Source organism: Streptomyces sp. NPDC042100 (genome assembly GCF_055582325.1).
The window spans coordinates 574,201-738,660 of record NZ_JBVJDK010000002.1; the positions used below are offsets into that span (position 1 = coordinate 574,201).

Here is a 164,460-nt window from a genome sequence, read left to right on the forward strand (position 1 = left end):
CGGCGGCGTCGGGGCGGGCCAGGGCGGCCTCGGCGACGGCGAGTTCGAGCGCGTTGCGCACGGGGGTGAGGGACCCGATCGCCCGGAAGCCGAGTCCGGGGACGCGGGCGCCGATGCCCTCCCAGAGTTCGCGGGCGCGCAGGGCGGTGTCGAGCTCCTCGCCGCCCGCCCGGCCGCTGACCCATATCTGGCCGAAGTTGCGGAGCGAGGCGCCGCGCGCCTCCGCCTCGCGCTCGATGTGGACGACCTCATGGCCGCGTTCGACTGCGTGCCAGGCGTGCATGGTTCCCACCACGCCGGCTCCTACGACGATCACCTTCATGCCGTTCACGGTCGGGGCGGCGGGTGACCCGGACCGATCGGCTGGGCGACGGGATGGTGAACGGGCCGCCAAACTTGGACTAGACCCGTTATCGTTCCGTTACCGGTGCGGGGTGGGGAAGGGCGCCGAAGGCAGGCGGACGGGCGGGCGCCCCGGGGTCAGCCCTGGCGGCCCAGGTGGGCCGTGAAGCTGAAGCGGTCGCCCCGGTAGAGCGTGCGGACGCGCTCCAGCGGCCGGCCCGCCGTGTCCCGCGAGACGCGGTGGATGAGGAGCATCGGCAGCGCGGGCGGGGTCCCGACCAGCAGGGCCTCGCGCGGGGTGGCCAGGACGGTCTCGATCCGCTCGTCGGCGTCGCCGAAGGAGATGCCGAGCCGGTCGTGGAGATAGGCGTAGAAGGACGAGTCGGGGTCGAAGTCCGTGTCCAGGCGCGGGGCGCGCGCCTCGGAGACGTACGTGCTCTCCAGGCCGACCCGCTCCTCGTCGGCGAGCAGCACCCGCTCCATGTGCCAGACGGGCTCGCCGCGCGCCGCGCCGACCTCGGGGGCGAGCGCCTCGGGGCACGGGAAGCGGTCCAGCGAGATCAGCGAACGCCCGGGGGTGCGGCCCTGTCTGCGGACGCCCTCGGTGTAGCTGGCGAGCGAGAGCGGCTGCTCCAGCTTGGGCCCGGCGACCACGGTGCCGCGCCCCTGGCGGCGCAGCCGGCCCTCCAGCAGCAGCTCGCGCAGGGCCTGCCGGACGGTCTCGCGCGAGACCTCGTAGCGGACGGCGAGATCCCGCTCGGTGGGCAGCGCCCCGCCCTCGCCCAACTCGGCGATGAGCGCGGCGACTTTCGCCTTCACGGCGTAGTACTTCGGGATGCGGCCGTGCTCGGGGATGCCGGAGCGGATCGGCGCGCCGGGGTCATCGGGGCTGTTCGGGTTCTCCACCCGGTGATCGTTGCAGATGGGAGTGAACGGGACGGTGTACGCGGGGTGGCTTACGCGTGCCGCCGGACTCGGGGGGGGGTGGGCCGCGTGGGATGGCTGCACGCGGCGGTGTGCGGGGGGGGCCTACGCGCGGTGCCGGACGCGGCGGTGTACGTGGGGTGGCCCGCGCTCGGCGGCGGACGCGGCGGTGTACGTCGGGTGGCCTGCGCGCGGCGGCGGACGCGGCGGTGTACGTCGGGTGGCCTGCGCGCGGCGGCGGACGCGGCGGGCGGTCAGCATCAGGGCCGCGCCCGCGCCGAGCAGCGCCGCCGCGGCGGGCGCGGTCCGGCGCGCGGACTCGCGGCCGGTGCGGGCCAGTTCGGGCCGGTCCGGACGGGGGGCCGTGCCGGGCGGGGTGGGGCGGGCGGGGTCGGCGGGGGCGCTGGGAGCCGCGCCGCGCTCGGTGGCGGCGGGGGCGGGCTCGCGGTCGGCGGGGCCGACGGTCAGCGTGTAGGCGCCGGACTCGCCGACCCAGTCGCCGTCGTCGCCTCGCCGCTGGACCACGGCGGCGCTGACGACGACCTCGTCGGGTGCGGTGTCGGCGCGGAAGGCGAGGCGGACGGGGACGGTGAGGGTGTGGCGGGCGGGGACGGCGAAGCCGGTGAAGGGGGCGGGGGGTGCCGTGCCTGCGGGGGGCGAGGGGGCGGAGGGGGTGAAGGGGGTGGACGGGGTCGAGGGGGTGGACGGGGTCGACGGGGTGAACGGGGCCGACGGGCTCGGGACTTCGCCCGGGTCGCCGAAGACGCCCACGCTCTCCGCCCGGTCGGTCCCCTCGAAGGCGACGGGCCGCCACAGCCGCGCCCCCGCGTCGTAGAACTCCGCCCGGACCTGGGCGGGGCGCAGGGCGCGGGCGCGGTCGGTGAGGACGAGGACGGGGTGGACGCCGCCGCAGGGCCGGGCGGTGGTGTTGGTGAGGTCGAGGTTCCAGGTGAGGAAGTCGCCGCCCGCGGTGTAGGCGGTGGGGCCGTCCTGGATGCGGGCGGCGAGCGGGAAGTCCCGGGCACCGTCCGCCCCGCACTCGGGCGGCGCCGCCAGGGCGGGCGGGAGTCCCCCGGCGGGTGAGAACGCTACGGCGCGCAGGGGCGCCAGGGCCTGCGAAGGCGCCAGAGCGGGCGGAGGCACCACGCCCGGCGGAAGCGCCGTGGCGGGCGGGAGCGCCCGGGACGGCGGGAGCACTAGGGCGGGCGGGAACGCCAAGGCAGGCGGGAACGCCAAGGACGACGGCACCGCCGCCGCGGCGGCGGCGGAGAACACCAAGGCGGGTGCGGGCGCCACGGCCTGCGGGAGCGCCAGGGCGCGCGGGGACGCCGCGCCCGGCGGGGGTGCCAGGGGCGCGAGGCCCGGCGGGAACGCTGCGGGCGCGAGGCCCGGCGGGAACGCTGCGGCCCGTTGCGGCGCCACGGCGGGCGGGGGCACCACGGCCTGCGGGAGCGCCAAGGCCTGCGCGGCCGGGGTGGTGGCGGCCGTGGTGAGGGCGGCGAGGGCGAGGGCGTTGCGCAGTCGCATGGGGCGGTGCCTTTGCTGCTCGCGGACGTACGGGTCGGCCGCGACGCTGCCACGCGCGGCCGGGCCGCCGCCCGACCGACACGGCCCGGCCCCCCGGACGCCGCGCGATCCCGCCCGATCAGCCTATTTTCCGACCGGCGGGGACGGGAAGCCCGAAGGTTCGGCGCCGAAGACGGGGGCGAGGAGGAGATGCGCCGCGCCCTCCGCGACGGTGTCGGGCGCGTCCGTCACGGCCACCTCCGCCGTCAGGCCCAGCTCGGCCAGCACCCCGCGCACTCCGCGCGCGAAGGGTCCGGGGGCCGCCAGCACCGCCCGGCCGCCCAGCAGCACCCGGTCCATGTCCAGCAGCCGGACCAGGTTCGCCGCGCCCGTGCCCAGCACCCGCGCCGCCCCGTCGAGGTCGCCGCGCGCGAGCGCCGCCAGGCACAGCGCCTCCAGGCAGCCGCGCCCCCCGCACTCGCAGCGCGGGCCGTCGAGCTGCACCGTCTGGTGCCCCAGCTCCCCCGCCCCGGTCCGGCCGCCGCGCAGCACCGCCCCGCCCAGGACCAGGCCCGCGCCGAGCCCGGTACCGAGATGCAGATACGCGAACGAGCCCGGAGCCCCCGGGCACAGCGCCAGGCCCAGGGCGGCGGCGTTGGTGTCCTTGTCCAGCACGACGGGCATCCCCAGCCGCCGCGCCAGCTCCTCGCGCAGCGGGAAGCCGTCCCACTCCGGGAAGCCGGTGACCCTCCCGGGCCGGCCCGCCCGGTGGTCCAGCGGGCCCGGCATCGCGACCCCGGCGCCGAGCAGCCCGGGCGGCGGGACGGCCGGGCGCCCGCCCAGCAGGGCGGCCACCTCCGCGCGGGCCGCCGCCAGCACCGGCTCCGCGCCCGCGCCCAGGTCCAGGGGGGCGCGGCGGACCGCGACGCGCTCGCCCGCCAGGTCGAGCAGGACGGCGGTGAGCTCGTCGCGGTCGAGGTGCAGGCCGACCGCGTGCCCCGCACCGGGTACGAGCCGCAGCACGGTCGCGGGCTTGCCCCCGGTGGAGGCCCGGCGCCCCGCCTCGGCGGCCAGGCCCTCCGCGCGCAGCCGCGCGGTGATCTTGCTCACGGCCTGCGGGGTCAGCCCGGCCCGGTCCGCCAGCTCCAGCCGGCTGATCCCCTCCGGGCCCGCCGCCCGGAGCAGGCCGAGCACCAGGGCGGCGCTGGAGCCGCGTGGGGCCGACAGGGCGGACGGGGCCGACGGGGCGAGCGGGGCGAGCGGGGCGCCGCCAGGACCGGCCCCCGCGCCCGGTCTCAGGCCCGCACCCGCCTCCGTACCGGCACCCGCGCCCGGCGCCACCCCCACACCCACACCCACACCCGCCCCAGCCCCCGCATCCGTACCGTCGCCCGTCCCCACACCCGTACCCCTGTCCGTGCTCACCCCTCCATTGTCCCCCGTGCTTGCACTTTGGCAACGACGTTGCCAAAGTGGACGGCATGACTGGTACCGCCCCCGCCCCCCTCCGCGTCGGTCTCGTCGGCTACGGCCTCGCCGGGTCCGTCTTCCACGCCCCGCTCGTCGCCTCCTCCCCCGGGCTCGTCCTCGACACGGTCACCACCCAGAGCCCCGAGCGGGCCGCCCAGGCGCGGGCCGGGCACCCGGGCGTCACCGTCGCCGGTTCGCCCGAGGAGCTGTGGGAGCGGGCGGACGAGCTCGACCTGGTCGTGGTCGCCTCCCCCAACAAGACGCACGTCCCGGTCGCCACCGCCGCCCTGGAGGCCGGGCTGCCCGTCGTCGTGGACAAGCCGCTCGCCGGGACCGCCGCCGAGGCCCGCGCGCTCGCCGCCCTCGCCGACGAGCGCGGGCTGCTGCTCTCCGTCTTCCAGAACCGCCGCTGGGACGCCGACTTCCTCACCCTCCGCGCCCTCCTCGCCGACGGCGAGCTCGGCGAGGTCCAGCGCTTCGAGTCCCGTTTCGAGCGCTGGCGCCCGCTCCCCAAGGGCGGCTGGCGCGAGTCCGGTGCCCCGGAGGAGATCGGCGGACTGCTCTACGACCTCGGCAGCCACGTCGTCGACCAGGCGCTGGTCCTCTTCGGCCCGGTCGTCCGGGTGTACGCCGAGTCCGACGTGCGCCGCCCCGGCGCCGAGGCCGACGACGACACCTTCCTCGCGCTCACCCACGCGAGCGGCGTCCGCTCGCACCTCTGGGTCAGCGCCACCACCGCCCAGCTCGGCCCCCGCTTCCGGGTGCTCGGCCAGCGGGCCGGCTATGTGAAGTACGGGCTCGATCCCCAGGAGGCCGCCCTGCGCGAGGGCCTGCGCCCCGAGCCCGGCACCCCCTGGGGCGTCGAGCCCGAGGGGCTGTGGGGGCGGCTCGGCTCGGGCGAGTCCCCGCTGACCGGCGGCGGCACCCCGGTCGCGACCCTGCCCGGCGCCTACCCGGCCTACTACGCGGCCGTCGAGGCCGCCCTGCGCGGCACCGGCCCCAACCCGGTCACCGCGCACGAGGCGGCCGACGCCCTCGACGTACTGGAGGCGGCCCGGCGCTCCGCCCGCGAGGGCGTGGCGGTGACCCTGTGACCGCCGCCGGGACCACCGGGCCGGCCGGGGCCGCCGGGACCACCGAAGTCGCCTGGCTTGAGGCGCAGGAGGCCGCGCTGGTCCTCCCCCGGTTCACGCACGAGGACGCCTGGACCCTCGGCACGATCCTGGTGGAGCTGGCCCGCGAGCGGCGCGCGCCGGTCGCGATCGACGTCCGGCGCGGACCACAGCAGCTGTTCCACTGCGCGCTGCCCGGGTCGAGCGCCGACAACGACGCCTGGATCGACCGCAAGCGGCGGGTGGTGGAGCGGTACGGCGTGAGCTCCTTCCTGGTGGGCGCCCGCTTCCGCGCCAAGGGCACCACCTTCGAGCAGTCCTCGCGGCTCGACCCGGACCGCTACGCCGGGCACGGCGGTTCGTTCCCGCTGGCCGTCGCGGGCGCGGGCGTCGTCGGCTCGGTCACCGTCTCGGGGCTGCCGCAGGCCGAGGACCACGCGCTGGTCGTCCTCGGCCTGGAGCGTCTGCTCAGTGCGTACCGGTCGAGCGGCGGCGGCGCCGGCTGACCCACACGAGCGCGCCGCCGCTGGCGGCGAGCCCGGCGGCGGTCACCCCCATGACGATCCTGCCGGTGGTGGAGCCCGCACCGGTGTCGGGGAGTTCGCCGCCGCCGGTGCTGGAGCCGGTGGAGCCGGTGGAGCCACCGGAACCGCTCGTCTCGCCGGTGTCCGAGCCGCCGTCCGTCGAACCGCCGTCCGTCGAGCCCCCGTCGGTCGAACCCCCGTCGGTGGAGCCGCCGTCAGACGTGCCCCCGTCCGTACCGTGCGAGTCCGTCGGGCTCGGCGTGGGGGTCGGAGTCGGCGTGGGGGTCGGGGTGGGCGTCGGGGCGGGCGTCGGGCCGAGGTCGTGGCAGTCCGGCAGGTCGCCGTTGAACGGATAGGCGTGCAGCTCCTGCCCGCCGCCGCCGCTCGCCAGCGACGTGTGGGTCAGCGAACCCGCCGTGTAGAAGCGCCCGTTCATGCCGGGCAGGGTCACCGTCGCCATGCCCGACGGCTGCCCCAGGAGCACGCTCCCCTCGAACTGTCCGCTGCCCTCGAAGGTCGCCCGCGTCGCGTCGGGGAAGTTCCACAGCAGCCGGTCCTGCAGGCCGGCCGGGACGTCGCCGCTGTACGTGTCGATGGTCCGGTCCGCCCCGTAGATGTTGACCAGGACCGTGGCCCCGTCCGGGATGCCGGTGAAGCGGAAGCCCTGCGAGCCGCCGCTCTTCGACTCCAGGTCGAAGTCGACGTCGAAGACCTGGAGCTTGGACGTCCCGTCACCCGTGAAGAGCGTCTCGCTGCCGCTGTTGACGGCGGTGCCGGTCGCCTTGCGGTGCTTGAAGTCCACGTACGCGTAGCAGCGGCTGGCCTCCTGGAGCTGGATCCGGAGCGCCTTGTACTTGTCCACGGCGGCGGTGTCGTGGACGGCCGTCGGGGAGACCGTGCCGCTGAGCGCGCCCCCGTACCGGACGACGCCGTGCACCGGCCCCTCCTCGGCGAGCAGCCGCTGTCCGGCGGCGATGGTGATGTCGCCGCCGGTCGCCATGAAGTCGGTGCCGTCGTCCGGCGGGACGCGCGAACCGACGCCCGCTACGCCGACGTTGTAGATCTGCGAGACGCCGGCCCGCTTGTTCATGTCGAACTTCCCGAGGACGACCACCTTGCCCTCGGCCTCGGCCGCCGCCTGCCGGACGAGGAAGTCGCCGCCGACGAAGACGTTGACGTTGTTGTCGCGCCCGGCGATCGTCCCGTTGTTGACGTCCGGGTACGGGTCGGGGCAGCTCCCCGGCAGACAGGGGCCGAGGCCGCCGGGGAGCGGTTCGGCGAGGCTCGCGGTGGCGAGACCGCCGACGAGGGCGACGGCGCCCGCGACCGCCACTGCCGTTCTGACCAGAAGCCGACGATTCGACACATGTGCACTCATATGGGCCAATATGCAGAATTCGGCGACCTAAGGCGACGCCCCACGCGCAGGGGCGCCCGAGGCGTCGCCCGAACGACTCAGCCCTGGGGGCTCAGGCGCTCTTGAGCTGCTGGCGCTGGCGGCCCAGGCCCTCGATCTCCAGCTCGACGACGTCCCCGGCGCGCAGGTACGGCTTGGGCTCCGGCTGCCCCATGGCGACGCCGGCGGGGGTGCCGGTGTTGATGACGTCGCCGGGGTAGAGCGTCATGAAGCGGCTGACGTACCGCACCACCTCGGCGACCGGGAAGATCTGGTCCGAGGTGTGCCCGTCCTGCTTCAGCTCGCCGTTGACCCACAGCCTCAGGGCGAGGTCCTGCGGGTCCGGCACCTCGTCGGCGGTGACCAGCCAGGGGCCCAGCGGGTTGAAGGTCTCGCAGTTCTTGCCCTTGTCCCAGGTGCCGCCGCGCTCGATCTGGAACTCGCGCTCGGAGACGTCGTGGGCGAGCGCGTACCCGGCGACGTGGGCCAGGGCCTCCTCGTCGGTCTCCAGGTAGCGGGCGGTGCGGCCGATGACGATGGCCAGCTCGACCTCCCAGTCGGTCTTCACCGAGCCGCGCGGCACGAGGACCGTGTCGTCGGGGCCGACGACGGTGTCCGGGGCCTTGAGGAAGACGACGGGCTCCGCCGGGATCGCGGCGCCGACCTCGGCCGCGTGCCCGTGGTAGTTCAGCCCGATGCACACGACCTTGCCGATCCGGCCGACCGGCGGGCCGATCCGCAGCCCGGTCGCGTCGAGCGCGGGCAGCACGCCCGCCCCGGCGGCGGCCCGGACCCGGTCGAGCGCCGAGGCGTCGCCGAGGAGGCCGCCGTCGACGTCGTCGACCAGCGCGGACAGGTCCCGGAGCGTCCCGTACTGGTCGAGGAGGGCGGGCCGTTCGGCCCCTGCCGGGCCGACACGCAGCAGCTTCATGGTCTTCTCCCTGTGGTCGAGGTGGCCCGGGGGGTGGGCCGTCGTGAACCCCGGCCGATGGAGTGCGGCCATCGGAGGATTGGTCGATCCTCCAATGGAACGGGTCACCCCGCAAGACCCCGTTCACACCCTGGACCCTTACGCGGGAGTAACCAGGGCGCCCGCGGCGGGCATGTCCCGGTAGAGGAAAGCCCGCTCGACCGCCGTCCACGTGGTGCTGGTGACGAGGTAGAGCGCGGCGGCCAGCGGCACGGCGGCGACCGAGAGCAGGGTCGCGAAGGAGAGCAGCGGCAGATAGCGCCCCATGGCGGCGGCCACGCCCGCGCCGGGCTGCGCGGGGTCGGCGACGACGGGGGCGGGCTGCCGCCGGGCCCGCAGGAAGGTGTACGTGGCGACGGCGGCGACGATCGCGAAGACCACCAGGTAGACCCGGCCGGCCGGGCCGAAGGCGCCGCCGTGGGCCAGGGCGTCGGCGTAGTGGCCGCCGAGCGGGGCGCCGAGGAGGTCGTGCCCGGCCATCCGCCCGCTGGAGAAGAGGTGGAACATCAGGAAGAACGCGGGCGCCTGGAGCAGGCTCGGCAGGCAGCCGGCGAGCGGCGAGACCTTCTCCTCGGCGTGCAGCTCCATGACCGCCTTCTGCAGCCGCTCGGGGTTCTTGGCGTGCTTCTCGCGCAGCTCGGCGAGGCGCGGGGCGAGCCGGGTGCGGGCCTTCTGGCCGCGGGCGGCGGCGCGGGAGAGCGGGTGGACGGCGAGGCGTACGCACATCGTGAAGAGCACGATGGCGGCGGCGGTGGCGCTCAGGCCGAACAGCGGCTGGAGCAGGTCGGCGAGGCGCTCGACCAGGGAAGCGAAAACGGACATGGGAGCCCTCCGAGGGGTCTCGTCGTGCCGGAAGAGAGACGTTTCGGCGTGACGGAACGCGCGGAGGGGACCGGGAGAACCCGGAGTGCGGAGGAGGTCCGGTCCCGCTACGCGGCCGTCGGGACGGGACGGCCGGGTGCGCGGGGCCTGCGCCGCCCGGGGGCGTCGGGGTCGCGCTGGGGCAGGAACGCGGTGCGCAGGGCCCGTTCGCGCAAGGCGGTGCGGACCCGGGTGGGCGGCACGGGCAGGACCGCGCCGGCGCCGATCAGGGCGCAGACGAAGGCGGTCGCGGCCATGGCGAAGGCGGCGGAGAGTCCGGCGCCGGTCGAGCCCTCGGAGAGCAGCAGGTCGGCGAGGGCGAGGAGGAAGAGGAGCGGCGCGAGCAGGCGCAGCAACAGCCCGTTGCGCATCCCGGCCTCCCGTCCGACCCTCGTCACCGGCCTCTGCCGGCCCTCCCGTTATACACGACCGGTCTCCAGCGGTACGAGGAGCCGGTGGGGCACGAGGAGGGCGCGGCCGACCGGGTCGGCGGGGTCCGGGTCGAGGCCGGCGCCGGGCCGCGTCTCGATGTCGGCGGGGTGGACGGGGACCCGGCAGGCGGGGCACTCGCCGTGCGGGCCGAGCTCGGTGCCGCAGTCGACGTGATGGAAGTGACGCATGGGCGCGATGCCGGTCAGCTCCTCGCGCCCCCACAGGCCGAGGGAGCGCAGGACGGGCCAGAGGGCGACGCCGCGCGCGGTGAGCACGTACTCGTCGCGCGGCGGCGACTCCTGGTAGCGGTGCCGGTCGAGGACCCCGGCCTCGACGAGGGCCTGGAGGCGGGCGGCGAGGACGGCGCGGGGGGCGCCGAGGTGGTCGAGGAAGTCCTTGTAGCGGCGCACGCCGTAGAAGGCGTCGCGCACGACGAGGAGGGTCCAGCGCTCGCCGACGACCTCAAGGGCGCGGGCGATGGAGCACTGCTGGGTCGCGTAGTCCTTGCCGAGGGCCATGGGGACGAGTGTACGGGAATGGGTTCAATGAATGAACCTTCGCTGGTACGGTACGAGGACGCTCAAGGTTCAATGAACGAACCGACGGAAACCGAGGTCCTGCCATGCCGCCCCACTCCGCCGCACAGCCCCCCGTCCCCACCGCGCAGGACGTCACCGCGCAGGACGTCACCGCGCAGGACGTCACCGCGCAGGACGTCACGGCGCAGGACGCCGCCAGGGACGAGGACGGCGTCGGCGGCGGCCGGGCCCGGGGACAGACGCCCCTCCGGACCCCCCGGACCCCCCGGCCCCCCAAGCCCCCGGCCCCCCGCGCCCCCCGGCACGGGCGCGCGACCCTCGCCGTCACCAGCGCCGCCACCGCCCTGACGCTGATGAACTACACCGCCCCGATGCTCACCCTGCCCGGCACCGCCCGCGCCTTCGGCACCCCCGCCGCGCTCCAGGCCTGGCTCCTCAACGGCACCCCGCTCGGCCTCGCCGTCCTCCTCCTGGTCGCCGGCAGCCTCGCCGACGCCCACGGGCGGCGCCGGGTCTTCCTGCTCGGCACCCTCGGCCTCGGCCTCACCACCGCGCTCGGCGGCTTCGCCACCTCCACCCTCACCTTCACCCTCGCGCGCGTCGCCCAGGGTGCGGCGAGCGCCGCCGTGCTCGCGGCCAGCCTCGGCCTGCTGGCCCACGCCCACCCGACGGGCGCGGAACGGATCCGGGCCACCGCCGTCTGGGGCGCCTTCGTCAGCGCGGGCATCGCGCTCGGGCCCCTGCTCGCGGGCACGCTCAGCACGCTGGCCGACTGGCGCTGGACGTACGTGACGCTGGGCGCCGCCACCCTCCTCGTCGCCGCGCTCGGCACCCGTACCCTCGCCGAGTCCCGCGCCCCGCGCGCCGGCCGGACGGACCTGGCCGGGGCGCTCGCGCTGGGCCTGGCGCTGGCGGCGCTGCTCACCGCGCTGACCCTGGGGCGGGACGGCTGGCTGCGCCCGCGGGTGGGCCTGCTGGCGCTCGCGGCGGTGGCCCTGACGGCCCTGTTCGTACGGGTCGAGCGGCGCGCGGCGGCCCCGATGATCGACCTGGCGCTGTTCCGCACCCCGGCGTTCCGGGCGGCGACGGCGGGGGCGCTGTTCACGGGCCTGGCGGTGATCGGCTTCTTCAGCGTGCTGCCCGCCCTGCTCCAGCGGGGCGCGGGGATGGCGCCGCTGACGACGGCGTGGCTCTTCCTGCTCTGGTCGGGCACGGCGTTCGTGGTGGCGCTCCAGTCCCGCAGGCTGGCCGGGCGGCTCTCCGCCACGCACCAGCTCGCGCTGGGCTTCGCGCTGTCGACGGCGGGGGTGCTCGCCCTGTACGGCGCCCTGGAGGGCGCGGGCTGGCCCCGCCTGCTGCCGGGCCTGGCGGTGGCGGGCGCGGGCAGCGGCCTGCTGAACGCGGCCCTGCCCCGGCTCGCGGTGGACTCGGTGCCCCGGGAGCGGGTGGCGATGGGCTCGGGCGCCAACAACACGGCCCGCTACATCGGCTCCTCGGCCGGCGTGGCCCTCGCCCTCGCCCTGTCGACGACGGGCCCGGACACGGCCCTGCTGACGTCGGCGGCGCTGGGGCTGGCGGGGGCGGCGGTGACGCTGGCGACGGGACGGGGCTGACGCGCCCCCGGTCAGCGCGGCAGCCGGGCGTCCGTGAACTCCTCCCGGGCGAGGACGTCGCCGTCCGGACGGGGGTCGTGGGCGTCCGGAGGCCCGTACAGACTCACGGCGACGGCGACGGCGAGATTGACGAGGAGGGCGAGCAGCCCGGCGTTCAGGCCCCAGAGGGGATCGTTCCCGGAGAACACCAGGCAGCAGACGAGCACGACCCCGACGACGAGCCCGCAGACCCCGCCGTACAGCGTCATCCGCCGCCACACCAGCCCCAGCAGGAGCAGCGGCAGAAGCTGCGCCATCCCCTCGTACGAGATGAGGGAGAGCCGGACGAGGGTGGTGGGCGCGGTGTACGTCATGACGAGCGCGAGCACCCCGGCGACGACCACGACGAGCTGCGCGAGCCCCTTCTCGCGGCGCCGCAGCCGGGGCACGAGGGAGAGCACGCTGCGCCCCCACATGGTGCCGATGACCAGCATGAAGACGGCCATCGGGACGATCGAGGAGAGCGCGGCGGCGACGCCGACGAGACCGACGGCCCAGGGCGGCAGGGAGTCGGTGACGAGCTCGAAGAGGGCGAGGTTGGAGCCGGCGCCGGTGAGGCCGGGGACGACGAAGAGGGCGGCCATGCCGAGCAGCATGGGGACGAAGAGCAGCACGTTGTAGGCGGGCAGCCAGACGGCGTTGCGGCGCAGGGTGTCGGCGTCGCGGGCGCCGAGGTAGCCGGCGACGGTGGTGGGGAAGATGACGACGGTGAGGGAGTTGAGCAGGGTGGTGGAGGCGAACCAGCCCACCCCGTACCCGCTGGCCTCGCCCCCGTGCCCGGGCAGCGCGAGCCACTCGCGCTTCTCGTCGGCGAGCCGGCCGAGGAACTCCCCGTAGCCGTCGAAGTAGTGCAGCGGCACGTACACGGCGAGGAAACCGAGGGTCAGGATGACGAGGGCGTCCTTGAGGACGGAGACCCAGGCGCTGCCGCGCAGCCCGCTGACGACCACGAAGCCGGTGGTGACGGCGAAGGCGAGGAAGTAGGCGAGGTCGAGCCCGATCCGCCCGTAGGAGATGGTGGAGAGCACGACGCCCATGCCGGTGATCTGGAGCTGGATGTACGGCAGGAGGAAGACGGTCGCGAGGACGGCGACGAGGGCGCCGAGCCAGGGGCGGCGGTAGCGGTGGGCGGCCATGTCGCTGACCGAGACGAGCCCGTGCTTGCGGGCGTAGCCCCAGAGCATGGGCCCGACGACGTAGCCGAGGGCGTAGCCGCAGGACATGTAGGCGACGACGTAGAGCACGGGGGCGCCGTAGTTGTACCCCCACCCCGCGGCACCGAGGTAGCTGAAGCTGGTGTACCCCTCCCCCGCCATCAGCACCCAGATGAACACGGGCCCCAGCGACCGCCCGCCGACCGACCAGTCGGCGAGCCCGCCGCTCTCCCGCCGGCGGACGGCGAGCAGCCCGAGCAGCACGGTGAGGACGAGGAACCCGCCGACGATCCAGAGCGCCGCGCTCACTTCGGTCCCGCGGCCCGCCGGTCCCCGCGCCGCGCGAGGGCGACGGAGAAGGGGGTGAGGACGGTGGCCCCGAGCAGCCAGAAGAGCAGGAACGGGACGCGGTTGACGAAGGGCAGGGCGGCGACGAACAGCAGGTACGGCACGAGCAGCCACAGCAGATGGGGACGGCGCTTGATCACCTGGTCGAGCCTAGGGGGTGTCTGACAATTCGCGCCGGATCAGGCCGGGTCGTCCGGTGCGTGCGCTCGGCGCCCGGCCGGGATCCGCCGGACAGGCCCTGAGCCCTACGGGGTCACGAGCTTCGCCCAGACGATGAGCCGGTAGGTGGAGGTGTACTCGGGGGTGCAGGTGGTGAGGGTGAGGTAGGCGCCGGGGTCGTCGTACCCGTAGGACGGCTTGTAGAGGGAGCGGGGTACGGGGGCGATGACGCCCCGGTCGCGGGGGGAGGTCTGCGGCAGGACCAGGTCCACGCGGTAGGTGAACGTCCCCCGGCGGGTCCGCACCTCGATGGTGTCGCCCTTGCGCAGCCGGTTCACGTAGCGGAAGGGCTCGCCGTGGGTGTTGCGGTGCCCGGCGAGCGCGAAGTTCCCGGCGCGTCCGGGCGCGGCGGTGCCGGGATAGTGCCCGACATATCCGCGGTCGAGCACGCCGCGCTTGGCGACACCTTCGGCGACGGGGACGGTGAGGCCGATGCGGGGGATGCGGAGGACGGCGTAGGCGGAGGAGGCGGGAGCGGAGCCGCCGGGGCGGGAGCCGGAGGAGGCGTCGGGGGAACCGCCGGCCAGGTCCTCGGACGCGTCACCGGGCGGGATGTCGGTCTGGGCCTCGGGCGAGGCTCCCGGCTGGGCACCGGACCGGTCACCGGACCCGTCACCGGGCTGCCCACCCGGCTCGGCGTCCCACGCCCGCTCCAGCGCGCGGACCTGCCGGCCGGCCTCGGCGCGGGCCTGCTCGTTGGTCCACCACAGCTGCTGGGCGACGAAGAGCACGAGGACGACGCCGCAGGTGACGAAGAGCTCGGCGGCGATCCAGAGCACACGGCCGGCGCGGCCGGCGCCGCCGCGCCCCGCACGCCCCTGCACCACCACCGGATTCCGACGCCGCACGGCGGGCACGATAAGCGCTGGGGCGCCAACTCTCCAGGGCCGTACAGCAGTACGGTGGACGACATGCGCCCCGACATGTCTGCCGACCACACCACCGAAGCCGAGCGCCTGCTCCGCACCGCGGGGCAGTACCCGGAGGACCGCGAACCGCTGCTGCTGCGGGCGGCGGCCCACCTGGAACTGGCGGGCGACCGCGAGCGGGCCACGACGCTGTACGACACCCTCCTCGCCGACGCGCCGGCGCGGCCGCTCCTCATCAGGGCGCTGAAGGCGGCGAACCTGTGGGAGTACGGACACGAGGCCGAGGCCCGCGCGATCATCGAGGGCGTCCGGGCGGCCCGCCCGGAGGACCCGGCGCCGTGGGAGATCGCGGCGGAGACACTGGAGTCGCACGACGAGCTGGAGGAAGCGGAGGCGACGTTCACGGAGGCGGCGACCCTACTGCTCCCGCTGCCGACCGAGGACGCCTCGCACACCCCTGGCGGGAGCGGAAGGGCGGAGGCGGTCCCGTACGCCCCCGGCGGAAGCGGAAGGGCTGAGGACGTCTCGCACGCCCCTGGCGGGAGCGGAAGGGCGGAGGCGGTCCCGTACGCCCTCGGCGGGAGCGGCGGGGCCCAGGAGGTCTCGTACGCCCTCCAGTCCCTCCTCGCGGCCCGCCACCGCGTCCGCCGCCTCCTGGCGCTGCCGCACGACGCGCACGACACCCTGGCGGACGGCCTCCACACGGGCGACGTGCCCCTGGACGAGCTGCACGACCCGAAGCGGCTGTGGTCGCTGGGCTCCTCGGACCCGGCCGAGCTCCAGGCCGAGATCACCCGCCTCCGCTCGGAGCTGGGCTCGTACCGCACCGCGCTGTCCCGCCCCTTCCCGGTCGCGGTCCTGCACTGGCCGGAGGCGGAACTGGACGAGCTGCTGGCCGCCTACCCGGAGCTGGAGGCGGAGTACCCGACCTACCGGGCGCACCTGACGGACATCGAGGCGTCCCTCCGCGAACTCGCCCAGGCCGGCACCCCGAACCTGGGCATCGTCCCGGCGACGGTCCCGTCCTACGAGGCCTTCGCCGCCTCGGAAGCCTCCACCCCGGCCAACCCGGACCTCCTCCCCCAGTACGCCACCACCCTGGCCGCCCGAGGCCGCGCGACGACCTGGCCCCCGCTGCGGGGGGCGGGGTGCTGGTGCGGGTCGGGGCGGGCTTATGGGGGGTGCCACGGGGGCGCACAGGCGTAAGGTCGCGGTCGGGCTCCGACCCGAGTGCTAGAACCCTCCGGCGGTATGGTGCGGCGGCATACTCGACCGTGAGGGATCAGAATGGCCGGCGACTCAGAACCCGAGCTTCCCGCGCACTCGTGGGCTTCGAGCCCCGGGACGCGGCGAAGCATGCAGTCGAACAAAGGGCGCGACACGAAGCCCGAGCGGGCTCTGCGAAGCGCAGCGCATGCTCTCGGCCTCAGGTACCACGTCTCCGAGCGCCCGATCCCGGCGATCAGGAGGACCGCCGACCTCGTCTTCACCAGGGCACGGATCGCGGTCTTCATGGACGGCTGCTTCTGGCATGCCTGTCCTGAACATTTCACCGTCTCACGGACCAATCCGGAGTACTGGGCGGAGAAGGCCGAGAAGAACCGAGCACGCGATCGACAGACGGATCGACTGCTCCAAGAGGCGGGCTGGGCTGTTCTCCGGGTCTGGGAGCACGAGGATCCACACAAGGCGGCGGCCCGCCTACGAGATCTCTACGATCGCCGGATCACCACGCAACGTGACAGAAATGCACGCTGAACAGCAATGGATGCATCGAAAGCAAGCCATGATCGATCACTTTCGTACCAGTTGCGAGATCGATGCCCTTTTCCATACGCCGCGACACCCAATAATGTGTCGTCTTGAACAAAGGTGACGTGCCGGCACGCTGCTCAGCAGATGCCCCCACGACGTCGGAGCGCCCCTCGGTTCATCCGACCTCAAGCGCACGAGACAGGGGAACGGTCACCGCCCATGACCGAGGCATTCGACGGCATGTACGACACCTTCAAGGCTCTCCTGGACTCGTTCCCTCCATCGGAGGCGGTCAAGCGGCTGGAACAGCTCGGCATCAGCTCGGAGATCATCCAGCAGATCCGTGAGCGTCACGAGCGGCAGACGGTTCGGATCAAGGAGCTCGAGGAACCGCACGCGGTCGTCCTGGGCAACCGGGACACCTGGTACACCGGCCCGCACGCCAAGGACAGGTGCTGGCCGGCGATCGTGGACATCCTTCGCAGAGACGGCTGGCCGGAAGAGCCTGCCATCCGGTCTTTGGACGATTCCTCCACCCGCGTCGTCTCGCTGCTGAACCACCCGAAGGAGAGGTCGTTCTCGACACGCGGACTCGTCGTCGGATACGTGCAGTCGGGCAAGACGACCAACTTCACCTCTGTCATAGCCAAGGCCGCCGACCGTGGCTACAAGCTCTTCATCGTTCTCGCCGGCGTCCACAACGGACTGCGCAGGCAGACCCAGGCCCGTCTGGTGCAGCAGCTCGTCGAGCCCAATCCCGCGATGTGGTCGCAGCTGACGGGTCTGGACCGAGACTTCACCCCGCAGGAGAACCCGGCCTCCTACTTCGGCAAGAGCAACGGAACCCGCGTTCTGTGTGTGGTGAAGAAGAACGCGGCGGTCCTACGCAAGCTGAATCGATGGCTCGAGGCGGCGTCCACGTACCTCAAGGACTGCCCGACCTTGATCATCGACGACGAGGCCGACCAGGCGACCGTGGCGACCAAGTCGATCAACCCCCTGATCCTGAGCATCATGGGCACCCTGCCGAGGAGTGCCTACGTGGGGTACACGGCCTCACCGTTCGCCAACCTGCTGATCGACCCGAGTGCGGAGGACCTCTATCCCAAGGACTTCGTGGTCAACCTGCCCAAACCTCAGGGGCACTTCGGTACCGAGGTGCTCTTCGGCCGGTATGCCCTCGACGGCGAGGACCCTGAGCAGGTCGACGACGGGCACGACATGATTCGCTCCGTCCCCAAGGACGACGTGCCCTGCGTCCGTCCCACGACGGCGGCCGACGTCGAGGGCTTCGAACCAGTCATCACCGACACTCTTCGAGCGGCGATCGAGTACTTCTGGCTGGCCACGGCAGCACGGCGCGTCCGCGGCACGGGCAATCCACACAACACGATGTTGATCCACACAAGCGTCAACACCACCGTGCACGACAGTTTCCGCAAGCCACTCGAACAGCTCTGCGACCGCACCGCCACGTCGTTGACCGAAAGTGCCCTTCTCCTTCGTCTGCGTGCACTGTGGGACCGGGAGACCGCTCGGGTCCCCGCCTCGGAGTTCGGGGAGACGAAGGTCTCTTTCGAGGCATTGCTATCCGAACTGCCCGAAGTGCTCAAGAGCTGCCGCATCATCATGGACAACTCGAACAGCGAGTACCGGCTGGACTATGAGAACGGCCCTGTCACGGCGATCGCGGTGGGCGGCAACACCCTTTCCCGAGGTCTTACCCTCGAGGGCCTCTCCGTCAGCTACTTCGTTCGAGCCGTCTCGGCGTACGACACCCTGCTTCAGATGGGACGCTGGTTCGGCTTCCGGAACGGGTACGCAGATCTTCCCCGGATCTGGATGACGGACGAGTTGGCCGAATGGTTCCGACACCTCGCCACGGTCGAGACCGAGATGCGCCGCGACATCGACACGTACATGACCGAGGACGAGACTCCGCTGACCTTCGCCGTACGCCTCCGCACTCACCCCGCCCTGCGCGTGACAGCGGCGGCCAAGATGCGTGACGCCGTGACGGCGGCCTCCTCCTATGGCGGAAAGCGCGTCCAGACCCACTACTTCCACACAGACGCGGAATGGCTGCGCGAGAACATCGACGCCGCACGTGCCCTCGTGAGCAGCTCCGCGGCACACTCGGTCACAGTCGAGAGTCGGCCTACGGAGGGTCGATACGTCTATCGCGGCGTACCCTATGACTTGGTTATGGACTTTCTGTCCGCTTACCGATTCCACGAGCAGTCGCCGGAGAACGACGCCGATCTCCTGACGGGCTACATACGGAAGCGAGTGGCAGCGGGATCGCTCCGCAGGTGGAATGTCGCGATCGTCGGAAACCCTCGTGGGGAGAGCTTCGAATTCGCTCCCGGCGTTTCAGTGGGGCGGAACGTGCGTGCCCGACTCTCCCTTCCCAATCCGACACCCGGCCTCGCCGACATCAAGACCTTGATGAGCCGTCGAGACGCCGCTGTCGACCTCGACGGGGACGTATCGAGCCTGACCGAGAAGGGCATCATGGAACGGCGCCGCGTCGAGCTTCCCGACACCGGCCTTCTGGTCCTGTACCCCATCGACAAGGTGTCCGCGCCCAGCCCCACCAAACTGAGGCGTGAGGCGTTGAACGCCGAGGAGCACGTCGTCGGCGTGGGCCTCGTCTTTCCGGCTCCCCTCCACGACAGCACCGTCGAGAAGTACATTTCGGCAGACCTGTCGAAGATCCGCCTCGAGGACGAGGACTACAGCATCCTCGACAGTGACGACTCATGAATAAGGACACGTTGCGGAGCCTCGTCGAAGAGAGCTGGACCGCTCTGGAGGCCGAACAGACCACGAGTGAGCGACGCATGCGCGTCTCTCACCTGCCGATCGTCGTCGAACACGACAATCGGCCGGCGGTAGCCGTGGACCACCAGGGATACCGTCACGTTCTCGTCCCGATACCGGCTGGTCGGCGCGTGCGTCCCGGGCTGGACGGGCCCGTTCTTCAGCTCCGTAAACGCCCGCTGGAGGATGCCGAGAGCTACCAGACGTACGCGGATCTGGCATGCCTTCGAGGCGACCTCAACGATCTCTTCACGGAGCTGTGCGTCGATGTACTGGGCGCGGCCGAGCAACGGCCGGAGAACGCGCTCAAGGCTCTCCACCATGTCCTCGATCGCTGGAAGGATCTCTTCCGCACCCAGGGCACTCCCCTGACGGCCGAACAGCTCACCGGGCTCTTCGGCGAACTCTCTGTCCTCTGCCGCCTATTGGAGATCGAACCGAGCGCACACCACTTGTGGGCGGGCCCAGCGGGGCATCGGCACGACTTCTCATCCGGATCCAACGCCATCGAGGTCAAGGCCGGCACGAGGGCCGAGCGGAGACCTCGCATACATGGGCTCGACCAGCTCGATCGACCGAACGACGGCTCTCTCACACTGGTGTGGTTCCACCTACAGCCCGCCCAGAGCGCCCTCGGTACCTCCATCGTCACGCTGGTAGAGCGAGCTCTCTCGCTCTGCGACGACGAGGGCGCCCTCATGGCTTCGCTCGCGAACGCCGGATATCACCACGCGGACGCCGAACGCTATCGCGGCGTCCGCTTCCTGCCCCAAGAGGAGAGGTGGTACCGGGTGGACACCGACTTCCCCGGCCTCACGACCAAGACCCTCGTCGAAGCGGGGCTCGCGGTCTCCATCCAGAACGTCGAGTACACGATCGATCTCTCTGGTGACCTCCCCCTCCCCTTGGGGAGCGACGAGGTGTCCCGAGTGATAGAGGACATCCTCCAGGAGGCGCGGTGACGGAGCCCCGTTGGTTCTCCCAGCCCTACCCACCCGAGGGGGCGAGCGCCGCTGAAGGGATCCGCAACCAACTCGGCCGCCCCGAGCTCGACCTGCTCACCATCCTCGTACGTGAGTCGGCTCAGAACAGTTGGGACGCTAGATCCCACACGTCCACGAGCCCCGTCGAATATCGCATCGACGTCTCCACCGTCGGCCCTGCCCACATCGGTACGTGGCGTGAGCTCCTCCTTGCCGACGCACCGACCGATGTGGACCAGTTCCCGCTCCGCGACACCCTCAGACACGGTCCCGTGAGACTCCTGTCGGTGACGGACAGGGGCACTCGTGGGCTAGGGGGCCCGACCCGTGCCAACGACGCCATCGGCGCCGATCGAGATTTCGTCTCCTTCATCCGCAACATCGGAGAGCCCCGCGACACTGCCCTCGGCGGTGGTACCTACGGCTTCGGCAAGGGAATCTTCTACCTGCTCTCGAACCCGGGGACGATCCTCGTCCATACCCGGTGCCGTACGCCGCAGGACGAACTGGAGACTCGCCTCATCGGGTGCACTCTCTGGAAGAGCCACGTGGCCGATCACGATGGAACGAGCCGTCGCTTCACCGGCCGGCACTGGTGGGGCGACGCCTCCGGGGACGTGATCGAGCCGCTTACAGGCAGTCAGGCGGACGCCATGGCACGACGCCTCGGGTTGAGACCGTTCACGGGTGACGAGACCGGCACGACGGTCGTGGTCATCGACCCCAACCTGGACGGACTGGCCCCCTCCGAGGCAGCCGACTACCTGGCCGAGACCATCGCCTGGCACCTCTGGCCCAAGATGATCTCTCCTGAGGGCGGCGATCCCGCCATGCGGTTCTCCGTCACCTGCGACGGAGTCGAGCGCCCCGTCCCGAACCCGCGTGAGGTCGCCCCCCTGGACATGTTCGTCGCCGCCTACGAGGCGTCGAACGGGCCCGAGGGTCGAGACCTGGAGTGCCTCAAGCCCAGGCGCCTTCTCGGTCGCTTCGGAATGGTGAACCGCATTCGGCCACCACTCGATCCAAGCCGTGCAGGACGCATGCTGAACATCGAGACGCTCGTCCACCACGTCTGCCTGATGCGCCCGGCCGAACTCGTGGTGACCTACCGGCCGGGGCCGAAGCCTGCGACCGAGGACCACGCCTACGCCGGAGTGTTTCGAGCCGACGAGTCCATGGACGAGGTGTATGCCAAGGCCGAACCCCCGACTCACGACGCGTGGAACCCTCAATCACTGGAACGCCCGGAGAGTACGTTCGTCCAGACGACGTTCCGCCGCATCGACGAGGCTCTGGATCAGCTGCTCTCACTCGGCGGAGTCGCCCGCTCCGGTGCCCGCGATGTGGCGCTGGGGGCAGCGAGCACGCTGTTCTCGGGACTGGTCGGCGGCGCCTGGGGCATCGGCGGAGCGACCGCCTACAGCAAGCCCGGAAGCACTGTCACACGAGCCGGAGCGCGAGAAAGAGGCGAGAGGGAATCGCACGCCACGGCCTCAGGGCGTAGAGGCCTCGACGGCGTCGCACCGGACGGCGCCGAGCTCGCGACGGAAGCGGCCGAGGGGATCGCGGGTTCCGTCACCGCGGCGGAGAGAAGCGGCGGACAGCGCAGGAGGCCACGGGTCCAGTACGTGGGAGAGCCCTACTACGACGATCGCGGCGACCTGACAGTTCTCGTCCAGGAGTTCCGCCTCCCCGTGCCCGTGTCGCAACGAGTCCACATCGACCTGGCCGTGGCCTTGCCGGGAGCCGGAGGCCGCGAGACCGACCCGCCGATCGGCGCTCAGATGCCGGCGCTCGTGGGCTGGGAGGACAGCGACGGGCGCCTGTACGAATCTCAGACCTGTGAGATCGACGGAGGAGAACCCGTCTGGCGTGCGGTCGTGAGGCCCGCACCGGACACGATGACGGAGATCGGCATCAGAGTGGAGGCGGTGAACTCACCGTGAGTAGGCGTGTCCTTCCGTATCGCATCCCATCCGATGACGTCGTCACCGCCGGACCGTGGCGACTCGCCGTCGACGACGGGGAAGTGCCCCTGCCGGAAGCTCTCCCGCACTGGGACTACCGCATGAACCTCACCCTCCGGCGAACCGTGCGCATCGACCTCGATCGGGCACGTGCCCAGTGCGGCCTTCCTGCGGAGACCGCGCTCGCTCTCGCCGCCGTGTGGACCGCCAGCGGGTCGAATCTGAGTGGCCCGGGGCATCGGGAGCGTCTCACCGATCTCGGCGTGCGCTCCGTGGATCTGGAGGTTCGGCTCTCAGGGGCTGACCTCGGCGGACTCCTCGTCCTCGATACGGCCCTGGTGCTGGCCGAACGTCGAGGCGACGGTCGACCTTCGTCCCCTCGTCGTGCCGGGTCCGTCCTGTGGAGCGAACGGGGCTCGGTGCGGCTGCAGGGCGATGCGCCGCAGTTCCCCATGGCCGTGATCGACTTCGCCCATACCTCTTTCCCGGACGGCGCGGCCTGGCACCTGCAGATCAGCGGCGGCCTGGAGAACGCGACCATGGGCGCCCTCCTGCTCTTGGTCAACGAACGGAACAAGGTCACCACGGCTGCCTTCGAGAACGCGCACAAACCGCGTCCTGTCGATCGTGTCGTGCTCTCCGCGGTGTACGCGGACGCCGCTCGCATCATGATCGAATACGCGCTCTCCCACGAAGACCTCTCGGAAGAGTCCGACTATGCCGAGGACTCACTCGGCGCGACCCTGCTCAGCCTTTTCGATCAGCTCTTCCCCGGCCGGTCGATCACCGACATCCGGCTGCGCCGTGCTCAGTCCCCAGCGCTCTTCGCCTCGGATCTGCAGGCCGCCGTCAAGATCTTCGAGGTGTCCTGATGAGCCTTCTCTACCCCCGCCTGCTGACTCAACAGGCACGTGGCCTCTACGACGAGTATCGCGATCTCACCATCGCCGACCTGAGCGATCGGGTGTCGTACGCACACTCCTCCGCCGTGTACGTGGCCACCGGCGGCGATCGAGTCTCGGCAGAGCGGCTGAAGGACCTGCGCCGTGCCGTCGTCGAGCTGGCCGCAGCCTCCGGGTTCCCCGACAGCTCCGATCGCACCCGCAACTCCGAGTTCGATCTCAGGCTGGCGGAGCTCCTGCACGCGGAAACAGGAATGGTCCCCGCCGAGGCGGCCTCGCGTGACGTCTGGGCCTTCCTCGCTCTCGTCGTGCTCCCCGACGTGGCGTACTGGCGCTATCCGCAGCCGCCCAGAGACCGAGTTCTCGGGACAGACCTCACTCGGCACGTGTTCGGTCGCCTCTGGTGGCGTGCTCAGCTGGTGCGCTCTACCGACAGCACGACCCCGTACAGCGCTCTGCGGATCCTCGGGGAGGCCGCGTTCGACCAGATCTACGCACGCCGTGCCGCTCTGGGCGGAAGCCCCCACATGGTGCGAGCGATTCTTCGGGTCTGGAACCGGTTGGACCTGAGGGGCCTCAGCGAACGAGAAACCCTGCGCGACTTCCTCAAGCGCCTGCTTCGTCTCGCCCCGTTCGTGCTCTTCGACGGCATCGAAGACGAGGCCCTGGACGAGGAGCTTCTCGCCGTGGCTCTGGAAGCCGTCGAGGCTCAGCGGCCGAAGTCCCGGGGCGCGGTCGACGCACGGTTCAAGTCCATCGAGATCTGCTCGGGATCAGGCGCCCAGGCACTGGGGCTGGAGCTGGCGGGTTTCGATCCGCTACTGCTCATCGACAGTAAGGCCGACGCGTGCTTCACCATCGATCGCAACCGGGCCGGCTGGGACGTCGTGTGCATGGACGTCACGGAGTTTCACGCCGAGATGCGTCCGGACGTCGCCGGCGTGGACCTCTTGAGCGCCGGTCTGCCTCGCGTGAAGTCGTCTGCCACGACAGGGCGCGTTGAGGACACAGAGGAGCGACGCGTCCTTCGGACAGTGGTCGATCTGGCATGCTCGATCAAGCCGAGCGCCCTTCTCTTGGAGAACGTGCCGGACCTGGTGGAGAGTCCCGCGTTCCAGGCAGACCGTGCGTGGATAGAGGAAGAGCTGTTCAACGCGGGATACCGTGCAAGCTGGCGAACCCTCAACGCCGCGGACTTCGGCGTTCCACAGAATCGCAGCAGCGGCTTTCTCGTGGCGCTGCGGGAGCCGTACTTCTCGCGATTCCAGTGGCCCGAACCGCACGGAACCCCGCCCCCGACCGTCGGCGACGTGCTCGGTTCCTCGATGGCCTCACGCGGGTGGCCTGGCGCGGAGCAGTGGACGAAGAACGCCGACCGCATCGCGCCCGCCCTGGTCGGAGGATCAGACCGCCGAGGCGGTGCCGACCTCGGCCCCACCGGCAGCAAGAAGGCATGGGCCGCCCTGGGCGTGAACGGAATCAGCCTCGGCGACGAACCGCCCGGCCCCGACTTCCCGGCCGATGATCACCCCAAGCTGACCGTCGAGCAGGCCGCGATGATCCAGGCGTTCCCTCCGGGCTGGAGCTTCGCGGGCGGCAAGACGTCCAAGTACCGACAGATCGGTCACGCCATGCCGCCTCCCCTGGCGACGGCAGTCGGGCTTGCCCTCGCTGCAGCTCTGCGAAGCTAAGATCGCACCATGCGCGCGTCCCGTCCCATGCCCCACGAGCCCATCACCGTCCTAGATCTCTTCGCAGGCTGCGGTGGCTTCACTCAAGGGTTTCACGAGTACAGGCCGGACGGGGCGATCGGCGACGAGCCCGTCTTCCACAGCATCGCGGCCGTCGAGCACAACAAGGCCGCAGCAGCGACCTACGCCATGAACTTCGGCAGCGGTCGACGCGACCAGAATCTACCTGCGGCTCAGGTCTACTTCGGCGACATCGAAGAATGGAAGCCGACGGAGGAAGCCTCGCACGCCGATGTGATCGTCGGAGGCCCTCCGTGCCAAGGGTTCTCCGCTTTGAATCGCAAGAAGAAGGGGAGCGAGCGCAACCGCCTCTGGGAGGAATACGTTCGCATCGTCGCGGAAGTCCGCCCAAAGGTGTTCGTGATCGAGAATGTCGACCGTTTCCTCAGGTCGGATGAATTTCAGAATCTACTGAAAGAAGTCCACCCACAAGGAAAGTTGGCCGACTACCGCCTCGTCGACCCGCCGGGGCATCAAACCTCTGACACAGAGGACGAGAAGGCTCGACGCTATCTCCTTAACTCTGCCAATTACGGTGCCGTTCAAGCCCGACGTCGAGCCATTGTGATCGGAGTGCGCCGCGACGTCGGAGATGGACGATCGATGGCTTACCCCCTTCAGACGCATTTCCGTAGAGCAACGAAGACGATCGGGACATCTGCGCAGCAACTGGACGGAACCATCGAAGAGTTCCGGTCATGGCTGGCGGTGGACGGCGTGTTCGACGAATCGGAAGGAATCCTCCTCAAGGGAACGGAGCTCCCCGACACCAAGGACTACATCGCCGAGGTGGACGATGTCATGCCGGGGGCTTTCAGTACAGAGGATCTACACATCCGCAGAAGCCCGGAAGTCCTTTCGCGAGCACGCTACAGAGCGATCCCGCCGGGCGGAAACCGGAAGGATCTGCGCAACAAGTGGTTCACCGTCGACGAATCCGGCTCTATTGAGATCTTCCCAGAGCCGAACCCTACGGGCGTGAAGACACCCGTCAAATATCTCTCCACCGAGAGCTGGGACAAGCACAACACGGGTACAGGCGATGTAATGGGGCGCCTTCGACTCGGCGAGCCTTCCGTGACCATCAGAACCGAGTTTTTCAAACCCGAAAAGGGACGCTACCTGCACCCCGAGCTGAATCGACCCATCACCCACTTCGAGGCAGCCAGAATTCAGGGATTTCCTTCCGAGTTCCGATGGTGCGGCTCGAAGACGGAGATCGCGATGCAGATCGGGAACGCTGTGCCGATCCCGCTCGGCAGAGCGATAGCCTCCGCCATCTACGCCTTCCTCCGCGGCTGACTCTCGGCGAGGGCGACACCGTCGGACTGCTCTGGGCTCCCGCGCCCGACAGACCGTCGGTGAGTCGTGCCTCGGCAAAGTCGTTCCCGCCTTCACACCGTCGTCGACCAGAAAGCCCCCGCCATGCCCAGCCCCCGCATCCCCTCCCCCGCCATAGCCGCCGCCGGGCTCGTCGGTGGGTACGCCGTCGCCAGGTGGACGAAGAAGCGGCCGCTCGGTGGGGTCGTGCTGGCCGTGGCCGGTGGGGTGGCGGCTCGGGAGTGGCGGGCGGTCGGTGGGGCGAAGGTCGCCGGTGGGCTGACGGGCGCGTACGTGGCCGCGTTCGCCGGGTCGCATGTGCTGGCGAAGAAGATCGGGGCGTGGCCCGCGGTGTTCGCCGTGGCCGGTGGGATGGCCGGGGCCGCGTACGCCGTGACCCGGCGCGCGGCCTAGGTCTAAGGGTTCGCGGGCGGAGGGAGCGGTGAGGCGCCGCTCCCCGTTCCGCGCTAGCCGCCGAGCGGGCGCACCTCGATGCTCCACGGGCCGTCCGCGCGCGCGTACGCCAGGCACGGGCCGGCCAAGGGGGCTTCGGCCTGCCAGGGGCCCGTGTGGTTGGCCAGGACGTCGAGGAAGCCCGAGCCGTCGGGGGCGAAGGTGTCGGTGAGGAAATAGCCGCCGTCGGAGGCGGTCGGGGTGCCCCGGTAGTGGAGGGGCGCGATCGCCGGGCCGCCCGTGGAGCGGAGGACGTCGGAGGCGGGGCGTTCCGCGTACGTGTGCAGGGTGACCGCGTCGGTCAGGTCCGTGAGCTCGATCGTCCACGGGGCCTCCGCCTGGATCCGCAGGGCCCGGACCGGGCGGTCGGCGGCGTTGGCCAGGGCGCGGGCGGCGAACGGGCCGTCCGTGTAGACGAGCCGGCCGCCCGCGCGGAGCCTGCCGTCCAGGGCGTCCACCACGAAGTGGCCCGGGCCGTGGTGCGTGATGCCGATGATCACCGGCTGCGCCCGTGGACAGCTCCACCACCCGGTCCGCGGTGCCGGTCGTCCGCTGGAGGACCGGGGCGCCCGCCGTGGTCAGGGCGGGCGCGGGCCGCCCCGGCGCGACAGGGGGGCGGGGCGAGGGTCTTGGAGACTCCGGTCAGAGGACGCGGGGTGAGCGCGGCGCCGCTCGGCTCGCTCCGTCTGTTCCGGCCCGTTCTCAGGTTGCCTGTGCTCCGGCTCAGCCAGTTGCTCATCGCGCTCCCCCGTCCGCGGTCGTGTCCAGCAGACCCTATCCCCCCGCCGCCCGGCTGACCGTGTAGATCAGCAGGCCCGCCAAGGCGCCGACCACCGTGCCGTTGATGCGGATGAACTGGAGGTCGCGGCCGATGTTCGCCTCGATCTTCTTGGAGGTCTGGGTGGCGTCCCAGCCCGCCACCGTGTCGGTGATCAGCGACGTGATCTCGGCGCGGTAGGTCGTGACCACGTACGCCGCCGCGTCCTCCGCCCAGCCCTCCACCTTCGTCTGGAGGCGCTCGTCCGAGGACAGGCGCTGGCCGAGCGAGATCAGGGAGGAGCGGGCGCGCCGGCGGAGCTGGCTCTGGTCGTCCTCCGCCGCGGCCAGGATCAGCGCCCGCACCGAGGACCACGCCGACGCGATGAGGTCCTGGACCTCGGGCCGGGAGACCAGGTCCGACTTCAGGCGCTCCACGCGCGCCCGCGTGTCGGTGTCCGACTGGAGGTCGGAGGCGAAGTCCGTCAGGAAGCGGTCGATCGCCCCGCGCGCCGGATGCGACGGCATGTCCCGCATCTCCGTCACGAAGCGGAGCAGCTCCTTGTAGACCCGCTCCCCGATGCGCCGGTCCACGAAGCGCGGCGTCCAGCCCGGCGCCCCGCCCTGCACCGCGTCCATCACCGAGTCCCCGTGCGTCACCAGCCAGTCGTGCGCCCGGGTGCAGACCAGGTCGACCGCTCGGTGGTGCGAGCCGTCCGCGACCATCCGCTCCAGGGTCTTGCCCAGCCCCGGGGCGATCTCGGCGGATTCCGCCCGCCGGGTGATCGCCTCCCCCACCACCGCCTGCACGTCCGAGTCGCGCAGCACCGTGAGGGCGCCGCGCAGCGCCGCCGCCAGCTCCGAGGTGACCCGGTCCGCGTGCGTCGGGTCCGCCAGCCACAGCCCGAGGCGGCGCGCGATGCCGAAGCCGCGCAGCCTGCCCCGTACGACGTCGGCGGAGAGGAAGTTCTCGCCCACGAAGGTGCCGAGCGACGCGCCGAGCTGGTCCTTCTTGGTGGGGATGATCGCCGTGTGCGGGATGGGGAGGCCCAGGGGGCGGCGGAACAGCGCCGTCACCGCGAACCAGTCCGCCAGCGCGCCCACCATGCCCGCCTCGGCCGCCGCGGCCACATAGCCCGCCCACGCGCCGGCGCCCTCGTTCTTCGCCCACGTGGCCAGGCCGAAGACCACCGCCACGAACCCGAGCAGGCCCGTCGCCAGCAGCTTCATCCGCCGGACGCCCTTGCTCTTCTCCTCGTCCGCCGCCGTGTACGTGAAGCTCACCATCACCTCACCTCCCTTTCTCCCTATCTCAGTGACTCCCGGGCGGCATCCGGAGTTCCCCCCGTTCCGGCGGTTCCGGGAGTTCCGGGGGTTCCCTCGCCTCCTCCGCCTCCGTACATCTTCGCGATCACCGCCTCGATGTCCGGCTCCCGCACCGACAGGTCCACCAGCGGGTACGCCGCCGCCACCGCCGACACCACCGGCGCCGCGGACGACTCCGCCGGGATCGCCAGCCACTGCCTCGGCCCCTCCGCCCGTACGAAACGGGCGCCCGGCACCTCGATCGGCCCCTCCTCCCGGGCCAGGTCCACCACCAGCAGCCGCTCGCTCCCGCCCGCGCGGTGCAGTCCGGCGAGCTCCCCGTCGTACATCAGGCGCCCGTGGTCGATCACCATCACCCGGCGGCACAGCTGCTCGATGTCGGTCAGGTCGTGGGTGGTGAGCAGCACCGTCGTGCCCCGGCTCGCGTTCAGCTCGCGCAGGAAGCCCCGCACCTTCGCCTTCGAGACCACGTCCAGGCCGATCGTCGGCTCGTCGAGGTACAGCACGTCCGGGTCGTGCAGCAGGGCCGCCGCGATGTCCCCGCGCATCCGCTGGCCGAGGGAGAGCTGGCGCACCGGCACGTCGAGCAGGTCGCCGAGGTCGAGCAGTTCGACGCAGCGGGCGAGGTTCTCGGCGTAGCGGGCGTCGGGGATCCGGTACATCCGGTGGACCAGCGTGTACGAGTCGCGCAGCGGCAGGTCCCACCAGAGGGTGGTGCGCTGGCCGAAGACCACCCCGATGCGGCGGGCCAGCCGGGTCCGCTCGCGCGCGGGGTCGATGCCGGCCACCCGCAGCCGGCCGCCGCTCGGCGTGAGGATGCCCGTCAGCATCTTGATCGTGGTCGACTTCCCGGCGCCGTTCGGGCCGATGTAGCCGACCATCTCCCCGCGCGCCACGGTGAACGAGATCCCGTCCACCGCCCTGACCTCCCGCTTCTCCCTGCGGAACAGGCCCGTCCGGCGGCGGACGGTGAAGACCTTCTCCAGGCCCTCCAGTTCGATGAAGGGGGTGGTCGGCGGGTGGGGGTGGTCGGTCGGGGGTTCCATCGGGTCTCCTCAGCTTCCTGTCGATCGGTAGCCGCGCAGCCCCGCCCGCCACGCCAGTCCCGCCGCCCCGCAGCACACCAGCGCCACCACCGGGGACAGGAACGCCGTCCAGCCCGGGATCCCGGCCGGCGGCGTCCTCCCCAGGACGTACAGGGCCGGCAGCCAGTTGACGAAGGCGAGCGGTACGACGAAGACGACGCCCCGCACCAGGTCCTGCGCGAAGATCGTCGGCGGGTACTGGAGCATCGTGTTCCCGCCGTACGTGAACGAGCTGGTCACCTCCGCCGCGTCCTGCAGCCAGAACAGCGTGGACGCCCCCAGCACCATCAGCGCCGCGAAGATCAGCGCGCCGCTCAGCAGCATCACCGGCACCAGCAGCAGCTTCAGTGCCGACCACTCCACGGAGTCCAGCAGCACCACGCCCCACCCCAGCACCAGCAGCCCCTGCGCCACCCGCCCGAGCCGCCGCAGCGCGAACTTGTCCGCCGCCACCTGGGCGAGGACCGGCGCCGGGCGCAGCAGGAAGGTGTCGAGCGAGCCGTCCCGCACCCGCTTGCCCATCCTCGGCAGCGAGCCCATCACGAGGTCGGCCACGGCGAACGAGGTCCCGGCCGTCCCGTACAGGAACGCGACCTCCGCGAACGAGAAGCCGCCGAGCCCCTTCACCTGACCGAACATCAGCAGGATCACGACGAAGTCGAAGAAGGTGACGAGGAAGGAGGAGAGGAGGGTCAGGACGAAGGAGGAGCGGTACGCGAGGGTGGAGCGGATCCACATGCCGGCCACCAGGCGGTATGTGCGCCAGGACTCGGCCGCGCCCGTCGTCGGGCGGTACGGACGCCAGGACTCGGCCGCGCCCGTCGTCGGGCGGTACGTGTGCGGGGACTCATCCACCCTGCACCACCACCTTCCGCGTCGCCAGCGCCTGCACCCCGCGCCCCGCCGCCAGCAGGGCCAGCGCCCAGCCGCCCTGGAAGGCGTACGCCCCCAGCAGTCCCCAGCCCTCGTACCGCCCCAGGTACACGTCGGCCGGCACCTGGAGCATCGAGGCCCAGGGCAGCACGCGCGCGAGCTCGCCCAGGGCGCCGGGGAAGACGTTCAGGGGGAGCAGCATCCCGGAGAAGAACAGGCCGCCGAGCCACGCCGCCTGGAGCACGCCCTGGCCGTCGAGCAGCCAGAAGGCGCTCATCGCCGCCAGGTACCAGAGGGCGAAGCTGACGACCGCGCCGAGCGCCACCGAGCCGAGGAACGCCGGCCAGGTCCACCAGTGCCCCGGCAGGGTCAGGTCGAAGACGAGGGCGCCGAAGAGCATGGGGGCGATCCCCCGGGCGAGCAGCTGGTAGGCGGCCCGGCCCAGGTTGGCGGCGAACCACCAGGCCTGGAGGTCGGCGGGGCGGTAGAGGTCCACGGCGATGTCGCCGGTCCTGATCCGCTCGACGAGCTCCTCCTCGAAGCCCCCGCCCATCAGTCCGCAGACGGTGATGAGGCCCTGGCCGATCCACACATAGGCGAGGGCGTCGCCGCTGTCGTACCCGCCGAGCGAGGGACGGGCGTCCCAGAGCGCGATGTAGGTGTACGACAGGATGAAGCCGAAGACGGTGTTGGTGAAGATCCCCGCCGCCGTGGCCACCCGGTAGGTGGCATGGCGTCTGAAGCCACCGGCGGCCACGGTCGCGTAGAGCCGCGGCATGTCCCTGCTCCCTCCGGCCGGTCATCGCACGCAAAGAGCACGACCTTAGAGGGAATTCCCGCGCCGTCGCGACCGATTTCCCGGATACGTGGGGGCAGGATGTGACGTTATGTCCCCTTCTTCCCGCATCCCCGGCGGCGGTACGGACGGCCCCCACCCGGCCGACTCCGCCTGGGCGCCCAGGGATCCGTCCGTCCCCGCACCCCCCGCACCCCCCGCTCCTCCCCGGCCCCGGCCCCGCCCCCGCTCCCTCCCCCGCCGGGTGCTGCGCGCGCTGCTCGGGCTGTCCGTCCTCGGCGGCCTGCTCCTCGCCGGCGGGCTCGCCGCCGGATACCTCCTGGTGGACATCCCGCCCGCCAACGCCGCCGCCGTCGCCCAGTCCAACCTCTTCCTCTACCGCGACGGCACCCCGATCGCCCGCGCCGGCGAGGTCGACCGGGAGAGCGTGGCGCTCGCGCGGATCCCCGCCGGGGTCCAGGACGCCGTGCTCGCCGCCGAGGACCGCGACTTCCACACCTCCCCCGCCGTGGACCCCCGCGCCATGCTCCGGGCCACCTGGAACACCCTCACCGGCAAGGGCCGCCAGTCCGGCTCGACCATCACCCAGCAGTACGTCAAGAACTACTACCTGGGCCAGGAGCAGACCCTCACCCGCAAGGCGAAGGAGTTCTTCATCGCGCTGAAGCTGGGCCGCGAGAAGAGCAAGGACGAGATCCTGGAGGGGTACCTGAACACCAGTTACTTCGGGCGCAACGCCTACGGGATCCAGGCCGCCGCCCGCGCGTACTACGGCAAGGACGCCAAGGACCTCGACACCTCCGAGGGCGCGTACCTCGCCTCGCTGCTCAACGCGCCCAACGCGTACGACGTCGCCGCCCACCCCGAGAACCGGCCGCGCGCCCTCGCCCGCTGGCGCTACGTCCTGGACGGCATGGTCACGGAGGGCCGGCTGACCCCCGCCGCCCGCGCCGCCGCCGTCTTCCCCGCCCCGCGCCCGGCCCACGCCTCGGCCGGGCTCTCGGGCCAGCGCGGCTACCTCGTGCAGGCGGTCGGGCAGTACCTGACCGAGCACCGGATCGTCGACGAGAAGACGCTGGCCGCGGGCGGCTTCCGGATCACCACCACCCTGGACCCGGCCAGGCAGGACGCCCTCGTCCGGGCCGTCGACGCGCACGTGACCGCCCGCCTGGACCCGGCCCGCAACCCCGCCGACCGGTACGTGCGGGTGGGGGGCGCGGCCGTCGAGCCGGGCAGCGGCCGGGTCGTCGCCCTCTACGGCGGCGTCGACTACACGCGGCAGTACGTCAACAACGCCACCCGCCGCGACTACCAGGTCGGCTCCACCTTCAAGCCCTTCGTCCTCGCCGCCGCGCTCCAGCACGGCGCGTTGACCCAGGAGGGTGAACGGATCACCCCGAACACCTTCTACGACGGCGACAACCGGCGCCCGGTACGCGGCTGGAACGGGGCCCCCTACGACCCGGCCAACGAGGACGACACGGACTACGGCGAGATCACCCTGCGCTCCGCCACCGACCACTCGGTCAACGCCGTGTACGCGCAGCTCGCCGTCGACGTCGGCCCCGGCCGGGTCCGCGAGGCGGCGGTCGCGCTCGGGCTGCCCGGGAACACCCCGGACCTCACCGCCTCCCCCTCCATCGCGCTCGGCCCGGCCACCGCGAGCGTCCTGGACCTCGCGCAGGCGTACGCGACGCTCGCCAACCACGGCGCCCACGGCACGTACACGCTGGTCGAACGGATCTCCCGGGGCGGCGAGGAGCTGGCGCTGCCCGGCACACCCGGTCCGGGCGGGGCGCGGCAGGCGATCGGCCGCGAGGCCGCCGACACGACGACGGCCGTGCTGCGCGGCGTCGTCCGCGACGGCACCGGCACGGCGGCGCTCGCGGCCGGGCGGCCGTCGGCGGGCAAGACGGGCACGGCCGAGGACGACAAGGCGGCCTGGTTCGCGGGCTACACCCCGGAGCTGGCGACGGTGGTCGCGCTGCTGGGCCAGGACCCGGAGTCGGGGCGGCAGGAGCCGCTGTACGGGGCGCTGGGCCTGCCCCGGATCAACGGGGGCGGGGCGCCCGCCGAGATCTGGGGCCAGTTCACCCGCGAGGCGCTCGCGGGGGTCGCGCCGAAGGAGTTCGACCTGCGGCTCCTGGAGGGCGCGGAGGAGCTGCCGGAGGTGCCGCCGGTACCGGACTTCCCGGACCCGGCACAGGGCCTGGAGGGCCCGGGAGCGCCCGGCCGGGGCCCGGGGCGGGCCCCGGCGGCGCCGAAGGGCGGGAGCCGGGAGCGGGAGCCGGAGCGCGCACGGGAGCGGACCCCGGATCCGGTACGGGAACCGGTCCGCGAGCCCGTACGGGCACCGGCACCGGCACCGATCCCGGCTCCGGAGCCGGATCCGGAGCCGGTACGGGAGGCACCGCCCGGGGCACCCCCGCTGCCGCTGCCGTTGCCGCCCACGACGACAGGGTCAGGAGCCCCCCGGTGAACGGGTGAACGGGTGAGCCGGTGAGCCGGTGCCCCGGCGGCGGCGCGGCGGGGGTCAGTGCCCCGAGGTCGCCTTCAGGCCGACCACGGCCACCAGCAGCAGACAGACGAAGAAGATCCGGGCGGCGGTCGCCGGCTCGCCGAGCACCAGCATGCCGAACACCGCCGCGCCGGCCGCGCCGATGCCGACCCAGACGCCGTAGGCGGTGCCGATCGGCAGGGTCTTGGCGGCCTGCGAGAGCAGCAGCATCGAGAGGACGATGCCCGCGCCGGTGAAGACGCTGGGCCAGAGACGGGTGAAGCCCTCGGTGTACTTCATGCCGATCGACCAGCCGACTTCGAGCAGACCGGCGATGATGAGCAGGACCCAGGCCATGACGACGAACCTCCGCGAGACGGGACTACAGGAGTGCGTCGTCTTGTCGTGTAGCCCGGTACGGCGCGTCTCGTCGGGTGTCCCCAGCCTAGCAAAGGACAGGCAAAAGGCCTGGTGACACCGGTCACCAGGCCGTCGTACGAGGGGGCGCGACTACAGGTAGAGCCCCGTGGAGTCGGACTGCCCCTGGAAGCGGTCGGCGGCGACGGCGTGCAGGTCGCGCTCGCGCATGAGGACGTACGCGACACCCCGCACCTCGACCTCGGCACGGTCCTCGGGGTCGTACAGGACCCGGTCGCCGATCTCGACGGTGCGGACGTTCTGCCCGACGGCGACGACCTCGGCCCAGGCCAGCCGCCGGCCGACGGCGGCGGTCGCCGGGATGAGGATGCCGCCGCCCGAGCGCCGTTCCCCCTCGGGGGTGTCGGTTCGGACCAGGACCCGGTCGTGGAGCATCCGGATGGGCAGCTTGTCGTGGGTGTTGTCGCTCACGACTCGAACCTACCTGGCCGGGCGTGTCGCCCGTACCCGGGACCGGGTGACCGGGCGGATCCCTTGCTCAGTCCTTGCCCTTGCGGGCGGAGGCGGCGATCAGGCCGACGACCGCGACGGCCACCAGCGCGACCGGCACCACGCGCTCCAGGCGGGGGGCGCCGTCCTCGTGGGTGAAGCGGGCCTTCACGTCCGAGACGGCGCGGTTGACCGCGACGAAGGCGCGGCCGGCGGTGTGGTCGACCGTGGCGGCGACCTTCGCCTTCGCGTCGCCGACGATCGTCTTCGGGTGCACCCGAATGCCGATCTCGTCGAGAGTGACGGCGAGCTGCTCGCGTCGGCGGACGATGTCCGCCTCGATCTGCGCAGGGGTCCTGGCGTCCGACACCGCGCTGCCTCCGTAGTCGTGTACCGGCGAGTACCGGCGTGTTCCGGTCGTCGGTGGACAGTCTGTCAGCTTCCGTGCCCGCGGGTCGTCCCCGACCCCCATTAGGCTCTGAACGCGTACGCGAACATTCCCGAGGAGAGCCATGAGCGAGCGACTGCAGCCCGGCGACACCGCCCCCGCCTTCACCCTGCCCGACGCGGACGGCAACGAGGTCTCCCTCGCGGACCACCAGGGCCGCAAGGTCATCGTCTACTTCTACCCGGCCGCCCTGACCCCCGGCTGCACCAAGCAGGCCTGCGACTTCACGGACAACCTGGAGCTGCTGGCGGGCGCGGGCTACGACGTGATCGGCGTGTCCCCGGACAAGCCGGAGAAGCTGGCGAAGTTCCGCGAGAAGGAGCACCTGAAGGTCACGCTGGTCGGCGACCCGGAGAAGAAGGTCCTGGAGGCGTACGGCGCCTTCGGCGAGAAGAAGCTGTACGGCAAGGTGGTGACGGGCGTGATCCGGTCCACGATCGTGGTGGACGAGGAGGGCAAGGTCGAGCGCGCCCTCTACAACGTGAAGGCGACCGGCCACGTAGCCAAGATCATCAAGGACCTGGGGATCTGACCCCCACTCCTGTGACGGAGGCTGCCCGGCCAGTAGCATGACCGGACAGCCTGCGGCCGTGGTGGAATTGGCAGTCACGCTGGGTTTAGGTCCCAGTGGGGTAAAACCCGTGGGGGTTCGAGTCCCCCCGGCCGCACTCGTTCGTCCGTCCGCTCGCGCGTCGACGCGCGAGCGTCAGCCCAACAGCTCCCGCACCACCGGCACCAGGGCTCGGAAGGCCTTGCCTCGGTGGCTGATCGCGTTCTTCTCGGCCGGGGTGAGTTCGGCGCAGGTGACGCTCAGGCCCTCCGGCTGGAGGATCGGGTCGTAGCCGAAGCCGTTGGTGCCCGCGGGGGTGTGGCGCAGGGTGCCCGGCATCCGGCCCTCGACGACGCGTTCGGTGCCGTCCGGCAGGGCGAGGGCGGCGGCGCAGGCGAAGTGGGCCGCGCGGTGCGGGGTGCCGATGTCGGAGAGCTGGGCGAGCAGCAGGTCCAGGTTGGCCTTGTCGTCGCCGTGGCGGCCGGCCCAGCGGGCCGAGAAGATGCCGGGGGCGCCGTTCAGGACGTCGACGCAGAGGCCCGAGTCGTCGGCGACGGCGGGCAGTCCGGTGGCCTGGGCGAGGGCGTGCGCCTTGAGGAGGGCGTTCTCCGCGAAGGTGACGCCGGTCTCCTTGACGTCGGGGATCTCGGGATACGCGTCCGCGCCGACGAGCTCGTGGTCGAGTCCGGCGTCGGCGAGGATCGCGTGCAGTTCGGTGATCTTGCCCGCGTTGCGGGTGGCGAGGATCAGACGGGTCATGTCCCGATTATCCGGGGCCGCGACGGGTTGCGGGCACGGCCCCGGTCCGGTGCGGCTAGCCGGGGGTGCAGACCTTGCCGACCTCGGTCGCCGCGTCGGTGATCGGCTTGATGTCGGGGGTCGCGTCGCCGTTCTTGACGGCCGTACGGACGGTGTCGACGCCCTTGGTGAGGTCGTCCACCGCCTTGGTGAGGTCCGCGTTGTCCGTCGTGTTCTTGAGGTTGCCCAGCTCCGTGTCGATGCTGTTCAGGGCCTCCTCGATCTGCGTCGGGTCGTTGGAGGCGCTGGAGACGGCCTGGGAGAGCTTGTCGACCGAGGTGGCGATGGCGTCGGCGGTCTTGACGCAGTCCATGGCCTTGTCGAGCGCACCGCAGCCGACCAGGCCGGTGAGTGCGGCGGCGGTGGCGACGGCGAGCGCTATGGAGCGGCGGCGCTTCAAGAGTTGGGTCCTCCCCCTCGTACCTGCGTGTGTGGACGGGGCGCACGGTTCGACCCGTGCGCCCGTATCCAGACAGACGTCGGGGGCCGTCAGAGAGTTCCTTCGAGCGCCTTGCGCTGGATCTCGGCCAGTTCGGCGCAGCCGCCGGAGGCCAGGTCGAGGAGGGCGTTGAGCTCCTCGCGGTCGAAGGGCTCGGCCTCGGCGGTGCCCTGGACCTCGACGAAGCGGCCGTCGCCGGTGCAGACGACGTTCATGTCGGTGTCGGCGCGGACGTCCTCCTCGTAGCAGAGGTCGAGGAGCGGGGTGCCGTCGACGATGCCGACGGAGACGGCGGCGACGGTGCCGGTCAGCGGCTTGCGGCCGGCCTTGACCAGCTTCTTGCCCTGCGCCCAGGCGACGGCGTCGGCGAGGGCGACGTACGCGCCGGTGATGGCGGCGGTGCGGGTGCCGCCGTCGGCCTGGAGGACGTCGCAGTCGAGGACGATGGTGTTCTCGCCGAGCGCCTTGTAGTCGATGACGGCGCGCAGGGAGCGTCCGATGAGGCGGGAGATCTCGTGGGTCCGGCCGCCGATCTTGCCTCGGACGGACTCGCGGTCGCCACGGGTGTTGGTGGCGCGGGGGAGCATCGAGTACTCACCGGTGACCCAGCCCTCGCCGCTGCCCTTGCGCCAGCGGGGGACGCCCTCGGTGACGGAGGCGGTGCAGAAGACCTTGGTGTCGCCGAAGGAGACGAGGACGGAGCCCTCGGCGTGCTTGCTCCATCCGCGTTCGATGGTGACGGGGCGGAGCTGTTCGGGGGTACGGCCGTCGATACGAGACATGGGTCGAGCGTAGCCGCACCTGACGAAGGGCCCGCTCCCCTGCCGGAACGGGCCCTTCGGTGCTGTGTCAGTCGCGCGAGCGACGGCTCACATCATGTCTTCGATGTCGGCGGCGATCGGGTCCGCGTCGGTACCGATGACGACCTGGATGGCGGTGCCCATCTTCACGACGCCGTGGGCGCCGGCGGCCTTGAGGGCGACCTCGTCGACCTTGGACGGGTCGACGACCTCGGTGCGGAGGCGGGTGATGCAGCCCTCGACCTCTTCGATGTTCTCGATGCCACCGAGCCCGGCGACGATCTTCTCAGCCTTGCTGGCCATGTGTTTCTCCCTGTCCGTTCCGTTCAAAGAACGTGAATCTCGGCGCACCGAAGGTCCGCTTTGTCACGGTAACCCACGGTTGGACCAGTCTCGCGAGCGAAGTCCGCCGTTCTGCCGAAAGATGACGATCACCGGCGGCCTGCCCACGATCGGCCCCGGGGAGCCTATCGCAACTGGTCTACACCAGTACGAACGAGAGCCGGGTCCGGAACATTCCGGAGTCCGTGTCGGGTCAGGGAGGACGCCGATGAGCAGTACGAGCGCCGCAGCCGCACCGAAGAAGTCGCCATGGGGCGGCTTCTTCCAAGGGCTGCAGAAGATGGGCCGCAGCCTTCAGCTGCCCATCGCCGTCCTCCCCGCGGCCGGCATCATCGGCCGACTGGGCCAGCCGGACGTCTTCGGTGACGACGGGCTGGGCTGGACGGACGTCGCCAAGGTCATGGCGGGAGCGGGCGGCGCCCTGCTCGACGCCGAACTCGGCCTCCCCCTGCTGTTCTGCATCGGCGTCGCCATCGGCATGGCGAAGAAGTCGGACGGCTCCACCGCCCTCGCCGCCGTGGCCGGCTTCCTCGTCTACCGGGGCGTGCTGCACGCCTTCCCGAAGGACTGCCCGACCGGCACCAAGGACATCGGCGGCGGCTGCCTCGGCGTCGACGACTCCTTCGCCGGCTACACGTACCAGAACCCGGGCGTCTTCGGCGGCATCGTGATGGGCCTGCTGGCCGCCTACTTCTGGCAGAAGTACCACCGGGTCAAGCTGGTCGACTGGCTCGGCTTCTTCAACGGGCGCCGGCTCGTCCCCATCATCATGTCCTTCGTCGGCATCGCCTTCGCCGCGCTCTGCCTGTGGATCTGGCCGCCGATCGGCGACGGCCTGGAGAGCTTCTCCGACTGGCTCGTCGGCCTCGGCTCCTGGGGCTCCGGCATCTTCGGCGTGGCCAACCGCGCGCTGCTGGTCATCGGCCTGCACCAGTTCCTCAACGTGCCGGTCTGGTTCCAGTTCGGCTCGTACACCAAGCCGGACGGCACGGTGGTCCACGGCGACATCAGCATGTTCCTCGCGGGCGACCCGGACGCCGGACAGTTCACCTCGGGCTTCTTCCCGATCATGATGTTCGCGCTGCCCGCCGCCGCGCTGGCGATCACCCACTGCGCCAAGCCGCACCGGCGCAAGCAGGTCGGCGGCCTGATGCTCTCGGTCGGCCTGACCTCGTTCGTCACCGGCATCACCGAGCCGCTGGAGTACTCGTTCCTCTTCATCGCGCCGGTGCTGTACGCGATCCACGCGGTGCTGACCGGTGTGTCGATGGCGGTGACCTGGGCGCTCGGCGTGCACGACGGCTTCAGCTTCTCGGCCGGCCTGATCGACTACGTGATCAACTGGGGCCTGGCGACCAAGCCATGGATGATCATTCCGATCGGCCTCTGTTTCGCCGTCGTCTACTACGTGCTCTTCCGCTTCGCGATCACCAAGTTCAACCTGCCGACCCCGGGCCGCGAGCCCGAGGAGCTGGAGGAGGAACTGGAGCGGGACAACACGAAGGCATAACGCCCGGACGGGCTTTCGCCCCGGCCCCAAGGCCCTCGGACCTCATGGTCCGGGGGCCTTATGTCGTTCGTTGTCCAGCTATGGCTCGGGCCGCAAAATTCGAAGGTTCCTTATCTAAGTCACACGTGCTACAACTGGTCTACACCATTAATTGGTGTAGACCACGCGGTCCAGACCACCGCGTTCCACGAGACGCCGCCGTCACCCCCTTTCACTGTCCTCTGGCGGCGCCTTGCCCACTGGAGGAAGTTGTGTCCACGGCTAGCGCCGCCCCCGCGGCCAAGAAGAAGGGCTCCGGCGCGATGGCTGTCTTGCAGCGCATCGGCCGCAGCCTCATGCTGCCGGTCGCCGTGCTGCCCGCCGCCGCGCTGCTGGTCCGGTTCGGCCAGGCAGACATGCTCGGCAGGGAGTCGTTCCCGGACTTCGTCAACAAGCTCGCCAGCTACATGGCCGCCGGCGGTAGCGCGCTGCTGGACAACATGGCGCTGCTGTTCTGCGTCGGCATCGCCATCGGCTTCGCGAAGAAGTCGGACGGCTCCACCGCGCTGGCCGCCGTGACCGGCTACCTGGTCTTCCAGAAGGTGCTCGCCACCTTCACCGACAGCAACCTGCCGAAGGTCGCCGCCGTCGCCGACGGCAAGATCGTCATGAACGACGCCCCGGTCAACGCCGGCGTCCTCGGCGGCGTCATCATGGGCATCATCGTGGCCCTGCTGTACCAGAAGTTCTACCGGACCAAGCTGCCGGACTGGGCGGGCTTCTTCGGTGGCCGTCGCCTGGTCCCGATCCTCTCCGCCTTCGCGGGTCTGGTCATCGGCATCGTGATGGGTCTCATCTGGCCGGTGCTCGGCTCGATCATCCACAACTTCGGTGAGTGGCTGGTCGGCTCCGGCGCCGTCGGCGCGGGCATCTTCGGTGTCGCCAACCGCGCGCTGATCCCCGTCGGCATGCACCACCTGCTCAACTCCTTCCCGTGGTTCCAGGCCGGCAGCTACACCGACGGCGGCGTGGACTACCACGGCGACATCGCGCGCTTCCTGCACGGCGACCCGACCGCCGGCCAGTTCATGACCGGCTTCTTCCCGATCATGATGTTCGCCCTCCCGGCGGCCTGCCTCGCGATCACCCACTGTGCCCGCCCGGAGCGCCGCAAGATCGTCGGCGGCATGATGTTCTCCCTCGCGCTCACCGCCTTCGTCACCGGCGTGACCGAGCCGATCGAGTTCACCTTCATGTTCATCGCCCCGGTCCTCTACGCGGTCCACGCGCTGCTGACCGGTGTCTCCCTGGCGCTCACCTGGGCCCTCGGCATGAAGGACGGCTTCGGCTTCTCGGCCGGCGCGGTCGACTTCCTGCTCAACCTGGGCATCGCGTCCAAGCCGTGGCTGCTGGCCCTGGTCGGCCTCTGCTTCGCCGCCCTGTACTACGTGGTCTTCCGCTTCGCGATCACCAAGTTCAACATCCCGACGCCGGGCCGCGAGTCCGACGAGGAGCTGGCCGAGCTGCAGAAGGCCGAGGCCAAGTAAGCCGGTACGGCCGCCCCGGCACCGCCGGACAGCCGACAGCGAAGGGCCCCGGAACCGACAGGTTCCGGGGCCCTTCCCGTATGCCCGGCCGCCATGGGGCGGCTCCTGACCGGAGCCGCCCCCGGCTCAGACCTCGTACACCGCGCCCGCGTACGCCAGCTCCGCCGGCCCCGGGTACACCGCGCGCGCGTCCGACAGGTTCCGCTCGCCGTCCGTCCACGGCGGGATGTGCGTCAGCACCAGCCGGCCCACCTCCGCGCGGGCGGCCTGGGCGCCGGCCTCGCGCCCGTTGAGGTGGAGGGCCGGGATGTCCTCCTTGCCGTGGGTGAAGGAGGCCTCGCACAGGAAGAGGTCCGCCCCGCGCGCCAGCTCGTCCAGCGCGTCGCACACCCCGGTGTCCCCCGAGTAGGTCAGCGAACGGCCCCCGTGCTCGACCCGGATCGCGTACGCCTCGACCGGGTGGCACACCTTCTCCGTGCGCACCGAGAACGGGCCGATCTCGAACGAGGCCGACTTCAGCGTGCGGAAGTCGAAGACCTCGGCCATCGCGTGCGGCGAGGGCGTGTCCGCGTACGCCGTGGTCAGCCGCTGCTCCGCGCCCTCCGGGGCGTAGACGGGGATGGCCTCGCAGCGGCCCCCCTCGTGGCGGTAGTAGCGCGCGACGAAGTACCCGCACATGTCGATGCAGTGGTCGGCGTGCAGATGGCTCAGGAAGATCGCGTCCAGGTCGTACAGACCGATGTGGCGCTGCAGCTCGCCCAGGGCGCCGTTGCCCATGTCGAGGAGCAGCCGGAAGCCGTCGGCCTCTACGAGGTAGCTGGAGCAGGCCGATTCCGCGGACGGGAACGAACCTGAGCAGCCGACGACGGTGAGCTTCATGGAGCGTGAACCTCCGTGGACGGGTGCGCGGGGCGCGGGGAGGGGAGGTCGTGCGATCTGTCGAGCGTACGGCGCGCTACGCCCCGTCGCTCCTCCGTGGCGGCCCGTTGTGGGCGAACTCACGGGCGCTGTCACCGGTTCGGATGGATGGCGGGGCGTCCGGGCGGTGCGGGGGCGGCGACGGTACGGTCTTGAGGTATGGACACGTCGTGGTGGCCCGCGCTGGCCGCGGTCGTGGTGCTGGCGCTGATCGCGGCCGTCACCGAGGGGCGCCGCCGTTCGGCGCGCCGCCCCGAGGGCCGCAGCCGTCCGCCGGCCCGCCCGACCCGGCCGGCGGCCCCGGGCGGCAGGCCCGCGCGCGGCCGGCCCGCCCGGGGGAAGGCGCCTTCGGGGCGGCTGCCGGGGCCGGGTGAGATCTGGTGGGCGGAGGTGCCGTTCGAGGACGGCCCGGGTTCGAAGGACCGCCCGTGCCTGGTGCTCGGGGTGCGCGGGGAGCGGGCCCTGGTCGCCAAGATCACCAGCAAGTACCACGACGAGCGGCCCGGGGTGATCGCGCTGCCGCCGGGCTCGGTGGGCGACGCGCAGGGGCGGCCGAGCTTCCTGGAGACGGACGAGCTGCGGGAGGTCCCGCTGGCGGACTTCCGCCGCAGGGTGGGGACGGCGGACCCGGTGGTCTGGGACCAGGTCCGCCATCTGGCGCGCTGAGGACGGGCGGTGGGGGGATCGGGGGATCCGGGGGGACGGGGCCGGGCCTCAGGCCCAGAGCTGGTCCTGGACCGCCGCGATCGCCTCCTCCGTCGTCGCCGCCGTGTAGAGGCCGGTCGACAGGTACTTCCAGCCGCCGTCGGCCACGATGAAGACGATGTCGGCGCTCTCTCCGGCCTTGACCGCCTTGTTGCCGACGCCGATGGCCGCGTGCAGGGCCGCGCCGGTGGAGACGCCCGCGAAGATGCCCTCCTGCTGGAGCAGGTCGCGGGTGCGGGTGACCGCGTCGGCCGAGCCGACCGAGAAGCGGGTGGTGAGGACGGAGGCGTCGTACAGCTCGGGGACGAAGCCCTCGTCGAGGTTGCGCAGGCCGTAGACCAGGTCGTCGTACCGGGGTTCGGCGGCGACGATCCTGACGTCGGGCTTGTGCTCGCGCAGGTAGCGGCCGACGCCCATGAGGGTGCCGGTGGTGCCGAGGCCCGCCACGAAGTGGGTGATCGACGGCAGGTCGGCGAGGATCTCGGGGCCGGTGCCGGCGTAGTGGGCGCCCGCGTTGTCCGGGTTGCCGTACTGGTAGAGCATCACCCAGGACGGGTTCTCGGCCGCGAGCTCCTTGGCGACGCGGACCGCCGTGTTGGAACCGCCCGCCGCGGGGGACGAGATGATCTCGGCGCCCCACATGGCGAGCAGCTGGCGGCGCTCCTCGCTGGTGTTCTCCGGCATGACGCAGACGATCCGGTAGCCCTTGAGCTTGGCCGCCATCGCGAGCGAGATGCCGGTGTTGCCGCTGGTGGGCTCCAGGATGGTGCAGCCGGGGGTGAGCCGGCCGTCCTTCTCGGCCTGCTCGATCATGTGGAGCGCGGGGCGGTCCTTGACCGAGCCGGTGGGGTTGCGGTCCTCCAGCTTGGCCCAGATGCGGACCTCGTCCGAGGGGGACAGCCGCGGCAGCCGGACCAGGGGGGTGTGGCCGACCGCCGCCAGCGGGGAGTCGTAGCGCATGTGGATCAGACCATGCCACCCGCGACCGCGGGCAGGATCGTGACGTTGTCGCCGTCGGTGAGCTTGGTGTCGATGCCGTCGAGGAAGCGCACGTCCTCGTCGTTGAGGTAGACGTTGACGAAGCGGCGCAGCTTGCCCTCGTCCACGATGCGGGCCTCGATCCCGGCGTGGCGGGTCTCCAGGTCGGCGAAGAGCTCGGCGAGGGTGCCGCCGCTGCCCTCGACGGCCTTGGCGCCGTCGGTGTAGGTGCGGAGGATGGTCGGGACGCGGACCTCGATGGCCATGGGGTGGGCTCCTGTCGGAAGGGGCTCGTACGGGCGGGTGGCGTGCTGGGCGCGCGGCTGGGGCCCCCGCGCGGGGGCTCGTGCTGGCGGGGTGCGCTCGGTCCGGGCGTGTCAGAGCGCGGCGCGCGGCGTACAGATCGCGCTGGCGAGGCGGCACAGATCGACGTGCAGGCGCGCGACGAGCAGGGGTGTGCCCGGCGTCTCTTCGCTCACGTCGTGGGAAACCATGCGGTCATCGTATCGATTCCCGGTCCGGGTTCCGGAATGTGATCTCACATGACGGACAGTTTCTGACCAACGGGCGGACGGGGCAGATAGACGACGAGCGGCGTGCCGGTGGCCGGATGCGGGATGACCTCGGCTTCCACCCCGTAGACCCGCTTCAGCAGCTCCGGGGTGAGCACCTCGGACGGCGCGCCCTCGGCGACGACCCGGCCCCGGTCCAGGACGTAGAGCCGGTCGCAGTGGGCGGCGGCGAGGGTCAGGTCGTGCAGGGCGAGGAGGTTGGTGGTGCCCAAATGGCGGACGAGGGAGAGCACTTCAAGCTGGTAGCGGATGTCCAGGTGGTTGGTGGGCTCGTCGAGCACGAGCAGCGCCGGGTCCTGGACGAGCGCCCGCGCGACCAGCGCCCGCTGCCGCTCGCCGCCGGACAGCTCGGGGTAGGGACGGTCGGCGAGGCCGAGGATGCCGACCCGGTCGAGCGCCGCGTCCGCCCGCTCCCGGTCGTCCGCGGTGTCGCCCTCCCAGAAGCGCTTGTGCGGGGAGCGGCCGAGGGCGACCAGTTCGCGGACGGTCAGCTCGAATTCGAGGGCGCTCTCCTGCGGCACGGTCGCCACCCGGCGGGCCCGGGCCCGGGGACCCATGGCGCGCAGGTCCTCGCCGTCGAGGAGGGCGCGGCCGGAGGTGGCGGCGAGGGTGCCGTAGACGCAGCGCAGCAGGGTGGTCTTGCCGCTGCCGTTGGGGCCGACGAGGCCGACGGTCTCGCCGGGGCGGGCGACGAGGCCGGCCTCGTACAGCCGCCCTTCGTAGCCGAGGGCCTCGATCCGCAGTTCGGCCGTACGGGGAGGGGTCACAGGGTCGCTCCGTCCGCGCGGCGGCGCATCAGCCAGAGGAAGAAGGGGCCGCCGGTGAGGGCGGTGAGCACGCCGACCGGGATGTCCTGGGGCGCGGCGACGGTGCGCGCGGCGAGGTCGGCGAGGACGAGGGCGAGCGCCCCGCCGAGGGCGGCGACCGGGAGCAGCCGCCGGTGCGGCGCGCCCACGGCCATCCGGGCGGCGTGCGGGACCATCAGGCCGATGAAGCCGACGGCGCCGCTGGCCGCGACCATGACGGCGGTGACGAGCGAGGCGAGGACGAAGACGGCGGCGCGGAAGCGGGCGGTGTCCAGGCCGAGGACGGTGGCGCCCTCCTCACCGACCAGCAGCAGGTCGAGCGGGCGGGCGAGGGTGAGCAGGACGCCGATGCCGAGGGCCAGGACGGCGGCGGGCAGCACGAGGCTGTCCCAGCGGGCGCTGCCGAGGCCGCCGAGGGACCAGTAGAGGGCCTCCTGGAACTGCTCGGGCCGGCCGGCTACGACCAGCAGCAGCGTGGTGAGGGCGGACAGGATGTACGAGACGGCGACCCCGGCGAGGACGAGCCGGGCGCCGGTCATGGTGCCGCCGCGCCGGGCCAGGGCGTAGACGAGGACGAGGGCGAGCAGGGCGCCGGCGAAGGCCCCGGCGGGCAGGGCGACGGTGGTGGTGATCCCGCCGGCCACCCCGAGGACGAGCACGCAGACGGCCCCGGCCGAGGCTCCGGAGGAGATGCCGAGCAGGAAGGGGTCGGCGAGCCGGTTGCGGACGAGGGCCTGGAGGACGGCGCCGACGACGGCGAGCCCGGCGCCGACGACCGCCCCGAGCAGCACCCGGGGCAGCCGCACGTCGAGCACGATGGTGCGGTACGGGGAGGGCCCGGCCCGCCCGGTCAGGATGTCGAGCACCTGGCCGGGCGGGATGCGGACGGAGCCGAGCGCGAGGGCGGCGACGACGGCCGCGGCGAGCGCCACGAGCAGTCCGGCGACGACCGCCGTGTGGCGGAGCCGGGTCGTCGGACGGTGGGTCATCGAGCGGCGGGGTGGAGCTGCGCGGCCAGCTTGGCGACGGCGGCGGGGGCACGGACGCCGAGGACCGCGTCGGAGAGCGGGAGCACGGCGAAGCGGCGGTTCTTGACGGCCGGGACCTCGCGCAGGGCGGGGTCGTCGAGGAGCCGCTTCTTCTTCTGCTCGACGGTGGTGGAGCCGTAGTCGTAGATGACGATCACGTCGGGCTCGCGGTCGACGACCTGCTCCCAGGTGGCGTCGCCGAAGGTCTTGTCGAGGTCGGAGAAGACGTTCCGGCCGCCCGCGCGGGTGATCAGCTCGTTGCCGATGCCCTTGCCGCCGGCGGTGAAGGCGGTCTTGTCGCCGCTGTCGTAGACGAAGACGGAGACGGGCGCGGCGCCCTTCAGGCGCTGCTCCGCGGCGGCGACCCCGGCCCGCGCCTCGCGGTTCCATGCCTCGGCCCGGTCGGGGACGCCGAAGGTGCGGCCGACCTCGGTGACCTCGCGGTAGACGTCGTCGAGGGCGGTGCGGCCGGAGGGGCAGTACTCGGTGTTGAGGCGGGTGGCGATGCCGGAGCGCCCCAGGTCGTCCCGGGAGCGGCCGGCCTTGGCGTCGAAGGCGGAGGAGTAACCGCCGTACACGAAGTCGGGGTTCGCGGCGAGCAGCGCCTCCTTGGAGGGGTACTCCTTGGCGAGCACGGGGACGGCGTCGTACGCCTTCTTGTAGGCGGGGAGGACCGCGTCGTCCAGGTAGGCGGTGCCGACCAGCGACTTCTGCAGGCCGAGGGCGAGCATGACCTCGGTGACGTGCTGGTTCATGGTGACCGCGCGCTTCGGCGGGGCCTGATAGGTGGTGGTCACACCGCAGTTGGTGACGGTGTACGGGAAGCCGGGGGCGGCCTTCGCGCCCTTGTCGGCGCCGGGGGTGCTCGCGGGGGCGGAGCAGGCGGCGAGCAGGGGTATGAGCGCGGCGGCGGTGAGCAGCGGGCGACGCCAGGACATGGGCAGGCCTCCAGACGGGGATCCGCGTCCCCGGTCGGTACTGGCAGGCGGCAGGTCAGTTCCTGGCTTCCGGCCCTGGTCAGGGGCGGGTCACAGTGGCGGGACCGTGCCGGATTCGCACCGGCTTCCTGGGTCCTGCCGCCCTCGTTTGCCGACAGTGTCTCACCCGGCCCGCGGACTACTCGTACGCCTCCACGATCTCGACCTCCTCCTCCGTCACGACGCCGTCGACGATCGTGTAGGAGCGGAACTGGAAGGGCCCGGCGTCGTCGGTGTCGGCGGTGGAGACGAGGACGTAGTGGGCGCCCGGCTCGTTGGCGTAGGTGATGTCGGTGCGGGACGGGTACGCCTCGGTGGCGGTGTGCGAGTGGTAGACGATCACGGGCTCCTCGTCCCGGTCGTCCATGTCGCGGTAGAGCTTGAGCAGGTCCGCGGAGTCGAACTCGTAGAAGGTCGGCGAGCGCGCCGCGTTCAGCATCGGGATGAAGCGCTCGGGGCGGCCGCTGCCGACCGGACCGGCGACCACGCCGCAGGCCTCGTCGGGGTGGTCCGCGCGGGAGTGTTCCACGATCTGGTCGTACAGGGCCCGGGTGATGGTCAGCATGCCTAGAGGATAAGCAGACGGGCCGTTCCGTACCGAGAAGTGGTACGGAACGGCCCGCATACTGAGACTGTGCAGGTCAGGTCAGGTCCGGCCCAGTCAGGGCAGATCAGGCCCGGTCAGGGCAGGTCGGCCCGGGACCGGCCGGGTCAGGACTCGGCCGACTCCTTGCCGGCTCCCCGGTCGGCGCGCTTGGCGAAGGCGGCGCCCTCGGGGTCGCGGCTCTTAAGGACCAGGTAGGCGACGGCCAGCAGCAGGCCCCAGACCGGCGCGCCGTAGAGCGCGACCCGGTTGCCGGCGTCCATGGCCATCGTCACCACGACCATCGCGATGAAGGCGAGCGAGAAGACGCTGAACCAGATGCCGCCCGGCGCCTTGAAGGAGGAGTGCGGCAGCTCGCCCCGGTCCGCCTTGAGGCGGTAGCGGATCTGGCAGATCAGGATGACGATCCAGGCCCACATGCCGGAGATGGTGGCGAAGGAGACGACGTAGTTGAACGCCTCGCCGGGCCACTGGTAGTTGACCCAGACGCCGACCATCATCAGCGCGGCGGAGAAGGTGGTGCCGACCAGCGGCGTGCCCGACCGGGTGAGCCTGGTGAAGACCTTCGGGCCCTGCCCGTTGAGCGCGAGGTCGCGCAGCATCCGGCCGGTGGAGTACATACCGGAGTTGCAGGAGGACAGCGCGGCCGTCAGGACGACGAAGTTGACGATGGCGGCGCCGATGCCGAGGCCCATCTTCTCGAAGGCCGCGACGAAGGGGCTGACACCCGGCTGGAACTCGGTCCACGGGACGACCGACAGGATCATGATCAGCGCGCCGACGTAGAAGACGGCGATGCGCCACGGCACGGTGTTGATCGCCTTCGGCAGCACCGTCTTCGGGTCCTTGGACTCGCCCGCGGTGACGCCGACCAGCTCGACGGCGAGGAAGGCGAACATGACCATCTGGAGGGTCATCAGGGTGGAGAAGATGCCGTCCTTGCCGGCGAAGAAGCCGCCGAGGTCCCACAGGTGGGTGACGGAGGCGGTGTCACCGGCGTCGGAGAAGCCGAGGGTGAGGATGCCGGCGCAGATCAGGATCATGCCGACGATCGCGGTGACCTTGACCATCGAGAACCAGAACTCGAGCTCGCCGAAGAGCTTCACGGAGATCAGGTTGGCGCCGTACAGGACGATGGTGAAGACCAGGGCGGAGAGCCACTGCGGGATGTCCCACCAGTACGTCATGTAGGTGGCGGCGGCGGTGACCTCGGTGATGCCGGTGACGACCCAGAAGAGCCAGTAGGTCCAGCCGGTCGCGAAGCCCGCGAAGGGGCCGATGAACTCGCGGGCGTACTCCGAGAAGGAGCCCGACACCGGGCGGTACATGAGGAGCTCGCCGAGCGCCCGCATGATGAAGAAGATGACGAGGCCCGCGACGGCGTACGCGAGGATCAGGCTGGGTCCCGCGATGGAGATGCCCTTGCCGGCGCCCAGGAACAGGCCGGTGCCGATGGCGCCGCCGATCGCGATCATCTGGATCTGACGGGCGCCGAGCGCCCGGTGGTAACCCTCGCCCGAGGCGGAGTCCGCGGCCTCATTGCCGTCGTGCTGCTTGTCGACCTGCACTGAGGTCATGGTGGTGCGCCTTTCTCCATGCCGATCCGCGCGACTGCGAGTGCGTCTGCCGCGGACCAGGTCCTGATCCCCCCGGATGTGGATGGAGTGCTACCGGCGGTCAGCCGGCCAAAGCGCCCCCGGGAACAAGGGTGGCGTCCCCGGGTGGTCGTGAAGATTTATCACGGGCTCAACCGTGATCGACGGGGGGCGCTGTGGCACGAACCACACAAAAAGACGGACAAAAGGGACTCAATGGAGCAAAGACGGTCACTTGGGTAACGCATTCGTTATCCGGATTTGAGCGTCCGCTGAGCGAACACCCCCGGAACGGGCCCCGGGGACCCCCGGAACGGGCCCCCGCTACGACAGGAGCGTCTCCACGAGTGACTCCTGAAGCGCGCCCAGCCACAGATAGGCCATCACCATCGGCTTGCGCGGATCGGAGTCGGGCAGCCGGTACAGCTGCTCGCTCTCGTCGTCGTCGGTCACCTCAAGGCGGGTGCCGATGGTCAGCCGCAGGTCGTTGAGCGTGCCCAGCCAGGCCCGGGAGGCGTCGGGCGCCAGCTTGAGGACCGCGCCGCCCTCCCCCGTCGCGTCGACGGCCGGCGAGTCGAGGCCGCGCACCACCACCAGGGCGTCCTCGCGCTTGCGGGCGCGCAGGTCGTTCTCCGTGTAGCGGCGGAAGTCCGAGGCGGCCTGCCGCAGCTCGTCGGTGCCGTCCCCGTACGCGTCGGGGAAGAGCCGGCGCAGCGCCGGGTCGGAGGGCGGCTCGCTCGGCCCCTCGGCGAACAGCGCGGCCAGCGGGTCCTCGCCCTCCACCGGCTCGTCGCCGGGCCCGATCAGCTCCAGGAGCTGCACGGCCAGCGAGCGGAGGATGGAGATCTCGACCTCGTCGAGCGCGATGGCGGCGCCGCCGCCGGGCAGCGGCTCGAAGCGGCCGGCCATCAGCCGCGGTCCTGGGTGAGGGTCGCCCACAGCCCGTAGCCGTGCATCGCCTGCACGTCCCGCTCCATCTCCTCGCGGGTGCCGCTGGAGACCACGGCCCGGCCCTTGTTGTGCACGTCGAGCATCAGCTTGTGCGCCTTGTCCTTGGAGTAGCCGAAGTACGCCTGGAACACGTACGTGACATAGCTCATCAGGTTGACCGGGTCGTTGTGCACGAGGGTCACCCAGGGCACGTCGGGTTCGACGACGGCGGAGACCTCCTCGGCCGATTCGGTCCGTTCGATCTCGATAGGCGCAACGCTCACCCCGTCCATGCTGCCACCCCGACCGCCCCACCGCACAAACGGGTGCCCTTCTCGGCGCGCCAGTATTCGTCAGAGTGACGAATACTGCGGTAGCATCCTCCTATGAACGCTGCGGACCTTGGGCTGCCGGTGGACGTTCCGTCGACGGCGCTCTTCACCGATCAGTACGAGCTGACGATGCTCCAGGCGGCCTTGCGGGCCGGCACCGCGGACCGCCGGTCCGTCTTCGAGGTCTTCACCCGCCGGCTGCCCGAGGGGCGCCGCTACGGGGTCGTCGCCGGCACCGGCCGGGTGCTGGACGCCGTCGAGAACTTCCGCTTCGACGCGGACGTGCTCGGCTTCCTGCGCGAGCGCGGGATCGTCGACGAGCCGACCCTGGAGTGGCTGGCCGGCTACCGCTTCTCCGGCGACATCTGGGGCTACCCGGAGGGCGAGGTCTACTTCCCGGGCTCGCCGCTGCTGCGGGTGGAGGGCTCCTTCGCCGAGTGCGTGCTCCTGGAGACCGTGATCCTCTCGATCCTCAACCACGACTCGGCCATCGCCGCCGCCGCCTCCCGGATGTCGGCCGCGGCGGGCGGCCGGCGGCTCATCGAGATGGGTGCCCGGCGCACCCACGAGCTCGCCGCCGTCGCCTCCTCGCGCGCCGCCTACGTGGGCGGCTTCGACTCCACCTCGGACCTGGCGGCCGGCTTCCGCTACGGCATCCCCACCGTCGGCACCTCCGCCCACGCCTTCACCCTGCTGCACGACAGCGAGCGGGACGCCTTCCGGGCCCAGGTCGACTCGCTGGGCAGCGGCACCACCCTGCTCGTGGACACCTACGACGTGGCCGAGGCCGTCCGGACCGCCGTCGAGGTGGCCGGACCCGGGCTCGGTGCGGTCCGGATCGACTCCGGCGACCTGCTGCTCGTCGCCCACCGGGTGCGCGCGCAGCTCGACGAGCTGGGCGCCCGGGACACCCGGATCGTGGTCACCTCCGACCTCGACGAGTACGCCATCGCCTCGCTCGCGGCGGCGCCCGTCGACGCGTACGGGGTCGGCACCCAGCTCGTCACCGGCAGCGGGCACCCCACCTGCTCGATGGTCTACAAGCTGGTCGCCCGCGCCTCCTCGGCCGACCCCAGGGCGCCGCTGGTGCCGGTCGCCAAGAAGTCCGTGGGCGGCAAGGCGTCCATCGGCGGGCGCAAGTGGGCCGCGCGCCGCACCGACGCGGCCGGGGTCGCCGAGGCCGAGGTCGTCGGCACCGGCCCCGTCCCGGCCGCGCTGGCCGACCGGCAGCTCCTGGTGGAGCTGGTGAAGGGCGGGACGGTGGTGGCCCGCGAGCCGCTGGAGGCGGCCCGCTCCCGGCACATCGCGGCCCGCGCCGGGCTGCCGATGTCCGCGATCCAGCTCTCCCGGGGCGAGCCCGTGCTGCCGACCGAGTACGCGTAGCCGCGGACGGCCCGCCGCGCGCCCCGAGGAGGCGCCCGAACGCCGGTGGACGCCCCCTCCCCTCCGGAGGGGGAAGTCTCTAGGCTCACAACCCACCCATCCGACGCGCTAAGGACACCCGCCATGCACCGCGCATTGATCGTCGTGGACGTTCAGAACGACTTCTGCGAGGGCGGCAGCCTCGCCGTGGCGGGGGGCGCGGACGTCGCCGCCGCCGTCACCGACCTCATCGGCCAGGCGGCCGGCGCCGCCGCCTACCGGCACGTGGTCGCCACCCGCGACCACCACATCGACCCGGGCGCCCACTTCTCGGAGCGCCCGGACTACGTCGACTCCTGGCCCAGACACTGCGTGGCGGGCACGGAGGGCGTGGGCTTCCACCCGAACTTCGCCCCCGCGGTCGCCTCGGGCGCCGTCGACGCCGTCTTCGACAAGGGCGCCTACGAGGCCGCGTACAGCGGTTTCGAGGGGCGCGACGAGAACGGCGTGACGCTCGCCGAGTGGCTGCGCGAGCGCGGGGTCACCGAGGTCGACGTGGTCGGCATCGCGACCGACCACTGCGTGCGGGCGACGGCCCTGGACGCGGCCCGGGAGGGCTTCCGCACCCAGGTGCTGCTGGACCTGACCGCCGGGGTGGCCCGGGAGACCACCGGGCGGGCCCTGGACGAGCTGCGGGCGGCGGGCGTGGAGCTGACCGGGAAGCCCGTCACCCCCGGGGAGGGGGCGCTCTAGACCGCCCTCGGGAGCGAGCGTATGGGGTGCCAGAGCTCCTGGGCGGTGATCCGCCAGAGCATCCCGTCCGGGTGGTGCAGGACGGCCGTGATCTCGTCCGGCGTCGGCGGCTCGGTGTTGCCCCGCAGGTAGACGGCCCGCAGCCCCAGGTTCCGCAGCCGGGTCAGGGCGCGGGCCCGGTTCGCCGCGTGCACCAGGAAGCGGACGGTGGCCCCGTCGCCGGCCGGGCTGGGCAGTCCTATGGCGACGACGACACTGCCTCCGGGCAGTCTGCAGAAACCCCCATTGGGCATACGGAACCACTCCCCCGTGGAACGACTGTCAATAAGGTCAGGCGGCCTAGGCCGTAAGACGCACCTAAACACGATCGGCCGCCGCCCGCTAGAGGGCGACGGCCGATCACGCTTTGACCTGCGACGATTCAGAAAACTCGCCGTTACTTGGTCGAGGGACCCACCTGGACCGTGATCGTGGAGCCGTCCTTGGCCTCCTTGACGACCTGGATCTTGGTGTTGGTGTCAGTTACCTGGACACCGGAGCGCTCGGTCTCCTTGAACCAGTAGACGCCCTTGCGGTCGTCGAAGGTCGGGTTGCCGGCCTGGGACGGGACCCAGGTGCCGACGCCGGCCTTGTGGAGCTGGAAGCCGTCCGTGCGCGAGATGCTGAACGGCGAGTCGTACGCCTGGACGCGCCCGCGCATCAGGGTGCCGTCGCCCCACTTCAGCGGGGACGGGTGGGCGTCGATCGGGAGGACACGGCCCACACCCGGGTGCTGGGAGGTGTTGTTGTCCTTCTGGGACAGGTCCCACTTCCAGATCAGCAGACCGTTCTGGTACGGGTAGTGCTCGACCCAGCTGGCCTTGTCGCCGGTGAAGCCGAAGTTGTACGGGCCGACCTTGAGGGTCTGGTCGTACGAGACGTACTGGCGGTTCTCCGCGATGTAGTACTGCTCGTACTCCTTCGCGAAGCCCTTGCCGATGCGCGAGAAGCCCTTGGCGACCCAGCCGTTGTCACCGTTCTCGGCGTTGTCCGAGAAGACCGGGGCACCGTCGGCGGTCAGCGTGATGGCGTCGGCCGTGAAGCCCTTGCCGCCCGCGCCGCCGTCCGTCTGGTAGCGGAAGCGGAGGTCGAACTTCTTGCCCGCGTAGGCACCGAGGTCGTAGACCAGCTTCTGGTGCTTCTCCGAGGCGCCGGTCAGCGCCGGGGCGCCGGAGGCGTCCTTCTGGAGCGGCTTGCCGTCGGCGGTGCCGTCGAGGGCGTGCCAGTTGGCGCCGCCGTCGGTGGAGGCCTCGGCGTACAGGTAGTCGTAGTCCTGCTCGATGTCGTACCAGCCCTGGAGCTCCAGGGAGGCCGACGTCTTGCCGGTCAGGTCGACGGGGCGGGTGAGGGTGTTCTTGAGGTCGTCACCCATGTCGCTCCACCACTGCGTGGCGCCCTGGGCGGGGGCCACGACGTCCGTGGTGACGGACTTCTTCGGCAGCTCGACGACGAGCGCCTGCGGGTTCTTGGTGTTGTACTCCGAGACGCCCAGCTTGTGGGTGGTCTTGGTGCCCCGCTGCCAGTCGTTGACCTTGGCGTAGTTCAGCCAGCCGAGCTGCAGCTTGTCCCAGGCGTTCATGTCGCCGGGGAGGTCGCCGATGGAGTCCTTGCCGGTGCCGAGCCAGGAGCCGGAGGACATGAGGGTCCAGAAGCCCGTGGAGTTCTCGCCGCCGGCGGTGTCGTAGTGGTCCGGCAGACCGAGGTCGTGGCCGTACTCGTGCGCGAAGACGCCGAGGCCGCCGTTCTCCGGCTGCATCGTGTAGTCGCCGACCCAGATGCCCGAGTTGCCGATCGGGGTGCCGCCGGACTTGTTGCCCGCCGGGCCGGTCTTGCCCGCGTCGGTGCCGTAGGCGTACCAGCGGTGGGCCCACAGGGCGTTGGTGCCCTCGGCGCCGCCGCCGGCCGACTCGTCCTCGCCCGCGTGGACGATCTGGAAGTGGTCGATGTAGCCGTCGGGCTCGTTGAAGTTGCCGTCGTTGTCGAAGTCGTAGCGGTCCCACTGGTCGTACTGCGCCAGCGTCGCCTTGATCTCGGCGTCGGTCTTGCCCTTGGCCTTCTGGTCCGCGTTCCAGGCCACCAGGCCGTCGCGGACGGTGTCCCACACGTTGGCGCAGTTGGTCTGGCCGCAGTAGTTGGAGCCGTAGCGGGCCTCGTTGTACGGGACCTTGACCCAGTCGGAGACCGCGCCGTCGACCGAGTAGCGGCCGGACGAGGTCTTCTCGTAGTAGGTCTTCAGGGACTGCTTCTGCTGCCCCTTCTTGTCCTTGCCGGTACCGAAGTACAGGTCCTGGAAGTGCTGCTGGTTGTAGTCCGCCTGCCAGGCCGTGGAGTTGTCGTTCTTCCGGTCCGGCTTGGCTATCGCGTTGTGCAGCGGGCCGGGCGTGCCGCCGTACTTCGGCTTCAGCTCGTCCGTGTCGTCGTCCTTGCGGTCGACCAGGGTCGTGTTGTCGACCTGGTCGCCGAACTCGACGAGGATCGTGAAGATCTTGTCGGTCTTCTCGCGGCCGAGCTCGACGTACTTCTTGCTGTCGAGCTTGACGACCTTCGAGCCGCCCCGGTTCTCGACCTTGCTCTCGCCGTTCAGCACCTGCTCCAGGGCAGCCTTGCGCTGCTGGTCCTGCTGCTTGCTGTACGGGCCGTCGAGGTCGTGGTCGACCGTGGTCTTGTCCACGGAGCGCGCGCCGGGCGCGGACGCCGCCGGCACGCTGCCGTGGTTGTCGGCCCAGGCGGTGGTGAAGGTCGAGGCGGTGGCGGCGGTAGCCGCGAGCGCCACGACGACTGCGGACGCTCGGATCGCCCGTCGTCTGTTGGTCACTTGGATCTGTCCTCCCCGGCGCCCCTCGCCGCGGACCGGTGTGGGGTATCCGCCGGCGGGTCTGCGCGTCACAAGTGACGACATTCGACCGGAGTTGCCGAAGAAAAGACAGATCTTGACTTGGACACACCAACTGCACTATGCAGGAGCGGATTTCCGATAATCGAACGCGTGCCGAACACCGGGCGAGCTCCCGGTGGCCTTTCGTGCGCCCCTGCGCCCCCCGTGCCTCCGCACCGTGGGTTAGGTCACGCTTACTTCTGGTTCCCCTCGGGCATCCACCGTCGTAGAGTCGCCCATTGCCACGCGCACGTCGCCACGCGCACGCTCGCCCGAGGGACGGTACCCGTCATGCAGCGTCCGACCGCCGCACAGTCCGCCTACGGTTCGGCCACCGTCGTGTTCGCGACCGTCGCCCTGCTGCTGCTCTCCGGCACCACCACGACGCTCGGCATCGCGGCGATCTGTGCCGCGGGGCTGATCCTCGGGGTGCTGGTGGCGGTGACGATGCCGGTACGGAAGCGGCCAGTCAAGCCTTCGGTCGCCGGCGGAGCCGCCGGGCCCGCCGGCTCCGCCGCCCCCTCGAACGAGGAGATCCGGGTGCCCGCCGCGCGCGTGGGCGCGGGCGCCGACACCCGGATCCGCTCGTAACCCCGCCCCGTCCCTCCCCGTACCTCCCCGTCCCCGCCCGGTCCGCCCCTCGCCCGTCACGGGGCGACCTGCACCACCACCGTCTTGGCCGCCTTGTCGTGCAGGCCCTGCTTGTAGGGCTTGTCGACCAGGATCAGGATCAGCAGGAGCAGCGGCCACAGGCAGGCGCAGCAGATCAGCGCGGGCACCCACAGCACGATCGCGCGGATCAGCGACGCGTTCATCGAGGGCGTGGAGCCGTCGTTGAGCATCCCGACCCGCAGCTTCAGCCACTTCTTGCCGAGGGTCTGCCCGCGCTTGGCGTTCATCAGGGTGTCGTAGCCGACGTACGCGACGATGGTGATGAGCTGGAAGACGAGCTGCCCGCCGCCGTTGAGGCTGTTGACCGTGTCCCCGAAGTCGTTCCCGCTCTCGGTGGCCCGCTGGTACACGTTGAAGGGGATGCCGAGGATCGCGAGCGGCACGGCGATGATCAGCCAGTCGACGATCCGCGCGGCGACGCGCCGCCCCGTCTCGGCGAGCGGCGGCATCCCGGCGAGCGGGTCGGCCCCGCCGTAACCACCGCCGTAACCGGACCCGTAGGGCGGCGGCGGGCCTCCCGGCGGGGGCGGGGGCGGCGTGGAGTCGTACGGGTTCCCCGGCGGCGGCCCGCCCTGCGGGGGCGGGGGCGGCGGGGGCGGCGGCGGGCCGGAGTCCGGCGGGCGCTTGGCGAACGGGTCGTCCTCCGGCGGCTGACCCGGGGGCGGCGGCGGCTGATCGTTGCTCATGGGGGCAGTGCACCCCGGACGCCGGGCCCCCGCAATCGAGCACGGCCCGTTCGGGGGACGGGGCGGGGCGGGGCGGGGGCCGAAGGCCCGGGGCCGGGGGCCAGGTCCAAAGGCCGGGGGCCGGGGGCGAGGGCCAAAGGCCGGGGGCCGGGGGCCGGGATCCGGCCTACCGGGCGACGAAGGTGCGGGCCGCCTTGTCGTGCCAGCACTGGCGCCACGGCCGGTCGACCAGACACCACAGGACGTTCATCACCCCGAGCACGAGCAGCCCGAGCACGCTGTAGACCAGCCAGCGGCGCAGCGCGGCGCCGAAGGAGGGCGGCTCGTGCGCCTCGATGTCCCACACCTGGATCCCGCACAGCTTCTTGCCGAGCGTGCGCCCCCAGCGGGCCGTGGGCAGCGCCTCGTAGAGCACGCCGAGCACGAGGAGCGCGGCGAGGGCGATGCCGAACTGCACGCTGGTCGTCGAGTCGACCAGCCAGACCTGGACGGTGACGCCGGACCGCTTGGCCGCCGCGATCTTCTCGTCGATGTGCGCGAGGGCGGCGGTGACGAAGGGGTACGCGGCGGCCCCGGCCATCGCCCCGAACACGAGCGTGTCGACGAGCCGGGCCACCAGCCGCCGCCCCAGCCCGGCCGGGCGCGCGGAGGCCTGCGCCTGCGCGAGGGCGAGGAAGGGATCCGCGACGGGCGGCTTCCAGGGGACTACGGGGTCCTGGGCTTGGGGCTGGGGCTGGGCCAGGGGCTGGGATTGGGCCTGGGGCTGGGATTGGGCCTGGGCCTGCGGCTGGGCCTGAGCCTGCGGCTGGGCCTGGGCCTGCGGCTGGGCCAGGGGCTGGGGCTGCGGCGTCCGGGGGGCCGGGGCGGTCGCTTGCTGAGGCGGCGACGGCTGCGGCTGGGCCTGCTGCGGGGCTTGGGGCGCCCACGAGGGGGCTACGGGCATCCCGCCGAGCCGGGCGGCGGCCGCCGCGGCCCCGGCGGCGCTCGCGGGGGCGCTCCCGGCGGCGGTCTGGCCCGGCAGGCCGGCCCGCTCTTCGGCCGCGCCGCCGGCCGGGGGCCAGACGGGGGCGGGGCCCTGACCGGGCAGCCCCGCGGACTCCCGTACCGGCTCGGTCCGTACCGGCTCCACGGCCGGACCGGCACCCGCCCGAGGCCACACCGGAGCGGCGGCGGCCCTCGGGTCGGCTGCGGCCTGGGCGGTGTCCGAGGAGGGGGAAGAGGCCGAAGAGGCCGGGGAGGCGGAAGAGGTGGAGGGGGTGGAGGCGCCCGGGGCGCCGTCCGCGTCCTCGCGTCCCCACGACACCCTCTGGTCGCGTTCGCCGCCGAAACCCGTCTGGACCGAGGTCGTCGCGTGCCAGACCGAGGCGGGCTCCGGGTCCGGGTCCGGTACCGGGGCCTGGGCCGGGGCCTGGGTCGGATCCGGGTCGGTGTCGAAGAAGACCGGGCCGGTCTCCTCGACCGAGGGGACGGACGGCGGCACGGACACGGGTGCGGGTGCCGGGGCCGGGCTCGGGGCCAGTTGGGGGGCGAGCGCGGTCGGCGGGGCCGGCGGGGCCTCGCCGTCGGCGGGGGCGGGCCGGCTCGTCCCGGGCACCCACGCGCCGCCGTTCCAGTACCGGATGTACCCGGGGATCGACGGATCCGGGTAGTAGCCCGCCCGCGGTACCTCTCCGCCGCCTCCAGGAGGAGTAGCCACTGCCCCGACTCCGTTCAGTCACAACGCCCTTGGTCCGCGCGGTCGCGCCCCGACCGCGCCACGCCCAAGGAGGACAGTAACGAAGAACGCCCCCGCGGGGACAAGGAGCCCGCCAGAAAGCCCGCCTTCGGGGGACGGAACCCGATTTTCGTCACACAGAGTGATATTCGGGCCCGCACTCACCCGCCCCGGAAAAAATCTTCGGAAACTTCTCCGAAGTCGCGTAATGGATCGCCCGGACCGCGCTCTCTCCTCGTGAAGGCCCAGCCACGGGCCCCCACGAGAGAGAGGCGTCACCGCCATGCAGAACACCGAGAAGAACAACGTCGTCGAGCGCGAGCTGGAGCTGAAGCTGGTGCTCTCCCCCGAGCGCTCCGTCCCGGTCCCCGCGCGCCTCGCGTACCGCGTCGACGACCCGTACGCCGTGCACATCACCTTCCACATCGGCTCCGAGCACCCGGTCAACTGGACCTTCGCCCGCGAGCTGCTCGTCGAGGGCGTGTTCCGCGCCTGCGGCCACGGCGACGTGCGCATCTGGCCGACCAAGGTGGACGGCCGCAACGTCGTCCTGGTGGCGCTCTCCTCCCCCGACGGCGACGCCCTCCTGGAGGCGCCGTCCGCGCAGGTGTCCGCGTGGCTGGAGCGGACCCTGCGCGCGGTGCCGCCGGGCACCGAGACCGAGCAGCTCGGCATCGACGAGGGTCTCGCCGAACTGCTGGCCACCAGCGCGATCGTGGACGAGCTGTGGCTGCGCGACCCGTGGCCGTCGGACGAGTCCACGGACGGCGAGCTGTGACTCCGGTACGGAGGTGCCCGGCAGGGAGGCGCCCGGTACGGAGGCGCCCGGTAGAGAGGCGCCCGGCACGAAGATCCCCGGTACGACGGTCCCCGGTGCGAAGGTCAGAAGAGCTTGCCGGGGTTGAGCAGGCCCAGCGGGTCGAAGGTCCGCTTGATGCCCCGCTGCAACTCCAGACCCACCGGCCCCAACTCCCGCGCCAGCCACTCCTTCTTCAGCACGCCCACCCCGTGCTCCCCGGTGATCGTGCCGCCCAGCGCGAGCCCGAGCGCCATGATCTCGTCGAAGGACTCCCGGGCCCGCCGCGACTCGTCCTCGTCGGCGTGGTCGAAGCAGACGACGGGATGGGTGTTGCCGTCGCCCGCGTGCGCGCAGACCCCGATGGTCAGCCCGTACTTCTCCGCGATCGCCGTCGTCCCGGCCAGCATCGCGGCCAGCTTGGTGCGCGGCACGCAGACGTCGTCGATCATGGTCGCGCTCTTGATCGTCTCCAGCGCGGTGAGCGACAGCCTGCGGGCCTGGAGCAGCAGTTCGGACTCGGCCGCGTCCTCGGCCGGCACGACCTCGGTGGCCCCGGCCGCCCGGCAGAGCTCCGCGACGGCGGCCAGGTCGGCCCCCGGGTCCGGACTGTCGAAGGCGCACAGCAGCAGCGCCTCGGTGGTGTCCGGCAGCCCCATGTGGGCCAGCTTGTTGACGGCCCGGACGGTGGTGCCGTCCATCAGTTCGAGGAGCGACGGCGTGTGGCCGCGCTCCATGATCGCGCAGACGGCCTCGCAGGCGGCGCCCGCCGAGGGGAACTCGGCGGCCAGCGCGAGCTGGACGGGCGGCTGCGGCCGGAGCGCCAGCACCGCCCCGACGACGATGCCGAGGCTGCCCTCGGAGCCGACGAAGAGCCGGGTCAGGTCATAGCCCGCGACGCCCTTGGCGGTGCGCCGGCCGGTCCGCAGCAGCCGCCCGTCGGCGAGCACGACGTCCAGGCCGAGCACGTACTCGGCGGTGACCCCGTACTTCACGCAGCACAGCCCGCCGGACGCGGTGCCGATGTTGCCGCCGATGGTGCAGGTCTCCCAGCTGGAGGGGTCCGGCGGGTAGTACAGGCCCTGTTCGGCGACGGCCCGCGAGAGCACCGCGTTGACCACGCCCGGTTCGACGACGGCGATCCGGTCGACCGGGTCGATCTCCAGGATGCGGTCCATCTTGACCAGGGAGAGCACGACGCAGCCGTCGGAGGCATTGGCGCCGCCGGAGAGGCCGGTACGGGCGCCCTGCGGCACCACCGGCACCCGCAGCGCGGTCGCGGTGCGCATCACGTGCTGGACCTGCTCGACGGTGCGCGGGAGCACGACGGCCGCGGGGGTGCCGGCCGTGCAGAAGCTCGCCATGTCGTGGGCGTACGAGGCGGTGACGTCCGGGTCGGTGAGCAGCGCCTCGGCGGGGAGTCCGGCGCGCAGTTCCCGGTGGAGCCGCGCCTGAAGATCGTCCTGCTGAAGATCGTCCATGGGTCCAGCGTGGCACCCGGGGCCATCGGTGTGAACCCGCCGGGACCGGCGCTCGTGTGCTCTTCGTACAGCGGCCCGCGGGCGCACAGTGAGCGCCATGAGGAGCGAGAACGTGTCGCGGACGGTGCTGGCCTGCGGTGTGGGCGCGGTGCTCGCCGCGACGGCGCTGCTGTACGTGCCGGAGCTGTTCGGCCGCGAGCCGCAGCGCCCGCCCGGTCCCGCCGAGCGGGCGGCGAACGCGGCGCACGCCGGGGCCCGGGCGGCCCTGCCCGACCTGGTCGCGCTGATCGGGGACCGCGAGACCTGGCTGAAGGCCCATCCCGGTGACGAGGCGTCCTGGGCGGTGCTCGGCGCGGCCTATACGGAGCGGGCGCTGCGCCGCGCGGACCCGGCGGACCTGCCGCGCGCGGAGGAGGCCCTGAAGCGGTCTCTGGCCTTGCGCCCGGCCGCGCGCGGGAAGCAGGGGGGTCGCGGGAACGTCGACGCGGAGCTGGGCATGGCGGCGCTGGCGAACGCGCGCGGCGACTTCGCCGCCGGGAAGCGCTGGGGCGAGCAGGCGCGCGCGGCGGGCCCGAAGCGCTGGTCGGCGTATCCGGCGCTGATCGACGCGTACGAGGGCCTGGGCGACTACAAGGCGGCGCAGAAGGCGACGGAGACCCTGGCCGAGCTGCACGCGGGCCCCTCGGTCAGCGCCCTGTCGGCGCGGCTGTACCGCAACCGGGGCTGGCGCGAGGACGCGGGCGCGGCGGCGGCGGACGCGGTGGCGCTCGCGGAGTCGGACGCGGACAAGGCGGCGGCCCTGGCGCGCCTGGGCGACCTGGCGGGGGAGCGCGGCGAGCCCGCGGAGGCGCTGGGCTCGTACGAGACGGCGCTGCGGCTGGTCCCGGACGACCCGCCGTCGCTCGCGGGCCGGGCCAGGAGCCTGGCGGCGCTGGGGCGCACGGACCAGGCGGTGCACGGCTGGCAGACGGCGCTGGCCCGGCAGCCGCTCCCGGACCTGCTGCTGGAGGCGGGCGAGCTGTTCGAGTCGCTGGGCCGGGACGGGGACGCGCGGACCCTGTACGAGCGCCTGCGGACGCAGCGGCTGCCGCGCGCGGAGGTGGCCCGGGGGCTGCTGGCGGCGGACCACGGCGATCCGGCGGAGGCGGTGCGGCTGCTGCGCGCGGAGTGGGCGCGGGGCCACCGGGAGGTGCGGGTGGCGGACGCGCTCGGCTGGGCGCTGTTCCGGTCGGGCGAGCCCAAGGAGGCGCTGGAGTACGCGAAGCGGGCGACCGACGAGGGGCTGCGCAGCGCGCTGTTCGCCTACCACCGGGGCGAGATCGAGCGGGCCCTGGAGGAGGGCGGCCCGGCCCGCCGGCACCTGGCGGAGGCGCTGCGGATCGACCCGTCCTTCTCGCCGCTGCTCGCCCCGCGCGCGCGGGAGGCCCTGGACGCGCTGGGCGACCTGCCGGACGAACTCCCCAAGGACGTACGGCCGGACACACGGCCGGACGCACGCCAGGACACACGGCCTCAGGAGCCGAAGAAGGCGGCGCGGACGCCGGGCGGGAAGCCGGCCTGAAAGGACCCGCCCGCGCGCGGGCGCGCGGGGCGGTGCCCCGGGCGGCCCCCCGTGACCGCCCGGGACGTGGGGAAGGGCCCGGCCCCGGGACGCGTCACCCGGGTCCGGGCCCCTCGTTCGGGGCGCGGCGGCCGCTAGAGGTTGCCGCGCTTGTCCTGCTCGCGCTCGATGGCCTCGAAGAGGGCCTTGAAGTTGCCCTTGCCGAAGCCCATGGAGCCGTGGCGCTCGATCATCTCGAAGAAGACGGTCGGGCGGTCCTGGACCGGCTTGGTGAAGATCTGGAGCAGGTAGCCGTCCTCGTCGCGGTCGGCGAGGATCTTCAGCTCGCGCAGCTCGTCGATCGGGACGCGGGTGTCGCCGACCCACTCGCCGAGGGTGTCGTAGTACGCGTCCGGGACGGACAGGAACTCGACGCCGGCGGCGCGCATCGCGCGCACGGTGGCGACGATGTCGTTGGTGGCGAGCGCGATGTGCTGGACGCCGGGGCCGCCGTAGAACTCCAGGTACTCGTCGATCTGCGACTTCTTCTTCGCGATCGCCGGCTCGTTGATCGGGAACTTGACCTTCTTGGTGCCGTCCGCGACCACCTTCGACATCAGCGCCGAGTACTCGGTCGCGATGTCATCGCCCACGAACTCCTTCATGTTCGTGAAGCCCATGACGTTGTTGTAGAACTCGACCCACTCGTTCATACGGCCGAGTTCGACGTTGCCGACGCAGTGGTCGATCGCCTGGAAGGTGCGCTTGGCCGGCGGCTCGACGATCGGCCGGGCGGCGACGTAGCCGGGCAGGTAGGGGCCGTCGTAGCCGGAGCGCTCGACGAGGGTGTGGCGGGTCTTGCCGTACGTGGCGATGGCGGCGAGCACGACGGTGCCGTGCTCGTCCTTCAGCTCGTGCGGCTCGACGAGCCCGGTGGCGCCCTGGGCCACGGCGTGGGCGTAGGCGGCGCGCGCGTCCGGCACCTCGATCGCCAGGTCGACGACGCCGTCGCCGTGGGCGGTGACGTGCTCGTCGATGAAGCGGCCCCAGTCGCTGGTGGCCTTGATGACGGAGGTGAACACGAAACGGGCGGAGCCGTTGGTGAGGACGTAACTGGCGGTCTCCCGGCTGCCGTTCTCCGGTCCGGAGTAGGCGACCAGCTTCATGCCGAAGGCCGTGGAGTAGTAGTGCGCGGCCTGCTTGGCGTTGCCGACGGCGAAGACGACCGCGTCCATTCCCTTCACCGGGAAGGGGTCGGCCTCACGCGCGGTGGTCGGGGTGTGATCGAGGGTCTCAGTCATGACAGCAGAGTCCCGCCGTCCGGCAAGCTGCGCAATAGTTTCTTGTTCCCCTGGTCAATCTGCACAGCGATGGGCCACCATCGGCGTGCGACTTGTACATGATGACCATCAGGAGACCCGCATGGCGATCGATCATCTGGACGGACGGCTCATCGTGCTCCTCGCCGAGGAGCCCCGGATCGGCGTCCTGGAGGCCTCGCGCCGCCTCGGCGTGGCGCGCGGCACGGTCCAGGCACGGCTCGACCGGCTCCAGTCCCAGGGCGTGATCCGCGGCTTCGGCCCCCAGGTGGACCCGGCGGCGCTCGGCTACCCGGTGACCGCCTTCGCGACCCTGGAGATCAAGCAGGGGCAGGGCGCGGACGTGCGGGGCCATCTGGCGACCGTCCCGGAGGTGCTGGAGCTGCACACGACCACGGGCCACGGCGACATGCTCTGCCGGCTGGTCGCGCGGTCCAACGCGGACCTCCAGCGGGTGATCGACCGGGTGGTGGGCTTCGAGGGCATCGTCCGGGCGTCGACGGCGATCGTCATGGAGAACCCGGTCCCGCTGCGGATCATCCCGCTGGTGGAGCAGGCCGCGGGGGACGGCGACGCGCGGCACTGACACCCCGGCACTCCCTCCAGAGTTGCAAAGAAGTCTCTGCAAAAAACCCTTGCAGAGATCCCTTTGCAACTCTACGGTGGAGTCATGCCCGAGAAGCCCGAGCCGAAGCCCGAGCCGGAGCACGACCCCTCCGCGCCCGCCGCAGCCCCCGACGTCGAACCCGGCGCCAGGGTGCTGGACCCGCGCTCCCTGCGCGGCCTCGCCCACCCCCTGCGCATCCAGCTGCTCCGCGCCCTGCGCCACCACGGCCCCGCCACCGCCTCCCAGCTCGCCGAGCGCCTCGGCGAGTCCAGCGGCGCCACCAGCTACCACCTGCGCCAGCTCGCCGCCCACGGCTTCGTCGAGGACGACCCCGAGCGCGGCAAGGGCCGCGAGCGCTGGTGGAAGGCTGCCGCGCAGGGCACGACCTTCGACGAGGCGCTGTACGAGAACACGGACCCGGAGGTCCAGGGCGCCGTCGAGATCTACCTCCACGAGATAGCGACCATCCACACCCAGGAGCTCAGCACCTACCTGGGCACCCGGCACCAGTGGGCCGAAACCTGGCTCGGCGCCTCCGACATGAGCGACTTCACGCTCCACCTGTCCCCCGACCGGCTGCGCGAGCTCGACGGACGCCTGCACGCCCTGATCAACGAGTACCGGGACACCGAGGACCGCGAGGCCCCCGACACCCAGCGCGTCCGGATGCACCTGCACGCCTTCCCCCAGCACGGCGAGAACTGACACCGCGACCCGAAGGACCACGCCATGCACTCCGACATCCACCACGTCCTGCACGACCTGACCGCCGCCGAGCTCCACCGCACCGCCGGCGGCCTCGCCGCCTCGGCCGCCCCGGCCGGCCCGCGCCCGCCCGCCACCCCGGTCCGGGTCCAACTCGGCTGGAAGCTGGTCGAGTTCGGCCTGCGGCTCGCCGTCCCGCAGCCGCGCGGCGGCTGCGCCACCGCCTGACCCACAGCAGCACCAGCCATCCACCGGGGGGAAACACCGTGCGAGAACGCACACCACTGGCGACCGTCCTGGCCGCCAACGCCATCTCCATCAGCGGCAATTCACTCACCCTCATCGGCGTCCCGTGGTTCGCCCTGGAGACCACCGGAAGCCCCGGCAAGGCCGGCGTCGTCGCCTTCTTCGCCGCCGTGCCCGTCGTCCTCTCCGCGATCTGCGGCGGCCCCGTCATCGACCGGATCGGCCGCCGCCGCGTCTCCGTCGCCTCCGACCTCGTCTGCGCCCTGGCCCTCGCCGCGATCCCGCTGCTCAACCGGGCCGGACTGCTCCAGTTCTGGATGCTGTGCGCGCTGATGGCCGTCACCGGCCTCTTCCACGCCCCCGGCGAGACCGCCCGGCACGTCCTCATCCCCGACCTCGCCCGGCACGCCGGCACCCCGCTCACCCGGGCCACCAGCCTGTACGAGGCCGTCTCCCGCGGCGCCCGGATGACCGGCGCCGCCCTCGCCGGCGTCCTCGTCGCCCTCATCGGCGCGGACACCGTGCTCTACGTGGACGCCGTCACCTTCGGCGTCTCCGCCCTGCTCGTCCTCGCCGGACTGCGCGGCATACCCGCCGCCGAGCCGCTCCGCGGGGCGCCGCCGCTCTCCCTCGCCGCGTACCGCACCGACCTGCGCGAGGGCTACTCCTTCCTGCTGCGCACCCCGCTGCTGCTCGGGATCAACCTGATGGTGATGGTCACCAACGGCCTCGGCCAGAGCTGGAACGCGGTGCTGCTCCCCGTACACGCCCGCGAGGAGCTCGGCGGCTCGGCCGCCATCGGGCTGCTCGTCGCCGTCTTCGGCGGCTGTGCCCTGATCGGCGCGCTGCTCTACGGGGCGGTAGGCCACCGCTTCCCGCGCCGCCCGGTCTTCGCCGTCGGCTTCCTGCTCGCCGGCGCCCCCTCGTACGTGGTGGCGGCCTGCACGGACACCACGCCGCCGCTGCTCGTCACGATGGCGCTCGGCGGGCTCGGCGCCGGAGTGCTCAACCCGATCCTGTCCACGGTCTTCTACGAGACCGTCCCCGAACAGCTCCGCACCCGCGTCGGCGGCGCCAGCACCGCCGGGGTGCTGCTGACCACCCCGCTCGGCGGCCTGGCCGCGGGCTATCTGGTCGAGCGGGCCGGCATCACCACGGCCCTGCTCTCCTTCGCCGCGGTCTACTTCCTGGCCACGCTCTCCCCGCTGGTCTTCCCCGCCTGGAAGACGATGGAGCGCCCCGCCGGGCCCGCCGGGCTCAGCAGCCCGGGACCTTCGACTCCTGCCCCTGCCCCAGGGCCCGCAGGGACGACACCGCGTCGCTGAGGGTGGTCACCGGCACCAGGCGCAGCCCCTCGGGCAGTTCGGCCCGCGCCTGGGAGCACTCGTCCTTCGGCACCAGGAAGACGGTGGCCCCGTCGCGCGCGGCGGCCTGCGTCTTCAGCGAGACCCCGCCGACCGCGCCGACCTTGCCGTCGGGCGTGATCGTGCCCGTACCGGCGATGGTCCGGCCGCCGGTGAGGTCGCCGCCGTCCCCGTTCCCGTCGATCTTGTCGACGATGCCGAGGGAGAAGAGCAGTCCGGCGCTGGGCCCGCCGACGTCGGCGAGGTGGAGCTGGACCTTCACCTTCGCCGGGTCGAGCTTCAGATAGCCGAGGGCGGCGAGGGAGGCCGCGTCCTGCGACTCCTTCATCTGCCCGAGGTTGCGCTGCTCGATCTCCTTGTCGGACTTGCCCGAGGGGTAGACCGACTCACGGGGCAGCACCGCCCGGTCCGTGCGGAACCAGGCGTCGGCCACGTCCGCGAGACCGATGTCCTCGGAGGGGCCGGTCGCCAGGATCGTCGTCATCCGCAGCTGCCCCTCGGTCTGCCGGACCGGGACACCGCTCACGGTGATCACCTCGCGCCCCTTGTCCGCGCCGAGCACGTCCGCGGTCGTCCCCGGCTGCGCGATCGAGAAGGGCAGCGGCGCGAGCCCGGCGACGGCGAAGAGCGCGACGACGGGAACGGCGCAGAGGGCGAGCGCGCGGGGACGCGAGAGGCTGGAGAGGGAGAACACGCCCCCAATCTACTGGGCCGGGCCCGTCCGGCGGACGCGCGCGTCCCCGGGGCGGGGCCAAGGCCCCCTCCCCCGCCTGCGACACCCCCTACCGCGGGGCCCTACCGCAGGGCGTCGGCGACCTCCCGTGCCGCGTCCACGACCCTCGGCCCGACCCGCTCCGGCACCGCGTCCGAGAGCATGACGACACCGACGCTGCCCTCGATCCCGGTCACCCCGACCAGCGGCGCGGCGGCCCCGCTCGCGCCGGCCTCCAGCTCGCCGTGGGTGAGGGTGAAGCCCGGTTCGATGAGCTCGCCGAGGCGGGCGGCGAGTATGGCGCGGCCGGCCGCCCCGCGGTCCAGCGGATGCCGGAAACCGGCCCGGTAGGCCACGTGGTAGTCGGTCCAGGTCGGCTCGACGACGGCGACGGCGAGCGCCTCCGCCCCGTCGACCAGGGTCAGATGGGCCGTCGCGCCGATGTCCTCGGCGAGCGAGCGCAGCGCGGGCAGCGCGGCCTCCCGCACCAGCGGATGCACCTGGCGGCCGAGCCGGAGCACGCCGAGCCCGACCCGGGCGCGGCCACCCAGGTCGCGGCGGACGAGGGCGTGCTGTTCGAGCGTGGCGAGCAGACGGTAGACGACGGTCCGGTTGACACCGAGTCGGTTGGACAACTCGGTGACGGTCAGGCCGTGGTCGGTGTCGGCGAGCAGTTTGAGGACTCTGAGTCCTCGGTCGAGCGTCTGGGAGGTCTCCGCGGTCACGACGCCCTCTCCTTCGGAGTGAGTGACAGCGGACTCGTACGAGAGCTGCGACACCGGTCCCATCGGCGACGCACGTCAGAGGCCGCCGGCAGGACGGGGCACACCGGCTGCGCTCCGCGGCGGCGCTGCCACGGGGCGTTTGCTTGAGCCGGGACAGTAGCGAGCCGCTCCGCTCAGCGGAAGACCTCGTCCAGAATCCGGGCGCGCGCGACCGGATCCGGGCGGTTCGGGACCTAAGTCGGCTGAACAGGGGACTTTGGCTGACAAGATCACCCAAGAGGCGCCCTTAGCGTGGAGGAGCAGGAGGCCCGACCGTGGGGGCCGGTCCTCCCTGCGCGTCCCGTTACCCGGGACGACCGAGGGGCCCGTACACAGCCTGTGTACGGGCCCCTCGTCTATGCCGTCCGGGCCCGTCCGGGCCGTCCGGGCGGGCCGGTCACCGCATCCGGGTGGCCCACTCCTGCACCTTCTTGATCCGCTCGCGGAGCTGCCCGGCGGTCGCCTCGGCGCTCGGCGGCCCGCCGCACACCCGGCGCAGCTCCGTGTGGATCACGCCGTGCGGCTTGCCGCTCTGGTGAACGTACGCGCCGACCATCGTGTTGAGCTGTTTCCTCAGCTCAAGGAGCTCCTTGTGGGAAACCACGGGCCGCCGCTCGGCCGGCAGCTCCAGCAGGTCCGCCTCGCTGTCCGGCCGCTTGCGGCTGTGCGCGATCTGCCGCGCCTGCCGCTTCTGCAGCAGCAGCTGCACCTGGTCCGGCTCCAGCAGCCCGGGAATGCCCAGGTAGTCCTGCTCCTCCTCGCTGCCGGGGTGCGCCTGCATCCCGAACTCGGCGGCGTTGTAGAGGACCCGGTCGAAGACGGCGTCGGACTCCAGCGCCTCGAAGGGCAGCATGTCCTGCTCGCCGGTGTCCTCGTCCTGCTGCTTCTCGGCCTCGGCGAGCTCCTTCTCGGACTCCGCGTACGGGTCCTCCTCGCCCTCCTTCTTCGGCCGGTCGAGGACGTGGTCGCGCTCGACTTCCATCTCGGTGGCGAAGCCGAGCAGGCTGGGAATGGTGGGAAGGAACACCGACGCCGTCTCACCCCGCCTGCGGGATCGCACGAAGCGCCCGACGGCCTGCGCGAAGAACAGGGGCGTCGAGATGGTCGTCGCGTACACCCCGACGGCGAGCCTCGGCACGTCGACACCCTCGGACACCATCCGGACGGCGACCATCCACCGGTCGGTGCTCTCGCTGTACTCGTCGATCCGCCCGGAGGCGCCGGCGTCGTCGGAGAGGACGACGGTGGCCTTGGCCCCGGTGATCTCGCGGATCAGCTTGGCGTACGACCGCGCCGAGTCCTGGTCGGAGGCGATCACCAGCCCGCCCGCGTCCGGAATGGACTTCCGGACCTCGGTGAGCCGCTGGTCGGCCGCGCGCAGCACATTGGGCATCCAGTCGCCGCGCGGGTCCAGCGCGGTGCGCCAGGCCTGCGACACGGCGTCCTTGGTCATCGGCTCGCCGAGCCGCGCGGCGACCTCGTCGCCCGCCTTGGTCCGCCACCGCATGTTGCCGCTGTAGCTGAGGAAGATCACGGGCCGGACGACGCCGTCGCCCAGGGCGTTCCCGTATCCGTAGGTGTAGTCGGCGGAGGACCGCCGGATCCCGTCGTTCCCCTCCTCGTACGCGACGAAGGGGATGGGGTTGGTATCGGACCGGAAGGGTGTACCGGTCAGGGCGAGCCGCCGGGTGGCGGGCTCGAAGGCCTCCAGGCAGGCCTCGCCCCAGGACTTGGAGTCGCCCGCGTGGTGGATCTCGTCCAGGATCACCAGCGTCTTGCGCTGCTCGCAGCGGTTGCGGTGCAGCATGGGCCGCACCCCGACACCGGCGTAGGTGATGGCGACCCCGTCGTACTCCTTGCTGAGCGGCCCGGCGCTGTAGTCCGGGTCCAGCTTGATCCCTATCCGCGCCGCTGCGGCGGCCCACTGCTTCTTCAGGTGCTCGGTGGGCGCGACGACGGTGATCTGCTGCACCACGTGGTGGTGCAGCAGCCAGGACGCGAGGGTCAGGGCGAAGGTGGTCTTGCCGGCGCCCGGCGTGGCGACCGCGAGGAAGTCACGGGGCTGCTCCTGGATGTACTTCTCCATCGCGCCCTGCTGCCAGGCTCGCAGCTTGTTGGCGGTACCCCAGGGGGCACGGCCGGGGAAGGCGGGAGAAAGGTGATGGGAGGAGGTGGCGGTAGTAGTCACGGTCTCCGGTTCGACGCTCGTCCAGATATGACAACCGGGCCACCTTACCGGTGCGCCCCCTCACGGGGGCGCCGCGGCACCCCCGCGTGAGACGGTCCTCACAGCCCCCGCAGCCGCTCCGCGATGACCGAGATATCCCCCTCCGCACCCCCGGCGACATCGATGACCAGGGCATACGCCCGATCAAGATCGACATCATCGAGACCGACCCCGTTGACACCGAGGAAGACGGCGGCGGACAGCCAGGCGGCCCGCTTGTTGCCGTCGACGAAGGGATGGTTGGCGGCGATCCCGTGGAGCAGCGCGGCGGCCTGCTCGTACACCTCGCGGTAGGCGCTCTCGCCGAACATCCGGGCCCTCGGCCGGTGCACGGCGGACTCCAGCAGCCCGGGCGCCCGCAGCTCGGGCACCCCGCCCCCGAAGGCGACGGCCGCGATGTCGAGGACCTCGCGCACGCCGAGGAAACGCGTGCTCACTCCCCCAGCCTCCTCAGCAGCGTGGCATGCCGCCCGGCAAGCCGCAGCGCCACCTCCCGCACCCCCGCCCCCTCGGCGGCCACATACCGCCGCAGGGCCTCGCCGACGAGCTCCTCGACACCGATACCGCGGGCGTCGGCGAGGTCGAGGACGTCATCGCCGACGGAAAGGGTCACGCGTTCCATGGGGGGACCCTAGGGAGGCGCGGGCGGGCGGGGCGACCTGTTTTCCGGGGCGGGCGAGGGCGGGGGGCGGTGCCGGAGGGCGGGGGCGCCGGCGGGGGTCCGGTGCCGGAGGGCGGGGGTGCCGTCGGCGGGCGCGTAGGTCCGCAGCTCGCCGGTGGCGGTGGCGGAGCGCGTACGGCCGGGCAGGGGCGGGCGGGACGAATGCGGGCGGGGTGGGGCGCGCCGAGTGGGGCGGTGCGGGCCGGGCGGGGCGTCCCGGCCGTACGAGGGTTCCCCTACGCGCCGACGACGGCGGCGGCGCCCCCCGGAGCCGTCCGGACCCCGAGCCGCGTGGCGACCCAGGCCCCCGCCCCCGCGACGACGGCCATCGGCAGGAAGACGGCGGCGAAGGCGACGGGATGCGAGGCGCCGGTGGCGGCCCCGGTGGCGGCGTGCCCCACGGCGCCACCGCCGAGCGCGGCGAAGGCGGCGCCGCCGGCGGCGAGGAGCAGCACGTTGGAGAGCCCGTCGGAGATCTGGAGCGCGGCGGAGTTCGCGCCCGCCTCCTCCGGCGCGGAGAGCTTGAGCAGCAGCACGCTGGTCAGGGCGATGACGATGCCCATGCCGAAGCAGCCGAACGCCCAGGCCACGGCGACCGCCCAGGCGGGCACGGAGTGGATCAGCACGCTGGGCGCGGCGGCGATGGAGAGCGCGACCAGCACCATGCCGCCGACCATGAGCCGCTCGCGGTACGGCTCGGTCCAGGGCCGCGCCTGGACGTAGGAGCCGAGCGCCCAGGTCAGCCCGCCGACGGCGAGCGAGAGCCCGGCGAGCGTGGGGCTCAGCCCGCGCTCGGTGACGAGCATGAGCGGTACGAAGGACTCGGCGGCGATGAACGCGCCGGCGGCGATCCCGCGCAGCAGCACCACCGAGGGCAGCCCGCGGGCGGCCCGGTACGTCCCTCGGGGCAGCAGCCCGCGCACGGCGGGCACGAGCAGGGCGGCACCGACGGCGGCGGGCAGCAGGGAGAGCCAGCGCAGCTCCTGCCCGGCGTACTGGAGCAGCGCGGCGCCGAAGGAGATGCCGAGGGCCAGCCGGATCCGGCGCCGGTCGAAGGGCGGGACGGGGGCGCTGGGGTCGGCGGGCCCGGAGGCGGTCCGGCGTATCGCGGGCAGGGCGAGGGCGAGCGGGAAGACGACGAGGACGGGAATCCCGACGAAGACCCAGCGCCACCCCAGGTGCTCGGTGATCGTGCCGGAGGCGAGCGGTCCGACGACGGAGGGGACGACCCAGCTGGCGGCGAAGGCGGCCATGATCGCGGGCCGGAGGTGCTCGGCGTAGGCACGGCTGATCACCACGTACAGGGCGACGATGACGAGCCCGCCGCCGAGCCCCTGGACGGCCCGGCCGAGGATGAACAGCCACATGGTCCCGGCGGTGCCGGAGAGCAGCAGCCCGACGACGAAGGCGCTCATGCCGGCGGCGAGCGGGCCGAGCGGCCCGCTGCGGTCGGACCACTGCCCGGAGAGGACCATGGCGAAGAGGCTGGTGGTGAAGTACGCGGAGAAGGCGAAGGCGTAGAGCGGCACGCCGTCGAGCTCGCGGGCGGCGACGGGCATGGCGGTGCCGACGGCGGTGGCCTCGAAGGCGATGAGCAGGACCACGGAGACGATGCCGACGCTGAGCGCCCGGTGCGCGCGGTCGAGCACGCTTCCGCCGCCTACGGGAGGTGCCGGGGCGGCGGGAGGGGCGGCTGTTTCGCGGGGTTCGAGGGCGCTCATCCCCCCAGAGTAAGGGCCGTCGCCGGAGGTGACCCCTGTCGCGAGGAGGTGAAGAACTGGTCCCTTGGTCGTAGGCCCGTGAACGCCCTGTGGCGCCCGTATGGCAGTCATGTTGCACGCCGCCCGAAACCATTGAGCACCCGGACCACCGGCCCCTAACGTCGTACCCGTCACCACCACGACCGTGTGCCCGAGTGGTTGAGGGGCTCGCCTGCAAAGCGAGTTACGTCGGTTCGATTCCGATCACGGTCTCCGAGGGAAGGGGCGCCCCGAACGGGGCGCCCCTTCCGCACGCCGGGCCTCAGGCGGCCGGCCGGGCCCCTCGCCCGGCTCAGCCCCGCCGGGACCGGAGCGCCACGACCACCACGGCGCCCCCGACCAGCACGGCCGCGCCGACGCCGAGCCCGATCCACAGGCCGGCGCCGCCGCCGTCACCGCTGTCCCCGGACTGGGCGGCGGGAGCGGGAGCGGGCGCCGCGGAACCGGAGCCGGAGCCCGGGCCGGAGCCGGACGGTGTCGCGGACGGCGTGGCGGCCCCCGCCCCGTCGAGGTCCGCGAGGGGCCGCACGTCGGCGGGCCCGGGATCCCCGGGCGTCTTGAGCGCCCGGAGCGGCCGGATGGCCCCGTACCCGATGTAGTCGTTGCGCCCGGCGCCGTCGTCGGGGGCGGCGATGGTGTTGAGCATGACCTTGAGGACCTGGTTGTTGGTCCAGTCGGGGTGCTTCGACCAGATGAGCGCGGCGGAGGCGGAGGCGAGGGCGGTGGCGTCGCTGGTGCCGGTCGACGTGCAGAGCCCGGTGCCGCCCCCACAGGCGTGGACCGTGTCCTTGCCCGGGGCGACGAGGTCCACCTGGGGGCCGTACTGGGACGTGGGGATCCGGGTCAGCTTCTTGTCGATGGCGCCGACCCCCACCACCCCGGGCGTCGCGGCGGGGTATTCGGCCTCGTTCAGCTTGTCCCCGCTGTTCCCGACCGCCGCGAAGACCAGCGCGCCCTTGCCGAGGGCGTACTTCACCGCTCCGGTGAGCCGCTCCGAGCCGGACTTCGCGCCCTGGGAGATGTTGATGACCTTCGCGCCGGAGTCGGCGGCGTACCGGATGGCTTCGGCGGCCATCGCGTTGAACTCCTCGTCCGCGGCCTGCCGGCTCCTGTTCGGGTCCGGATCCGGCAGCCGGATCGGGAGGATCCTGGCTCCGGGCGCCAGCCCGAACGCGCCGTCCCCTCCCCGTGCCTTGCCGGTCCCGGCGATCAGGCCGGCCATTCCCGTGCCGTGCCCGTCGAAATCGGTGTGCTCGTCGCCGGACTCACGGGACGCGGCGAAGTCCCTGCCGTCGAGCACCCGCCCGGCCAGATCCGGATTCTTATCGTCCACGCCGCTGTCGATGACGGCGACGGTCACGCCCTCGCCCTTGCTGATCTGCCAGATCTCCTCCGCGTGGAGGGTGTCCAGGTGCCATTGCCGGGAGCGGATGGTCTCCGCGCTCGCGGGTACGGACGCGATGCCCACCAGCAGCATCCCCAAGGCCGCCGAGGCCCCCGCCCGGACACGGCTTCCCCGCCTACTGCTGGTACGCATCTGCTTCCTCGCGCCGATCAGTCGATGACGGGCGGTGCCACGCGGCGCCTGCCCTGCTGCCAGGTCTCCTCGTCCTCGACCAGGTAGTCGGGACGCTCGCCGCGCTCCTCCTCGCGACGCCCTGCGGCGGGGACGGCCCCGCCCCGGCCCACCGGTCCGGTGCCCCGGGCCGCCGGCTCGCCCTGAGCGCCGCCCCGGACCAGACCGGAGCCGCCGGGGGTGAAGGGACGCCCGCTCGCGGACCCCGGCCGCTGCGGCCGACCGCCCACCACTCCACCGGTCTCACCGGCCAGGCGCCGGCCGCCGCTGATGCCGCTCTGGGCGGCACCCGTGCCACCGCCGCCCATCGGACCGCCCATGCCGTGACCGGCCATGGGGCCGCGGCCCGTGGCGTTGCCGCCGCGCCCGGTGGGCTCGTTCCCGATCACCGTGCCGCGCGGGAGACCGGCGGCGGACCGACCGGGCGTCCCGGGGACCGGCCGGCCGCCGCTGATGCCGTCACGCGGCATCGTGGGCAGCGGTCCGGTGCTCCCTCGCCCGGCGCCCGGCCCGACCCCGACCGGCCCGGCCGGCGTGCGGATGCCGCCGCCGGGCGGAGCCGTCCCCGGCCCGCCCCCCTTGCCGTACGGAGGGGGCACGACTCCGGGCCCGCCGGGAAGGGTGACCGGCGGCGTCACACCCGTGTCCGGCCGGGTGACCGGCGGCTGGACACCCGTCGTCGGGGGCGTACCGATGGCGGGCGGCGGCGCCGTACCCACGCCGCCGTCGATGCCCAGGTCCACGGGCACCTCGGGCCGGACGGCATGCGTGGGACCGGTGGTGTCGCGGGAGGGCGGAACCACCTGGGGATCGGGGACCGTCCGGACGTCGTACTGCGTACGCGTCGAGGCGGTGTCCGTCCCCACGGAACGGGTGTCGCCGCGCGTCGTGGACCCGATGTACTCCGACTCGTCCCTCTTGCGCGTCGAGTCGGGCGGGACGAACGCGTCCGGCGGCGGCTGGAACGACGGCAGCGTGAAGTTCGCCATCTGCCGGCTCGACCACTGGTACGCCCCGGAGAGCCGCTCCATCTCGGCGGCGGCGGCCTGCCGGTTGGCCTCCTCCTTCGCCTTGACGGCGGCGGCGTCACTGCCGTCCGGCGCCATCTGGGCGCGCGCGTCGCGGGCGATCTGCTGGGAGTCGGGGTCGTTGTGGTACTTCCGCGCGGCCTCCAGGTTCTCCTTGGCGGACGCGCTGCTCGTGTAGCGCGGGATGGCGCTCTGCGCGACGGAGATCGCGTCGGCCGCCTGCACCAGCCAGTTGGCGGAGTGCCCGCTGTAGTCGGCGAGGCTGTGCGTGGTGCTCGCGAGGCTGGTCGTCCACTCCATGAACGCCTTCTCGGCCTCGCCCCGCCACTCCACCCGCCCCGGCCGCTTCTTCAGCTCGTCGGCGATCTCCCGCATCTTCGTCGCGGCGTGGTTCAGGCGGTCGCTGGCGTCGCGCACGTAGAAACTGCTGGCCTCGTCCAGCCAGTCCAGCATCTGCTGGTGCGGCATGGCACGGAAGTCCGTCCCCCCGCCGCCTCCGGCATTGTCGTTCTTCTCCATGAGCCGCCTTCCCCGTATCCCCGTTGGTCCCCGTGATCCCCGTGATCCCTGTGATTTCTGTGATCCCTGTGATCCCCGTGATCCCTGTGGCCTCAGGGGTCCCCCCGCACCGCCCCGGAGACCCCCGCCCCTGCTCCCGCTCCGCTAACCGAGATCGGCACTCCCGCTGCCGCCGGCCGTCTCGGTGGCCTGCGGCTGATCGGCGGGCCGCGCGGGCTGCTGGACGGTGCCGTCCGGCCCGGTCCCGCTCCCGGTCGCGTCCGGCTTGCCCGAAGGCGTCGTGTCGTAGCCGGCCCGCTGGTCGGCCTTGGCCTTCGCCTCGGTGGTCCGGCGGCTGATCTCCAGCATCCGGTACCGGATGTCGTCGTCCGTCCGCTGCATCCCGTCCTTGGACATGCCGACGGCGATCCCCATGCCCTCCAGGCAGTCGGACAGCAGCCCGGAGAGCCTCGTCAGCTCGTCGAGCACGTTCTTGTACGACGCGAACAGGTCGTTCGCCTCCAGCCAGGCGGAACCACCGCCGCCGAACTGGGCGCGGGACACCGGCTCCGCCGACATGTTCGCCTTGCCCGCCGGAGACTTCAGGAGATCGGCGATCATCTCGTCGATCCCCTTCTTGAACTCCAGCATGGACTCGGAGTTGTAACTGACGGCTTCCCTGCTCATGCCCCGCATGGCGTACGCGCCACCGGAACCGTCCACGTAGGCTTCCACGCCCGGCGCTCCTCCCCCGTGAGAATGGGCCGTCCCCGAGTCTAGGGCTCGACCGACGACGGCAGCAGCCCCTGAACCGGGCCCGCCGGGACGCACACGGGAAGGCCCAGATCATCGGCACAGCCGATCTTCCGGCTACTTCAGGTACTCGTTGATCCTCGACGTGGCGAGAGCCGTCTTGATGTCCGCCTCCTCCTTCGCGTGCGAGGCGGCGCTGTAGTCGAGGTGGTTGGAGATGCTGGCGCAGGCGTCGAGCAGGGTGCCGAGCTGGGACGACCAGGTGTCGTGCACCTCCGCCATCGCGGCGCCGGTCCGGAAGCCGCTCGCCTTCAGCCCGGTCGCCGCATCGGCGGTCTGCGTACGGGCGTGGTTGCCGTCCTTCACCAGCCGCCCGTGCAGGACGTACGCGGCGCCGCCGATGGCCCCGAGCCTGTCCTGGTCGACGCTCAGGTCCGCGGTGCCCCCGCCCGGCCCGGCGGTCGCCTGGTTGAGGCGGGTGCCGACCGGGGCCGCGGCGCCCCGGGCCATGGCCCATTCCCGATCGAACGACATGCTCTCCCCCGAGCCGCTGGATCAACCCGTGCACGTGGTGCGGGCGGGCGGGAACATCCGCCCACGTCACGCGGAGGCTAAGGGGCTTGCCGGGCTCCCCCAGGCACCCCATACCGGTCTCCGCCACACCTCCGGAGCCGAGTCCCCTCGCCCCCGAGGCCTCAAAGGGCTCCGACGTGCGACGAACACCTCGACCACCCTCAGCACCCGGCCTCAACAACGACGGGAAACATCCCTCTCGACCGACTGCTTTGCGGTTGCTCGCTGTTGACGACGCGCCCTTCCCACCCCTTGAAGGGCACTCACGCTACCCGCCGCCCCTCATGACTGCGCGACTGCAACGCGCAATCTGTCAGCTTCCGAACGGCGGCTGCTGCTGCTGGGGCGGCTGCGGTGCCCCGTAGGGAGCGTAGGGCGGCGCCGCGGGCGCGACCGGAGGCACGGGAACCACGGCCGCCCGACGCCGAGCACGCACGACGACAGCCGCCACCGCTCCACCGACCAGGACAGCCGCACCGACACCCAGGGCGATCCACATACCGCCACTGCCACCCCCCTCCTCGGCAGGAGCGGGAGCAGCGGACGAAGCACCGTCCGCCGGAGCGGGAGTCCCCGAAGCGGAAGCCGAGGCCGACGGCGAGGCGGACGCCTCGGCGGCGGCGAGGTCGGGCAGCGGATAGACGTCGGCGGGGCCAGGGTCGCCGGGGGCGGTCAGGGCGCGCAGGGGGCGGATCGTGCCGTAGCCGATGTAGTCGGTGCGCTCCTTGCCGCTCTTCGCCTTGCCGGCCGTGTTGAGCATGACGCGCAGAACCTGGTTGTTGGTCCAGTCCGGGTGCTTGGACCAGATCAGGGCGGCGGACGCGGAGGCGAGGGCGGTCGCGTCGCTGGTGCCGCTGCTGTTGCAGAGCTGGGTGTCCTTGGTGCAGACGTGCACCAGGTTCTCGGCCGGGGCGGCGAGATCGACCTGGGGACCGGTCTGGGACTTGGGCCACCAAGCGGCCGTCTTCGTCGTGCCCCCGACACCGACCACACCGGGCGTCGCGGCCGGGTACTGGACGGCGTTGTCCGTGTCCCCGGTGTTTCCCACACCGGCGAAGACCAGCTTGCCCTTGGAGAGCGCGTAGCGGACGGCCTCCGCGAGCTCGGGGCCGATCCGGTCCGCGCTGGAGGCGACGGAGATGTTGATGACCTTGGCCCGGGAGTCCGCGGCGAAGCGGATGGCCTTGGCCATGCCCTCCGAGAACGAGTCGATCTGCCCCTTCTCGGTCCACCGCTCCTGGCTGTAGACGATCCGGATCGGCAGGATCTTGGCTTTGGGCGCGAGCCCGTACGACCCCTGGGTGCCCCCGCGCGCGCCGGTGGCAGCGATCAGGCCGGCGATCCCGGTGCCGTGGTTGTCGACGTCGTTGTTCTCGTCCCCCGGGAGGCGCGAGTAGTTCGTCCCCGGCAGGACCTGTCCCCGGAGGTCGGCGACGGTGTCGTCGACGCCGGAGTCGATGACGGCGACGACGACTCCGTCGCCCTCGCTGACCTTCCAGATCTTGTCCACGCCCATGGCGTCCAGGTGCCATTGCATGTCGCGCACGGACTCGGCGTGGGCCGGCGTCGCGCCGATGCCCAGCAGTGTCAGGGCCATGACGGCTGCCGTCAGGGAGCCGGACCGCACGGCCCGTCCACTGCTGGTTCGCATCAGTCTCTCCGAGTCCTTCTGTCTACGGGGTCAGTCGACGACCGGCGGGACGATCCGGCGCCTGCCCTGCTGCCAGGTCTCCTCGTCCTCGACGAGGTAGTCGGGCCGCTCGCCGCCGCGCTCCTCACGGCGGTCCTCGCCCGTGCGGATTCCGGCACCGCGCATTCCGGCGCCGCGTCCGGCCGCCGGCCCCGCCCCGGGGCCCGCCTGGCCGCCCCGGACGAGCCCGGTGCCACCGGGGGTGAAGGGACGGGATCCGGCCTGGCCCGTCTTCTGCGGGCGGCCGCCGACCACCCCGCCCTGCTCGCCCGCGAGTCGGCGACCGGCCGCGGTGGCGCCGCCCCCGCCACCACTCCCGCCCGCGTGCGGACTCATGCCACCGGCCGCGCCACCGCGCCCGTACGCCTGCTCGTTGCCGATCACCGTGCCGCGCGGGATGCCCGTGGCGGACCGGCCGCCCGCGGTGGGCGACACGGGCCGGCCACCGACGATGCCGGGCTCACGCGGCGGACGCGTCGTAGCGGTCCCGCCGGGTCCGAAGGGCCCCGGACGCATCCCGGCGGTGCCGCCGCCCTTCCCCGCGCCGCCGCCACCGGTCGGCAGCGGGCCGGACCCGCCGCCGGGGACCGTGACGAACGGCGGCGGAGTGGTCTGGGTGCCACCGGGGTACGTCGGCACCTCCGGCTTCACCGTGCCGGGCACCGACGGCGTGCCGGGGCCCGGCCGGGTGTCGGGCGGCGAGGTCACGTGGTCGATCCCCAGGTCGACGGGGACCTCGGGCACGACCGGCACCGGCCTCGGCCGGACGGTGCCCCCGTTGTCGGCCGGCCCTCCGTCCGTACCGGGCGCGACGGCGCGGTCGGGGACCGTGGACGTGGCCGTACGCTCTCCCCGGTCGCCGCCGCCCTGGTAGGAGGAGGTCGAAGACGTACGAGGGGTGCGCGAGCCGCTGCCCGGGAGCTGGATGTGCCGGCTGCTGTCGACCCACGTCGGGTCCATCCCCGACGGCGGCGGGAACTCCGGCCGCTGCGCCGCGTTCACCCGCTGCCCCGTGAACGTGTACGTCTGCCCCAGCGAGCGCAGCTTCATCAGCGCCTCGATGCGGGCCTTCTCGCGTGCGCCGGCCGCCGCGTTCATGTCGTCGGTCGCCGTCTTGACCTCGGTCTTGCCGGCGCCCGGGTCGTGGCGCGCCGCGTTCAGCACGCGCTGCGCCGTCGCGTAGTCCGTCTTCGCCGAGGCGCTCGTCTTGGCGAGGTCCTCGACTCCGCTCCGGGCCTGGGCCATCGCCTGGGCCGAGTCCTCCAGGGCCACGCCCGCGACCCTCGTGTACTCGGCGAGGTGGAACGTGGCGCTCGCGGTGTTCGCGGTCCACTCGACGAAGGAGTCCGCCGCCACGCCCTTCCAGCTGAGGCCGCCCGAGGCGCGGTTGCGCAGATACTCGGCGATCTTGGTGATCTCGACCGCGGCGCTCTTGAGCTTGACCGACAGCGCGGCGGCACGCGCGTGCTGGACGGGAGTCAGCATCGCCAGCAGCTGCTCGTTCGACATGCCTTCGAGCGATGTCGCCTTCGGTTCCGGCTTCTTGGGCCCCTTACCCATGCGTCACTTCCCCCGTTTCCGTGCGGTGGTTCACTGGTAGTCGCCGCCCTGCGCGTCGCCGCCGGCCGCGGGCACGTCGGTCCGCGGAGTCTCCGCGGAGGTGCCGCTCGCGGTCTGCTGGACGCCCGGCTTCCGGTCGTCGCCCTGCAGCGCGGTGATCTGCGTGTTGAGCGCCCTCATCCGCCTACGGATGTCGTCGTCGACTTCGGCGTACCCCTTCTTGGAGAAGTCGATCGCGATCTTCATGCTCTCCATCTGGAGCCCCAGCACCTTGGAGAAGGTGATCAGTTCGTCCCGGACGACGGTGTAACTGGCGAAGAGGAAGTCCGCCTCGTGGAACCCGGGACCGGCGAGAGACGCCTCCTCCAGCCAGTCCTCGCCGATCTTGCCCGGTCCGGCCTCCGAGCCCTCGAAGGTCGTGAGCAGCGCGTCCACGCGGTCCTTGAGGTGCGCCAGCTCGTTCACCTCGACGGCCAGGCTCGCCGCCGCGCCGATGCCGCCGCCCAGCAGGGGGATCAGGGACAGCGCGGTGTTCATCGCTCCCCCGCCGCCACTGTCCGTCGCCTCCGCCATAACCGCCTCCCCGTTCGACAAGTCAGGAGTTCATGGTAGTCAGGACGACGGACAGCGCGCACCTCCGGGTTGCACAAGCAACGCAGATCGCCTGGTTACGACTTGGGCACGACCGGGCACGCCTCAGTCCGCTCCGGGCCGCCGTCCGGCCCCCGTCGGAGGCCGGTTTCGCGGTGCGAATGCCAATGGCACAGGCCGCCCCCGGCACGGGCTCAGGACGGCCGGGCCTGGGGCCAGGTGGGGGCCGGCCGCACCGCCTTGAGCACCGGCCGCTCCGGAAGCCCCGCGTTGTTCACGCAGCCCAGCTCCTTCACCGTCGCGAGCATGATCGAGTGCAGGACGACGAGGTTGGCCTCACGCGTGGCGGGAGTGTCGGGAGCCTTGGCGCCCGTCACCGCGAGGTTCCCCCTGATGCGAGCCGGTTCCCGTTCCGATCCCTTCAGGCGGGGGCTGACGCACTGGGTATAGAGATAGCCCTGCCGGTAGCCGGCATACGCCGCCACGCCCATCTCGTACGGGTACGTGAAGGGAACACTGGCGATTCCCTGCGGCTCCTGGTCATGGTAGAGACCGAATTCGACGGACAGCACCCTCCAAGGCGCCTTGTCCGCCTTGATATCGCACCGGAGCGCGCGGAAACTGCGGCGGACGCCGTCCTCGTAGTCCGTACGCAACTGCCCGGTCGCTTCGGCGAGCCAGCCGCTCGGCGCGTCGGTGAACGCCTCCGTGTCGAGGGCCTGGCGCAGGGCGGGCGCCGCGGCGGCGGAGACGGTCCCGTCGCACTGCTGCTCCGGCGCCGTCCGCTTGGGCCGTTCCTCTCCGGCGCAGGCGGTCAGCAGGAGGGACATGGCCAGGAGGGTGCCCACGGCCCGTATCGCACGCCTCATGCCCTCATCGCCCGTCACTCTTGCTCGCCCTCTGTCTGCGGCAGGTTCCCCATCGGCCTGCCGAGCGTGTTCCCGTAGATGTATCCGTTGTTCCGGGACTCGATCAGCCGCTGTTGGACGTCCTCGTCCACAAGGCCCCCGTGGTGGGTGAGGAAGCGGATCAGCGGCGCGTCGGCGCTGGCCTTCCCCTGGATGTAGTGGGTTCTCACGTCGTCGTGGGTCTTCCCCTCCGCCGCGTCCTTGTGATCCTCGACGGACTTGTCCGACCAGTCGCCGATGACCTGCCCCGCCAGGGTCTCGATCGCGCCGCTTCCCGTGTCCACGGCGAGCGGTACGAGGATGGCCGCCGCACCCGCGGCGGCGGCTGTCGCGGGCAGGAGCGCGACACCGGCCGCGACGGCGGACGTGGTCCCGAACTCGATCCAGGCGGCTTTCGCCTCCTGGGCCTTCTCGTAGTCCTCCTGTGTCTTCTGCCCTTCGGCCTCGATCTGGTCGCCACGTGCCCGGTCCAACACCCCCTGCACCATGCCGCCCGTGTGGACCGCCGCGCTTCCCCGCCCCTCCGGGATCCCCTTGCCCTCGTCGAACTCGGCTTCCAGCACGCTGGTCACGTAGATCCGCTCCGCCGCGGACACCGTCGCGTAGGCGTCGGGATGCTGCCCCAGCGCGGTGAGGAACGACATGGTCCGCGGCGCCGTGAAGTCCCGGTGGGCCGCGATCGCGTCCATGGCAGTCCCCTTCGGGCCGAAGACGCTCTTGCCAGAACCTTCGGACAGCGACCAGTTGAGGTCGTCGATATAGCCGGCCGCCATGGCCCCCAGGCTGTCGGCCAGCGCCGAGTGATGCTTCTTGAGGAACTCCGCGTCCCCATAGCGGGTGATGACGCGGTCCATGATCTCGACCGTCACGGCGTCCCGGCCCAGCTTCGGGTCGGGGTCGTCCCAGGCGTGCCCGAGGGTGGCTGCCTCCAGTGCGTGGCCCAGGGCGTCCGGCAGGAAGTCGCGCGCCTTCTTGGCCTCCTCCGGGGTCCGCCCGTCGATGTCCGCGAAGGAGGCGTACTTCTCGTCGGTGAAGAACTCCAGGTACTTCACACTCACCGCGGAGGTGCCCCCGGGCTTCCCGTCCTCCGTATACGGCGTGGGTTCCTTACCGAAGAACTCCTTCGCCGCCTGCGGGCTGTGCCCGAGGGCCTCCAGCACCGGCACCATCGGGTCGTAGCCGGCTCCGTTGACCCCGGACGGATTGAACGGGTCGCTGCGGAGCCCGCCGAAGCCCTTGTTCGCCGCGAACATCTCCGGGTCCTTGGCATGGAGCTGTGTCACATGCTCGGCGACCGGCACCAGGAACCTGGGGTTGTAGTCCCCGTACCGCAGAACGCCGCCGAGCAGCTGGTACCCGAAGGGGGCGCCGTAGTCGTTCCTGGCCAGTGGAACGCGCTCGGTGCCCAGTCCGCGCATCTCCGCCGACCACCGGTCGGCCCACGCGTCGTCGCCGCGCGTCGCCTGCGCGAGGTTGAGTCCCAGGTTCTTCTGCAGCTCCTGGACGGCGGCGAGCCGCGCCTCGTCCACCTTGCCGCCGTCGAACGTGTCGGCGGAGAGCCGGCCGAAGAACTCCAGCGAGCCCTTGGCCCCCAGGCCGTCGTAGAACGCGCGGGCGAAGGCGCCGGAGGCGCTGTTGTCGGCCAGCAGCTCGTTGAGGCGGGCCAGTTCGTCGGGGGTGAGGTCCCGGCCCTTCCCTGCCAGGTCGACGGCCCGTTGGGCCTCTTCGGCGTCGAGGCTGGAGTACTTCGGCGCCGAGAAGTCGTACGCGCCGGAGGTGACGTTGGCCCGGAGCGCGTTCGCGCAGGCCACGTCGGCTTCGTCACAGGTCTCCAGGATGGCGGTGATGCGCTCCTGTAACGCCCCGATCGCTTCCTCTTCCTTGCGGATCAGCGCGAGATAGTCCGGGTCGCGGCGCAGCTCCATGTCCGGGGCGTCGATGGGGCGCACCGCCTCCACGGCACCGGTCGCGGTCACGGTCAGTCCCCGCGCCTTGGCTTCCGTGTCGGCGATGCTCCTGAGGTCGTCCTGGGCCTTCTTGAAGGCGGCGTAGCCTTCCCGCAGGATCTTCCAGACGCCTTCCGCCGACTTCGCCGCGTCCGCGAACTCCTTGGCCGTCTTGTCCACGAACGGCTTGGTGACCTCGGCGTTCACCCCGCGCCAGTACTCGTCCTTGGCCTTCGCGGCCATGTCGGTCCGCGCGTCCTCGGCGAGCCGGCCGAGTCTGGTCTTCATCTCGGACCAGTGGTCCACCGCGGTCTTCATCCTGCCCAGAGGGGCATGGACCACGTTGTCGTACGTCAGCATCAACAGCCCCCGGTCGCCCAGTCCGTCGGTGATCAGTCCGAGGACGGGACCCCCGGCCGGAGAGCCCTCCGCCCGGGCCCCCGCGCCCGGACACCATGCCCGTACAACGCCCCCGCCCTCACCCGGTGACGACCGCCGCCTGCGGTCTGATCGGGAGCCGGTTGACGGGACGGCCCGTGGCGGCGCGGACCGCCGAGGCCACCGCCGCCGGGGAGGTGACGACCGGGACCGCGCTCGCGGGCTTGGCGCCGAAGGGGGCGACGACGTCGCGTTCCTCGACGAGCTTGACGATACGGATGTCCGGGGCGTCCAGCGACGTGGGAAGGGCATAGCCCGTCAGGTCGGGGTGGCGGACCAGGCCTCGGCTGGTGCGGAGGTTCTCCGTGAGGGCCGCGCCGACGCCCTGGGTGACGCCCGCCTCGATGCGGGTGGCCAGTTGGGCCGGGTTCAGGATGCGGCCGACGTCCTGGGCGACGGCCATCTCGACCACCCGGACCGTGCCGATCTCCACGTCCACGTCCACCACCGCGCGGATCGCGCAGAACGCCAGGCCCACGAAGGCGTCGCCCTGCCCGTTCTCGTCCAGCGGCTCGGTGGGGTGCGGGCGGCACTGGGCGGTGGCCCAGAGCTCCTTGCCGTCCATCGCCTCGGTGACCGTCGTCGACAGCACACCGTCATACGAGGTGATCTTGCCGTCGGTGATCTGGAGCAGCTCCGTCGACATGCCGAACTTGTGCGCCAGCGGCTGGAGGAGCTGGGTCCGGACCATCCTGGCCGCCCGCTCCACCGCCCCGCCCGACACCCAGGTGTGCCGGCCGTGCGTCGCCGGGCCCGACGGCGGCTGGTCCGTGTCCACGGGGGCCACGTGCACCTCTTCGATGCCCAGCGTCTCCTGGACGATCTGCCGGGCCAGCGTCGTGAAGCCCGAGCCCGTGTCCACGGCCGCGCAGATGACCGTGGCCACCCCGTCGTGGACCCGTACCGTCGCCGTCGAGACCTCGTCCGCGCCCTCCGCGCCCAGCATGTGCACCATGCCCAGCGCGTAGCCGACGCCCCGCCGGACCGCGCCCGGCTCCCCCGCGCCGTCCGGGCCGCCGGGCAGCAGCCAGTCCTCCTCCGGGGAGTCCATCGGGAGGGGCGGGAGGGGGAAGTCGCGGACCGAGGAGAGGAGTTCGGCCACGGGCGCGGGGCAGGTGACCGTCTGGCCGGTGGGCAGGATGTCGCCCGTCGCCAGGACGTTGCGCATCCGGATCTCGGCGCCGTCCACGCCCACCCGCGCGGCCAGCTTGTCCATCTGCGCCTCGTACGCCGCGCACACCTGCAGGGCGCCCTCGCCCCGCACATGGCCGGACGGGGGGTTGTTCGTACGGACGGCCCAGCCCTCGACGAACGCGTGCGGCACGACGTACGGGCCGCAGGCGAAGGACACCGCCGCCGCCAGCGACTCCGCGGAGGAGTCCGCGTACGCCCCCGCGTCCAGCAGGATCTGCGCCTCCACCTTCACCAGCCGGCCCTCCGCGTCCGCGTGGTGGCGGTAGCGCAGCAGGCTGGGGTGGCGGTGGGCGTGGCCGAGGAAGGACTCCTCGCGGGTGGCCGTGAGCTTGACCGGGCAGCCGGTGCGCAGCGCCAGCAGCCCCAGCGGGATCTGGAAGCCGGGGTCCTCGCGGTCGCCCGTCGCACCCGGGACGCCCGTCACCACCAGCTTGACCTGCTCCGGCGGCAGCCCGAAGCACGCCGCCGCCAGGTCCCGGTCGGTGTGCGGGTCCGTCGACGCGGTGTACAGCTCCACGCCCCCGTCCGGGCGCGGCACCGCCAGCGCGGCCTCCGCCCCGATGGGCGCGGTGTCCTGGCGTCCGATCCGGTACAGCCCCTCGACGACGATCTCGCCCGTCGCCTCCTGGTCGCCGAAGCTCAGCGGGATGTGCCGGATCAGGTTGCCGTCCGGGTGCAGCGGCGGCGCCGCGAACGCCTTCTCCGGGTCCGTGACCGGCTCCAGCACCTCGTACTCGACGGCGATCGCCGCCGCCGCGAGCCGCGCCGTGTCCGGGTGGTCGGCGGCCACCGCGGCGATCGCCTCGCCGTGGTGGCGCACCAGGTCGGCGGCGAACACCGGCCGGTCCGCCACCCGGCGCCCGTACGTGAGGGCGCCCGGCACGTCGGCGTGGGTCACCACGGCCCGCACACCCGGCATCTCGGCCGCCGCCGTCGTGTCGATCGACACGATCCGCGCGTGCGGGTGCGGGGAGCGCAGGATCGCCGCCCACAGCAGGCCCTCGGCCCACAGATCGGAGGCGTACGGGAAGGTGCCCTCGGTCTTCGCCCGCGCGTCGGCCTGCGGGAGCGAGACGCCGATGCCGATCCCGGGCCCGGGGCCGGCCGCCTCCGTGGTCGCTTCGCTGCTCACGCTCACGCGGTGCCTCCGTCGAACGGGTGGGGGATCTGGTGCGGGATGCGGGCCGCCTCCTCGCCCGCCTCCGCCTCGGCCTCGGCCGCCGCCTCGCGACCGCTGACGACCTCCCGTACGGCGTCGAGCACGCCTCGGTAGCCCGAGCAGCGGCACAGGTTGCCGCAGAGCGCCTGCCGGGTCTCCAGCTCGTTCGGGGCGTGGTTGCCCTCAAGGAGGTCGTGCACGGTCATGGCCATGCCCGGGATGCAGAAGCCGCACTGGACCCCGCACTTCGCGAGCGCCCGCTGCACGTCGGACGGCTCGCCGTCCACGGCCAGGCCCTCGACCGTGCGCACCTCGCTGCCCGCCGCCGTCGCCGCGGGCACCAGGCAGGACGCGACCAGCCGGCCGTCCACCTGCACGTTGCACGCGCCGCACTCGCCCTGCGAGCAGCCGTCCTTCGCCCCGGCGAGGCCGAGGCGCTCGCGCAGCACGTAGAGCAGCGACTCGCCGATCCACGACTCCGTGACCGGGCGGTCGGCACCGTTCACGCGGAGCGTGTACGAAGTGTGGGGGTGCTCGTCGCTGTCGGTGGACATGTCCGTGGGCAGCTCGGCGAGCCGCTCCGCGGGCGCCGCCACGGGTGCCTCGGCCGGGCTCACCTCGGGAGTCACAGGGGCCTCGGGGACCTCGTGAACGTCCAGGGCCTCATGAGCCGCGTGAGCCTCATGAGCCGCGTGAGCCTCAGCCGCCTCGACCAGCTCAGCGACCTCATGAACCCCAGAGATCTCAGGTGCCTCAGGTGCCTCAGGTGCCTCAGGTGCCTCAGGTGCCTCAGGTGCCTCGGCGACCTCGGCCGCCTCAAGCACCTCAGCCGCCCCAGCCACACCAGCGGCCCCCGGGGCCTCCCCCACCGCCCACGGCGCCGCCGCGCCCCCCGGCAGCGTCGCCGGGGCGCCGTTCGCGTACGGGGCGAGGGTCGACGTCGTGTACTCCCCCGAGTCGTCGAGGGCGTCCGCGCCGTCCTCGATGGTCGGGATCGTCCAGGAGACCGTCGGCTCCTGGGGGTAGTCCTCAGGCGGAGCGGGCGGCGCCGGGGTCAGCGGGGCGATGACCGGCGGCACGTAGCCGTGGCCGGGGGCCTCCAGCGGGACGCCCTCCAGCATGAAGTCCGGCGGGAGCTGGACGAACGCCGTCGCGTCGCCGTCGTAGCCCTCGCTCTGCGGGATCGGCTGCCAGCCGCTCCCGCGCTCCTCGTGTGCGTCGCTCACGACAGTGCCCTCCCCAGTGCCCGTCGGGCCAGCGCGGCGACGGTCCGCCGCAGGTGCAGTACGGCGGGGGGCAGCGGCTCGCCGCCCGGCGGGTCCGGGATGCACGCGGCGGCCACATAGTCGCCGAACGCCGCCAGTGCCTCCGGCGCCAGCCCCCGGTCCCCGTCCCAGTCCACCAGCGAGGCGATCCACTGCTCCGCCTCCAGCGGGCGCAGCGGCATCGGGGCGACGGCGCCGACCGCGCAGCGCACACCGCGGCGCGCCGGGTCGAGGACGACGGCGACGGAGGCGGTGGCGCGGGCCGGGCCGGTGCGGCCGGTGGCCTTGAGGAAGACCTGCGGCGCGTGCAGCAGCGGTACGCGCACGAAGGCGACCAGCTCGCCGGGGGCCAGCAGGTCGCGGCCGGCCAGCAGGTGGCTGACGGGCAGTTCGCGGGTGCCGAGCGGGCCCACGACGACGAGTTCGGCCTCCAGGGCGGCCAGCACGGGCAGCGAGTCGCCGGAGGGCGCCGCGGTCACGATGTTGCCGCCGAGGGTGCCGGCGTTGCGGATCTGGGGCGGTCCGGCCACGCGCGCGGCGGCGGCCAGGGCCGGGATGAGGGCCGCGAAGTCCGGGCGGCCCATCCGGGCGTGGGTGAGGCCGGCGCCGAGGAGGGCGTGCCCGTCCTGGTACTGCCAGCCGCGGATCTCGTTGATCCGGCCGAGGCCGACCAGGCCCGCGGGCCGCAGCCGGCCGCGGTTGACGGCGGCCATCAGGTCGGTGCCGCCGGCCACGGGGACGGCGGCCGGCATCGCCGTGAGCGCCGCCACGGCCTCGTCCAGCGAGACGGGCAGCGTCACGGACCGCGCCGCCCGCGATGCCGTCTGTGGTGCGTGCGTGGTCAACCCGCTGCCCCTTCCCGGTGTCCCGGTGATCCCCGACCGTCCCCGGCTGTCACGCCTGTGTGGCCGTACCGTACGTGCTCACAGCCTGGACGTGGCAACTCTGGCACATCTTCCGAGCCGTACGTCGCGAGGGTCCGCGAAGGGGGTTTCCGTCCGGGACGTGCCGGGACATCCCAAGAGCGGCGCCGAGTTCCGTTTTGCCGCTCTTGGGTGACGTCATGGGGATAGGTGCCTCACACGTTCGGGGGTGCCCCCTCGATGGGGCGGCCCTGGATCCCGGGACGGCGCTGCCAGGGGAGGGGTCCGGCGGGCGGCCGGTAGTCCACGCCGAGGGCGTCGAGGCGGCGGTAGTGGGCCGCCATCCGGCGCTCGAAGTCGGCGAGATCACGTGCCTCGGGGGCGGGCAGCCGGGACCAGGCGACCTCGGCGAAGGCGGCGAGCCGGGGCTGGGTCTGGTAGTCGACGCGGGCCCGGTTCTCCATCACCTCGGTCCACACGTTGGCCTGGGTTCCCAGGATGTGGGCGGCGGCCTCGGGGGCGAGGCCGGGCGGGACGGGCTCGAAGCGGTAGACGTCGGCCAGGGTGCGCACGTACCCGATGGGCATCGGCTCGTCCTCGCCGGGCGCCTGACGGTGGTCCAGGTACACCTGCTGCTCGGGGCACATGACCACGTCGTGGCCGGCCTCGGCGGCGGTGATCCCGCCCGCGTAGCCGCGCCAGGAGGAGACGGCGGCGCCGGGGGCGAGGCCGCCCTCCAGGATCTCGTCCCAGCCGATGAGGCGGCGGCCCCGGTCGGCGAGCCAGCGGTCGAAGTGCCGGATGAACCAGGACTGGAGGCCGTCCTCGTCGCCGACGCCGAGCTCCTTGATGCGGGCCTGGGCGGTGGCCGAGGCCCGCCACTGGTCCTTGGGGCACTCGTCGCCGCCGATGTGCACGAAGGGCGTGAGCGTGGCGGGGAACAGCTCCAGGACCTCTTCGAGGACCTCCTCGTAGAAGCGGAGCACGCTGTCAGTGGGGGCGAGTACGTTCGGACTGACCCCCCAGGTGTCCCAGACGGAGAGGGCGGTGGTGTCGATGACGTCGGTGTTGCCCAGTTCGGGGTACGCGGCGATGGCGGCCTGCGAGTGGCCCGGGACGTCGATCTCGGGGACGACCGCGATATGCCGGGCGGCGGCGTAGGCGACGATCTCGCGGATGTCGTCCTGGGTGTAGAAGCCGCCGTGCGGAGTCTCGTTCCACAGCGGCGAGGCCCGGTGGCCCCACTTGCTGCGGGCCCGCCAGGAGCCCGTCTCGGTGAGGCGCGGGTGCCGCTTGATCTCGACGCGCCAGCCCTGGTCGTCGGTGAGGTGCAGGTGGAGGACGTTCAGCTTGTGGGCGGCCATCAGGTCGAGCTGCCGCAGCACGTCGTCCTTGGGCATGAAGTGGCGGGCGACGTCGAGCATGAGGCCGCGCCAGCGGAAGCGGGGCGCGTCGGCGACGGTGAGTGCGGGCAGCTCCCAGGCGTGCCCGGCGGGCGCCACGCGGGCGCGGCGGTGCGCCTCGGGGCCGAGGAGCTGGCGCAGGGTCTGCGCGCCCCAGAAGAGCCCGGCGGGGCCGCCGCCCTCCAGGACGACGGCCGCGTCGGCGGCCGTATCGGCGCCGGAGCCGTCGGTGGTCAGCCGGTAGCCCTCGGAGCCGAGTTCGCGCTCGACGTCCGCGCTGATCCGCAGCCGGATCGCGTGCGGCCCGGTGCCGTCGGCGAGGGGCAGCCCGGTGGCGGCGCCGAGCGTGGCCCGCAGCCAGCGCGCGGTGTCGTGGGTGCCGGGCCCGGCGTCGAGGGTGGTGCGCTCGTCGAGGGCGGCGCGCGCGGGCGCGTCGGCGCGGCGCTCGGCGCTCAGGGGCGCGGGGATCAGGTCCGTGTCGAAGGAGGTTTCGTGGGGCATCGTGTCAGTCCTTCACCGCCCCGCCCAGTCCGGAGACCAGACGACGCTGTACGAGTACGAAGAAGACGAGCACCGGGATCGTCATCACGGTCGACCCGGCCATGATCCCTCCCCAGTCGTTCTCGTCGGGCTTGAAGAAGACGAGCAGCGCCATCGGGAGGGTCGACTGCGAGGTGTCGCTGATCAGGAAGGACTTGGCGAAGAGGAAGTCGTTCCAGGTCGAGATGAAGGAGAAGACGCTGGTGGCGACGAGCCCGGGGAAGACCAGCGGGAAGAGGATCTGCCACAGGAAGCGGGTGCGGCTCGCGCCGTCGATCATCGCCTGCTCCTCCAGCGCCTCGGGCACGGCCTTGACGAAGCCGCGCAGCATCCAGATCGCGAAGGGCAACGAGAAGGCGATGTGCGGCAGGATCAGCGAGCCGAGGGTGTTGAGCTGCCCGAAGTCCCGCATGAGGAAGAAGAGCGGGATGGTCAGGGCCTCGATGGGGACCATCTGCGCGACCAGGAACATGATCAGCAGCGTGGTCCGGAAGCGGAAGCGGAAGCGGGTGACGGCGGTCGCGGCGAGGAAGGCGATGACGGCGGAGGCCAGCACGACGGCGGTCGCGACGAGGAGCGAGTTGAGGAAGTAGCGCCCGAACTCCTGCTGTTCGAAGACGCGCCGGAAGGAGTCGAGGGACGGGGCGAGCGTCCAGGGGCGGGGGCTGGTGGACTGGATCTCGCCGGCCGGCTTGAAGGCGGAGAGGACCATCCAGTACAGCGGGAAGGCGACGGCCGCGGCCACGAGCAGGGCCGCCGCCTCGGCGGCGAGCCGGCCGGGCCGGCGGACGCGGACGCGGATGCGGATGCGGAGGCCGGTGGAGCTCACAGTTCCTCTCCCTGTCGTCGGATCAGCCGCAGGTAGACCAGGGTCACCGTGAGCAGGATCAGCAGCATGACCACGCCGATGGCCGAGCCCAGGCTGTACTGGGAGGAGGCGAAGGCCTTCTGGTAGGCGTAGACGTTGAGGACGAGGTTCTGTCCGGCGATGCCGCCGCCGCCCGTCATCACGTAGATCTGGGTGAAGACCTTGAAGTCCCAGATGATCGACTGGATCGTGACGACGACCAGGATCGGGCGCAGCATGGGCGCGGTGACGGAGCGCCAGATGCGCCACTGGGAGGCGCCGTCGAGGGCGGCGGCCTCCAGGACCTCGGAGGGGATGGCCTTGATGCCGGCGTAGACGGTGACCATCACGAAGGGGAACGAGCACCACACGACCTCGAAGAGGACGAGCGCGAAGGCGCTGTAGCGCCCGTAGGTCCAGGAGAAGTCGCCGAGCCCGAGGAGCCGGTTGACCGGCCCGTAGTCGGGGTCGAAGAGGAAGACCCAGACGGTGGAGCCGGTGACGGCGGGGGTGGCCCAGGCACCGAGCGCGGCCAGCATCAGGGCGAGCCGGGGCAGCGCGCGGATCCGGGTGAGCAGGACGGCGAGGGCGCAGCCGACGGCGAGGGTGGCGAGCACACAGGCGGCGGCGAACAGCACGGTGGCGAGCAGGACCTGCCAGAACTGCGGGTCGGCGAAGAGCGTCCGGTAGTTGCCGAGCCCCTGGAAGGTGGTGGGTTCGCCGCCGCTGACCTGGGCCTGGGTGTATTCCAGGAAGGAGATCAGGCCGAGCTGGTAGATGGGGTAGACGAGCAGGCCGCCGAGGACGACGAGGGCGGGGAGCAGATAGAGCCAGGGGGTCCAGGCGGAGCCGGTCCGGCGGCTCCCGGTCCCCCTGCGGGGCGGGCGCGGGGCGCGCGGGCCGGGGAGCCGCGGGCCGGCGCGCAAGGGCGCGGGCCCGGGTCCGGCCGCGGCCTTCTCGGTGCGGGGTGCGGTGGTCATGGTGCGGTTCCCGGTTCTCAGCCGGTGGCCGGGGTGCCGGCGGCGGTGAAGGCCTCGTCCATCTTCCTGGCGGCGTCGCCGGAGGCGGTCGCGACGTCCTTCCGGCCGCTGACGACCTCCTGGAAGAGGGTGGGGAGGACGAGCCCGGCGTCGATCTGGCCCCAGCCGGCGGAGGCGGGGACGAACTTGGCGCCGGCGCCGAGGGAGTCGATGAAGGGCTTCACGAAGGGTTCCTTGGCCGCGGCCTGCTGCCGGACGTCGGTGTAGGTGGGCAGGAAGCCCATGGCGTCGAAGAGGCGGCCCTGGGTCTCCTTGCCGGTGAGCGACTTCATGAGGTCGACGGCGAGGGTGCGGTGGGAGGTGCTCTTGAGGACGCCGATGTTGTTGCCGCCGGCGAAGGCGGGGGCTATGGAGCCGGGGGTCGTGCCGGGGAGCGGCACGACGGCGTACTTGCCCTTGACGGTGCCGGCCTCGACGGCGGCGTGGCTGAAGTCGCCGCCGATGGCCATGGCGGCCTTGCCGGAGGCGAAGGCGGTGACGGTGGCGTTGCCGCCCATCTGGGCGCACTTGGCGGCGGGGCAGTTGTCGTCGCCGAAGAGGGAGGTGTACGAGGCGATGCCCTTGCGGGCGGCCTCGCTGCCGATGGCGGACTTGTACGGGTCGGCGGCGGTGCCGGTGCCGGTGGCGAGTTCGCCGCCGTTGGCCCAGATGAAGGGCATGGCGCCGTAGGTGTAGGCGCCGCCGACGGCGATGCCGTAGAGCTCGGGGCGGGCCTTGCGGATCTTCTTGGCGGTGCTGATGAGCTCGTCCTGGGTCTTCGGGGCGCTCAGGCCGAGCGAGGTGAAGACGTCGGTGCGGTAGTAGAGCGCGCGGACGCCGACGAAGAGCGGGGCGCCGTAGACCTTGCCGCCGACGGTGACGGAGGACTTGGCGGTGGGGTCGGTGTCCTTGGCCTCGTCCCAGGCGCCGAATTCGGCGGTGATGTCGGCGAGTCCGCCGTCCTTGACGTAGCCGGCGGTGTCGGTGTTGCCGTACTCGATGAGGTCGGGCGCGGACTTGGGGTCGTTGAAGGCCGCCTTGACGCGCTGGGCGCGGGTCTCGACGGGGATGTACTCGACCTCGACCTTGGCGCCCTTGTTCCGCTTCTCGAAGGCGGCGACGGCCTGCTGGACGACGTCCTCCTTGGGCTTGTTGGCGACCTCCTGGAAGAGCCAGACACGCAGGGTGCCGGTCTTGTCGTCGGTGCCGGAGGCGCCGCCCGAGGTCTGGGGGGCACATGCGGCCAGGGTCAGAAGAGCGATGGGTACGGCGATCCGGGCAGGAAGCTTCATGGCGGTCCCCTCCACACAGCCGTTGCAGCATACGCAACGGACGTTTCGCACTGCACAACAGGCGTGAGGTTATGGGCGGACCAACACCAGGACAAGAGGTCTCCACCACTCTGTGACCGGCCGAAGCATCCTGCGCAACGCGAAACGGCCCCCGGCGCGCGCACCGAAGTGCGCGCGCCGGGGGCCGTTCCCGACTGCCGGCGGTCCGGACTACTTATCCTTGCCGCCCTTGTCCTTGTCCTTGTCCCCGCCGGCGCCCATGGAGTCGTAGATCTCCTTGCACATCGGGCAGACCGGGTACTTCTTGGGGTCGCGGCCCGGTACCCAGACCTTGCCGCACAGCGCCACCACGGGAGTGCCGTCGAGGGCACTCGCCATGATCTTGTCCTTCTGGACATAGTGGGCGTAGCGCTCATGGTCGCCGTCACCGTGGGACACCTGCGGCGTCGGCTCGACGAGGGTCCCCGTACCTGCCCCGCGCTCGGGCTCAAGAGTGCTCATGGCACCCAAGGGTACTGAAAGAAGCCGCCCGCTCCGAGCGCCCTCCGGGCGACCCCCGGCGGGGGCCACGCGCGCCCGGTCCCGGCCCCGCTTCCCGCCCGGTCCCGCGCCCTCAGTTCAGCGAGGGATCGTCCGGATACGTGGCCACCATCGCGAGCTCGCCGCGCTGCCGCCGCAGCACCTGGCGCCAGAGCGTCTCGGGGCGCGGGGACGACACGTCGCCGGGCTCGGACTCCACCACGTACCAGGCGCCGTCGCCGAGCTCCGACTCCAGTTGCCCGGGGCCCCAGCCCGCGTACCCCGCGAAGATCCGCAGGGCGCCGATGGCGGGCCCGAGCAGCTCGGGCGGGGTCTCCAGGTCGACCAGGCCGATCGCCCCGAACACCCGCCGCCAGCCGAGCGGGCCCTCGTCGCCGGGGATCACCGCGATGCCGAGGGCCGCGTCGAGCGAGACCGGGCCGCCCTGGAAGACCACCCCCGGCTCGCCGGCGAGCCCGGCCCAGGGCGCGAGGATGTCGCCGACCGTCACGGGGGTCGGCCGGTTGAGGACCACGCCGAGGGAACCCTCGTCGTCGTGGTCGAGCAGCAGGACGACCGCGCGGTCGAAGTTCGGGTCCGCCAGCGCGGGGGTGGCCACGAGCAGCCGTCCTGTGAGCGAGGACACCTCGGTCATGCGACACATGATCCCGCATCTTCGGCGTTCCGGGGGGTTGTCCGGGGCGATCCGGGGCAGGTGTGCCGCCGCGCAGGTCAGCGGGGCCCGTCGACGGCCCGGCCGGCCCGCCGCCGGACCAAGCGGACGGTGACGCTCCGCAAGATCGCGTGAACGGAGGGTGCTGTACCCGATTCATTACATTCGCGGGGCCCCCTCAGCCACACAACCGGGGTCCCATGGCCCCTTACCCTTTTCTCTGGCCACCCGTCCCCGACGACCCGGAACGCGAGATTCATGACCGGCACTGACAGCCACGATGTCCTGCTTGTCCACGGCGGTACCCCGCTGGAGGGCGAGATCCGCGTCCGTGGCGCGAAGAACCTCGTGCCCAAGGCGATGGTCGCCGCCCTGCTCGGCAGCGAGCCGAGCCGACTGCGCAACGTGCCCGACATCCGCGACGTCCGCGTGGTCCGCGGCCTGCTCCAGCTGCACGGCGTGACGGTCCGCCCCGGCGAGGAGCCGGGCGAGCTGATCATGGACCCGACCCACGTCGAGTCCGCCAACGTGGCCGACATCGACGCGCACGCCGGCTCCTCGCGCATCCCGATCCTCTTCTGCGGCCCGCTGCTGCACCGCCTCGGCCACGCCTTCATCCCGGGCCTGGGCGGCTGCGACATCGGCGGCCGGCCGATCGACTTCCACTTCGACGTGCTGCGCAAGTTCGGCGCCACCATCGAGAAGCGGGCCGACGGGCAGTACCTGGAGGCCCCGCAGCGGCTGCGCGGCACCAAGATCGCGCTGCCCTACCCCTCGGTCGGCGCGACCGAGCAGGTGCTGCTCACCGCGGTCCTCGCGGAGGGCGTCACCGAGCTGTCCAACGCGGCCGTGGAGCCGGAGATCGAGGACCTCATCTGCGTGCTGCAGAAGATGGGCGCGATCATCGCCATGGACACCGACCGGACCATCCGGATCACCGGTGTCGACAAGCTCGGCGGCTACAACCACCACGCCCTCTCGGACCGCCTGGAGGCGGCCTCCTGGGCGTCGGCGGCGCTGGCCACCGAGGGCGACATCTACGTGCGCGGCGCCCAGCAGCGCTCGATGATGACCTTCCTCAACACGTACCGGAAGGTCGGCGGCGCCTTCGAGATCGACGACGAGGGCATCCGCTTCTGGCACCCGGGCGGCTCGCTCAACGCGATCGCCCTGGAGACCGACGTCCACCCCGGCTTCCAGACCGACTGGCAGCAGCCGCTGGTCGTCGCCCTGACCCAGGCCTCGGGCCTGTCCATCGTCCACGAGACGGTGTACGAGTCGCGGCTCGGCTTCACCTCGGCGCTGAACCAGATGGGTGCTCACATCCAGCTGTACCGCGAGTGCCTGGGCGGCTCGGACTGCCGCTTCGGCCAGCGCAACTTCCTCCACTCGGCGGTCGTCAGCGGCCCGACCAAGCTCCAGGGCGCGGACCTGGTCATCCCGGACCTGCGCGGCGGCTTCTCGTACCTGATCGCGGCGCTGGCCGCCCAGGGCACCAGCCGGGTGCACGGCATCGAGCTGATCAACCGCGGCTACGAGAACTTCATGGAGAAGCTGGTCGAGCTCGGCGCCAAGGTCGAGCTCCCGGGCAGCGCACTCGTGTAAGCGCCTGCAACGCCTCCTGAAGGGCAAACGAGAGGGCGGCCACCCCCTGACAGGGTGGCCGCCCTTTTCGCTGCCACAGGCCGCCTCAGCGGCCCTGGGAGCAAGCTGCCCGGAGGGCCGCCTGCTTACTTGCCCTTGGCGGCTTCCTTGAGCTTCGAGCCCGCGGAGACCTTCACGCTGTAGCCGGCCGGGATGTTGATCGGGTCGCCGGTCTGCGGGTTACGAGCGGTGCGAGCGGCACGGTGGGTGCGCTCGAAGGTCAGGAAGCCGGGGATGGTGACCTTCTCGTCGCCCTTGGCGACGACCTCGCCGACGGTCTCGGCGAGCGCGGCCAGAACGGCGTCGGCGTCCTTGCGGGTCACCTCGGCACGGTCGGCCAGGGCGGCCACCAGCTCACTGCGGTTCATGTTGTTACTCCCGTGTCTTTCTTGCCTGTGAGGCGTGAGATCGAAGCCGATGCTGCCAGGGCCCTCGGACAGTCCCCGGACCCGGGTCTGCTGACAGACCCTCGCGCCCAAACACGCATCCTGCCCCCACCAGCGGCGGGAACGCCAATCCGGCACCCCTCCGGCACCCTCATGGGTCACACGAAGAACGCCGGAGCTCCCTGGTGGTGACAGAGCGTCGACTCCGCGCGAACCGTGCGGAGCCGGACTACCACCCTAAAGGCGGGTTTGGGGTGCGGCGACCGCGACACGCAGCCACCGCCTCCCCGGCCGCTCAGGCGCCCGCGCCGGCCGCCTTCGCCGCGTTGCGCACGGCGCCGGCCACCGCGCCGGCGACCTTGTCGTTGAAGACCGACGGGATGATGTAGTTCGGGTTCAGCTCGTCCTCGGTGACGACGTCCGCGAGGGCGCTGGCGGCGGCCAGCATCATCTCGGTGTTGACCGTGCGGGACTGCGCGTCCAGCAGGCCGCGGAAGACGCCGGGGAAGACCAGCACGTTGTTGATCTGGTTGGGGAAGTCCGAGCGGCCGGTGGCCACGACGGCGGCCGTCTGGCGGGCGATCGCCGGGTCCACCTCGGGGTCCGGGTTCGCGAGCGCGAAGACGATCGCGCCCTCGGCCATGGCGGCCACGTCCTCGGCGCCCAGCACGTTCGGGGCCGAGACGCCGATGAAGACGTCCGCGCCGACCACGGCCTCCTTGAGGGTGCCGGTGACGCCCTCCGGGTTGGTGTTGTCGGCGATCCAGCGCAGCGGCGAGTCGGGCGCGGCGTCCACCAGGTCCGCGCGGTCCGCGTGGACCACGCCGTGGATGTCGGCGACGACCGCGTGCTTCACACCGGCGGCCAGGAGCAGCTTCAGGATGGCCGTACCGGCCGCGCCCGCGCCGGACATGACGACCCGTACGTCGCCGATGCCCTTGCCCACCACGCGCAGCGCGTTGGTGAGCGAGGCGAGCACCACGATGGCGGTGCCGTGCTGGTCGTCGTGGAAGACCGGGATGTCCAGGGCCTCGCGCAGCCGGGCCTCGATCTCGAAGCAGCGGGGCGCCGAGATGTCCTCCAGGTTGATGCCCGCGAAGCCGGGGGCGATGGCCTTGACGATCTCCACGATGGCGTCGGTGTCCTGGGTGTCCAGGCAGAGCGGCCACGCGTCGATGCCGGCGAAGCGCTTGAACAGGGCGGCCTTGCCCTCCATGACCGGCAGGGCGGCCTTGGGGCCGATGTTGCCGAGGCCGAGGACGGCGGAACCGTCCGTCACGACTGCGACGGAGTTGCGCTTGATGGTGAGGCGGCGGGCGTCCTCGGGGTTCTCGGCGATCGCCATGCACACGCGGGCGACGCCCGGGGTGTAGATCATCGAGAGGTCGTCACGGTTGCGGATGGGGTGCTTGGACGCCATCTCGATCTTGCCGCCGAGGTGCATCAGGAACGTACGGTCGGAGACCTTGCCGAGGGTGACTCCCTCGATGCCGCGCAGGGTCTGCACGATCTCGTCGGCGTGCGCCGTGGAGGTGGCGGCGATGGTGACGTCGATCCGCAGCTTCTCGTGGCCGGAGGCGGTCACGTCGAGGCCCGTGACGGAGCCTCCGTGGGTCTCGACCGCCGTGGTGAGCTGGGAGACCGCGGTGCCGCTCGCGGGCACTTCGAGCCGGACCGTCATCGAGTACGAGACGCTGGGCGCCGTTGCCATGTCCGAGTTCCTCTGCTTTCCCTGACTTCGTTGCTACGCCGCCCCGGCTGATTCGCCCGGCGACGCCCTCCGATCGTCGCACCTACCTGCGGGTAGCAGGTAATACGGTCGTTTCGTTTTCGGAAAGTAGTTTCCACCATACGAGAGACGTGGCCGAAACTGAAGAGATCCGCGGAAACGGAAGAGGTCCCCGCCGCCCGAAGGCGACGAGGACCTCTAGAAGTAAGCGGCACCGACCCGCCATGCTCGCCTCGCGGCAAGTGGTCCCTCAAAGGGACGAAGGTTGGGCCCGGGGGCTTGGATCGAGCCGGTGCCACGACAAGGCTAACAAACCACCCTGGCAAGTGATTCCCGCGGCACGAGTTGACCGGATCCGATCCCTCGACCGGCCCCCGCTCAGTCCCTCAGCAGGTCCGGCACCCCGTCCGCGTCCGGCAGGTCCCGCTCGCCCGAGACCACCGTGAGCGCCTGCGTGGAGCGGGTCAGCGCCACGTAGAGCACCCGCAGGCCGGCCGGGGACTCGTCGGCGATCTCGGCGGGCGAGACCACCACCGTGGCGTCGTACTCCAGCCCCTTCGCCTCCAGCGAGCCGAGCGCCACCACCCGGTCGCCGAGCCCGGCGAGCCAGCGGGCGGCCTCGGCGCGGCGGTTCATCGCGACGACGACGCCGACCGTGCCGTCCACCTGTGCGAGCAGCCGTTCGGCCTCCGACCGTACGGTTTCGGCCATCTCGGACCGCTCCGGGATCGGGACGAAGCGGGGCTCCAGGCCCGTGGAGCGCACCGCGCGCGGGGACTCCTTGCCCGGCATGGCGAGCGCCAGCACCTTGGCGGCGAGCTCGGCGATCTCGGCCGGGTTGCGGTAGTTCACCGTGAGCTCGAAGCGGCGCCTGGGACGGCTGCCGAGGGCCTCGTCGCGGGCCGCCGCCGCCTCGTCCGGGTCGGACCAGGAGGACTGGGCGGGGTCGCCGACGACGGTCCAGGTGGCGTGCCGGCCGCGGCGGCCGACCATCCGCCACTGCATGGGCGTGAGGTCCTGGGCCTCGTCGACGATGACGTGGGCGTACTCGGTCCGCTCGGCGGCCAGCCGCTCGGCCCGCTCCCGCTGGGTCTCCTCGCGCACCGGCATCAGCTCCTCCAGGCCGGTGAGCTGGTCCAGCGGGTCGTACTCCCGCTTCCGGCGCGGCCGGGCCGGGGCGCCGAGGAGCGTGGCCAGCTCGTCGAGCAGGGCCACGTCGTGCACCGAGAGGCCCGGACGGCGCAGCGAGCGGGCCAGCCTGCGCACCTCGCCCGGGTTGAGCACCCGGCGGGCCCAGCGGCCGAGCCGCCGCTCGTCGCCCATGGCGTCGAGCACCCCGCGCGGGGTGAGCTCGGGCCACCAGGCGTCCAGGAAGGCCAGGAAGGAGTCCTCGGTCGAGACGTCCTCGTCGAAGGAGGAGCGCAGCTCGGCGGCGAGCTCGGGGTCGCTGTGCCGGCCGGCGGCGCCGGACCGGGCGTACAGCGCGTCGAGCAGCAGCCGGCGGGCCCGGGGGCGCAGCAGGTTGACGGGGGCGGTGCCGCCGAGGACGTTGTGGCGGATGCGCTTGAGGTCCTCGGGGCCCAGCTCCAGGCGCCGCCCGAAGGCGACGACCCGCAGCAGGGTGGGGGTGCCGGCCGCGGCGGCCCGGCCCTCCGCCGCCTCGTCCGCCTCGTCCGCCTCGTCGAGAGTGGGCTGGACCCGGGGCGCGGGCGTCTCCAGGGCGCCCCGGGCGGCCTTGCGGAGCACGGCGAGCATCCGGGAGGAGCCCTTGATCCGGGCGACGGCGGGCTCGTCGTACGCGTCGGCCTCGGCGCCGTCGACGAGGCTGCCGAGCGCGCGGATGGCGACCTGGCCCTCCTCGCCCAGCGAGGGCAGCACGCCCTCGGTGTACGAGACGAGCAGCGGGGTCGGCGACACGATGAGGATGCCGCCGGAGTAGCGGCGCCGGTCCTGGTAGAGCAGGTAGGCGGCGCGGTGCAGGGCGACGGCGGTCTTGCCGGTGCCGGGGCCGCCCTCGACGTACGTCACGGAGGCGGCGGGGGCGCGGATGACCAGGTCCTGCTCGGCCTGGATGGAGGCGACGATGTCGCGCATGGTGTGGCTGCGGGCCTGGCCGAGGGCGGCCATGAGCGCGCCGTCGCCGATGACCGGGAGCTCCTGGCCGTCGAGGCTGGCGGTGAGCTCGGGACGCATCAGGTCGTCCTCGACGCCGAGGACCCGGCGGCCCTTGGAGCGGATGACCCGGCGGCGCACCACGCGGCCCGGGTCCACCGGGGTCGAGCGGTAGAAGGGCGCGGCGGCGGGGGCCCGCCAGTCGATGACGAGCGGGGCGTAGTCGGAGTCGAGGACGCCGATGCGGCCGATGTGGAGGGTCTCGCCGATGTCGGCGACCTGCCGGCCGTCCTCGGTGCGGACGGCGTCCTCGGCGGGCTCGACGGAGGTGTAGGCCCCGTCGGGGCCCTTCTTCCCGTCCTTGCCGAAGAGGAGGTCGATCCGGCCGAAGAGGAAGTCCTCGAACTCGTTGTTGAGCCGGTTGAGGTGGATGCCGGCCCGGAAGACCTGGGCGTCCCGCTCGGCGAGGGCGCCGGGCGTGCCGACCTGGCCCCGCTGGGCGGCGTCGTTCATCAGGAACTCGGCCTCGTGGATCTTCTCCTCCAGTCGGCGGTAGACCTGGTCCAGATGTTCCTGTTCGACACCGATCTCACGGTCCCTGACCGTGTCGACGGCTTCCTGCGCGGCCACCGGGGCCCCCTTCTGACGTGCACTGGGCAGCCGTCGAGCGTACGCCACCGAAGGCCGTGTGTCAGGCCTGACGTCGCGGAACGCGAAAGGGCCGGCCCGGGCGTACGGGGGAGCCGCCCGGGCCGGCCGGGACCGGAGAGGCGCGGGGGAAGCGCCGTCCGGTCATCGATGGGCGTCCTCGCAGGTCAGCGTGGACGCTCCCACAGCATCAACGTTCAACTGTTTATTATCTACGGATTGTTTTTCCTAGGAATTGGCGGAGAAGGGGGGCGCGCGTGAACAGGACCGCGCTGCGGGTCCTGCTGCGCGAGCGCCGGGCGCTGATCGCGCCCGAGGCGCACGGCCTCTCCCGGCCGACCGGGCGCGGCCGGCGCGCCCGGGGCCTGTCCCAGCAGCAGGTGGACGAGCTGACCTGCCGGGCGGTCGACACGTACAACCGGCTGGAGACCGGCCGCTATCCGCATCCGCCGGCCGACTACCTCCGCCAGGTCGCCCGGCTCTTCGGCCTGAACGAGCAGGAGTGGGTCTCGCTCTGCCGGTACGCGGGCATCGGCGACCCGCCCGCCCCGCTGCACCCCTCCTCGGGCCTGGAGGTGCCCGGGGTGTGGCAGGAGGCCGTGGACGGCATCGCGCACATGGCGTACCTCACCGACGCCTCCTGGAACCTGCTGGCCCACAACCGGCACTTCGCCGAGATGTACCCGGGCGGCCGGGTCCCGGCCAACACCATGCGCTGGATGCTCCTGGACCCCTCGGCGCGCGACGCGACCCTGCTGGACTGGCGGACCGTGTGGGCGCCGCTGATCCTTCCCCAGCTGCGGGCCGCCATCGCCGCCCGCCCGGAGGACGGGACGCTGCGCGGGATCGAGGCGGAGGTCCGCGCCGACCCGGACCTGGGGCCGCTGTGGGAGGCGGGCGGGGCGCACATCCACCCGGACGGCGACGAACGCCCGCTGCGCCACGCGCTGCTCGGCCCCGGCCATGTGACGATCTGCGCGGCCCAGCCCCTCACGGCCCCGGGCGCCCGCCTGATCATCATGCTCTTCCGCCCCGGCCGCCAGAAGGCCCACGAACGCACCCCGATGCTGCGGGCGACGCCCCCGCGACCGGACTGACGCCCCGTCCGCGCGGGGCGCGGAAGGCGTCCCGCGCGGGCGCACGTCCGCCCGGAGGGCAGCCCCGCGCGGACGGACGCCCACCCCTCACCCCTCGTACGTCGCATCCGCCGCGACCGGGTCCAGCGCCAGCCGGTAGCCGCGCTTGACCACCGTCTGGATGAGCTTCGGGGCGCCCAGCGCCGTCCGCAGCCGGGCCATCACGGTCTCCACCGCGTGCTCGTCGCGCCCCGCGCCCGGCAGCGCCCGCAGCAGCTCGGGACGCCCGACGACCCAGCCGGGGCGGCGGGCGAGCAGGCCGAGCAGGGCCATCCCGGCGGGCGGGACCGGCCTCAGCGCGCCGTCGACGAGGACCGCGTGGCCCCGGATCTCGACCCGGCGCCCGGCCACCGGCAGCACCCGCGCGCGGGCGGGCAGCTCCCGGCGGACGAGCTCCACCAAGGGGCCGAGCCGGCAGCGTTCGGGCTGGTACGTGCCGATGCCGAGCGCCTGGAGCGGCGCCGCCGCCACCGGCCCCACGCACATCGCGGGCACCTCGTGCCGCAGCGCCGCGACCAGGTCGTCGAGCAGCTCCCGCTCCCCCGCCCGGCGCAGCAGCGAGGCGGCGGCGGGCGCGCTGGTGAAGACGACCGCGTCCAGGCCGCGCGCGGCCACCGCGTCCAGGAGCCGGTCGAGGGGGACGGTGTCCTCGGGCGGCGTCCAGCGGTGGACGGGCACGACGACGACCTCGGCCCCGGCCGCCCGCAGCGTCGCCACCAGGCCCGGCGGCGGCTCCCCGTGCAGCTGGAGCGCGATCCGGCGGCCCGCGACGCCCTCGCCGAGCAGCCGGCCGAGGAGCTCGGCCGGCGCGTCGGAGGACGGCGACCAGGACGCGGTGAGCCCGGCCGCGCGGACCGCGCCCCGCGCCTCGGGCCCGCGGGCCAGCAGTTCGGCGCCGCGCAGCCGGTCCAGGAGCGGCTCGCCGAGGCCCCGGCCACCGGCCGCCCCGAGCCAGTCGCGGAAGCCGGTCGCGGTGGTGGCGACGACGAGGTCCGGGGGATGGCCGATGAGCTCCTCGGTGGCGGCGAGGAGTTCGGCGTCGTCGGCGGGCGGCACGATCCGCAGCGCGGGACCGTGGACGACGCCCGCGCCGCCTCGGCGCAGCAGCGCGATGAGCTCGTCCGCCCGCCGTACCGAGGTGACCCCGACGGTGAATCCGGCGAGCGGCCCGTGGTGCTCCGCCCCGGCGGACGCGAGGTCCCGGGTCCGCTCGGCGTCCGTGTGGTCCTTGGCGTCCATGGCGCCCGAGACTGCCGGGACCGTGTGACGGTCTCGGTTCCCGTGGGTTTCCTGCCCGTTACGGCCGTACGGGAGCCCCCGGCCCGGCCGCCGAAGGCAGCCGAAGGTATACGCCCGGAGCCGGGGAAGGCCCCGGCATGACGAAGGCCCGGCGGCCGTCGGAACGACCACCGGGCCTGCGCCCACATGGGATGAGTGGAGATGGCGGGAATCGAACCCGCGTCCAACGGTGCGGAAACAGGGCTTCTCCGTGTGCAGTCCGGTGCGATTTTCTCGGCCCTCCGGATCACCCAGACAAGTCCGGAACGGGCTCAGTCACTGTTTGATTTCCCTCAGGCCCCCGTGACCGGGGCTAGAGGTTTAGATCCCTAAATGACGCCAGGATCCGGGTCGGGACCACCCCCGGGCTGACGCTCCTCACAGAGGCTTCTACTCGTTACCTAAAATTAGGCAGCGAGGGCGAAGCGGGAGTTATCGCTCTTGGAGTTGGCGATTATTGGTTGCGACATATGGTTTACGAGATCATTGCCGCTTCCTCGACACGCTTCCCCTGCTTCGACATCCGCTGTCGAAACCGATCATCCCCATGTTTATTTTTCAAAGCGCGCACCCTCTCCAGGGGTGCAGGCCCCATCGTACGTGACCGGGGGCCGCGGTAGCCAGCGTATTAACCCCGGGCGGCTACACCTGGCTCGCCCGCTGACGGCGCTTCGCCGCCGCGATGGCGCGGTTGGTCTCGCGGGTGTCCTGCTTCTCCCGCAGGGTCTGCCGCTTGTCGTACTCCTTCTTGCCCTTGGCGAGCGCGATCTCGCACTTCACCCGGCTGCCGAGGAAGTACAGCGCGAGGGGCACGATCGTGTGACCCGTCTCGGACGCCTTCTGCTCCAGCTTGTCGATCTCCTCCCGGTGCAGCAGCAGCTTCCGCTTCCGCTTCGCCGAGTGGTTGGTCCAGCTGCCCTGCATGTACTCGGGCACGTGGATGTTGTACAGCCAGGCTTCGTGGCCCTCGATCTGGACGAAGCCGTCGACGAGCGACGCCCGGCCCATCCGGAGCGACTTCACCTCGGTGCCCATGAGCACCACACCGCACTCGTACGTGTCGAGGATGTGGTAGTCGTGCCGCGCCTTCTTGTTCTGCGCGATGAGCTTGCGCTCCGGCCCCTTGTCCTGGCTCTTCTTCTTCGCAGGGTTGCCCTGCACGTTGACGAGTCCCTTTGCCATAGTGCGCTCATCTTCGCACTAGGGGGCCCCTCCGAGGCCACTCAATACCGTACGGGCCCGCTCCTCGGCTCCCGCCCCGCCGACGATCACGTCCGGCGTGATCCCCCGGCCGTCCACGGCGTGCCCGGCGGGCGTGCGGTAGTGCCCGACGGTCAGCTCCGCGACCGAGCCGTCCGGCAGCGTGCTCGGCATCTGCACCGAGCCCTTGCCGAAGGTGCGGGAGCCCACGGTGACCGCCCGGCCTCGGTCCTGGAGCGCCCCGGTCAGCAGCTCGGCCGCGCTCATCGTGCCGCCGTCGACCAGCGCCACCAGCGGGCGCCCGGTGTCGCCGCCGCCGTCCGCGTACACCGCCCGCTGCTCGCCCTCCACGTCGTACGTGGCGACCAGCCCGCCGTCGAGGAAGGCGGAGGCGGCGACCGCGGCCTCCGCGAGCAGGCCGCCCGCGTTGCCGCGCAGGTCCAGCAGGACACCCGCGCGGGGCGGCGCGGCCCGCACGGCGGCCCGGACCCGCTCCCCCGTGCCCTTGGTGAAGGCGGCCACCCGGATCAGGACCGTGCCGTCGTCGAGCCGGCGGACGGTCACCGGGTCGGTGGCGAGGCGCGCCCGGCGCAGGGTCTGGGTCCAGGCGGCCCGGCCGCGCTCGACCCCCAGGGCGACCTGGGTGCCCGAGACACCCCCGCCGCGCAGCAGCGAGACCACCTCGGACACCGACAGGCCACCGACCGGGCGCCCGTCGACCGAGACCAGCCGGTCGCCGGGGCGCAGCCCGGCCCGCGCGGCGGGTCCGCCCGGCTGCACCCGGCTGACCTCGACCCGGTCCCGGCCGGCCCGGCGGGCGGACAGTCCGACGCCCGTGTAGGCGCCGTCGAGGGCCTGCTCGAACTCCGCGTACTCCTGCTTGTCGTACACCGCGCCCCAACGGTCGCCGCTGCGGCTGACGAACTCCTCGGCGGCCTTCTTGCCGGACTTGCCGTCGGCGATGGCCTCGGCCGCGGCGCGGGCGAGCGCGGCCCGGTCGACGGGCGCCCGGTCCGCCACCGTGTCGACCGAGGCGGTCGCGGGCTCGCCGGCCCGCTCCCCGCGCGGCAGCGAGCCGGTGGCCGCGGCCGTGCCGAGGACCCCGGCGAAGACCAACGTCAAAGCGGCCCCACGGAGGACTCCGCGGGGCCGTCGACAGAACTCGGGGCCGGCACCGGCACGCATGTCGCCCACTCTAGGACAAGCGAATGGCGCCGCACGGCTGTTGGCCGTACGACGCCATGGGCTCACCCCGAGTGGACTGTCACACCTTCAGGTACTTGCGCAACGCGATGAACGCGGCGAGCGCGGGCATCAGCAGACCCACCGCGATCACCAGCGGCAGCTTGGAGAGGACCGCGTCCCAGCCGATGAAGTTGACCAGCGCCATCTTGTCGGCGAGCGCGAGGCCGTGGTCGATCAGGAAGTAGCGCCCGACGAGGAGCATCACGGAGGCGACGGCGCCGCCGAGCAGACCGGCGAAGGCGGCCTCCATGATGAACGGCATCTGGATGTAGAAGTTGGTCGCGCCGACCAGCCGCATGATCCCGGTCTCGCGCCGCCGGCTGAAGGCCGAGACGCGCACCGTGTTGACGATCAGGATCAGGGCGATGACCAGCATCAGCGCCATCACGTACAGGGCGACGACGTTCATGCCGTTCATCAGGTCGAACAGGTTCTGCAGGATGCCCCGCTGGTCCTGGACGGACTCGACGCCGTCCCGCCCGGCGAAGGCGGTCGCGACGACCTTGTACTTCTCCGGGTCCTTCAGCTTGACCCGGAAGGACTCCTGCATCTGGTCCGGGGTCACCACCGAGGCGATGGCCGTGTCGCCGTACTGCTCCTTGTAGTGCTTGTAGGCCTCGTCGGCGGACTCGCGGTGAACCGTCTCGACGATGTCCATCTTCTTCAGATCGGCCTCGATCTGCTCCTTCTGCTGCGCGGTGACCGCGCCCTTGGCGCACTTGGGCGAGGTGGCCCCGTCGCTCTTGTTGCAGAGGAAGATGGAGACGTTGACCTTGTCGTACCAGTAGTCCTTCATCGTGCTGACCTGCTCACGCATGAGCAGCGCGCCGCCGAAGAGGGCGAGCGAGAGGGCCACGGAGACGACGACGGCGAAGGTCATCGTCAGATTGCGCCGGAGACCGACCATGATCTCCGACAGCACGAACTGAGCGCGCATGTGTCTGTATCCCCTACCGGCTCAGTGCTGATATCCGTAGACGCCGCGTGCCTGGTCGCGGACGAGACGGCCCTTCTCCAGCTCGATGACGCGCTTGCGCATCTGGTCGACGATGTTCTGGTCGTGGGTCGCCATGACGACGGTGGTCCCTGTCCTGTTGATCCGGTCGAGCAGCTTCATGATGCCGACGGAGGTCTGCGGGTCGAGGTTGCCGGTGGGCTCGTCCGCGATCAGCAGCATCGGACGGTTGACGAAGGCCCGCGCGATGGCCACGCGCTGCTGCTCACCACCGGACAGCTCGCCCGGCATGCGGTCCTCCTTCCCGCCGAGACCGACGAGGTCGAGCACCTGCGGGACGGCCTTGCGGATCTCGCCGCGCGGCTTGCCGATGACCTCCTGGGCGAAGGCCACGTTCTCGGCGACGGTCTTGTTCGGCAGCAGCCGGAAGTCCTGGAAGACCGTCCCCAGCTGGCGCCGCATGTGCGGCACCTTCCAGTTGGACAGCCGGGCGAGGTCCTTGCCCAGGACGTGGACCTGGCCTTGGCTGGTGCGCTCCTCGCGCAGGATCAGCCGCAGAAAGGTCGACTTTCCGGAGCCGGAGGAACCGACGAGGAAGACGAACTCCCCCTTCTCGATCTCCAGGGATACATCCCGGAGCGCGGGGCGGTTCTGCTTCGGATAGGACTTGGAGACATTGTCGAATCGGATCACGGATGCACCACGGTCGGCCGGGAGTAGGTGTGCGTGACCATACGCGAACGGGGATGGCCCGCACAGTCGCGGTCCGGACTTGTGTGCTTTATCCTTTTCGCCCGTTGGTACGCGTTCCCGTGGGGCGCGCCGAAAACCGCCGGAGCTGGCACAGTGGTAGGGGAACGCCGGGGCGGTCCGGACCGTTCTCCTTGCAGCAGGCCCGGACAAGTGATCCCCCGCGCGGGAGGAGGAGAGCGCATGACCTACGACCGACTGGTGTGCGCCAACTGCGCGGCCCCCGTCGCGGAGGGCCGCTGCCCCGTCTGCCGCGCGAACCGAGAGCGCCTGCCCCAGCCGGGCGGCCTCACCCCCGCGACGCTGCTGACCCTGGTGCTGGCCCTGGTGGCGACGATGGCCCTGCTGGCGGCGCTGCGCGGGGCGTAGCGGGCCCGGGAGACACGAGGAGAGGGCCTGGGGTTCCCACGGGAACCCCAGGCCCTCCCTCACGGCCGACCGCGGGGTACGTCCGCTCAGACCGCGGCGCGCCCGCCGCCGATGAGACGCGGCAGCATACGGAAGCCGATGCCGCCGGCGATCATGGTCGCCGCGCCGATGACCAGGAACGAGGTCTCGGCGGCGCCGGTCTCCGCCAGCTCCTCCTTGGCCTTGCCCTGCTCGACGGGCTGCGAGCCGGCGTTGTTGGTGTCGGTGTTGTTGTCGACGCACTCGGCGCCGTCGAGGTCGACGGTGCAGGTGCCGGTGCCGTTGTCGTTGTCGTCGCCACCCGGCGTCGTCGGCTGGCCGGTCGGCCCCGGGGAATCCGTCGGGCCCGGGCCGGCGGTCTTGGTCGGCTCCGGGTTCGAGGTCTTGGTGGGCTCCGGGTTCGACGTCTTGGTCGGCTCCGGGTCCGTGGTCTTGGTGGGCTCCGGGTCCGTGGTCTTCGTCGGCTCCGGGTCGGTCGTCTTGGTCGGCTCGGGGTCGGTCGTCTTCGTCGGCTCCGGGTCCGTCGTCTTGGTGGGCTCCGGGTCCGTCGTCTTCGTCGGCTCGGGGCAGAGCGTCGGGTCGATCTCGCAGCCCGGGTCCTCACTGGTGACCTCGGTGCTGAAGCCGATGTTCACGCCCACGGCCTGGGCGGCCCCGGCGGCGGTGAGCGAGGCGCCGGCGGCGATGACCGCTCCCGCCGCGATCCGCGCGACCCGAACCCGCGTCTTCTTCGTCATCTGGCTGCTACCCCCAGTAGCTCAATCGTCTGTAGAGCCGCGCTCGGGGCCCGGACGCTGGGCACGGTCACAGTCACTGGACCCGCCCCCGTTCACACGCGCCCCAGTTACACGCATGGCGTCTGCCACCCTGGCGAGTTTCCGAGGACCCGTCAAGGTCGTTGCGCGTGCGATGCCCGAAAGGTCAGCCATTGCCCCACATGCGGCGATGCAACTGTGACGTAAACCCGGAACTCCCGCTACCGCAGGGCCGGTTCCCATGTCGACAAAGCGTCAGGATCGGCACTCCATCGCTTGCGCCCGCGAATCCGCACCCAGGACTTCGCGCGAAAAACACGCCGGGCCCCTCGATCCGATCGAGGGGCCCGGCGGGCGATTCGGGGCGGGGCGGGCCTAGTTGGCCTGCTCCTGCTGCTTGCGCCAGCGGATGCCGGCCTCCAGGAAGCCGTCGATCTCGCCGTCCAGGACGGCCTGCGGGTTGCCGACCTCGAACTCCGTGCGGAGGTCCTTCACCATCTGGTACGGGTGCAGGACGTACGAGCGCATCTGGTTGCCCCAGGAGCTGCCGCTGTCCTTGAGCGCGTCCATCTTGGCGCGCTCCTCCTGGCGCTGGCGCTCCAGGAGCTTGGCCTGGAGGACGTTCATGGCGCTCGCCTTGTTCTGGATCTGCGAGCGCTCGTTCTGGCAGGAGACCACGATGCCGGTCGGGATGTGCGTGATGCGCACGGCCGAGTCGGTCGTGTTGACGCCCTGGCCGCCGGGACCGGACGCGCGGTACACGTCGACGCGGAGGTCCGAGTCCTCGATCTCCACGTGGTCGGAGGACTCCACGACCGGGAGGATCTCGACACCGGCGAAGGAGGTCTGGCGGCGGCCCTGGTTGTCGAAGGGCGAGATGCGCACCAGGCGGTGGGTGCCCTGCTCGACGGAGAGGGTGCCGTAGGCGTACGGGGCCTTGACGACGAAGGTGGTCGACTTGATGCCGGCCTCCTCCGCGTACGAGGTCTCGTAGATCTCCGTGGAGTAGCCGTGGCGCTCGGCCCAGCGCAGGTACATGCGCTGCAGGCGCTCCGCGAAGTCGGAGGCGTCGACGCCGCCGGCCTCGGCGCGGATGTTGACCAGCGCCTCGCGCTCGTCGTACTCGCCGGAGAGGAGGGTGCGGACCTCCATCTCGTCGAGCGCCTTGCGCACCGCCGTCAGCTCGGCCTCGGCCTCGGCCCGGGTGTCCGGGTCGTCCATCTCCTCGGCGAGCTCGAAGAGCACCCCGAGGTCGTCGATGCGGCCGCGCAGCGCCTCGGCCTTGCGCACCTCCGCCTGGAGGTGCGACAGCTTGCTGGTGATCTTCTGCGCCGCCTCCGGGTCGTCCCACAGGGACGGGGCCGCGGCCTGCTCTTCGAGCACGGCGATGTCTGCCCTCAACTTGTCGAGGTCCAGGACGGCCTCGATCGACCCCATGGTCGAGGAGAGGGACTTCAGCTCTTCGGATACATCGACGACTGCCACGCGTCCAGCGTAACGGCTCCGGGCCGGGAGCCGGACCCGTGGCCGCCCCGAGATCCGCTACGGCTGGGTCGACTGCTTCGCGTCCCGCGGCGGCGCGTCCTCGCCGCCGGAGCCGCCCGACGCCGCCAGGTAGCCGCCCGCGCCCAGCGCGCCCGCGAGGACGACCGCCGCGACGGTCAGCGTGATCCGGCGCTTGCGGACCGTCTCCGCCTTGTGCCGGGCTGCTCCGGGCCGCCTGGCGCTCGCCGAGCGCGGCGCCCGCGCGGTGCCCAGCGGGCCGCCGGAGAGCTCGTCGGGGCCCGGGACCCGCATGGAGGTGTGGGTGTCCCGGTTGGAGTCGGTCGAGGCGCCCGGGACGAGCGGGACGGCGGCCCGGCGCGGCGCGGGCTCGCGCGCACCGGTCGGGAACGGGTCCTCCTCGTACGCCGGCTCCGCCGCCGGGTCCGCGTCCGGCTCGTCCACGTCCAGCGGCGGGATGCCCTTGAGCATCGGCAGCACGTCCCGCAGCCGGGTGCCCAGCTCCGAGGCGCGCAGCCGGGAGGCCGGGGCCTTGGCCAGGCACTGGACGATCAGCTGCCACAGCTCCTCGGGGATGCCGGGCAGCGGGACGACGGTCTCCGTGACGTGCCGGCGCAGCACGGCGCCGGGGTGGCCGCCGCCGAACGGCGTGAAGCCGGCCAGCAGCTCGTACAGCACGGTCGCCAGCGCGTAGATGTCGACGGCGGCGCGCGGCGGCAGGCCCTCGACGATCTCGGGGGCGAGGTAGTCGGGGGTGCCGATGATCCGGCTGGCCTTGGTGCGGCCGGGGGTGTCGATCAGCTTGGCGACGCCGAAGTCGGTGAGGAGGGCGGGGTGAGCGCCGCCGGGACCGAGCGGGCCCTCCATGTCGAGCAGGATGTTCTCGGGCTTGACGTCCCGGTGCACGACCCCGGCCTTGTGCGCGGCGGCGAGGCCGTCGGCGACGTCGGCGACGATCGCGACGGCGGCCTCGGGGGCCAGCCTGCGCTCGCGGTCGAGGCGGGTGCGCAGGTCGGTTCCCCGGACGAGGTCCATGACGAGGGCGAGGTCGTTGCCGTCGACGACGAGGTCGCGGACGGCGACCACGTGCGGGTGGTCGAGCCCGAGCAGGGCGGTCCGCTCCTGGACGAAGCGGCCGACGAGCTCCTGGTCGGAGGCGAGGTCCTCGCGCAGCAGCTTGATGGCGACGGGGCCCTCGGGGCCCTCGCCGAGCCACACCGTGCCGGCGCTGCCCCGCCCGAGGATCTGGTGGGCTGTGTAGCGGCTGCCGATATTCCGTGCCAAGACTGCTCCCTCAGCGGCTGCGGTTCGCGTCAAAGTTACGCGTCCGAGGGCGCTCACCGGCACTTCCGAGGGGAAATCACCCCTCGGAAGTCGACAAAACGACAGCATCGGCGGCTCCCGGCCCCTCGGCACGGTCCCGGGAGGGGGTGGGAGGGGCGTGGGAGGGGGGTGGGAGGAGGCCGGCCCGTACGCCGGACTCCCCGCTACTGCCCCGTGCCGCCGCCGGCGGAGTCGCCGATCGACGACACCCAGTCGGAGATCGACGTGATCCCGTCGCCGATCGCCTGCCAGTAGCCCTTGCCCTGGGCGACCCAGTCCTGGAGCGGGGTGAGCTCCCAGATCAGCCAGCCCGCGACCACGAACAGCACGATCGTGAACAGGCAGCCCTTGAGGCAGCCGAGGCCGGGGATCCGCATCGGGTTCGCGCTGCGCTGCCGGGGCGGGCGCGGCTCGCGGGGCGCCTGGGCGGGCGGCCCGGACTGCGGGGGCGGCTGCGGCGGCGCGTACTGCTGCTGGGGCGGCTGCGGCGCGTACTGCTGCCGCTGGGGCGCGTACGGCTGGGGCTGCTGCTGGTACTGCGGCTGCTGGTGCTGTGGGGGATGCTGCGGCTGCTGGTACTGCTGCGGCTGCGGGGGCCGCTGCTGGTACTGCGGCGGACGGCCCTGCTGCTGCCCGTGCTGCCCGTGCTGCCCCTGCGGCGGCTGCGGCGGGTACTGCTGCTGGCGCTGCGGGCGGCGGCGCAGCGGGTCCTCGCTCGGGTCGAGGTACTGCATCTGCGTCTGCTCGTTGCGGTCGCGGACCGCGCGGAGCTGGCTCTCCCACGGGTGCGGCCCGTCGCTCTGCGGAGGCTGCGGCGGCTGCGCGGGTACGGGGGGCAGCACGGCGGTCGGGTCGGCCGCGCCGGTCGCCGGGAGCACCGCCGTCGGGTCGGCCGCGCCGGCCGGGCCGCCGAGGGGGCCGCCGGTGGGCAGCACGCTGGTCGGCGCCGCCGGGTCGTACGCTCCGGCGCCGCCGGGCAGCACCTGGGTCGCGCCGGCCGGGTCCACGCCGGGGGTGTCCGGGACGGGCGCGGGGGCCGGGTCGGGGGCGAGCAGGGCGCCCACGCCGTCCGCGGCCTCGATCTGGGCGGGGGTGGCGTGCACGCCGATGCCGGCGGCGACCGTGCGCAGGCCGCGGGCCAGGTTCTCGGCGCTGGGGCGCCGGTCGGGGTCCTTGCTGAGGCAGCGCTCGATCACGGTCCACAGCGGTCCGGGCACGGTCGAGGGGCGGCGCGGCTCCTCGCTCAGGTGCCGGTGCAGGACTTCGAGGGCGGTGCCGCCGGCGAACGGCGGGCGCCCGGTGACCAGCTCGTACAGCAGGATGCCGGCGCCGTAGATGTCGACGGCGGAGGTCTGCGGGCGGCCCTCGGCGGACTCGGGAGCGACGTACGCCGGGGTGCCGACGAACTCGTGGGTGCGGGTCAGGCCCGGGGAGTCGGCGAGCCGCGCGATGCCGAAGTCGGTGAGCATCGGGAACATCGCGCCGTCCCGCTCGGCGAGCAGCACGTTGGCGGGCTTGAGGTCGCGGTGGACGACGCCGGCCGCGTGGCTCGCGGCGAGCGAGTCGGCGATCTGCGCGGTCAGCAGCGAGGCGGCGACCGGGGTGAGCGGACCGTTCTCGCGGATGTAGCGGTGCAGGTCGGGACCGTCGACGAGGTCCATGACCAGCGCGAGCAGGTCGCCCTCCACGACGAGGTCGCGGGTGCGCACGATGTTCGGGTGGGTGAGCCGGAGCAGGACGGAGCGCTCGCGCAGGAAGCGCATCACGATGTCCGGGTCGTTGGCGAGCTCCTCCTTGAGGACCTTGATCGCCACGGCCTCGCCTGGCTGGCCCGGGACGGCCGCCTCGGCGCCGGCCGCCTCCGTCTGGCGGGCTCGCCAGACGGTGCCCGTGGCGCCGCGGCCGAGCGGCTCCTCGAGCAGGTACTTGCTGCCGATAGGCCGCACGTCACGCGCTCCCTGCTGATCGTGGTCCTGGGGGGCCTTGGGTGTTCTGAGGAGGGTCCCCGGGGTTCCTGTGTGTTCTGTGACCCGTCCGGGTGTCCGACCCACTTTAGTGCCGCCGAACGGGTCATCGACCGTGCCCCGAAGGGCGTAATCCGCCGCCGTACGGGGCGGCCCGGAGGCTCCCGCCCGGCTCCGGCCTGTCCGGAATGGAGACGCCCGGTACGCGCCGGAGGTTGCCGGAAGCGACGCGAGGCATACGCAACCAGGCGTTTTCACGTCCGTCGGCGACCGAACAAGATCACTTCTGGACGTCCCGTGGGCGGGTTGTCAGTCGCAGGTGCGAGGATGCCTACAGCACGTCGTGTCGAGGGTCGGGAGCCCTCGCCGCGTGCCGACCTGAACCGGACCACGCGTCCGTGCCGGGTGGGGGGAGTCAGTGGGCGGTTCCCCCGCCGGGCGCGCCGCGCAGAAGGGACCGCTGACCGCGATGCAGATCCGGCTGACCGTCCTCGCGCCGCACGCCGGCCACGGCGCCGGGCGCGCCTGCGACGTGCTCGTCACCGCGCCCGCGGGGACGGAGCTGGCCGCCGTTGCCTCCTCCCTCGCCGCGGCCGTCTCGGGCCCCGACACGTCCTCCTCCGGCACGACCGTGCTCTACGCGGGCGGCGAGCGCCTGGACACCCGCCGCTGCCTGCTCGGCGAGCCGCCGCTGGTCGACGGCGCCGTGCTCTCCCTTCAGGTCCCCGGCCCGGACGACGGGATAGGCGAGGGCGCCCCGGCCCGGCTGCACGTGGTGGCCGGTCCGGACGCGGGCGGGGTGCACCTGCTGCACGGCGGAGCGATCAGAATCGGCCGTTCCGTCGACGCGGACGTCCCGCTCGACGACCCGGACGTCTCACGGGCCCACTGCACGGTGACGGTCGGCCCCGACGGCCGCGTCACGGTCACGGACCAGGGCTCCACGAACGGGACGAGCCTCGACGGCGCCCCCGTCGGGCCCCGGCCCGTCCGCTTCCCGCCGGGCGCGGTGCTGCGCGTCGGCGAGTCCGCGCTGCGGCTGACGGGCGGGACGGCCCCGCCGCCGCCCGCGCCCGCGCGATCCACCGGCCCGGTGCCGTCCGCCGGATCCTCACCGGACGACACCCTGCCCACCACGCCGGACGGCGAAGGACACCTGCGCGTGCGCCGTGAGGGCCCGTCCGGCCTCTCCGGTGACACCCCGGCGGCCGGAACGCCGCGCGCGGTGCCGTACGCACCGGCCCCGTACGGCACGGGTACGGGACCGGGTGCGGGCTCCGAGGACGCCACGTACGGAGGCGCGCGGGGCACCGGCGGCGGTGACGGCTCCGGCGAGGGCCACGCGCGCGCGGGAGAGCTCCCGGAGCCCGAGGGCGAGGCCGAGATCGAGGCGCACAGCCGGACCCGGCAGCTCCGCAAGCGCGGGCTCGGGGCGTGGGCCCGGCGGCTCGCGGGCGGCCGGGAGGACCCGCACGCCGGGGAGTACGGGGTGGCCCCCGTACCCGCGTTCGCCGAGTCCCGGCCCGGCAGCCTGCCCGGGACGGCCGCCGCGGGCCCCGCGCCCTCCCCCGACAACTGGCCCGACCCCGCCTCCGTCCTGCTCACCGCGCTCGGCCCCGGCCGGCGCCTGTGGGAGCGGGACCTGGACCATGCCGAGGCGCTGGTGGTCCGGCTCGGCACGACGGACCGCGCGGAGCTGTCCGGAGTGCCGGTGACGGTCGGCCTGCGGGAGGCGGGCGCGCTGGGACTCGCCGGTCCGGGGCCGAGGCTCGCCGGTCTGGCCCGCTCGGTCGTGGCGCAGCTCGCCGCCCTGCACGCGCCGGGCGACCTGGAGATCGTGCTGGTCAGCGCCGACCGGAACCGCCCGCTGGAGGAGCGGCGGCGGGCCTGGGGCTGGCTCGGCTGGCTGCCGCACACGCGGCCGGCGCACGGCCAGGACTGCCGGCTGCTCCTCGCGTACGACCGCGAGCAGGCGCAGGCGCGGCTGACGGAGCTCACCCGGCGGCTGGACGACGGCCCGCTCGGCGCGGGCTGGCCGAGCGCGGACCGCGCGGCGGTCGCCGAGGCCGCCGCGCGCCACGAGGGACCGGCGACGGTCGTGATCGTGGACGGCGACCCCGGTTCGGCGGCGCTGCGCGAGACGGCGGCGCGGCTGGCCGGGGCGGGGGCCGCGGCGGGCATCCATCTGATCTGTCTGGCCGAGGCCCCTTCGGCCTCGCCCGCGTCCCCGGTGGCGGCGACGTACGAGGAGGCCTGCGCGGCCTCGTTCGCCTTCCGCGAGTGCGGGGCGGCGGTGCTGCTCAGCGGCGACGTGGCGACGGCGCTGCGGCTGCTGCGGACGGCCGGCGGCCGGGTCGCGGGCCACGGCACGGTCGGTGTCGTGGACGCGGTGTCGGTGGCGTGGGCGGAGCGGTTCGGGCGGGCGCTGGCCCCGCTGCGCACGGAGACGACGGCGGGGCCGGGGCAGGGGCGGTCCGCCGCGCTGCCGCCCTCGGCGCGGCTCCTGGACGAGCTGGGCCTGGCCCGGGCCACCCCGGCGTCGCTGATGGCGCGCTGGGCCTCGGCCTCGGACGGCACGGCGGTGCTCGGCGCGGGCCCGCGCGGGCCGGTGGCCGTGGACCTCACGGCGGAGGGCCCGCACCTGCTGATCGAGGGGCCCGCGGGCAGCGGCCGCACGGAGCTGCTGCGGGCCATCGCGGCGTCCCTGGCGGCGGGCGGCCGGCCGGACCGGCTGGGGCTGCTCCTGGTCGACGGCGCGGGCGGCGAGCGCGGCGAGGGCCTGGCGGCCTGCACGGAGCTGCCGCACGTGACGGAGCACCTGGTCGCCTCGGACCCGGTGCGGATGCGGGAGTTCGCGCAGGCGCTGGGCGGCGAGCTGAAGCGCCGGGCGGAGATCCTGGGCGACACCCACTTCGCGGACCGCCGCTCGGGCCGCCTGATCGGCCAGCGCACGGCGAGCGCGGCGGAGTCGGTCGCCCCGGCCCCCCGCGCGACCTCCCGCGTCCCGGACGCGCGCGCGGCGGACGGGGAGCGGGCGGGCGGGCGCGGCGCCTACGCGGGCGGCGCGCGGGACACCGGCGGCCGGACCCCGTATCCGGGCGACCTCGCGGACGGCCCGGCCGCCCGCACCCCGTACGCGGGCACGGGAGACCCCGGCGACCGCTCCACCGGCCGCACCCCCTACCCCGGCGCGACGGACCTCACCGACACCCCGACCGGCCGTCTGCGCGGGACGGGGAGCGGGGAGCGGGCGAGCTCGCGCACGCCGTACCCCGGCGCGTCCGACCCCGGCGACCGCTCCACCGGCCGCACGCCCTACCCCGGTGCGGCGGACCTCACCGACGCCCCGGCCGCCCGCCCGCGCGGGACGGGGAGCGGCCGGCCGGGTGACCGGGCGGGCGGCCGCCCGCCCTACCCGCACACCCCGCCGCCCGGCTCCGACCTCCTCGGGGACCGCCCGAGCAGCCGCACGCTGCGGGCGCACGAGGGCGAGCTCGGCGACACGCCCAGCGGCCGGCTGTCCCGTCCCGGTGCGGGCGACCTCGGGGACCGCCCCAGCAGCCGCACCCCACGGACCCACGGCGGCGAGCTCGGCGACACGCCCAGCGCCCGCCTCCCCCGCACCGGGACCGGTGACCCGGCCGACCGGCCCAGCACCCGCACCCAGCGGCTGGGGGCCGACGACCTCACGTACCTGCCCAGCGGACGCACCGAGCCGGGCCCCGGCTCCGGCTCCGGCGGCGGGGCGCCCCAGCCGCCCGCCGAGGGCGCCGGGTCGCTGCCCCGGCTCGTCGTGCTGGTCGACGACTTCGACGCCCTGGTCGCGCCCGCGCTCGGTGCGCCCGGCCGGCCGGCCGCCGGGTCGGTCGTACGGGCCCTGGAGGCCGTCGCGCGGAACGGCGCCCGCCTCGGCGTGCACCTGATCGCGGCCTCGGCGCGCCCGGACCGGACCGTGGACACGGAGCTGGCGCACGGCGCGCGGCTGCGGATCGTGCTCGACGCGCCGCCCGCCTCGCCGGGGCCCGACGCGCCGCAGCCGGGCCGAGGCCGGCTCGGGCACCCGGACGGCCGGGTGACGCCGTTCCAGACGGGCCGGGTCACCGGGCGCATCCCGCGCACCGCGACCCTGCGGCCGACGGTGGTCCCGCTGGAGTGGGAGCGGATGGGCGACCCGCCGACCCGCCGCCCGGTCCGCGAGCTGGGCAACGGCCCGACGGACCTGGCCCTGCTCGCCAGCGCCCTCGACCGGGCCGCCCGCTCGGTGGACGCCTCCCCGGTCCCGCCCCTCACCTCGCCCACGCACGCCTGACGGGCGGACGGGCCGGCGGACGGACGGGCCGGCGGAGGGCCCGGCGGAGGGACGGGCTGGCGGGCGGAGGAACGGGCTGGCGGCCCGGCGGACAGACGGGCTGGCGGGGACAGACGACCCGGCGAGCCCCAGGCGGCGCAGCGGGCCCTAGACGACCCGGCGAGCCCCAGGCGGCGCAGCGGGCCCTAGGCGACCCCGGGGCCTGGAAGCCGGCTGGTCCCGTCTACCCCCGCAGCGCCGCCACCGCCGACCGCGCGAGGTCGTCCAGGTACCCCTTCGGCGTCTCCGTGCGGACCACGGCGAGCCGCCAGTACAGCGGGCCGACGATCAGGTCGAGCGCGCGGTCCGGGTCGGTGTCCTCGGGGAGTTCGCCCCGGGCGACCGCCTCGCGGACGACCTGGGCGACGACGCCCTGCCGCCCGTCGAAGAGCGCCGCCTTGATCGCCTCGGCGATCTCCGGGTTCCGCACCGCCTCCACCAGCAGGTCCGGGATGACCTGCGAGGCCACCGGGTGCCGCAGGGCGTGCGAGGCGACCTCCAGGAGGGCCCGCACGTCCCCGTACAGCGTGCCGGTCGCCGGTGCCGGCAGCCCCTGGACGGCGAGCGCTCCGACGAGGTCGAGGACCAGCGACAGCTTGGACTTCCAGCGCCGGTAGACGGCGGTCTTGCCGACCCCGGCCCGCCGCGCGATGCCCTCGATCGACATCCGGGCGAAGCCGACGGTCGCCAGCTCCTCGAAGACGGCGGCGCGAATGGCCTCGGTGACGTCCTCCCGGAGCACGGCGGCTCCGGCGGGGGTGCGGCGCGGGGTCCCGGCAGGTGTCGTCATGACCCGGATTTTAGCCAGCGATCACCAGGACGTAAACGTCACGACGATACGGTTGCGTTCCGACGCATCCGCGCCCTAACCTCCCCGTAGCGACGATACGGACCCGTTCCATCGCCCCTCGTCGCCCCTCGTCCATCGTGTCGCGAACCAGAGCGAAGGCGATCCCCCGTGACGACCGACACCCTCGACCTCACCGCCGACCCCGGCTCCGGCCCCGGCTCCAGCCCCGGCCTCACCGCCACCTCACCGGCCCCACTGGCCACACAGGCCCCACCGGCCCTGCCGACCCCGCCACCCCCGCCCACCTCCGAGGAGCTCCGCGCCCTCGCCGAGCGGCACGGCCTCACCGTGAGCGGCGCCCGCCCCTCGCTCCCCGCCTACGCGCGGCAGCTCTGGGCCCGCCGCCACTTCATCACCGCGTTCGCGACGGCCAAGCTCACCGCCCAGTACAGCCAGGCCCGGCTCGGCCAGGTCTGGCAGGTGATGACCCCGCTGCTCAACGCGGCCGTCTACTACGCGATCTTCGGCGTCCTGATGGACGTCAAGCACGGCATCCCCGACTACGTCCCGTTCCTCATCACGGGCGTCTTCGTGTGGACCTTCACCTCGCAGACGATCATGACCGGCACCCGCGCCATCAGCGGCAACATCGGCCTCGTCCGCGCCCTGCACTTCCCGCGCGCCAGCCTCCCCATCGCCCTCGCGCTCCAGCAGCTCCAGCAGCTCGTCTTCTCGCTGGGCGCGCTGGTGGTGATCCTGGTCTGCTTCGGCGAGTTCCCCCGCCCGAGCTGGCTCCTCGCCGTCCCCGCCCTGCTGCTCCAGGCGCTCTTCAGCACCGGCCTCGCCCTCGCCATGGCCCGGCTCGCCTCCCGCACCCCGGACATCGCGCAGCTGATGCCCTTCGTGCTGCGCACCTGGATGTACGCCTCGGGCGTCATGTGGTCGATCCAGCACCTCGCGGGCGGCGGACGCTTCCCGCACCTCGTGGTGCTGGCCCTGCAGTGCAATCCGGCGGCCGTGTACATCGACCTGATGCGCTTCGCGCTCGTCGAGAGCTTCACGTCCGCCCAGCTCCCGCCGCACGTCTGGGCGGTGGCGACCGGCTGGGCGCTGCTCGCCTTCGCCGGCGGGTTCGTCTACTTCTGGAAGGCGGAGGAGACCTATGGCCGTGGCTGAGCGAGAGACGACCCGAGACGCCCGCGCGACGGAGGAGGACCGGGGAGCCGCCCCCGCCCCCTCCCCGGCCCCCGCCCACACCCCCACCGTCATCGCCGACGCCGTCCACGTCACGTACACCGAGCGCGGCGCCGCCGGCCGCACCCCCCGCACCGTGCACGCCGTCAAGGGCGTCGGCTTCACCGCGCACCGGGGCGAGGCGATCGGCCTGATCGGTTCGAACGGCTCCGGCAAATCGACCCTCCTCAAGGCCATCGCCGGGCTGCTGCCGACCAGCGCGGGCCGGATCTACACCCGAGGCCACCCCGCCCTGCTCGGCGTCAACGCGGCCCTGATGAGCGACCTGACCGGCGAGCGGAACGTCATCCTCGGCGGGCTCGCGATGGGCATGAGCCGCAAGGAGATCGGGGAGCGGTGCGCCGACATCGTCGCGTTCTCCGGGATCGACGACAACGGCGACTTCGCGTCGCTGCCGATGCGCACGTACTCCTCCGGCATGGGCGCCCGGCTCCGCTTCTCCATCGCCGCCGCCCGCAGCCACGACGTGCTGCTCATCGACGAGGCCCTCGCCACCGGCGACGCGCGCTTCCGCCGCCGCAGCCAGCGCCGGATCGACGAGCTGCGCGCCGAGGCCGGCACCGTCTTCCTGGTCAGCCACTCGAACTCCACCATCACCGAGACCTGCGAGCGGGCCCTGTGGCTGGAGGCGGGCACCCTGCGGATGGACGGCCCGGCGGCCGAGGTCGTGGCGGCGTACGAGGAGTTCACCGAGACGGCCCCCACCACCAGGAGGAATGCGGACAAACCTGGCTAGAGTGCGAAGGGATGACGACCGACCCGCCGCCTCAGCCAGGTGCGCCCGGCACCTCCCGTACCGAGTCCGCGCCGCCCGCGCTCACCCGCTCCCCGTTCGAGTCGGAGACCTTCACCTCCGCCACCTTCGTGACCGTCGGCCTCGGCCCCCGGCTCGCGCTCGCCGCCCTCTGGCTGCTCACCCGCGGCGGGATGCTGTGGCTGCTGCACCGCGACGACCTCGGGATCGGCGGCGTCGCCAGCGAGGTGCACGTCCTCTACCGCCACTGGTACGGGCTGTTCGCCCAGGGCACCTTCCCGCCCGACGACCCCACCTGGCAGTACCCGCCGGGCGCGGGGCTGGTCATCATGTCGCCCGGGATCCTGCCCTGGCTGAGCTACTTCCAGGGCTTCGTTCTGCTCACCCTGCTCGCCGACGCGGCCGTCACCGTGGCGCTGGCCCGCGCCGACAGCGCCCGCCTCACCCATGGCGCCTGGTTCTGGGTGCTCGGGCTCCCCCTGCTCCTGCACATCCCGCTCGCCCGCTACGACGTGCAGACCACCGCGCTCGCCGTCCTCGCCCTGCTCGCGCTCGGCGCCCGCTCCCCCGCCGCGCACCGGCTCGGCGGGGCGCTCGCCGGACTCGGCGCCCTGGTCAAGGTCTGGCCCGCGCTCACCCTGATCGGCACCCCGCGCGGACGCACCACCCGCGAGGCGTGGACCGCCGCCGCCGTCACCGTGGTGGCCCTGCTGGCCGCCCTGACGCTGCTCTTCGACGACGCCCTGGGCTTCCTGCGCCAGCAGGGCAACCGGGGCGTCCAGATCGAGTCGCTGGGCGGCACGGGCCTCGCGCTGGCACGGGCGGCCGGGCTCTGGCCGGGCTCGGTGCAGTTCCGCTACGGCGCCTACGAGTACGTCGGCCCCTACGTCTCCACCGTCGGCCACCTCGCCCTGCTGGCGACCGTCGTCGCCTTCGGCTGGCTGCTGCTGTGGCGGCTGCGGGCGCGCGTCTGGACCGGGGCGACCCCGCTCGACGCGGCCTTCGCCGCCGTGCTGCTCTTCACCGTGACCAGCCGGGTGATCAGCCCCCAGTACCTGGTCTGGCTGCTCGGCCTGGCCGCCGTCTGCCTGACCTCCCGGCAGACGGTCATGCGCCCGGTCGCCTTCCTGATGCTCCCGGCGGCCGCGCTCAGCTCCCTGGCGTACCCCGTGCTGTACGTCGACGTCGCCGCCGGCACCTGGCCCGGCATCGCCGTCATGGTGCTCCGCAACGGCCTGCTGCTCGCGGCGGCGGCGGTGGCCGCCCGCCGCCTGTGGACGGGCTCGGTGCCCTCCTAGGGCGTGCCGTCCCACTCCCGTCCGCCGCGCGACGCCCGGCGCGCGGCGCTCGCCGTACACCGCTGCGGAAAGGGGGCGCCCCCGCCGGCCGGAACCGACGGGGGCGCCCCCTTCGCACACTGACGTCCGACTAGCTGTGCGTCCGCAGCAGCGTGCGCATGGTCCGCATCGCGACCGAGAGGTTCGACAGGTCGAAGTCCTCCGAGCCCTGGATCTCCTCCAGCGTGGTGCGGGCGCGGCCCAGGATCGCCGCGTTCTCGTCCTCCCATGCCTTGAACCGCTCCTCCGGGGTGGAGGTGCCGTTCCCGGCCGCCAGGACGTCGGCGGTGAGCCCGGCGTGCGCGGCGAACAGGTCCTCGCGGATGGAGGCGCGGGCCATCGACTGCCAGCGGTCGCTGCGCGGCAGCTCGATGATCCGGTCCATCAGGTCGGTGATCCGCAGCCGGTCGGCCAGGTCGTAGTAGACCTCGGCGACCGCCAGCGGGTCCTTCCCGGTGCGGTCCGCGATCGCGACGATGTCGAGCGTCGGGAAGGCGGACGAGAAGCCGGCCACCCGCAGCGCCAGCTCCTCCGGCACGCCGGCCTCGGTCAGCTCGGCGAGGATCGACTCGTACCACTCCAGGTCCGAGCCGCGCAGCAGCTGCGGCAGCTTCTCCCAGACCTGGCCGACCCGCTCCGAGAAGAACTCGATGGTCTCGCCGATCTGGAGCGGCTGCGGCCGGTTGTTGAGCAGCCAGCGGGTGCCGCGCTCGACCAGGCGGCGCGAGTGCAGGCGCATCCGGGTCTGGAACTCGGCGAGCACCTTGTTGTCGAGCGCCTCGACGGCGTCCCAGACCTCGCCCAGGCGGAAGATCGCGCGGGCCGCGGTCTGCGCGCGCACGATCTCCTCGATCGAGGCGCCGGACTCCTCGCGGAGGCGGTGCAGGAAGGTCGAGCCGCCGGTGTTGACGGTGTCGTTGACCAGGACGGTGGTGATGATCTCGCGGCGCAGCGCGTGGTTGTCGACCGCCTCCGTGAACTTCTCGCGCAGCAGCGTCGGGAAGTACGCGTGGAGCAGCCCGCGCAGGTACGGGTCGTCCGGGAGCTCGGTGCCGATCAGCTCGTCGGCCACCGTGATCTTGGTGTACGCGAGGAGGACGGCGAGCTCCGGCTGGGACAGGCCCCTGCCGCCGTTGAGCAGCTCGCGGATCTGCCGGTCGTTGGGCAGGAACTCCAGCGAGCGGTCCAGGGCCCCGTCGCGGCCGAGGCGGCGCATGAAGCGCTGGGCGGCGTGGAGCAGGGACGGCGACTGGGCGACCGCGTTGGCCAGGGCGGTGTTCTGCGCGTAGTTGTTGCGCAGGACGAGCGCGCCGACCTCGTCGGTCATCTCGGCGAGGATCTTGTTGCGCTGCTTGACGGTCATGTCGCCCTCGGCGACGAGCCCGTTGAGCAGGATCTTGATGTTGACCTCGTGGTCGGAGGTGTCGACGCCGGCGCTGTTGTCGATGGCGTCGGTGTTGACCTTGCCGCCCTCGCCGGCGGGGCCGCCGGTGCGGGCGAACTCGATGCGGCCGAGCTGGGTCGCGCCGAGGTTGCCGCCCTCGCCGATGACCTTGGCCCGGACGTCCTGGCCGTCGACGCGGATGGCGTCGTTGGCCTTGTCGCCGACCTCGGCGTCGGTCTCGGCCGAGGACTTGACGTACGTGCCGATGCCGCCGTTCCACAGCAGGTCCACGGGGGCGTGCAGGACGGCCTTCATCAGCTCGGCCGGGGTCATCTTGGTGACCCCGTCCTCGATGCCGAGGGCGGCCCGGACGTGCGCGTTGACCGGGATCGACTTCGCGCTGCGGGGGTGGATGCCGCCGCCCGTGGACAGCAGCGAGGCGTCGTAGTCGGCCCAGGACGAGCGGGGCAGCTCGAAGAGGCGGCGGCGCTCGGCGTAGGAGGTGGCCGCGTCCGGGTTCGGGTCGATGAAGATGTGCCGGTGGTCGAAGGCGGCCACCAGGCGGATGTGCTCGGAGAGCAGCATGCCGTTGCCGAAGACGTCGCCGGACATGTCGCCGACGCCGACGACGGTGAAGTCCTCGGCCTGGGTGTCGTGGCCCAGCTCGCGGAAGTGGCGCTTGACCGACTCCCAGGCGCCGCGGGCGGTGATGCCCATGCCCTTGTGGTCGTAGCCGGCCGAGCCGCCGGAGGCGAAGGCGTCGCCCAGCCAGAAGCCGTAGGACTCGGCGACCCCGTTGGCGATGTCGGAGAAGGTCGCGGTGCCCTTGTCGGCGGCGACGACGAGGTAGGTGTCGTCCTCGTCGTGGCGGACCACGTCGGCCGGGGGCACGACCTCGCCGGCGACCAGGTTGTCGGTGATGTCGAGGAGGGCCGAGATGAAGGTCTTGTACGACTCGATGCCCTCGGCGAGCCAGGCGTCGCGGTCCACGGACGGGTCCGGGAGCTGCTTGGCGACGAAGCCGCCCTTGGCGCCGACGGGCACGATGACGGTGTTCTTCACCATCTGCGCCTTGACCAGGCCGAGGATCTCGGTGCGGAAGTCCTCGCGCCGGTCGGACCAGCGCAGGCCGCCTCGGGCGACCTTGCCGAAGCGCAGGTGGACGCCCTCGACGCGCGGCGAGTACACCCAGATCTCGAAGGCCGGGCGGGGCGCGGGGAGGTCGGGGATGGCCTGCGGGTCGAACTTCATCGAGACGTACGCGTGCCAGTGGCCCTCGGCGTCCTTCTGGAAGAAGTTGGTCCGCAGGGTGGCCTTGATGACGGTGAGGAAGGAGCGCAGGATGCGGTCCTCGTCGAGGGAGGCGACCTGGTCCAGGGCGCCGTCCAGCTCCTCCAGGAGCCCGTCGGTCAGCTCGGTGCCGGCGCGCTGGCGCTCCGGGGCCATCCGGGCCTCGAAGAGGTTGATCAGCAGCCGGGTGGTGTGGACGTTGTTGCGGAGGGTGTCCTCCATGTAGTCCTGGCTGAAGGTCGAACCGGCCTGGCGCAGGTACTTGGCGTAGGCGCGCAGCACCATCGCCTCGCGCCAGGTGAGCCCGGCGGACAGGACGAGCGAGTTGAAGTTGTCGTTCTCGGCCTCGCCGGTCCAGGTGGCCGCGAAGGCCTCCTGGAAGCGCTCGCGGGCGTCCTCGCCGATGTAGTCGCCGCCGTTGCCGGTGGGCGCGGGCATCCGCAGGCCGAAGTCGTAGATCCAGGCACGGGAGCGGTCGGCGCAGCGCAGCTCGTACGGGCGCTCGTCGGTGACCTCGACGCCGAGCCGGCTGAGGGCCGGGAGGACGGCGGAGAGGGAGATCGGGTCGCCGGTCTTGTAGATCTTGAAGCGGCGCTCGCCGGGGCCTGCGGCGACGGGCTCGTACAGCGACAGCGCGAAGTCCTTGTCGCTGCCGGCCAGGGTCTCCAGGTGGCAGAGGTCGGCGACGGCGGCGCGCGGCGAGTGGTCGGCCTTGTAGCCCTCGGGGAAGGCGTTGCCGTAGCTGCGGAGCAGCTCGGCGGCGCGCTCCTCGCCCAGCTCGGCGTTGAGGGCCTCGCCGAAGCCGTCGGCCCAGGAGCGGGTGGCGTCGGCGAGCCGGTTCTCGATGCGGTCGACGTCGGCCTCGGTGAGCTTGGCCAGCTCGGTGCCGGGCTCGACGCGGACGACGAAGTGCAGGCGGGAGAGGATCGACTCGGTGTTCCAGGCGGTGAAGTCGACGCTGGTGCCCTGCAGCTCCTCCTTCAGGATGTCGATGATCCGCAGCCGGACGCGGGTGGTGTAGCGGTCCCGGGGCAGGTAGACGAGGGCCGAGTAGTAGCGGCCGTACTCGTCCTGGCGCAGGTAGAGCCGCAGCCGGCGGCGCTCCTGGAGGTACAGGACGCTGGTGACGACGGAGCGCAGCTCGTCGGCCGGGGTCTGGAAGAGCTCGTCGCGCGGGTAGGTCTCCAGGATCTGGAGCAGGTCGCGCCCGTCGTGGCTGCTCGGCGAGAAGCCGGCGCCCTCCAGGACCTCCGCGACCTTGCGCTTGACGACCGGCACCCGGCGCACGGACTCGGTGTACGCCGCCGAGGAGAACAGGCCGAGGAAGCGGCGCTCGCCGACCACGTTGCCGTCTGTGTCGAACTTCTTCACGCCGACGTAGTCGAGGTACGAGGGGCGGTGCACGGTCGCGCGGCTGTTGGCCTTCGTCAGGATCAGCAGCTTGTGCTCGCGCGCCTTGGCGCGGGCGTCGGCGGGCAGCCGGCTGAAGGACGGCGAGACGGGGTGGGCGTGCGGGTCCTCGCCGGTGTGGTGCGGGTCGGCGCGCAGGATGCCGAGCCCGGTGCCCGGGACGGCGGACAGCGCGTCGCCGTCGACCAGCTCGTACTCGCGGTAGCCCAGGAAGGTGAAGTGGTCGTCGGCGAGCCAGCGCAGCAGCTCGCGGGCCTCCTCGACCTCGGTGGGCCGCAGGTCGCCGGGGGTGGGCTCGCCGGGCAGGGTGTCGGCGATGCGCAGCGCGGCGTCGCGCATCTTGTCCCAGTCCTCGACGGTCTCGCGGACGTCGGACAGGACGCGCAGCAGGTCGGAGGTGATCTGCTTGAGGTCGGCCTTGTCGGTCTCGCGGTCGATCTCGACGTGGATCCAGGACTCGACGAGCGCGTCGTGCGGCAGGGCGCCCTTCGGCTGCTCGGTGAGCACCTCGATGAGCTTGCCGGCCACGTCGCGGCGGACCAGGACCTGGGGGTGGATGACGACGTGGATGCCGCGGCCCTGGCGGGACAGCTCGTTGGTCACGGAGTCCACGAGGAACGGCATGTCGTCGGTGACCACCTCGACGACGGAGTGGCTGCAGGTCCAGCCGTTCTCCTCCACCGTCGGCGTGTGGACGCGGACGCTCGCGGTGCCCTGGGGGCGGTTCTCCGCGAGGCGGTAGTGCGAGAGAGCGGCACCGAAGACGTCGACCGGGTCGCGGTCGGCCAGGTCTTCCGGCGCGGTGTGCAGGTAGTAGCGCTGGAGGTAGTCGAGCAGGGTGTCCCGGTCCGGACGCTCCCCACCCTCCGGCCCCGTCGGAAGTCGCCCCCCGACCGGGCTGTTCTCAGCTACCCGGGCGGCCCGATCGAGCAGCTCGGCCTTGGCTTCGTCCAGCTTGGTCTGCATGTCCTCTGACTCCTGTCGCGCGCCGTTGCGTGACGTCGGTGGAAGAAAGGACACAACGCCACGACGCGGTAGTACCGGTCGGAGTCGACGTTATGCCGCGATGAGAGATGTCCGGGCGCATATCGGCCACGGGGGCCTTCGTGCCCTGACGGAACGGATCCGCGAACGAGCCATCGGCCCGGTCGCCGAGGCGGTCCGGGCGGAAGCCGGGGGCTGCGTTGCCCCCTCGGCGTATCGCGCTGATCACGGGAAAAGCCTATCGCTGTTGCCCCCCGAGCCGTCATGGTCCTTATGTGTACAAAACCAGGGGGGGAAGTTTGACACTGTGGACAGCGACGAATGGTTACCCGGGGCATATCGACCGATGAGCACTCTTGGGGAGACGCAGTGGCGAAGATCCTGATCGTGACCGGGGACGCGGCGGAGTCGCTGGAGGTGATGTACCCGTACCAGCGCCTGCTCGAAGAGGGGTACGAGGTGGACATCGCCGCTCCCGCCCGCAAGCAGCTCCGGTTCGTGGTCCACGACTTCGAGCCCGGCTACGACACGTACACCGAGAAGCCGGGCTACACCTGGCCCGCCGACCTGGCCTTCTCCGAGGTGGACCCGAGCGCGTACGTGGCCGTCGTCATCCCGGGCGGCCGGGCGCCGGAGTACCTGCGCAACGACCCCGAGCTCCGCAAGATCCTCAAGTCCTTCTTCGACGCGGACAAGCCGGTGGCCCAGATCTGCCACGGCCCGCTGCTGACGGCCGCGACGGGCAGCCTGGAGGGCCGCCAGGTCACCGCGTACCCGGCGCTGGAGCTGGACATGCAGGCGGCGGGCGCCACCTTCCAGGACTCGGCCGCCGTGGTGGACGGCACCCTGGTCTCCTCCCGCGCCTGGCCGGACCACCCGAGCTGGATGCGGGAGTTCCTGAAGGTGCTGCGGGACGCGAAGGCGTAGTACCCGGGGGTGTGGGCCATCGTTCCGCCCCGCGGAACGATGGCCCACACCTGGCAGCGCACCCGGCCCGCCCCTAGTCCAACCCCTCCGCCACGGCGACCGCCTCCGCGAGCGAGTCCACGACGGGCACGCCCACCGCCTCCAGGCTGCGGCGGCTGTGCGAGCCGCCGGTGTAGAGCACGGCCCGCGCCCCCGCGCGCAGCGCGGCCACCGCGTCGTCCGCCGCGTCGCCGATGACGACGACCCGGTCCGCCGGCACCCCGCCGAGCGCCGCGAGGTGGCGCACCATGGTGGCGGACTTGCCGTCCGTGGAACGGTCCACCCGCCCGTCGACGCGCAGGAACCGTTCCGCGATCCCGTGCCGCCGCACCAGCGGTATCAGCTCCTCGTGCGGCGCGAGCGACAGCAGCGACTGGGTGAGCCCGGACGCCTGGCGCGCCGCCAGCAGCTCCGCCGCCCCCGCCGTGAGCCCGCAGCCCTCGGCCCGCTGCCAGTAGTGCCGGTGGAAGGCGCCGTCCATGACGAGCCACTCGTCATCCGTGGGCAGCCGCCCCATCAGCCGCTCGTAGAACTTCGGCACCGGCACCGTGTACAGCTCGCGGTACTGCTCCAGCGTGATCTGCGCGAGCCCCAGCTCGGCGAAGGCCGCGTTGGTCGCGCCGATCACCGCCCCGGTGTCGTCGAGCAGCGTGCCGTTCCAGTCCCAGACCAGGTGTTTTCCATGCGTACCGCGCTTCTCGTGCTTCCCCATGGAGGCACGGTACCGGGCCCCGGCTCAGCCGAGCAGACCCGGAATCTCCTGCACTCCGAACCAGAGCAGCTCGTGGTCCTCGGCGCCGTCCACGACGAACTGGGCGTCGTCGTCACCCTGGTCCGCCGCCCCGAGCGCGTCCGCGGCGGCGGAGACGTCCGCGTGGGCGTCGTCCGCGTCCGCGTGCACGGCCGCGGCCTTGGCCAGCGGTACGGGTCCGGCGATCCGGACCTCGCCGAGCGCGCTCGCGTCGAGCCCCCGGTCGGGGTCGACGGCCGCGTCCTTGTCGGCCACGTCCACCGCGACGACGATCCGGCGCCGCGCGGCCCCCGGGTCGCCGGCGAGCAGCCGCAGGGAGGCGGCGGCGGCGCGGTTGAGGGCCGCGTACTCCAGCTCCTCGATGTCGTCGGAGACGTACCACTCGCGCAGCGCGGGGGTGACGGCATAGGCGGTGAGGGGCCCGGGGCCGAGCTCGCCCGCCTTGTGCGCCTGTGCGAGACCGGGGAGGGTCAGGGGGACGTAGACGCGCATGGCTGGCCGCTTTCGTAGTCGGAGACGCCCTCAGGATACGTGCGGAGTCCCCCTTCGGGGTCCCGGGCCCGGAGCCGCCCCCCGTCGGCACCGGGCCCGCGCGCCCCGGGGCGCGCGGGGGCCCGGGAGTCCGCCGCTCACCCGGATAGGTGAACCGGAGCGCGCCCCCGCGCCCGGCCGAGGGCCCCTTGCCGGGCCCGACACCGCGCCCGTACAAGATCCTCAAGAAAGTTACCGACTGGTACCAGCCAGTGACACAGCGCGACGGAAACGGGGACCGCCATGAGGACCGCGACCAAGACGGCGACGCAGAACGCCACGACCGCGACCGCGACCTCCCACCAGCCTCATCCCCACCACCGGCTCCGCAACCGCCCGGCGGGCCCCGGAGGCGCCACCCGCCCCTCAGGCCCCGCGGGCACCGGCCCCCGGGGGCGCGCGGGCACCGCGCCGCGCCGGACGCCTCCCCCGCACGTCCTCTTCGCCGAGCGGCTGCTCGCGGTGCTCAGCGGCGAGCGCCCGGTGCACTGGATGCTCGGCCACACCGTCGGCGAGGGGTACGAGCAGCTCGTCCGGCTCGCCCCGGGCACCCCGCTGCGCTCGCACGGCCCGCGCCCGGTGCTGCGCCACTGCTCGGCCCGGCCGCCGGGCCCGGACGCCGTCGAGGCGTGCGCGACGATCGCGACCGGGCCCCGGGTCCGGGCCCTGGCCTTCCGCCTGGAGCGCGGCCGGGACCGCCGCTGGCGCTGCGCGGCGGTGGAGGTGGACGGCCTGCCGGGCCAGGACCAGGGCCGACGGCCCGGGCAGGGACAGGGCCAGGGACACGGCCCCGGACACGCCGGAGGGGCCGGCCACCGCATCCGGTGACCGGCCCCTCCCTGCCGCGCCTCGGGCGACGGCTTGCCTGCTCGCCTCGCGGCGGTGGCGGCCGGCGGCCTTACTTCCTGCGGCGGCGCCCGCCCGCGTTCTTCTGCGCCTTGCGGCGCTCCGCGCGGGTCATGCCGTCGCCCGAGGCCTCGCTGCCGTCGGAGGCGAAGTCGCCCTCGACGACCGAGCCGTCACCGTCGACCTTGGGGGCCGAGAAGTGCAGCCGGTCGGGGCGCTGCGGGGCCTCCAGGCCCTTGGCGCGGATCTCCGGCCGGCCGGCGCCGGCCGGGACGGCGTCCTTCTTGTCGAGGGACGGCGAGTCCTGCACCGGGACCTCCTCGACCTGCTGCTCGACCTGGACCTCCAGGTTGAACAGGTAGCCGACGGACTCCTCCTTGATGCCCTCCATCATGGCGGTGAACATGTCGAAGCCCTCGCGCTGGTACTCGACCAGCGGGTCCTTCTGGGCCATGGCGCGCAGGCCGATGCCCTCCTGGAGGTAGTCCATCTCGTAGAGGTGCTCGCGCCACTTGCGGTCGAGCACCGAGAGGACCACGCGCCGCTCCAGCTCGCGCATGATCTCCGAGCCGAGCTGGGTCTCCCGCGCGTTGTACTGCTCGTGGATGTCGTCCTTGACGGACTCGGCGATGAACTCGGCGGTGATGCCCGCCCGGTCCCCGGCCGCGTCCTCCAGCTCGTCGACCGTGACCTTCGCCGGGTAGAGCTGCTTGAAGGCGTTCCACAGGCGGTCCAGGTCCCACTCCTCGGCGAAGCCTTCGGCGGTCTCCTGGCGGATGTAGTCGTCGATCGTGTCGTCCATGAAGTGGCCGACCTGCTCCTGCAGGTCCTCGCCCTCCAGGACGCGGCGGCGCTCGCCGTAGATGACCTCGCGCTGCCGGTTGAGCACCTCGTCGTACTTCAGGACGTTCTTGCGGGTCTCGAAGTTCTGGCTCTCGACCTGGCCCTGCGCGGAGGCGATCGCGCGGGTGACCATCTTGTTCTCGATCGGGACGTCGTCCGGCACGTTCGCCATCGCCATCACGCGCTCGACCATCGCGGCCTTGAACAGGCGCATCAGGTCGTCGCCGAGCGACAGGTAGAAACGGGACTCGCCCGGGTCGCCCTGACGGCCGGAACGGCCGCGGAGCTGGTTGTCGATACGGCGGGACTCGTGGCGCTCGGTGCCCAGGACGTACAGGCCGCCGAGCTCCTTGACCTCCTCGAACTCCGCCTTCACGGCCTTCTCGGCCCGCTCCATGGCGCCGGGCAGGGCCGCGGCCCACTCCTCGACGTGCTCGACCGGGTCCAGGCCGGACTGGCGCAGCTCGGCCTCGGCGAGGTCGTCGGGGTTGCCGCCGAGCTTGATGTCCGTACCTCGGCCGGCCATGTTGGTGGCGACGGTGACGGCGCCCCGGCGGCCCGCCTGCGCCACGATCGCGGCCTCGCGCTCGTGGTGCTTGGCGTTGAGCACCTCGTGCGGCACCCCGCGCTTGCTGAGCTGCTGCGACAGGTACTCGGACTTCTCGACCGAGGTGGTGCCGACGAGGACCGGCTGGCCCTTCTCGTGCTTCTCCGCGATGTCGTCGACGACGGCGGCGAACTTGGCGACCTCGGTCCGGTAGATCAGGTCCGGCTGGTCCTTGCGCTGCATGGGCTTGTTCGTCGGGATCGGCACGACGCCCAGCTTGTAGATCTGGTGGAACTCGGCCGCCTCGGTCATGGCCGTACCGGTCATGCCGGAGAGCTTGTCGTAGAGGCGGAAGAAGTTCTGGAGGGTGATCGTGGCGAGGGTCTGGTTCTCGTCCTTGATCTGCACCCCCTCCTTGGCCTCGATCGCCTGGTGCATGCCCTCGTTGTAACGGCGGCCGGCGAGGATACGGCCGGTGTGCTCGTCGACGATCATGACCTCGCCGTCGATGACGACGTAGTCCTTGTCCTTCTTGAACAGTTCCTTCGCCTTGATGGCGTTGTTCAGGTACCCGACGAGCGGGGTGTTCACCGACTCGTAGAGGTTGTCGATGCCCAGCCAGTCCTCGACCTTGGCGACGCCGGCCTCGTGGATGCCGACGGTGCGCTTCTTCTCGTCGACCTCGTAGTCGCCGGTCTCCTCGATGCCCTTCATCGGGTTGCCGGGCTCGCCCTTGACCAGGCGGGTGACCAGCTTCGCGAAGTCGCCGTACCACTTGGTGGCCTGGTCGGCGGGGCCGGAGATGATCAGCGGCGTACGGGCCTCGTCGACGAGGATCGAGTCGACCTCGTCGACACAGGCGTAGTTGTGGCCGCGCTGGACGAGCTCTTCCTGGGACCACGCCATGTTGTCGCGCAGGTAGTCGAAGCCGAACTCGTTGTTCGTGCCGTACGTGATGTCACAGGCGTACTGCTCACGGCGCTGGGCCGGAGTCATGTTCGCCAGGATGCAGCCGACCTCCAGACCGAGGAACTTGTGCACCCGGCCCATCATCTCGGAGTCGCGCTCGGCCAGGTAGTCGTTCACCGTGATCAGGTGGACGCCCTTGCCGGACAGCGCGTTCAGATACGCCGGCAGCGTACCGACGAGGGTCTTGCCCTCACCGGTCTTCATCTCGGCCACGTAGCCGAGGTGCAGGGCGGCGCCGCCCATGATCTGGACGTCGTAGTGGCGCTGGCCGAGGACGCGCTTGGCGCCCTCGCGGACGGTGGCGAACGCCTCGGGGAGCAGGTCGTCCAGGCTCTCACCGTCGATGTAGCGCTGCTTGTACTCATCGGTGAGCGCCCGCAACTCGGCGTCGGAGAGTTTGACGAAGTCCTCTTCGATGGAGTTGACCTGGTCCGCGATGCGGTGCAGTTTGCGCAGGATCTTGCCTTCGCCTGCACGCATGAGCTTGTTGAAGACGGACACTGAGGCTGGTCTCCTTGCCGGTCGGGCCTGGCACTGGGTCTTGTCATGACTCGGGCGCGGGCACGGCAGGTGGTCCCCACCGCAACGGCCATCGTAAGCGAGACCGCCCTCGCGGAGGGAGGCCCGCTGTGCCGAAGCCCCGCTCACGCCCGAGAGGCCTCCCGAAAGAAAGAACGCCCGAGCCCGCCGGAAGGTGCCGCACGCACCGAAAAGTGTTCGCATGAACCCGGGCGGGTCACCAGAATTCCGTCATGGAACCGATCACCCTCACCACCGAACGCCTGCGTCTTCGCCCCTACGTGCCGGAGGACGTCGACCGCGTCTTCGATGTCTGTCAGGACCCCGATATCCAGCGCTGGACCGTCGTCCCCTCGCCGTACAGCCGGCAGGACGCCGAGTTCTTCGTCCTGCGGCTGGCCCCCGAGGGCTGGAGCAGCGGCCGGGAGCACTCCTTCGCCGTCGAGCCCGTCCAGGGCGGGCCGCTGTTCGCCGCGATCAGCGTGTCCGCCCGCGCGGAGGGCGTGTACGAGGTCGGCTTCTGGCAGGCGAAGGAGCGGCGCGGCCAGGGGTTCATGGCGGAGGCGGTCGGTGCCGTCGCGCACTGGGCCTTCACGGGGCTGAACTGCCACCGCCTGGTGTGGCGCGCCGAGGTCGGCAACACGCCCTCCCGCGCGGTCGCCGAGCGGGCCGGCTTCACGGTGGAGGGCGTCGAGCGGGCGGGCCTGGTGAACAAGGGCACGGTCCGCGACTCCTGGTCGGCCTCCCTCCTCCCCTCGGACCTGGGCCTCCCGGCCCCCCTGCCGTACCTCCCGTCGTCCGGGGTCTGACGGTCCCGCCGGGCCCGGTCCGGCTGTCGGTGCGGCCCGCTAGATTGCGGATCATGACGACCGACGCCCCGCGCCCCGCAGCCGAACTGTCCGCCGACGAAGCCCGCCGGATCGCCCTGCGGGCCCAGGGCTTCCTCGGCGCCCCCGACCGCCGGGGCGGGGTCCGGGGCGTGCTGCGCCACCTGGGACAGGTCCAGCTCGACACGATCTCGGTGCTGGCCCGCTCGCACGAGCTCATCCCGTACGCGCGCCTGGGCGCGGTCGGCCGCACGGCGGTCGAGGAGGCGTACTGGACGGAGGGCCACGCCTTCGAGTACTGGTCGCACGCCGCCTGCGTGCTGCCGATCGAGGAGTGGCCGCTCTTCGCCTTCCGGCGGCGCTCCTACCGCGACCGCCCGCACTGGGGCCACGAGCTGTCCCCGGGGGCGTACGAGGCGGTGATCGCCCAGCTGCGCGCGGAGGGCCCGCTGACGGCGACCGAGCTGGGCGGCGCGAAGAACAAGGGCGAGTGGTGGGACTGGTCCGACTCGAAGATCGCCGTCGAGCGGGCGCTGATGTACGGCGAGGTCGTGGTCACCGAGCGGCGCGGCTGGAAGCGGGTCTACGACCTGGCCGAGCGGGCCGTCCCCGGGGAGCTGCTCCACGACGACCTGGACGACACCGAGTGCCTGCGCCGGCTGGTGCGGCAGGCGGGCGAGGCGCTGGGCGTCGGCACCCGCGCGGACATCGCCGACTACCACCGGATCAAGGGCGAGGCCTTCGACGCGGTGGTGGCGGACTCGGGCCTCGTCCCGGTGGCCGTGGCGGGCTGGGGCAAGCCCGCGTGGGCGGACCCGGCGGCGCTGGCGAGCGAGCCGCGCGGGCGGCACCGGACGACGCTGCTGTCGCCGTTCGACTCGCTGATCTGGGAGCGGGCCCGCACGGAGCGGATCTTCGGCTTCACGCACCGCCTGGAGGCGTACGTGCCGAAGCAGAAGCGGGTCCACGGGTACTTCGCCATGCCGGTGCTGTCCGGCGGGCGCCTGGTCGGCCGGGTGGACCCGGCGCGGGAGGGCCGCACGCTGGTCGCCCGCCAGGTGTCGCTGGAGGGACCGAAGGCGGTCCCGGCGGTGGCGCGGGCGCTGCGCGAGGCGGCGGAGTGGGTGGGCTGCGAGGCGGTGGCGGTGGAGCGCGTGAATGCGCCGGAACTCACGGCAGAGCTCGTCAAGTCGCTGGGCTGAGCGGCGGGATCCGTCAGCGGATCTCCAGGATCTTCTCTCGCATCGCGTAGACCACGGCCTCCATCCGGGAGTGCAGCTGGAGCTTCTCCAGGATGTTGCGCACGTGGTTCTTCACGGTGTTCTCGGAGATGAAGAGCTCCTTGGCGATGTCCCGGTTGTTCATCCCGGTCGCGACGAGCTTGAGGACCTCCAGCTCGCGGTCGGTCAGGCGCGGCGCGGGCACCAGCCGGCGCTCGTCGGTGCGCTGGATCATCGACTTGAACTCGGTGAGCAGCTTGGAGGCCATCGAGGGGCTGATCTGCGACTGTCCGTCGGCGACCGCGCGGATGGCGGTGGAGACCTCGTCGGTGGAGATCTCCTTGAGGAGGTAGCCGGTCGCGCCCGCCTTGATGGCGTCGTAGAGGTCGGCCTCCTCGTCGCTGATCGTCAGCATGATGATCTTCGCGCTGGGGGCGACCTCCTTGATGGAGGTGCAGGCCTCGATCCCGCCGCGCTTGGGCATCCGCACGTCCATCAGCACGATGTCCGGCAGCAGATCGGCGGCCTTGTCGACGGCCTCGGCCCCGTCCCCGGCCTCGCCGACGACCTGGATGTCCTCCTCCTGGGCGAGGACGATCTCCAGTCCGCGCCGGAAAAGCGCGTGATCGTCCACGACGAGGACCCGGATCGGCTCGTCGCGTGACGCGCCGCTGGCCGAATCCGACCCCTCCGAATTCACCGTGCCGAGGGACTCCCGCCCACCGTGCACCGGCCCGAAGCCGTCCGCCATCGTTCCTCCCCCAGAAGGCCGTGGCCTGAAGTCGTGTAAGGAATCACTCTCGGTCCTCCAACCGCTGCTCAGGGAGCACCGGTTGGCGTGCACGCCATGATTTCATGCCTCGGCGGCCTCGCGGTGTACGCGTGGTCGCACCCGGTCGCATTCCGTCGCTTCCGGTCGCACAGGGGTGCCCCTGGGAGCACGGGGAGCACTCCAGGGGCACCGAATCGAAACCTCGGCCTACCGGGGCCGGTCGGGGGGGCTGTCAGCCGGCCGTGTCAGCCGCCGAGCGCGCCGCCCGCGCCACCGAGGTCCTCACCCGCGAGGGGGTCGCTCTCCAGGTGGATGACGCCGTAGTCGTAGGCGTGCCGCCGGTAGACGACACTGGGCTGCTTCGTGTCGGAGTCGACGAAGAGGTAGAAGTCGTGCCCGACCAGCTCCATCTCGTAGAGCGCCTGGTCGAGCGTCATGGGGGCGGCCTTGTGGGTCTTCTCGCGGACCACCAGCGGTCCTTCGCCCTGGACCTCGATCGAACCCATCATCGTGGTGGGCACGGTGCCGCCGGTCTCCTCCGGCACCACCTCGCCCGCACCGTTCAGCGACGCGACGCCCGGCACCACGTCGGCGACCTCCGCCGCCGAAAGCCTGCCGTTGCCGCGGCGGGTGTACCGCTTGTCGTGCTGCTTGCGCAGCTGCGTCTCCAGCTTGTCGCTGGCGAGGTCGAGCGCTGCGTACGCGTCGCCGGCCGCCGCTTCCGCCCGGATCACCGGGCCTCGGGAGTGGAGGGTGATCTCCACGCGGTCGGACCGGTCGGCCTGCCGCGGGTTGTGCTCCTTGGACACCTCGACGTCGAGGCTGATCACCTTGCCGTCGAGCTTCTGGATCTTCTCCAGCTTCAGCTTCTCGGCCACGTGCTTCCGGAACCGCTCGGGCACCTCGGTCTTGCGGCCCTTGACGACGATGTCCACGCAGAACTCCGTTCCCGGATCGCTCACTGCGGCTCCTTGGCCGCGGAGCATCTCCCTTTGCACCAGACTCCGGCGATTGCCGGGGTCTCGGACTGTGGCGACTTCGCCCCTCTCCTCCCCAGTCGACAAGCTCCCCACCCCATTGACAAGAGGTTAATTCGCCTTGAACTCCCGTCCTGTAGGCGCACCCGTGCATTAGGTGAGGTGTAGCTGTTCGCCATTCCTCACAACCGAACATAGCTCGTTCGGACGGGTGTCGTCACCCGCTGCCGGGACTTACCTCCATTCGGGTGTTCCCACCTCTCACCACCTGCAACGATGCAAGTTCTTCAGGAGTTCCGGTTTATTTCGAACGAACCCGGAGAGGATGCGACTACCGCTGCCGTCGACCGTTCGAAAAGACCTTCCGCCCCACGCTCCGTCGGGCTGTCCGGTAATCCGGGAATGAACGGAGGGTGTCCACCGAAGCGGACGGCACCCAGTGCCCTCGCGGCTTCCGCGAGCGAGGCCCCCGTGGTCATCAGATCGTCGACGAGAACCACTCTCCCGGCCGCCTCCGCCAGCAGCCGCGCGCCGCCCGGAGCGAGCTCCAGCGCCCCCGCGAGATTGGCGAGCCGCCCCCGCGCGCCGAGCCCCGCCTGGTCGGCCACCGCCCTGCCCTGCCGCAGCACGGGCAGCATCCGAGCCGCCCGCCCGGACCGCCGCAGCACCGCCGCCGCGTGCCGCGCGATCCGCCGGGTCGGATCGTGGCCACGCGCCCGCACGGAGCGCCGCGAGGACGGCACCGGCACGAGGAGCAGCGGCCGGCCCCCGAGGCCCTCACAGGGCCCCGCGGCGGCCTCCACGGCCCCCGCCAGCGCGGCGCCCAGCGGCCCGGCGAGCGGCAGCGCCCCGCGCTCCTTGTGCGCGAGCAGCACGTCCCGCACGGCCCCCTCGTACGCCGCCGCCGCGTACACGGCCGGCAGCCCCGCCGGCACGGGCGAGGGCCACACCCGCCGCGCCCCCGCGAGAAGCCGACCCCCGCACTCCCCGCAGAGCCCCGACCGCCCCCTGCCGCACGCCACGCAGACGGCAGGCAGCACCAGCCCGGCCACCTCGGCCCACCAGCCCCGCATGCCCCCACTGTCCACCGGTGCCGCGGGGCACACCAGCCCTGTGGACGACGGCCTGTGGACAACCGGGACGGGCGGCGCACCGCCCCGCCCCGAGCGGACCCGGGGGGCGGCCTCAGCCCGGATAGACCGGCGAGTCCCCCGCCTTGGCGATCGGCTGCCAGTTCGCCCCCGGCACGAGCCGCACGATGCCGTCGTTCCCGGAGTCCGCGACGACCGGGGACGCCTCCCCGTGCGGCGCCGCGACGGCGGTGACGCCGTTGAGGCCCGGCAGGACCGACGTGGTCGACGTCGAGCCGTCCGTCTGGACGTACCGCACCTGCTGCACCCCACCCGCCTCCGTGCCGACCACGACGAGGCGGCTCGGGCCGGCCCAGGACACGGCGGTGACGGACTCCAGGCGCGGCGCGGCCTGCTGCGGGGACTCGACGGAGACGCTCTCGCGCCCCTCGCTGCGGGTCCGCTCGACCCGCCCGATCTGCAGGGTCGTGCGCTTGTCCTTGGTGACGAGCAGCGCGATCCGCACCCCGTCGGCGGAGACCCGCAGCGACTCGATGCGCGCCCCGTCCTTCAGCCACGGCGTGCTGACCTCGACCGGCTCGCCCTGGCCGCCGGGCACCAGCCACAGCCGTGGGTCGGCCGGGTTGCGGTCGGCGACCCACAGGTCGCCGTGGCCGTCCCAGCTCGGCGCGGACAACCGGTCCCGCTCCCGCGGCCCGGTGCTGGTCACGACGGGCGGCGCGGGCTCCTCGTCGGCGGTGATCGACCCGACCCGCAGGGCCCGGCCGTCCTGCACGATCCCGGCCGCCCGGCTCTCCTCCCGGTCCACCGCCACGGACGTCAGCGGCAGCGCGCCCCGCCCGAACGGTCCGGCGACCTCGGTCGGCTTGTCGAGCTGCTTCGAGGCGACCGACAGCGTCATCAGCCGGCCGTGGTCGTCGACGAAGTACGGGTTCTCCCCTCGGCCCGGGTCGCGGACCGGCGAGTACTCCTCGGTGGCCTGCCCCTTGCCGAGCAGGCACAGCGACTTGCCGCCGCTGCCCTGGAGCTCGACCTGCTCCACGCGGGCCGAGGTCAGGTCGCCGAGGGTGAAGAGGAGCTGCGCCGCCATGCCCTTGCAGACGAGGGCGCTGACGTGGTCCGCCTTGGCGTTCAGCGGGACCTTCAGCGTCGACTGGTCGTCGGTCGAGAGCGTCGTGACGCCCTTCCTCAGCTCCGTACCGGACGGGAAGCGCGAGTCGACGGCCGGGCCGAGCCAGCCCGTCGGGCCCTCCAGGAGCGCCTTCACGGTCTGGGTGACGGGATCCATGCGGGTGACCGGGTCCTGCCGCTGCCGGATGTAGACGGGGTCGGCGACGACCCAGTCCTCCCCCGACGCGAAGTAGTACTTGTTGACCGACCGGTAGTTGCGCAGGAAGTCCGCCTCGCCGAGCACCAGCCCCGAGGGCAGGCTGTCGATGCGCCATTCCTTGCTCTTGCCGTCGGCCGACGGCTGCTGGACCACGTGGATCGACTCGTTGAACTCCGCCGGCACCTCCGGCCGGTACGCGTGCCGGGCGTCGACCTTCGCGAGCCGCCGCCCGGAGATCGGGTACGAACGCCCCTGGTTCTCCGTGTCGGCCATCCGGTCCGCCTGGTCACGGTCGGGCGCGTTGGTGAGCACCGTGATGCTCGCCTCCGGCCGCCACGTCCGCGCGGCCTGCGGGGTCAGGTACTTGCGGGCCGTGGCGAACCCGGGGTCGTCACTCGTCATGGCCTCCAGGAAGCCGTCGACGATCTCCTCCGGGTCGGCGTTGTCGCGGGGCGCGACCGCGTACACCCGGACCTGCGAGTCGCCGCCGTTGGACGCCTTCACGGCCCGTGCGTCGCCGCTGTCGGGCATGCTCGCGCAGCCGGCCGCCAGCACCGAGCCGCAGACCAGCAGCACGACACCGCGCACCGTCCGTCCCCGCCCCGGGGCCCACCGCTCTCCTCGACGGTCAGCGCTCACCGGTCCCGCCCTCCCGCTCGGCGCGCGTCGACGCCATGGCCTCGCCCCCGACACCGTCCTCGTCCTCGCCGCCCGCCGCGCTCCGCGGCACGACCCGGGCGCCGCTGCCCGGCAGGGCCGTCGGATCCACCGTCGCCCGAGGCACGGACGCCATCCTCGGCGGCACCGACAGCGCCGCCGGATGCTCCCCGGCGGGCTGCGCGGGCACGGCCGTCAGGCGCGCCCCGGCCGCCGCCTGCTCGCGGTTGCGCCGCGAGTCCTCCGGTTCCAGCGGGATCGGCGAACCGCGCAGCGGCTCGTCCGCGGTACGCGGCAGGGTGAGCCGGAACTGCGAGCCACCGCCGGGCTCGCCCCAGGCCTGCAGCCAGCCGCCGTGCAGCCGCGCGTCCTCGACGGCGATCGACAGGCCGAGGCCCGTACCGCCGGTGGTGCGCGCGCGGGACGGATCGGCCCGCCAGAAGCGGTTGAAGACGCGGGTCGCCTCGCCCGGCTTGAGCCCGATGCCGTAGTCGCGCACGGCGACGGCGACGGCCCCGCCGGCGGCGGCCAGCTTCACGATCACGTCCCGGCCCTCGCCGTGCTCCACGGCGTTCACGACCAGGTTGCGCAGCACCCGCTCGACCCGGCGGGCGTCCACCTCGGCGACCACGGGCTGCTCGTCGCCCCGCACGAGGATCCGGGTGCCCTTGCGCTCGGCCAGCGGCTCGGCGCCGCCGATGACCCGCCGGACGACCTGGCGCAGGTCGATCGGCTCGGCCTCCAGCGCCGCGGCGCCCGCGTCGAAGCGACTGATCTCCAGCAGGTCCGACAGCAGCGACTCGAACCGGTCGAGCTGGTCCCCGAGGAGCTCGGCGGAACGCGCGGTGACGGGGTCGAAGTCGACCCGGGCCTCGTGGATGACGTCGGCCGCCATCCGCACCGTCGTCAGCGGCGTCCGCAGCTCGTGCGAGACGTCGGAGACGAAACGGCGCTGCATCCGCGACAGCTCCTCCAGCTGCTGGATCTTCAGCTGGATGGTCTGCGCCATCTTGTTGAAGGCCTCGCCGAGGCGCGCGATGTCGTCCTCGCCGGTGACCTTCATCCGCTCCTGCAGCCCGTTGGCCGACAGCCGCTCGGCGACCGCTGCGGCCATCCGCACGGGGGTGACGACCTGCCGCACCACGAGCCAGGCGATCGCGCCGAGCAGCACGACGACGAACAGCCCGGCGGTCGCGAGAGTCGTCTTCACGAGCGCGAGCGAGTCCTCCTCCTGCGTCAGCGGGAAGAGGTAGTACAGCTCGTACGGGGTGCCGTCGGCGTCGTTGAGCCGCTTGCCGATCACCAGGCCGGGCTCGGACGCCTTGCCGCTGGTGTAGTGGATGCGGGCGGGCTGCTGATAGGTGCTGGTGCCCTGGGCGACGTTGTGCCGCAGCTCGGCGGGGATGCTGGTGGTCGGATCGACCTCGCCGGAGGCGCGGGCGCCTCGGCTGGCGGTGTTCCCGGTCTCCAGGGACAGCGCGACCACGTTGAAGGCGCTCTGACCGCCGCTGGCGAGCTGCTCGACCAGCGTCGAGCGCCAGTTCACGGACGCGCCGGCCCGGCCGCCGTCCTGCCCGCCGGGCGCGGGCGGCGTCGTGGCCGCCCTGTCCTGCGCGGCGGAGAAACCGCCCGCCGCCTGGCTCTGCGCGGCCCGCTCCTTGGCGTCGAGCAGGCCGTTGCGCACCTGCCCGATCACCACGAGGCCGAGCAGCAGCACGACACCGAGCGACATGAGCAGGGTGCCCGCGACCACGCGCACCTGCAGATTGCGCCGCCACAGGCGTACGGCGGGCAGCAGCGGCCGGCGCAGCCAGCGCGCGAACAGCCGGAAGGCGGGCCCGCCCGGTGCGCCGTCCTGGAGCAGGCGGCCGACACGCGAGCCCCCCCGCCCCGGTCCGGCAGCCCGCCCCGTACGGATTCCCGGATCCCCGGGCTTCGGAGCAGTACTGCCCGCGCTCATGTCAGCTCGGCCCTGCCTTGTAGCCGACACCGCGGACGGTCACGACGATCTCCGGGCGCTCGGGGTCCTTCTCGACCTTGGAGCGCAGCCGCTGCACGTGCACGTTGACGAGCCGGGTGTCGGCCGCGTGGCGGTAGCCCCAGACCTGCTCCAGCAGCACCTCGCGCGTGAACACCTGCCACGGCTTGCGCGCCAGCGCGACCAGCAGGTCGAACTCGAGCGGCGTCAGCGCGATCGACTGCCCGTCCCGCTTCACGGAGTGCCCGGCCACGTCGATGACCAGGTCCCCGATCGCCAGCTGCTCCGGCGCGGGCTCCTCCGACCTCCGCAGCCGCGCCCTGATGCGGGCGACGAGCTCCTTCGGCTTGAACGGCTTGACGATGTAGTCGTCGGCACCGGACTCCAGGCCCACGACGACGTCGACCGTGTCGCTCTTGGCCGTGAGCATGACGATGGGCACCCCGGACTCGGCCCGGATCAGCCGGCAGACCTCGATGCCGTCCCGTCCGGGCAGCATGAGATCGAGCAGCACGAGATCCGGCTTGGCCTCCCGGAAAGCGGCCAGCGCCTTGTCTCCGTCTGCGACGAACGACGGCTCGAAGCCCTCGCCCCGCAGCACGATCCCCAGCATCTCGGCCAGTGCGGTGTCGTCGTCGACGACCAGAACGCGTCCCTTCATATCGACATCATCCCATTCCCGTATCAGTATCAAAGCGGCTGGTGAGATAGCTCACTGACCTGCGGCGACGTCCGCGATTGCATGCCGTTTACCGCCGGTGTCTGTGGGTGTTGATGTCAACTTGGATGTCAGCCCCGTTCACCCCGTGGTCGCCCCGAACCGTACCTTGCGGGGCGCGGCACGGCCCATGGGGAGACCACCTCTAATCGATGCCCCCGGCTCCGCCGGAGCAGATCTGCTCTGCATACCGGTCGACGGCCACTCCCGGGACGACCTGTTCGACCCCCTCGACGCCGAGCGCGCGCACGAGCGCCTGCCGAACCTCGTCGTACGGATGCCCGGCGTAGCCGCTGCGGGTGCGACTGACAGCGCGCTCGACCTTCTCCATGTGGGCGGAGATGATCGGCGCAGCCTTTTCGTACTCACTCGGGTCCATGGACACAGGCAGCGACTCCTAGACCGACCGGCCTGCGCCGGACCTACTCCACTTCACCGTGGCGCGCCCGTATTGAACGGCACCCGAGAAGAGCGCCCCGACCAAGAGGCATCGGGTGATGACGTTGTCCTCCACGATCGAAAAGACCAGCAGCGGCACCAGAACCAACAGATACCAGTGCGGATGGTTCTGCCAACCACTCTTGCCTGCCATGACCCACTCCCCCCTACCGCACACCGTGGCGTGCACTCCTACGCGGCCTACGCCGCCCGCCCGCTCTCCGCGGGTCGCGGCGCTACCGGCCGACTGGAATCTCGTAAACGATCTCGCACAGCGCAGCGGGCACGACAATGTCCGCCGTCTCGACTGGCCGCCCCTCGTCGCTGTAGTACGTCCGCCGGATGTGCGTGACGAGAGCGGCCTTCTGAATCCCGAGCAGTGAGGCCTCCTCGGCCGTCGCCTGACGCGGCTCGGGCTGCTCGACGGCGTGGCTGATCGTGACGCCGATCGCAGCCATCCGGTTCACGACCCCGGCCCCCGCGTGCGGCCCACCCTCGGGAAGCACGATGAGAGTGCCGGCGGTGAGGTCGTACGGCTCCCAGCTCGTCGACAACTGAACGGGCCGCCCGTCGGCAAGGAACTCGTAAGCGGTCCGGACGCACAAGTCACCCTCGCCGATCCCGAGCCGAGCAGCGATCTCAGCCGGGGCCGGCACCTTGGCATCGGTCCGACTCTCCCAGCCACTCCGCTTCCCCAGCGCCTTCATGTCCGCCCGGAAAGGCGACCCGTCAGGCTGCTCGCGAGCGGCGGACCGAACCATCCGCACCCGCTGCCGGGGCTCGGCGACAAACGTCCCCGAACCAGCCCGGCCCTCCAACACACCCTGCGAGATCAAGAGCTCCTGAGCACGGCGGACGACGTTCTCGCCGACGCCGCACTCCTGGCCGATCTGAGCACGGGAAGGAAGCCGGTCTCCGGGCGTCCACTCGCGCTCCGCGATCCGCCTGCGGAGTTCGTCGGCGATGCGCAGGTAAGGCGGCTACTCAGGCATATGGAAAATCTAGTCCACTAGCTCTAATCTAGTTAACTAGCTTCACTGAAAGTGATCACCGGTGACGGAAGGCTGCCCTGTGCCTGCTCCAGAAGTACGCGCGGAAGCCATCGCCGCCCGGCTGTCCGCCATCGGACTCACCACACGCGTGGAGCAGCACACCCGACACACGTCGATCGAAGCGGAGGTACCGGAATCCCTCCCCGCCGAGACATGGCGGGAGGTCCTGGAAGTGGTGGCGCAGGCAGACCGGTTCGGTCTCCTCGCCACCAGCCTGGGCGGCCGCACCCTGTGGGCCGTCGTACGCAAGGTGGTCCCCGCGACGGGCGATGTCCGGGGACCCGGCCATCAGCGATAGGAGCTGATCAGCGTGCTCAACCGTATCCGCCGCGCCATCAGGCGCACCAGAGAGCGTCACATTCCGAGGCGCGCTCCGTTCCACCCCTGGACGCTCGCACGACGACCTCCGACTCCCCGCACTCGAACCGCCCACGAGCACCTCCTCGCCGGTGAGGAAACGGCCTTGATTCGCCCGTACGTGCTGACCGCGGAGGAACGTGCGCCGCGGCGCGCCACGTCCGCCTGGCGGTCGCCTGCGGAGGCGCACTGATGCGTCCCCACCCGGAACACGCAGCCGCCTCCCCCTACCGGTCGACCGCCTGCCGCATCGGCACGCATCAGGAGTGCGCGCACTCCAGCCCCACGTCGGCTCCTGTAGGCGTGCCCGTGGTCTACGAGACGTGCGGCTGCCTCTGCCACCAGCAGCTCGATATGGGCCCGTCATCCCGGAGGGCACTCTGATGAGGATCAGCAGGCCCGGCATGGCGGTGGCCGCGACCATCGATATCACCTCGGCCAACGTCCAGATCGGCGACGTCATTCAGATCGGCGGCCGGCCGCACCGCGTGGTTGACCTCGCCCAGCTTGCCGGGGGAGCGAAACAGCTCCGATTCGAGTCGGGCGAACTGTTGACCATGCACACCCGAACCAGGTTCGTCGCCCTGCGGATGCGGAGAGTGGGTGACCGCCTCCGTGACTTCTCGCCGCCACTCCATCGCCGATGACCTCCGCGTCCAGATCACGGCCGGCCGCATCAAACCGGGCGAACGCCTCCCCTCGGAAGCCCAACTCGCCACGCGCTACGAGGTCAGCACACCCACCCTCCGCAATGCCCTCGCCCTGCTCCAGGCGGAGGGCCTGGTGGAGAAGGTCCACGGCAAGGGCAACTTCGTCCGCCACCCGCTGACGAGAACAACGCACATCGGCGGCGGTCGCACATCGGCCAGAGCCCCCTTGCCGGTCACCATCCGCATGTCGAAAATCCGAGCCCTGAGCCACCTGGCCACCCTGCTGGATGTGAAGCCGGGCAGCCCCGTAACCGAGTTCCTCTGCGTGAGCCACGAAGGCAAGTCACCGCACAGCCTGGCCCGCGTCTACGTCCCCCGGGACCTGTCACCCGCCACGACACCCGACACTCCGCCCTGGCCTCAGGGAGTGGCGAGCCTGCTGACGGAGCCGCTGCCGAAGCTGGCCAAGGTCAAGGAGATCGTCCACGTCCGCCTCCCGACGCCTCCGGAAGCGGCGACCCTGAGAATCAGCATGACCCTCCCGATTCTCGCGATCACCCGTGTGGCGACGGACACGACGGGCCGGATCATCGAGGCGGCTCTCCTCACCCTCCCTGGCGACCGCACCGAGGCCGTCTTCACCACCGACCACACGACTACAGAGAGGAGAACGGAAGGATGACGCACCCCGACGAACTCCGCCTCCTCCCTTGGTCCACCCCCGACGGCAAGCCCTGCTTCCTGAGCACCGACGAACAGGGCGGCCCCTTGTCCCGCCTGGCCGACCGCGCCGAAGATACCCAACTGGCCGCTGCTGCCGAGCTGCTGGAGCACACGATGGAGCACCTCGGCGAGGTCCGGACGGAACCGAGCGCCCTCCGGCTCCTGACAGCCGATCTCACGGAGGCATTGCAGGACGTGCTCCGCATCGCGGTGAGCCGCGGCCACCGCTTGCCGGCATCTGCCCCATCCGCCCACGAGGAAGGCAAGGGCCCGCAGTTGCCAGCGGCTGCCTTCGGATAGCCGCCACACCCTCCAACCACCACCAAGCCCCGGGCCCAAAGCCCGGGGCTTTCAACACACGGCTCCGGAGGCCCCGTGCGTTCTCTGCGTTGCCGCAGGTCAGGGTCGCGCAAGCCCATGCATGCCCCCTGCCTGTCTGCGAATAGACCGTGACCGTCAGAGCTCACTCAAGGAGGATCTCCTCCGGCCTGCGGTTCGTGATCACAGTTTCCTGCCCAGCGAGTATGTGTTCAATGCACGCCGTCAGGTCGCCGCCGTGGTCGTCCCTAGCCATAGCTCTGAGTTCACGCACCAGTTCTGATCCGTTGATCAGAACGATCGGGTACTGGTCCTCGACCATCTCGGTCTGTGCGGGCTCCGAGTACGCCCCGGTAGTGACGTAGACGCCGATCCACCCTCGCCGGAGCCGCGCCACGACGCGAGCGATCTGTTCCGCGGTGACGAGCGTGTCGAGCTTCACACACTTGGCCTGCCCCAGCACCACGAGGTTCGTGCCAGCCAAGCCGCTTCCCAGATCGATGCGACCCACAAAATCGGCGCCGCCGTCTCCTGAGCGCCGCGTCAACCATCCTTCGACGTAGCTATGCCCGGATCCTCGCAGGACACGAGCCGCCACCGCGGACGCCAGGGCTTCGAAATCGTGCTTGCGGCCGTCGAAGTGCTTGTAGATCAGTTCAAGGTCGGCATGTTCACTGCTACCAGGCTTAGGCCGCTGGTCGCGAACCTTGCTGACCTTGGCACGAGCGACACGACGTCGTAGCCGTGGCAGCGCTGAGATGCCGTGCTTCACCCATTCCCGCCACGCCGTGGGCGCGAGCTGGACGGCCTCGGCGTCTGTGACGGTCTCGTCCCTACGGGCTTCGATCCACTCCCAGGCGACCTCATCGCCCTCAACTGCTAGATCGAGAAGTGCAATGTCGTAGACATAGTTCACGAACGTGGTGTGGTCACTTCCACCCCACTGAACGAGCCGTTCGGTCCGTTCAATGACACCAAGCCCGCAGAACTCAACGTGCCCCTTGGGTTGCCCGTTTCGAGAGACCGACCGGAAGAGCAGCAGTGGTGTCGCCGCGGCTCGCGCTTCGGGGGTACGACCCTGGTGGCCATCGAAGGCGTCAAGCAGGGTGGCATTGCCGGTGGTCGTGCCCGGAGCCATGCTTAGACCGGCCTTGTGATCCCCGAAGTACCGGACGTGCCCGTTGTCCATATCGAACACGTCGTGCCACGGCGTCTGTTCGGTACCTGCCTTCCAAGGGCTGGACCGGATGAAGATGGCTGGCCTGCGGGCGCCGCCGAGGGCTGAGACCTTCGCCATCCCGTTGATGCCACGCTCGAGCAACGCCCGCTTCCGCCCCGGGGAGAAGGTCACGTGGTGGAAGTTTGGGTAGCCGTCTAGCACCTGCGGTAGGGGATCCTTTCCGCTGGCGTAGCGGTAGACCTGCCCTACGCGAAACCTGTCGCCCAACAGAACCTCCGTGTCTAGTCTTTGAGGATCTTGTCACGCGGCCAGGCCGTGTCATATAGCTAGGGTGAGACTCGGCGTGCGGGGGCGGGGAGCGCTCCTTGGCGAGATCGGGTGGCCAGAAGGCGCTGGCGGAAAACAGCGTCCTCAGACAGGAAGAAGTTGAATACGGTGACAACTGAAGCGGCCAAGCTGTACATCGCGTTCCATGGTCGAGTGATCGAGCACCTTGGAATCGACATGTATCAATCCCCGGTCGCCGCAATTGCCGAACTCGTCTCGAACTCCTGGGATGCTGACGCTCGACGTGTGACGGTCAGCTTGCCGGATGACATTTCAGCAGACGCCGAGATCATAATCTCGGACACTGGGGAGGGGATGTCCCTTAAGCAGTGTCAGGATCGATACCTGAAGGTTGGCTACAATCGCCGGAAGGATCGGCAATCGGAGTTCACTGTTGGTGGCCGTCCGGTCATGGGGCGCAAGGGGATTGGAAAGTTCGCAGGATTCGGAATCGCGAATCTTGTAGTCGTCGACACAGTGAGTCGAGAGACGGGAGAGCGGACGGTTTTTAAGCTCGACGTTGCTCGCCTCACGGGAGAATCCGACGGATATGCCAGCGAAACCCGCCTCGATGTGGAGGTAGTCGATTCCTCTGGCCCGAATGAGTCCATGAGGAAGGATGGCGGCACGACCATCTATCTTCGTAATCTAACGCTCAAGAAGCGACCGAATAGTGATCAGTTTCGGTTGAGCATGGCGCGACGTTTTCTCCTGCTAGAGCGTTCGGACGAGTTTGAAGTATTGGTGGATGGCAAGCCGATCGCAGATGAGGGGGATGTGGAGAAGATTCAGTTCTCTTTCCCTGCTGACTACGCCGAGGGTGAAGCGCCGGCTGGCCTGACCCTCGACGGAGGCTGGGGAGTCGAGCGGCTCTCCAATGGAGAAAAGATTCGCTGGCAGTTTCATTTCTACCGGGACCCGATCCATGAGGAAGAGCTGGCAGGCATCTCGATCTTCAGTCATCATAAGCTCTCTCAGCGCCCCTTCTTCTTCAATCTGAGTGGCGGAATTGGAGGGCAGCAAGGTACGAGTTACCTGTCAGGTCGAATCGAGGCCGACTTCATTGATGATCAAGAGAAAGATTTGATCTCGACGGAACGGCAGCGGATCAACTGGGAGGCGGACGCGGCTCTCCCTCTGGCTGCGTGGGGTCAGGATCGAGTGAAGGCCCTTCTGAGGATCTGGCAAGATCGGCGCGCCGAGTCGAAGGTGAAGGCGATGAACGCCAGGATTGAGCCGTTCTCGCAGCGCCTCGGAAAGCTTGAGAGGCATGAGCGAAAGATTGTGAATCGCGCCTTGACATCGCTTGCCAGGGTCGCCGTAATTTCAGACGAGCAGTTCGAGGATTTGGCTAATGCCATCTTGAGCGCATGGGAAGGAGGTCGACTTCGCGACTTGATCGATGATCTCGGCCAGACCGGCGAGATGGATGCCGACGCACTTGTCAGAATTTTGATTGAATCCCGAGCGATGAACGCGCTTCATGCGGCGGAGCGCGTCAAGATCCAACTGAATCTTCTTGAAGGCCTTGAGCAGCGCATCAAGAATCGCGAACTTGAGAATGCTGTGCGAGATTACATCGCGGAGAATCCGTGGATGATCTCGCCGGAGTGGGATACTTTTAAGGTCGAGAAGAGCCTTGAAAACCTGATGAAGATGGTCGGGGACACGTCCCTTGACACTTTGGAAGGATGGAAGGGGCGAGTGGATCTGGTGCTCTGTTCTGGACATCAACTTCTTGTGATTGAATTTATGCGTCCCGGAGTAACGGCCGACTGGGATCACGTCGGCCGGTTCGAGCGCTACATTTTCTCCCTTCGAGAAGCGATAATTGCGAATCGAGGTGGAGATTTCACGTCGGTGACTGGTCTGATGGTGGCAGACAGATTGGAGAGGCCGGCAGGGTTTACTGAGAAGCTTGCTGGGCTGCGTAGGCAGGGAATGGATGCGACCGATTGGGCTGGTCTTCTCGGAAAGGCGAGGTCACAATGGCAGGAATATTTCGACATCCTTTTTGATCGAGCACCTGAGGACGGTCGAATGCAGGCGCTGGCAGGTGCAGGAACCACCTCAACCGAGTCGAGCGAGGACCAGTAGCCGGGCGTTTTGGCAGGCCGGGTCGTCTGCTGTCTAGATGACCCTCCTTCCCCGGAGGGCAGTGTGATCGGCAAACCCAGCTGAAAGACCGCTCCATGCCCGCTAGCCATGCCCCCAGCTCCCATCCCGTCTGCCGTCGGCCCACACGTATGTGGAGCGGGCGCGGTGCCGGGCGTCCAGGTGGAGCGCGCCACTGTACGAACGACCTGGACGCCCGGTGCCGTGTCTGCTCGGCTCTGCCTGGGTCGATGGCAGGCGGGATGGGAGCCCCCACCTTCACCACGGTGCGGCCGGCAGACGCCCACGACCCCCTACATCCCGGAGCCTGAGCGCCCCCGCCGGAGGCATTGCTCTGACCCGCACCTTGGGCACTCGCCCCGGCTGCCCCGGGTTCGTCACCCATCAACCTGAGCTGTTAGGCGTGCGGACGGCGGTCGGGCTGGAGCGGGGCGGAGACAGGAGCGCAGGCCCGGGCGACGGGCCGCGCGCGCCGCGCTGTGCGCGGCGGCTGCCTTGATGAAGTAGAGAAAGTCTTACCGCGGTGCCCTCAGAGGGCGATCGGCTTGTAGGCCAAGGCCCTGTCCACTGCCTTCTCGGTGGTCAGCTCGGGGTCCAGGTCCCAGAAGATGTAGTCACTGATGTGCGGGCAGGCCAAGCCTCGTTCGAGGTTGGTCAGAATCTCGTCCGAATCGCCCTCGGATGCCTCTGCGTTCATGAGGCACTGGACCAGGAGGATCGCTTCGTCACGGGGCATCCGCCCTACCGGCTGCGCCGTCACTGCTGCGCGATCAGCTGGCGGCCGTCGTGGCTCCGGACGTGGGGTCCGTTCCCGTCCAAGGCGTCCAGCAGGCGGATCGCGTAGACCTCCGCCATCCGCTCCTCGACCTCCGCGGGCGTCAGCCAGTCGACCGCGGTGGACTCGGCCGACGTTCGCTCGGTACCGCCGGCGGGCTTGCAGCGGAAGACCAGGGCGACGATGCCACGGGTGGTGTTTTTGTAGACGCCCGTGAGCTCGTCCACGTCCACGTGGATGCCGGTCTCCTCCAGGACCTCACGGGCGACGCCCGCTTCCGGGGCCTCGGTGAGTTCGAGGACGCCGCCGGGGAGTTCCCATGTGCCGTTGTCCGCTCGACGGATTGCCAGGAGGCGGCCGTCTTCGCGCACTACCGCTCCGGCTACGGACACCGAGTGGAGTGGCGTTGACTTTGCTCCAGGGCTCCCGTTACTCATGTACAGGAGCATAGGAGAGTGAATAGGACCGTGGGAACTCCAACAGGAGCCGGTAAGGCCGTACCTCGGTACGTGCAGATCGCGGACGACATCGTCCAGCAGATCCGGGGCGGTGTACTGAAGCCCGGCGACATGGTGCCCAGCGAGTCCGAACTCGTCGAGCGGTACGGGGTCGCCGGCGGGACCATTCGTAAGGCCATGGTCGAGGTGCGGGCCAGTGGGCTCGTCGAGACCCGCCACGGGAAGGGGTCGATCGTCAAGGATCGACCTCCCGTACGGCTCCGGTCCTCCGACCGTTTCCGGGCCTCGCACCGCCGCGGCGGCAAGGCGGCCTACCTCGCCGAGTCCGAGCAGTCCGGTGCCACCGCCAAGGTGAGCGTCCTCTACATCGGGCCCATGGAGGTCCCGGCGGACATCGCTGAGCGTCTCGGTGTCGACGCAGGAACGCAGGTGCTCGCTCGGCGGCGGCTGTACTTCCGGAACGGGACGCCCGTCGAGACCGCGTCCTCGTACCTGCCGTGGGACGTCGTGAAGGACATCCCCGAGCTGTTCGCCGAGAACCCCGGCCCCGGCGGCATCTATGCCCGCCTCGAAGACCAGGGCCACACGTTCGCCGAGTTCGTCGAGACGCTTCAGGCTCGGCCGGCCGCCAAGGCTGAGGCGTCGGAGCTGGCCCTCAGCCCCGGGGCCCCCGTCATCCACCTGCTTAGGGATGCCGTGACGAAGAAGGGGCGCGTCGTCGAGGTCTGCGACACGCTCATGGCCGCTGACCAGTTCGTCTTCCAGTACCGGATCCCCGCGACCGACTGACGCTCGCTCAACTCCCCACAGCCCGCTGCGGTTTCCTTCCGCGGCGGGTTGACTCATGTACAGGAGTGGTGCACTCTTCTTCATGTCACTCATGTACATGAGTGACGAAGTCCAACCTCTATAGAGGAGTGATCCACTGTGCGTCAGATCCCCGTCGACACCTCCGCCGCGACCGTGATGGTGGCCCAGCCCCCGGCCCCGAAGATCGCCAACCGCCAGACCGGCGAGATCGCCACCGACCGCGAGACCGGCGCCCCGCTGATGACGGTCGACGTCATGTTCGTCATGGACGGCAACGCCGAGATCCTGAACCTGACCGTCCCGAACACCGGCGTCTCCGACGAACTCACGATGGGCACCCCGGTCGCCCTGACCGGCGTCGTCGCCCGCCCCTGGGAGAACGAGTTCAACGGGCAGAAGCGGCACGGCATCAGCTTCCGCGCCGTCGCCGTCACCTCGCTCGCCGCCGCGAAGGTCGGCTGACCGTGACCGCCTTATCGGTCACCCTGGCCCTGGTCGCCGCGGTCGCACTGCTGCTGCGCTGGCAGCGTCCGGCCTGGTACTGGATGAGCTTCGGCATCGTCTTCGCCGTGGTGCGGATCCTCGCCCGGTACGCATCGGTCCTGGACGCCTGCGGGCTCACCGTCCCGCCCTCGCGCTGGCGCCTGGCGCTGGCCCGGATGACCGGCCGCCCCATGCCCGAGTCGCGGGCGCCCCGCATTCTGCGGCTGCGACCGACCCGAACCGGCCTCGTGCTGCGCGTGAAGCTGCGGCCCGGACAGGACGCCTTCGACTTCTCCGCCGCGTCGGACCGGTTGCGGCACTCGTTCGTCATGCAGAACGTCAGCGCCCGGGAGATCCGCTCCGGCGTGGTCGAACTGCGGATGACCGGTTACGACGTCCTCAAGCGGGTCCAGATGCCCGCGGCCACCCGTGGCGGAGTGATGCGGGTCCCGGTCGCCATGCGGGAGGACGGAGAGGTCTTATACCGCGACTACCGCCAGACCCCGCACGCCCTGAACATCGGCGCGACTCAGTCCGGGAAGTCCGTCTACCAACGCAATCTCGTCGCCGTGCTCGCCGCCCTCGATGTCGCCCTCGTCGGGATCGACTGCAAGCAGGGGGTTGAACTCGCGCCGCTCGCACGTCGGTTCACTGCCCTGGCCGACAACCCCGACGCCGCCGCCGACCTCCTCGACGCGCTCGTCGAGCACATGGGAGAGGTCTACCAACTGATCCGTCGCGAGCAGAGGTTGAGTGCAGACCTGCCGGACGCGGAGATCACCTCCGACATCTGGGACCTGCCCGATCACCTGCGGCCGACCCCGATCGTGCTCGTGGTCGACGAAGTCGCCGAACTCGCCCTCTACGCAACGAAAGAGGAAGAGCGGAGGCGCGACCGAATCGTCACCGCCCTCGTCCGGCTCGCCCAGCTCGGCCGTGCCGCCGGCATCTACCTGGAGGTCTGCGGGCAGCGCTTCGGCTCCGAGCTCGGCAAGGGCATCACGATGTTTCGCGCCCAGCTCACCGGCCGGACCGCCCACCGCGTCAACGACGAGACCTCCGCCAACATGGCCTTCGGGGACATCGCCCCGGACGCCGTGCTCGCCACGATCCAGATCCGCACCGACCGCCCCGGCACCGCTGTCGCCGGCGACTCCTCCGGCGGTTGGGTCCGTATCCGTACGCCCCACCTCACGCTCCGGCGGGCCGTGAACATCGCGAACTCCCACGCTCACCGCACGCCCGAGATTCCCGCGCTGGACGCCTTCCGGCCCGTCCTGCCGCCCCTGGGCAAAGCCGCGGAGCCCTCGACCGTCACGGCTCCCGCGATCGCCTGAATCCCCCTTCGCACCACGGCGGCGTGACCGCTTCACGCCGAGTCCCTACCCCGCCCTTGCCCGAAACCGGAAGGAGGACCCGCGATGCGTCCCATGCGCCGACCGGACGCAGTCCTCGTACAGGCCGTGATCGCCGGCGCCCTGTCCTTCGCCCACCTGCACGACCTGGCCGCGGCGGCCGGGCAGACCGGCTGGAAGGCGTGGGCCTACCCGGTCTCCGTCGACCTCCTCCTCGTCGCCGCCTGGCACCGGCTGCGGACCGCGAGGGCAGCAGGTGTACCTGCCCGCTCGGCCTGGACCTGGTTCGTAGTCGCCCTGGCCGCGTCGCTCGGCGCGAACGTCGCCACCGCCGGTCTCCTCGACCTCGGCCACGTACCCGCCTGGCTGCGCATCCTCGTCGCCGGCTGGCCCGCCCTCGCGTTCCTCGGCGGGACCCTGCTCGTCCACTCCCCCGGACAGCCGTCGACCGAGCCGACTCCCACACCCGTCCTGCCCTCCGTCGAACCAGACCCCGCACCCGAGCCGACGCCGGAAACCACCGTCGCCGTGCCTCCGGCCCTCGTCGCCCACGCCCGCAAGATCGCCGACGACCACCGGACCCGCACCGGATCCCCCATCGACGCCGACACCCTGCGCACCCGCCTCGGCGTCCCGCCCCCGATGGCCGATGCCATCGCCGCCCAGCTCGCCTGAAGGAGATCTCCTCATGGCCTCTCGCGACCGCTTCCACTCCGTGATCCGGATCGGTCCCGTGCAGATCGGCACCCACCGCGACCGCCACGGCCACACCAAGCACACCGCCGTGTGCACCGCCGACGGCTGCGGCTGGTCCGCCCCGTACTCCTCCCCCGCCGCCGCCCAGCTCGCCGCCCGCACTCACCGCTGCAAGCCCCGCTGACCCCAAAGCCCTCGAAGACCCGTAGGAGAACCGCGTCATGGACGTCCCGCTCTGGCTCGCCCTGATCGTCGTCGGCGGTCTCGGAATCAAGCTCATCCGCCCGCCCTGGTGGCTCGTCGCCGTGATCCTCCTCGGCGGCTACCTCCTCGCCGACAGCGTCCTCGCCCCGCTCATCGACCCGATCAACAAGTAGGGAGAACCGCCATGCTCCGACCCCGCATCCCGGTCAACCCGCTCCCGACCGGCATCGTCACCCCGCTCGTCCAGCCCGTCAGTACCAGCGACATCGAGCCCCACCACACCGCCGCTGCCCCGATGGTCTGCAACCAACACGCCCCGGCCCCGGTCCCGGCCCAGTCCTCCACCGCGCGCTTCACCCCGGCCGGCCTCGCCCTGGCCATCGCCGGTGGCATCAGCGCCGTCCTGGTCGTCGGCGCCGTCCTGGTCTCCATGCTGCTGGCCGTCGCCGTCACCGCCGCGTCTGTCGCCGTGTGCGCCGTCGTCCTGCGCTCGCTCCTCAACGGCCAGCACCAGCACCGCTAGCCAGGCCCCCGGGCGGCTCAACCGCCAAGTCTCCGCCGCCCGGGAGCCCCGTCCCTGCCCAGTTCGCAGAACCAGAAGGAACCGTCCCATGATGACCGACACGGCCACCTCGCCGTCGGGATTCGACACCGCCACCCTGAGCGACATGCTCCGGGTGGCCGGGTCCCCCGACTTCGACCGCTGGCGCGAGCAGATCCACCGCACCGGCGGCTGCTCCCACCCCATCCACCTCACCGGCTGGGCCCTCACCCGCGACAAAACCACCGGCGAGACCCTGCACCGCTACTCCACCGACACCGAACCGGGCGGACGCCTCCGCATCGCCTGTGGCAACCGCCGGGCCTCCCGCTGCCCCGCCTGCGCCTGGACGTACGCGGGTGACACGTACCACCTCATCCGCGCCGGCCTCGCCGGAGACGACGCCCGGGACATCCCCGCCACCGTCCGCGAACACCCCCGCGTCTTCCTCACCCTCACCGCCCCGTCCTTCGGCCCGGTCCACAACCGCCCCGGCGTCCGTCCCTGCCACTGCGGCACCCGGCACAACGAGGACGACCTCGCCCTCGGCACACCGCTCGACCCCGAGTCGTACGACTACGCCGCCGCCGTCCTCTTCAACAACCACGCCGGACAGCTCTGGCAGCGCTTCACGACCCGCCTCCGCCGGGAGATCGCCTCCACGGCTGGCCTCTCACAGAGGGAACTGAGGACCGTCACCCGGATCTCGTACGGGAAGGTCGCCGAGTTCCAGAAGCGCGGCGCCGTCCACTTCCACGCCGTCGTACGCATCGATGGCCCGGACGGCCCCGACTCGCCACCGCCGTCGTGGGCGACCACCGAACACCTCACCGACGCCCTCCGCGCCGCCGCGACCCACGCGTACACGGCCGTCACCGTCCCCGCCGCCGGCGAGCAGCCCGCCCGCCGCCTCCGCTGGGGCGCCCAGCTCGACGTCCGCCCCGTGAAGGCCTTCGGCGACGGCTCCGACATCACCGAACAGGCCGTGGCCTCCTACATCGCCAAGTACGCCACCAAGGCCGCGGAGACCACCGGCAGCCTCGACCGCCGTATCGGCAACCGCGAAGCCTTGTTCCTCCTCGGCGTCCCCGATCACACCCGGCGCCTCGTCGAAGCCTGCCTCGACCTCGATCCCGTCTACCCGGACCGCCGCCTCTCCGCCTGGGCCCACATGCTCGGCTTCCGCGGCCACTTCTCCACCAAGTCCCGCCAGTACTCCACCACCCTGACCGAACTCCGCCAGACCCGCGCCGACTACCGCGCCACCCAGGAGCGGACCGCCCGCGGCCTCGACGACATCGCCCCGGACACCGTCCTCGTCCTCGCCTCCTGGACGTACGCCGGACAGGGCCACTCCCCCGGCGAGGCCGCCCTCGCCGCCACCATCGCCCGGGACATCCAGCTCAACCGCGAGACCGCCCGCGACGCCCTCCGCGACTGCCCCACGCCGGAAGGAGCCGCAGCATGAGCGCCGCCACTGCGGAGCTGCTGACCGTTCCCGAGGCAATGGCTCAGCTCAAGCTCGGGCGTTCGACCGTCTACGACCTCATCCGCTCGCGCCGCCTGACCTCCATCACGGTCGGCCGAGCTCGGCGCATCCCCGCCGATGCCGTACGGGACTTCGTGCGCCGTTCGGTCGAGGAGGCGGCGTAGTGGCGCGGCGACGCCCCAACGGAGGGGGCACCGTCACCAAGCGGTCGGACGGCCGCTATCAGGCCGCCGTGTACGTCCCGCAGCCGGATGGGACGAGGAAGCGGAAGTTCGTCTACGGCGCCGACTACGACGAGTGCGACCGCAAGCGGCGGGAGCTTCTCGACCGGGCGCAGAACGGCGTCCCCACGCCGACGCGCGACATGACGTTAAGTCAGTGGTTCGACTACTGGTTGGCCTGCGTCGTGGAGCCCCATCTGTCGGCTGGCACCTTCAAGGTGTACTCCAACGCCGTCCGTCTTCACCTCCGTCCCCGTCTCGGCTCCACGGTCATGCTCAAGCTCGGCGTAAGGGACCTCAGGGCGGCCATCAAACGGCTGGCGGAGGAGAAGAGCTCCAAGACCGCACGCCACGCCTTACGGGTCCTCTCGGCGTCGCTGACGGCCGCGATGACCGAGGACATCGGACTGACCCGCAACGTGGCCAAGGTGGTCACCGTGCGCGCCACGACCGACAGCGGGAAGAGCTGGAGCGCCGTCGAGGTCCTTCGCTTCCTGGCCGAGGCCCGACAGCGCACGGTCTACTACCCCGCGCTCCTGCTGATGTGCCTGCTCGGTCTCCGGCGGGCGGAGGTCTGCGGGCTCCGGTGGGAGAATGTCGACCTGGAGAACCGGGTCATCTGGATCGAGCAACAGCGGCAGCGCTCCGGACCCGGAACGATCGACGTGGACCTGAAGACGGACACCTCGAAGGCGCCTCTGCCCCTGCCCGCGCAGTGCATCGCTCCGCTGCGGTGGACCCGGATGCGTACAGCCCTCCTTCGCGAACGTGCCCTCGCCAAGGGTCGGCCGTGGTGGAACGACCCCGACCGCCACGTCTTCGTGACGCGCACCGGGCAGCCGCTTCAGGCCGAGTGTCTCTATCAGACCCTGCGGCGGGCGGCCGAGAGTGCCGGACTCGGGAAGATGAATCCCAAGGGGCTGCGGAAGTCCTGCGGCACGCTCCTGGTCCATCTCCGCGTGCACCCGAGGATCATCAAGGCGATCTTGCGGCACAGCCGGATCGCGACGACGCTCGACATCTACGCGGAGGCGCTCGACCCGGATGTGATCGCCGCCGTCGGTCAGCTCGACCGGCTGTTGCGTCAGCCGGCCACGCTCCGGCGGCTCGCCGACTCGGTCACGGACGCCGAAATCCTCGACTGATGTCAGAGATGGATGTCACGGCCCCTTCGCTCGCGGGTACCCGCTGGTGGAGGGGTCGCCGTCGTTGGTCGCTCCGACAACATCCCATTTCCGTATCAGTCTCCAGGCGGCTGGTGAGATACCTCACTGACCTGCGATGACGAGCGCGATCGCCCACCGTTCACCGCCGGTGCCCCTACGTGTCGGCCCGGCGCGGACCTCATCCCCGTGACCCCCGTGGTCGCCCCGAACCGTACCGCGCGTCCCCCGCCGCGGCCCACGGGGAGGACGCGGCCCGGTCGGCGGCCCGCCCCGCGCGGCCCACGGCCCCGGCCCGGCGGGCCGGGCGTCAGGGCAACCGGTGGGGCCGGGCCCGCCCGTGGAAGGGCCCCGCGTGGCACGATGGCTCCCGGCCCTCGTCGCACCCGGCGGAAGGCCGCAGAGACCGAGCCGGTTCGCCGATCCGGCCCCGCGACCATTCCTCGAGGTGGACGACCGTGAACGACACTCCGGGCTGGACCTCGCCCGGATCTGCTTCCCCCGACGGCCAGGACGGCTCCGGCGTTCCCCGCCCCGCCTCTCCCGCCGACGCGAACGGCTCCGCCCCGCAGTGGTCCAAGGATCAGCCTCCCGCCGGCCAGTGGCAGCCGCCGACCGCCCCGGCGCCCGGCATCCCGGCCCCGGCCCGCGCGCAGTCCGGCCCCGGCTGGGGCAGCGGCGGCCACCACCCGCAGTGGGGCCCCGCGCCGGCCGCGAAGCCGGGAGTGATCCCGCTCCGCCCGCTCACCATGGGCGAGATCCTCGACGGCGCCGTCACCACCATGCGCCGCTACTGGCAGGTCGTCCTGACCATCTCGGTCACGGTCGCCGTGATCAGCCAGGTCGCCGACATCCTCTCGCAGCGCTATCTCGTGCCGGGCACGCCGAAGGTGGACGCGGACGCGAGCCCCGCCGAGCAGCTCTCGCAGACCGCCGACGCCGTCCAGAGCACCATGACCGGCATGGTCCCGGCCATCCTGATCGCCCTGATCGCCACCCTGGTGTGCGCCGCGCTGCTCACCGTGGTCATCAGCCGCGCCGTCCTCGGCCGGCCCGTCACCCTCGGCGCCGCCTGGCAGGAGGCACGCCCCCGGGTGCTCCCGCTGATCGGACTCACCCTGCTGCTGGCGGCGATGAGCGTCGCCGTCTCGGTCATCGGCATGCTGCCGGGCATCCTCGCCGGCAGCGGCCCCCTGGCCGTCACCGGCTTCCTGGCCGGCATCGTCGTGGTGGTCTGGCTGGGCGTCCGCTTCAGCCTCGCCTCCCCGGCGCTGATGCTGGAGCGTCAGGGCGTGTTCAAGTCCATGGCCCGCTCGGCCAAGCTGGTCCAGGGCTCCTGGTGGCGCATCTTCGGCATCACGCTCCTCACCCAGCTGCTGATCTTCGTCTTCTCGATGATCGTCGCGATCCCGTTCACCCTGATCGCGATGCTCCTCAGCCCCGAGGGCATCGGCGGCCTCCTCTCGGGCACCAGCCCCGAGAACAGCTGGACGTTCCTGATCGCCACCGGCATCGGCGGAGTGATCATCGGCGCGGTCACCTACCCGATCTCCGCCGGTGTCACCGCCCTGCTCTACGTCGACCAGCGCATCCGCCGCGAAGCCCTGGACCTGGAACTCGCACGGGCCGCCGGCCTCCCCGGCTACGGAGGCTGACGGAGTGACGGTCACGGGGGGAGCGACCGACGGCATACCGCTGGGCATCCCGCGCGTCCCCGCCCAGGAGGCGGCCGAGCGGGAACTGTCCAAGCCGATGTACCACGAGAACGACCCGAACCTTCTCCAGCGCGGCCTCAACCGCTTCTGGGACTGGGTCGGGAACCTCTTCGACTCGGTTTCCGGGGTCACCCCCGGCGGTGTCGTCGGCGTCGTGGCCGTCATCCTCATCGCACTCGCCGTGCTCGGCGCCCTGTGGTGGCGCCTCGGCACCCCCCACCGCACACCCTCCGGCGGCACCCGCGACTCCCTCTTCGACGAGGGCCCCCGCACCGCCGCCGAGCACCGCGCCGCGGCGGACCGGCACGCCGCCGCCGGCCAGTGGAACCAGGCCGTCCAGGAGCGGATGCGGGCCGTCGTCCGCTCCCTGGAGGAACGCGCCCTGCTCGACCCCCGCCCCGGCCGCACCGCCGACGAGGCCGCCGCGGAAGCCGGCCGGTCCCTGCCGTCCCACGCCGACGGACTGCGCTCCGCCGCCCGCGCCTTCGACGACGTCACATACGGCGGACGCACCGCCGACGAGGCCGCGTACCGACGCGTCGAACAGCTCGACACCGCCGTGGAGCGGACCAAGCCCGTCCTCGAACCGGTCGCCGCGGCCACCGCCTTCACGGAGGCCCCGCGATGACCCGGCCGGCCACCAGCACCACCTCGACCTCGCTCAGCCCCCGCGGGCTCTGGGCCCGCGCGCGCGGCACCCTGCTGCTCCTCGCCCTGGTCCTGACCGGCGGCGTCATCCTCGCGACGATGCAGTCGTCCCAGCACCACGGCCGCCTCGACCCCCGCTCGGCCGACCCCTTCGGCAGCCGCGCCCTCGCCGAACTCCTCAAGGCCCAGGGCGTCACCGTCGACGTGGCCACCACCGTCACCGAGGCCACCGCCGCCACCGGCCCGGACACCACCCTCCTCGTCGCCACCCCGGACCTGCTCACCGACGACCAGCGGTCCCGCCTCCACCAGGCGATGAAGCGCTCGTCCGGCCGCACCGTCCTCCTCGCCTCCGGCACCGCCTCCCTCACCACCCTGGTCCCCGAGGTCACGGCCGACGCCGACAGCCCCGTCTCGGCCCTGGACCCGGCCTGCACCCTGCCCGCGGCCGCCAGCGCGGGCCGCGTGGACCTCGGCGGCGAGCGGTACGTCACCGACGGCACCACCGCCGACAGCTGCTACTACGCCGACGGCCTGCCGACCCTGGTCCGCCTCCCCGGCCAGGGCACCGCCGACACCGTCCTCCTCGGCTCCCCCGAACTCCTCTACAACAAGCGGCTCGACAAACAAGGCAACGCCTCCCTCGCCCTGCAACTCCTCGGCTCCCGCACCCATCTCGTCTGGTACCTCCCCTCACTCACCGACGCCCCCGCCGAGGACACCGGCGACGGCTTCCTCGGCCTCATCCCCTCCGGCTGGCTCTGGGGCACCCTCCAGCTCGCCGTCGCGGCCGTACTCGCCGCCCTGTGGCGAGCCCGCCGCTTCGGCCCCCTCGTCGCCGAACGCCTCCCGGTCGCCGTCCGCGCCTCCGAGGCCACCGAAGGCCGCGCCCGCCTCTACCGCAAGACAGACGCCCGCGACCGCGCCGCCACCGTGCTGCGCACCGCGACCCGCACCCGGCTCGCGCCCCTCCTCGGCGTCCCCGCCCAGGACGCCCACGCGGCCGAACTCCTCCTCCCCGCACTCTCCGCCCGCGTTCCCACGACCGGCGCGGACCCCCGGAACCTCCTCTTCGGCACGGCTCCCGCCGACGACGCCGCCCTCATCCGCCTGGCGGACCAACTCGACGCCCTCGAAAGAGAGGTACGCACCTCATGAGCGCCCCGACCCCCGAGACCGATACGACCTCGGACGCCGCACGCGCCTCCCTGGAGGCCCTGCGCACCGAGATCGGAAAGGCCGTGGTCGGCCAGGACCCCGCCGTCACCGGTCTCGTCGTCGCCCTGCTCTGCCGTGGGCACGTCCTCCTCGAAGGCGTCCCCGGTGTCGCGAAGACCCTCCTCGTCCGGGCGCTCGCCTCCTCCCTCGAACTCGACACCAAGCGCGTCCAGTTCACCCCCGACCTGATGCCGGCCGACATCACCGGCTCGCTGGTCTACGACAGCCGGACCGCCGAGTTCTCCTTCCAGCCCGGCCCGGTCTTCACCAACCTGCTGCTCGCGGACGAGATCAACCGGACCCCTCCGAAGACCCAGTCCTCGCTCCTGGAGGCCATGGAGGAGCGCCAGGTCACCGTGGACGGTGTGCCCCGCCCGCTGCCCGAGCCCTTCCTGGTCGCCGCGACGCAGAACCCCGTCGAATACGAGGGCACCTATCCGCTGCCCGAGGCCCAACTCGACCGCTTCCTGCTGAAGCTGACGGTGCCCCTGCCCTCACGCGAGGACGAGATCAGCGTCCTGACCCGCCACGCCGGGGGCTTCGACCCGCGCGACCTGAAGGCCGCGGGAGTCCGCCCGGTCGCCGGCCCCGCCGAACTCGAAGCCGCCCGCGAGGCCGTGGCCAAGGTGGCGGTCTCCCCCGAGATCGCCGGCTATGTCGTCGATATCTGCCGTGCCACGCGTGAATCCCCCTCGCTCGTCCTCGGTGTCTCCCCCCGAGGAGCCACCGCCCTGCTCTCCACGGCCCGTGCCTGGGCCTGGCTCACCGGCCGGGACTACGTCACCCCGGACGATGTGAAGGCCCTGGCCCTGCCGACCCTCCGCCACCGCGTCCAACTGCGGCCCGAGGCCGAGATGGAGGGAGTCACCTCCGACTCCGTCATCCACTCGATCCTCGCCCACGTCCCCGTACCCCGCTGAGAACGGCGCCCCATGGCCCTCACCGGACGAACGGCACTGCTCGCCGCCATCGGATCGCTGCCCGTGGGCATCCTCGCCCCCAGTTGGACGGGGATGCTCGCGGTGAACGCGCCCCTCTCCCTCGCAATTCTGTGCGACTACGCGTTGGCCGCGCCAGTGCGAACGCTCCAGTTCACTCGAAGTGGTGATACAAGCGTTCGACTTGGTGACGCCGCGAAGGTGCAGCTCACGGTCACCAACCGGTCCCGGCGCCGCCTGCGCGCCCAGCTCCGCGACGCCTGGCCGCCGAGCAGCACCCAGAACCCCGCACGCCAGAAACTCACCGTCCCGGCCGGCGAACGCCGCCGCTTCGGCACCGTGCTGCGCCCAAGCCGCCGCGGCGACCACCGCGCCGAGCGCGTCACCGTCCGCTCGTACGGCCCGCTCGGCCTCGTCGCCCGCCAAGGCAGCCACGAGGTGCCCTGGGCGGTCCGCGTGCTGCCGCCGTTCGCCAGCCGCAAGCACCTGCCCTCGCGCCTGGCCCGGCTGCGCGAACTCGACGGCCGCACCAGCGTTCTGACACGCGGCCAGGGCACCGAGTTCGACAGCCTCCGCGAGTACGTACCCGGCGACGACACCCGCTCCATCGACTGGCGGGCCACCGCCCGAGGTACCACCGTCGCCGTCCGCACCTGGCGGCCCGAGCGGGACCGGCACATCCTCGTCGTCCTCGACACCGGCCGCACCTCGGCCGGCCGCGTCGGCGACGTCCCGCGCCTCGACGCCTCGATGGACGCCGCCCTCCTCCTGACCGCCCTGGCCTCCCGCGCCGGCGACCGCGTGGACCTGCTGGCCTACGACCGCCGCCTCCGGGCCCAGGTCCAGGGCCGCTCCGCGAACGACGTGCTGCCCGCCGTGGTCGACGCCCTGGCCCCGCTCGAACCCGAACTCGTCGAGACCGACGCCCGCGGCCTGGCCGCCACCGCCCTCGCGCGTGCGCCCCGCCGCTCGCTGATCGTCCTGCTCACCGGCCTGGACGCGGCCCCGATCGAGGAGGGCCTCCTCCCCGTCCTGCCGCAGCTCACACAGCGCCACACGGTCCTCGTCGCCTCGGTAGCCGACCCGCACATCGCCCGCATGGCGGCGTCCCGGGGCACGATCGAGGGCGTCTACGAGGCCGCCGCCGCCACCCAGGCCCAAGCGCAGCGCCTCCGCACCGCGGAAAAGCTCGAACGCCATGGCGTCACCGTCGTGGACGCGACCCCGGACAACCTGGCCCCCGCCCTGGCGGACGCCTACCTGTCGCTGAAGGCGGCCGGCCGCCTCTGAAGCAGCTGCCAGGAGAGAGGCGGGCTCCCGAAAGCGGTCCGGGAGCCAGCCGAACTCGTCGCCTCCTCCGGCCCCTGAACGCAGAAAAGCCCCGCACCATAAGGTGCGGGGCTTTCCCACAATGATTGTTCGGCGGCGTCCTACTCTCCCACAGGGTCCCCCCTGCAGTACCATCGGCGCTGAAAGGCTTAGCTTCCGGGTTCGGAATGTAACCGGGCG

The 164,460-nt window shown here is 72.0% G+C and carries 151 protein-coding genes, 2 tRNA genes, 1 rRNA gene, 1 other RNA gene and 2 riboswitches (1 of these 157 only partly in view); of the genes, 59 read left to right on the forward strand and 96 right to left on the reverse strand.

Annotation, left to right across the window (positions count from 1 at the left end; all coding sequences use genetic code 11):
• The 4 genes from ACZ6J5_RS06725 to ACZ6J5_RS06740 all read right to left on the reverse strand — a co-directional run.
• On the reverse strand, window positions 1-322 hold the 5' portion of the coding sequence (locus ACZ6J5_RS06725; protein WP_469388352.1) for a TIGR03364 family FAD-dependent oxidoreductase. 815 nt of this gene lie to the left of the window's left edge; 322 of the gene's 1,137 nt are visible here — the first part of the coding sequence; the start codon lies at window positions 320-322; its stop codon lies beyond the left edge, outside the window.
• Window positions 323-480: 158 nt separating this feature from the next.
• Window positions 481-1,248, reverse strand: coding sequence for a GntR family transcriptional regulator (locus ACZ6J5_RS06730; protein ID WP_469388356.1), 768 nt, complete (start codon window positions 1,246-1,248; stop codon window positions 481-483).
• 123 nt (window positions 1,249-1,371) lie between these two features.
• Window positions 1,372-2,793, reverse strand: coding sequence for a hypothetical protein (locus ACZ6J5_RS06735; protein WP_469388358.1), 1,422 nt, complete (start codon window positions 2,791-2,793; stop codon window positions 1,372-1,374).
• A 123-nt stretch (window positions 2,794-2,916) separates the two neighbouring features.
• A complete protein-coding gene (locus ACZ6J5_RS06740) occupies window positions 2,917-3,999 on the reverse strand; it encodes an ROK family transcriptional regulator (protein ID WP_469388667.1) in 1,083 nt (360 codons plus the stop codon).
• A gap of 254 nt (window positions 4,000-4,253) precedes the next feature.
• Between ACZ6J5_RS06740 and ACZ6J5_RS06745 the strand changes: the two genes are divergently transcribed.
• Both ACZ6J5_RS06745 and ACZ6J5_RS06750 read left to right on the forward strand, forming a co-directional pair.
• Window positions 4,254-5,336, forward strand: coding sequence for a Gfo/Idh/MocA family protein (locus tag ACZ6J5_RS06745; RefSeq protein WP_469388360.1), 1,083 nt, complete (start codon window positions 4,254-4,256; stop codon window positions 5,334-5,336).
• Window positions 5,333-5,860: a heme-degrading domain-containing protein gene (locus tag ACZ6J5_RS06750; protein ID WP_469388362.1), complete on the forward strand. Its 528-nt coding sequence runs from the start codon at window positions 5,333-5,335 to the stop codon at window positions 5,858-5,860. The genes ACZ6J5_RS06745 and ACZ6J5_RS06750 overlap by 4 nt, the downstream gene beginning before the upstream one ends.
• On the opposite strand, the gene ACZ6J5_RS06755 is transcribed toward ACZ6J5_RS06750, so the two are convergent.
• The 5 genes from ACZ6J5_RS06755 to ACZ6J5_RS06775 all read right to left on the reverse strand — a co-directional run bounded on the left by ACZ6J5_RS06755 (window position 5,823) and on the right by ACZ6J5_RS06775 (window position 10,055).
• A complete protein-coding gene (locus ACZ6J5_RS06755; protein ID WP_469388365.1) occupies window positions 5,823-7,256 on the reverse strand; it encodes a choice-of-anchor A family protein in 1,434 nt (477 codons plus the stop codon). The genes ACZ6J5_RS06750 and ACZ6J5_RS06755 overlap by 38 nt on opposite strands.
• 91 nt (window positions 7,257-7,347) lie before the next feature.
• Window positions 7,348-8,205 (reverse strand): fumarylacetoacetate hydrolase family protein, encoded by an 858-nt coding sequence (locus ACZ6J5_RS06760; RefSeq protein WP_469388367.1) that lies wholly within the window; start codon window positions 8,203-8,205, stop codon window positions 7,348-7,350.
• A 138-nt stretch (window positions 8,206-8,343) separates the two neighbouring features.
• A complete protein-coding gene (locus ACZ6J5_RS06765) occupies window positions 8,344-9,066 on the reverse strand; it encodes a YidC/Oxa1 family membrane protein insertase (protein ID WP_469388370.1) in 723 nt (240 codons plus the stop codon).
• 107 nt (window positions 9,067-9,173) lie between these two features.
• Window positions 9,174-9,476 carry a DUF6412 domain-containing protein gene (locus tag ACZ6J5_RS06770; protein WP_469388372.1) on the reverse strand — a complete coding sequence of 101 codons (303 nt, stop codon included), beginning with the start codon at window positions 9,474-9,476 and terminating at the stop codon, window positions 9,174-9,176.
• Window positions 9,477-9,524: 48 nt separating this feature from the next.
• Complete coding sequence (locus tag ACZ6J5_RS06775) at window positions 9,525-10,055, reverse strand: winged helix-turn-helix transcriptional regulator (RefSeq protein WP_469388374.1); 531 nt, start codon at window positions 10,053-10,055, stop codon at window positions 9,525-9,527.
• Between the two features lie 104 nt (window positions 10,056-10,159).
• Between ACZ6J5_RS06775 and ACZ6J5_RS06780 the strand changes: the two genes are divergently transcribed.
• Complete coding sequence (locus tag ACZ6J5_RS06780) at window positions 10,160-11,689, forward strand: MFS transporter (RefSeq protein ID WP_469388376.1); 1,530 nt, start codon at window positions 10,160-10,162, stop codon at window positions 11,687-11,689.
• An 11-nt stretch (window positions 11,690-11,700) separates the two neighbouring features.
• Here the strand turns inward: ACZ6J5_RS06780 and ACZ6J5_RS06785 are convergent, their stop codons facing one another.
• The 3 genes from ACZ6J5_RS06785 to ACZ6J5_RS06795 all read right to left on the reverse strand — a co-directional run bounded on the left by ACZ6J5_RS06785 (window position 11,701) and on the right by ACZ6J5_RS06795 (window position 14,297).
• Complete coding sequence (locus ACZ6J5_RS06785; protein ID WP_469388378.1) at window positions 11,701-13,191, reverse strand: sodium:solute symporter family protein; 1,491 nt, start codon at window positions 13,189-13,191, stop codon at window positions 11,701-11,703.
• Entirely contained in the window at window positions 13,188-13,370 is a 183-nt protein-coding gene (locus tag ACZ6J5_RS06790; RefSeq protein WP_469388381.1) for a hypothetical protein, read from the reverse strand. The genes ACZ6J5_RS06785 and ACZ6J5_RS06790 overlap by 4 nt, the downstream gene beginning before the upstream one ends.
• A gap of 105 nt (window positions 13,371-13,475) precedes the next feature.
• The gene (locus tag ACZ6J5_RS06795; RefSeq protein ID WP_469388383.1) at window positions 13,476-14,297 is read right to left on the reverse strand and encodes a class E sortase; all 822 of its coding nucleotides are present in this window, start codon (window positions 14,295-14,297) and stop codon (window positions 13,476-13,478) included.
• Between the two features lie 63 nt (window positions 14,298-14,360).
• Between ACZ6J5_RS06795 and ACZ6J5_RS06800 the strand changes: the two genes are divergently transcribed.
• The 9 genes from ACZ6J5_RS06800 to ACZ6J5_RS06840 all read left to right on the forward strand — a co-directional run bounded on the left by ACZ6J5_RS06800 (window position 14,361) and on the right by ACZ6J5_RS06840 (window position 26,233).
• Complete coding sequence (locus ACZ6J5_RS06800) at window positions 14,361-15,524, forward strand: SEC-C domain-containing protein (RefSeq protein WP_469388386.1); 1,164 nt, start codon at window positions 14,361-14,363, stop codon at window positions 15,522-15,524.
• An 81-nt stretch (window positions 15,525-15,605) separates the two neighbouring features.
• Window positions 15,606-16,076: a very short patch repair endonuclease gene (locus ACZ6J5_RS06805; RefSeq protein ID WP_469388389.1), complete on the forward strand. Its 471-nt coding sequence runs from the start codon at window positions 15,606-15,608 to the stop codon at window positions 16,074-16,076.
• Window positions 16,077-16,292: 216 nt separating this feature from the next.
• Entirely contained in the window at window positions 16,293-18,839 is a 2,547-nt protein-coding gene (locus ACZ6J5_RS06810; protein ID WP_469388392.1) for a Z1 domain-containing protein, read from the forward strand.
• Entirely contained in the window at window positions 18,836-19,858 is a 1,023-nt protein-coding gene (locus ACZ6J5_RS06815; protein WP_469388395.1) for a PD-(D/E)XK motif protein, read from the forward strand. Before ACZ6J5_RS06810 ends, ACZ6J5_RS06815 begins: the two co-directional genes overlap by 4 nt.
• Window positions 19,855-21,825: a hypothetical protein gene (locus ACZ6J5_RS06820; protein WP_469388396.1), complete on the forward strand. Its 1,971-nt coding sequence runs from the start codon at window positions 19,855-19,857 to the stop codon at window positions 21,823-21,825. Before ACZ6J5_RS06815 ends, ACZ6J5_RS06820 begins: the two co-directional genes overlap by 4 nt.
• A 122-nt stretch (window positions 21,826-21,947) precedes the next feature.
• Entirely contained in the window at window positions 21,948-22,718 is a 771-nt protein-coding gene (locus tag ACZ6J5_RS06825; protein WP_469388399.1) for a hypothetical protein, read from the forward strand.
• Window positions 22,718-24,439, forward strand: coding sequence for a DUF6339 family protein (locus ACZ6J5_RS06830; protein WP_469388400.1), 1,722 nt, complete (start codon window positions 22,718-22,720; stop codon window positions 24,437-24,439). Before ACZ6J5_RS06825 ends, ACZ6J5_RS06830 begins: the two co-directional genes overlap by 1 nt.
• Window positions 24,440-24,448: 9 nt before the next feature.
• Window positions 24,449-25,801: a DNA cytosine methyltransferase gene (locus ACZ6J5_RS06835; RefSeq protein ID WP_469388402.1), complete on the forward strand. Its 1,353-nt coding sequence runs from the start codon at window positions 24,449-24,451 to the stop codon at window positions 25,799-25,801.
• Between the two features lie 123 nt (window positions 25,802-25,924).
• Complete coding sequence (locus tag ACZ6J5_RS06840; RefSeq protein ID WP_469388404.1) at window positions 25,925-26,233, forward strand: hypothetical protein; 309 nt, start codon at window positions 25,925-25,927, stop codon at window positions 26,231-26,233.
• Between the two features lie 53 nt (window positions 26,234-26,286).
• Here ACZ6J5_RS06840 and ACZ6J5_RS06845 read toward each other — a convergent pair whose 3' ends face one another.
• From ACZ6J5_RS06845 to ACZ6J5_RS06865, 5 genes are all read right to left on the reverse strand, one after another.
• Window positions 26,287-26,772, reverse strand: a complete 486-nt coding sequence (locus tag ACZ6J5_RS06845) for a hypothetical protein (RefSeq protein WP_469388405.1) — start codon at window positions 26,770-26,772, stop codon at window positions 26,287-26,289.
• 274 nt (window positions 26,773-27,046) lie between these two features.
• Window positions 27,047-28,315, reverse strand: a complete 1,269-nt coding sequence (locus ACZ6J5_RS06850; protein WP_469388406.1) for a DUF445 domain-containing protein — start codon at window positions 28,313-28,315, stop codon at window positions 27,047-27,049.
• 20 nt (window positions 28,316-28,335) lie between these two features.
• Window positions 28,336-29,400: an ABC transporter ATP-binding protein gene (locus ACZ6J5_RS06855; protein ID WP_469388408.1), complete on the reverse strand. Its 1,065-nt coding sequence runs from the start codon at window positions 29,398-29,400 to the stop codon at window positions 28,336-28,338.
• A gap of 9 nt (window positions 29,401-29,409) precedes the next feature.
• A complete protein-coding gene (locus tag ACZ6J5_RS06860; protein WP_469388409.1) occupies window positions 29,410-30,294 on the reverse strand; it encodes an ABC transporter permease in 885 nt (294 codons plus the stop codon).
• On the reverse strand, window positions 30,287-31,090 hold the full coding sequence (locus tag ACZ6J5_RS06865) for an ABC transporter permease (protein ID WP_469388411.1): 804 nt from the start codon (window positions 31,088-31,090) through the stop codon (window positions 30,287-30,289). The genes ACZ6J5_RS06860 and ACZ6J5_RS06865 overlap by 8 nt, the downstream gene beginning before the upstream one ends.
• Window positions 31,091-31,199: 109 nt before the next feature.
• Between ACZ6J5_RS06865 and ACZ6J5_RS06870 the strand changes: the two genes are divergently transcribed.
• Window positions 31,200-33,587 (forward strand): transglycosylase domain-containing protein, encoded by a 2,388-nt coding sequence (locus tag ACZ6J5_RS06870; protein WP_469388414.1) that lies wholly within the window; start codon window positions 31,200-31,202, stop codon window positions 33,585-33,587.
• 54 nt (window positions 33,588-33,641) lie between these two features.
• Here ACZ6J5_RS06870 and ACZ6J5_RS06875 read toward each other — a convergent pair whose 3' ends face one another.
• From ACZ6J5_RS06875 to ACZ6J5_RS06885, 3 genes are all read right to left on the reverse strand, one after another.
• The gene (locus tag ACZ6J5_RS06875) at window positions 33,642-33,962 is read right to left on the reverse strand and encodes a DMT family transporter (RefSeq protein ID WP_469388417.1); all 321 of its coding nucleotides are present in this window, start codon (window positions 33,960-33,962) and stop codon (window positions 33,642-33,644) included.
• Between the two features lie 32 nt (window positions 33,963-33,994).
• Window positions 33,995-34,066: riboswitch (guanidine-III (ykkC-III) riboswitch) on the reverse strand.
• Window positions 34,067-34,115: 49 nt separating this feature from the next.
• Complete coding sequence (locus ACZ6J5_RS06880) at window positions 34,116-34,454, reverse strand: GroES family chaperonin (protein ID WP_046911984.1); 339 nt, start codon at window positions 34,452-34,454, stop codon at window positions 34,116-34,118.
• 67 nt (window positions 34,455-34,521) lie between these two features.
• Window positions 34,522-34,842 (reverse strand): DUF3618 domain-containing protein, encoded by a 321-nt coding sequence (locus ACZ6J5_RS06885; protein WP_469388419.1) that lies wholly within the window; start codon window positions 34,840-34,842, stop codon window positions 34,522-34,524.
• A 142-nt stretch (window positions 34,843-34,984) separates the two neighbouring features.
• Between ACZ6J5_RS06885 and bcp the strand changes: the two genes are divergently transcribed.
• Both bcp and ACZ6J5_RS06895 read left to right on the forward strand, forming a co-directional pair.
• Window positions 34,985-35,452 (forward strand): thioredoxin-dependent thiol peroxidase, encoded by a 468-nt coding sequence (bcp, locus tag ACZ6J5_RS06890; RefSeq protein WP_469388421.1) that lies wholly within the window; start codon window positions 34,985-34,987, stop codon window positions 35,450-35,452.
• Window positions 35,453-35,504: 52 nt separating this feature from the next.
• Window positions 35,505-35,588: transfer RNA gene (locus tag ACZ6J5_RS06895), tRNA-Leu, on the forward strand.
• Window positions 35,589-35,626: 38 nt separating this feature from the next.
• Here the strand turns inward: ACZ6J5_RS06895 and rdgB are convergent.
• From rdgB to ACZ6J5_RS06915, 4 genes are all read right to left on the reverse strand, one after another.
• Window positions 35,627-36,229 carry an RdgB/HAM1 family non-canonical purine NTP pyrophosphatase gene (gene rdgB, locus ACZ6J5_RS06900; RefSeq protein WP_469388423.1) on the reverse strand — a complete coding sequence of 201 codons (603 nt, stop codon included), beginning with the start codon at window positions 36,227-36,229 and terminating at the stop codon, window positions 35,627-35,629.
• Between the two features lie 55 nt (window positions 36,230-36,284).
• Window positions 36,285-36,668: a hypothetical protein gene (locus ACZ6J5_RS06905; protein WP_362476106.1), complete on the reverse strand. Its 384-nt coding sequence runs from the start codon at window positions 36,666-36,668 to the stop codon at window positions 36,285-36,287.
• Window positions 36,669-36,757: 89 nt separating this feature from the next.
• Window positions 36,758-37,489 (reverse strand): ribonuclease PH, encoded by a 732-nt coding sequence (rph, locus tag ACZ6J5_RS06910; RefSeq protein WP_469388427.1) that lies wholly within the window; start codon window positions 37,487-37,489, stop codon window positions 36,758-36,760.
• An 87-nt stretch (window positions 37,490-37,576) separates the two neighbouring features.
• The gene (locus tag ACZ6J5_RS06915; protein WP_354607871.1) at window positions 37,577-37,810 is read right to left on the reverse strand and encodes a PTS sugar transporter subunit IIB; all 234 of its coding nucleotides are present in this window, start codon (window positions 37,808-37,810) and stop codon (window positions 37,577-37,579) included.
• A 247-nt stretch (window positions 37,811-38,057) separates the two neighbouring features.
• On the opposite strand from ACZ6J5_RS06915, the gene ACZ6J5_RS06920 reads away from it, so the two are divergent.
• Together ACZ6J5_RS06920 and ACZ6J5_RS06925 are read left to right on the forward strand one after the other, a co-directional pair.
• Complete coding sequence (locus ACZ6J5_RS06920) at window positions 38,058-39,359, forward strand: PTS transporter subunit EIIC (protein WP_469388430.1); 1,302 nt, start codon at window positions 38,058-38,060, stop codon at window positions 39,357-39,359.
• Window positions 39,360-39,610: 251 nt separating this feature from the next.
• Window positions 39,611-40,885: a PTS transporter subunit EIIC gene (locus ACZ6J5_RS06925; protein ID WP_469388432.1), complete on the forward strand. Its 1,275-nt coding sequence runs from the start codon at window positions 39,611-39,613 to the stop codon at window positions 40,883-40,885.
• A 126-nt stretch (window positions 40,886-41,011) separates the two neighbouring features.
• Here ACZ6J5_RS06925 and ACZ6J5_RS06930 read toward each other — a convergent pair whose 3' ends face one another.
• Window positions 41,012-41,764: an MBL fold metallo-hydrolase gene (locus ACZ6J5_RS06930; protein ID WP_469388435.1), complete on the reverse strand. Its 753-nt coding sequence runs from the start codon at window positions 41,762-41,764 to the stop codon at window positions 41,012-41,014.
• Window positions 41,765-41,962: 198 nt separating this feature from the next.
• On the opposite strand from ACZ6J5_RS06930, the gene ACZ6J5_RS06935 reads away from it, so the two are divergent.
• A complete protein-coding gene (locus tag ACZ6J5_RS06935; RefSeq protein ID WP_469388437.1) occupies window positions 41,963-42,469 on the forward strand; it encodes a type II toxin-antitoxin system PemK/MazF family toxin in 507 nt (168 codons plus the stop codon).
• Window positions 42,470-42,517: 48 nt separating this feature from the next.
• On the opposite strand, the gene ACZ6J5_RS06940 is transcribed toward ACZ6J5_RS06935, so the two are convergent.
• From ACZ6J5_RS06940 to clpS, 10 genes are all read right to left on the reverse strand, one after another.
• On the reverse strand, window positions 42,518-43,468 hold the full coding sequence (locus ACZ6J5_RS06940; protein WP_469388438.1) for a PLP-dependent cysteine synthase family protein: 951 nt from the start codon (window positions 43,466-43,468) through the stop codon (window positions 42,518-42,520).
• Between the two features lie 5 nt (window positions 43,469-43,473).
• Window positions 43,474-43,752 carry a MoaD/ThiS family protein gene (locus ACZ6J5_RS06945; protein ID WP_469388440.1) on the reverse strand — a complete coding sequence of 93 codons (279 nt, stop codon included), beginning with the start codon at window positions 43,750-43,752 and terminating at the stop codon, window positions 43,474-43,476.
• A 111-nt stretch (window positions 43,753-43,863) separates the two neighbouring features.
• Complete coding sequence (locus tag ACZ6J5_RS06950; RefSeq protein ID WP_338058663.1) at window positions 43,864-43,980, reverse strand: putative leader peptide; 117 nt, start codon at window positions 43,978-43,980, stop codon at window positions 43,864-43,866.
• Between the two features lie 44 nt (window positions 43,981-44,024).
• Window positions 44,025-44,825, reverse strand: coding sequence for an ABC transporter ATP-binding protein (locus tag ACZ6J5_RS06955; protein WP_469388443.1), 801 nt, complete (start codon window positions 44,823-44,825; stop codon window positions 44,025-44,027).
• Window positions 44,822-45,853 carry a FecCD family ABC transporter permease gene (locus ACZ6J5_RS06960; protein WP_469388445.1) on the reverse strand — a complete coding sequence of 344 codons (1,032 nt, stop codon included), beginning with the start codon at window positions 45,851-45,853 and terminating at the stop codon, window positions 44,822-44,824. The genes ACZ6J5_RS06955 and ACZ6J5_RS06960 overlap by 4 nt, the downstream gene beginning before the upstream one ends.
• Window positions 45,850-46,830 carry an ABC transporter substrate-binding protein gene (locus ACZ6J5_RS06965; protein ID WP_469388447.1) on the reverse strand — a complete coding sequence of 327 codons (981 nt, stop codon included), beginning with the start codon at window positions 46,828-46,830 and terminating at the stop codon, window positions 45,850-45,852. Before ACZ6J5_RS06965 ends, ACZ6J5_RS06960 begins: the two co-directional genes overlap by 4 nt.
• Window positions 46,831-46,866: 36 nt before the next feature.
• A riboswitch (cobalamin riboswitch) is annotated at window positions 46,867-46,984 on the reverse strand.
• Between the two features lie 24 nt (window positions 46,985-47,008).
• Window positions 47,009-47,434 (reverse strand): M67 family metallopeptidase, encoded by a 426-nt coding sequence (locus tag ACZ6J5_RS06970; protein WP_469388449.1) that lies wholly within the window; start codon window positions 47,432-47,434, stop codon window positions 47,009-47,011.
• 146 nt (window positions 47,435-47,580) lie between these two features.
• Window positions 47,581-49,050, reverse strand: coding sequence for an amino acid permease (locus tag ACZ6J5_RS06975; RefSeq protein ID WP_469388451.1), 1,470 nt, complete (start codon window positions 49,048-49,050; stop codon window positions 47,581-47,583).
• Window positions 49,051-49,392: 342 nt separating this feature from the next.
• Window positions 49,393-49,977, reverse strand: coding sequence for a DUF2017 domain-containing protein (locus ACZ6J5_RS06980; RefSeq protein ID WP_469388453.1), 585 nt, complete (start codon window positions 49,975-49,977; stop codon window positions 49,393-49,395).
• Window positions 49,977-50,282: an ATP-dependent Clp protease adapter ClpS gene (clpS, locus tag ACZ6J5_RS06985; protein WP_329420925.1), complete on the reverse strand. Its 306-nt coding sequence runs from the start codon at window positions 50,280-50,282 to the stop codon at window positions 49,977-49,979. Before clpS ends, ACZ6J5_RS06980 begins: the two co-directional genes overlap by 1 nt.
• 102 nt (window positions 50,283-50,384) lie before the next feature.
• Here clpS and ACZ6J5_RS06990 point away from each other — a divergent pair, with 102 nt between their 5' ends.
• Window positions 50,385-51,713 (forward strand): nicotinate phosphoribosyltransferase, encoded by a 1,329-nt coding sequence (locus ACZ6J5_RS06990; protein WP_469388456.1) that lies wholly within the window; start codon window positions 50,385-50,387, stop codon window positions 51,711-51,713.
• Window positions 51,714-51,836: 123 nt separating this feature from the next.
• A complete protein-coding gene (locus tag ACZ6J5_RS06995) occupies window positions 51,837-52,445 on the forward strand; it encodes an isochorismatase family protein (protein ID WP_469388458.1) in 609 nt (202 codons plus the stop codon).
• Here ACZ6J5_RS06995 and ACZ6J5_RS07000 read toward each other — a convergent pair.
• On the reverse strand, window positions 52,442-52,738 hold the full coding sequence (locus tag ACZ6J5_RS07000; protein ID WP_469388459.1) for a hypothetical protein: 297 nt from the start codon (window positions 52,736-52,738) through the stop codon (window positions 52,442-52,444). The two genes, ACZ6J5_RS06995 and ACZ6J5_RS07000, sit on opposite strands and share 4 nt — an antisense overlap.
• Before the next feature lie 143 nt (window positions 52,739-52,881).
• Window positions 52,882-55,299, reverse strand: a complete 2,418-nt coding sequence (locus ACZ6J5_RS07005) for an immune inhibitor A domain-containing protein (RefSeq protein WP_469388462.1) — start codon at window positions 55,297-55,299, stop codon at window positions 52,882-52,884.
• A gap of 351 nt (window positions 55,300-55,650) precedes the next feature.
• Between ACZ6J5_RS07005 and ACZ6J5_RS07010 the strand changes: the two genes are divergently transcribed.
• The gene (locus ACZ6J5_RS07010) at window positions 55,651-55,950 is read left to right on the forward strand and encodes a hypothetical protein (protein WP_469388465.1); all 300 of its coding nucleotides are present in this window, start codon (window positions 55,651-55,653) and stop codon (window positions 55,948-55,950) included.
• A gap of 56 nt (window positions 55,951-56,006) precedes the next feature.
• Here the strand turns inward: ACZ6J5_RS07010 and ACZ6J5_RS07015 are convergent, their stop codons facing one another.
• Window positions 56,007-56,717: an RDD family protein gene (locus ACZ6J5_RS07015; protein WP_469388467.1), complete on the reverse strand. Its 711-nt coding sequence runs from the start codon at window positions 56,715-56,717 to the stop codon at window positions 56,007-56,009.
• Window positions 56,718-56,883: 166 nt separating this feature from the next.
• Window positions 56,884-58,413: an RDD family protein gene (locus ACZ6J5_RS07020; RefSeq protein ID WP_469388469.1), complete on the reverse strand. Its 1,530-nt coding sequence runs from the start codon at window positions 58,411-58,413 to the stop codon at window positions 56,884-56,886.
• Window positions 58,414-58,714: 301 nt separating this feature from the next.
• On the opposite strand from ACZ6J5_RS07020, the gene ACZ6J5_RS07025 reads away from it, so the two are divergent.
• Complete coding sequence (locus ACZ6J5_RS07025; protein ID WP_469388471.1) at window positions 58,715-59,209, forward strand: SsgA family sporulation/cell division regulator; 495 nt, start codon at window positions 58,715-58,717, stop codon at window positions 59,207-59,209.
• A 104-nt stretch (window positions 59,210-59,313) separates the two neighbouring features.
• Here ACZ6J5_RS07025 and ACZ6J5_RS07030 read toward each other — a convergent pair whose 3' ends face one another.
• The gene (locus tag ACZ6J5_RS07030; RefSeq protein ID WP_469388473.1) at window positions 59,314-60,708 is read right to left on the reverse strand and encodes an FAD-binding oxidoreductase; all 1,395 of its coding nucleotides are present in this window, start codon (window positions 60,706-60,708) and stop codon (window positions 59,314-59,316) included.
• A gap of 97 nt (window positions 60,709-60,805) precedes the next feature.
• On the opposite strand from ACZ6J5_RS07030, the gene ACZ6J5_RS07035 reads away from it, so the two are divergent.
• Window positions 60,806-62,269, forward strand: a complete 1,464-nt coding sequence (locus ACZ6J5_RS07035; protein WP_469388475.1) for a tetratricopeptide repeat protein — start codon at window positions 60,806-60,808, stop codon at window positions 62,267-62,269.
• Window positions 62,270-62,403: 134 nt separating this feature from the next.
• Here the strand turns inward: ACZ6J5_RS07035 and hppD are convergent, their stop codons facing one another.
• Window positions 62,404-63,549 (reverse strand): 4-hydroxyphenylpyruvate dioxygenase, encoded by a 1,146-nt coding sequence (gene hppD / locus ACZ6J5_RS07040; RefSeq protein WP_469388477.1) that lies wholly within the window; start codon window positions 63,547-63,549, stop codon window positions 62,404-62,406.
• 121 nt (window positions 63,550-63,670) lie between these two features.
• On the opposite strand from hppD, the gene ACZ6J5_RS07045 reads away from it, so the two are divergent.
• The 4 genes from ACZ6J5_RS07045 (at window position 63,671) to ACZ6J5_RS07060 (ending at window position 66,450) form a co-directional block, all read left to right on the forward strand.
• Window positions 63,671-64,153, forward strand: a complete 483-nt coding sequence (locus ACZ6J5_RS07045; RefSeq protein ID WP_469388479.1) for an Lrp/AsnC family transcriptional regulator — start codon at window positions 63,671-63,673, stop codon at window positions 64,151-64,153.
• Window positions 64,154-64,237: 84 nt separating this feature from the next.
• Complete coding sequence (locus ACZ6J5_RS07050) at window positions 64,238-64,879, forward strand: ArsR/SmtB family transcription factor (RefSeq protein ID WP_469388481.1); 642 nt, start codon at window positions 64,238-64,240, stop codon at window positions 64,877-64,879.
• Between the two features lie 24 nt (window positions 64,880-64,903).
• Window positions 64,904-65,107, forward strand: a complete 204-nt coding sequence (locus ACZ6J5_RS07055) for a hypothetical protein (protein WP_469388484.1) — start codon at window positions 64,904-64,906, stop codon at window positions 65,105-65,107.
• A gap of 38 nt (window positions 65,108-65,145) precedes the next feature.
• On the forward strand, window positions 65,146-66,450 hold the full coding sequence (locus tag ACZ6J5_RS07060; protein WP_469388486.1) for an MFS transporter: 1,305 nt from the start codon (window positions 65,146-65,148) through the stop codon (window positions 66,448-66,450).
• Here the strand turns inward: ACZ6J5_RS07060 and ACZ6J5_RS07065 are convergent.
• The 6 genes from ACZ6J5_RS07065 to ACZ6J5_RS07090 all read right to left on the reverse strand — a co-directional run bounded on the left by ACZ6J5_RS07065 (window position 66,383) and on the right by ACZ6J5_RS07090 (window position 72,574).
• Entirely contained in the window at window positions 66,383-67,183 is an 801-nt protein-coding gene (locus tag ACZ6J5_RS07065; RefSeq protein WP_469388488.1) for a S16 family serine protease, read from the reverse strand. The two genes, ACZ6J5_RS07060 and ACZ6J5_RS07065, sit on opposite strands and share 68 nt — an antisense overlap.
• 101 nt (window positions 67,184-67,284) lie before the next feature.
• A complete protein-coding gene (locus ACZ6J5_RS07070) occupies window positions 67,285-67,926 on the reverse strand; it encodes an IclR family transcriptional regulator (RefSeq protein ID WP_046912351.1) in 642 nt (213 codons plus the stop codon).
• 436 nt (window positions 67,927-68,362) lie between these two features.
• Complete coding sequence (locus tag ACZ6J5_RS07075) at window positions 68,363-70,153, reverse strand: DEAD/DEAH box helicase (RefSeq protein ID WP_469388491.1); 1,791 nt, start codon at window positions 70,151-70,153, stop codon at window positions 68,363-68,365.
• A gap of 98 nt (window positions 70,154-70,251) precedes the next feature.
• Complete coding sequence (locus ACZ6J5_RS07080) at window positions 70,252-70,629, reverse strand: type II toxin-antitoxin system death-on-curing family toxin (RefSeq protein ID WP_469388493.1); 378 nt, start codon at window positions 70,627-70,629, stop codon at window positions 70,252-70,254.
• Complete coding sequence (locus ACZ6J5_RS07085) at window positions 70,626-70,814, reverse strand: hypothetical protein (RefSeq protein ID WP_469388495.1); 189 nt, start codon at window positions 70,812-70,814, stop codon at window positions 70,626-70,628. Before ACZ6J5_RS07085 ends, ACZ6J5_RS07080 begins: the two co-directional genes overlap by 4 nt.
• A 275-nt stretch (window positions 70,815-71,089) precedes the next feature.
• Window positions 71,090-72,574 carry an MFS transporter gene (locus ACZ6J5_RS07090; RefSeq protein ID WP_469388497.1) on the reverse strand — a complete coding sequence of 495 codons (1,485 nt, stop codon included), beginning with the start codon at window positions 72,572-72,574 and terminating at the stop codon, window positions 71,090-71,092.
• A gap of 180 nt (window positions 72,575-72,754) precedes the next feature.
• Between ACZ6J5_RS07090 and ACZ6J5_RS07095 the strand changes: the two genes are divergently transcribed.
• Window positions 72,755-72,826 (forward strand) — tRNA-Cys (locus ACZ6J5_RS07095).
• A 79-nt stretch (window positions 72,827-72,905) separates the two neighbouring features.
• Here ACZ6J5_RS07095 and mycP (ACZ6J5_RS07100) read toward each other — a convergent pair.
• The 18 genes from mycP (ACZ6J5_RS07100) to ACZ6J5_RS07185 all read right to left on the reverse strand — a co-directional run bounded on the left by mycP (ACZ6J5_RS07100) (window position 72,906) and on the right by ACZ6J5_RS07185 (window position 94,930).
• Entirely contained in the window at window positions 72,906-74,150 is a 1,245-nt protein-coding gene (gene mycP / locus ACZ6J5_RS07100) for a type VII secretion-associated serine protease mycosin (protein ID WP_469388499.1), read from the reverse strand.
• A 17-nt stretch (window positions 74,151-74,167) separates the two neighbouring features.
• On the reverse strand, window positions 74,168-75,736 hold the full coding sequence (locus ACZ6J5_RS07105; RefSeq protein WP_469388501.1) for a hypothetical protein: 1,569 nt from the start codon (window positions 75,734-75,736) through the stop codon (window positions 74,168-74,170).
• 144 nt (window positions 75,737-75,880) lie between these two features.
• Window positions 75,881-76,450, reverse strand: a complete 570-nt coding sequence (locus tag ACZ6J5_RS07110) for a hypothetical protein (RefSeq protein WP_469388504.1) — start codon at window positions 76,448-76,450, stop codon at window positions 75,881-75,883.
• Window positions 76,451-76,585: 135 nt separating this feature from the next.
• Window positions 76,586-77,002 (reverse strand): hypothetical protein, encoded by a 417-nt coding sequence (locus tag ACZ6J5_RS07115; protein ID WP_469388506.1) that lies wholly within the window; start codon window positions 77,000-77,002, stop codon window positions 76,586-76,588.
• Window positions 77,003-77,354: 352 nt separating this feature from the next.
• Window positions 77,355-78,692: a type VII secretion-associated serine protease mycosin gene (gene mycP / locus ACZ6J5_RS07120; RefSeq protein ID WP_469388510.1), complete on the reverse strand. Its 1,338-nt coding sequence runs from the start codon at window positions 78,690-78,692 to the stop codon at window positions 77,355-77,357.
• A 30-nt stretch (window positions 78,693-78,722) separates the two neighbouring features.
• The gene (locus ACZ6J5_RS07125; RefSeq protein ID WP_469388513.1) at window positions 78,723-80,291 is read right to left on the reverse strand and encodes a WXG100 family type VII secretion target; all 1,569 of its coding nucleotides are present in this window, start codon (window positions 80,289-80,291) and stop codon (window positions 78,723-78,725) included.
• A 30-nt stretch (window positions 80,292-80,321) separates the two neighbouring features.
• Window positions 80,322-80,864 (reverse strand): hypothetical protein, encoded by a 543-nt coding sequence (locus tag ACZ6J5_RS07130; protein ID WP_469388515.1) that lies wholly within the window; start codon window positions 80,862-80,864, stop codon window positions 80,322-80,324.
• 212 nt (window positions 80,865-81,076) lie between these two features.
• Complete coding sequence (locus tag ACZ6J5_RS07135; RefSeq protein ID WP_469388517.1) at window positions 81,077-81,751, reverse strand: hypothetical protein; 675 nt, start codon at window positions 81,749-81,751, stop codon at window positions 81,077-81,079.
• Window positions 81,752-81,765: 14 nt separating this feature from the next.
• Window positions 81,766-84,054, reverse strand: a complete 2,289-nt coding sequence (locus ACZ6J5_RS07140) for a hypothetical protein (protein WP_469388519.1) — start codon at window positions 84,052-84,054, stop codon at window positions 81,766-81,768.
• 160 nt (window positions 84,055-84,214) lie between these two features.
• Window positions 84,215-86,500: a xanthine dehydrogenase family protein molybdopterin-binding subunit gene (locus ACZ6J5_RS07145; protein WP_469388668.1), complete on the reverse strand. Its 2,286-nt coding sequence runs from the start codon at window positions 86,498-86,500 to the stop codon at window positions 84,215-84,217.
• 2 nt (window positions 86,501-86,502) lie between these two features.
• Entirely contained in the window at window positions 86,503-87,753 is a 1,251-nt protein-coding gene (locus ACZ6J5_RS07150; protein WP_469388521.1) for a (2Fe-2S)-binding protein, read from the reverse strand.
• A complete protein-coding gene (locus tag ACZ6J5_RS07155) occupies window positions 87,750-88,637 on the reverse strand; it encodes an FAD binding domain-containing protein (RefSeq protein ID WP_469388523.1) in 888 nt (295 codons plus the stop codon). The genes ACZ6J5_RS07150 and ACZ6J5_RS07155 overlap by 4 nt, the downstream gene beginning before the upstream one ends.
• Window positions 88,638-88,870: 233 nt before the next feature.
• Window positions 88,871-90,559 carry a beta-N-acetylhexosaminidase gene (locus ACZ6J5_RS07160; RefSeq protein WP_469388525.1) on the reverse strand — a complete coding sequence of 563 codons (1,689 nt, stop codon included), beginning with the start codon at window positions 90,557-90,559 and terminating at the stop codon, window positions 88,871-88,873.
• A gap of 4 nt (window positions 90,560-90,563) precedes the next feature.
• Window positions 90,564-91,427 (reverse strand): carbohydrate ABC transporter permease, encoded by an 864-nt coding sequence (locus ACZ6J5_RS07165; protein WP_469388528.1) that lies wholly within the window; start codon window positions 91,425-91,427, stop codon window positions 90,564-90,566.
• Complete coding sequence (locus tag ACZ6J5_RS07170; RefSeq protein WP_469388530.1) at window positions 91,424-92,425, reverse strand: carbohydrate ABC transporter permease; 1,002 nt, start codon at window positions 92,423-92,425, stop codon at window positions 91,424-91,426. The genes ACZ6J5_RS07165 and ACZ6J5_RS07170 overlap by 4 nt, the downstream gene beginning before the upstream one ends.
• 17 nt (window positions 92,426-92,442) lie before the next feature.
• Complete coding sequence (locus ACZ6J5_RS07175; protein WP_469388532.1) at window positions 92,443-93,756, reverse strand: extracellular solute-binding protein; 1,314 nt, start codon at window positions 93,754-93,756, stop codon at window positions 92,443-92,445.
• Between the two features lie 210 nt (window positions 93,757-93,966).
• On the reverse strand, window positions 93,967-94,257 hold the full coding sequence (locus ACZ6J5_RS07180) for a DUF3039 domain-containing protein (RefSeq protein WP_469388534.1): 291 nt from the start codon (window positions 94,255-94,257) through the stop codon (window positions 93,967-93,969).
• Between the two features lie 112 nt (window positions 94,258-94,369).
• Window positions 94,370-94,930, reverse strand: a complete 561-nt coding sequence (locus ACZ6J5_RS07185; RefSeq protein ID WP_165961848.1) for a YqgE/AlgH family protein — start codon at window positions 94,928-94,930, stop codon at window positions 94,370-94,372.
• Between the two features lie 276 nt (window positions 94,931-95,206).
• Between ACZ6J5_RS07185 and murA the strand changes: the two genes are divergently transcribed.
• A complete protein-coding gene (murA, locus tag ACZ6J5_RS07190; protein WP_046911450.1) occupies window positions 95,207-96,553 on the forward strand; it encodes a UDP-N-acetylglucosamine 1-carboxyvinyltransferase in 1,347 nt (448 codons plus the stop codon).
• Window positions 96,554-96,678: 125 nt separating this feature from the next.
• On the opposite strand, the gene ACZ6J5_RS07195 is transcribed toward murA, so the two are convergent.
• From ACZ6J5_RS07195 to ACZ6J5_RS07205, 3 genes are all read right to left on the reverse strand, one after another.
• Entirely contained in the window at window positions 96,679-96,960 is a 282-nt protein-coding gene (locus ACZ6J5_RS07195; RefSeq protein ID WP_017237029.1) for an HU family DNA-binding protein, read from the reverse strand.
• A 313-nt stretch (window positions 96,961-97,273) separates the two neighbouring features.
• Window positions 97,274-98,689, reverse strand: a complete 1,416-nt coding sequence (locus tag ACZ6J5_RS07200; RefSeq protein ID WP_362476215.1) for an NAD-dependent malic enzyme — start codon at window positions 98,687-98,689, stop codon at window positions 97,274-97,276.
• Window positions 98,690-99,085: 396 nt separating this feature from the next.
• The gene (locus tag ACZ6J5_RS07205) at window positions 99,086-101,449 is read right to left on the reverse strand and encodes a HelD family protein (protein ID WP_469388538.1); all 2,364 of its coding nucleotides are present in this window, start codon (window positions 101,447-101,449) and stop codon (window positions 99,086-99,088) included.
• A 275-nt stretch (window positions 101,450-101,724) separates the two neighbouring features.
• Here ACZ6J5_RS07205 and ACZ6J5_RS07210 point away from each other — a divergent pair, with 275 nt between their 5' ends.
• Window positions 101,725-102,564 (forward strand): MmyB family transcriptional regulator, encoded by an 840-nt coding sequence (locus ACZ6J5_RS07210; RefSeq protein ID WP_469388541.1) that lies wholly within the window; start codon window positions 101,725-101,727, stop codon window positions 102,562-102,564.
• 87 nt (window positions 102,565-102,651) lie between these two features.
• Here the strand turns inward: ACZ6J5_RS07210 and ACZ6J5_RS07215 are convergent, their stop codons facing one another.
• The 6 genes from ACZ6J5_RS07215 to ftsE form a co-directional block, all read right to left on the reverse strand.
• Window positions 102,652-103,842, reverse strand: a complete 1,191-nt coding sequence (locus tag ACZ6J5_RS07215) for a uroporphyrinogen-III synthase (protein ID WP_469388542.1) — start codon at window positions 103,840-103,842, stop codon at window positions 102,652-102,654.
• A 193-nt stretch (window positions 103,843-104,035) separates the two neighbouring features.
• Window positions 104,036-104,428, reverse strand: a transfer-messenger RNA (tmRNA) gene (gene ssrA / locus ACZ6J5_RS07220).
• Window positions 104,429-104,523: 95 nt separating this feature from the next.
• On the reverse strand, window positions 104,524-105,063 hold the full coding sequence (smpB, locus tag ACZ6J5_RS07225) for an SsrA-binding protein SmpB (protein WP_469388544.1): 540 nt from the start codon (window positions 105,061-105,063) through the stop codon (window positions 104,524-104,526).
• 18 nt (window positions 105,064-105,081) lie between these two features.
• Window positions 105,082-106,266: a S41 family peptidase gene (locus ACZ6J5_RS07230; protein ID WP_469388547.1), complete on the reverse strand. Its 1,185-nt coding sequence runs from the start codon at window positions 106,264-106,266 to the stop codon at window positions 105,082-105,084.
• Between the two features lie 79 nt (window positions 106,267-106,345).
• Window positions 106,346-107,263 (reverse strand): permease-like cell division protein FtsX, encoded by a 918-nt coding sequence (gene ftsX, locus ACZ6J5_RS07235; RefSeq protein WP_329420995.1) that lies wholly within the window; start codon window positions 107,261-107,263, stop codon window positions 106,346-106,348.
• A gap of 21 nt (window positions 107,264-107,284) precedes the next feature.
• The gene (gene ftsE / locus ACZ6J5_RS07240; RefSeq protein ID WP_046910798.1) at window positions 107,285-107,974 is read right to left on the reverse strand and encodes a cell division ATP-binding protein FtsE; all 690 of its coding nucleotides are present in this window, start codon (window positions 107,972-107,974) and stop codon (window positions 107,285-107,287) included.
• Between the two features lie 240 nt (window positions 107,975-108,214).
• Here ftsE and ACZ6J5_RS07245 point away from each other — a divergent pair, with 240 nt between their 5' ends.
• The gene (locus ACZ6J5_RS07245; RefSeq protein WP_469388550.1) at window positions 108,215-108,400 is read left to right on the forward strand and encodes a hypothetical protein; all 186 of its coding nucleotides are present in this window, start codon (window positions 108,215-108,217) and stop codon (window positions 108,398-108,400) included.
• An 86-nt stretch (window positions 108,401-108,486) separates the two neighbouring features.
• Here the strand turns inward: ACZ6J5_RS07245 and ACZ6J5_RS07250 are convergent, their stop codons facing one another.
• From ACZ6J5_RS07250 to ACZ6J5_RS07265, 4 genes are all read right to left on the reverse strand, one after another.
• Entirely contained in the window at window positions 108,487-109,176 is a 690-nt protein-coding gene (locus ACZ6J5_RS07250) for a hypothetical protein (RefSeq protein WP_469388552.1), read from the reverse strand.
• A gap of 393 nt (window positions 109,177-109,569) precedes the next feature.
• The gene (gene prfB / locus ACZ6J5_RS07255) at window positions 109,570-110,679 is read right to left on the reverse strand and encodes a peptide chain release factor 2 (protein WP_469388555.1); all 1,110 of its coding nucleotides are present in this window, start codon (window positions 110,677-110,679) and stop codon (window positions 109,570-109,572) included.
• A 57-nt stretch (window positions 110,680-110,736) separates the two neighbouring features.
• Window positions 110,737-111,981 carry a serine/threonine-protein kinase gene (locus ACZ6J5_RS07260; RefSeq protein ID WP_469388558.1) on the reverse strand — a complete coding sequence of 415 codons (1,245 nt, stop codon included), beginning with the start codon at window positions 111,979-111,981 and terminating at the stop codon, window positions 110,737-110,739.
• A gap of 203 nt (window positions 111,982-112,184) precedes the next feature.
• A complete protein-coding gene (locus tag ACZ6J5_RS07265) occupies window positions 112,185-113,966 on the reverse strand; it encodes a serine/threonine-protein kinase (protein WP_469388560.1) in 1,782 nt (593 codons plus the stop codon).
• A 487-nt stretch (window positions 113,967-114,453) separates the two neighbouring features.
• Here ACZ6J5_RS07265 and ACZ6J5_RS07270 point away from each other — a divergent pair, with 487 nt between their 5' ends.
• A complete protein-coding gene (locus ACZ6J5_RS07270) occupies window positions 114,454-118,293 on the forward strand; it encodes an FtsK/SpoIIIE domain-containing protein (protein ID WP_469388669.1) in 3,840 nt (1,279 codons plus the stop codon).
• A gap of 223 nt (window positions 118,294-118,516) precedes the next feature.
• Here ACZ6J5_RS07270 and ACZ6J5_RS07275 read toward each other — a convergent pair whose 3' ends face one another.
• Window positions 118,517-119,122 (reverse strand): TetR/AcrR family transcriptional regulator, encoded by a 606-nt coding sequence (locus ACZ6J5_RS07275; protein ID WP_469388563.1) that lies wholly within the window; start codon window positions 119,120-119,122, stop codon window positions 118,517-118,519.
• Between the two features lie 255 nt (window positions 119,123-119,377).
• Here ACZ6J5_RS07275 and ACZ6J5_RS07280 point away from each other — a divergent pair, with 255 nt between their 5' ends.
• Genes ACZ6J5_RS07280 through ACZ6J5_RS07290 form a run of 3 tightly spaced genes read left to right on the forward strand, consistent with a single transcriptional unit; the run spans window position 119,378 to window position 122,428 of the window.
• Window positions 119,378-120,298, forward strand: a complete 921-nt coding sequence (locus ACZ6J5_RS07280) for an ABC transporter permease (protein ID WP_469388670.1) — start codon at window positions 119,378-119,380, stop codon at window positions 120,296-120,298.
• Complete coding sequence (locus tag ACZ6J5_RS07285; protein ID WP_469388566.1) at window positions 120,285-121,112, forward strand: ABC transporter ATP-binding protein; 828 nt, start codon at window positions 120,285-120,287, stop codon at window positions 121,110-121,112. The genes ACZ6J5_RS07280 and ACZ6J5_RS07285 overlap by 14 nt, the downstream gene beginning before the upstream one ends.
• 11 nt (window positions 121,113-121,123) lie before the next feature.
• Window positions 121,124-122,428 (forward strand): glycosyltransferase 87 family protein, encoded by a 1,305-nt coding sequence (locus tag ACZ6J5_RS07290; protein WP_469388569.1) that lies wholly within the window; start codon window positions 121,124-121,126, stop codon window positions 122,426-122,428.
• Window positions 122,429-122,558: 130 nt separating this feature from the next.
• Here the strand turns inward: ACZ6J5_RS07290 and ACZ6J5_RS07295 are convergent, their stop codons facing one another.
• The gene (locus ACZ6J5_RS07295) at window positions 122,559-127,517 is read right to left on the reverse strand and encodes an NAD-glutamate dehydrogenase (protein WP_469388571.1); all 4,959 of its coding nucleotides are present in this window, start codon (window positions 127,515-127,517) and stop codon (window positions 122,559-122,561) included.
• Between the two features lie 339 nt (window positions 127,518-127,856).
• On the opposite strand from ACZ6J5_RS07295, the gene ACZ6J5_RS07300 reads away from it, so the two are divergent.
• Window positions 127,857-128,462: a DJ-1/PfpI family protein gene (locus ACZ6J5_RS07300; RefSeq protein ID WP_469388574.1), complete on the forward strand. Its 606-nt coding sequence runs from the start codon at window positions 127,857-127,859 to the stop codon at window positions 128,460-128,462.
• Window positions 128,463-128,535: 73 nt separating this feature from the next.
• Here ACZ6J5_RS07300 and ACZ6J5_RS07305 read toward each other — a convergent pair whose 3' ends face one another.
• A complete protein-coding gene (locus tag ACZ6J5_RS07305; RefSeq protein ID WP_469388576.1) occupies window positions 128,536-129,213 on the reverse strand; it encodes an HAD family hydrolase in 678 nt (225 codons plus the stop codon).
• A 24-nt stretch (window positions 129,214-129,237) separates the two neighbouring features.
• Window positions 129,238-129,744 (reverse strand): DUF6912 family protein, encoded by a 507-nt coding sequence (locus ACZ6J5_RS07310; RefSeq protein ID WP_469388578.1) that lies wholly within the window; start codon window positions 129,742-129,744, stop codon window positions 129,238-129,240.
• Window positions 129,745-130,026: 282 nt separating this feature from the next.
• Here ACZ6J5_RS07310 and ACZ6J5_RS07315 point away from each other — a divergent pair, with 282 nt between their 5' ends.
• Window positions 130,027-130,611 carry an Rv3235 family protein gene (locus ACZ6J5_RS07315; protein WP_469388580.1) on the forward strand — a complete coding sequence of 195 codons (585 nt, stop codon included), beginning with the start codon at window positions 130,027-130,029 and terminating at the stop codon, window positions 130,609-130,611.
• Window positions 130,612-130,681: 70 nt separating this feature from the next.
• Here ACZ6J5_RS07315 and secA read toward each other — a convergent pair whose 3' ends face one another.
• On the reverse strand, window positions 130,682-133,489 hold the full coding sequence (gene secA / locus ACZ6J5_RS07320) for a preprotein translocase subunit SecA (RefSeq protein WP_469388582.1): 2,808 nt from the start codon (window positions 133,487-133,489) through the stop codon (window positions 130,682-130,684).
• 251 nt (window positions 133,490-133,740) lie between these two features.
• Between secA and ACZ6J5_RS07325 the strand changes: the two genes are divergently transcribed.
• Window positions 133,741-134,316 (forward strand): GNAT family N-acetyltransferase, encoded by a 576-nt coding sequence (locus tag ACZ6J5_RS07325; RefSeq protein WP_469388583.1) that lies wholly within the window; start codon window positions 133,741-133,743, stop codon window positions 134,314-134,316.
• Between the two features lie 53 nt (window positions 134,317-134,369).
• Window positions 134,370-135,536 carry a winged helix-turn-helix domain-containing protein gene (locus ACZ6J5_RS07330; RefSeq protein ID WP_469388584.1) on the forward strand — a complete coding sequence of 389 codons (1,167 nt, stop codon included), beginning with the start codon at window positions 134,370-134,372 and terminating at the stop codon, window positions 135,534-135,536.
• Window positions 135,537-135,549: 13 nt separating this feature from the next.
• Here ACZ6J5_RS07330 and ACZ6J5_RS07335 read toward each other — a convergent pair whose 3' ends face one another.
• From ACZ6J5_RS07335 to ACZ6J5_RS07375, 9 genes are all read right to left on the reverse strand, one after another.
• Window positions 135,550-136,305 carry a response regulator gene (locus ACZ6J5_RS07335; RefSeq protein ID WP_469388585.1) on the reverse strand — a complete coding sequence of 252 codons (756 nt, stop codon included), beginning with the start codon at window positions 136,303-136,305 and terminating at the stop codon, window positions 135,550-135,552.
• 266 nt (window positions 136,306-136,571) lie between these two features.
• A complete protein-coding gene (gene hpf, locus ACZ6J5_RS07340; RefSeq protein ID WP_469388671.1) occupies window positions 136,572-137,261 on the reverse strand; it encodes a ribosome hibernation-promoting factor, HPF/YfiA family in 690 nt (229 codons plus the stop codon).
• A 329-nt stretch (window positions 137,262-137,590) separates the two neighbouring features.
• Window positions 137,591-138,376: a ComF family protein gene (locus ACZ6J5_RS07345; RefSeq protein ID WP_469388586.1), complete on the reverse strand. Its 786-nt coding sequence runs from the start codon at window positions 138,374-138,376 to the stop codon at window positions 137,591-137,593.
• Window positions 138,377-138,488: 112 nt separating this feature from the next.
• Entirely contained in the window at window positions 138,489-140,312 is a 1,824-nt protein-coding gene (locus ACZ6J5_RS07350; protein ID WP_469388588.1) for an LpqB family beta-propeller domain-containing protein, read from the reverse strand.
• 40 nt (window positions 140,313-140,352) lie between these two features.
• Window positions 140,353-142,341, reverse strand: a complete 1,989-nt coding sequence (gene mtrB / locus ACZ6J5_RS07355) for an MtrAB system histidine kinase MtrB (RefSeq protein ID WP_469388590.1) — start codon at window positions 142,339-142,341, stop codon at window positions 140,353-140,355.
• Window position 142,342: 1 nt separating this feature from the next.
• Window positions 142,343-143,020, reverse strand: a complete 678-nt coding sequence (gene mtrA / locus ACZ6J5_RS07360; RefSeq protein WP_009333493.1) for a two-component system response regulator MtrA — start codon at window positions 143,018-143,020, stop codon at window positions 142,343-142,345.
• Between the two features lie 202 nt (window positions 143,021-143,222).
• Window positions 143,223-143,462: a hypothetical protein gene (locus ACZ6J5_RS07365; protein WP_469388593.1), complete on the reverse strand. Its 240-nt coding sequence runs from the start codon at window positions 143,460-143,462 to the stop codon at window positions 143,223-143,225.
• Between the two features lie 12 nt (window positions 143,463-143,474).
• Complete coding sequence (locus ACZ6J5_RS07370) at window positions 143,475-143,669, reverse strand: hypothetical protein (protein ID WP_469388595.1); 195 nt, start codon at window positions 143,667-143,669, stop codon at window positions 143,475-143,477.
• An 82-nt stretch (window positions 143,670-143,751) separates the two neighbouring features.
• Window positions 143,752-144,486, reverse strand: a complete 735-nt coding sequence (locus tag ACZ6J5_RS07375; protein ID WP_469388672.1) for a GntR family transcriptional regulator — start codon at window positions 144,484-144,486, stop codon at window positions 143,752-143,754.
• A 100-nt stretch (window positions 144,487-144,586) separates the two neighbouring features.
• Between ACZ6J5_RS07375 and ACZ6J5_RS07380 the strand changes: the two genes are divergently transcribed.
• From ACZ6J5_RS07380 to ACZ6J5_RS07395, 4 genes are all read left to right on the forward strand, one after another.
• Window positions 144,587-144,865, forward strand: coding sequence for a hypothetical protein (locus ACZ6J5_RS07380; protein WP_469388675.1), 279 nt, complete (start codon window positions 144,587-144,589; stop codon window positions 144,863-144,865).
• A 442-nt stretch (window positions 144,866-145,307) separates the two neighbouring features.
• Complete coding sequence (locus ACZ6J5_RS07385) at window positions 145,308-145,571, forward strand: hypothetical protein (protein WP_469388597.1); 264 nt, start codon at window positions 145,308-145,310, stop codon at window positions 145,569-145,571.
• Window positions 145,528-146,256: a GntR family transcriptional regulator gene (locus ACZ6J5_RS07390; RefSeq protein WP_469388599.1), complete on the forward strand. Its 729-nt coding sequence runs from the start codon at window positions 145,528-145,530 to the stop codon at window positions 146,254-146,256. The genes ACZ6J5_RS07385 and ACZ6J5_RS07390 overlap by 44 nt, the downstream gene beginning before the upstream one ends.
• Window positions 146,253-146,597, forward strand: a complete 345-nt coding sequence (locus tag ACZ6J5_RS07395) for a hypothetical protein (RefSeq protein WP_469388601.1) — start codon at window positions 146,253-146,255, stop codon at window positions 146,595-146,597. Before ACZ6J5_RS07390 ends, ACZ6J5_RS07395 begins: the two co-directional genes overlap by 4 nt.
• Window positions 146,598-146,760: 163 nt before the next feature.
• On the opposite strand, the gene ACZ6J5_RS07400 is transcribed toward ACZ6J5_RS07395, so the two are convergent.
• Window positions 146,761-148,062, reverse strand: a complete 1,302-nt coding sequence (locus ACZ6J5_RS07400) for a restriction endonuclease (RefSeq protein WP_469388603.1) — start codon at window positions 148,060-148,062, stop codon at window positions 146,761-146,763.
• 168 nt (window positions 148,063-148,230) lie between these two features.
• On the opposite strand from ACZ6J5_RS07400, the gene ACZ6J5_RS07405 reads away from it, so the two are divergent.
• Window positions 148,231-150,219, forward strand: coding sequence for an ATP-binding protein (locus ACZ6J5_RS07405; RefSeq protein ID WP_469388605.1), 1,989 nt, complete (start codon window positions 148,231-148,233; stop codon window positions 150,217-150,219).
• A 547-nt stretch (window positions 150,220-150,766) separates the two neighbouring features.
• On the opposite strand, the gene ACZ6J5_RS07410 is transcribed toward ACZ6J5_RS07405, so the two are convergent.
• Both ACZ6J5_RS07410 and ACZ6J5_RS07415 read right to left on the reverse strand, forming a co-directional pair.
• Entirely contained in the window at window positions 150,767-150,997 is a 231-nt protein-coding gene (locus ACZ6J5_RS07410; protein WP_469388608.1) for an e9imm peptide, read from the reverse strand.
• Window positions 150,994-151,461 carry an NUDIX hydrolase gene (locus tag ACZ6J5_RS07415; protein WP_469388610.1) on the reverse strand — a complete coding sequence of 156 codons (468 nt, stop codon included), beginning with the start codon at window positions 151,459-151,461 and terminating at the stop codon, window positions 150,994-150,996. The genes ACZ6J5_RS07410 and ACZ6J5_RS07415 overlap by 4 nt, the downstream gene beginning before the upstream one ends.
• A 60-nt stretch (window positions 151,462-151,521) precedes the next feature.
• On the opposite strand from ACZ6J5_RS07415, the gene ACZ6J5_RS07420 reads away from it, so the two are divergent.
• The 15 genes from ACZ6J5_RS07420 (at window position 151,522) to ACZ6J5_RS07490 (ending at window position 164,241) form a co-directional block, all read left to right on the forward strand.
• Window positions 151,522-152,259 carry a GntR family transcriptional regulator gene (locus ACZ6J5_RS07420; protein WP_469388612.1) on the forward strand — a complete coding sequence of 246 codons (738 nt, stop codon included), beginning with the start codon at window positions 151,522-151,524 and terminating at the stop codon, window positions 152,257-152,259.
• Between the two features lie 138 nt (window positions 152,260-152,397).
• On the forward strand, window positions 152,398-152,742 hold the full coding sequence (locus ACZ6J5_RS07425; protein ID WP_469388614.1) for an SCO3933 family regulatory protein: 345 nt from the start codon (window positions 152,398-152,400) through the stop codon (window positions 152,740-152,742).
• A 2-nt stretch (window positions 152,743-152,744) separates the two neighbouring features.
• Window positions 152,745-154,100, forward strand: coding sequence for an FtsK/SpoIIIE domain-containing protein (locus ACZ6J5_RS07430; RefSeq protein WP_469388616.1), 1,356 nt, complete (start codon window positions 152,745-152,747; stop codon window positions 154,098-154,100).
• A gap of 84 nt (window positions 154,101-154,184) precedes the next feature.
• Window positions 154,185-154,793: a DUF2637 domain-containing protein gene (locus tag ACZ6J5_RS07435; protein ID WP_469388619.1), complete on the forward strand. Its 609-nt coding sequence runs from the start codon at window positions 154,185-154,187 to the stop codon at window positions 154,791-154,793.
• A gap of 13 nt (window positions 154,794-154,806) precedes the next feature.
• The gene (locus ACZ6J5_RS07440; protein WP_469388621.1) at window positions 154,807-154,998 is read left to right on the forward strand and encodes a mobile element transfer protein; all 192 of its coding nucleotides are present in this window, start codon (window positions 154,807-154,809) and stop codon (window positions 154,996-154,998) included.
• A 37-nt stretch (window positions 154,999-155,035) separates the two neighbouring features.
• Window positions 155,036-155,191, forward strand: coding sequence for a hypothetical protein (locus tag ACZ6J5_RS07445; RefSeq protein WP_469388623.1), 156 nt, complete (start codon window positions 155,036-155,038; stop codon window positions 155,189-155,191).
• Window positions 155,192-155,202: 11 nt separating this feature from the next.
• Complete coding sequence (locus tag ACZ6J5_RS07450) at window positions 155,203-155,541, forward strand: SpdD-like protein (protein ID WP_469388625.1); 339 nt, start codon at window positions 155,203-155,205, stop codon at window positions 155,539-155,541.
• Between the two features lie 91 nt (window positions 155,542-155,632).
• A complete protein-coding gene (gene repSA / locus ACZ6J5_RS07455) occupies window positions 155,633-157,027 on the forward strand; it encodes a replication initiator protein RepSA (RefSeq protein WP_469388678.1) in 1,395 nt (464 codons plus the stop codon).
• Window positions 157,024-157,212, forward strand: a complete 189-nt coding sequence (locus tag ACZ6J5_RS07460; protein WP_469388628.1) for a helix-turn-helix domain-containing protein — start codon at window positions 157,024-157,026, stop codon at window positions 157,210-157,212. Before repSA ends, ACZ6J5_RS07460 begins: the two co-directional genes overlap by 4 nt.
• The gene (locus tag ACZ6J5_RS07465; protein WP_469388629.1) at window positions 157,212-158,414 is read left to right on the forward strand and encodes a tyrosine-type recombinase/integrase; all 1,203 of its coding nucleotides are present in this window, start codon (window positions 157,212-157,214) and stop codon (window positions 158,412-158,414) included. Before ACZ6J5_RS07460 ends, ACZ6J5_RS07465 begins: the two co-directional genes overlap by 1 nt.
• Window positions 158,415-158,890: 476 nt before the next feature.
• On the forward strand, window positions 158,891-160,087 hold the full coding sequence (locus ACZ6J5_RS07470) for a hypothetical protein (protein WP_469388632.1): 1,197 nt from the start codon (window positions 158,891-158,893) through the stop codon (window positions 160,085-160,087).
• A 4-nt stretch (window positions 160,088-160,091) separates the two neighbouring features.
• Window positions 160,092-160,775, forward strand: coding sequence for a DUF4129 domain-containing protein (locus ACZ6J5_RS07475; protein ID WP_469388634.1), 684 nt, complete (start codon window positions 160,092-160,094; stop codon window positions 160,773-160,775).
• Complete coding sequence (locus tag ACZ6J5_RS07480; RefSeq protein ID WP_469388636.1) at window positions 160,772-161,953, forward strand: DUF4350 domain-containing protein; 1,182 nt, start codon at window positions 160,772-160,774, stop codon at window positions 161,951-161,953. Before ACZ6J5_RS07475 ends, ACZ6J5_RS07480 begins: the two co-directional genes overlap by 4 nt.
• Window positions 161,950-162,933 carry an AAA family ATPase gene (locus ACZ6J5_RS07485; RefSeq protein ID WP_469388639.1) on the forward strand — a complete coding sequence of 328 codons (984 nt, stop codon included), beginning with the start codon at window positions 161,950-161,952 and terminating at the stop codon, window positions 162,931-162,933. Before ACZ6J5_RS07480 ends, ACZ6J5_RS07485 begins: the two co-directional genes overlap by 4 nt.
• A 12-nt stretch (window positions 162,934-162,945) precedes the next feature.
• Window positions 162,946-164,241: a DUF58 domain-containing protein gene (locus ACZ6J5_RS07490; RefSeq protein ID WP_469388640.1), complete on the forward strand. Its 1,296-nt coding sequence runs from the start codon at window positions 162,946-162,948 to the stop codon at window positions 164,239-164,241.
• A gap of 127 nt (window positions 164,242-164,368) precedes the next feature.
• On the opposite strand, the gene rrf is transcribed toward ACZ6J5_RS07490, so the two are convergent.
• Window positions 164,369-164,460: ribosomal RNA gene (rrf, locus tag ACZ6J5_RS07495) — 5S ribosomal RNA — on the reverse strand; the annotation flags it as partial.

Bases quoted from the DNA above. Each gene is read 5' to 3' on its own strand.
- ACZ6J5_RS07015 (WP_469388467.1), bottom strand. From the start codon at position 56,717: ATGAGCAACGATCAGCCGCCGCCGCCCCCGGGTCAGCCGCCGGAGGAC.
- ACZ6J5_RS07345 (WP_469388586.1), bottom strand. From the start codon at position 138,376: ATGCGGGGCTGGTGGGCCGAGGTGGCCGGGCTGGTGCTGCCTGCCGTC.
- ACZ6J5_RS07105 (WP_469388501.1), bottom strand. From the start codon at position 75,736: ATGGAGAAGAACGACAATGCCGGAGGCGGCGGGGGGACGGACTTCCGT.
- ACZ6J5_RS06825 (WP_469388399.1), top strand. From the start codon at position 21,948: ATGAACCTCACCCTCCGGCGAACCGTGCGCATCGACCTCGATCGGGCA.
- ACZ6J5_RS07395 (WP_469388601.1), top strand. From the start codon at position 146,253: ATGACGCACCCCGACGAACTCCGCCTCCTCCCTTGGTCCACCCCCGAC.
- ACZ6J5_RS06765 (WP_469388370.1), bottom strand. From the start codon at position 9,066: ATGTCCGTTTTCGCTTCCCTGGTCGAGCGCCTCGCCGACCTGCTCCAG.
- ACZ6J5_RS07440 (WP_469388621.1), top strand. From the start codon at position 154,807: ATGGCCTCTCGCGACCGCTTCCACTCCGTGATCCGGATCGGTCCCGTG.
- ACZ6J5_RS06950 (WP_338058663.1), bottom strand. From the start codon at position 43,980: ATGGTTTCCCACGACGTGAGCGAAGAGACGCCGGGCACACCCCTGCTC.
- ACZ6J5_RS06965 (WP_469388447.1), bottom strand. From the start codon at position 46,830: ATGTCCTGGCGTCGCCCGCTGCTCACCGCCGCCGCGCTCATACCCCTG.
- ACZ6J5_RS06805 (WP_469388389.1), top strand. From the start codon at position 15,606: ATGGCCGGCGACTCAGAACCCGAGCTTCCCGCGCACTCGTGGGCTTCG.
- ACZ6J5_RS07160 (WP_469388525.1), bottom strand. From the start codon at position 90,559: ATGCCCCACGAAACCTCCTTCGACACGGACCTGATCCCCGCGCCCCTG.
- mtrB (WP_469388590.1), bottom strand. From the start codon at position 142,341: ATGAGCGCGGGCAGTACTGCTCCGAAGCCCGGGGATCCGGGAATCCGT.
- ACZ6J5_RS07090 (WP_469388497.1), bottom strand. From the start codon at position 72,574: ATGAGCGCCCTCGAACCCCGCGAAACAGCCGCCCCTCCCGCCGCCCCG.
- ACZ6J5_RS07230 (WP_469388547.1), bottom strand. From the start codon at position 106,266: ATGCGTGCCGGTGCCGGCCCCGAGTTCTGTCGACGGCCCCGCGGAGTC.
- ACZ6J5_RS07270 (WP_469388669.1), top strand. From the start codon at position 114,454: ATGCAGATCCGGCTGACCGTCCTCGCGCCGCACGCCGGCCACGGCGCC.
- ACZ6J5_RS06780 (WP_469388376.1), top strand. From the start codon at position 10,160: ATGCCGCCCCACTCCGCCGCACAGCCCCCCGTCCCCACCGCGCAGGAC.
- ACZ6J5_RS06865 (WP_469388411.1), bottom strand. From the start codon at position 31,090: ATGCCGCGGCTCTACGCGACCGTGGCCGCCGGTGGCTTCAGACGCCAT.
- ACZ6J5_RS06775 (WP_469388374.1), bottom strand. From the start codon at position 10,055: ATGGCCCTCGGCAAGGACTACGCGACCCAGCAGTGCTCCATCGCCCGC.
- ACZ6J5_RS06970 (WP_469388449.1), bottom strand. From the start codon at position 47,434: ATGCTGACCATCACCCGGGCCCTGTACGACCAGATCGTGGAACACTCC.
- ACZ6J5_RS06745 (WP_469388360.1), top strand. From the start codon at position 4,254: ATGACTGGTACCGCCCCCGCCCCCCTCCGCGTCGGTCTCGTCGGCTAC.
- ACZ6J5_RS06770 (WP_469388372.1), bottom strand. From the start codon at position 9,476: ATGCGCAACGGGCTGTTGCTGCGCCTGCTCGCGCCGCTCCTCTTCCTC.
- ACZ6J5_RS07335 (WP_469388585.1), bottom strand. From the start codon at position 136,305: ATGGCGGACGGCTTCGGGCCGGTGCACGGTGGGCGGGAGTCCCTCGGC.
- ACZ6J5_RS06975 (WP_469388451.1), bottom strand. From the start codon at position 49,050: ATGACCTCAGTGCAGGTCGACAAGCAGCACGACGGCAATGAGGCCGCG.
- ACZ6J5_RS07435 (WP_469388619.1), top strand. From the start codon at position 154,185: ATGCGTCCCATGCGCCGACCGGACGCAGTCCTCGTACAGGCCGTGATC.
- ACZ6J5_RS07275 (WP_469388563.1), bottom strand. From the start codon at position 119,122: ATGACGACACCTGCCGGGACCCCGCGCCGCACCCCCGCCGGAGCCGCC.
- mtrA (WP_009333493.1), bottom strand. From the start codon at position 143,020: ATGAAGGGACGCGTTCTGGTCGTCGACGACGACACCGCACTGGCCGAG.
- ACZ6J5_RS07325 (WP_469388583.1), top strand. From the start codon at position 133,741: ATGGAACCGATCACCCTCACCACCGAACGCCTGCGTCTTCGCCCCTAC.
- ACZ6J5_RS07130 (WP_469388515.1), bottom strand. From the start codon at position 80,864: ATGGCGGAGGCGACGGACAGTGGCGGCGGGGGAGCGATGAACACCGCG.
- ACZ6J5_RS07445 (WP_469388623.1), top strand. From the start codon at position 155,036: ATGGACGTCCCGCTCTGGCTCGCCCTGATCGTCGTCGGCGGTCTCGGA.
- ACZ6J5_RS06800 (WP_469388386.1), top strand. From the start codon at position 14,361: ATGCGCCCCGACATGTCTGCCGACCACACCACCGAAGCCGAGCGCCTG.
- ACZ6J5_RS07330 (WP_469388584.1), top strand. From the start codon at position 134,370: ATGACGACCGACGCCCCGCGCCCCGCAGCCGAACTGTCCGCCGACGAA.
- ACZ6J5_RS06995 (WP_469388458.1), top strand. From the start codon at position 51,837: ATGCACCGCGCATTGATCGTCGTGGACGTTCAGAACGACTTCTGCGAG.
- ACZ6J5_RS06835 (WP_469388402.1), top strand. From the start codon at position 24,449: ATGCGCGCGTCCCGTCCCATGCCCCACGAGCCCATCACCGTCCTAGAT.
- ACZ6J5_RS06935 (WP_469388437.1), top strand. From the start codon at position 41,963: ATGGACACGTCGTGGTGGCCCGCGCTGGCCGCGGTCGTGGTGCTGGCG.
- ACZ6J5_RS07195 (WP_017237029.1), bottom strand. From the start codon at position 96,960: ATGAACCGCAGTGAGCTGGTGGCCGCCCTGGCCGACCGTGCCGAGGTG.
- ACZ6J5_RS07450 (WP_469388625.1), top strand. From the start codon at position 155,203: ATGCTCCGACCCCGCATCCCGGTCAACCCGCTCCCGACCGGCATCGTC.
- ACZ6J5_RS07215 (WP_469388542.1), bottom strand. From the start codon at position 103,842: ATGGACGCCAAGGACCACACGGACGCCGAGCGGACCCGGGACCTCGCG.
- ACZ6J5_RS06830 (WP_469388400.1), top strand. From the start codon at position 22,718: ATGAGCCTTCTCTACCCCCGCCTGCTGACTCAACAGGCACGTGGCCTC.
- ACZ6J5_RS06980 (WP_469388453.1), bottom strand. From the start codon at position 49,977: ATGGCCGGCCGCTTCGAGCCGCTGCCCGGCGGCGGCGCCGCCATCGCG.
- ACZ6J5_RS06760 (WP_469388367.1), bottom strand. From the start codon at position 8,205: ATGAAGCTGCTGCGTGTCGGCCCGGCAGGGGCCGAACGGCCCGCCCTC.
- ACZ6J5_RS07030 (WP_469388473.1), bottom strand. From the start codon at position 60,708: ATGGACGATCTTCAGCAGGACGATCTTCAGGCGCGGCTCCACCGGGAA.
- ACZ6J5_RS07200 (WP_362476215.1), bottom strand. From the start codon at position 98,689: ATGGCAACGGCGCCCAGCGTCTCGTACTCGATGACGGTCCGGCTCGAA.
- ACZ6J5_RS07180 (WP_469388534.1), bottom strand. From the start codon at position 94,257: ATGAGCACTCTTGAGCCCGAGCGCGGGGCAGGTACGGGGACCCTCGTC.
- ACZ6J5_RS06815 (WP_469388395.1), top strand. From the start codon at position 18,836: ATGAATAAGGACACGTTGCGGAGCCTCGTCGAAGAGAGCTGGACCGCT.
- ACZ6J5_RS06945 (WP_469388440.1), bottom strand. From the start codon at position 43,752: ATGGCCATCGAGGTCCGCGTCCCGACCATCCTCCGCACCTACACCGAC.
- ACZ6J5_RS06960 (WP_469388445.1), bottom strand. From the start codon at position 45,853: ATGACCCACCGTCCGACGACCCGGCTCCGCCACACGGCGGTCGTCGCC.
- hppD (WP_469388477.1), bottom strand. From the start codon at position 63,549: ATGACTGAGACCCTCGATCACACCCCGACCACCGCGCGTGAGGCCGAC.
- ACZ6J5_RS07415 (WP_469388610.1), bottom strand. From the start codon at position 151,461: ATGCTCCTGTACATGAGTAACGGGAGCCCTGGAGCAAAGTCAACGCCA.
- ACZ6J5_RS07315 (WP_469388580.1), top strand. From the start codon at position 130,027: ATGAGGACCGCGACCAAGACGGCGACGCAGAACGCCACGACCGCGACC.
- bcp (WP_469388421.1), top strand. From the start codon at position 34,985: ATGAGCGAGCGACTGCAGCCCGGCGACACCGCCCCCGCCTTCACCCTG.
- ACZ6J5_RS07185 (WP_165961848.1), bottom strand. From the start codon at position 94,930: ATGACCGAGGTGTCCTCGCTCACAGGACGGCTGCTCGTGGCCACCCCC.
- ACZ6J5_RS07085 (WP_469388495.1), bottom strand. From the start codon at position 70,814: ATGGAACGCGTGACCCTTTCCGTCGGCGATGACGTCCTCGACCTCGCC.
- rdgB (WP_469388423.1), bottom strand. From the start codon at position 36,229: ATGACCCGTCTGATCCTCGCCACCCGCAACGCGGGCAAGATCACCGAA.
- mycP (WP_469388510.1), bottom strand. From the start codon at position 78,692: ATGCGAACCAGCAGTGGACGGGCCGTGCGGTCCGGCTCCCTGACGGCA.
- ACZ6J5_RS07170 (WP_469388530.1), bottom strand. From the start codon at position 92,425: ATGACCACCGCACCCCGCACCGAGAAGGCCGCGGCCGGACCCGGGCCC.
- ACZ6J5_RS07025 (WP_469388471.1), top strand. From the start codon at position 58,715: ATGCAGAACACCGAGAAGAACAACGTCGTCGAGCGCGAGCTGGAGCTG.
- ACZ6J5_RS07285 (WP_469388566.1), top strand. From the start codon at position 120,285: ATGGCCGTGGCTGAGCGAGAGACGACCCGAGACGCCCGCGCGACGGAG.
- ACZ6J5_RS07140 (WP_469388519.1), bottom strand. From the start codon at position 84,054: ATGAAGACCGCGGTGGACCACTGGTCCGAGATGAAGACCAGACTCGGC.
- ACZ6J5_RS07250 (WP_469388552.1), bottom strand. From the start codon at position 109,176: ATGACGAAGAAGACGCGGGTTCGGGTCGCGCGGATCGCGGCGGGAGCG.
- ACZ6J5_RS06870 (WP_469388414.1), top strand. From the start codon at position 31,200: ATGTCCCCTTCTTCCCGCATCCCCGGCGGCGGTACGGACGGCCCCCAC.
- ACZ6J5_RS07125 (WP_469388513.1), bottom strand. From the start codon at position 80,291: ATGGGTAAGGGGCCCAAGAAGCCGGAACCGAAGGCGACATCGCTCGAA.
- ACZ6J5_RS07290 (WP_469388569.1), top strand. From the start codon at position 121,124: ATGACGACCGACCCGCCGCCTCAGCCAGGTGCGCCCGGCACCTCCCGT.
- mycP (WP_469388499.1), bottom strand. From the start codon at position 74,150: ATGCGTACCAGCAGTAGGCGGGGAAGCCGTGTCCGGGCGGGGGCCTCG.
- ACZ6J5_RS06735 (WP_469388358.1), bottom strand. From the start codon at position 2,793: ATGCGACTGCGCAACGCCCTCGCCCTCGCCGCCCTCACCACGGCCGCC.
- ACZ6J5_RS07490 (WP_469388640.1), top strand. From the start codon at position 162,946: ATGGCCCTCACCGGACGAACGGCACTGCTCGCCGCCATCGGATCGCTG.
- ACZ6J5_RS06755 (WP_469388365.1), bottom strand. From the start codon at position 7,256: ATGAGTGCACATGTGTCGAATCGTCGGCTTCTGGTCAGAACGGCAGTG.
- rph (WP_469388427.1), bottom strand. From the start codon at position 37,489: ATGTCTCGTATCGACGGCCGTACCCCCGAACAGCTCCGCCCCGTCACC.
- murA (WP_046911450.1), top strand. From the start codon at position 95,207: ATGACCGGCACTGACAGCCACGATGTCCTGCTTGTCCACGGCGGTACC.
- ACZ6J5_RS07115 (WP_469388506.1), bottom strand. From the start codon at position 77,002: ATGTCGTTCGATCGGGAATGGGCCATGGCCCGGGGCGCCGCGGCCCCG.
- ACZ6J5_RS07010 (WP_469388465.1), top strand. From the start codon at position 55,651: ATGCAGCGTCCGACCGCCGCACAGTCCGCCTACGGTTCGGCCACCGTC.
- ACZ6J5_RS06840 (WP_469388404.1), top strand. From the start codon at position 25,925: ATGCCCAGCCCCCGCATCCCCTCCCCCGCCATAGCCGCCGCCGGGCTC.
- ACZ6J5_RS07175 (WP_469388532.1), bottom strand. From the start codon at position 93,756: ATGAAGCTTCCTGCCCGGATCGCCGTACCCATCGCTCTTCTGACCCTG.
- ACZ6J5_RS07385 (WP_469388597.1), top strand. From the start codon at position 145,308: ATGAGGATCAGCAGGCCCGGCATGGCGGTGGCCGCGACCATCGATATC.
- ACZ6J5_RS06850 (WP_469388406.1), bottom strand. From the start codon at position 28,315: ATGGTGAGCTTCACGTACACGGCGGCGGACGAGGAGAAGAGCAAGGGC.
- ACZ6J5_RS06855 (WP_469388408.1), bottom strand. From the start codon at position 29,400: ATGGAACCCCCGACCGACCACCCCCACCCGCCGACCACCCCCTTCATC.
- ACZ6J5_RS07370 (WP_469388595.1), bottom strand. From the start codon at position 143,669: ATGGCAGGCAAGAGTGGTTGGCAGAACCATCCGCACTGGTATCTGTTG.
- ACZ6J5_RS07300 (WP_469388574.1), top strand. From the start codon at position 127,857: ATGGTTACCCGGGGCATATCGACCGATGAGCACTCTTGGGGAGACGCA.
- ACZ6J5_RS07245 (WP_469388550.1), top strand. From the start codon at position 108,215: ATGACCTACGACCGACTGGTGTGCGCCAACTGCGCGGCCCCCGTCGCG.
- ACZ6J5_RS06940 (WP_469388438.1), bottom strand. From the start codon at position 43,468: ATGCGCTACGACTCCCCGCTGGCGGCGGTCGGCCACACCCCCCTGGTC.
- ACZ6J5_RS06810 (WP_469388392.1), top strand. From the start codon at position 16,293: ATGACCGAGGCATTCGACGGCATGTACGACACCTTCAAGGCTCTCCTG.
- ACZ6J5_RS07305 (WP_469388576.1), bottom strand. From the start codon at position 129,213: ATGGGGAAGCACGAGAAGCGCGGTACGCATGGAAAACACCTGGTCTGG.
- ACZ6J5_RS06930 (WP_469388435.1), bottom strand. From the start codon at position 41,764: ATGAAGCTCACCGTCGTCGGCTGCTCAGGTTCGTTCCCGTCCGCGGAA.
- ACZ6J5_RS07295 (WP_469388571.1), bottom strand. From the start codon at position 127,517: ATGCAGACCAAGCTGGACGAAGCCAAGGCCGAGCTGCTCGATCGGGCC.
- ftsX (WP_329420995.1), bottom strand. From the start codon at position 107,263: ATGCGCGCTCAGTTCGTGCTGTCGGAGATCATGGTCGGTCTCCGGCGC.
- ACZ6J5_RS07035 (WP_469388475.1), top strand. From the start codon at position 60,806: ATGAGGAGCGAGAACGTGTCGCGGACGGTGCTGGCCTGCGGTGTGGGC.
- ACZ6J5_RS06915 (WP_354607871.1), bottom strand. From the start codon at position 37,810: ATGGCCAGCAAGGCTGAGAAGATCGTCGCCGGGCTCGGTGGCATCGAG.
- ACZ6J5_RS07050 (WP_469388481.1), top strand. From the start codon at position 64,238: ATGCCCGAGAAGCCCGAGCCGAAGCCCGAGCCGGAGCACGACCCCTCC.
- ACZ6J5_RS07055 (WP_469388484.1), top strand. From the start codon at position 64,904: ATGCACTCCGACATCCACCACGTCCTGCACGACCTGACCGCCGCCGAG.
- ACZ6J5_RS07135 (WP_469388517.1), bottom strand. From the start codon at position 81,751: ATGAGGCGTGCGATACGGGCCGTGGGCACCCTCCTGGCCATGTCCCTC.
- ACZ6J5_RS07000 (WP_469388459.1), bottom strand. From the start codon at position 52,738: ATGCCCAATGGGGGTTTCTGCAGACTGCCCGGAGGCAGTGTCGTCGTC.
- ACZ6J5_RS06920 (WP_469388430.1), top strand. From the start codon at position 38,058: ATGAGCAGTACGAGCGCCGCAGCCGCACCGAAGAAGTCGCCATGGGGC.
- repSA (WP_469388678.1), top strand. From the start codon at position 155,633: ATGACCGACACGGCCACCTCGCCGTCGGGATTCGACACCGCCACCCTG.
- ACZ6J5_RS07485 (WP_469388639.1), top strand. From the start codon at position 161,950: ATGAGCGCCCCGACCCCCGAGACCGATACGACCTCGGACGCCGCACGC.
- ACZ6J5_RS07480 (WP_469388636.1), top strand. From the start codon at position 160,772: ATGACCCGGCCGGCCACCAGCACCACCTCGACCTCGCTCAGCCCCCGC.
- ACZ6J5_RS06875 (WP_469388417.1), bottom strand. From the start codon at position 33,962: ATGGCCTGGGTCCTGCTCATCATCGCCGGTCTGCTCGAAGTCGGCTGG.
- ACZ6J5_RS07310 (WP_469388578.1), bottom strand. From the start codon at position 129,744: ATGCGCGTCTACGTCCCCCTGACCCTCCCCGGTCTCGCACAGGCGCAC.
- ACZ6J5_RS06990 (WP_469388456.1), top strand. From the start codon at position 50,385: ATGAACGCTGCGGACCTTGGGCTGCCGGTGGACGTTCCGTCGACGGCG.
- ACZ6J5_RS07045 (WP_469388479.1), top strand. From the start codon at position 63,671: ATGGCGATCGATCATCTGGACGGACGGCTCATCGTGCTCCTCGCCGAG.
- smpB (WP_469388544.1), bottom strand. From the start codon at position 105,063: ATGGCAAAGGGACTCGTCAACGTGCAGGGCAACCCTGCGAAGAAGAAG.
- ACZ6J5_RS07460 (WP_469388628.1), top strand. From the start codon at position 157,024: ATGAGCGCCGCCACTGCGGAGCTGCTGACCGTTCCCGAGGCAATGGCT.